The organism is Anaplasmataceae bacterium AB001_6, from assembly GCA_020002265.1.
GTDB lineage: Bacteria > Pseudomonadota > Alphaproteobacteria > Rickettsiales > Anaplasmataceae > AB001-6.
This window is the reverse complement of sequence record CP048228.1, coordinates 807,403-1,013,119: the sequence shown is the minus strand read 5'-3', so window position 1 is coordinate 1,013,119 and position 205,717 is coordinate 807,403. Positions and strand designations below refer to the sequence as shown.

Here is a 205,717-nt window from a genome sequence, read left to right as displayed (position 1 = left end):
GATATGGGGACATAAAAAACCAATTATCTAATACTACCATGAGTATGAGAAGTCTAACATATCTAAATGGATACTATCAATATGTCAAAAAGTAAAAAAATTTATTATTTGTAACTTCACTTTTTTTATCTTACTAGTCATACAAAACTATTGATATTTATCAAATTCTCAATATTTAACATTTCTTTATAATCATATATTAGTCTTTTTTAGAAGAGGTTTATTTTTTTGAATTTCGAATATGGCTAATACGGGAAGTGTACACACTGATCCAGTTTTTAAAGGTCTTACAAGGCCTGCAATGCTTTTTGGTGTTGGATTTACTTTTGCAGGGATGAACGTTGTAATAAGTGTGGCTAGCTATATTATGACAAAAGAACTACTTTTTCTATTTGTCTTGTTGCCTGTGGTTCATTCTGTTGGCTATGTTATTTCTTTTTCTGAACCACTGTTCTTGGAGTTATTTATTATTCGTAGTAGTAAGTGTTCTAGATGTCGTAATAAGGCTTATCATGGAGCCAATTCTTATGATATATCGTGAATTCTAAAGTCGTTTTATGAAGAATGTTTTCAAGACACTAGGAATAGACCTAATGCTGAAAAGACAAGTCATGAGAAAAGAATGCCATACAGGAGAATTTATTCCTTACACTTGTCATTACGATAGCGAGACTATTTTTACCAAAGCTGGATGGTTGTTGAAAACTATTAAATTGAACGGATTTGCATTTGAAACAGCTGATGATGAAGATGTTGATATACAAAAGAGTTTGAGAAATCAATTATTTAAAAGCATTGCTTCAGGTAATTTTGCGTTGTACTTTCATACTTTTCGTATGACACAAACCAAGGATGCTCATGATTTCTTTTCTGGGAGAATGACTAGTATTTTTGGAGAATATGTCAATCAGACTTGGCGTAAAAAATATGAAAAAGGCACATCATTTAAAAACGAACTTTATATAACTGTAGTCCGTAAATTTGATACTAAAGGTGTTGCTATTCTTAATCACCTGTTAAATAAAATAAAACGTAGCAGCTCTAAAGATGCAATGAAATCTGAAATGAAAGCTGCCAGCGAAGAGCTAAATGAAACAGTCAATAAGATGGTCAGTGGATTGCGCGTATACGATCCAAAAATCCTAGGTACAATTTACACTCCAAAAGGTTGTTTTTCAGAGATATTAGGTTTTTTTCGTAAAATAGTAAATTGCTTGCAGGATAATTATGACCCTATAGTACCTGTTGGTAATATAGCAGAATATATACCTTCTGTGCGACTTTATTTTGGTTATAAACAAATAGAAATAGTTAAGCAGGATGCAATAAATTATGCTGGAATTATTTCCTTAAAAGAATATGGACAATATACATCTGCTGGGATGTTAGATAATTTCCTACATATTCCATATGAACTTATTATTACCCAAACATTCCAATTTACCAATAGACAGGTTGCTATTAACAAAATGCAGATCCAGCAGAATCGGATGATACAATCTCAAGATAAAGCGATATCGCAAATAGCAGAAATTAATAGAGCGTTAGATGATGCAATGAGTGGAAGGATAGGATTTGGAGAGCATCATTTAACTATTTTATGTATGGCAAAAACACCTAAGGGACTAGAAAGCGCTGCTTCTTTAATTGATTCTGAATTATCTAATACAGGAGTTTATTCTGTAAGAGAAAAAGTTAATATGGAGCCAGCATTTTGGGCTCAATTACCATGTAATTTTGATTATATCGTCCGTAAGGCAATTATCAGTACTTTGAATTTGGCTAGTTTTGCATCAAATCATAATTATCCATCGGGAACACCTGTTGGTAATTTTTGGGGAAAAGCAGTCACTGTTTTTGATACTGTCTCTGGAACACCTTTTTTCTTTAATTTTCACGTTCGAGATGTTGGTCATACAATGATTATTGGACCTACAGGAGCAGGAAAAACTGTGTTGATGAATTTCTTATGTGCACAAGCTGTGAAATTTAAACCACGGATATTTTTCTTTGATAAAGATCGAGGAGCAGAGATATTTATTAGAGCAATAGGTGGGATTTATACAATAATTGAACCACGTACCGAATCTAATTTTAACCCTTTGCAGATTGAAAATACAGCCGATAACTGTACTTTTTTGACTGAGTGGTTAAAGCAATTAGTAAGTGTGAACGGAGAGAAGATATCAGCTGAAGATACATTAGCAATAGCAGCAGCAGTTGATGGTAATTTTAAACTTAGAAAAGAAGATAGAAGATTGAGTAACTTGGTGCCATTTCTAGGAATGGAAGGCCCAGATACACTGGCAGGTAGAATAGCTATGTGGCATACTAACGGTTCTCACGCAAAGATATTTGATAATCCAACTGATGAATTAGATTTAACTCGATCATCTTTTTTTGGATTTGAAATGGGACAATTATTGAAGGATAAAGCTTCTTTGGGGCCTGTATTAACTTATTTATTTCATAGAATCAATATCTCTCTTGATGGTTCTCCGACAATGATAGTGCTTGATGAAGCATGGGCTCTAATTGATAATCCAGTTTTTGGACCAACGATAAAGGATTGGTTAAAGGTATTAAGAAAGCTCAATACTTTTGTGATATTTGCAACACAAAGTGTAGAAGATGCAAGTAAAAGTGCTATAAGTGATACTCTGGTGCAACAAACTGCAACGCAGATATTTTTACCTAATTTGAAAGCCACCGAAACATATAAGTCTGTTTTTATGCTTAGTCAGAGGGAATATACATTAATTAAAAGTACTGACCCTGCAACTAGATTCTTTCTTATAAAGCAAACAATAAGTGCTGTAATAGCTCGGATCAATCTAAAAAATATGGATGATATCATCTCAGTACTTTCTGGAAGAGCAGAGACGGTTTTACTACTTGACCGTATCATTGAGGAAGTTGGCAGTAGCGATCCAAAAGATTGGTTAGATATCTTTTATGATAGGGTGAAGAATTTATGATGGTTTTTTCTTCCAGTAAAAAGCTTTATCAGAGAAGATGTGTAATTTTATTATTTTTTGTGCTTATTCCCTATTTTTTGTATTGTACGGATACAGTTACAAGAGTTACTGGCGCGATAGAAGGATTTTTTATCGCAAAGGCCTTTGCAGCAGGAACAGAAAAAGATATTCCCCCTCATATGAATGGTCGTCGTAATATATTAGCAACATTCCCAATATGTCAGTGGGATACTATCTTTTTAATGATTGCTGGTGCAACTGGAACAATGGTTGCCATTATAATTATTGCTTCTACTGGGATAGGTATCCCTGTTGCGATAGGCTTAGCTGCTAGTTTGGCCGGTCTTTTTATAGGTGCTGAAAATTTACTCACATGCGTTGGGAGCATGGTTTATCATCCTGTATATCACGATAAAGAAGGCAACATGTTAACTTGTAGTAGTAGCGATATGCGTTTGGTTTCTGCAGGAGGAGGTTTAGATGATGGATCCATAGAAGATGGGACAATACAACATGATGATTTTCCCTATTTAGACGATGTTTATACCTGTGATGGAGGTGCGGAAGATATAAAAAAAATTGTTAATGAATATAGCTGGCCAGAAAATGCTGCGCCATATTCGGATTATATAAGATTTTGCACCTTATATTTTTCACCTATGCCATTTATTGCCGCATGGAGTGCATGTGGAAAATCAAATTTACCGGCATGCTATACGCAAAGACATCACGAATTTAATGTTAATGTATTTAATCAAAGTAGCGATGATATCAGTGTTTTTGGCATGAAACAACTATTCTTCTTTGGTGATGATAACAAAAATTCTAGTATGAAAGCAAAATGTTATACTCTAAAAGAAGGACAAAGCGTTAAGGGTTTTTATGCTAGACATGTTGGATCAAAAATATGTGCTTATCATAAACGTACCCTAGGAGGAGCTGATATATTAGGATGTCACCCCCGTAATCCGGCGCCGCCTGCGCCACTTTGTGCAACATCTGTTCCAATAGTAGCAAACGGTGAGATAGTTGGATATGATGATAGCTCTTGTCATCCATGTTATCTAAGTAGATATTGTGTGGGGAATATTCCGACTTTTGCAAAAGCTCCATACACGATAATGTCTGTTATTATCCCTTGTATTCAAGAGACTTTTGCAATGGTAGTTGAAGGCTGTGGAGCAAAAGATGGTATTTTACTTACCTTTACCAAATATATGCGCAATGTTATAGGGGTAATTGTAACTTTATCTCTAATTCTTTTGGGATATAAAACTCTCATGAATGCAGTGAAAACATCTGATTTTGTTGTTTATGTAGTCAAGGTAGTTTTTGTATACTTTTTGATTCTTTCTGATGTAATGTCCGGCTATTATGATGCATTGGTTAAATTTTCTAACGAAATAGCAGGAGTTGTTTTTAGCGCTACATCTTATCAACCAGAAGATGGAAATGATTTGGGAATTCCCGTTCCTGGAGGAGATGCAATATGTGGCTTAGGAATGAATAATCCAGATAATGCATCTAGTTACAAAATATTGGAACCTCATTCTGTACAACAAACCCTTACTCCTAAAGAACAAGCTGCTTATAGCCAGTTTAGTGCTTATGGCATTAGTACGATGGAAGATCTAGAAAACAATTATGAAGCTTTAGGTTTAACAGAAGAAGAAGCAAAAGCAATGGCAGCTAAGATGTCAGCAAGAGATTACTCATATGTAATGTTGTGGGATCAACTAGATTGTAGAGTAGGTTTTTATTTAGGAGCTGCTGTTAATAATTATGCTGACGAAGATGCCAGTGATAATGGTGGTTTAATTGGTTATATATTCAGTGTAATTGTAATAATTGTTAGTAATGTATTTATGCTGCCTTATGGGTGGCTGTTTGCTCTTTTATTGATCATCTTTGTAACATTCATTTTAATGATGGTGTTGCTGTTTGTAGAGACGTATCTGATTTCTTTTGTTAGTTTAACCTTGGCAATCACATTTGCTCCAATATTCATTCCCATGATGCTTTTCTCTGTGACAAAACAATTTTTTGATAATTGGATAAAGATTATTATAGCATTTTCTTTGTATCCTATCATTCTTTTTGCTTATTTAGCATTAGTTATGATAGTGCTAGATGCCTTTTTCTTTGGAGAACTAGAGTTTAAAGAATATAAGAAAAATACTGATATGGGTAGAACGGTATATAACTACTATCTATCAAAAATAAGCGCAGATGGTAGTACAAAGGGAATAAGTCAATGTATAGAGATCTTAGATGGTATGACAGGAGAGAAAGAGGAAGATTCTAATAACGTGCAATACATTGATACAATTTTGCCAGTAGCATGTATCGTAAATACAGGGAATTTCAATTTCTGGGGCCTGTTTTTTGGCATTATGATTAGTGGATGGACAACTGTTGCTACATTTGGTTTTGGTACTGTGATGCTCACATTGGCTAGATTTATCTTTGTTTTGTTTTTATTTAATGTCTTTTTATCTGTAGTTGGACATATTGCTGCAGAATTAGCAGGAACACCACGTGTTGATGTTTCAAGCCATGCTAGTCTTGGTAAAAAATTGAAAGATAAAGTCGCGAATGGTTTACAGAAAGTAACAGGTGGTGCAGCAAAAAAAGCTATGAGTGCAGGAAAATCCTTAGCTAAAGCAGGGAAGGCTAAGATAAGTGGAAAAGGAAAATAGATGATTAAATTGAGGGTATAACAGGATTTTTAACTATAGAACTAAACTGCAAATTAGTTTATGAAATATGAGAAATTAATGATTAAGGATATTAATTATGAAGGATATTGCTAGATGATGCGAGCCTTTTCAAAGCGGAATTTAAAAATATTTATATTAGTCTTGTTTTTGTGCATGACATCAGATTTTTTATTAAAATTATCTGATTATAAAAATGTGATATCTAGATATCTGCACATTACACAGGATCTGCATGCCAAAGGAGCTTGTGGAGTTTTTGAGAGTATGTCTAGTGGTAAATTTTTACCTTCTCAGTGTCATTTGGATACTCTGCGTTTTGATTTTATATTAGCAGGTTTGGGGATTATACAGTATCAGTTGCTTATATTTGTACCACAGATATTTATTCCTTTGCTTGGATATGCTTTGGTGTTAGCGGGATTATCTATTATATCAATAAATTATATGATTCTTACAGCAGCATTTTATGCTGATATATTATTATGTATGGCTTCTGTTGTTAAAGCACCGGTTCTGCGTAATAGCGATGGAGAAGCCATTATGTGTAAGAATCCTGTTTATGATACGATAGATGTCACCGATGAAAATGGCGCTGTAGTGTCTCAAAAAACAGTGATACGTTGTCCAAGTGGAGAATATGAACTTGCAAATGGTCGAGAAACTTGGCCAGATTATGCTGTAATAGGCAGTGATTACATGGAAGTTTGTACTAGAAATATGCATTTTTATCCCTTGATGAATAGCGCATGGTCTGCTTATTGGATACCTTTTCAATATGCTGATAAATCATTTGCTGTTGATTTAGCAGGTGGTTTTGGAGCACATAGTAGCAAGTATTATATAAAAGATATTCTTTCTATTACCACTGGATTAGATCCTCAATATTTGAGTGATATCCCTAAAGCTAAGGAATATTTTCATGATAAATATAAATTAGAAATACAAGAAGTGATATACGGGAAAGCCATTGAACACAATAGTACAGGCAACTATGTTGCTGGGCTCATTTTGAATAATAAGATGTTTTTTCAAGGAGAAGGAATGCATTGTCATGTGAGCAAAAATATAAGATACACCGATAGAGACAAAAATGTTATTAATGTATCTCAGCCTGTTACGAATGCTAGATTTACATTTTCTCATAATAAAGATCGTAAAGAAATGTGTGCATTTGCTCAAGCCGGTTCTGTGACAGGGCTTTTTGGAGCTTCAAGTCTTGTGGGTTGTCAAATTGAAGGAAAAGAGCCACCATATCCTGAATGTAAGAATTCTGTTGAGATAAAAAATGATTTAGGCGTTGTCATTGCTTATGATAATTCTCGGTGTTATTCCTGTATATTATCTGATAGCTGTTTGACTTTTGTTAACCCCAACGAAGATCCCAAAATGGTACTTCATTCTAATTGGAATTTCCTAGCTCCTGTAGTTGGATGTTTCCAAGGTACCTTACATAATATGGTTTCTCCCAAGGGTAGTAATTGTGCTACTGGCGGAGAAGATGATGCTACTGGACAAATATTATTCTTTTATATACAAGACAAGTTTAAAGACATATCGTTTATTGTGACATCTATTGCTATAGCTATTTTTGGCTATAGAGTGCTTTTGTTCATGGTGCAAGACAAGAAAGAAATCATGGTTTTTGCTTTTAAGCTCATTTTTATAACGTATATGACAATGGGCGATGGAGTGATATTAATTTATGACTATCTACTTGATATTTCGACATATTTAGTCGATTCTGTTGTATCTGCAGGTAATACCAAAATATGTAATTTTGATGGAGAAATATCATATCCTTATTTCTTAAGTCCATGGGATAAACTTGATTGTAGATTGGGTGCTTTTTTGGGCGGTATGGAATTGATTGAAGCAGTTGGTGGTCCAGTTATCTTTAGTGCTTTAACAGGCTTGGGATATATGTTCATGGTCATTACAGGATTACTGTTTGCTGGGTCTTTAGCTTCTGCATTTTTAATATTTTTCTATACCTTTTTTATGGTTGCCTATAGTTTATGGGCAACTAAAGTCTATATGGTTGCAATTGTTTGCTTGTCTTTACTGGCTTTAATTGCTCCTATTCCCTTGTTAATGGGTTTCTTTTCTCCAACAAAAGATGTTTTTAATAACTGGTATAAGATGATGATAGGATATACTATTTATCCGACATTAATTATGGCCTTTGTCATGATAGGCTTTGGTATCTTTGATAATATATTTTTGCGAAATATCCCTACCTATGAGAGAGTGGAATCAAAGGGTGCAGTTGATCCTGGTATAATGCCTAGTGGACAATATAATGTTTATAGTTATCAAATGAATATTAGAGATTGTGATTCAGCCGATGAGACAGTACCAATTTGCACACTTATCAAGCGTAAGTGTGGAGTTAATATTACTTGGTTAGGTGGTTTTACTACTTGCGAATTATTTGCAAATTTCCCCGCTTTGCTGTTTGCAATGCTGCAGATGTGCATAATGATATTCCTTTTCTATCATTTCACTGTTGTAGTTGGAACCTTGACTGGAGAATTAGTAGGTAGCTTTAGATCAGACCTTACAAGTGTCTCAGGGTCACCACATGACACTATAAAAACTGGATTAGCACAAGGTATGAAAGGAAGAGCTGCTATTGCTACTGCAACAAAAAGAGCACGTGAAACAGTACAAGCAAGATATCAAGCTGCACAAAGACCTAGTGGAACTGAAGCCAAAGATAGACAGACTCCAAGGAATAATAGACCATGATAAAAGAACAGTAATTTGGAGGGGCATTTCAATTGGAATATCAAATTATAATAATTCCAATTCACTAAAGATATCACGATTGAATTTATTAGCAATAATTTTGACATCATTCTTTGTTATCATATCTGGCGATTTACATGGTTAATCTTGTAATTTTATAGGTCTTGCGGAAGAATTATGTGCTTATGAAATCTCGTTTTATCTTGAGATATATTTTACCTATATTTACCCTTTTTCTACTTTCTGCATGTGGGCCGTGTATAGATGCAGATTACATGAGTAATACCTTTTATTATGACACAATTCAAGTGGAAGATTTTGCAGGAGGGCAAAATCCTGATGGAATAACGGGAACAATAGTTATTCCCAGTGATAATCCTGGAAGTGTTGAAGTGCGTTTTGTTTCCAATGAAATACAATTGTGTGACCCATATGTGTATGAATATGATCAGTTAATCAAAGGTGTGACTTTGGAAGCTGGTAGAAGTGGAACGCTTTCTCTGGCTCCTTATAGAGAGGAGTTATTTAATGAAAGTGTTTGTGAAACAAATATGGGTTTAATTGGCAAATATTACTTTAATTCTAAAGAGCAATGTAAAAGTAAGGCTGGAACTACATTTACCATAGATTATGGCCCCAATGGTAATTCTTCTGGAACTAACTTGGACGATATATTTAATAATAATGTGCAATTAATAGCAGAGAATGAATTATCAAAGGGCGAAGCCTATGTTTTTTCTATTATGGATGCAGAACATCAAACTACACAATCCAATGCAATGACAGCTTTTTCAAATGAATTTGGATCTGCAGATTATATGGATGAATATAAAAAAATGATAGAGAATGTATGTAATGCCGCTCGTAATGGAGGCGTTAATCAAACTTGTGAAAGTTTAGGGTTTGTTTCTAGTGGAAGCGATAGTACTGGAGATCGTCTGAAAAAAGATTATGCCTGCGCTTTGTATTTACCAATGAAACAATTATCTTTCCGGTACATTAACAGCAGCTTCTGTAGCGCAATATGCGGTCTTACCGTATCAGATCCTAGTAGTATTTCTGGAGGAGATCTAAGTTCTGTGAAGATGTCTATGACTACGGATGATTGTCTGGTTAATTTGTACAGTAATCAAGTAAATTACTCAGGCATGGTAACTGTTGAATCTATTATTCCTAATGCTTCTTTAGGAGACTTTCCGCGTAAGACATTCCCCGTAGTGGGTGTAAGTGGTATTAGTAATCTTACAGGATTAATGATCGGTCCTGTAACTGTGGGTTCTGGAGGCTCATATAAATTGCAAAATGCTTCTCCTTATAAAGTGCGTCTAACAATGGATTGTCAAAGCCCAGATTCAGGGTTGTTCTATAGACTAAAAAGCCCTAGCGGCTCTGTGAGTACATGGCATAAAGTGGATTTTGAAGGAACAAATGCAGCTTTCGTTGATATGGGTAAAAGTCATGGAAAAACTGGTACTTTGGAATATAAAGTAGGCCTTTCTGGAAATGATAACGTTAGCGGTAATTATATGGTGCGAGCTAAATTGCCCCGTACTTTTCCTACTATCATTTCTAATTTTCTGATCAAGATACGAAACTCCGTTGTTAAGATAATTTATGGAGAGGTTAATTTCAATGATAATAGCGATATTATGTGGATAGGCTCTGAAGGGCCAGTTGGGTGGATTTATCAAAACTTAATACGTAATTTCTCTCAAACTGTCATTGTTCTTATGACATTATCATTAACAATAACAGGCTTATTTTTCCTTATGGGTTCTATTAAACACACTCAATCTGAATTCATTATCTTAATGTTCAAAATGATAGCTGTAATGATAATGTTCAGTGAGAATAGTTGGAATATACTCTATAACAATTTCTTTGCTTTTTTCGTCGTGGGAATGGACAATTTAGTGAAAACATTTACTTATGATGCTATTAATCAGGTTGAATCAGTTAACGTATTTAGTCTGTTTGATTCTTTGTTGGGTAGATTCTTTGTTGGGGAAACTTGGCTGCAAATTATTGCGATTTTTGCGACAGGACCACTTGGATGGTTTGCATGTCTTATAATAATTGCAATGATTAGGGATTTATTTGTCTGCTGTATAAGATCTACGTTTATTTATTTAACATCGATGGTATTGGTTGCAATGTTGATATCTATAGCACCGCTGTTTTTTTCATTTCTTTTATTTAAATATACGAAAAAAATGTTCGATCAATGGATTAAAATCATGATGAGTACTATCATGCAACCTGCTATTGTTTTTCTTTCTGTATCTGTTTTAAGTCAAGTAGTTATTGCCATTATAGCGCAGGTTTTTTCATTTTCTATTTGTACACAAACTGTACTATGTTTGCAAATCCCAAATGTAGATTTCTTACCAAAAATACCGTTATGGAATCAATATACAGCTGCATCTTATGATGCAGGTTTTGCTGGGCCAGAGCTTGTGCCAGATACAGAATATGGTGGAAGCTTTTTTGGATTACCATTTGGCTTTACGTCTTTGATGGCAGCAGTTTTTGCATCAATGATGATAGTCAAAATACTTGATTATGCTCCCATTATTGTTGAAACGTTATTTGGAACTATGATGTTAGGTCTTGGGGGTGTTGCGAGTCAATTAACACAAAGTACTGCATCAATGGTAGGTATGGATGATCAATCTAGAGATAATCGTGCTGATAAACAACATCGTAAGAAACTTGATGCAGACCAGATGGATATAGCAAAACATGATAGTAAAATTCGAGATACTAAAGAATCTGGAGGTAGAGAGAGTAACACTAATCGTAATTAGTTTGATGGTTATCATGTTTTTTGCTTGGACATGGTGATGATAAGGGGAGGTAATATTTTTAAATATTACTTTTACAGAGGCAAAAGTGTTTATATTGGGGAAAGAGGTTTATACAAGTCTTTATAAGATATCACTTGTATTTCTTTTTATTAGTATGGTTTCTGCTTGCAGTAATGTATGTTATGATCCAGGAGAGACTAGTAATAGTGGGGTAAAAGCCATTGATGTGCTAGGCGTCAGACAATCTGATGCAGAAAAATGGATCGAGAGTGATATTGTCTTAAATGATGGACAAGAATTACCAATTGATGTTTTTGGTATTGTTAATATATGTCCTCCTGCTGATCAAACAGATTGTTCAAGCGCATCTGATTTTTGTACTCAAGCTTATTTTTATCCTTCTCTTTGTAATGAGCATAATCCAGACAGCGGTTCTGATCTGAGAAATACTCCCGTTATTTTGAGTAGCAGAGGTTTTATGGCCTGTAGTGATCAACCTACTGTTGAAGATGATCAGACTACTTCAATTGGGAGAAGCAAAGCTATGTTTGTTTTCGATAAGAAAGTTCATGCTGGTGATTCTATTGTTGTTGAACTTGTGCCCGTTAGAAATTTTGATGTTACTCAAAATGATATGGGGACGGGAGTTTCGTGTAGCTGTTTGATAAAGGGAAATTGTACCGATGATCCAACAGCAGTATTTTATAATTCTTTACACGTAAGACGTAACGGTACTAAAGCTCTGTATAAATCAGAAGAAGTTCTAGATTCTAATGGTAATGTCGTAGAATATAGATGTACCGATGATATCTTAGGAGAAAATGATCTTCATAGAATATGTGCTTACGGTGGAAATTTCTGTTTTCTATCTGATAATTCAGAGAAGAAATCCCTATATAGTGCTCCTGTAGTATCACAGGAAAAGAAAAATGCCTTATATGCTTCACGATTTAATTATCCTCTTGAAGGAGGATTAAATGGACACATTCCGAATTTTCTGGGTTCTAATACACAGGATTTTACACAAAATTCTGGATTATTGATTGATTATAGCATGGCAGATCTTCGTGATGTTGGCTTTGCTAATTCTATGATAGGATATGATGATTTCTCCTGTGTTGATGTTCGCGATAGTAGCGCATATATTCCACAATTTTCTTTTTACGAAGCTAACTTAAAGTGCGATTTAGTTTATCCTGTTGCTCCTTCTTATAATATATCATTGCCTTCTGGGTCTGCAGCAGTAGTTCTTCCAGGACCTATTCTTGGAAGATCTGAAGCTGAATCAATTAAAATATCAGATAATGTTTCCAAAGGCTATTCTAATTCTTGGATCCCGCTTGTTGAATTAGATTATCATACTTCTGATATTTCAGGTGAAGTATTTTATAGACCAGGAACGGTGTTTGCTCCCATTGTGTCAGATACTGATTCTTATATAGGTGATGGCTATCCCTACAAAATACCTGATGATGACAATGATGGAAAAGAAGTTTGGATTAGTTTGCATGCTACACAGACAGGGTATGCTCCAGTACGTGGAGGGATGCTACTGAAGGTAAAAAGATATTGTATATATCAGGATGGTGAAAAATTATATGCACATCTTGCCAATGATATGCCAGATCATGAGCCAGGAGATAAATCAGAAGATATAAGCATGAAGGTTGAAATAGAAGATATTGGAGATGGAATAAGTGAGACAAAACCAATAATGCTTAAAAATGAAACGGGAGAACAAGCTAGAGTATATTTTGGCATACGTAATGCTACTGTAGGAAATGTAAATGATGCTCATGCAGATAATAATTTCTATTCTTTGCAATATCAACGTAGAGAATATAAACCTATTATATCTACACCAATTAATGCTTTGGTGGATTTTGTGAATGATCAGTTATTTGGAGATTCATTTGCAGAAATAAATGGTAATAATCCTGGCATTATAGGCCCTATGTATAGAGTCTTTGCTGAATCTCTGGGGATTTTATTTTTTTACTGCCTGATAATATATCTAATAATCTATGGCATGATGTTGATGATAGGGTTGCTGCGTAATTTACAGAGTACATTCATAATAAATGTTGCCAAGCTTTCATTAATAGCATTTTTAGTCAATAGTGATAGCTGGAACGTATTGGCTGGAATGATATATCGTTTCTTTGTTTTGGGTGTAGAAGATATATTAAATAGCACAGTTAATTCCATTGTTTATGTGCAAACAGATTTTGTATTTCTTGACGCTACAATAGGTGCTTTATTTGATTTCACTACAATATTGCGAGTTGCTGCTCTTCTAATAAGCGGCCCAGTAGGCTTTATTATATGCGTTATAATTTTACATGGCTTATTTGAATATATGAAAGCTATGTTTTCTTTTGTCATGCAATACATAATGATAATCTTTGCGTATGGTTGGCTTATATTTTTAGCTCCTTTATTTGTGATGTGCTTAATGTTTGAAGTCACAAAAGATATGTTCATGAATTGGTTGAAAATGCTAGTTAATTTTTCTTTGCAACTGTTGTTTATGTTTGTGATGATAGGAATGCTAAATGCTATTATGCTATATAGCATTTATAAGTTATTGATGTTTGGTATATGTGGCAATGAATGTGTTTTATACATCAAATTCGGAGAATTAGGTGGGCAAGATATAGGGTTTTGTTTGTTTAGTTTCTTTTTACCACAAGGCTATGATGCTTCTATAGCTGCATCACAATATATGACTTCTATTAGCGATCCTATGACCAATTTTTTTGGATTACCTTTTGGAATTGTGCATGTGATGCTATTTTATCTTTCTTCTTTTGTTATCGGGAAATTTTTATCTATCGCAGAGTTAATGGCGCAAACTATCAGCGGTTCTATGGCAAGTGTAGAGAGTGCTGTTTCTAATGCAACAGAAGCAATCAAATGGACTGTTGGCTCAGATAGGGAAACTCAACAAGCAATGGCTAAAGCAGCGGCCAGTGAACAAAGACAAACTAGAGATGCATCCTTTGATGCAGCCGATGATGATGCTCAATTAAATACTAATGCAGCACCAAGAGCAGGAGGAGCAGGACCAGGGCCAGCAGTAGCAGGACCAGCGTTCACAACAGGGGGACCAGCAGTAGCAGGGGGAGTAGGAGCAGGAAATGACGAAGAACCAGATATTCCGCCAGCAGATTATGATGAAGAACCAGATATTCCACCAGCAGATTATGATGAAGAACCAGATATTCCACTAGCAGATTATGATGAAGAACCAGATATTCCACCAGCAGATTATGACGAAAAACCATTAGATGACCAAATGGATAGACAAGGAATTTCTGATTTAGTTCCTGATTATGATGATACAGAGTCTGTTATAGAAGATTTTGATGAAGGAGACAATATAGAGGCTAGAGAAGATTATTATGATTCAGATCTTAGTGAAAAAAGTGATGAACAGCAATCTGCAGAAACAGAAGATGTTCAGCAAGCAATAGATATGGTTCATGGACAAACTCACGATGTTGAGGAAGAAGAATTATCAGAGCTAGAAAGAGCCTTCAAAGATAGAGGAAGAAGACATGGTGTTAGCCATTTAAAAGAACACGTTGATGATGCGTCATTAGAAGGATCCCAAACAACTAGTGATGAAGAGGATGATTAAAAGTAACATTATGTGTATATCGATATATATAGCATATATACATCCATAGATTCTATTTATCATATTCTATTATGATTTATCCATTTTAATTTAACATATTTGTATAAAATTTATGATATTTTCACTTTCGTGGATTCTATTCATTTTAAAGGGAGATGAGATCTTCTTTGTGAATATTAGTAGAGTTTAACAGTTGATTTTTTGCTTTACTGATTTGGCAATTTTTTATGCATGTTTTGGGAAATGCTAACATTTTGTATTTATTATTTTTCTTGCTAATTATCGCAAGTTTATCTGGCTGCAGTAGTAAATGTTATGATGCTGGACAAACTTCTAGTAGTGGTACCGTTTCTCTTGAAATTCCTGCTGTTACAGATGGAGATTCTAGTACAAACGGCTGGATCAAAAGTGACATAGAGATGAAAGGAGATAAAGAATATCCTGTCACTGTTATGGGGTTTGTAAATGTATGCCCTCCTATCGATTCCTCAGACTGTTCTATAGGTTCTGATTTTTGTAGAAAAGGAGCATTTTACCCAATGCGTTGTGATAACAGTATAAGCAACAATGGAGCAAATGTTAAGTTAGATGATAAGGGGAATATGGTCTGTAGCGGCTCACAGGTGTTATCAGATTCATCTTTTGTATTTGATATACCAGCTTACTCTGGAGATTCCATTGTTATTGAATTAATGCCACTTGTTGATACAGCAGTATCGCAACAATATTCTACATCAGAAGTGAGTTGTTCTTGTCTCTCTGATGGAAGCTGTAATATTGCTACCCAAGATTTTATTTTTTATACACCTGATTATATTAATAAATCAGGTCACAAAATACTTTATAAAGCTATTGCTGAAGGCGTTGATGCCAATGGTAATCCTAAATTGCCAAAATGTTCAGATACTCCTTTAACAAAAGAAGATATAATGCAAATATGTGGTTACGGAGACTATTTTTGTATTTTAGAGAAAGGCAAAAAACAGCCATATTATGTATCCAGTTTGGTTGCTGGAGGGCGTCAAAAATTATGGTATAGTTCGCATTTTGGCGCTACCTCTAGTGATCCAATTGGGGCAGTGCATATGCCTAATTTTCTGGCAGCAGGAGATAGTTCTGATGTAAATGGTGGATTATTAATCAATTATAGAGCTGGTGATTTGCGTGGTGCAGGGTATGCAGATTCTGGTGCATCAAATGGCTTTACTTGTGCAGATCTTGCTGGAGGGAAAAAATACAACAAACAGTTTTCTTTCTATGAAGCTAATAAAATATGCTCTAACAAAATTATTATACCTAATACCAAATTTAGTATATCTGGCAGCAGTGGTGATGTAATTGCGTTACCTGGTACAATTTATTTAGATGCTTCAGATAGTAGTGGTTATGAAAAAGTAAGTAAGTTGATTGCAAAGGGATATTCAAATTTTTGGATACCAAGTATTGCATTAAATTATCATAATAGCCAGCCTACAAGTTTAAATGCAGCAGGTACTCAATTTGCTCCTATAAGTTCAGATACAGGGGATTATATAGGATATGGCTATCCTTATAAAATTCCAGGTAGTGGTGGCAAAAAATGGATTAGTGTTACAGCAAATAGTTCATCTTCTTTTAAAGCTAAAAGAGGAGGTATACAAATACGTATTAAAAGATATTGTTTGCACGAAAATGGGCAAAATTTGTATGCAAACATTAATTATGAGTATCCTGATCATAAACCAGGAGAAGATCCTACAGATATAGAAATGATAGTAAAAACTAGTGTTGATGCTAGTGGTATCATGCAAACAGAACCTGTGGTGATTCCTTCAGGGACCACAGGAACAGTCTATTTTGGTATTAAAGATGCCAAAATAGGTAGTGCAGCAGAAGTTGCATCTGCAAAAGCAGATAATAATGTTTATGTAATTATGTATGATCAAAGAAAATGGCCTACTACTATCTCTAAGCCGATAAATGCTCTAATTGATTTTGTTAAAAAACAATTATTTGGCACCTCATTTTCTTCTACAGATGATCCAGGAATAATAGCGCCTATGTATGAGGTCTTTGCCCAAAAATTATATCCTCTTTTTGCTTATGGTTTGACCTTATATGTCTCTATATATGGCATCATGTGGATGTCTGGTATGACACGTAATATACAGCAAGATCTTGTGATAACTGTAATTAAAGTAGCATTTGTTGCAGCTTGTTTGGGAACAGATAGTTGGAATTTTCTTGCTTATAATTTGTATACCTTTTTTGTTGAAGGCGTTACAGAAATCCTTGATAGTACAGTAGATTCAATTGTGTATGTTAAAACAGATTTCTCTTTCTTGGATAAAACAATTGGAACTCTATTTGATTGGACAGTCATCCTTAGGTTATTTTCCTTGATATTAGCTGGTCCGGTAGGGTTTATTGTTTTTATTATAATCGTACATGGACTGGTTGCTTATTCTGGAGCTATGTTCAGATTTGTCTTGCGCTATGTGATGATAATTTTTGCATATGGCTGGCTTATATTTTTGGCGCCTTTATTTATCCTGTGTTTATTATTTCCGTTAACCAAGGAGATGTTTAACAATTGGCTCAAATTATTGGTCAATTTTGCTTTGCAGCCGCTTTTCATGTTTACCTTAGTTGGAATGTTAAATGAAGTTATGCTTTATAGCATAAACAAAATGCTGATGTTTGGTATTTGTGGTAATGAGTGCGTTCTATACATTAAATTAGGAGAATTAGGTGGGCAAAATGTTGGATTCTGTTTATTTAGTTTCTTTCTACCTCAAGGTTATGATGCCGCTATCCCTGCAGCACAATATTTAACATCCGCTACAGATCCCATGACAAATTTCTTTGGTTTACCTTTTGGATTAACAATAATATTTTTGTTTTATCTTGCGACATATTGTGTAGGTGCCTTTATGAATATTGCAGAGATGATGGCACAAACCATTTCTAGTTCTATGGGTTCAGTAACTTTGGCCGTTAATAGTGCAGAAGAAGGTTTGAAATGGCTTATAGGTGAAGACAGGGCAACACAAGGAAGAATTCACACAGCTTTAAGAGGCAATAAAGATAGAAAGAGAGATGAGCGTAGTATTGAAACTGATGATCTAGAAGATGATGCTGCACTAAATAGAACAAATAGAGCGCCAAGGCAGCCAATTAGATCACCTGAAAGTGTAAGTTCAGAATCAGATGATATGGAACCACGTGTAATGGAAGGTAATGTACAAGGCGACAGAGAAGAAGTGCCATTACAAGAAACACCACCACAGCCTCAATCTGAAATGCCAGAAAAAGAAGAGCCTATAGCACAAAAAGAAGAAGCAATTCCAGAACCACAGGAAGAGCCTATGGCACAAAAAGAAGAAGCAATTCCAGAATCACAGGAAGAGCCTATAGCACAAAAAGAAGAAGCAATTCCAGAATCACAGGAAGAGCCTATAGCACAAAAAGAAGAAGCAATTCCAGAACCACAGGAAGAAGAATTATCCGAGCTTGAAAAGAAATTTAGAGAATGGGGCGATGAGTATCACGATGTTGGTCATCTAAAAGAACATGCTGATGATGCTTCATTAGAAGGATCGCAAACTACAGATAGCTTAGCTACAGAACAAGTTAGAGAAAGTGATTACGAAGATCCAGTAATGAAAGCAATTGCCGAAAGAAAGGCAGCAGAACCACAAGAAGAAGAATTATCCGAGCTTGAAAAGAAATTTAGAGAATGGGGCGATGAGTATCACGATGTTGGTCATCTAAAAGAACATGCTGATGATGCTTCATTAGAAGGATCGCAAACTACAGATAGCTTAGCTACAGAACAAGTTAGAGAAAGTGATTACGAAGATCCAGTAATGAAAGCAATTGCCGAAAGAAAGGCAGCAGAGCCACAAGAAGAAGAATTATCCGAGCTTGAAAAGAAATTTAGAGAAATGCGTAATAAGCATAATGATGAGGAGTCTCCAGAAAAATATACAAATGGCGTTTCATCAGAAGCAGAGCATAGAACAAAAGAAGAGGATGATGATGAAAGGTGATTTTTATTTGAAGCAATTTTTATCTTTTAGACATAGAGATGCTAAATCTTATTTTCGCTTGATTTCTATATTTGCGATGGTTATTTCTTCTCTATTTTTTGAAGGTTGCAACTTTGCTGGTGTTGAATGTGTTCCTGCTTTCCCAGCGGCAGATGATAAATTACCAGGAGATAAAGAGCCTTCATATATTAGAGTCTATCTTGGAGATGGACCAAAATATTCAGCACAAGATACGCAACAAGGATGTGCTGCTTTATGCGATGGAGAAGCATATTCAAGTAGTAGCGAATGTTCTTATAGTTTTGAAGCATGTAAGAAATATAACTTACCTACAGATATAGAATTATGGCGTAATTTTGTTAATGATATTAATCAAAAATATAATTATTCAACAAGACGTTGGACCCGTTTGCCAGTTATTACACAGGGTGGTGAAATTATCTTCAAGATTTCCGGTGGATGGTATCCAGATGATCGTTACGACTTTTTAAGTAAAGCCTATGAATTGCAGTTAGATCCTGAAACAAAGGAAAAGGTATTAGATATAAAAATTGGTAAAGATAAGATTAGTGTCAATAAAGATTGCTCCTATTCACAAGAAGGTTCCGATTTTGATCATTTTCATATATTGAATAATGCTAATTTAGAACAAGATTCATCTAATTTATGTCAATTAGTTAAGGGAATGGGGCTCTATTTCCTGTTTTATGATCTTGAAAGTGACTATACAAATCCCGAGCCCAATACATACTTGGATGGTTTATATATTACACGATATATGACAACGCACGTAGGTTCTAGAGCTACAGAACCAAAAGAAGATGATGCATCTGCAAGTAGAATTGTTAATCCAGTGGAAAGTGAAGACGCATATATTCTGTCAATTAAAGAAGCATATGCAAGAAATGAACTTGGTGAAGTTGAAACATATGAAATTCCTAGGGGATATAGAATCTATGCTAAGGTCTTATCAGATGAATATTTTAGCCCTTCAGGAGGTTATCGTATTCAATTTTTAAGTGGAGTTGGAGATGTTGTGGTATCTCAAGTACCACCACTAGAACAGGCACGCAGAGTGATTATTCAAATTATACAAGCAGCTTCTGAGCGGATATATAAATCTCTTATTGATTCTTCTTCATATCAAACTTTGGTGAATGGAATGTTGACTTTATTCCTTTCAATTACTGGCTTAATGCTATTGATGGGGTTAATTGATAATCCAATGCAGCAGATGATGACCAAAATATTAACCATTATATTCGTTGCTTTTGTTGCTAGTAATGCTTCATGGGATTTTTTCAGCGGAACATTATTTAGATTATTTGATACCTTAATATCTCAAATAATAGGGGTAATTGGGAGTGCATATATGCCAAATGATTATGACCCAACAGCACCTTTTGGTTTTATTGATAAGGTTTTATCAGATTATATATTTAATGGAATTATATGGGGATTAAAGATGCCAGCGATTATCTGGTCAGATATGTTTCTGGGAATATTAGCATTGTTTGTTATAATGTGTGTCATTGCGATCTATTGCCTAGCTCTGTTTAGAGGTTTGATATCCTATTTGGTCTCCATTGTTGGGATCAATCTGATGATTGGGATTATTCCATTATGCTTCTTAGGGGTTTTGTTTAAGCAGGTAGGTAGCTTATTTCAGAATTGGTTTCTCATAACAATTCGGTTTGTATTACAGACAATATTCACATTTTTAGCCATAGCTATATTCTCTTTTGGGATTTTATCTTACTATGAGAAAATTTTTGGCTTTGAAGCTTGTTGGAATAATATATTTACTATATCTATAATTGGTGTTCCACTATTGAGTATACCTTCTTATACACCAGGGTATGACTTTAAACCTATAGATTTTTGGGATGCCTTTGGAGATATCGATCAACGCATTAAATTTGATGATGATGGTCATCTGGTATGGGGAAAAGTGCCTCCTCGTTATGTTGAAGAAAGATGGTATTTTAGAGAATTCCCAGCATATAATCCCAATATGGTTGATGATACGAAGCCTCCAAAGACAAAAGGAACAATGTCTGATGATGAAATTGTTAAGAGATATGGTTCTGATCTATTAATTATCCTAGATAACGTGCTAAGGGGTAAGCTAATTAATTTCTATGATATCTTAGGCTTGGCCATCTTTGCGCTGATTGTTTATACATTGTTACCTCATTTAGAAAGAGTAGCTAACATGATTGCTGGTGGTAGCCCTTTTTCATTTATGGGAGCAATGTTTGGTCAAGGCACTATTTTAGGTAATTTATTAGCAGGTGTTGAGGGGTTATATCAAACAGGGCTAAAAAAGGCACTTGTGGATTACCCTTTTAAAGGGACTAAAATTGTCGGGAGAGCATTAATAAAAGCAGGTGCAGACAGACTAGAAAGAAATGTAGATCCACTGTTAGCGCAATATGCTCCAGGTGTAAGGCAGAATTTAGTTGCCGGTAAAGAAATTGCCAAAAGTGCTGCTCCAATAGCAAAAAAGGCTGCAAAATTTGCATTTAAAGTTGGCACAGAAACTATGTTAACTACTGGGTTATCTACTCATCTTGAAGACGAATATAATCAACGTTGGGCTTTTAGATATGTTGATAATGCCAGAGCACAAATTAATTATCATATGTTTACTGCTGCTCCAGACTATGTGAAGGTCAAATTTAAATATAAGTTCTTTCAACCTATGCATAGCGAAGATCCAAATGTTATTTATAAGACTTACCAAAAGATGCAAGATAAATTTTCTTTTGTTAGTGGCCCTGATGATAGAAGTCCTCTCACAATTGAAACAGCAAGAAAAACTAAATATGCCGAAGAATCCATTGGAATACGTACTCACTTTCTTGGGAAGAAACAATTCATTCAAAGTAAGAGAGAGAGATTTGATATTACTCCAAGTGAAGATGATGCAAGTTTAAATTATGAACCTCATGATCCAGATGATGAAGAAGAGCGAAGAAGAAGAAATAGTTTGATTAATTCAGATGTTGATATTTCTGCACTTGAAGATGACGGAAGATTAAGTGCAGATGGTTCATTTATAGATGTTGATGTTTCTGCACTTGAAGATGACAGAAGATTAAGTACAGATGGTTCATTTATAGATGTTGATGTTTCTGCACTTGAAGATGACAGAAGATTAAGTACAGATATTCCTATAAATTTAGATAGTAGAGGAGAAAATGAACATCTTGGTGTTGAAGATGCTAGAGAATATGAATTCAGGTATAACGAAGAAGGAACAGGTGCAAGTAATACTACTGAAAATATAAAAAATACAGATGATTCCTCTTATGTTAAGCCTGATTCAGATGCATATGATGCAAGTAATACTACTGAAAATATAAGAAATACAGATGATTCCTCTTATGTTAAGCCTGATTCGGGTGCATATGATGCAAGTAATACTACTGAAAATATAAGAAATACAGATGATTCCTCTTATGTTAAGCCTGATTCAGATGCATATGATGCAGATGGGGATTCTTATGCAGATAGGTTGGAAAAAGAATCTTATTCTGAGATTCTAGCGAATCATTCTTCAGAAGCACTGCATAATACTGACGATGGATTTGATCAAGATAATACAAATGCATTCCAAGATGAAATAAGAGAAGAGCCTACAGATGCATTCCAAGATGAAATAAGAGAAGAGCCTACAAATGCATTCCAAGATGAAATAAGAGAAGAGCCTACAAATGCATTCCAAGATGAAATAAGAGAAGAATCTACAAATGCATTCCAAGATGAAATAAGAGAAGAATCTACAAATGCATTCCAAGATGAAATAAGAGAAGAATCTACAAATGCATTCCAAGATGAAGTAAGAGAAGAATCTACAGATGCATTTTCAGCAACATATGATTCAGACAATTTCAATAGTGATAGCTATTCAGAATCAGAAGAAAGTAAAGAAATAGATATATCTCTCGAAAGAGAAGAGAAAACAGAAGTATCAAATCGTTTTGAAAATGAATCTAATAATTTCAAATTTAATGATGATGATCGTGTAAGGGTAGAAGAAGTAGATGATAGAATCGATAATAGAGATATTAGACCAGAAGAAAATCCTGCTTCTGATGATCTGGGTGCTTCTGTAGGTGAATTTGATGATCCTAATATTAGAAATAATGCTGATAAGGATCTAATTGATAGAAAATCTTTGAACTCTGATAATACAGATCGTTATGATCCTGATAAAAATAAAGATAATACATAATATTTTAAGCTATACATTTTCAATTTTAAGTAGCATTAGTTTAATACTATTCAATTTATAATTGTTGTTTATCTTCTCATTTCAATTTATATGAGAATAAGTGTAATACTGCTTTTGCTACCTATTACCTTAGTAATTAGTGCTTGTTCGCAGGATTTTGACTGTATAGATGGCGACGATTTTGGCAACCTTCCAAGATTTGAAATTGATTCTTATGCTGGACAGGGTTCAGATTTATTTGTGGCTGATGATGGAGCAAGAGGAGATGCAGAAGGTTCGTATCATACTATGCGGTGGATTGATACAGGATATAGAACTGATAATACAGGGCGATTGATAATTGAAACTAAAGGTAAATGGCTTCCATACGGCGCAAAATACGGAGAATACCCAAATCCTGAAGATGTTAGAAATTGTACTACTTCGGATATGGTTAGTGCTCCATATTGTGGCTCAGGTAGTGATTGTAGTAGTATCGATAATTTGTGTTGGATGACAAAAGGATACGGTGCTTATCTATTATTTAAAAGACTTGATGACCCAGAACCAAATAAAGATATAAACACAATGCGTAACCCTGTATCACCAACAGTACATCTATATTCCTCAGATGATGAACAATATAAAATAGAAGAGGTATATGATGCTAATTGTCAAACAATTCCTCTATCGTCTGGATGGTATATATATGCAAAAGTTAACGATAATTATTATTATGATAATTCAGGGAAATATGAAATCTCAGTGAGAGCAGGCGTTGGAGAATCTTATCCAGATCTTAATATTGGTTTATTCGAGAAGACTAGAAAAATCATTGAAGGATATGCTTATTATTCAGCAGAAGTTATATTTAAAGCTGTCACTGTTAACCCAACTATGAAATTCTTGGTACAAAGCATGATAGTGCTGTACTTATCAATAAGCGGAATAATGATATTAATGGGTCTGCTTGATAATCCCAAAGATTGGTTTTTTAAAACGGTGTTTAAGTTCTTACTTATCTTAGTCATATATTCCACCAATGGCTGGGAGATAATGTATAATTTCTTTTTTAGTATTTTTACTAAAGGGCTGCCATATCTAATAATGATAATTAATACCTCTGCGGGATTGGATTTTGATCCTGAAAATCCTTTTAAATTTATGGATGACATGATCTCTGATTATCTATTCAATAAATACGTATGGTCTTACAAAATACCAGCCATGATTATCGGTGATATTAAGGGGTTATTGCTTGCTCCTATGGTAATAGTGATATCTATTCTGGCTACAATAGTTCTTGTATATGCTTTTGTAGTCTATTGTACTACCGTTATAGGTTTAGCTCTTATTATGGGGATAATCCCTATCTTATTTTTGGGAATATTATTTTCTGCGTTAAAAGTGACATTTGACAATAGCATAAAATTATTAGTTGGATTATGTTTCCAAGCTATTATGATGTTTGTGATTGTAGCACTGATATTTAATATTATCTTATATTATTTCACAAGAATAATGGGTTTTACAGTGTGCTATCGAAAGTATTTTTCTTTTTCTATGTGCATTACCAATGATAGTTGTATTGAACTTCTTAGTTTAAAAGGTTATGTCCCGAGTGCTAATTTTGATCCTTATAAATTAACACCTTTTCTAATTAATTCAGATTTTTCAACACCTAGATATCATTTCTCTAGGGAGGGAAAACATATCTATGTTCCTCCATTGTATAAAGAAAAGGATTATAGAATGGTAGACCTTCCATATTTAGACCCAGATCAAAGTTCTGATACTGAAATAGATTTTTATACTTATCCTCCTTTAGTTGGTGGTGAAACAGATTATGAAACTCTAGGTGATGATGCTTTTATAATTGCAGAGATGTTCAGGGGTAATCTTGTGGATCTCATTGATTGCTTAATGATTATAGTTGTCATAACTGTTATATGGTCGATGAAAAATATTATTATGCGTGTTGGAACATCAATAGCAGGTTTGACTCCTTTTGGTATGCAAATTGCAGATTATCTTGATAAAATAAAATTTGGACAGGTAGCTAATTTTGCATTTTCTGCGCCATTTATGGTGCCAAAGGGTGTGGCATCAAAAGTGCGTTCCGCAGGTTCTTTTGTTGCAGGTAAATTAGAACTAAAAGATCGTATCAACAGAGCTAGAGGTAAAATAGATGACTTTGCTGGAGACAAATTGGGAAGAGAAAGAGTAGACAAAATAAAATCTGTTGCTTCAAAGACTGCATCAATAACTGGTACTATTGGCAAAGGAATTGGTAAAGTAGGCTCTGAAACTATGCTTACAGTAGGCTTGGCAACAGATCTACAAGAACGATATAATCGAAAATGGGCGTTTAGATATGTAGATCATGCAAGAGCTAGTGTTAATTACCATCTTTTTGATGCCTCAGGGCAATATGCAAAGGGGTTTGCAAAAAATCTAGCTGTTGGTGCCTTTGAAGATGTATTTAAAAAGGCAGATGGAACAAGCAATGTTAAAAATCGCCTTAAAGATTTCTTAACAGCACAAAATATTAGGAGAGTTGATGAGACTATCAAAATTAGAGAACATTTCTTAGGTCATGAACAATTCATCCATGCAAAGAGAGAAGGAATATCATTTGATGATGCAGATGATAATGCTCAATTGAACACTAATGCACCAGGACCAGTTGGAGTGCAAAATCTTGCGTTTGGAGGACCTGCAGTCCCTCCAGGCTTAGGTGCTGCAAATGATTATGAACCAGATATTGGACTTATGGATGGATTAGGAGACATTTCATACTTAGAGGAAGATTTAGCGCTAGATGATGAAGGTGGATTTTTCCCATCAGATGATGAACCAGAAGTGGAAAAAGATAATTACGAAAAAATACAGGAAACTATAGGTAAAATGGAAAAAATTGAACAAAATCAAGCTGAATTTGAAGATCTGATGAGGCAAATAGAAGAGCGGAATAAGAGTGATAAATAACCTGTATTCGCTTCATATAAATAGAAAATTCATAAAATTTCTATTTCCTGTAATAATTTTAACATATGGACGATAGATTAAAAAACGTATACAATATAGCAGTATGGAGCATGCTTACTCAGTTGCAAAAATGTGATGGTCAGTATGCCGTTTTATGATTTAGTTGATTTTGTTAGGTAAGATGGCTTTAAATAGTAGGAAAAAGAAGAAACCTTGTCAGAGAATGCATGGTTTTAGATCTAGAATGTCTACTGCTGCGGGAAGAAAAATAATCAATCGTAGACGCGCAAAAGGTAGAAAAAAGCTGTGCTTATAAAGGGTTTTGCCTCTATTCCTGCAAGAACACTATCTGTGATAAAAAAAAAATCTAGAGCATACCATTCTGATTTTTTTGTTTGTCTCGCGTTAAATTCTTCAGGTAATAAGCCTTCTTTCGCTTGCATTGCGTCTAAAAGAGTTGGAAGGGCTACCATGCGTAATTATACTAAGCGTTTGTTGAGGTCTATGGCAGTTCGTAATGTAGGGTTATTCTTAAATAATTGTTCCTACGTGTTTGTAGCGAAATCAGCTATGTTGGATTGCGAGTTCTCTGTATTAGAGGAATCTCTTATTAAGACTTTAAATCTGATTAGAAAACGAAATTCTTGTAGTGCAAATAACATAAATGTAATTGCACGGAGATCCAAAAATATAAAAACTGCTAGAAAGAAAATTATTGTCTGTTGAACCAGTGTATAGAGATTATTTATACATCGCTAAAAAATGATTTTAAGCTAATTCTTTGTCAGTCTTTTTTTATTCAACTATATCGGAAACAATTTTAACAAAACAGCCAAAAGAACCAAATAAACAAGTGTCATAGGGAGGAAAAATTTCCATCCAAGGTGCATTAATTGGTCATAGCGATAACGCGGTAATGCGGCTCTGACAAATATAAACATGAAAAGAACAAGACAGATCTTTGCAATAAACCATATAAAACCAGGAATGATATTTAGTATACCTATGTTTATAATCGGATACCAACCACCTAGAAATAAGATAGAGAATATTCCACTTGTTAATATCATATTTGCATATTCTCCCAGAAAAAATAGTGCAAAAGGAATCGAAGAATATTCAACATTGTAACCTGCAACTAACTCAGTTTCCGCTTCTGGTAAATCAAAGGGATGTCTATTAGTTTCTGCTAATATCGATATAAAGAAGACAATAGCTAAAGGCAAAAGAACAACATCAACCCATAAAGGAGCATTATGTTTGGCAACAACTATATCAGCTAAATTATATGACCCGGATATCATAACGATCATCACAATAATCATACCAATTGACAATTCATAAGATATCATCTGAGATGCAGAACGTAAGCCTCCAAGCAGCGCGTATATCGAATTACTAGCCCAGCTAGCCATTATTATTGCATAAACTTCTATCGCTCCAATAGACATTATATAGAGCATACCAAGATTTATGTTAGATATAACAGCCGGAATAATTTCACCATTACATATTTTGGCTTCAAAAGGTATAACAGCCCAGCCAATAAACGCCATGATAAAAGTTATTGCAGGCGCTATCAAAAACATTACCTTATCACTTTTTATAGGTATTATTATTTCTTTTAAGCACAATTTCGCAGCATCTGCAATGGGCTGTAAAAGACCCATATAACCAACCATAGTAGGCCCTTTCCTGATTTGTGATGCCGCAATTATCTTCCTTTCAGCATATGTTAAATATGCAACAGCAAGTATCAAAGGTATTACTAAAGCTATTATCTCTATTATCTTAATTAGCATTTTTTAAACTCTGTTCTAAACATTTAGCCATAATTTTCGAAGATCTAGCAATTACATTGGTCCTATAGAAACTTTTATCATCAAGCATTATTTTTGTTTTTGAAAGAACAGAAGGTTTTACTGAACTCGCAAATTTGTGATCCCAATCATTCTTGATCAGTTGATTTATCTTTTTAAATTGTTCACCGTAGGATGATAATTTCTTTTGAAGCGATGCTAAATTATCCATTTTCAAATTTACTTTTAGCGCTTTGCCAATCAAATGGATAATTTGCCAATCATCTTTTGTGTCATTAGGACCAAATGATGATTTACAAGTATTTTGTACTCTTCCTTCTATATTTACAAATGTTGCATTTTTCTCTGTATATGCCTTACTAGGTAATATCACATCAGCAGCATTTGCGCCTTTATCACCATGATGACCCACATAAATCACAAATTTATTCTTTAAGAACGATTGATCTATTTCATCAGAACCCAATAATAAAACCAGCTCTATATTCTTGCTATCTCTTACAGGATTATTCTCCGAATGAAAACCTAAATCTAACGCTCCAACAGAAGAAGCATTTTTATGTAACATGTTATAACCATTCCACTCATCGGTTACCATATTATACAGCGATGCTATTTTTATCATCTTCTCTTGTATTACTTCACTTTCTTCGTACAAAAATAAATCTTGACCAAAGATTAGCATCGGGTTTTTTGCTTTAATTAATACCTTACTAAAAGAACTTTTCTTGGAGATTAAATCAGATATATCAGATAGACTATCTCCCAAGTGATCATACTTATAATTAAGATCAATTTCAGGCCCTATATAACCTATTTTAGCATTGTTATCTGTAAAACATTTTCTGATCCTGATATTCATAATAGGAGCTTCCAATCTTGGATTGCAGCCTATAATCAATATTACATCTGCTTTCTCCATATCAACCAGAGGCGTATTACATAGATAATATGATCTGTCGAGAACTTTATATTGTTCTCCTTTTTCTCTGAAATCAATATTTTTTATTTCTAATTCATCCGCCAAAATTTTCGCTGCACAAAGTGTTTCGCAGTCTGTCATGTTACCAGCAATGAAAGCTATTTTATCTTTCGGAGTTTGTTGTATCTCCTTTGCGACTCTTTTAATTGCTTCATCCCAATCAGTTGAAATAAGTGATTTGTTAGACCTTACATAGGGGGAGCCTAATCTCTGTAAATATAATCCATCATAGCTAAACCTAGATTTATCAGATAACCACATCTCGTTAACAGCATCATTTCTAACTGGTAATACACGCATTACCTTTTGTTCTTTGACATCTAACCTCACAGAACTACCAACGCCATCCATAACATCAATAGAGTAGAATTTCTTCAATTCCCAGGGTCTAGCAGTGAAAGCATAAGGCCTTGAAGTTAATGCACCCACAGGACATACATCAATTATATTACCAGATAATTCGGATTTTATAGGTTCTGAAAATAATGATTCAATTTCAGCCTTTTCTCCTCTGTGTATAAGTTTTAATTCATTTGTTCCAGCAATATCAGACATGAAACGAACACATCTTGTACAATGAATACAGCGATTCATCATATCTTTTATCAATACACCAAAATTTTTACCAGAAACAGCGCGTTTCTCTTCTGTAAATTCGCTACATTTTCTTCCATAAGACAGAGCTTGATCTTGGAGGTCGCATTCACCACCTTGATCACAAATAGGGCAATCCAAGGGATGATTTATCAACAACATCTCCATAACGTCTTCTCTGGCTTTCTTCACCATAGGAGAGCTGGTTTTAATAACCATGCCATCAGTAGCAGTAGTGGCGCATGAAGCAACCGGCTTAGGTGGTCCTTTTTCAACCTCCACCAGACACATTCTGCAATTTCCTGCAATTTTTAGTTTATCGTGATAACAAAAATGAGGCACTTCTATCCCGGCGATTTTACAAGCTTGTAAAATCGTATATCCGTCATCAACTTCTATGATTTGATCATCAACAGTAATCTTCATAAACTACTACTAAAACCTTAAAATACGAGTTTAAAAGTTATATTCAACTGTTTTAAACTCTTAGCTTGTTTTGTTTTATACAAATTTCTTTCTGTCAGACCAGCGCAAGATTGTTCCATCATCCAATATAATTGGCGTCTTTTTCTTCACATCTTGTGCAACAGAAAATCTCTTGTTCTTGCTGATATATACTGCACTTGTTATTTCTATTCCTCTAAACGTTTCTTTTTGTTTTACGCTTCTTGAGGATATCTTAGCTGCTTTAGTACGTGACATAATATCTCTTCCCGGGAAAAAATAAAAACTAAGATGAATTATACCATCTACAACAATATACACAACATCATCAATTGCATTTGTTCTGCAACAGAAACGCTACTATAAAGCAATTTTATAGTATATATTAGTTAACAAATTATGTTTATACAATCATGTTGCAATATCATATTATTTCTTTTTTTTCTGGAGAAGTATTTATATTACTATTTTCTGAGAATTCTTTCATACAATGATACGTTCCCAAATGCCGAAAACTCTTATCATAATTCAGATAACCCATACACTTATTTCTTTTTGGATTACTACCTGAAAGTAAATTATCAAATACTTTTTTTAGCGGAAAAATCTTTTCTACTGCAAATTCATCTAATAACGTTTTTTTGATTATAAGAATTCCCAAATAGGTATATTCTCCTTTTTCATCCCTTTTTATTATATCATCTTCTGATAGCGAAAATTTCTGTTCTTGATTGTCTTCCTTCCCAATTAGCATAAGCATACCAGGTCGATGAGTGTAGTGAAAATCAATCATATCATTCAATAACTTATCAGATTGCCATAAAAGATCACAATTGATTACTAAAAAATATTCTTCATCTATATCCTTTATTGCATTAACAAGACCACCACCATTATCCAGACATTCTGTCTCTATAGTAAGAGATATGCCTAATTCTCCTATTTTTTGCTTATATTTTGTTAAATAAGAATGTAAATCTTCCCATCTATAATATGCAGTCAATATTGTTTTTTTTATTACACTATTGGATATCCTTTCCAATATTACATCTAATATCTTGGTTTTTTTTTTATCTACTTCCAATAGAGCTTTTACTCTATCTTCTGTGAGATGATTCATTCTTTTGCCTCTGCCTGCACAAAGAACTACACATGTACTGACTCTATTAATCATTGTTTATATCACAATTAGTATCTATATACATTACATCATCATTCTCCATTAATATACTGTAAAATAATGATATTTTCTCTCGTAATTCTTTATCAGTTATCCTTTGGATGTCTTTAGCTTGCCAAGAAATACGCATATTAGAATATTCTCCACACGATTTATACATCTCTTCAGCTGTTTTTTGTAATTCAGATATTTCACAATAAATCTTGATACAATCAGCAAAATCTTCAATATCAAGAGCATTAGTTTCCAATGCAGCCTCTAGAATTTTCTCTTTATCTATTTGCTCTATATCATATTCAACTAAACCTCTTTTATTAAATAAAAAAGCAACCGAGCCATTTTCTCCTAAATTGCCACCATGCTTGTTGAATATACTTCTTATTTCTCCAGCAGTTCTATTACGATTATCAGTGGATATATGTAAAACAAATGCTATCCCCTTAGGACCATAACCTTCATATACAATATCTTCATATGCACTTTTATCTTTATCAGCAGAATTTATTATGATATCTATCTTCTCTCTAGATATCGAAGCTTTTTGTGCATTATGTATAGCATTTCTTAAGCCACTCTCAGAACCTTCTTTTAAAGCTTTTAAAATAAGCTTCCTAAAAACTAGATATACTTTGTTTTTCTTCTTAGATTGAGATTCTATTCTTCGTTTCCTATTAGAATACTGCGAATGTCCCGCCATAAAAATTTACTAAATTTTACTTCCAATTCTATAATATGATTAAGTTATAACTACTTCACTTATAACATTCTCCGTAATATATTATAACGATCAATTATAATGTGTTTCATACTTCCTAAGAAATGTAAAATAACCAATGCTAAAACTATCCAGACCACAGTAGTATGGATTTTGTGCGCTTTTTGCGCTACCGCCTTATCTTTTGCTACAATTAATGGAGCAGTTTTTTCCATGTTCCATAAAAGCCTTATATCTTTCCCAGAAGCACTAGACATCACATAACCAGAAAGAGCAGCAACTGTTACAAATATATACATCCCATACTGCACAGCTAATGACATGTATTTATAACTTTTTTTTAGCTTCTTAGGCCATGCAGGAATATCACTTATCATCCTCACTAATATACGAATGACCATCAGAAGTAATATACAAAAACCAACAGCCTTATGATATTTAAATAAAATCGCTTTATTAACATTAATTGCTGTGCAATGCGTTATCATGCCGCTTATTAGAACACCGATAACCATTAAACCTACAATCCAATGCAAGAGCCTCATTAATAGATTATACTTATTATTTCTACAAGATATAATTGACATAAAGATATTACAACACAGATACAGAACATAGAATGATAAACGAAACTACATTCTCTATAAAGTGCTAATTTCCTATAATTGCAATTATTACCACTATAAATCTATTCAATGAAATATAGTATAGAAGAGATTTAAAAATTTTACCTATTTTATGCTAGAAGAGGGTTTGTAATAGCAACCCCTTTCGTCTTAGGAATAACTACCATCTCTCTTTCATCAATTAAAGAATGCTTTAAAACTTCAGATATACCAGAAACAGGAATTATATTTATCTTTCTTAAATCTCTCTGCGTTTCCTTAGGTAAGTTATCAATATCTTTCATATTTTTAAGAGGTATTATAACATTCTCTACATTTTCACGTATCGCAGCAAGGATCTTTTCTTTTAATCCCCCAATTGGCATTACTTCACCTCTTAGGTTTATTTCACCTGTCATCGCAATATTATTTGAGACTTTCTTCCCAGATAAAACAGAAATTATTGCAGTTACTATGGCAATACCAGCAGATGGACCATCTTTAGGTACTGCACCCTCTGGAACATGCACATGAACATCAAAATTTTTATAGAAATCAGAGTTAATTGTAAAGTTGTCAGCATTAGCAAATACATATTTATATCCAGCTTCCATGGACTCCTTCATTACATCTCCTAAATGACCAGTGAAAGTTAATTTACCTTCACCAGCAGTTTTAATAGCTTCAATAGGTAAAATACATCCGCCACGATTTGTATATGCAAGACCTATAGATACACCAACAGTAGCGCTTGCAGGCTTGTTAGAGTTATCATATTTAACAAACCCGACAAATTTATGCATGTTAGCTTCAGTCACTATCACCTTCTTTTTTTTACTCTCTGTGATTGCTACCAATGCTTTACGACAGATCTTTTCCAGTTGTCTCTTTAAATCTCTTACACCACTTTCAGTAGTGTAATTGTTAATTAATTTCCCGATTACAGAATCAGAAATACTCAATTCACTGTTCAATAATCCATGCAACTTCATCACTCTCTTTAGTAGTTGTTTTTTGACAATCTGTAATTTTTCTTCTGAAGTATAACCATCAATACTTATTATTTCCATTCTATCTAATAAAGGATACGGAATTTCACTAATATCATTAGCAGTTAGAACAAACATAACTTTCGAGATATCAAATGGAACCTCAAGATAATTATCAGTAAAATTATGATTTTGTACCGAATCTAATATATCTATCAAAGCAAATGAAGGATCAGATCTATAACTTCCAGATATTTTATCTACTTCGTCCAACAAAATTAAAGGGTTAGAAGAATTAGTACGTTTTATCATCTGTATGATTCTACCAGGCATTGCACCAATATATGTCCTGCGGTGGCCCCTTAGCTCAGACTCATCTTTCAATCCACCAAGCGACATAGAGGCAAATTTCCTACCAAGAGATTCCGCTATCGATTCTGCTAAAGATGTTTTTCCAACACCAGGTGGACCAACTAAACATAATACAGAGCCTAAGCTGTTGTTTTTTAACCTTTTATGAACCGCAATAAACTCAAGTATACGTTCTTTTACAGTATACATACCATGGTGATTTTCATTCAGTATTTTAGCAGCTTCTTTTAATTCAATTTTGTTTTTTGTAAACTTGTTCCAAGGCAACGAAATAACAAAATCAATATAACTTCTAATTACTGAAGATTCAGCAGATACAGCGCTAATTATTTTTAATTTATTTATCTCCGATAAAAGCTTCGTCTCAGAGTGTTTATCTAATTTTAATTTCTTAATTGAATCAGATAAAGAACGTACATCACATACATCAGTACCTTCCAATTCACTGATCTCCTTAGAGATAACCTTCATTTGCTCATTTAGATAATAATTCTTTTGAGCCTGTTCTATTTGACTGTGTATTTTCCCTTTTAAATCGTGCTCTAATTTTAGTATGGAAATAACAGAAAAAAGAAGGTTATACAAAACCTTCACCTTTTCATCTATTGAACACACTTCCAATACAGATTGCTTCTCAGATATTGTGAAATCTAATTTAGAAGTTATAGCATTACATACTTCATCTACATCTTTACATAAATCTATCTGCTGCAATAACTCTTTTTTTTGATTTTTTGACTTAGGCAATAAAGAAAAATATTCTCTTATTTTATCCTTTAATAAAGAAATAGTATTATCATTCTTTTCCTGATTGTCTCCAAGATCTATAGTGACTTCTTCTATTTGTGACTTTAAACAAGAATCACTCTTTACAAATTTCGTTATTTTGACAATTTTTTCACATTGAACTAGAATTTTTAACGAACCTTCAGGAGGCGAATTGATAAGATGAGCAATACTCGCCGTTACTCCATATTTGTACAAATCATCATCATTAGGATCATCAATATCAGCATTCTTTTGAGTAACTAGAACTACTTTCATATCTGCTTTTGAAGCTAATTCTATAGCTTCTACAGACCGCTTTCTTCCTACCAAAAGAGGAACACTATCACCAGGAAAAAATATTACTTCTCTCAATGGAATAGTGTAGTACAAATTACTATTTTCTGCCGATTCTAAGGACATTAAAACAAAACCAATTGTAAACCTAATTGTTCATTTATTCTAACATATTGTTCAACTATTGTCTAATAGACAACAATCCAGTAAATCAGGTGTAAATTAAATATTTTTCCTGTAGTAGCGCTAAAAAGGTTTTAAAATAGCTAATAGCGCAATAATAGAGAAGATCACGAATATCACTTCACTTATTATTCTATAAAAATTCCTTGAAGCAACATGCGTTCTTTTTATGTAAAATACGAAATATCCATGTAGTGTTACCAAAAATAAGACGCACAAAAACTTAACGTGAAACCAAATCTCAGTATAATATCCGGTGGAAAATAATAATAGCAATCCTAATACAAACGTCGATACTATAGCCGGATTAAGAATAATACGCACAGTTCTTAGCTCAATCTCAGAAAACATCTTATTTAATTCAGAATTCTTAAGATTTTCAACGTGATACATACATATTCTTGATATAAATATCATGCCAGAAATCCACGCAAAAACAGAAATAACATGCAACGCTTCAAATACTTTATGATGCTCACACAAAAATGCCATCAAAGAAGAATACATAATACCTTCAGAAAAACCTAAAAATTTTGATTGATGGTCTGCTTTTGCTGTACTAATAGCATTTGATCTAAGAATTTGTAAAAAGCTTCAGCTACAGCTAATGCACCTTCTTTTACTTTCTTTAATTGCTCAGATGACATCTTACGTATTAACTGTATTAATTCTTCAGTATGCCAAATATCAGATACTGCATGTACCTCAAAAAATTCAACTTCTTTTATTTTATAATGCTTTTTAGAACTTTCTAATTTTGCTTTTGAAATATCAGCAAATTGCCTCTCATATGCAAAAAGAGCTCCAATATTTTCTTCATAGCTTTTTTGACTATCAAATGATTTATGCAAATTACTTCCTTCAGTAGACATCTTAGCATTTTCTATTTTTTCTCTTGTGATGCCAATCCCGTTTGCAAACCTTACCCAAAGCTCCGGATGAGTTATTTCATCATCTAAATTTCTCTGTAGAACATCACGTTCTTCATCGCTCTTAGACATTAATAAGGCTTTCTTTATATAATTAGGAAAGTTCTTTATGTGCTCATAATATTGGCACGTATAATCTTTTATAACATTAATATCAAGCTTCCCATCATTCCACAATTGATAGAATTCATGCTTTAACATATCAAAATTTTCTAATTCTTTTTCGATATTCTGTAACACTGTAAGAGTTACCTTTAACAACAAACTTAAAATGAATTTTTAATTATTTTCCATATTAAGTCAATAATATCAAATCAATTATTTTTTATATATTTTTTATTATATTTATATTCACATTTTCATGATCTATTTCGTTATTACCAATAACGGGTACTTTAATTTTGAACTGCCTTAATATGTGTTGTACGTAAGCTCTTATTTTATCAGATACTATAACTATGACCGGCTTTTTTTCTTCAGATGTATTACTTATTACATCATTTATTTTTTTTGTTATCTCTTGTATGAAGTTAGGTGACAAAGGAATATTCTTTGTTATTGCTCCATCTATTTCTTTTTCATAATTTATTGAAAGTGAAATAGCATTTAAATTACCATCAGTATTGCTATATTTACTGGTAATTTGTAGAGACATTTTTCTCCTTACATGTTCCACGATATTCTCAACGTTACTATCTTTATCTACTATTTCAGATATTCCTTCTATTATGGTTCCAATATCCTTGATCGATAAATCTTCTGATAACAAATTATACAATATTTCTTTTAGTAAATTTATACTAATCTTACTGGGAACAAATTCGTCTATTAATCTCTTCGTTTCACCTGTATAGAGCGATAATATATTTTTGATTGTATTATGATTCACTAAATACTTAAAATTGTTTTTAATTACTTCTGTTAGATGTGTGATTAACACAATCTGTGATTCAACATATGTATAATTCATTATATCGCAATCTGATGCTAAATTCTTGTCACACCATTTAACATTTAGCCCAAATGTTGGGTCCACAGCACTTTGACCTTCTAACATTATTTTCTCTCCAGAAGGGTTCATAACCATTATCTTATTTGGATATATAGTATTTTTTGCACATACAGAGTCTTTTATATGTATTTCATAATCTGTATCGCTCAAATTGATATTATCTATTATCCTTACATAAGGCAAAACAAAACCTAACTCATCTGCTATTTGTAGTCTCATATTTTTTACATTTTCTTTCAACTCTTCAAGCAGCATTACTATTCCCATTCCAATTTCTATTTTAATTTCATCTACTATGAGAGCATTATTTATTCTATCGGTGTCTGTTGTTTGTCTTTGCTCTTCTTCAACAAGATTTTCTTTTTTTGCTATAGCTTCTGCATCTGCCTTAGTTAATTTGACAGTATAAATGACTAACCCTATAATCCCTGCAGTTATTGCAAATGTATAAAAAGGCATACCAGGAATTGTGCCAATCCCTAAAGCTATTAATGCTGCAATTATTAGAATCTTAGGATTTTGTGTTATCTGACTGATTATATCATAATCAGTAGACTGATTGCTGCCAGATTTTGTAACCAAAAGACCCGCAGCAATTGATATAGTAAGCGAAGGCATTTGCCCTATTAATCCATCACCAATTGTGAGTAGAGTATATGTATTTATTGCACTATACACAGACATATTTTGTTGTAATATTCCTATTAATATTCCTCCAATAAAATTTATGAATATTATAAGTAGTCCAGCGATAGCATCACCTCTGACAAACTTACTTGCACCATCCATTGCCCCAAAGAATACACTTTCTGCCTCTATATCTTTTCTTCTTTCTTTTGCGGTTTGTTCATCTATTAGCCCAGCAGCTAAATCAGCGTCTATCGACATCTGTTTACCGGGCATTGCATCTAAACTGAATCTTGCAGATACTTCTGCAATTCTTTCCGAACCTTTCGTAATAACAATAAAATTTATTATCGTTATTATGGCAAAAACTATGATCCCAATAGCTAACGAACCTTGCATAACAAAGTTACCAAAGGATTCTATAATATGACCAGCTACAGAAGTGCCTAAGTGCCCTTTTGATAATATCAATCTTGTGGATGCAATATTTAGTGACAGACGCAACATTGTTGTAATTAGCAATATAGAGGGAAAAGCATTGAAATCCAATGATCTTTTTATAAATAAAACATTGATTAATATCAATATACTTGCAGTTAGTGAAATGCTAAATAAAAAATCTAGCATCTGTGCCGGCACGGGGCACAATATAACTGCCATTATGGAAAGTATAAAACCAGTGAATGCTATACTACTGTTTTGAGCAATCCTGCTCACTATAAGATTTAATATGTTTGGCATATTCAAGCGGATAAGCTACACGAATATAATAAAGAGCATAATGGTAAATATACAGTTACACTGTCTGTGATTTATTAAATGAATTTCCCATATTATTATTACACGTCTATATTGTGATGGTTTTCATGATATCTGTAACCAATCTATTGATATCGTCTATTCTTCTATATTCCATATCTTTAGGGTAAGTTATTTTGGAAAAAAGATTAGATGCAATAATGTATGCATTATCTACTATAACTTTTTTTTGCTTTAATACGTTCTTTAACGTGCTGATTTTTTCCGCTAATTCCATGTGATCTTTTTGATAATCTAGTGAAGTAATCTTTAGATCATTAATGTTAATTCCTACTGAATCAAATATCTTTTGCATTTCATTCTTTAGCGTCTTAGCTATATTAGGTGCATGTTCTCTTGTTAATATGTTTCTATCGGTGCTTTGTTTTCCTATATATTGAACAATGTTTTTTAAAAAAGCATTGGTATAGTTCATTATGAAATCATCTTTTTCTTTGTATTTAAACGCTATTTTCGCAAAATCTTTTATTTGCCAGAATATTAATACACTCACTACTAAAGATCTATTATTATGATCAGTGGTTTCAGTTTTTGGACTATTGAAAATCTGAATTTTATTTTCTATTCTAATAACTTCACTTACAGGTAAAGTCCAAAAAAAACCATCTTTCTTTATTGTTCCAATATAATGTCCAAACAAAACTAACACTAAACATTCATCTGCGTGACATTTATGTAATCCAGCTAGCGTCAATAGCAAAAATATTACATATATAACAAAAATTAGCACATCATCTGGTTTATTAAGAGTATAGATGAAAAACAATACATTTATAGATATTATAATAAACGCACTTATACATATTGTTCTTTTATCTTCTATTTCCGGCATAATAATGATAGCGAGGTTATCATGACTTACTATACCATTTTCTAGTTAATTTTTTTATAATATTGATAATTAATTTAATCAATAGATGTTAATATTATTAGAATTTTTTTCAAGTATTTGAATATAATATTCTCTTTCAATTTTTACGATTGCATTCTTTTTAAGTGATATTAAAATAAAACGTCATGTTTTTATCTTAATTTGTTTGTTAATCACTGTTATTAAGAATTTATAGCAATTATTGAAATAATTTTTTAGCATAGAAGGATTGCGTGATTTAAAATCTATTCAAAAGGCTTTTCTTTTGTTTATTGTTAAATTATTTTATCCAATCTGTTCTTTTGCAGCAGAAATTTTGTAAATATTTATTTTAATTTATTAAGAACTCATGCAGAATTGTTCGTAAATCAAATGTTCCAATTTTTTTGTTGCTGCTAGTTGAGATTATTTCAGGATATAAATGCTCAAAATTAGAACACTCATTTGTTATTTCTGCTATCCGAGATTCCAATTCATTATCGTTTATTTTGTCTATTTTTGTTAAAATCATTAAAAATTTTACTGCATTTGAATCTAAATAATTCATAGCCTGCAGATCAATTTCTTTTAATTTATGTCTAGCATCCACTAATACACATGCTATCTTAATTCTATCTCGTTGATTACCAATATATCTATCAATTAACATTGACCATCTTTTTCTTTCCTCTTTACTTCTTTTTGCATATCCATAACCAGGTAAATCAGTCAGTAAAAATTTATTATCTTGTGTTATAAAATAATTTATAGCTCTTGTCTTTCCTGGGGATTTAGAAACCAATGATACTTTTTTACTATCTACAATGCTATTAATGAGAGAAGATTTTCCAACGTTTGATCTACCAATAAAACAGACTTGATTTTGCCCATAACGGAAATCACCCTTCAATTGCTCTGCAGAGGAAATGCTATACAAAAATCTTAGATTTTTAAAGACGTTTACAGACATATAAGGAAAAAAATAAGAGAATGCCGGCAATAGGAATCGAACCCATAACCTACTGATTACAAATCAGTTGCTCTACCAATTGAGCTATGCCGGCAGACAAATTTAACTGCATAATCCTATCATTAATATCAGAGTTTTTCAATACTTATGGGTACTGATATATTCAATCAATCTAGAACAAAATACACGATAATCATCTGGTAATCTAGGGGTAATATCATTATTAATTTTTTTTAATAAGTTACTCTTATATTGGTCAGTATAGTCTTTTCCATATACAGAAACGATACTGGGTTCTGTATGATCAATTATATCATCGTTAATTTGAAATATGATGCCTATATAATATCCAAATTGCTCAAGATGTTGAAAAACATTGATATCATCAATTTCCAATATCGAATGCAATATTGTCATACTTAAGCTGAATAAAGAACCAGTTTTGTACTTGTAAATATCTAATATTTTTTCTTTATTTTTTCCATGTTTTTGCAGCTCTATGTCTAATACTTGTCCTAAATATATTTCTCGTATTTTGCTTATTAAATAAGCTATGCTTTTTGGTTTTATAGCTACATCACACATTTTTTTGATAGAAAGGAGCAATAAATCTGTACTTAATAATATTGCTGTTGATTCATCAAATTTGATATGACAACTTGCTTTACCTCGTCTTATATCATCATCATCAATCGATGGAAGGTCATCTTGTATAATCGTTGCAGTATGTATTACTTCAATGATAGCAGCTATTCTTGTTGCTAATTTAATGTCAATGGAACATATCATTCCTATTGTTTGTACTATGGAACCTCGTATGCATTTCCCATGTGTAGATAAAACATACTGCGCAGATTTTGCTATTTTGTTTTCTGGAATAGATAAATTATCATAAAAATCAGTGATTTCTTGCCTTAAAATATCTTTATGCTGAAACAGCAATAATAGACTATTATTATCTTTTATTTTCATTTTTTGTCTTATCTTTTATTTTTATCTGAAGAAGTTTTTTAGCAGAATTATGATACTCAAAATAATGACACACTATGAATATCAAGGCCAATAAAAAATAGCAAAAATAAATTCCAACTAACATAATGATAAATAATCAATTTTCTATAATATAAAGATCGCCAGCGTTGATCAGCAATTCTGTATTATCTAATTTTTTCAAAATTAATTCTCCATTATCACTTATTGCACTTGCCGTGCCAACAAATTTGTTCTGTTTTGTGCTAATTACTACTTTAGTACCTAACATAGCCATGTGTGATCGATATTCTGTGAGTATAGTGTTTTTTTCGCCATTATCCAATAACACAATATAATCATACATAGTGGAAACAATTTTCTTTGCAAGAGATAGACGATCTATTGTGACATCATGTTCTTTTGTGCAAGTTGCAGTATTCAATTCTGGCTTAGATTCTATGTTGACACCTATCCCAATTATCATGATTTCTTTATAAGATTCAATGATCATTCCACTAACTTTTTTTTGATCTATCATAATATCGTTAGGCCATTTTATTGTGCACTTGCTGTTACATATACTGCTTCTAACAGATAGAGCAATTATAACTGCCAACATATTCACTTCAGATACAGAGACATTCTGTAAACAAAATGACATGTACAAATTTCCTGTTGCAGATATCCATGAGCGGTTATTCCTGCCATAACCTGCATTCTGTTCTTTAGTGACTACTATCTCTTTGACAATATCATAATCTGAGCGATCGATATGCCTCTTAATCTCAAGAATTGTGCTATCTAGACACTCATATTCTTTTACACTTAGATTTCTTTCTGTAAGAAACATAATATTTATTTATGATACTATCTGCAGCGCAGATTATAGAATTTTTTCTATAGTTTGTACAATATCTATTTTTGCAATTGGTACTATTGTGTAGAAAAGAATAGAAAATATAATTATTGTCAAAACCAAATTACAAGTGAAGCTTCTCATGAATACCATCTTAGATGATGTTCTACTGTCCATATAAAAATAAATATTCTTTATTATATTAAAGTAGTACAACATTGATATCACACTGAAAGTCATAATAGCTATTATCATAACAATTCCAAATGAGAGTATTCCATTTGTATTGGTAATTAAAGCAATATCTTTCATCAACATTAGCTTTGATAAAAATACAGGCATAGGAGGAATGCCCGAAATGGATAATATCAATAATACCAATGATATAGCGATTATAGGATTATTTTTACAAAGACAAGATAATTCTGATGTTTCGTGCCCTTTGATAATTTGCATCATGATAGAAAATATTCCAATCATGCAGATTGAATAACATATAGCATAGGTTATATTAGCATTAGAAAAACTACTATATAATAGAGATAAAGATATGCAAATAAGAATATATCCAATCTGACTAGTAGTTCCATAAGCTACTATTCTTCTTATATCATCTTGTTTGATGGCTGAAAAAGTACCGAAAAACATCGATAAACAACCTAAAATACATAAAATATACGCCATTATTTTTGATTCCATATGCAAAATGGTTAACCTTGATAAGAAATAAATTATCATTATCTTAGGAATTGTTGACACAAAAGATACAGCAAATGGATGAGCTCCTTGATAGAGATCTGCCATCCAATTATGATATGGGAATGTCCCTATTTTGAATATCAATCCTATAAAAAATAAAGCTAATGCAAAATTCAAAAAGAGAGATTCTTTGTTTGCATTTATCTCCCTTATTAGATCTGTTAAGTATAGAGAATCTGAGTATATGTATAACAATGATATCCCATATAGCATCATGCAAGAAGATATTGAGCCTAAAACAAAATACTTTAAAGTTGCTTCAGGTAATAATTTATTTCCTTTATTTCTTATCGATACCATTATATAAGAAGAGAAAGAAACTAACTCTAGAGAAATCAAAATGTATAAAAGATGATCAAAAGATATCATTAAACATGATCCAATAAGAGCTGATATCATGAAGTATAATACTATGCTATCTATCTGATATTTTTTACTATATTGGATAACAATAAGTATTGTTAATTTTGCTAGAACTATCTTCATTAATAGAGGATTTTCAACTATCTTGAATAAAAAAACAGGATTGAGATTATCAATTAAGTCTGATAATTCATTTTGAGAAAACATTATAATAACAAGAGAAAATATGAATATTATTAAGCTTGAAATAGATAATAAGTGTCTTCTTTTAAAGAATAAAATCAAACATGATAAACAAAATAACATCAATTCTGGGAAAAGGTAGATTTTGGTTATCTTTTCATTTATTGCAAAAGAATTAAGTAAGAGATTCTCAATAACTTTATACATTTTTGTTACACCTTAAACAATCAAACTTGTTATTCGCTCTGATGAAATACTAATCTTCGTCAAGAAATCATTCGGAAATATTCCTAGCATCAGTATCAATACTAATAGTGCAATTAAACATAATTTTTCATTTCTCGGAATTTCATGAGATACATTAATTCTGTTTTCTGGAATTTTTCCCCATATAATCGCCTTGCATAGTTTTAACATGTAGCAGGCTGATAAGATCATTCCTGTGGCACACAATAAACCATTGATAGGAGAAGCATAGAATACACCCAAAATACACAAAAATTCTCCTATAAAGCCTGAAGTTCCTGGTAATCCAACAGAAGCCATGGAAAGAATTATGAAGGCAAATGCAAAAAAAGGAGCAGAAGTAGCTAATCCCGAAAATGCAGAAATTTTCCTAGTATGTTGCTTTGTGTACAATATACCAATACATAAAAATAATGCAGAAGAAATTATTCCGTGACTAAACATCTGAAATACAGCACCTTCCAAACCTGTTTTGTTCATGGAAAATATTCCAGCAGTGGCAACGCCCATATGCGCTACAGAAGAATATGCAATCATTTTTTTCATATCAGTTTGAGAATAGGCAACAAACGAAGTATAAATTATCGCTATAATACTTAATGTAGTGACCAAATCTGCAAATTGCGCACTTATTTCTGGTAATATAGGCAGAAGGATTCTTAACATGCCATATAATCCCATTTTTATTAATACACCAGCCAATATCATAGAACCGCTTGCCGGTGCTTGAACATGCGCTTCTGGCAACCAAGTATGAAAAGGAAACATAGGAATTTTTATTGCAAATGCTATAAACAATGACCACCATATAAACATCTTATAGCACGAAGGTATAGTTCGAACCGTTTCAGAAAGTGTTTGAAAATCTACTTTATTGCCAGCCAAAACTATTATTATTATTATTGAAGATATAAATAATATAGAACCAAATAGAGTGTAGAAAAGAAATTTGAACGCTGCTCGAATTTTAGTTTCACTGCCCCAAATGCCAATTATTAAGAACATCGGTACTAACGATAATTCAAATAATATGTAAAATATCAGCAAATTATTTGTACTGAAGAAAAATAATAAAATTAAATCTGTTAACAGCAATAAGACAAAAAAGCCTGCATTCATCTGCCAATTGTATATTACACACAAGAGAATTATAAAAACTGTTAATTCAGTCATTATTATAGATATTGGATCTATATGTGTCAGATAATGTAGCACGTAATCATATTTTATCATGCTATCTGCAGACAATAATAAATCTTCTCCTGACTGACCTAAATATCGCATACTAAAAAGCTGCAATAAAAGCGCTATTAGAGAAAGCCAATTAGCTTTCCTTTGGAAAACAGAAATCAACAACAAACTGACAATTATTGAGATGAATGGCATAGTTATCACTACCATTTACATATACACAAATTAGAACAAATGCCTAAGCTAAGCGATAGTATAACAACAGTTAAGATTGTTAATCAAGATGACAAAAGCCAAATCTTGAGCTTAACAGGGCATTAAAACAGTAGCAATAGGTTAGAATGTATTATTTATTTTTTTATTAATTCAAAAAATAACAGAAGGAAGCTAGTATTTGAGCTGGGATGGAAGGGATCGAACCTTCGAATCATGGTACCAAAAACCATTGCCTTACCACTTGGCTACATCCCACCAAAGGTGCGCAAATTGTATCATTAGTGGCGTATTTGTGCAATAACAATAATTTTCTCTTTTTATTTATTAATATCTTTTGGAAAAAATCTTACTTTATAGTTCTTGATATTTGTGGTATCTATTTCAATGATTTTGATGTGTGAATTTGTTATAAAAGCGGTAGAATGTTAAGTTCTGAATTGTGTGATTTTAGGATTGAAATTGTCCCTAAAGATTCTGCAGATATTAAATTTCAATTTTTGACAGTAAATATGGGATATATTTCTGATAAAATTGTTAATACTATCGAAGTCTTTATAATTAAAGGAAATATAGAACTTTCTGTGATTCGTAATTTCTTTAATGATATTGTATCTTCAAATCAAATATGGAGAGGTTTCGCTAAAGATGTTGATGGTAAAATTTACGAATTTAATTCAAAGAAAATAACGCCGCTTGAAGATTTAAAATGGAATTATCAAGTTAATAATAATCTAGAAGAAGATAATGATTCTTTATTTGTAATAGAAGCTTTTGAAAGAGAGATATCTCTTGATTCACCTAGCACTATTATTGATCGCTGCATGTATAAATTGTTAGAGATTGATGCTAAGAGCAATTATGCTTTTATTATCTTAATGAATAAAAAAGATTATGATAAGTCTGATCTTAAAGAAGATTTGAATAATCTGATTTTTCATAAGTGTCATATACGAGATAAAGATATTTCATTCTATGAAGATTATATAATTGATCATCACGATATAAAAAACTTTGAACCAGAAGTTAACCGATTTGATTTTATAAACAGATCTATTAGTGAATTATCAGGTCTAAGTACAGATAATTGTTGGTCACTGAATAATTTACAGCTTTCTGTAATGAAAAATTATTATGCTGTGATTGGTCGAAATCCCACAGATGTTGAGGTAGAGTTTTTTGCACAAAGTTGGTCAGAACATTGTAAGCATACAATATTTAATAGTCCGATAGATGATATAAGTGATGGCCTGTACAAAACTTATATAAGAGCAGCTACTGATCAAATTATAAAAAATAGAGGAGATGAATTCTGTTTTTCCGTTTTTTCTGATAACGCAGGAGCTATTTCTTTGAATGATGATTATGCTATTGCAATAAAAGTTGAAACACATAATAGTCCATGTGCTATTGACCCTATAGGTGGAGCTGAAACAGGTTTATTAGGCGTTAATCGCGATGTAATAGGTTTTGGTCTTGGTGCTAAACCTATAGCAAATATATTTTGCTTTTGTTTTGCAGAATTATCAAATAACAAAATTTTATACGTTGATGCAGATTTAACGAAAAAAAGACTCAGTACTGATCATATATATGAAGGAGTAATTAAAGGTATTGAGCTTGCAGGTAATAAATCGGGGATTCCTACTGTATATGGAAGTATGCATTTTGGAGAGCATTTTAATGCTAAACCTCTTGTATTTGCTGGTACTATAGGTTTGATCCCCAAATATATTAATGAGCGTCTTTCAAGTGAAAAAGTCGTTAATGACGGTGATTTAATTGTTATAGTTGGAAATAGAACCGGTAGAGATGGTATACACGGCGCAACTTCTTCATCTATATCTGATAAAGATGATATTGTCAGTAGCACAGTACAAAGAGGAGATCCATTTACTCAGAAGAAAGTTTCTGATGCAATTATAAAAGATGCGAGAGATCGCGATTTATACAACGCTATCACAGATAATGGAGCAGGTGGCTTATCTTCTTCTGTTGGAGAAATGGGATTTGCAGGTTTTGTTGTAAACTTGGATAAAGTGTTACTAAAATACAATGATTTACATCCGTGGGAAATATGGATTTCTGAATCTCAAGAGCGTATGACTCTAGCAGTTTCTCCTGAGAAAGTTGATGAATTATCTAAGCTTATGGCAATGCATCAGGTTGAAATGTGTGTAATAGGAGAATTTAATTATTCTGGGAGAGGTATGATTAAATATCACGGAGATATTGTAGCAGATGTTGATCTAGATATGCTTTGTAACAAGATGCCTTATTACGATTTAAAAACCAAACCTTATGTTTTTACTAAAGATCCTTTAGATAATCTTGTATCAAAGAAAAATTTAACTGATAAAATAAAGGATAATAATCTATGTAGCAGAGAATTTCTATTTCGTAGATATGATCATACTGTGCAAGCTAATATTTTGCTTTATCCGATACATGGAAATAATGCAATTGATTCACAAACTTCTATAATAAAACCTTTATATGATTCTCTTGAAGGAGTAGCAGTGACACATACTATGTCTGTCATAGAAGACAATTGTGATCCATTTACTGTTACAACCTTAACAATTGAAGAATCTATCAGAAAAGCTATTGTGGTAGGTTCTAATCCTCAAAAAATTGCATTACTTGATAATTTTTGTTGGTCTAATCCTTATTCTACGACTAGATTATTTCAATTGAAGGAATCTGTTAGAGCATGTTATGAAATTTCAATAGGAATGAACACTCCTTTTGTATCAGGAAAAGATAGCATGCATAATGATTTTGTTGGATACAATGAAAATGCTAACATCGTGAAAGTAGCAAATACTCCAACAATATTGATTACTGCCATTGGAGTTATAGAAGATTGTAATCAAGCTGTTTCTTTTGACGCAAAACTTGCAGGAGATTTGATTTATCAAATTGGGTTTAAAAGTGATATTAAAATTGATTTTCTAAGAATAAGTGATATATATAACAAATATTATAAGGCAGTAAAAGAAGGGATTATCGCTTCTGCAATTGCGGTAGAAAAAAGTGGCTTAGATTACGCAATAGCTAAGAAATTGATTGCGAATAACAAAGGTGCTGAGATAACTATAGGTAATGAAATATGGTCGCAATATTTTGAAGCACATATAGTGATTACTGTTAACCCAATCTTTGAACAAAGATTATTAGAAATATTCGGCCCCTTTGATATCATTAAGATTGGTGATGTCAACGATTCTGGTATTATTAATGGCATTAAAGGTGAGCAACATCTGGTATCCAATCTTATTGCAGAGTATAAAAATAATCCCAATATTCGGTAAAAATTTATCTTTTGTCTTATCCAAGATTATTTGAACAAGGTCAAACTACTTTTTGATGTGTATCAACTATTTTTAGCTGACCATTTGGTAGCTTTTGGATTACACTCATCGTTTCAGATTCTATATTAACAAATATGTAATATGACGAATTTTCCATCTCCATATACATTAACGCATCTTTTGTAGAGCAAAATTTTATTGGTAAATCAGATTCATCATCAAGATCATATTCAAAATTTTCATCATCTATATTTTCAATTTCAAATACCTTGTTGATGGTATATTCTTTAATTTTAAAAATTTTTTTATGATGATTGGCATGCAATTTATTATGTACTTTTTCATGTCTACGTTTTAATTGCTTTCTCATTGAAGATAAAGCCTGCTTTATTACCATCATCGGAATGGTGCCTTTTTTTACTGATTTAATAGTTGTATCGTGTTTGGAATAACTCTCATGTAATATTATTTCACATGTGAAATGTATATGCTCTTTGTTTACATTTATCCTTATCGCAGAAGGGTTATCCATGAATTTTTGCATTTCTAAAACTTGACTGTTGATATATTCTTTTATTTTAGAATTTAAACGAAGTGAGCTGTCATTTATGTATATTTGCATTTCATTCTACCTATAAACAATACAATTTCACTATTATCCTGCTATATGCTACAATTGAACGAGATAGTTGTAAACCTTTCCTGATTTATAGCTGTAATACAGTGAATTTTTACTGTATTACAGTAAGGTTTAGTGTTTATTAATTTTGACTTTTTATATTAAAATAAGAAAGATTTTTTTGGTGATTGATTTTTATACTGCAATTGACAATGGCTAGTTTAATTAGTTTGGATTGTAATTTTCTGGATTATGTCTCGAAAGTAGAAAAATTTCCTCTTTTGACTTTAGAAGAGGAAAAAGCTTTGGTGCACAAATTATGTTTTGAGAAAGATATCTCTGCCGCACATCAATTGGTATGTTCTCACCTAAGGCTGGTTGTTAAAATTGCCAGAGGTTTTGTAAATTATGGTACCCCTATCATGGATTTGATAGCAGAAGGGAATATAGGGCTTATGAAAGCTGTGCGTAATTTTGATCCAAAATTTGGGAATCGACTTTCTACTTACGCAATGTGGTGGATAAAATCTTCAATACAAGAATATATATTACGTAACTGGTCTATTGTAAGAAGAGGAACGGTTAAGGCTCATCGTAAATTGTTTTTTAATTTTCGTAAACTTTATAATAAAATAACACTTCTGAGCTCTGGCAAAAAAAGTGGTGATGAAATAAATCAAGAAATAGCTCAATCTTTAAGTGTTAAAGATTTGGATGTTAATGAGATGTCTTTAGTTTTGAATAAGGGAGATATGTCTCTTAATTATACTGGAGGAGATGGAGATTATGAATTACAGGATAGAATTCCTGGTGATGCGGGGCATGATTTATCAGTGATGCATTCACAAGATAATATGTTGCGTAAAAGAAAATTAGAAGAAGCTATTGCTATTTTAGACGAGCGTCATCGATATGTATTAATGAATCGCAGATTATTAAGTAAACCTGTAACTTTGGAAGAACTTAGTAAAAAATTGTCTGTTTCTAGAGAGAGAGTGCGTCAAATAGAACAGCAGGCTATGAAAAAAGTTATAAATTATTGTCAAAAAGATATTTTGGTGTAAAAATTTTATTTAAATAGATATAAGAGGTTCTGTTTTGTCTTCGTTTGAACTGTATAGGAGTAAATCAGTAGTTGAAGATGATATGCGAACTAATGTTTTGTTACCACGTATAGTTGTTTTCGGAGTAGGGGGCGCTGGCGGAAATGCTTTAAATAATATGATCAATTCTGGTCTTACTGGAGTTGAGTTTATTAGTGCAAACACAGATGCTCAGGCTCTTGCATTTTCTAAGACAAAGAATCGTATTCAGCTTGGTGCAAAATTAACAAAAGGCTTGGGAGCTGGTTCAGTTCCAGAGATAGGAAGAGAATCTGCAGAAGAATCATTAACAGAGATAGCAGAATTTATAGATGGTAGTGATATGATATTTATCACTGCAGGGATGGGAGGTGGCACAGGAACAGGTGCGGCTCCTGTTATTGCTAGATTAGCAAAAGAACATAAAATTCTTACCGTTTCTGTAGTTACCAAACCTTTTAACTTTGAAGGTATACATAGAATGCGTGTTGCTGAAGAAGGTTTAAGAGAATTGCAGAAAAATGTTGATACTTTTATTGTTATTCCCAACCAAAATTTATTTAGAATAGCTGATGATAAAACAACTTTTACACAAGCTTTTCAAATGGCAGATGATATATTACATTGTGGTGTTAGAGGAATTACAGATCTAATTACAAAACCTGGATTGATTAATCTTGATTTTGCTGATATCAGGTCTGTTGTGAATTGCATGGGTAGATCTATGATGGGAACAGGACAAGCTTCAGGAGAAAATAGAGCAATAAAAGCTGCTGAGCAGGCTATATCCAATCCGTTATTGGATAATGTCCCTATACACGAAGCTAGGGGTATTTTAATAAATATTACTGGTGGATCAGATTTAACACTATTTGAGTTAGATATTGCTGCTAACTGTATACGTGAAAAAACTGATGATAAAGTTAACATAATTTTTGGATCAACTTTCCAAGAAGAGTTGAACGGTAGCATTAGAGTTTCTGTTTTTGCTACTGGTATTGGTAGTGGCGATAGTAAAAGACTTTCTGATATCACAGCTTATAATGTTCGTGATAATAATGCAGAAGACAGAGAACATTATGAGGGAGATGCTGTGACAACATATCCTGGTTTTGATGAAAATTTGAATGTTCCTACTTATCTAAGGCGTAATAAGGGTTTTGATTGATGTCTAAATGGCTGATCAAAGCTGATCCAAAAGATTATTCTTGGAGTGACTTTGTAAAAGATAAATATACTCTTTGGGATGGCGTGAAGAATAATCAAGCTATTAAAAATATGAAGAGAATGCAGTTGGGAGAAGTTGCCTTTTTTTATCATTCTCATGAAAAATATATAATGGGTATTGCAAAAGTCTCCAAAACACACTTTATCGATAATGATGAAACTGTCGTGGAATTTAAATGCATCAACTCTTTAAACAAACCTGTATCTCTTGCTCTGATTAAAGCTACAGATGTTTTATCTGATATGCAGATTTTAAGACAAAGCAGATTATCTGTATCTGAAGTTACCAAAGGACAGTGGGATAAAATAATATCACTATCCGAATAATAACAGAGTTTCACTTCTTCGACTTTTTGTATCTTTCAGTGATATTGATAAAATATGGCACGATGAATATCGAAGAATAAGTACCGATAGTTACACCAAAAAATATTACTGTACTGAAATTTCTTAGCTCTCCTCGAGATAATAAGATCATTGCAGCTGCAGCAATCAAGGTTGTAACAGATGTTATAATTGTTCTACTCAATGTCATACTGATGCTGTTATTTAATAATTCAGCTGATATAACAGTATTATTCCCCTTATTTATACGCAATTGTCTTCTTATTCTATCGAATATTACTACTGTATCGTTAATTGAATACCCTATAATAGTTAATATTGCCGCTATTGATGATATGGTAAATTCTATCTGAGATATTAGAAAAAAACACAGCAAGACAACTATATCGTGAATTATTCCTATCACTGCGCTGAAAGCAAATATCGGATTAAATCTAAGATAGATATATATCGCAACACCCATAAAGGAACATATTATTGCTAATATTCCGCTTCTTATCATTTCATGACTAACGTTTGCACCTATAAAATCAACTCTTTGATACGTTAGGTCATATTTTTGAGTTAATTCTTCTTGTAATTTTGATGCAGCACCTTTGCCCTCTGATGTAGCTTTGATTTTTATGACAACCGTATTTTTTGAAGATGAATAAACAACTGCTCCCTCATAATTCATATCCGATATCAAATTTCTAATTGTCTCTACATCATATTTTTCATTATCATAAGTAGCTTCTATCATGAAGCCGCCGGCAAAATCTATTCCTATATTTGGCCCTTTCCAGAAGAAAATCGCAGCAGATATTATGATGACGAGAATGCTGGCCAATGTACAATACTTAGAGTAATGTATAAAATTTATTTTTCTGTTCCAATACATTTTTAATATATACTATAATACGCATAAAAATAACGGCGTTCTGTTATTTATTATATACTTTTTATGTTTTACTATAACAACACTGTAGTAAGCATATTTTACATTTTCAACACCAAGCTCATGGATTATAAGGTTAATATCTTTAAAGATAAAGGTTTTCAATCCTTTACAGGCGAGTTATTTGTGCACAACATTTTATATCCCTTGAATACATCTAGCATTTTTGATGATTCTATGATTAAAAATGTTTTATCAAAATTTTTTGATTCCAAGTTATATTGTTTTGTTAAACAAGAGCATAAAAATAGAGTCTTCACTGTTAATAAGACTTCTTTCTCATCTGATTATAAAAAAAATTCTATTGTTGCTGATGCAATAGTTACAAATGTAGAAGATCTTGTGATCGGTGTTAATACAGCAGATTGTATTGCAGTCTTTTTAGCTGATAAAGAGAATAATGTTATTGGCTTGGCACATGCCGGATGTAAAGGGGCTGCGTTAGATGTCGTTAAAAACACCGTTGATTCTATGGTGAAAATAGGAGCTAATACTAGAAATATATGTGCAATGTTATCACCTTCTATTAGATGTTTTTCTTATGAAGTGCATTCAGATTTTTACAATCACATGTTATCTGTTGATTCAAATACTCAAATTTACTTTAAATACAGAGATAATAATATGTATTTTGATTTGACAGGATATGTCAGAAAAAAATTAGAGATGATTGGTATAAAAAGTATCTTTGATAATAATATTGATACCTATGATGATAATTTATTTGCTAGTTATAGGAGATTTACTGCAAAATTAGATAAAGTGAGAATGTCTAACCTTAATCTCTTTATGTTAAAAAAAAAACTCTAAATTGGGCTGATTCTCTAGGATATTTGGGCATAAGAAAAATTCAAAATAATCGATTTTTTCACATGGAAAATTCATCTAAAATAGAGGTGAAAAATTTACATAGAAATGATTTATTCGATAATAATAAGAAAATGTATGCTGATGCATTGAAGGATATTGAAATCAGTAGCACTAATATTTCTAATAGTATGCCGCAAGATATTATGAAAAAAATAAAAAAGAGAGCTATTTGTATAGATGATGTGTTAGATTTGCATGGATATACGTTAGAAAATGCACAAAAGACATTTATTTTCTTTATTAGAAAGAATTTTTCTGCACAGAAGAGATTATTGATTATAATAACTGGTAAAGGTGGTGTTATTAGATCAGAAATCAAAAGCTGGATAAATAGTTCTACTGTTTGTAATTGTATCTTGTATTGGAATGTTGCTTGTCCAAGAGATGGCGGAGATGGTGCATTATACATATATTTGAGAAAGAACTCATGATTGAAAGATATATAGAAGTTATTATTCATTTGGAATATGTATTAATGACTATATGCTTTCTGATATGTTTTTGTTGTGATACTATATCTGCAAATCGTTAAGCATGATATTTTGTTCGTTATATTTGGAGGTAATGAAATATGCTTAAGCCCAATCTACTTGTGATCTCTGGTGTTGGTCTTAATTGTGAAGATGAAACAGCTTTTGCATTTGCAGAAGTTGGTTTTCTTGTTGATAAGATACATATCGCTTCTTTAATTGCTAAACCTGACGTTATTGATAAATATCAAATGCTAATTTTTCCAGGGGGGTTTTCGTATGGTGATCAATTAGGTTCTGGGACAGTTTTTAGTATGGATATAAGATATAATCTTTTAGATAAGATAAAGACTTTTCTCAATGAGAAGAAATTAGTGTTAGGTATTTGTAATGGCTGTCAGATTATGACAAAGCTATTTTTTAATGATGTTGTTTCTATTGCTCAAAATAAACATGAAACATATGTTTGTGCTTGGCAATCTGTAGATGTTGTAGCAAATAGTAAAGCATCTAATATATGGTATAAGGATATTGATAAAGGAGAATTACCGGTAGCTCATGGAGAGGGTAGGTTTCTCTTTGATGATAAATCATTCAAAGATATGGCTGATCAAGGAATGATTGCAATGAAATATAGAAATAACTTTAATGGATCGCAAGATAGAGTTGCTGCTATCACGGATGTCAGTGGTTGCATGCTATTAACCATGCCTCATCCTGAAAGAGGATATAGTGATTTCTCTAACAAGAATTTTTTTATTGATAAATATTTTTCTTCTTGCAATCAATCTGTATCACCTAATCTGAACATGGGTGAGAATCTTATAAAAAATGCTTTCAACTATTTTTTGTAATTGTGTTTTTTTTTGTAATTTATTTTTATAAAAAATTAATTTTTTATAATTTATAATTTTAATTGTACTTTCTTAAGCGCTTTTTGGTCTTTTTTAAAGATAATTGCTGTTTTTATAATAAGAGTATTGGCTTTTACTTGCCAGAGTTGGTATAATGATCTGGTGCTATTTTAGCATTTACTTTGAAAGATTAGTGGAGTAACAGGGACACAATGCCTTCCATATCCTTTCCTCCCTATATTATCATCTTTGGGTTTTCTGTTACTCCACTAATCTTTCAATAAGAACTTCGCGAAGAGGTTCTATTTTTTGAGATTGGATCTTTTTTTAGCGACTACTTTCAATGGAGTCGCAATTATCGTAACTATTTTCTTTAGAAAGTTTTTTACTCTTTGAATTCAAAAAATAAACAGCACCAAATAACAACGAATAAGCAAAAGGGGATGTGATAATTAATCATAAAAATTATAACGATGGAGGGAGTCGAACCCCCGACACATGGATTATGATCCCATTGCTCTAACCAACTGAGCTACATCGCTTCAAAGAAAATTTGATAGCAGATATCAAATCTACTCAGATTTTAGCATTTTCTACATTTTAAGTAAATAATTTCAAGGATATTTGGTATTTTATGGCACATTAAACTCTGTATTTGTCATTTATTATAAATTTTAATAGTTTATTAATAATATATATTTCTTTTTGATTAAATTTTCAACTATTAATTGTTTAATTATTTTTTTGATTTAATGTTTTCTCAGACTGTTCCTAGCTTTTTCAGTTATTTGTTTTTTATGCTATTTTTAGCATAAAGCACCATTCATATTATAAAAAACTTTCTTATTGAAAATACAGTCTCTACGATTTATACCGATATTTATAAATAATAATACGATGATTTAACAATAATTTTCTGTATGACTACATATTTGCTGCTATAAAAAACAAATTTATGACTTTTCCACAGGACGCAAGGATATTTTTTAATTCTATTTTTACCTTTTAAATTAATTTTCGTAAAAAATCACTAAATGTCTTGATGCTGTGATTTGTTGATATATATAAAATTAATAACTTATACTAAAATTTTATTAACGAATTTTTTCATCACCAATAACAGTAAATAATAATATGTATGCATTGATAACTGGAGGAACAAGTAATTTAGGGCAATCTATTGCAATTAGCTTGGCAAAAAAAGGATATAATATAATACTGCATTATTATCGCTCAGGCGATAAAGCAAGCGCTTTGAAGACATTTATTACTCAAAAATATAATGTGCAATGCTATGTGATTTGTCGAGATTTATTGGATGATCAATGTGATATTATTGATAATCTATCTGCATTTGCAAATGATGGAATTATTCCTAGTGTGCTGATTAACAATGCTTCAATTTTTTATCCCCAATCATTTGAAGATATCAAAATGAAAGATTTTGATGCTTTCTTCATGATTCATGTAAAGATACCAATTCTACTTTCTAAATTCTTATTAAAAAAGAACACTAAATATAAGGTAAAAATAATTAATATGTGCGACAGAATGGTTTTGCGTAAAGATATCAAAAAGTATTTTACTTATACTTTGAGCAAAAAAACTCTCTTCAATTTTGGAGAGATGATAGAAAGCCTTTCAGATAGAATAACAATCAGTGCTATTTTACCTAATAAAGTAAAGTTGGATGAAGATAGATTTGAAGAATATCTACCTTTAGCAAACATAATAGATACTATTCTAAATAGAAATTGTGCTCAAAGAATCTTTCACTTAGATTGAAATTTATTTAATGGATATTTTCTTGTAATGATTATCATTTTACAAATTTTGTTTGTATATTTTACGCCTTTGTTGTTGTTACTGTTTCTTGTAACACGTTTCACTGAGTGTAGTTAGCTATTTCTTTTTTAGGTTAGTTGACTATTTATTATGAAGTGATAATCTTAGTCTAGAATTTTTTATCTATGTTTTAGTGATGATTGCGTCTTATGATATAATGCGTCACGATTATGATGTCGTTGTTGTTGGTGCTGGTGGTGCTGGGTTAAGAGCATCTCTTGGGATGGTTGAGCGTAATATGAAAACAGCTTGCATATCCAAAGTTTTTCCTACAAGAAGTCATACGGTGGCAGCTCAAGGTGGGATAAGTGCTGCATTGGGAAATATGGATGAAGATGACTGGCGCTGGCATATGTATGATACAGTTAAGGGTTCTGATTGGTTAGGTGATCAGGATGCCATAGAATATATGTGTAAAATGGCACCTCAATCCATATTAGAGTTAGAGCACTATGGTGTTCCATTTTCTCGTACATCAGAAGGAAAGATATATCAAAGAGCTTTTGGTGGAATGACTACTAAATTCGGAGAAGGAAAACAAGCTCAGAGAACTTGTGCCGCAGCAGATAAAACGGGTCACGCTATATTGCATACGTTATACCAACAGTGTGTGAAACTTGGAACAGAATTCTATGTTGAATATTTTGTCCTTGATCTCATAATTGAAGATTCAAAATGCAAAGGTGTTATTGCGTGGTGTCTACAAGATGGGAGTTTGCACATTTTTAATGCCAAGATAGTTGTTCTGGCAACAGGTGGTTATGGTAAGGCATATTTTTCTGCTACTAGTGCACATACTTGCACAGGTGATGGTGGAGGTATGGTGTTGCGTAAAGGCATTCCATTGCAAGATGCAGAATTTGTACAATTTCATCCAACGGGGATATATGGTAGCGGATGTTTAATTACAGAAGGTGCAAGGGGTGAAGGAGGATTTTTGCTTAATGCAAAAGGTGAACGTTTTATGGAACGTTATGCTCCTCATGCAAAAGATCTTGCATCTAGAGATGTTGTTAGCCGTTCTATTGCTACTGAAATTAAAGAAGGACGCGGCGTAGGCGAGAAAAAAGATCACGTATATTTGCAACTATCTCATATACCAAAAGATATATTACACTCACGTTTACCTGGAATAACTGAAACAGCTAAAATTTTTGCTGGAGTTGATGTTACCAAAGAACCAATCCCTGTTATACCAACTGTGCATTATAACATGGGTGGCATCCCAACTGATATGCATGGACAAGTTCTTAATTTTTCTAATTCAAAAAAGAAGGGAGCTGATAAGCTCTGTGATGAATTTGCCGTTGAAGGTTTGATGGCTATTGGAGAAGCTGCATGTATCTCTGTGCATGGCGCAAATAGGCTAGGATCTAACTCATTATTAGATTTAATAGTCTTTGGTCGTGCTGCTGCAATAAAAGCTTCTGAGATTGTGAATAATATTGATCAACCCGTTATTTCTCAAAGTGAGATAGATGAAGTTATTTCTTATTTTGATGAACTAAGATTTAGAAGGTCTGGAGGAATTTTTGCTCCTAGAGTCAGAAAAGATATGCAATCTGTAATGCAAGAATGTACCGCTGTATTCAGAGATGATGCAAGTATGGCAAAAGCTAAAAATGTCATGTTTGATTTGTTGAAGAATTTTGATTCCGGAGTTTCAATCAAAGATAAGGAATTGATTTGGAATACCGATTTAATGGAGACACTAGAGTTAAGAAATTTGCTAATTCAAGCTTTTGCTACAGTTAATTCTGCTCATAATAGAACTGAAAGTCGAGGCGCTCATTCTAGAGAAGATTATAAAGAAAGAGATGATAAAAACTGGATGAAGCATACTCTATGTTGGATTGACCCTAAAGATTATTCAGTAAAAATTGATTACAGACGCGTTCATACAGAGACTTTGACAGATGAAGTTGAATATATAAAGCCTAAAAAGAGAGTATATTAATACTATTTTTTAAAACTTATTTCAGGACCTTGTCGTTCAGATAAAGCCTGTATGTTGTTTGGATTTATATCTTGTATATTGCTACTTGGGAGGTCTTGAGATAAACCAGATATCTTAAGTATATTGTTTATTACAAAATTCTTTTCTGATATCTTATGAGATTTATCAAGTTCTTTTGAGCTGTTTATCAATCGCATAATGTAGATTAATCGTCTTCTTTCGGTGCTAATCAAGTGGCGAAAAATCTTTACAACTTCAGAGTTTTGTGTTTGATGCAGAATTTTCTCTGTTTCTTTTATTCTATTTATTAATTGCAGCATTGTTATTATAGCTGCTACTTTTTTGTATATATTAAATCTTAATTCCGTGATTCTTTTGGAGATATCAATATATTCTTCAATATCAATATGCTTTACTTTCATATTTTCTTCATTATCGGATACTTGTTCGCTTTTGGAATCTTCTATCATTGTAGATACTGGCATAATGTTCTTTTATCAATTGTATTGAAAATGTGTTAGATTAAGATTAATGGAATATGTGAGACAATATTATTAATATATATATCAAATATTATAATATTAGTATATATAAAAAAATCAAATAATGCTACTTTAATAATAAAAGTGCTGAATTTTTTTGTTTTACAATTAAGTTCAGAAAAATTTTATGTGATATAATTCCTTTTTATGTGATTGTTATTTAGTATGATAGGAGTGGATATAGTTTCAACTTTACGAATACGAAGAATGATAGAGATCTATGGAGATAAATTTTTAAAAAAAGTTTTTTCTCAATATGAAATAGAACAATCTAAAGTTTTTTGTCATCTAGATTCTCTGGCTGCTTTTTTTGCTAAAAGATTCGCGGCAAAAGAAGCTTATATAAAAGCTGTTGGTGCACGCAAAGGTATGGCTTTATCTAGTATTGAAGTGAGAAATAATTCATTTGGAAAGCCCAAACTTTATATTACTGGATTGCAAGATGATACTGCAGAGGTATCAATGAGTGATGAGATAGAATATGCTATTGCTTTTGTTATAATAAAATAATGGATTATGTCTCTTTAATCAAAGCTCGATTGAGCATCTCAGAGGTAATTTCTACACGCATTAGATTGAATAATACAGCTAATGTAATGTGGGCTTTATGTCCTTTTCATAATGAAAAAACCCCTTCTTTTAAAGTTGATGATAAACAAGAATCATATTATTGCTTTGGTTGTGGAAAACATGGTGATATGTTTTCTTTTATACAGGAATTTGATAACTGCAGTTTTATTGTAGCACTTGAATTTTTAGCTAATATGGCAAATGTAGATATAAACTATGATAAAAATTCCAATAAGAATAAATATTCTGAATTAAATATTATTTCAGCAATTTTAAAAGAAACTAATAAGTTCTTTACTGATGAATTATTTCGATCAAATAAGGCTTTAAGTTATATTAGACAACGCATAGAAAATCTAGGCTTTGATTTTAAAATGGTATGCAAATTGTATGAGATAGGATTTGCTCCAGATAACAATGTTATTCTCAACAAATTGAAAGAAACGCATGCGATTGGCATGATAAAGAAAGCAGGCTTATTAAGTCGTAATGGATTTGCTCTTTTTAAAAATAGAATAATTTTTCCAATTAAAGATAATAAAGCTAACATTGTGGCATTTGGCGGAAGATTATTGCCATCAGGTAGTAATAACTCCACATCAAGAGATTCAAAATATTTAAATTCTCCAGAAACGGAAATTTTTCATAAGAGTAAGGTGTTTTATGGATTTGATCAGTTGCTGAATATGCATAAGACATTTACATATATTACCGAAAAAAATCTTTATAATTTTGTGGTTATTGTTGAAGGATATATAGATACTATAACTTTGCAAATGGCAGGTGTTAAAGCACTTGGTATTCTGGGAACTTCGTTTACACCTTCTCATATAAATATTCTCAAGAGATTTAAAAAAATTATATTATGTTTCGATGGAGATAATGCGGGATTAAATGCCTTTAAACGTTCTATTCAGACTATATATAATAATGATGTAGATTTTACATCTCGTGTGCGAATAATATTTCTTCCAGATGGAAAAGATCCATATGATATGTATATAGAGAATAAAAATCTGTTTTCTAAATTATTGAAAAATCCTCTTGATATAAGTGATGCAATATGGGAATTTTATGTTAAACAACGAGATATAAAAGCAAGAACCTCCCCCTTTTCTCCTGAAGAACAGATTGAATTTTTATCGCTTATAGAAAAGGAATTTCTTTCTTTCATAAACAAGAAAGATAATGCCAACGCCTATTTTGCATTGAAAAGTTTTTTTGGGCGTAGAATATTTGCCGCAGTTAAAATGCTTGGAAAATCGAAGAATAAACAGATTGATCTTAATGACTATAATTTTGACTCTTCAAAGAATAAAGAGAAAGATAATCTTTATAAAAACATGCTCTTGCAATTATCTGTTATGTATCCAGAAATTCTCCTTGAATCTAATAGGGATGAAAAAATCTCTGAAATTCAATTTCATGATAAAAGAAATATTATTATGCTTGAATTTTTAATTAGCTTCATCAATGATGTGCAATCTCAAAATGATTGTCAGAATTTCATTCTTTATATCAGACAGAACATACAAAACACTCAGATTAGCTCAACTAACACTGAAACAATAAAGAAATTTTTTGCTCCTCTAATAAAAGAAAATTGTACCGAAGATACAATTATTGAGATTATAAGCGACACCACTACAGAATCTTTTTTAAGATATAATAACCTTACTAAAGAGAAAGCAGCAAAAGACTTTGATAAGCATTATAAATCAGAGATGCTACATAAAAAACACGAAGATCTTAAGCAAGGCAATCCCGATGCTGAAAAAATTTCAGAATTCTTCGATCAAATCAAAAATCATCCATAATTTTTGCAATAAGCATCACACTTATTTTGCTTCTGAATCCAAACCAGAGATAAAATTTCTATCTACTATAATCTCAATATTTTTATCTTCTGAGATGCTTAGATAAACTCTTTTATCTACTATTCTATTGATAGTTCCTATAATTCCACCTGATGTGATAACTTTATCATTTTTCTTTAAATTCTCTAGCATATTATTATGCTTTTTAATTTTTTTAGATTGTGGGCGAATAACCAAAAAATAGAAAACAACAAATATTACAGCCAATGGCAGCATACTCATTAGTGCCGATGGTCCTTCACTTTCTGAGGCAGCTGAGCTTTCTTCAATTAAATCAACATCATCACACATTGAAAAAACCTGTTTATTTAATACAATTCGCTCGGATTATAACATATTGTTAGAATATTTTTTACATTATAAGCGATAAAATAGTTTATTTAATTACATCTGTACTTTTGATTATAATTAATACATAATTACCGGTAGTGTGTATCAATTTATCTTTACTATTTTCTTTTTTAGTGTTGTTGACTATGTCTATTCTTAATGTTTCACAATTTTGGAAAAGAGGTGCTGATTTTCTTGGTGTTGAACATTCTATAATGGCTGGAGCTATGAGTTGGATTTCGGATCATACTTTGGTGAAAGCTATTGCAGATGCAGGAGGTTTTGGAATCTTGGCTTGTAGTTCTATGAGTCCTGATATGTTACATAAGGAAATAATAGTTACTAATGAACTTCTCAACGGGAAGCCTTATGGGGTTAATCTCATAATGGTGCATCCTCAGTTAGATGAATTAATCGATGTATGTATATCTAATGGTGTTAAATATATAATATTCGCCGGAGGAATGCCTTCTGCTAAACATATAGAGAAAGCAAAAAAATCTGAAGTAAAAACAATGGCTTTTGCTCCAACATTGAGCTTGTCAAAGCGTCTGATTAGAATTGGTATTGATGCATTAGTTATAGAAGGCAGTGAAGCTGGTGGCCATATTGGCCCTGTTAGCACATTGGTATTAGCTCAAGAAATATTACCTTATGTAAAAGAAGTGCCAGTTTTTGTTGCTGGCGGCATAGGTTCTGGAAGTAGTATTGTTAATTTCTTACGTATGGGTGCAAGTGGATGTCAAATTGGAACATTATTTGCCTGTGCAAAGGAATCTATTGCTCATGAGAATTTTAAGAAAGTTATGTTGAAAGCTAATGCACGTGATGCACAAGTTTCGGTGCAATTTAGTCCTGAAATACCGGTAATACCAGTGCGTTCTATTAATAATCTTGCAACAAGGGAGTTTATTGAAGTTCAGAAAGAGAGCCTAAAATTGATGAAAGAAGGCAAGCTATCTAAGCAGGAAGCTATTCTGCGAGTTGAAAAATTCTGGGCTGGTGCTTTAAGAAGAGCAGTAATAGAAGGTGATATAGAAAGGGGTTCATTGATGTCTGGGCAAAGTGTTGGCCTTATTAAAGAAGAACTACCTGTTAAACAGATAATAGATAATTTAATTTCAGAGGCTAATGCTTATATTAATCCTGAAAAGCATGAGTGTGTATAGAATTTAGCATTTGTATATTTTATGTGCATCTAATATCTTCTTAATTTAACACAAAAATAGATCTTTGATATGTACAGTATTGTTAGGTTTGAAAGTGTATGTTACACTGCTTATGACTTGGGTGGTTCAACTGCTTACTTAGTCAGGGCAGAAATGTAGCAGCTAGAGCTTTGTTGAGCCAGGTCAGGTCACTCTTTTTCGTGTGGTTGTTTTTTTTGGATGCCATATGTCTTATGTTGCTCTTTATAATAAATATAGACCTTCTTCCTTAGATCAAATAGTCGGCCAAGATTTTACTATTAAGGTATTGTTGAATTCTATTAAATCTGATAATCTGGCTTCCACTATTATACTTTCGGGTTCTTATGGTGTAGGAAAAACTTCTATAGCACGTATTATTGCTAAATCTATAAATTGTGAGACTGGTGTTACTACAGAGCCTTGTAATCAGTGTCGTTCTTGTGTATCTGTTATATCTGGGGATCTCACAGGAGATATTTTAGAACTTGATGCTGCTAGTAATAACGGAGTGGAAGATATACGAAGTATAGTAGAAAATGCAAGCTATTTACCAATTTATTCAAGATATAAAGTTTATATAATAGATGAAGCACATATGCTTTCTAAAGGAGCATTTAATGCACTATTGAAGATTTTCGAAGAATGTTATGCTCATGTAAAATTCATAATGGCTACAACAGAAATTGAAAAAATTCCATTAACGATTATTTCTCGTGCTCAGAGATTCTTCTTGCAAAGAGTTCCAGAAATTGATCAAATAAAATACATGAAAAAGATTATCGCGGATGAAAATATATCTTTTGATGATGAAGCATTAAAATTCTTAGCGACAATTTCTAAGGGTTCTATGAGGGATGCTATATCTCTTGTTGAACAGTCAAATATATACACAGAAGGGCAGAATAAACTTGATAAAATAAAAGAAATGCTCGGTTACAAAAATAGTACTGTTTATGCTAATTTAGGAGATAAAATTCTTAATGGTGAATATAAATCTGCTGTTGATAATTTTAAAAAGATATATAATTCAGGTGAATCTGTGGTTCGTATCTTTCAAAATATTTTGGATTTTTTGTATTCAAAAATCAGTGATAAACATAACATAGATGATAAAAATAGTACGGATTTTGCAGAAAGAGAAAAATGTATCCGTGTTTGGAATTCCATCTCATCTCATATGAAGGTTATTTCTAGTGCACATAATCATTATCAGGCTGGAGAAATCCTTGTATTGCAGCTTGCTATGATATCTACCTTACCTTCTCCTAGTGAAATAATAGAATATGGATTTGAAACATTGACAGATAAAAATAGTAATATCAGCAGCAATGCGGTTACAGATTATAAAAATAAGATATCTAAAATACTTTCTTCGAGTGATAATACTTTAATTTCGCGAATGCAATGTGTAAACTATAATAATGGAGCATGTGTACTTCGTACAGAATGTGATGCTCAAGAATCAGAGTTATTACCTCTTTTAGAAGATTTATTTGCGGTAAATGATATGCATTTTGATAGAATAGATATTCTAAGAGCATCTGATGAAGATAAAACAGGTGATTGTTATAAAGAATTGATAAAAGAGTATTTTCCAAATACTAATTTTAGAGAAGTGCGTAAATTATAGTTTTTTGAAAGTTATATGAATGATGATTTTAGTAATCTACTAAATAAGATGCTTTCTATGGATGGCATGAAAGATCTTATGAAACAGTATGAAAATAAAGAAGTAACAGGAGAGGCTGGTGCTGGTGCCGTGAAGATCTCTATAGATTTTGCTGGTAATTTGAAAAACGTCTATATTAGCGAAGAATACGTTGCAGATAATAAGACTAGAGAATTATTGTGTCAAATGATAATGATTGCTTTTAATAATGCTAGAGCAAAATTAATGTCTAGTTTTGGAAGTGATAACATAGGAGCTTAGTTGTAAGGTTTTGGTATGTTTGGGAGCTTCTTAAATAAGAAAAAAGGTATTATCATGGGCATTGCCAATAATTGGTCTATTGCCTATGGAGTTGCAAAATTTTTTCGTGATTGTGGTGTTCATGATGTTATATTGACTTATCCCAATAATGATGGTCTGGAGCGCCGTGTACGGGCAATTGCAGAAGAGTTTGGTTTTAAGCACGTAGTTTGCTGTGATGTTGCAAGTGATGAGAGTATAAAACAGCTTTTTGATTATGCAGATAAAGAATTCGGTAGCCTTGACTTTATCGTTCATTCAGTTGCTTTTGCCAATAAGAATAGTTTGAGTGGAGATTATTATGATACATCTCGTACGGATTTCTTAGAAGCGATGAATATATCATGCTTTTCTTTAACTTCATTGGTGAAGCATGCTATTCATTTAATGAAAGATCGTAATGCGAGCATATTAACAATGTCGTATTATGGCGCCAATAAGGTTATTCCATTTTATAATGTAATGGGAGTATGCAAAGCTGCCTTGGAATCTAGTGTTAGATATCTAGCTAATGATGTTGGTAAGCATAATATAAGAGTTAATGCTATATCTGCTGGGCCAATAAAAACTTTAGCTGCTAACGGAATCAATGAATTCAGAAACATATTTCAGTGGTGTTCTACTAATGCACCTTTACGAAGAGCTACCACACTGGATGATATAGCAAGAACAGCAGCGTACTTAATCAGTGAACTTGCCTCAGGTGTGACCGGAGAAGTGCTATTTGTTGATTCTGGTTATAATACAATAGGTATGCAAAACAGTACTGTTAAGCAAGATTGAAAAATCTAGATAGCGTGTGTGTGTTTTGGCATACAAAATATATTTGATTTTGTCTTTTTATGATATACGATCTTGTGTATTGTTTTATATTTTATGTTTTTTGAGATAAATGTTGAGAGAATAGTTAAATTCTGCTCCGTATATTATGCATAAATTCAGTAAATAGAAGAATATCATAGTCGTTATTATTCCTGCTATTCCGCCGTATATTGCACTAAATTGTGCTGAATAGGTTATATATAATTTTAATCCTTTTGTACATATTGTCCATAATATTAACACTAACAGAGAACCAGGTATGTGATAAGACCATGTTTGTTTGTCGTTTGGAATGAAGTAATAGATAGCATTGATTGTTAAAAACAATAAAGTTATAAGCACTGGAATATGGACGTTTTTTGCTAAAAATGTATAGAATACTGAATCAATATCATGATTTTTAGTAAGTTCTTTTATCCAAGGAAAGATGTTTATTGCGACTAGTAAGCATGAAATGATAATAACTAAGGCTATAAATTGTCCTACAGATAATATTCTTCGCATTATATAATGTGGAATATTTTTTACCCTATAAGCTCGATTCAATATTAATCTTAAGCCTTCAATAGCTGATGAAGATGTCCATAGAGAACTTATAATTATCAAACTAATTATCTTGTTATTATCTTTAACATGTGCTGCTTCCTCCAAAAATGGCCTAATATCAGATAGTAAATTTTCTAATACATTATCATATATGTAATCTGTATATTGTGATAATTCGATTGTTTCGTTTAATATTGTAGCAAATTTACTGATCCCAATAGTTAATATTATGATGAAAGGGGATAATGTTATTATCGTTAAAAATGACAAATATCCTGCAAATTCTAAACCATCATGATCAATGAGGGAAATAACTGATTGCTGTAAAGTTCTTTGTATACCAACTTTTTTCATTCCAAAATAATAATATATTTTATAATAAAATCAACGTTGTGATGGCTAAAAGTATGAAGAATGATAATATATCTGTCACTGAGCTAACAAATATTGATGAAGATAGTGCAGGATCTAATCCAATTCTATTTAAGATTATTGGAACTGCAGAACCCATGAAAGTTGCAATAGTGACTACCAAAGTCATTGATGTACAAAAGGATAACATAACACCTATGTCCTGAAATCTAAACATGACTATTATCCCTGATGCTATTGCTATAATTGATCCGTTTATCAATCCTGTTATGATTTCTTTTATTACGAGTCTTTTTGAATTTAAATGCGAAATAGTACCGTTGATTACCGCTCTTAAAGCTATTGTGGATGCCTGTATGCCTGCGTTTCCAGCCATTGCTGCTATTATAGGCATTAGAATTACTATCTCAACGGATTTTTGTAACGTTTCGTTAAATAAACCTACTATAAAAGATGCAACATTTATTGTACAAAAGGTTATAAAAAGCCATGGAATGCGCCTAGAGAAAGTTTCCCATAAATTTGCGTCCAAATCACTTTCTGATACTTTACCTAATAATAACAAGTCTTCTTCAGCTTCTTCAACGATAACAGATATGATCTCATCATAGTGAATTATTCCAATCATTTTGCCAACACTGTTTACTACAGGTGCTGATATTAGAGAGTATTTTCTAAATATTGTGGCTACATCTTCTTGATTTAGACCATAATCAATGGTGTGAAAATTTGTATCCATCAGATTTTCTATGATTTCTTTTTCATTTGCACATAACAATTTGCTTATGCTTAACCTTCCGATAGGAACGGACTTATTTGATAACACAAAAATATCATAGTGTTCTCGTGCATTGATATTTAAGGTTTCTTTTATCATCTTAATAGTTTGTGATACCGTTTGTTCTTTTTTTGCTATTAAGAAATCTTTGTTAATTAATCTTCCCGCACTTTCCTCTGGATAAGATAAAATCTCTTGTAAAGCTTTTGCCTTTTCGCTATCTAAGAATAATATTATTTCTTCTTGTAACGTATAATCAAAATCAGAGATAATATCTCGTATTTCATCTGGATCTAATGGATTTATTATTTTAGCAAAAGACTGTGTAGTATCAAATGATTCAAAAATGTCATTTTTTATGTCTTCTGGTAATGTTACTATAATTGCAACATGCTTGTATAGATTGTGTAAAAAGAAACGCTTTCTTTCTTCAAAAGAGGCAGTAATGATAAAATCAACTAATTGTACTTCATCAATACTATTATCCGCTATGAAATTTTCCAGATCTACATATTTTTCTGCGTCCAGATAAGAAGATATTTTTTTCTTGTAATCTACATCTATGAAAGTCATTGAAACACCTAGAAAATATCAAAGAACGAAATTCTTACTTTAAGTTAAACAGATAAATTTTTTGAAAACGGTTAGAAATGAAAAAAAACACAGGAAGCTACTTCCACTAACCAAGAAGATTATCTCATATAACTGTTATATGTTCAATATTTAGCTTCATAAGAGTTTTTATGCTACTAAATATTCATTTTAATTAATTCATTCCAAGCATTGACAGTAACGTCTCTCAGTGTGAGTAATAATTTCAGCTCTGCTTCTGCTTTACTAATTGTAGTTACAACATCGTATAGAGCTGCTTTATCAGTGATTGCTTCTTTAGTTTTAGTTTCCGATGTTTTCAGTACATTTTTGAATGCGCCAGTTACATTACTTATTGCGCCAACATTCGATTTATTATTAGTGATTAAATCATGATTAATGAATTTTATTTTCTGAATCGGTTTTATATTATTTGTTCCATTGAGATTATTTATATTGATTTTCATGACAATTATTTATCCAATACCTGTAGTGTTTTATTCAGCATATTCAGTGTTTGGCTTAATATAGACATGTTTAAATCATATGCTATCCTTGTTTCCAAAGAATCTGCGTTTTCTACTATACTACTGACGTTTGCATAGGCAACATATCCGTTAATTGCTGCCGGATGATTTGGTTCGTATTTTATTGTGAAATTTGATCTATCCTTGGCTGTTCTTGTTTTTATTATTAAAGCATCTTTTTTTCGATCATATTTAGGTTCAAAAAATATCAATTTTCTTCTATAAGGATCTGCATCAGGAGTGGTGGCAGTGGAATTAGCATTTGCTATATTCTCACTTATTACTTGTAGCCTTTCGTGCTGTGCTTTTATTCCAGATTCAATAGTACTTATTGTAGATTCAAACTCTTTCATGGTTTTTTACATAGAATATCTAAGAAAATATCTATAATTTTCGTATAACACTAAATCTTTTTAATAAAAAAATACTAAATACGTATTACTAAAAACTTTTATTTCTGATATCCTTATTAAAGAGGTTAACGGATAGTTGCTGTTGATCATTTGGTCAATAGAGGAAAGTCCGAGCTCCAGCGAAGGACAACGGCGGATAACGTCCGCCAAGGGTAACCTTAGGGTAAGGGCCACAGAAAATATACTACCTATTATATTTAGTTATATTAGGCAAAGGTGAAAAGGTGCGGTAAGAGCGCACCGGTTGCTTGGTAACAAGGAGCGCATGGTAACCCCCGTTGGGAGCAAGTTCAAAATACAAGAGTGCTGATTCTTCGCATCTATATTCTTGGGGTGGAACGCATGAGGTGTGTGGTGACATGCATCCCAGATAAATAACTATCGATTACAGAACTCGGCTTATAGTTAACCTCTGTTCTTAGATTTCCACTATTACTATCTTCTCAAAAGAAATAGATTTTTGTATTGCGCATACTACTATTTTGTGTCATATAATTGTGTTATTTTCTTTTGCCGTTTTCTTATGATTAAAAAAGTAGCTGTTATCTTAGCAGGTTGTGGATATCTAGATGGTACAGAAATTACGGAAGCTGTTTTATCGCTAACTTCTTTAGAGATGGATGATATCTCTTATGATATCTTTTCTCCAGATGATACAGAAGATACAATGAATCATACTGATAATTCTGCACAAAACGAGAAGCGTAATATCCTTGTTGAATCTGCTAGAATATCCAGAGGGAAAGTAATGGCAATTTCTGAGCTAAATACAGAAAAATATGAAGCATTATTCATTCCTGGTGGATATGGAATAATGAAACATTTCACTAACTATTTTGATGACCCCAAAGAAATCAAATTTTCCCATGAAATTGATAAGATTTTAAAAAATTTCTACAATGCTAAAAAAGTCATTTGTGCTGTATGTATTTCACCTTTATTGGTTACACTAGCGCTAAAAGAAGTATGTTCAGATAAAATTGAAGTTACTATAGGAGAAGATAACGATAAATTAATTAAAAATGCTGGAGCAATAAATATAAGTTTAAGTTCTGATAAATATCATTATGATTCTAAAAATAGAATATTGTCTAGCCCAGCTTATATGCAATCTGAAAATAGAGCAGAAATATTTGTCGGGATTAGAGGAATGGTAAATAAACTAAGGAGCTTTTATTAACATCGAGATATATTTGCATGACTGAAAAGAAATTATTAAATCTTGGACCACAACACCCAGCAACACATGGAGTATTAAGGTTAGTATTAGAGATAGATGGAGAAGTTGTAAAGCGTGCTGATCCTAATATTGGATTTTTACATCGCGGAACAGAAAAGCTTATTGAATATAAAACTTATACACAAGCACTACCATATTTTGATAGGTTGGATTATGTATCGCCAATGTGCCAAGAGCATGCCTTTGCACTATGTATAGAAGCACTTTTAGGTTGTAAAGTGCCTTTAAGAGGTCAGTATATAAGAGTGCTGTTTGCTGAAATGTCTAGGCTTCTTAATCATATTCTTAATGTTACTACCCACGCGATGGATGTGGGTGCCATGACTCCTTTGTTCTGGCTTTTTGAAGAAAGAGATAAAATGTTGTGCTTTTCGGAAAGAGTTTCAGGCGCTAGATTTCATGCCAATTATTTTCGTCCCGGTGGCGTTGCTGATGATGTCGAGCAGGATTTATTAAGCGATATGTCTGATTTTCTAGAAAAATTACCAGAAAAAATATCAGATATGGAAAATGTCTTTAATGATAACAGGATCTTTAAGCAGCGTATGGTTGATATTGCCCCTATAACAAAAGAAAAAGCACTAGAATATGGATTTACAGGACCTATGATAAGAGCAACTGGTTTGCCATGGGATCTAAGAAAAGCACAACCTTATGATGTATATGATCAAATGGAATTTGATATACCTGTTGGAAGAACTGGTGACTGTTATGATAGATATCTAGTGCGTGTTGCAGAAATGTATGAATCTGTGAAAATAATGAAACAATGTATCGAAAAAATGCCTGGGGGCGATTATATGAATCGTGATTGCAATGTTGCTCCTCCAAAAAGGCATGATATGAAAAATTCTATGGAAGCTATGATTCAACATTTTAAATTCTTCACCGAAGGATATCACGTGCCTAGCGGAGAACTATATAAATGTGTTGAAGCTCCTAAAGGAGAATTTGGTGTATATATTGTATCTGATGGTACTAATAGACCATATAGATGCAAGATTAGAGCGCCTGGTTTTTATCATTTACAAGCATTAGATTATCTTTCAAAAGGGCATGTATTAGCAGATATCCCTGCAATTGTTGGATCTATGGACATAGTTTTTGGGGAAATAGATAGATAATATGTTGTTTGTTACTAAGAATTTAATTATATTATCTCTAATACTTGTGTATATATTCTGGGTTAGTTGATTCTGTTACTTGGAATAATAATATTTTTTGTTCTTTTGCTTTAAGAAAAAGTGTCTGATATAGATTTTCGTGAAAATTGTGGTGTTTTAGGTATCTTGGGGCATAAAAAAGCTGTTTTAAATATTACAGTTGGCTTAGTACATTTACAGCATCGGGGAAGTGATTCTTTTGGGATTGTTTCGTATGATAATGGAGTTAGTTATACAGAATATTATAAGGGTTGTGTTGCAGATTCCATGCACAAAATATCTATATCTGGTGATACAGCCATTGGACATGTAAGATATTCTACTTCAGGTATTGCAAAACAATCAGTTGATCAACCTGTTTGTTGTGATTTAGGCGGTGATATCGGCAAGATTTTTATATCTTACAATGGTAATATGTCTAACTATGATGCATTACGTGAAGATCTTATTGAACAAGGTTGTGATGTTAAAACAGATATGGATAGTGAATTATTTACTCATTTGCTATCAAAAAGTGATAAAGATGATTTGATAGATAAAATACGTGACATGCTGCTGCCAATCGAAGGCGCTTATTCTCTTGTAATTATGACAAGAGATAAAATGATAGCAGTATGCGACCCTCACGGGATACGTCCTCTGGTTATGGGAAAAATAGATGATAGTTATATTTTTTCTTCTGAATCATGCGTATTTTCTGTTCTTAATGCTGATTTTATTAGAGATGTTGATAATGGTGAATTAGTTGTTATTGATAAGAGTGCAAACAATAGTATCAATTCAATGCGTTTGTTTGAAGATATTGAACCAAGTAAAGCAAAGAGAATGTGTTTATTCGAATACGTTTATTTTTCTCGTTTTGATTCTCATATACATAATAACCCTATATATACTGTAAGAAAATCTATCGGGCGTAAAATGGCTGAAATTTTCAAAATTAATGCCGATATCGTTGTACCTGTGCCAGATTCAGGGAATGTTATTGCGTTAGGTTATTCAGAATTTTCTAAAATTCCTTATGAGAATGGCTTAGCAAAGAATAGTTATATGGCTAGAACGTTTATTGCTCCTAACCAATTTGAAAGGGAGAGTCGCGCTAAAATGAAATATTCCCCTAATATCAATGTTTTAAAAAATAAAAATATAATTTTAATCGATGATAGCATAGTACGAGGGACTACACTAAAGCATATATTGCAATTGATCCGTGGTGCTGGAGTGCGCAGTGTACACGTTTGTGTTGCGAGTCCAAAAGTTATACATCCTTGTTTCTATGGGATCAGCATGCCTAGCTATGAAGAATTATTTGCTGTTCATCATACGGTGGAAGAAATGCAGCATATCTTAAATGCAGATAGTATAAATTATCTGGATTTAAAAGATTTAAGAGCAATTATTGATATAACAGCTACCAAAGATGCTAAAGGTGGTTATTGTGATGCTTGTTTTTCTGGCAGATATTTATATTGAATACCTTTTCTATTATTATTTCTAACACTAAACATTATCGTAATAGTTATCGTTACTTGTGTGCAATATCCAAAAAGAGAGAGTAATTCAAGCCTATTGGTACATGTTATTATGAAAATTGACATGGTATAAAAAAGAATGATTAAGTTTTCTATTTTTTGATTTTTTACAGTTACATACAGTGATATCAGTAGAGGCATTATTGTGTTTGAAATAAAGTAACTAGGGTTATCTTTTTGGTATATGTAGCATAGCACTATGACAATTATTTGTAGCGATAAGTAAAATCTAGCCTGCTTGTCAATTTTGATTATTGAGTCTAATAACTTTATTTTAATAATTATTAAAAGTATGAAAAATACAATGGGGAATATAGATAATAATTTTATTTTATCAGCAATATTATTTGCTTTATCAGCATTTATTGAAAAGTGTAAATTGTAGTAAGTTATTGATATTGTTAATGCACAGTAATAGAAGAACATTATTTTTGCTGCAATATGAGATGATTTGAATTTTGTCATTCTCATTAATTGTGAGAGTATAATATTTACCAATAGAGTGTTTGTAGAAATTATGAACATCTTATATAGAAGATGAAAATAATATTCTTCTAGTGAATATGATATTACAAGTCCAAAATATGATGAAAAAATTGATGATATAGCTGTTATTATTATTATTAAGGAACTCATTTCTAAATATATTTTTTTTTCTTCTTGCAATAACTTTAGTAAAAGATATATAGCTTCAATGAAAATGATTGTTAATATTGAACTATATGATACGAAAAATAGCAGAGAATTTGGAATCCTAGTGAAGGATAAGTGGATTGTGTTATTGTTAATGCTACTTAACATCAAGATGGCATATAGCGCTATCTTGACTATATTTATTTTAGTTGTTTGAAAGTACACAAATTTCTTCTGAAGAAGAATATTATTATAGACCAAGCATAACGCAATCTGCATTATCAGTATTGGCATCATATTTGAACAGCAAGATATTATATCATACTCTGTTTTTTCTAATTTTTGAATTAAAGACTGCAATATTATTGAAAGATTAGCAATGATGAAAATAATCATCGTAAGGCAGTTTACTTTTACTCTTTTTTCATGCATAGCTCAGTTTATATAATTTATTTACTTAAGTAACTACAACTATTTGATTAATATACCCTCTTTTTATCAGATATGTCTCTTAGTATTATTGCTCACCGTACTCTCTTTGGATAATATCCTATAGAAAATTGTTAAAATTATATATGTACCATTTGGTTACTAATTTGAGTTATTTTAATCTAGATGATACAATATAACCAGGTTTTTGTATTTGATTTTTTGATTAAGATGTCTAATAGTAAGGAAGGATTGCTTTTCTTACCTATTGGCGGTACTTGTGAAATAGGAATGAATCTAACGATGTATCGTCAAAATGGAAAATGGCTTATAGTAGATTGTGGAGCTGGTTTTGCAGGTGAGGAATTCCCAGGGATTGATATAACAGTTATGAATAATGCGTTCATAGAAAAAAATAAAGATGATGTGGTAGGCATCATTATTACTCATATACACGAAGATCATTGTGGAGGTCTATCTAATCTACTTTCGTCTGTGGATATAGATGTTTATTCAACGAAATTTGTTATTGAATTTTTGAGAACCAAAATGGAACCAGAGATTTATAACAGGACAAATTTTATAGAACTAAAATCAAATGGCAGATTTAATATTGGCCCGTTTGATTGTGAACTTGTTTCTATGGTCCATTCAACACCAGAAATGCACGCCGTTGTATTACATACTGATCAAGGATTAGTATATCATACTGGAGATTGGAAGTTAGATTCTAAGCCAGTAATAGGTGAATCACTTGACGAAGATAGGCTCAAATCTTTCTCGGAAAAAGGAGTGTTAGCACTTATTTGTGATTCAACAAACGTTTTCTCTCCTGGATCTTCCGGCTGTGAATATGAAATAGTAGAACCAATGCATAAGATATTCAGTGAAGCAAAGGCTGCAGTCGCTGTTACTTTATTTGCATCTAATGTGGCTAGAATACAAACAATATGGAGTGCTACTAAAGCTTCAGGTCGTAAATTACTTGTTTTAGGGAGATCTTTGCATTCTGTTATTGAATCTGCTCGTGCTAGTGGATATTTGGACGATATAGAATATTTCGATAAATATTCTATTGAAGAAGCTACAAAGGTTCGTGATAATCTTGTTATTTTATGTACTGGGTGCCAAGGAGATAAAATGGGTGCAACTAGGCGCCTTGCTGATAATGAATATCGTGATTTCCACTTAAGTTCTGGTGATACATTTGTCTTTTCTTCCAAGATTATTCCTGGAAATGAGAAAAAAATATATGAAATGATCAATGGCCTTTCGTCTAGGGGAATAGATGTTATTACCGAGAAAGATGCAAAAGTACACGTTTCTGGTCATCCGTATCGTGAAGAGTTGAAATATTTGTATTCTTTTTTAAAACCTAAGATAGCGATACCTGTGCACGGAGAATATATACATTTAAAAGAGCATGTTAAATTAGCTCAAATTGAATGTGGCATTGAAGAAGCAATATTAGTTTCTAATGGAGATGTGATTTCTCTTAGTAATGAAAATGGAGCTAAAAAAGTTGATGAAATAAATTCAGAAGTTTTAGGTATTGATGGTGATTATTTATATCCTGTTAATAGTAGAGTGCTTAAAATGCGTAGAAGTATGCAAAAAGCAGGATTGATTACAGTTTTTGTTATGCTTAAAGTAACTGGACAACTTGTTAAGCGTCCTGCTGTTAGTTGCTTTGGGTGCTTTGGAGATAAAGAAACAAATAACGAAATAGTAAGCGCTGTTGAATCACGTATTAAAGCAGCTGCTGTGAAGCGTCTTGATGGTCTTTCTGTAACTAGAATTGTTCGCCAAGCCATCAAAAAATTCTGTAATCCTAAGAATCATGAAAAGATACCTTTTATACATGTTCATACAGAATTCCTTAATAATAATTCTTTGAATAATAGTAATAAAAAGAAGAATAAAAGAAATGTTGGAAATGTTGATGGCAATAGTTTTAATAATGATTTCAACGGTAATACTATAAACGATAATAGTATTAATAACTGTCAAGTTGACGTGAGATAAAAAAATGAAGGATTATTTGCTAGATCTTACATTTTTTATTTACAATCTATAGCTTTTTTTAGGTATTCTTTGAGACTCTGACTATCAGAGAATACCTTGTTGCTTTTGGTCTTATTTAAGAGCCAACTTATTTGTCGTTTAGCGTATCTTCTGGTATTTATCGCTATCTGCGCAATCATTTGATCATAGGTATTCTCTCCATCTATATAATCAAGTATTTCTTTCAGTCCATGTATTTTTTGTGCTGTATTTGATATCTTATCCCTGATATTTACAGTGTTATGCTTTATTTCTTCAATAACACCATCTTTTATCATACTGTTGAGTCTCTTTTCTATCTTATGATATACTTGACTTCTATCATCTGGGATTATTGAAAGCACTTCTATTTCTGGTAGGTTAAATCTATTTCTTCCATGTTTTTTAAACCAATATTGTTTATTGTGTCCAGTGTACAGTAACATGGCAGATTCTTGAATTAATCTATAGGTGTTATTGTAATGTATGTGATCCAATTGATTGGGGAATCTTTGTGCTATGATGTTATACCATTCTTTATTACCTGAAGTGCTGATTTTTTTTTTAACATCATCCAATTGCTCTTTTGAGGGATATTGTATAGTAGAAATACCATTAATGAGACAATCTCCATATATGGTAGAACCGCCAATGAATATGTTGAATTTATCACTATCGCAGAAATTCTCATTTTTTGAAAATAATTTAAGAATGTCTTGAAACCACATATTAACTGAATAATTAACAGTTAATGGAATGTGACCATACAAAAAAACATTTTTAATATTTTGTATATCCGGTTGATCTGTGAGCAGAGAAACACCTTCATACACTTGTTTAGAGTCAGAGTTAACTACATTGACATTATCAAGATTATAACAGAATTCAATAGCACTTGATTTTCCACTAGCAGTAGGACCAAGAACCAAAAAATTTTTGCTAATCAAATTGCAACCTATGAAGATCTAATCCACAAACTCTTCTTCTTTTAGATCACTATCAATAGAGATATTATCTGTTGTTTCAGAGGGGATAAACACATCTTTTTTTGCATCCACATTGTTTTCACGAGACCTTTTGTTACGAGGATTAGCTACTATCTTTCGGAAGTTTTTTAATTCTGAATCCCAAATAAATTTCTTTGCTACTAATCTTATTTCAAAAAATGTTATATCACCTTCTGAACCAATTAGCATATCTTTCTTTTCTCCAACTACTAATGAATAATATAACTCACTCAATTTTTTCTTGTAAACTTCACAATATACATCTTTCGGATCTTTGCTGTCATCCTCTGTATCATTATTAAATTCATTAAAATGCATAATAAAACACTTCAGTAAAAATATACTAAAAAATCACTATAACTATTCTAATAAGAAAGAAGGTTTATTATCAAGATAATTGAGCGAAGTATTAGACAAATTTTCTTTGTTATAGCCATTTATTGCATAAACAATTAACTCTTCCTTTACATCTTGTGCCAAACGTCTAAAAGACTTAGAGTATACTCCTATGCTATCTTTAATACCATCTGGTAAATCACTATATGCATCGGGATTCTCAATGTTCTTAAGTACAAGAGCCACCCTCTCTTCATCTGTATACAAATTTTCTTTTATTTCTGCTACTCTTAATGATGCTATTTCTTTCAATTCACTATCATAAAAAGAGTAGTTATAGTATATGTCCATCATTTCTTCACACTCCCTAGCGTCAAGTGTACTGTAATATAGACTACATTCACTATATTCAATTGCGCATAATATGTCAATCTGCTGTAGTAATAAAGCGTGTATTATTAAGTAATAAATACATATTTTTATTTTTTTCATTATTTATAACCGCAACTATCTATTGTAGATTTGTTGATAAAAATGCTTTGGTGGATAATCAATTAATGCTACATTCAATTTCGTTAATATTCTGTAACAATATTTTTCATAATAGTATGGAGTGTCATAATAATGCATGGAAATAGTATAAATTCCGATATATATAATTTTATCGATCCTAATCAGATTGATAAGTGCTATACGTATAATCAGAATTTGCAATATCAAAAAATTTTATCTGCTAATACTGCCTTAAAGTTCTTAACTGATGAATTACCAGAATATTTGATTATCGGCTTTTATATCATAGCTGATGGCGGTTTATATACTAACAATAATGATGAGTGGAAAGATTATGAAGGCTTCATTGCTATACCATCTCAAGATGGTAAGAGAATAGCAAAAATAGTAAAACCACATACTAAAGCAGCATACTTTTGTTCTCAATTAAACTGTTACATCGGCTTAATTAATAATATTTGGTCCAAACTTCAACAAGTATAATCAAAGAAAATTTTCTTTTTAGATTCTATGAATATCGAAATAATTTTGTATTTCTTGCATAATATTTTGATATTCATATCCTGCCTCTATCGATATTCTACGTTTGCCATTTGAAACATGAGATAGATCAATGGATATTATTTGATTATCGTATTTAGATAATATTCTATCTGCAATTTCACTCCATTCAATAATTGAGATACCTGTATGAATTGCATCAGTAATTCCTAATTCGAATAATTCCGTATCATCTGTAATTCTGTAAAGATCAAAATGCCATAACAATCCCTTAGATGTGTCATATGTTTTAACTATATTAAATGTCGGACTTATAATTATCATTTTATCATCATTACAGAGATAACGTATTATTTCCCTTGAAAGAGCAGTTTTCCCTACACCTAGGCTTCCTGACAGTCTTATTATACATCCTATCTGCAGTATCGATCCAATTTTAGAGCCTAAGTACTTAATTTGATCTAAATCATAAGTAAATTCATGTTTCATTATGGAATTATTTTATCTATGATTAGCATGCGATATTTATTCAAGTAATTCAAACTAGATATTTTGAGATAAGATGATGAATCTATTGGGATAACATGTAATGCTAAAGGCATCAATTTTTTAAATGAATCATATTGTGTTTCTAAATGGCGTTCAATATTATTGCTTGCACTGACTTTCTTGATGATTTCAAAATAGTTGTTTGGTAAAATTTCTTTTTTATGTTGTAAAGTTTTTTCACCAAATATAGTATCAAAATTACTGTTTTTTTCCGTAATATCTCCGTTAACATCTATTATTGCAATACCTTGGCTTATGCTGTGAATCAATATATCTTGTACAAATTCTTTTAAAGAAGATGCTTCTTCTGATTGTTCATGTAAATCTGTGATTTCATGACCATACATTAGAAAGCTAACTTTATCTGTTACAGTATCTTTATAAGGTTTTACTTCTATTTTGAAAATCTTATCTTCTTCTCCTATTATCACATGACAAATTGTGTTTTGTGCATGTCCTTCCTGCATACACAATCTAGATAGAAAACGTTCATATTGTTGAACTTCTAAGTTTGCCTTAATAATGTTGTTGGAATACATTTCGTTATAATACTTTTTATATAGTCTGCTATCCCTTTTGCAGATTATATATGGCAGCATATTTAATATTTCTTCTTTTTCAGATAATATTTTACTCATTTCCAGTATCTCTTGGGATAATGTATCTATTTTTTTTGTGTACTCTGAGATATCATGAAAAGTGAGTAACATATATTCTGCGTTATCTTGTTTAATTTTAAATATCTTAACTTTCTGCGTTACATTATATTCTGGAGATTTAATTAGTATCACTTTATTTTCAACACTTTCAGGGCTTTGTATCAGTTGCTCTAAATCATCTTTACTTTGAAAATTATCAAGGTATTTGTGTAGACTATAATATTTTTGATCATTAAAAAACAAATCAAATACACAAAGACCTCTTGTTAGATCTTCAATATAGAAATTTCCTTCCTGTAGCTCACTTTGTAATATAGGGTATATTTTTATGTAATCTACGCTTCTATTTTTTAACTGATAATTCAATGCAAAGAAAAAACCTATTAGCATAACTATCAGGATTAAGATTTCTAATGTAATATAGATTTCCATTGCGTTAAACAAAATTACTAAAAAATCTGTCTCTCAACAGGAATAAGATACTATTTTCTTGCTCTGTAATGATTGAAAATTGTATCATAAACATAGCTAGAATAAATATTTAGGATTATTTGCGGTGAACACAAATTCACCTTGTGTCAAATAACAACGTTATTCTATCATTTGAATCATGGTTTTCAAATATATTTGTTTATAACTTTATTTATATACGTTTATAAAAAGGTATTTTCTTATGCACGATTTAAGCTTTATACGCAGCAATAGAGACTATTGTCTTGAGAATTTTAAAAATAGAGGGTTATCAGTTGATCTGGATAAAATAATATCACTGGATCACGATAGACGATCTTATATCAATGAGATGCAGAGCCTACAAAAAAAGAAAAATGAAATAGTGAAAAAAATCTCTCTTTTCAATAAAGATAAAATATTATCTGCCTCAGAAGGCTTGATTAAGGAATCTCAAGATATTGAATACAATATTAACAATGCAAAAAATTCAATTAGCAATATTGAGGCAGAGTTGAACTCTATCCTTTCTTATTTGCCAAATTTCCTCTCTAGCGAAGTGCCATATGGAACATCTGAACAGGATAACAAAGAGATCAAAAAATATGGTGATATACCGGATTTTGATTTTAAGTGTAAGTCGCACGATCAGTTAGGTATCAATCTTGGAATGATGGATTTTATTAATGCTGCAAAATTGTCAGGAAGTAGATTTGTTATCCTAAAAGATGATCTGGCAATGCTTGAACGTGCTATTTCTGATTTTATGTTAGATGAAAATATATCTAATGGATATATAGAAATTTCGCCCCCTCTAATGGTGAAAAATCATACAATGTATGGTGTTGGACAGTTGCCAAAATTTGAAAATGATTCATTTTCTACACAAATGGAGCTGCGCTTGATCCCGACTGCAGAAGTTCCATTAACGAGTATTGTCGCAGATTCTATCATCTCAAAAAATGATTTACCATTGCGTTTTGTTGCAAGAACTCCATGTTTCAGATCAGAGGCAGGCAGCGCAGGTAAAGATACTAAAGGAATGTTAAGACAGCACCAATTTTTAAAGGTTGAATTGGTTGCTATTACAACCGCTGATCAATCTTATGCTGAATTTGATCATCTTACTTTCTCTGCTGAAAAAATATTACGAAAACTGGAAATTCCTTACAGAAAAATTTTATTATGTTCAGCCGATACAGGGTTTAGTTCTTCCATTACATATGATTTAGAGGTATGGTTGCCTTCTGTTAATAAATATCGTGAAGTGTCAAGTTGTTCAAATTGCTTAGATTTTCAAGGTCGACGCATGAACTCAAGATATAAAGATAATAATAAAAAGTACTTTGTACACACTATGAACGGTTCTGCACTTGCAGTTGGGAGAACAATGATAGCAATATTAGAAAATTATCAGCAAAAAGATGGATCAATCAAGGTTCCTAAAGCACTAATACCTTATATGAAAGGACAAGATATAATACAAAAAAAATAAGACAAAATAAAAACAGATCAATAATTTTTCACTAATCTGCTTTTATTTTTATTTACATATAAATTATTCTTTATATATATGTCATTATACCTATTTTAGCCGTATGCAGTATACAAGAATTCTCATATCTCTTTAAATCATCAGAATCAATAATAGTGCGTTCAGAAGATGAGAGATCTTTCGTCATTCGATATCCTATCTCTATTTGAGAGTTATTTTTCAAAGGAATAAATATACCAACTCCTAATGTTCCAATACCAGTATTATAACTACCCTTTTGCAAATTAATTGCACTATCGTGTGCGGCATGTTTTATTCCAATTCCTGCGTTTAAATAAGGGAGAGCTTTTTCTCTTTTCCTCATTTTCCTCTTTGTTTTGTTGATAGTAGTTGGTAATAGATATACAGATCCAATAGCCTGAAATTCAGTTCTGTTAAGGCTTTGATTGGTAGATTCTGTATGTCCATGTAATTTTGCAAGATTAAAGGATAATTCCGCAATTAATGGTACAGAGTTGCTTTTGACAAAATCATAGCCAATGGATATTTCTCCCCCAGTATACAAATAATCTGTATTGCCTGATGTTTCATCATATTCTACTGCAGGATTAGGCACAGGATATGCTGCGTTCTTATCAGATTTTTTATTATTACCAGTCCTTTTTAACTTTTCTGTTTCAATAAAATTTACCAAAAAATTGTTGACTTTTTCACGTTTTTTTCTTTCAATTTCTTCTTGACTTTGATCATCATGCTCATTTTGAACACTTTCAAGCTGTGAATTATCATTTTTTGCAAACAAGAAGTTATACAAGGAATTATAAGTATTATTAAGTATTTTGGGAATATAACTATGATTGCTGCCGGATTCCTCTGGTGAAATAGGTCGTGCTGCCATAATATCTGATATTGAATGTGTCAATGTAGCACACAGCAAAATACTTGATACAAAAAATGCCTGCTTAATTCCTATTTTTTTTATCTTTATTGATCTCATTAATTTCCCCCCCCTATGATTTACTCTATTTCTTAGAAGTTTTTACTTCTTCTTTATACTTAACAATCTCTTTCCCGATTAAAAATGAGCCTTTTACATATGGCTTAGCGCTTGCATCCTTTGTAAGGAAAATTGAAAAAGTGAATAAAAAAATAAATAAGATGTAAAAAATTGTCGAATTTGTTAGAAAAATAATTCTATTCATAACACTCCCTTAAATGTGTTTAAAATACACTCTATATTATCACTAGATTAAATAACTTCAAATAAATTTACACTATGTATGAAAAATTAAACCTATTCTAAGAGAATGAGAAAGATAGGGAATTGATAATGACCCATTTACCGTACTCCCTGCGTGAAGGATCTTTGCATTTTCGTATTTAACCTTATGAAGGCTTCTAATAGCATGATACCCAACTTCTATTTGCATATTTGAAGTAGTGCTAAAAATTAGCCCAAGACCATACGTCATAACGTTTGAATTACCTTTCATATTTCCAGAAGTAAAATCTCCAGCTCCTAATCCAAAAGAAAGATATGGATAAGCCAAAAACCATGATAACAGGGGAGTAAAATACACAGAAGTAATGTATCCATCTAATTTAGTCGAAGACATAGAAGGAGAGAATACTGAATCAGTTGAATTCTTTATTAGATCCAATGATTCAAAAATCTTCATTATTTCTATCTTTAAGGGAAGAAGACCCATATCTAATCCCACGGCAAAATTTATCGATTGAGAATTGGAATATGTTATAGGATATTCTGTATTAATATTTTCTGGTTCACTGGATATGAATTTTGCGTTAGTATCTATTACTTTGCCATATCCTATGCCTCCTCTACCATAAAAACTAAGAGAATAAGTTTGCTCTATGCAAAAAACATGCGCAAAAAATATTACTAATATAAATAGGGATAATAAATATATCTTGTTGAAATATCTTAATTTTATTTTATCTATCATTTGAATTTTACTCTAAAAGATAATAAATCAAACGCATAATTGATATCATGTATCGCATTATTTAATCAAGAGCAGTTTAAATTTCAGCGAGTGAATATTGTGATATTTACTAAAAAGATATTTGAATTCCAATTTTAAATGTAGTATTCACCATGAAATTTGATGGTTTGAAATAACCACTATAGTTGCTATTTACATCTACTTTGCTCTTTGTATCTTTTGATTTACTTTTATCTACGTTTTCTGTTTTGCAATCTTGTTCTATTTTAAGAACATTTTGAGTATTTTCACCTTCTTGGGATGGAAAAACCTTATCTAATTTCTTTTCAAAAACAAATTCTAAACCTTCTGTTTCCTTTTTCTCCTTATAATTTTTCATTATTGTAGAGAACCCTTTATACCCATCTGTTGATTTTATATGATCAAATATACTGAGACTTTCTTCGTCTTCAGGTTTTAAACCTGATAAATTTGCTGGAATTAAATTTGCAAGATTATTCTCGAGATCTTCAGGAGGCGACTCTAAATTTTTAAAATTATTAGTATTACCAATATACCCAGATTTTAATATATCTTCATTTTGCAGAACAGCTATAGCATCTTTTAACGAAGGATAATCATCAGGATCAGGAAAATAAGGATTATCAACAGGATTACCATCAGGGTTAATATTGATGTCAGTTCCATCAAGTCTTACCATCTTCTCAGAATTCACAAGCTTAGCAAATTCTTCTAACGGAGATTTTACAATTTTCTTTCCTTCAATATTTGCGGCTAATTCATTTAATATTTTTTGTCTTTCATAGGGATTTTGCGTTATCTTATTAATTGATTTATCGAGTATCTCTACAAATTGCTCTTTAGAAAGCGTCTTTGCAATATCATTTTTCTTTACTGCAAAAGATACTCTATCTTCTGGTTTGTAAAATGTTTCATGAAGATTTTGCTCAAATTTCTTTCTTGCAAAATTTTCTGTTTTAATATTACCTACAGCTATACCCATTTCATCATCTGTTTTTCCGTATTTTGTCTTTCTTAGATCATCTTTTAAATCTTTGACGAAACGACTGTAATTAGAAGATAAGGGCTCTAATAAATGAACAGATTTTCCATCTATTTTATAATCTAATATAGGCGCAGACATCTTTATACTTGTTTGTAGCTTAGTTATATCTAATTCTGCAACTACATTTTTCTGATTTAATGAAGTATGAATATATGGTTTATAGCCTGCAAATCTCAGGCCAGGCAAGAGACTTGAATTAGCATATTTATGATCATCTTTTTTAATCTCATTAATAAAGTTTTGGTCAGATAAATATATATACTCATCATCGTATTCAGGAAATTTATCATCTTTTTTTACTGTATTCATTGTATAAATTGGCATTAATTCTAGCATACCTATCTCATAATCATTATCTATTGCTCCACTTATACCTCTTTCATCATCCATTAAATTATACATTGCGTTATCTAGTGCTATCAGATTATTAATCGTGATGTTATCAACTTTTGTATTATTTATATCAAAACTTTCATCTCCAGGATCAATAAATTTAATTTTGTAAAGTCCATTATCTTCTTCAGAAAATATATTAAGTTGTGGAATATAGCTTGAGCCTTTTGTATTTGGCAATGTTTTTGCAGAGGTATCAATATTGAAGAATGGAGTAGGTAATATATCATTGGAAGTTTCTTGTTTGGCATTGAATTTGATTACACTACCTGTTACAGATGTGCTTGCATAAATAGAAATATTTTTTGTTATGAAGTAATCTATTTTTGCATTAACCAAAACAGATGGTGCAATGGATTGCCCCCATGATGATTTTACAGCTGATGCTCCCATAGATAAAGCAGATGAAAGACGTGTCTTATGATTCAATGGCTTATGAAATGCTAAGCCTAAATAACCAGCTGTTTCTGAATACCCATCGTAGAAGACATCTTTATTATTATTTGGCATGTGTAAAGCAGAGTAGTTTTTGGTAGGTGATACATATCTATGTAATACTGTCGTTTCAAAAGATACTCTAGGCTTTATATATAATCCTGCAGTTAATGAAGGAGAGAAAGAAATCTTATTTTCTATAGTATCATTATATTTATTATCTTGAGCAAAAATATCATTGTATGTTATCCCGTTGATATTAAGAATCGGGTTGCCAATTTCGGTATTGAAAAAATCTATTCCAAGGCCTAAATTACTATAACCGCGGTAATTACCATAAGCTCCAAAAGACCTTTGAGCTTTAATATCATTAAATGTTCCAAAACTGTAGAATAATACAAATATACCAAAATAAAATGTTCTTTTAGTATGCACAATCTTTCTTTCCCAAGTGCTATTATCATGATATTTGTAACAAAAGAATATAAAAAAATATTAAATTATTTTTGAATTATATTTATTTTTTACTAAAATAATCTTTTTGATAATTTTAGGATACGATTTAAATTAGCCTTAACACTTTGTTGTACCTAATTGTTGTTTGAGGTAGGATATTATCATATTGTATTCTGGAAATTGTGGTACAGTGAAATTCCTATTAAATGATCTGAAGAAATTTATTGATGTAAGCGGAAATATTACAGATATTGTAGATGTTTTACCTAAATTAGGAATGGAGGTAGAAAATTTTGCTGATAATTCAGGGATTATTGTTGCGAAAATTATAAACATAAAACCACATGAAAATAGTGATAGATTAAATATCTGTACAGTGGATTATGGCTCAGAGGAGAATCTAGAAATAATATGTGGCGCTGATAATGTCAGAGTTGGGTTATATACAGTCTTGGCCCTTGTTGGATCTTTTATTCCTCTAAATAATATGAAAATTGAACCAATAAAAATTAGAGGCGTTAAAAGTCATGGAATGTTATGTTCAAAACGAGAATTAGGTTTAGGAGATGAACATGCAGGAATCATAGAGTTAGATGAAAGCGCATTTAAAATAGGAGAAGCATTTTTAGATTCATTTATAGATGTAGATATTACTCCAAATAGAGGAGATTGGTTGGCGGTAATAGGTATCGCTAGGGAATTGGCTACTGCAGGGTTGGGAAGGTTGAAAAATTTTTCTATACCTGAAATTAAGTTTGCATTAGATTGTCCAATTAAGATAAAAAAATGTGAAAATGATATCATTTTTTCAGGAATTTATATTAAAGGCATAGATAATAAAATTACTACACCAAAACATATTGTTGAAACATTAAAAACTTCAGGAATTACAAGCGTTTCAATAGTGGTTGATATAATGAATTATGTTGCTGTTTTGTTTAATAGACCATTACACGCTTATGATGCAGATACAATTAAGAATAACGATTTATATATTACTTGTGCTAATGAAAAACGAAAATTCTTAGCACTGGATAATATAGAGTATGAAATTAATATCGGTGATATTATTGTTAGTGATGAAGAAAAGATTCATGGGTTAGCAGGAATCATAGGCGCAGATTGTAGTAAATGTACTGAAAATACGACCAATATATTTATTGAATCTGCTGTTTTTGATCATGTTAAAATTGCTCTTACTAGCCGTGCTTTATCAATAAATACGGATTCTAAATATCGCTTTGAGCGTATGTTGGATAAGAATTTTGTTGTTGATGGATTGAAAATAGCAGCAAAGATGGTTCAAGAAATATGTGGAGGCGAAGCATCTAGCATTGAATATGTTGGTAGTAGATATAGTCCGAAAATTATAGAGATAGATTCTTGGGAATATTTTAGTAAAATCTCAGGCGTTCATTTCGAGAAATCATATATTGTGAATATCTTGAAATCTTTAGGGTTTGTTACATATGAAGATAGAATCACTGTGCCTTCTTGGAGAAATAACGTGGAAACTAAAGATGATATATTGTCTGATATATTGAGATTTTATGGCTACGATAATCTTCCTTATGAATCTTTGAATATCTCTCTAAATGCTAAAATACCAAAACGCAGTAGAAGAGAATTGGTGAATGATATACTAGTTAATAGAGAAATGAATGAAGTTATTACTTGGTCATTCATGAGTTCTGATAATCCGTACATTGCTCATGAAGACTCAATGTATATTGTAAATCCTGTTACAACTGAGCTTAATTATATGAGGCCCAGCATAATATTTAATCTTGTGGATGTTTATAAGAAGAATTATGCACTAGGAACAAAAAGTGTATCAATTTTTGAATATGGCCCAGTTTTTTCTACTCAAGAAGAGAGGAATGTTCTCACAGGCTTGCGAGTGGGTGATAAATATTTGCGAAATATTCATGGATTTAAAGGTATTTACGATGTTTTTGATGTTAAGGCAGATGTGGAAAATATTCTAAATGCACTGAAGATTAATAGATTTGATATAAAAGCTGGATTTAATCCAAGTTATTATAGCCCAAATAAATCAGGAGGAGTATTTTTAGGGAAAATGCCTATAGCTTATTTTGGAGAATTGGATGTTAAATATCCTGATATCAAAGGGGCTAAAATAAATATTTTTGAAATATTTATTGATAAAATACCTGTTGTAAAGCAACAAAAAGCTTCTTCTTTTAAAGTTTCATCCTATCCTGAAGTTCATAGAGATTTTGGTTTTATATTTACGGAAATTGTTATTGCAGATAATCTTATAAAAGAAATTGCTAAAATAGATAAAAAATTGATAAAAAATGTCAGAATATTCGATAAATTTATTGTAGATGACAAGTTATCTCTAGCTTTTGAAGTTGTTATACAGTCTCAAATTAAAACTATGGAAGGACATGAAATAGATGAAATAAGCAACAATATAATCTCTGTTGTTCAAAATAAATTTAACGGTGTGTTGCGTAGAGATTTTGTCCCATCTGTTTAATTTTAATGAGCAGTATATTTTCTCTGAAATTTATTTTGCATAGCCTGTGCAGCTATATTCAGTGTAGCCAATAGAAAGATTGTTATTAATATTAGCAACGATGTTAGATCTTTGTAATCTTGTTCAGGACGAAATGCCCAAGTATATATTTGTAAAGGGATTACTGTTGCTGGTTCGTTAAAATTAATTGGAATTTCTGTAACAAAGGCTGCCATTCCTATCAAAAGAAGAGGAGCTGCTTCACCCAATACTCTTGCTATTCCTAATAATATACCTGTAATTATGCCAGGAAGGGATATGGGTAGAGTGTGATGTAATACAGCCTGTAAAGGAGAAGCGCCCAGAGCAATGGCACCTTGCTTAATGTTTTTTGGAACCACTTCAGCTGCTTGTTTTGTTGCTACTATTATTATCGGTAATATTATAAAAGTTAAGGTTAATCCGCCAGCTATAGGAGAAGATCTGGTTATACCTAGAGTCTTTAAATATACTGTAAAGCCCATTATCCCAAATATGACACTAGGCGTTGCAGATAAATTATTAATGCTAACTTCTAATATATTACGGAGAGGGCTGTGCTTCATTAATTCTTCCGTATATAATCCTGTAGATATTCCAATAGGGACTGATACTATTAAGCATATTATTATTGTCAGTATAGAGCCAATAACCGAACTTAAAATACCAGCATTTTGTGGATTTATAGAATCTCCTTTAAATAGAGCATTAAAATTGATGGAAAATTTAATTCTCTTTAATAATTTCAATCTTTCTGCAATTTTATGTAGTTCATTTTTACTATCTACGTTATTGCCAATACAAATTTGTCGCAGATTTGTTGATGTTGGTAGCCACTCTTTTCCTTTTTTAAACTCATATATTGAATCACTATTGAAGATCATATTAAAATCTTCATTTTTAAATTTTGGAACATCTTCTCTTATACTATTACACAGATGTTGTATAATTTGCTCTCTATTGAATTCTTTAAATTCGTCAGAATTTTCAACATATATTTTATAAGATGAAAGAGCTTTCATTGATCCAAAAAATGATGCAAAGAGTATCATTGTTATGAATAACACTGATAAAGAAAAAATAAGTAGGCTAAAATATTTAACTGTTTTGTCTATTCTTCTTCTTTTGATAATACTTAATGTTACATACCTAGAACCCACTAACCTAGCGAACTTTTCTCTTATATTGTATTGTTCTTGCATTTTATTTATTTAGTTTATTAAAATGTATATAACACAAGCTAATGATAACTTCATTATTTTATATCAACAATAAATAATTAATCTTTTATTATTAGCCTAGTAAATTTAACTCCTCTAACATGGTTAACAATAGGTCATAAAAATGGTTATTTTGGATAAAGATATATAAAATTGATCAAAATAATTATTTTTTGATATAATGGCCTAATATTTGCTAGTATTGTTGGTTTTTTTAATGTCTATTTTTGCTATATTTGCTCAATCAGATTTGGTGATTAAATCTCTTCTGATATTCTTATTTCTCACTTCAGTTATGTCTTGGGCTTTGGCTGTGTATAAGTTTTTTTTAATACGTAAACACATGCATCGTAAAGTGTATTTTGAGAACCTTTTTTTTTCTGGGAAAATTGATGAGCAATTCCTATTGGATTTAAAAAAAGATGGTAGTAGCAATGCTGTGATTAATATATTTTTTACTGGTTTTCAAATACTTCGACGCTCCAAAATTAAAAATAATAATAAGGATGAAATCAATGAATTGAAAGCAATAATAAGAAATAGAATGGAGTATAAGATGCAAAAAGAATTGCAAAATGTAGAAAAAAATTTGGATTGGCTAGCAACCATAGGCTCTGTTGCACCTTTTATTGGTTTATTTGGTACAGTATGGGGAATAATGCACAGTTTTAGCAGTCTTGCAGGAGTTAAAACTGTTACTTTATCTGTTATAGCGCCTAGTATCTCTGAAGCTTTATTAGCTACAGCTGTTGGATTATTTGTAGCTATTCCTGCTGTAATATTCTACAACAGAATAATCATTATGCTAGATGATCTAAGAAATCAATTAGCTGATTTTATTTCTAATTTTTGTAATTTACTTATCAATAAGGAATTTTGTGGTAATTTATAATTTTTATGTCACTTTCAAAGAAAAGAGTTTTTAATGATATTAACATCACACCTTTTGTTGATGTTATGCTTGTATTGTTGATCATATTTATGGCTGTTACACCTATGATACATAGTAGCATAGATGTTACGCTGCCAGAAGCAGATATAATTGTTTCTGATGATATACAAAAGAATGTTAATGCAGTTTTTATAACTATCAAAAAAGATGGTACGATTTTTCTTGATGAAAAAGCTGTTGCTTGTAAAGAGGTTGAATTTGAATTGTTGAAGAAATACTCAAAAGATATAAATTTGCTTCTGAAAGCAGATAAAGAAGTTATTTATTCTGATATCATAAATTTAATGTCTACTTTACAAAATTCTGGTTTTCATAAGATATCTTTAGCTATTGATCCAAATGAAATCCAGAATAAGAAATAAGTTTTATAAAAATCCTAAGGCAATTCTCAGAGAAAAATTTTTTGCCTCCAATCTTAGATTTTATCAAATTTTTAATTTCGTTCGAGATTCCGCGTATTATTTTATCATGCATATATATGCTTTTTTGCTATATATGTTATTTTTGCTAAAAGCCATAGAAGAATATATTTTGATTATTATTAAAACAATAATCAAAGTAGCTAATCCAAAAATATTTAATGCTGTAAAAAGCACCCTACGTTATATCAATTCTAAAATAATAAAGAACTCTCTAATTCTTTTTAAAAGAATTCTCATGAGAGCAATTTTTATTCTTATGAAATGTCTTAATTGCAATAAGATTCCTAATACAGTAAAAAAATTCTTCAAAATTATATTGCCTTTAAAATTATTTAGATTGTGTAAATTAAACCTTTCCAAATATCATAATTCATTTTTTATTTCATTTTTGTTGCATACTTTTATCTTGCTTATATTTTTCATTGGAGGATATCAATTTTACTATCATCATCAAGATAAAAAAATAAACTTTGTTGTTATCGATGATATTAAGATAGCAAAAATAGCAAATTATCAAACAGAAAAAGTTAGTGAAGATGATAATAATTATTCTGATAGTAGATCTAACATTTTAGAGCAACATAATATTTCTCAAAATACTATGAAAGAAAATTCCATAGTAGTAGAAGAAATGGAAAATAAAAAAAAATATAAGCCAAGTAGAAGTCCAAATATTGATCTAAAAAAAGCTCAACGCAATGTTAATAGGAATATTAATATACCTTCTAGAAAACCCATGAATAGCAATAATGAAAAAAAAATAAGCAGTATATTACTTTCTATTGAAGATAGAAAAAAATATACCTTGGATAAAGGGCAGGAGCAAAAAGGGCTATTAGGGCGCTCAGAAAATAAAGATGTTAAAGATGATAATGCACCTATTACTGCTTCAATCATTGATTCTATTAAGGGGCAATTTTCTGCATGTTGGACATTGCCTGCTGGGGTCACAAATGGCAAAAATATGACAGTAGTATTATTTCTAGAATTAGATAAAAAAGGGAATGTATTAAAGGTTAATCATAAACATAATTTTAGATATAATAGAGATTCATTATATAGAGCATTTGTTGATAGTGCAATTAGAGCAGTATACAGGTGTAGTCCGATTATAGGGCTGGAAAAAGTTCCTTATTCAGAGTGGGCAAATATAGAAATGATTTTTGATCCAGAATTAATGTTTTAGTTATTTTATAGCTCTCAGATATTTTTATATTAATTAACAATTTTTAGATTGAGGCTGGATTTGTATTGTTTAATTTTTGACTAATTTTATTGATTTTTTTTTTGATTTATATTAGAATTCCTTAAGGTTTTTTGCTTTTTTAATGCAAATTTTATAGAAGGTTTTTTGTGTCTATCAGTCCATTGGAACAATTTAAAGTTAAGCCTATATTTGAGTTACCGTCGGTTTTTGGTCTTGATCTGACTTTTACGAATTCTTCTCTTTTCATGTCTTTAGCGGTTCTGTTTGCTTCAATGTTGATTTTTAAGTCAGTGAAGAATATATCAATAGTCCCATGTTTTTTTCAGGCAATGGCAGAAATGGTATATGTGTTTGTTCGTGATATTGTAATTGATAATACCGATCATAGTGCGATTAAGCATATGCCATTCGTGCTCACAATGTTTTTATTTATTCTATTTTGCAATTTAATTGGTATGTTACCCTTGCCAATGGTGTTTACAGCAACAAGTCAAATTGTTGTGACTTTGGCATTGTCTTTGATGGTTTTTTGTTATGTACTTGTTGTAACATTTGCTAAATATCGTGTATCATTTTTCTCAATTTTTTTGCCAGCAGGCACTCCAAGATGGCTTTCACCACTCATGTTTTTACTTGAGTTTAGTACTTATCTATTTCGCCCTGCGAGCTTGGCAATTAGATTGGCTGCTAACATGGTGGCGGGGCATACTATAATAGAGGTTATTGCTTCTTTTATGCATATGGCGTCTATTATTTTTGCGCCTTTTTCTTTTGTATTTATAGTGCTTTTGATAATATTTGAGATATTTATTTCTATGCTGCAAGCTTATATATTTGTTGTTTTAACTTGTATATATTTAGGAGATGCGTATTCTTCTCATTAGAGTATTATTTTTATAAATTGTTATATATTGTTTTAGAGGTTTTTTTATATGGATCTGAAGTATATTGCTGTTGGATTGCTTGTTTTTGGTATGTTGGGTGCGGCGTTAGGAGTATCTAATATTTTTGCTAAGATGTTGGATGGGATAGCTCGTAATCCAGAATCAGAGGATAAATTGAAAAGATATGTTTATGCTGGGGCTGCGCTAGTGGAAGCAATGGGCTTATTTTCTTTTGTTTTGGCATTATTATTAATATTTTCATAATTTAATGATATGCCTCAACTTGATGTATCAAATTATCCGTCACAAATATTTTGGTTGATTGCATCCTTTACTTTGCTTTTTGTGGTTATTAAATTTCTTTATATATCTCGTATTGAGCATGTTTTTAAACACAGGAAGTTTAGGATGGCAGATAATATTAAGCAGTCTGATGAAAATTTATCTCAGGTGGCGGAGATTGATTGTTATTGTGATAAGATTCTAGAAAAGGCTAGAAATAGTGGGAGAGATATGATAGAAGATGCTTTACTGAAAGTTGAAAATTACCGTACTGTTAAGCATGATGATTATGACCAACTTAAGGATAAATATAGAAAGGAGTGTTTTCTCTTATTAGATAGCATGAGGAAAAATGAGGAAATTTTGATTCGTTATATAATTTCTCTACGTGATATTATTTTACAAGAAGTTTTATGTCGTCATTCAGGAGATTTAGGAGCACTTTCGTTATCAGAAGGAATAAAAGATTCTATCAGACTTAAGTTATCTTGTTTTTTTGATGAAGTTGGTACAGACGATGTTCTCTGATTTTCAAATTTTGGCTTTAGCTTTTTTTGTTGCTTTTGTTATTTGTTATAAACCTGTTAGTCGATTGTTAAAGACTGCTGTTAATGATTATATAAAAGATTTAAGTTTTAAGATACGCAAATCGTTTGATCTACTTGATGATTCTGAAGCTATCTTGATCGAAAAGATCAAAAAAAAGGAGAAAATTGATCTCGAAGCCGAAAAAATACTTGATCTTTCTAAGGAAGAATCTGAAAAAATATTTGCTAAATTTAAACGTGATATAGATGACAATTTTTTAATTTTATCTAACGATTTAAAGGTTAATAAAGACAAATATAATAAGGAGTTATTTCTACAGGTACATTTTAGGTGTCTTGACATTGCTAGGGAAATTGTCAATACATCTATTGATGATTCAGTTTGTTCAAAATCGAATAAAATAGATAATTTTGAACTGTTAGAAAAATTTGTTTCCAAAAAGTTAAGTTGATTTTAATTAATAATTAATTTATTGTTTGTTTGTTCTTTATTTTGTGTTTCTATGGTTAGAAAAGATCTTAAGAAAATTTTAGAAAAAGAGTATGGGTCTCGTCCAGACGGAAAATCTAGATCTTTTAAATTTTTGTTTTTTATTGCTCTTTTATGGTCTTTGATGCAGGTGTATGTTGCTTCACCTGCTGCCTTATATTTAACTTCTATTTTTCACATACAAGCATTTGTTTTAAATGATCAAAAAGTAAGAATTTTACATCTTTTGTTTGGAGTGATAATGGTTCTTATGTCTTTTGCAGGAAGTAAGGGTTCTAGCACCTCCAGTCGGATTCCATGGTTTGATTGGTTGCTTATTTCTTTTATTGCATTATCACTTTCTTATTTATTTATCTTTTATAATTCTATCAATCAGAATATTGGATTAACTACTTTTTTACAGGTATGTATAGCATACATAGGTTTGGCTATTCTTTTGGAATCAGCTAGGCGAGCAGTCGGTTTAGCGATAGTTATACTTGCGTTATTATGTTTAAGCTACGCATTGTTAGCGCCTTTCTTTCCAGATTTTTTAGCTTCAGGAAGTATCAGTCTAAAATCTATCATAACGCATCAGTGGTTTACTGCAGAAGGAGTTTTTGGAACGGCTTTAGGAGTTTCTGCAGATTTTATTTTTCTGTATGTTTTATTTGGCAATTTACTTGAAAAAACCGGAGCTGGTGATTTTTTTATTAAGCTATCGTTTTCTTTGTTAGGTTCTTTTAGAGGAGGACCTGCACAGGCTTCAGTTGTTGCATCTGGATTAATGGGAATGATATCAGGTTCTTCAATAGCTAACACTATAACTGTAGGTTCATTGACTATCCCAATAATGAAAAAATTGGGCTTTCAGCCTGAAAAAGCCGCTGCTATTGAAGTTTCTGCAGGAGTTAATGGACAAGTTATGCCACCTGTTATGGGGGCAGCAGCTTTTTTAATGGCAGAATATCTTTCAATGCCTTATGATCAAATTATTAAATATGCTTTCTTACCTGCTGTATTGATATATATAGCGTTGTTGTACATGGTGAGAATTGAAGCGATTAAACTTAATTTGCGATACAATGATACAGTTTCTTTGAATCCATTGAGGATGATTTTCAGGTTTTTTATCTGTTTTATTACGATCTTCATTGTTGTAGGAACTATATACTTTTTAATCGAAGGTTTTAATAATTTCCTTGGTATCAAAAAGTTTTTTGGTCATGATTCTATTTATGTTGTTACTTTTCTTTTTGTTGCTGCATATCTTACGATAGTTTTTTTCAATCGTTCTATGTACGATTTGGATGAGACAATCGAACAAGAAGAGAATGATATTTTATCTAATAAAGATACTTGGTATAGAATCTTAAGAAGAGGGCTTCATTTTTTACTTCCTATATTTCTTTTAGTATGGCTGTTAATAGTTGAAAGATTGTCACCTGCTAGCTCAGCTTATTGGACCGTTTTATCTCTCTTTTTTATCTTATTTTTTCATGACGGAATAGTATGTTTCATGAGAAGAGATTTTTCAAGCATTAAACGATATTTGCGCCTTAGTTTTGGAGATACTATAGATTCTTTGGTATCCACTGCACGTAATATGTCTGTTGTAGCTGTTGCTACTGCTACTGCTGGAATTATAGTAGGGAGTGTATCTCTTACTGGAATAGGGTTGAAATTTGGTACTCTAATAGATATATTTTCGTTTGGAAACGTAATTTTTGCACTTTTAATTACAGGTTTTGTATGCATAATCTTGGGAATGGGAATGCCAACGACAGCTTGTTATATCATAGTAGCTACTATAATGGTGCCCGTCTTGAAACAATTAACATATATGAATGGTATGTTTGTTATTCCGGTATCATTACACTTATTTGTTTTTTATTTTGGAATATTGGCGGATGTTACACCTCCAGTGGGTTTAGCGTCTTATACTTCTGCTGCAATAGCGCGTGCGAACCCATTAAAAACTGGGATTCAAGCTTTTTATTATAATATAAGAACTATTGTTATCCCCTTTTTATTTATATTTAACCATAAATTGGTTTATTATGGATTATCGTCTCTTATAGACGGCTTATTTGTCACGATATTTGCTGTCGTTGGAATTTTAGCAATTTCTATTGCTATGCAGTCCTACTTAATTACTAAGAACAGTGTAGTCGACAACATATTATTTGCTGCAGTCGGTCTTCTTATGATGTGTCCAAATATTGTTACACATAGCAATTATATATTGGATTATCGTAATGTAGAAATTGAGAATCATATAATAGATCAACACGTAGATCAAAATTTTGATCTGTTGAAGCTAGATATCAAAGGTAAATTTCACTCCTCTGATCGTGTTGTAAAAATATATGATTACGCAGGTGAAAAATTTTATTCTGTAAAACATGCATTGGTTAGTCTTGGGGTAAAACAATATCATTTGACTGATGATAATAGTATGATAATAGTGGATAGTGTTTCTAAAGGAACGCCTGCTTATTTTGTAGGGATAAAAAGAGGAGACATGATAAAAAATTTGAGTACAGCTTGTTATAGATTTACATATTATCAAATTTGTTCAGCTGCGGCTTTTGTTTTTATATTACTATTTTTAAAGAAAAAATATTTATTCAGATGATTTCAGTTATAGATGGTATTTTTCTAATATTATTATTGTTAATGACAGCTATCGGTGTTTGGCGTGGCTCTGTGAAAGAGATGATGTTATTATTTGTTGTTCTTTTTGCTGTTTTGGTTACCATGAAATTTCACGGCTTAGTTATACAGCTGTTTGATCTAGATGACACTATGTTGGTAAAAATTGTTGTTATTGCTGTATTATATATCGCAAGCACTATATTTTTTATGTTTCTTAATTCTGTCTTACTTAATCTCATTAAGCCAATTAGACTGGGCTTATTTGATCGTACGGTAGGTGGTGCTATTGGCTTTTGCAAAGGAGCAATGATTATGTTTTGCTTTATAGCAGTTGTTAAAATATTTTATGTATCTTTTTATCCTTACAAAGAAAATAACAAAAATCTAAAAGATCCCAACCACAGAGTCCCATTATGGGTTGCGCATTCTTTTTCATATAATTATTTTTTTCTATCATTTGAAGAGGTGGTATCTGATTCTCTAGGAGAGGATAACATAGATAAGATTAAATCTTTTGGTAGTAAATTAGTTAATAGTTTGGATCATAAAGAGAAGAAAGCATCTTCCTCTAATATTCAGAAAAAGAATCAGATAAGTAAAGTAAAATAAATTCTGTTATTTTCGCTATTAAACCTCTCATATTTATCTTTCTATAGATTTCAGACCTTCTATTCTGTTTATTAAAAATACATTTTTATCGTCAATTTTTATCGATGTTTTTTGGATAAAATTGTTATATTCTACTACACTTTCAAATACGTATCCTGGAATTATAATTTCCACATTTTTTGCTTCTGGATATTTTATTAAAATATCTGATATATCTTTATTTTTAGCAATAATTTTTATGTTATTTTTATCGCAGATTTGTAAAAATTCTTTTAGAAATTCCTCTGATATTTTTGTTATTTCGTCTGATATGAAAAATCCTTTTAGATAAGGATGTTTTAACAAGATTTTATGTATATTCTCAATATTCTGCTGTTTAGGTATTTTAGAATCGATACGTAATGGGCCACCCGCATAATCATTTTCATTTGCACTTTGGATTGGAAGATTTATAAAAATGTTATTGTTGTATTCAAGCAATCTATGAGCAGATATATAATATGGAGAAACAATGAACATATCTGTATTTTTTATTATATCATTTAGCAGGTTTAAATTTGTATCCTCAATGTTGGAAGAAAAAAAGATGAATACTTTTTCTTTATTAGTAGTATTTTTAGCTGCTTCTGTTTGAGTAATATTCATGTTTTGATTAATATCACTTTCTATTAGCTTATCTATTGTTTGGTCAATTTCTATTATTTGTTCTTCTTCTATATTTTCTTTAAGAACTTCTTTTCCCAATGCAATCTCTATTAATGATATCTTTTTACGATTTTCTTTTATTATCTGACTGTTATAATCTACAAGAATGAATTCTGTGGTAACTATAAAAGAGAGAGCAATGAAAAGCACTATGTTAATAATAAGCAATATTTTCATATTTATTACTCTTGATTTTATGATGGTTAAAAAGTTTTATTTTATTAGAATAAGACAATTATTCAATAATATTATTAATAGTTAATTTCATTTATTTTGTCTTAATATTAGATTCATAGCATAATTAGCCTGATTATCATTCATATAAATACCATCATGTAAAACGTTACATTTGCTTTCTATATCTTTTGATAATACATCTTCAATCGGTAAAAAGATATCAGGCCTTATGCCTATCTTATTATACGCTTTACCATTTGGAGTATACAGATAATCTGTAGTCATGCTTACTGCAGCATCTATAGTATCAAGAGATATAACTGTTTGCAATGAACCCTTTCCATAAGTTTGTTCTCCAATTAAAAGTGCTCTTTCATTATCTTGTAATGCCGCAGAAAATATTTCAGCAGCTGATGCAGTATTACGATCTATTAATACTGTTATTGGAATATCCGAATTTAAAATAGTATTTCTTTTTTTCCCTGTATATACTTTCACATCTTCAGAATCTTTTTTATCTGCTACAACAGCAATAGTTACATCATCTAAAAAAAGATCAGCAGATTGTATCGCTTCTGTGAAAACTCCTCCAGAATTATGCCTTAAATCTATTATTAGACCTTTATAATTATTTTTCTTTAATCTAGTTTTTAATTCTTGTTTTATTTTTTGTGCAACACCTTCCATAAAATGTGATATCTTGATATACAGAAAATCACATTCTTCTTGTAAAGCTAGTGGATATATTTCAAAAACCTTGGATTTTAGATCAAAAGTTAATAATACCCCGTCACGGATAATGGTGAGCGTTAAACTTTTCTTTTCAGGATGTTCTATGATTTGGGTAGCACTTTTTGCACTTATATGTGTACTTATCCTATCACCATTTACATATCTAATTATATCTCCTTTTTTGATGCCTGATTTTTCTGCTGGACTATTTATAAAAACATTATCTATCATCAATAATCCTCTTTTTCTGGCAATATTTATCCCAAAACCATCAAATGTACCAGAAATTTGGTCGTTGAATTTTTTCATATCTTTCTCAGATATAAAATAAGAATATTCATCAAGAGACTGCATTATGCCTTTAATTGCATTTTGATATAATTCTGTATCATCATCGATATTTTTCACATAATAATTTTTGACTATCCACATGACTTCATCTATTGGGTCAGAGTGTTTTACTGTTTTTGTATATGCGTTGTTTATTCCTAAATTGCTAATTAAGAAATAAGCACAGAAAATACAAATCAGAATTCTGATTCTAGTATGCAAAAATTTTAGCATCATATATTATGAAAAGAGAATATTGTTACTTAATTTACATAAAAAAACATTTATTAGATCTACAGTATATGACTATTATAATGACGATATCAAATTTAAGGTAAGATAGCTATAATATTCTATAAAGTCAAATTTTTAACCAAGAATTGTACATCAGATGGTAAATTTGAATGCACAGTTATCTTTTGTTGTAATACGGGATGCATGAATCCTATTTTATAGGAATGCAATGCTTGTCTTTTTATTAGATGATGGTATTTATCACTATTATTATATGTTCTGTCTCCAATTATTGGAGTTGAATTATATTGCATATGCAACCTTATTTGGTGTGTTTTCCCAGTTTCCAATTCTACATCTAATACAGCACAATCGTTTATTTGACCTATTAAACAGTAATGTGTTATTGCTAATTTCCCTCTATTATAAGATATGCTCATCTTCCCTTTTTCTCTTTTTGATAGAGCAATTTTAGTTTTTATTGTATCTTCTATGTTTTTAGGAATGCCCTGAGTAATTGCTATATATTTTCTTTTAATTTTTTTTTCTGCAAACATTATAGAAAGTTTGCTATGTATAGTACTATTTTTTGCTATTAATAATGTTCCTGTTGTATCTTTGTCTAATCTGTGTACTATGCCAGATCTACAGCAATTTTCTTGCATGAAGCTTTCGATATTTATTTTAGATTTTATTAAATCAGATAGAGTGTTTTGATTAGTCCCTGTGCCAGCATGTACAACAAGATTGGCCGGTTTATCTATAATAATAAGATATTCATCTTCATAGAGTATTTTAATAGGAAAATTATCTGATAGTTTTGAGAAAAATTTTTGTTCCCTATATTCTAGAGAATATATATCACCTATTTTTACTTTGTGATTGGGTTTGAATTCATTATAGCCAGAATTATCTGAGACCTTTCCATCTAATATTGCACTCTTTACTTGAGTACGTGATACTTTATCTATCTTATCAGATAAAAATTGATCAAGCCTTGTATTATTATCTTGCTCACAAGTTACTTCAATCTTTATTATTTCATTCATGTCTCATTGAACTGCTTGTATATGTTTTCGTATAATATTTTATCGAAAAATTCTTTGCAGTAATTATCTCCCAATATCTTCGATACCGATGTCACACCTTTATCGCTGATACCACAAGGGACAATCTGTTTAAATTTATTTAAATCAGTGGAAAGATTTATTGCAAAACCATGATATGTAATCCATTTTTTCATTCTAACACCTATTGCCGCTATCTTTTCTTCTGATTTTCCATTATTTATCCATACACCTATAATGTCTTCTTTGATATATGCATCAATATTAAAAGCATTAAGAGTTCTAATAATTATGATTTCCAGATCTTTTACATAATTTTTGACATTACACCTGTTACGTTTTTTTAGATCTAATAAAAGATAACCTATTCTTTGTCCAGGACCATGATACGTATGCTTCCCACCCCTGTTAGTATGACATATTGGGATGTTGCAATTTTTAATATCGCTATCTACAGCGCTTATACCTGCAGTATATACATCAGTGTGCTCTAGAAACCATACCAATTCTTTTTCCGCTTTATAATATATGTTTTGAACCTTATTTTCCATAACATTTAGGGATACGTTATACGGAATTCTCTCTTTGGTAATGATAAAGTCCCAATTCATGCAGTACGTGTTAAAATGGAATATAGTATAATGCTATGATTATATGCTATAATTAGTGGCGTTTCTAATTTTATTTCTTCGTTAATGAGTAAAATTCTAAAGATCTGTATATTATCTGTTGTTATAGTTTCATTTTGCTTAATGCTCCTTTTAAGCAATAAGGATAGGCAATTTATACGTATTGGGACAGCCTCTCTGTCAGGAGTATATTATAGCGTGGGGAGTAATATCTGTTCTTTTATCAATGAAAGTAGGGAGAAAGAACACAATAATTTATTTTGTGATGTACAATCAACTCCTGGTTCCCTGTATAATTTGAATGCTTTAAAGCAAAGATATGTGGATGTTGCACTTGTGCAAAATGACTGGGCTATAGATCGTGCTATTTCCGAAAATGATGCTCAAAAAATTGAAGATTTGAGATCAATTGCTACTTTACAAGAAGAATCTTTTGTTATATTAGTACGCGATGATTCTGATATACATTCTTTTAAAGATCTAAAAGGTCATGTTATAAATCATGGAATACCTGGTACAGGAGTTAGAAAAATTTTAGATTATTCTTTTGATTACTTAAAATGGGATATTAAAAAAGATTTCCCTGTGGTAACGGAACTACGTTCTGTTGAACAAGCACAATCTCTTTGTGATGGAAAAATAGATATGATGGTTGATTTTATCGGAAATCCAAGTGGTATGGTGCAAGAAGCTGTGGCAACTTGTAATGCACGGCTAATCAATCTAGATGATGATTTGATAAATCATTTAACTCATACATATCCATTTTATAAGAAATTTTATTTATCGCCGGGGATGTATAATAATACTGAAGATGTTAAAACTATTAGTATAAAAGCTACTCTGTACACTGTGCAGGATTTTTCAGAAGAGAGTGTATATATCTTGCTTAAATCAATGTATCAAAATATTGAACGTCTGAGATTATTACATCCACTCTTTGCTGATATTTCATTGCAATCTATGTATCCAGATAGTGTGATTGCTACCATCCCTTTACATCCAGGTGCCAAAAAATTCTATGATGAATTTTTATTTAATCAATAAAAATTATTGTGATGTCCATTTGTGCTCTTGCTATAGAAACTAGTTGTGATGAAACAGCCGTTGCAATAATTAATAGTGATAAAAAGATTTTATCAAATAAATTAGTCTCTCAAGATCATAAAAAATTTGGGGGCGTATATCCAGAGCATGCAGCTAGACAGCATATTATTTTAATCCAACCACTTATTCATGCCGCTATGGAAGAAGCAGGGATTTCATGGGATGAAATTGATATTGTTGCTGTTACTGTTGGCCCAGGATTAGTAGGGGGGCTTATAATAGGATTAATGGTAGCAAAATCTATTGCAATGACCATAAATAAACCTTTAATAGCCGTCAATCATCTTGAAGCTCACATATTAATACCCAAGATGCTGTACGATTTACAATTCCCATTTTTGACACTTTTGGTATCTGGTGGACACACTCAATTGATTTATTCAAAAGGAGTAGGAAATCATCAAAAGATAGGCGAAACATTAGATGATGCTGTCGGGGAATGCTTTGATAAAATAGCTAAAATGTTAGGGATGCCTTATCCAGGAGGACCTATAGTTGAAAAATATGCCACTAAAGGAAATGAAAATAAGTTCCATATGCCTAAACCTTTGATCGATAAAAGTAAATACAATTTCTCTTTCTCTGGGTTAAAAACACATGTTAAGTTGTTAATTGAAAAAATAGATCATTTAACAGAAGATGTAAAACAGGATATTTGTGCTTCTTTTCAAAAATGCATATACGAGATATTACTAAATAGAATAGAAAATACAATATGTTCTATTTTAGAGGATTCTTTCCCAATTAATAATTTGATTATTACCGGTGGAGTCGCTGCAAATCGTTATATAAGAAATAAAATACAGAGTGTTATTAAAGCAAAATATTCTCTTAATGTGTATTTTCCACCCATCGATCTATGCACTGATAATGCAGTTATGGTAGCTTGGGCCGGAATAGAAAAATACTTAATAAATCCAAATTGCTCAAACATTAGTGTATCTCCTGAGCCACGAATGAAATTATGATAATGATATCAAAATTTTATTAAGACACTTCCCCAATTAAAACCAGCACCAACTGCTGAAAGAACAACTATATCTCCAGATGTAATATTATCAAAAACAGTATCTAGAGATAGGGGAATAGAAGCAGCAGAAGTGTTTGCATGTTTATCAACATTAATGACAAATTTACTGATATCAATAGACATAGATTTTGCTAAAGATTCTATAATTCTAATGTTTGCTTGATGTGGTATAAAATATTTTATTTGATCTATAGAGATATCATTTTTCTTCAAAATACTAGTTATCGATTGCTCCATGCGTTTTATTGCATTAACATATATCGCTCCACCATCCATCTTGATATGGATAGGCTTATTATCATCAAAAATACCACCTGTTGTGTATAATTTATCTGTTAAATTGCTATCTGTTCCCATCATAAAATCAATCATTCCTAATGACGATGAACAGCTTTCAAGAATTACAGCACCTGCTCCATCTCCAAAAAGTATGCAACTTGAACGATCAGAATAATCAACTATCTTTGACATCGTATCAGCCCCAATAATTAGAGCTCTATTTATATTATTTGTTTTCATTATACAATTAGCAATGTATAAAGCATATACAAAACCAGAACATGCTACTTGTATATCAAAACTTATGGTACTATTTTGACAACCCAGAGCTTTATGTACAATTTGACTACAACCAGGAAAAGCCATACTGCTTGTTGAAGTTGCAACTATTATACACTCTAGACTTTGTGCAGAAATATTCGCTTTTTTTACTACATCTTGAGCAACTCTAACACACATTTCATCAGTTGTCTCACTTGATACAACATGCCTTTTATGAATTCCAGTTCTTTGCTTTATCCATTCATCAGAAGTATCTAATCTTAAATCTTTGGCAAAATAATCATTCTTCAATGTTCTTGTTGGTAAAAAACTAGAAACAGCTAGAGGAATGGAATTTTTCATTGTATATTTTCTATATTATTTACGATGTTATCTTTTAGATTATTTGCTTCTGCTCTAAAAGCAAATTCTATCGCATTTGCAAAATCTAGAGCTGTCGAATTTCCATGGCTTTTCACCACTGTACCATTAATTCCAGCGAACAATGCTCCATTCCACTTGTGTGGTCTATATTTTCTGATCATTTTGTTAAGAAATAAATAACGTAGCATAATCAAAGGGATAAAACCCATTTTTAGAAAAGATTTTGAAATAGATTGTTTAATATTTTTCATTAAAAAATGATACGTACTTTCCATAGTCTTGATTAAAACATTCCCTGTAAAGCCATCTCCTACTATAACATCTATTTTTCCATCAAATATAGTTGTAGGTTCAATATAGCCGCTAAAATTGATACCGCTCCTATCACCCGACTGCAATATTTGATATGCTTCTTTAATAGAATCTGTTCCCTTAGATGCTTCTGTTCCAATATTAATAAGGGCTAGTGATGGTTGTTCGATTTTTAGCACTGATTTTGCAAACGCAGTGCCCATATAAGCAAATTGAATTAGTGCATCAGAATTGCATTCCAGATTAGCCCCCATATCTAAAACAACAGCCATTCCTTTCATCGTAGGCATTACTCCTACTATGGCCGGTCTAGATATACCATCTATTGTGCCCATTACATATTTGGAAATCAAAAACAAAGCGCCTGTGTTACCAGCAGAAATTATACAATTGTTCAAACCATCTTTTACTGATTGAACAGACATAAACATACTAGAATCTTTTTTATTTTTTAGTGCAATATGTGGTCTATCATTGTTGTCTACAACCGTGACAGACCCACAAATCTCAGAAATATTGGCAATCTTAGGATAGTCATATAATAATTTCTTTATTTCCGTTTCTAGTCCGTAAATGGTGAACCTTATGTCAAAATTATTTTTATCTTTTTTATCTAAATTTTTTAAAAATAATCCAATACCACGTACTACCTCTTTACAACCACGATCCCCCCCCATAGCATCTATGGCAATACTGATTTTTCTCATACTAATAACAGATAAAAAAACTCTCTAATAAAATACGCATAAGATCCAAAATTTACATGAACAGCAAAACTGATAGATGAAATATCAAGCTTACTAGCAAGTAATCATTATATCTAAACGATTACATCCTTCTTAGGGGCAATATTATTAACTATCTTCTTGTCTTTATAGAATCCATTAGATGTAGCATGATGAGGTCTAAAATATTCTCCAGATTTAGCACAAAAAGACAATCTTCCAACCTCTAAATGCTGATGAGATCTATGCTTACCTCGCTTTTCTACACTTCTTTTTCTTTTAGGAACTGCCATAATTTTTTAAAAAATCTTATAAATTTAACTAACTTAATACAAAACTATTCTAAACTAAAAGAAAAATTTTGTAAACATAACCGAAAGCATCAGAATACCTTTATTTACACACCAATCTTCACCTGCCGGCGTGTATTTAGGCGTCAATCTTCCTTGTTTCCCCATATGGACGATAACGATGTCAAATCTTCTGATATTTTGCCTAATGTAAGTGATGCTGCGCGGGAAAACGAATCCTTAGGCTTAAACACATTCCGAATATCTTTATAGACGAAAGGCAGTTTTGATAATGCCAATCCTAATACAGTTCCTAGTGGAGAATACATTATTATAGCTTTAATGCTGCTTTTCGTAATAATGTCTGTAGCGGGACCAATCAGATTTTTTCCCATATTTAACGTAGCATCCAAAGTACATTTTCCTAATTCATAAGATTTTGTATAAAACCAAGAGAAATAGGACGGTTCTTCAACATTTTTGAGATTTTCCTCTGTTTTTTCAAGTTGAGGATTTTCCAGCAAACCGCTTTCTTTACAAATATCCTCAAAATATTTGTCATCTCCTTTTTTTTCAAATTGAGCATTTTCTTCAGCAGATTTCGAAGGGTCTTTGTTATTTGCTTCTGTTTTTTCAAATTGAGCATTTTCTTCAACAGATTTCGAAGGGTCTTTGTTATTTGCCTCTGTTTTTTCAAATTGAGCATTTTCTTCAACAGATTTCAAAGGATCTTTGTTATTTGCCTCTGTTTTTTCAGATTGAGCATCTTCTTCAACAGATTTCAAAGGATCTTTGTTATTTGCCTCTGTTTTTTCAGATTGAGCATCTTCTTCAACAGATTTCAAAGAGTCTTTGTTACTTACTCCTTTTTCTAAAGAATCTTTTACATTGCTCAATGCGAACAACATATGATCTTTATGGTCATTATCAGATACATTTTTCATGAAATCAAGCACACTATTTGCACACTGATCACAATTAACAACAAAATCGTCCAAAAATAAACTTTCTGTATTAGCTTTTACTTCTGTCATAACCAGAACTCCCCTAAACAATAAATCCAACGAAAGATTGTACTATTTTTTTAATATTTCGTCAATTAATAACATGCTATAAATTTAAGAAAAAAGTGCTTTTTATCTTGAAAATAAGAATATTTTTTGCTTTTATAATCATCAGGTTTGCAAAATTTTGTTACTTTGAAATATGATATTTATTTCTGAAAAAAATTATAAGTAAATCTTATTTTGTAATAAATTGCTTAAAAAATTAGAATAATTTTGTGAAGATGCATTTAAAAGTGATTTATCTATATCTGTAATATGAGATGCAAAATAGTAAAATTATATATAATATCATTAGATAAGAGCAAAATATTTTCTGGTAGTTTTGTAACTATTTTGTCTTGTCTTTGATATCAAAATTTGCAGAAAAATTACTATTAATATCGTGGATGAATACATTTTGACGAATGATTTTCAAAACTGCAATTAGAATATCTTTTTGAATTTTGAGTGCTTAGGAGTATCTTATATGAAGTTAATTCATCAATATTTCTATCAAAAATGCGTTGAGTAAATAATTATTTCACATTATTAATAGCTGCTAACGCTATTTTTAAATAAATTAAATCTATTATGAGTAAAAAGTTATGAAATCCAAAATACTGTATCTAATAGGACTCCCGGGATCAGGAAAATTTACATTAGCAAAGATGATTTCTGAAAAATATAAACTAATCTTAATAGATAGCCATAAAATAAATGATCTAATTTTAAATATACTAGATAACACAAATAATCTCTCTGATCACATTTGGGAGGCTATCTATAATATTCGTAAATTATTGATTGATGCAATTAAAATTGTACCTAATGAAAGAGGGTATATATTTACAAATGTTTTATGTAAAGATAGTCCCGAAGATTTAAAATGGTATCAAGATGTTGTAGATCTATCAAAAGATATAGGCTTTTTATTACAACCAATAGTATTATATTCAGATACACAGACAATATTAAAACGCATATCCAATGATGACAGAATTGGTACAAATAAGATAACAGATCCTAATATATTCATGAAATTATTTAAGGATAAGGAAATTTTTATTCCCGCAATTTCTAAGAAAATAAATGTGAGCAATTTGAGTAAAGAGGAGTCTTTACAAAAGATAGATAACATAATTATGTAAAAAATATCACTATGTTAGATTAACTTCTATAGAAATGTTTGTTGCTGGAAACGCTATCAATATTTCAATGGATTAGTCATCTTTGCCAAGTATTGATGGTTTTTTCTTAAAAATAAATTCAGTAATATATGACGTTATCTTCAATATTCCTCCAATAGTCAATAAGCTGAAAAAAGCAGCTCCAAGCCATTTTAAGCTTTTTACAAATTTTGTTTCAATTTTCTGTACTAATGTAGTTTCAAGATAGTTTTTTTGTATAAAATCATTTAGTTGTTTTTGCTGTTCTGATGATTCAGTTAATTTTTCATATTTTTCCTCTAATTTCTTCAATTTAGTTAAGATCTCTATTAGAAAATGTGTATTTCTTTCTAAATCAGATTCTAAGTTTTTTATTTTCGCATCAATATATATAAGATGCGATAGTTTATCATTTTCTTGTAGATTTTTAAAAAAATCTGGTAAATGATCATCAATTCCTCCTTTGCCGGCTGTTACTTCACAACTTATTTTAGCATCATCTAAGTGTGATGATGATATACCAGTAACCACATCTAAATTATGTAAATTATGTGTCATAAATAACAATTATAAAAAAATAGGAAAATTATCTTGTAATGAAGCTAGATAAGATAAAAAAATATACACAGCAGGAAGATAAAATGAAAATGTATATAATGTAAGCAAAAACTTAAAATATATATATAATATCCTAAATATCCTAAATTTTACAGCTATAAATATTCATCCAAGCCATTCATAGATTCGAATAAATTACATATAAACATATTCCTAAATTGGATTTTTCTAGTGACATAACAGATTTTCTCATTGATACTGCTTGATATGATCTCTGACAGTGTAGAGTTTAATAGGGTGACAGCAAAATCTCTAGGTTTAAAATTTTCAGACATTTTTATTTTATGCAAAGAATCAACAGTATTATCATCTATTTCAATTTGTTTTTTTATATTACTCAACTTCTTTTTTATTTTAGATATTTTACTTTTATTTGTTATACACATCTTTTTTAATAAATCAAATTTTGCGTGTAGATCATCGGAAGACTGATGTATATCTTTTGCAGAATCGCTGTTAATATCTTCATCTTTAGGATCATTATTTTCTGGAGGCATTTCTTCTAATAAATTACATTTTTCTTGCGTATTAATAGAATATAATACATCTTCTATAGAATTATTATTAGGCACGATGCTGATAGCTTCCGCTTCATTTTTTGTTTCAAACATTATTATATCATCGTCGTAAAACATCTTCTTTTATTGTATTTTTCAAAAAATCCTGGTCTACCTCGCCTTCTTTTTTCCATTCCTCTTGCTTTTTTCTAATCCTCATATTTCTGAGTTTTTCATGCTTCTTAATAGCATTAGGTGTAGATTTAAAGAACTTTTCGGTTTTTGGTATGATCTTTTTAGAAAATATCTTATCTACTATATAATCAATAGCAGTTGTTATTATAAATGTTAATCTCGTTTGAAAAGCATCTTTATGTTGAAATGCTTTATGCAAAGAATTAATAACATCATCATCTAGCACACTTTGTTCTTTTAGCTCATGTAGCATCTTTTTCATTTCAGATTTTTTATTTTTATTTATTATACACATTTCTTCTAATAAATCACATCTTGCGTGTAGATCATCAGAAGGCTGATCTATATCTTCTGCAGAATCGCTGTTAATATCTTCATCTTTAGGATCATTATTTTCTGGAAGAATCTCTTCTAATAAATCATATTTTGCATGTAGATCATCAGAAGGCTGATCTATATCTTCTGCAGAATCGCTGTTAATATCTTCATCTTTAGGATCATTATTTTCTAGAAGAATCTCTTTTAATAAATCACATTTTTCTTGCATATTAATAGAAGGTAATACATCTTCTATAGAATTATTACTAATTACTGCATTTTTAGCTTCTGCTTCATCATTTATTTCAGATATCATGATTATAAATCAAAATGGATAAGAGAGATTCTATAAAAGGCGCATTCGAACGGCGAACGCTTTTATTACATCAAATATATACATTATTCCCGAATATGCTGAACATATTAAGAGTCTTAATGTATATGTAAGAAGAACTTGAGCTGTAATTTGTTGTATTTTCTCAGTAAAACTTTTTTCACTAAGGTTGCGCGATATTTCATGCAAAATATCTATAATATCGTTTGTTGATTTTATTTGTTTTTTTGTACTGCGTAATTCTTGGTACATTTCATCTATTAGTTTGTTATTTTCTCTAATTGTTGTCTCTAATAAATCACATTTTGCATGTAGATCATCAGAAGGCTGATCTATATCTTCTGCAGAATCGCTGTTAATATCCTTATCTTTAGGATCATTATTTTCTGGAAGAATCTCTTTTAATAAATCACATTTTGCATTTAGATCATCGAAAAGCTGATCTATATCTTCTGCAGAATCGCTGTTAATATCCTCATCTTTAGAATCATTATTTTCTGGAAGAATCTCTTCTAATAAATCACATTTTGCATGTAGATCATCAGAAGGCTGATGTATATCTTCTGCAGAATCGCTGTTAATATCCTCATCTTTAGAATCATTATTTTCTGAAAGAATCTCTTCTAATAAATCATATTTTGCATTTAGATCATCGAAAAGCTGATCTATATCTTCTGCAGAATCGCTGTTAATATCTTCATCTTTAGAATCATTATTTTCTGGAAGAATCTCTTCTAATAAATCACATTTTGCATGTAGATCATCAGAAGGCTGATGTATATCTTCTGCAGAAGTGTTAGCAAAATTAATAGTTTCAATGCTATTTGTTATATCGTTGTAATTATCCATAGTAAGAATTTTCATCTATAGAGCTAGTTTTGTTACGCTTATCCCAGGAATCATATTTTTTATATACAACGTGCACTATATTCCTCACTATGGTATCTAATAATATCATTGTCCAACTTTGAGGTTTATATTTCTTCATCACATAATTGATGTCATCTTTTGTACATTTCATCTCTGATTTAATGTTTTTGATGTCATCTTTCATACAGTTTTTCTTTGATATAATTTCTTTGGTGTCATCTATCATATAGTTCTTCTCTGACATAGTTTTTATTAATTTTCTTTTTAACAAATCTATCCTAATTTGAATGTTAATATCCTCATCTTTAGGATCATTATTTTTTAAAAGAATCTCTTCTAATAAATCATATCGTGCATGTAGATCATCGAAAAGCTGGTCTATATCTTCTGCAGAAGTGTTAACAGAATTAATAGTTTCAATGCTATTTGTTATATCGTTATAATTAGGCATAAAGCTATATATAATTTTCTACGAAAAGTCATAACAAAATTCCCAAAGAAGAGACAATAATATTCTTTTTATTTCAACATTGAAATTTTTCATAAAATTTATCATCTCCACTAGTTTAGGTTTAGTTTTCCTGTTTTATACCCTTAGCAATGCAAATAAATAACCCTTGTACTACCAAAGATGCTGTGATATTCAGTGCTGTTGTTTTTAGCCAACTTCGAGGTTTATATTCCTTCATCATATAATTGACGTCATCTTTCATACAATTCATCTCTGATGTAACATTTTTGATGTCATCTTTCATACAATCTATCTCTGATGTAATGTTTTTGATGTCATTTTTCACATAATATATCTCTGATGTAACATCTTTGATATCAGCCATCATATGATTTATCTCTGATGTAATTAGCGTTTTTTTATCTTTTAGCAAATCTATCATCTTTGATGTAATGCCTATTGTTTTATCTTTTAGCAAATCCATCTTTGTGTGAATTTTAAGCATTAAATTGTTATTTTCGTTAATCTTTTGCTGTAATGATGTATAAGCTATTTGCATATCGCTGTTACTATCGTCAATTTTAGGCTTATTATCTTTCAGAGGCATTTCTTTTAATAAATCATATTCTGGTTGTGATTCATCAGAAAGTGGATGCATATCTTCTGCAAAATAATTATCTACATTATTATCTATATTATTATTATCTATATTATTATTATCTATATTATTATTTTCAAACATCAGTACAAAATATTATATTGAATGCAATAGTATACTACATATAATATGTTTTTTAAAATATTTTATGCAAAAAAAATATAAATTATCAAAATATTTAATATATTTTGGTAATTAGAATGTTAATATAATAATATGTGAATTAATGTTATATGCTATTTTCCTATACAAAAAGTGCTAAATATTTCATCTAAAATCTGATCATTTTCAATTGATTGACCAGTTATATTTTCTATATTTTTGCTACAAGATCTTAATTGTTCAGCAATTATTTCAGGAGGCATTTTTGCATCTATCGTGGAAATTTTTTCTAGCATAGATGTAATATTGTTTCTATGTCTATTTCTTATTATTACTGCAGGAAAAATATCCATTTTCTTTATTTTATTGTAGATTTCATCCATTATGATATCTATGGTTATTGTATCATTTTTGCTATATAGGATGTCTTTTGGATATTGTTTTTGTACTTCTTCCACATTATTTATTTGATCCTTTTTGCTAATTACTCTAATAATTTTTTTTTCATCAACTCCAATCTGATCTAACATCGTACTATTTTCTGTTATATATTCCATTGTAGATATTAGAATTATAAAGTCAGCAATTTGGGCACTTTCAATTGCTTTTCTTATGCCGATATTTTCTATTTCATTATTGGCATTTCTTATGCCTGCTGTGTCATATATTGTGATAGGGTAGCCTTTCAAATTAATATCTAATGATATTATATCTCTAGTTGTACCCTTTATATTTGAAACTATAGCCACCTCTCTTTTTGCTATTTTATTTAATAAAGAAGATTTTCCAACATTTGGTTTCCCTATGATCGATATCTTAAAGCCTTCTTTTATTTTTTCTCCTATTTGATTATCATCCAAAGTTTCAATTAACTCTTCTTTTAAGAAGTTGATTTTTTTCATCATTGTTTGCAACATGTTATTTGGCACATCTTCTTCTGCTTCTGCAAAATCTATTATGCTTTCATTAAAAGAGAATATTTCTAATATTTTTTTATACCATGTATTATATTTTTCACCCGATTGACCAGAAGTATGTTGTATTGCTTGTTTTAGTTGTGCTTCAGTTTCTGCTTCTATTAGATCTGATAAACCTTCTGCTTCAATAAGATTCATCTTATTATTTTCAAATGCTCTTTTAGAAAATTCTCCTGGTTCTGCAATTCTAAAAATTTGGCTTAATATTTGCGTTACTTTGTTAATTATTGCTATACTTCCATGTGCTTGAATTTCCACCATGTTTTCACCTGTAAAGCTATTTGGTGCTATAAATTTTATAACGATGCAATTATCTATTTCTGCATCATCTTCGTCGAATATTTTACATAAATTTGCACTTCTTGGTTTTAACTCTTTGGTTATTTTAAGTTGTTTGATTGTTTTAAAAGCGTCTTCTCCGGATATTCTAAATATTGCTATTCCTGATTTACCAAATATTGTTGAAAGGGCGAATATTGTATTCATAATTATATTAGTATAATGTTAAAACTTTTGCGTTAATATTCTGTTTATATAAATTAGAACTTCTTATATTTTTTATTTTAATTGTTTTTTGTTCTAATTTAAGTTTTATGTTTATGGTAAATCAATAAATTTATTGAGTATTAATACTCTTATAATGATATTTTTTTGATTTTTATCATAACTTAAGTAAAGTTTTATGTTTTAGCGCCTTGTTTTATTTCGCAATTGTTCTAGATATTCCGTAACATGAATGACACAAAATTATTTGATTCTAGAAAGAAAATTATTAATTATCTGAATTTAATAAGATTTTTTAATCCTGTGGGAACATTATTAGTTTTTTTTCCCTGTTTATTTCAGCTATTTAATTTATACTGTGAAATAGAGAATTTTCTCCTTTGGTTTGGATTTTTTCTTATTGGATCTTTTGTGGCTAGATCTGCAGGCTGCATTATCAATGATATAGCGGATAGAAATATTGATATTAATGTGGAGAGAACAAAAGAACGGGTTTTAGTGATTAAAGAAGTTTCGATAAAAGAAGCGCTATTTTTGATGATCTTGCTTTCAGCAATGGGTTTGGGGATGCTTTTTTTTATTGGATTAAAAGCCCTGTTAATGGGATTATTAATAGGTATAGGGATTATATGTTATCCTTTTGTGAAGAGATTTTTTGATTATCCGCAGATTTTTTTAGGATTCATATTTAATTCTGGAGCTTTATTTGTTACTCTCGCTATTTTGGGTGAAATCACTTTCCAATCTGTTCTTTTATATATAGGATGTATTCTATGGACTATTTTTTACGATACTATCTATGCTCATCAAGATAAAATATATGATAAAGAGTTAGGGCTAAAATCCATGGCTTTGACTACTTTGGGAAGCAATCTAGATTCTTTGATAAAAATATTTAATTTAGCAATTCTTTTCTGGATGATTTCTTTGCTTAAATTTTCTGATAGCGTGATATTATTGGTGCCAATTGCTGCCATATTATCATTTTTACATAAAAGATATGTCTTTGCATATCTAAATATAGAAAATCCTAAAAGTTGTTCTCATTATTTCACTTTGACTGCATATTGCATAGGGCCTATTATTAGTCTATTATTTTTATTTTCTTCTTTATAATCTGAGAGTGATTTTTGATGGAAAATGATACTATGTTCTTTAGGAGATGTTTAGCTAAATTTCCTGTTGGTGTTGCTGTTATAGCTGGATTAAATGAAGGAAATCCTTGGGGTATTACAGTAGGTTCTTTTAATGCAGTTTCGTTAGAGCCGAAATTAGTATTGTTTAGTATTGAAAATACCGCACATCGTCTTCAATATATTACAATGGGGAGCTCTTTTACTATCAGTGTACTTAATTATAAACAAGTAGATGTCGCCAAGATTTTTGCTGGACATGATGCATCAAAGTGGCCGGACAAATTAATATCAATTGGTAAAACAGATTGTATTGTTAAAAAATCTTCTGCTTATTTTGATTGTACTACATACCGTATGTATGAAGGAGGTGATCATACAATTGTAGTAGGTAATGTTAAAATTTGTGATTATTTCCCTGATCGCAAGTCTTTAGTTTTTTATGAAGGTAAGTATAATAGCCTCTAATTTGTAGCCTTATATGTATAAAGTTGGTATAGTAGGGAGCTTCGGTAAGACTGCTTCCAATATAGTTAAGATGTTATTTTTTTCTAATAGTGAAAATTTTAAACTCATAGCTGGTTGTGGTGTTAATTATGATTCTAGAGATATAGGTTGCGCCTGTGATATTAATACCGATATTGTTGAATCTCGTAGCGTACTTGAATTGTGCCAAGCGGTGGATCTGATAATCGATTTTTCTTCTCCTGATGGATTAAAAAGCATACTTGATTCTCTTGTTGTTCTTGAAAATAAAATATTGATATCTGGAACAACAGGTCATGATTTATTTGAACATATGTATACTATATCACAAAAAAATAAAATATTTTGGGCAGCAAATATGAGTATTTCAGTTGCATTGTTAAGACGAGTTTCAAAAGATATTGCGCAAAAATTAGATACTGAAGAATATGATATTGATATTATCGAAAAACATAACAGATTAAAAAAAGATATTCCTTCTGGTACGGCAATTAGTGTTGCGGAAGATATATTGCAAAGTGATGAGAGAAATAGTAGTGGTATCAAATTTTATGAACCTACAAATCATGAATTTGCTAGAGCAAATGGTGATATATATATATCTTCTAATAGATCTGGTGGTATTATTGCAGATATTGAAGTGCTTTTTACTAATAATTTTGAGCAATTGAGTTTAGCGCATCGCTGTTTAGATCGTAAATTATTTGCCTTTAACACATTGAAAATAGCAAAATGGATTGTAGATATGCCGTTTGGTTATTTTGAGATGGATGATTTTGTTAACAATCTTGTATAGAATATCTACGTTTATATTTCTATGCTATACTTAGTAAGATTTTGGGAATTTTTTTTATGTCTGAAAAAAAAACTAAGAAGAAAGAGGTTATTGCATCTGTTGAGAATTTAAGCCTAACTTATGGAGTAAAGAATGTGTTGATGGATATAAATATGGATATATATCCTAAGACAGTTACAGCTTTTATAGGTTCTTCTGGATGTGGTAAAAGTAGCCTATTGCGTTGTTTCAATCGTATGAATGATTTTATAGAAAATTGTAAAGTCACGGGCGGTTTAAAAATAGACGGCTATGATATATACAGCAAGGATGTAGATGTCGTTTTGTTGAGAGCAAAAATCGGGATGGTTTTTCAAAAACCAAATCCTTTTATGAAATCCATATATGAAAATGTTGCATATGCTCCAAAATTGCATGGGATTCATAATAAAAATGGAAAAATTGATACAATAATACGTAAAAGCCTTGAAAATGTCGGTTTATGGTATGAAGTTTCTGATAGATTGCAAGACAGTGCAATGACACTTTCTGGTGGTCAACAACAAAGGTTATGCATAGCACGTGCTATAGCTGTGAAACCTAGGATATTGCTTATGGATGAACCTTGTTCGGCTTTGGATCCTTTAGCTACTACTTCAGTGGAGAATCTTATTATAGAATTAAAAAAATACTTCACCATAGTAATAGTGACTCACTCTATGAGGCAAGCAAAAAAACTTGCGGATAATGTTGCTTATCTACATAAAGGAAGATTAATAGAGTATTCTTCTACAGAAGAATTCTTCTGTAACACAAAACATGAAGAAACGAAGCGTTATCTTTCTGGAGAAATTATGTAAGTATTTTGTTAATCTAAGTATGCAAAAATGAAGCAATAATATACTGTTTTCAACATGAGAAGTTTTTTATATTCTGTTGTTTTGTTTAATCAGTTAGGTAAGTTTATCCCTAAATTGATATATATAGCAATTTATCTATATTTTTCTTGTTTTTGTTTGCATTCTTTGCAGACGAAATTTGATTATAACTCCATTATATATTCAATACAGAATCCCTTTTATACCTTCAAATATGGCTATAAATATGTTAAATGGTGGTTTGTAAATAGTACTAATATATCGGTTTATTATACATTTGAAATGTTCTTCGCTTTGGCTTTTCCCTATTTATTTGTTGCGATACATCAGAGGACCTATTACAAATATATAATTCTTTCTATAAGTCAGTATACGATAATTTTTATAAAAGATTTTATTTTGCAGTTATTAATGTCTCGTACTCTTGATGATGTAAAAGAGGTATTTATAAAACTATCTTTTGCTAAGGCAAATGAAACGGTAGGGAAGATATTCACTAAGAAGGTTCATGTTGCGCCGCGTGCTGATTTAACACATACAAATAAGAAGTCTGCTAAGGGATTTTTCTTTAGTAAAAAGAAAAATAATAAGATAAATCATGATGAATTGTCTGCAATAAGGCAAGAATTAGAGCAGCAAAGACAAGCAATAATACATGATAGGGAAATGATTGAAGAAACCCATATGATCCTTGAAAAAGCAAAAATGGATGCTCAGAAAAAAATATTGGAGAAAAAAAAACGATTACAGAGAAAAGAAATCAAGAAGTATGATGAGATTAATGGCCAAGAATTGGATGTTAATCAAGACAATACAGTTTCTGATGCTAATCTTAAGGAAGAAGAATAGTTATTATTTTGTATTTTATTCCTTAAAGCTTGAAAATCATTGTAACCTAAATTTTTTTCAAAATTCAACATATCATTTTTAGCCTTTTTGATAACTTCTTCTGAAGGTTCCACCCACTGTTCGTGATTGTGACATTTATTCTGTACTTTACAAGCTTGATCTAAAAATCTAGCAAAAAAGAGTGCTTCGTATATTGTTTTTCCACAAGTTACAGAGCCGTGATTTCTCAACAGCATATTATTTTTATCTCCTAGATCTTCTGCAATCTTTGAGCCTTGTACCTTTTCTTTGGTAGCTAGTGCTCCATAATCGTGGTATGCGATGTTATTATAAAAAGGCATTGCAAATTGTGAAAGGAAGCGTAAACCATTTCTTTGAGCTGAAACCGCCACTGCATCTATTGTGTGTAAATGTATAACTGAGTTGATATCAGGACGTTTATTATATATAGATCTATGAATAACAACCCCTGTCAAATTATAGTGAAAAGATCCTTTGGGAGGCAATTCATTTTCATTTAAGCTAATTTCTAACATATCATTGCTCTGAACTTCAGAGAATAATTTATCAAATCTCGCGATAAAAAAGCTTTTTCTATCTGCTGAACGGACTGTAAGATGGGTATATGTTAGGTCATCCATCTGCAGATGAGCAATTATCCTATATGCCCAAGCTAATTCTTCTTTAAGCTTTGCATCTTCAATAGAGTGATTATCCATATAACAAAAGCCAATGATATATTATTGATTGCAGATGATATATTATTATAGTGAATTTGTCAAAATGGCCAAGAGTACTTTAAAAAGGACTTAATATATCAAGAATTTGGCTTCCTATTTTTGGTCTTTGAATATCAGATATCACGCCTCTTCCTCCGTACATTACACGCAACTCAGCTATTTGGCTGGCATCAATTGTATTATCCATAGCTATATCATCTGGTCTAACAACTCCATTTATGCTTATTCTTCTTAACTCTGTGTTTACAAGCATTTCTTGTGAGCCTTCAACTATAAGATTACCATTATTCAGTACTTTAGTAACTGTTACACCTACTTCTGTGCTTATTGTTTCTTTTCTATCTATAGTAGCATTTCCGTAGGTTGATTTTGTAGATGATATACCCAAGGCATTTGGAGTATTAAATGCTTCTTGTAATGGATTTGCTGTACCTAGTATATTTGGCATTGGTAATTGATCATTTGATGTTCTATCCTGTTCTGTTTCATTTTCTAGTTTGGCTCTATCGTTAGTTCTTATTTTCACCTTTATTATATCGCCAATTTTACCTGGTCTAGTGCTTTGAAACATTACTGATGAATTTTCTTTCCACAATGAATTATAACGATATCTTTTTCCATTATGAATCTCATTTTCTCCTTCTGTATCGACAATTACGTTGATATCAGATAATTGTGGTCCTCCATTTTTTACATCATTCATTAACTCTTTCTGATAAGGAAAACATCCGCTCAACGCAAGTGTAAGTGATATTATAGATATTGTACTTAACTTTATATATTTAATCGGGTACTTCAACATCTAGGAAACGTATTATAAATAATCGCTTTGCAAAAGCTATAAATTTAATACTGAATACATAATTAATTATTTACCTGATAGTTTTTATTTGTGATATTACGTACATTACAACAGATAATTTGTTTTATTTAAGTTAAATATCAATTTATTTTAGCATTTTATCAATTTTATACTTATTTTTTAGCTATTAGTCATTAATGTTAGTGGCTATCAATCTTTTTGCTTTTAGATGTATCTGAATCTGAATCCAAGAATTTTGCTATTACCACATCTCCTGAAACATTAACAGTTGTACTTATCATATCTCGGAATCTATCAATGCTTGCAAATAAGGAGAATATATCTATATTCAGGCTGAACATTCCTAATATGGCAGATAGCGATATTAATCCAACATTGGGGACACCTGCAGTTCCCACAGATATTAACACAGCAGATATACATAAAACAGCGTATTCATTGAGGCCCATTGTTAAACCAGAGGCATGCATCAATAAAACAGTAGTACTTGTGATAAATAATACCAATCCATCCATATTCATGGTTGCCCCCAGAGGCAATATTATATTTGCCGTGTCTTTTGATATTTTTAATTTTTCGGTACTTATTTTGATGCTAAAGGGTAGAGTTGCATTACTGCTAGTTGTTGTAAATGCCATGATCTGGATTGGAAATAAACCTTTTAAAAATTTTATATAAGGTATTCGTTTATAGATTATCAAAGTACTATAAACAATGACAAATTGCGCAATGGATGCAGCTACCATTATCATTATGATTCTAGCTAATGACACAAGCAATGTTTTATCCTGAGTTCCTACTATCCATGTGATTAGTGAAAATATCCCAATCGGTGATAACTTAATTATGAAAGTTACTATATTCATTACTACATTATTACACTCATATATTAGCTTGCTCAAGATTTCCATCTTTTTAATCTTTCTAATGCTAAAGCCAATAATTATGCTAAAGAATATTATTTGTATCAGATTTCCATTTGCAAATGATTTAACGGGATTTAGTGGGATTATGTTCAGTAAAATTGAGGATAAATCTGTGTTCAATATGGAATCATTATTGGATACAGAAAGACCGCTAGGTTCTATCTTTATTGGAATTATATTCTTTGTTAACACTCCAAAAGATATTCCTATTATCGCTGCACAAAACGATGTGATAGTATATAGAACTATCCCTTTAGCTGATATTTTGAGTATGTTACCACCACTTTTGTTGGTTACAATTGCATTGGTTATTGAGAAAAAAACTGTTGGAACTATTATCATTTTCAATGCTCTAATGAAAAGCATTGCAGGCAATTCAAAATATTTTGCATACTCGCCAATTAAACTTCCAAGCAATAACCCTGCTATTAATGCCAGTAGAACATTGCGTGTGACATTATCATTTGCAGACTTTTTTTCCATATCGAAAACATATAAACTGTTATATCTGGTTATTGTACAGTAATTAGTTTAAGCAAATATTACTTTATTAATTCCTTATTTGGATATGCAAGACAATAAGTATGATTATGTGGTTTTTATAGGACGTATACAACCTTTGCATTTAGGGCATCTATACGTATTGCAAAAGGCTTTGCATGTTGCCCACAGAGTGATTGTTTTATTAGGTTCGTCTAATTTACCTCCATCTTGTCATAACCCTTGGAGCTTTGTGGAGCGTAAGAATATGCTACTCAATTCTTTAAAGGAAGAATTAGTTTATAGAATACATATTTTACCTATTAATGATTATACATATGATGATCAAATTTGGATTCAAAATGTTAAAAATAGCATTCATTCTGTGATACGCACAAATGATAATGTTGCTTTGATTGGCATGAACAAAGATGAAACATCATATTATCTAAAATTATTCCCAGAATTCAAATTTGTTGCCATAGACTATTTTTTTAAAGGCATAAATGCAACTGATATAAGAGATAAATATTTATGCAAAGGGGATATTGATGATTCTCTTCTGCCCAAATATGTCACTGACTTTCTTAGTGAATTTAAATGCAATGATACATATAAATTACTAATGAATGAAAGAAATTTACTGCTCGAACATCACAATTTTACTTCTAAATATAATTTAGAGGCATTTTTCTGTATTTTTCATGAAGATAAATTTATTGTGATAAAGAGTAAATTTCAGAGTGATTTACACACTTTACCATGTTCTTATATTACCGATTTACAGGATTTTTATGAATGTATAAATAAAGAATTTTCATATTTAAAACAACAAGATCTGCAAATTTTACATGATAATGCTAAATATCTAGATTACATCTTTTTGTCACGCTATAGAAAAAAATATAGCAATATTGATGCCGTACTATTTTATGCGGAAATTGATGAAACTTTATTTGCCTCTATTCTAGATAAGAATATACGTTATTCTTGCATATCTACAGAAAAATTAACAGTTTGTGATTTTTATGGAGATATATTCTTTATTTTACGCAAAGCATCGAGACTTATATTTCATTTTTTACAAATAGATGATGATTAAAAAATATATTTTATTCCCACTGAAATCTTACCTTTTTTGGTAGTTCCTGATTCAAGTTTGGTACTATATATTCCTCTGCTTTGGTCAGCAAAAAAAGTCTTTTGCTGTATTATAGGATATGTTACTCCAATAGAGAATTCGATATTTTGCGATATATCAACGTGTAAAGACAGTATTGTTTGTATCATGAATTCATTTTCTCTTAACTGATAACTTGAAACTTTATTATTTTGGGGATCCAAAAATTTTTGGGCTTGTGAAGCTTGCAGTGCAAATTCTACATATGGTGTTATATGTTTGCTATATTTTTTTGCCTTTAGCGGTAATATATAAGCTGTTTTTAGAAAATATGTATGTGCTTTATTTGTGTTGTCTGGAAATTTTAAAAGATGAAAAATATTATTTTGCTTTTTTTCTAGCTTATAAATAGATGTATTTTCTATGCCTGTTTGCAATAATATTGTTTCCATAGGGGAAAAATTAATAGAAAATCCAAAACCTTGTTTGTGTATGTCGTGAGCTATTTTATGATAGAGATAATTAACGCTTACAGATAATATTTTATCCTCTCCTGTTTTGAGTGGGATTGTGCTATTAATTATGAATTCTTTATTTAATAATCTATCTTTCTGATTATTATTAGATAATCTTTTGTTGTTCTTATCAAATTTATTGTCTTGAGTGATTAAATTTGAATTTTCTATTCCAATAGATAGGGAATGAAGTGTGTTTCTTATTAGTTTTTCATCTGTTTGATCGTTTGTTGTTTTATCATACGCTTTAGCCTCTTTCATGTATGAATATGAATAAATTATAAAAAATATATAAGAAATACAAATCCATGTTTTATACAAATTTATAGCTTTATTCATTAATTTTTTATCCCTATATATGAAAAAATTAAAGATAATATTAACTTATCCATATGTAAGAAATCAAGCGGCGCTAAATGCCATATTTAGGATGTAATTTAATGTAAAAAATGCTATATTTGCATTCCATATTAAGTAACACTTATCCTACTTTTTTATGGGAAATCCTGTAAGGTTTTTTTTACTTATATGTTTTATAAATTCATTTACTTCGTATATCTTTGTTGTATTTTATAAATGTTTGAGTTATTAACAGATACTTTTTTATCAAGAGTGCAATTTGCATTCACCGTATCTTTTCATATTATCTTTCCTGCATTGAGTATAGGTTCAGCAACTTTTTTAGCTATTGTTGAGGGTTTATGGTATTTTTCTGGGAAAAAATTATATGAAGATATATATAAATTCTGGTTAAAGATATTTGCAATTTCTTTTGGATTAGGTGTTGTTTCAGGAATTGTTTTATCCTTTGAGATTGGTGCTAATTGGTCACATTTTTCTCAATATGTTGGAAATGTCTTAGGACCTTTATTAGGATACGAAGTATTGACAGCTTTCTTTTTAGAAGCATCTTTTCTTGGAATTATGATATATGGAATGGGGAAAGTTAGTCCCAAAATGCATTTTGTCTCCACAGTGATTGTTGCAGTAGGCACAACAGTATCTGCTTTTTGGATATTATCTGCAAATAGCTGGATGCAAACTCCTACAGGGTTTTATATTGGGTCTGATGGCTTACTATATCCTAAGAAATGGTTAGATATAATATTTAACCCATCTTTTGTTGTTAGAATGGTTCATATGCTTATTGCTAGCTATATAACGACTTCATTTGTACTGTCAGGAGTAGCATGTTATTTCTTATTGAAGCGCAAATTTTTAGAACATGCTAAATTTATTCTTCAATTTAGTATGTCTGTTTTAGTTATTTTGGTTCCTTTGCAGCTTTTGGCGGGAGATCAACATGGTTTAAACAGTTTTGAACATCAACCATTAAAAATTGCAGCTATTGAATCTGTTTGGGAAACAAAAGGGGATGTACCCTTCACTATTTTTGGCATTCCTTCACAAAAAAAAGAGGAAACAAATTATGCGATAAAAATACCTTACTTAGGTAGTTTACTATTAACTCACTCATTACATGGCGAGATTCCAGGGTTGAAGGAAGTAGACCCTAAAGATAGACCACACGTTGCTACTGTGTTTTTTGCCTTTAGAATCATGATCTTATGTTGGTGTATCATGTTGGCTTCAGTGCTTTCATATATTTACCTTAAATTTAAGAAAAGACAATTTACATCTCGTGTGTTTCAATATTTTAATGTTGTGATTGCTCCCATAGGTTTTATAGCTCTTTTGGCTGGGTGGTTTGTTACGGAAGTAGGGCGTCAACCTTATGTTGTATATGACCTACTTAGAACATCAGATGCAGCTTCCAATTTACATATAGCGCAAGTATCCCTGAGTTTAGCTTTGTTTGTGTTTGTATATCTTACTTTATTTGGCTTTGGTGCTTATTATATGGTCACTGTTATAAAGAAAGGACCTGTGATATCCAAAAAGGATAATGGAGATGTTGACTCTGCTTTTGTAAGAAAGCCACTTTAACGTTTTATTTTTTTAAATTATAGTACCTGCATAGAGGATTATATAATGATCAATTTTGAGAATTACATTAATTTGCCCTTCATATGGGGTGGGTTAATTGCTATTGCTGTTATGGTATATGTTATACTGGATGGCTTTGATCTAGGTATTGGAATAATTTTTCCTTTTGTATCTGATAAAAAAGATAGAGATATGTTAATTGGAACTATTGCTCCTTTTTGGGATGGCAATGAAACATGGTTAGTGCTCTCCGGAGGAGGGTTATTAGCAGCTTTTCCCAAAGCATATGGGATATTCATGCCAGCACTTTATATTCCTATTATCATTATGTTAATGGGCTTAATCCTTCGAGGAGCATCATTTGAGTTTCGATTTAAAGCAAAAAATTATGTTCAATCTTTAGTGTGGGATATGGTCTTTCACTTTGGTTCTTTAGTAGCAGCTTTTATGCAAGGGATAATAATTGGTGCTGTTATACAAGGCATCAAGGTATCTAATATGAAATATGCTGGAACTCCTTTAGACTGGGCTACAGGCTTTAATATGTTGACAGGGATAGCTGTGGTCTTTGGTTATTCTATGTTGGGTTCAACATGGCTTATGATGCATTGTAAAGAAAAAGTATTATTTAATTGGGCAAAAAAAGTAGCGATTTATACTTCTTTTTTTGTAGGTCTAAGTATGTTAATGGTAAGCATTGCAATGCCTATTTCCAATCAACATGTACGTGATTTATGGTTTAGTTTACCAGAATTCCTTTTCTTGTTGCCGATACCTTTTATAGCTTTTATATCTTTTATAGTGTTATGGATTTCTCTCTATAAGGCGGATAAATTTATACCATTCTTTTGTACTGTAATCATCTTTGTATTATCTTTCTCTGGAATATGCATAACAATGTATCCGTGGTTAGTGCCGTATTCTGTGAATTTACATGATGCAGCAGCAACAGGGACTTCGCAATCTATTTTACTGATTGGAGCAATTATTATGCTACCAGTTATTCTTTCATATACTGGATACTGTTACTATTTAATGTGGAATAAAGATGATCGTAAAAAAGCTTCGTAACGTTAGTGTTAGTATAAGAAATTATCTGGATTCAAGAAAAAATTTAAAAAATTGGATCTGGTTGATTGTGCTATGGATTGTGAGTTTTACAGCGATGTCTATTTTCACTTATTCTGTTAAATATCTTATAGGCATCTTTTTTTAGTGTATAGGTGCTTTAGGAAGCTATTTTTTGAGGGACAATTTTAGTTACTCATAGCATCATTTATTAATAAATTAGTATTATTCTAACTAATTAAGGGTATTATAATATATATATTAAGTTGAATAATACATCTATGAGTGTTGTTATAGTTGCTGCCAAGAGAACTCCAATGGGAAAGTTTGAAGGTGTATATTCTTCTGTTAGTGCAGTAAAGTTAGGATCAAGTGTTATATCAAGCTTAGCTAAAAATCTTAATAGAAATAAAGATCTAATAGATGCTGTAATTGTGGGGCAAAGTTTAACAACAGGTTGTGGACAAAATCCTGCTCGACAATCTGTTATTAATGCCGATTTAAGTTCCAAGATACCTGCGTATTGTGTAAATAGTGTTTGTGGATCTGGGATACAAAGTGTGATTCTAGGATATCAACATATTCTTGCTAACAAGGGTGATATCGTTATTGCTTCATGCCAAGAAAATATGACATGTGCTGCTCATTATATAAAAGTGCGTGATAAAAATTTTAGCTATGGAGACATCAAGTTAAAAGATACAGTGGTACATGATGGATTATTAGATGTGTATTCAAAATCTAGTACTGGAGAATTAGCAGAAAAATTATCTCATATTTATCGTATTGATAGGTCTTTTCAGGATAACTATACTTTAGAATCTCGAGATAGATTTAGAAGATATTTGCAAAGTTTGCATTATTTTGAGTATGTTGAATCTGTTGATCTTAAAGATAATGTTATTTTTAAAGATGAAACAAAAAAATCAGACTATTCACTTGCCAGGTTATCTAATATGAAGCCTATATTTCACACATCTGGGACAATTACAGCAGGAAATAGTGCTCATTTTGCTGATGGGGCTGCTGGCTTCTTGATGATGCATACTGATAAAGCCAATGAATTAAATTTACAGCCATTAGTGCGGATAAAATCTGTTTCTTGTGTTGCTAATGATTCTAATGTTATAAATTTGGCTGGAGTAAGAGCAGCTAAAAAATCTTTATCTATTGCAGAATGGAAAATAGAAGACGTGGATGTTCTAGATGTTACTGAACCTTTTGCAGTACAAGTTATTGCTGTTATGCAAGATTTAAAGGTTGATATGAAGAAAGTAAACTTATATGGAGGAGCATTGTCTATGGGTTATGCTTTGGGTGTATCTGGTGCTGTGAGCCTTATTAATGTAATTCAAGCGATAAATAACAAGAGTCTCAACAAGGGAATGGCAGTCGTTTGTGCTGCTGGTGGCCTAGGGCTATCGATATGTGTAGAGAAATAAAATTAGTATGCATATATAGGTTCTAATTTCTGTAGTTTCAGATTATGCTGTATACAGTGTTCTCCAAATTCTAATAAATTTGTTATATTTATTGGTATTTTGATTGATACTTCTTCTATATTACCGCAATTTACTTGAGATGGATCTTCCAATATCAGATTCTTTTTCTCTATTCTTTGTATTTTGTTGATTGCTACTAAATTTTTATCTATTTGTTGGTTATATACAAATCTTTCTCTATCTGCAATGCATACGTTATAACTTCTTTTATCTGTTTCTTTTATTGCAAAGAATCCTACCATTTTCATCAGATCAACTGGTAGTATTATTATATGTGGCATGACTATACGAAAACCTTGTACTGCTGCTATACATGCTCTTATACCAGTAAAGCTTCCAGGGCCTACTGTGACCATAATTTTATCTACATCATGAAAACTATAGTTATTATTATTCATAAGATTTTTTAAACAGAAATGAAGCATTTCGGCAGTATTTTGTGTATTTACATTATGAGTAAATAACTTCCCATTTTTATCTTTTATTCCTAAGGATAAATCATTGTTATAGTTGTTAATTGCAACTGTTAGCATATATGTTTTTAGCTGTTTATATCATTGTATTTATTATAGCACTCATTTTTTATTATTTATATCTGTGCACTAATTGCATTTTCTTACAACGTGCTATACCTTATTGGAAATACAATATATTCTGTAGTTTTATAAATAAAGAGGTTAATATGTCATTTTCATTAATGGATCTGCCCTTCAAACATGATGCCTTAGAGCCTTTCATGAGTGCTCAGACGCTTTCTTTTCATCACGGTAAGCATCATGCTGGGTATATTCAAAAACTTAACACCTTGATTAAAGATACTAAATACGAAAATATGTCTCTTGAAGATATTATTAAAGATGTTCCTGCTGGAACAAATATATTCAATAATGCTGCGCAAGTATGGAATCACAATTTTTTCTGGCAGTCAATAAAACCAAATGGTGGCGGACAACCAACAGAAGATTTGTTGAAATTGATCGAAAATCAATTTACCAGTGTTGATAAATTCATTGAAGAATTTAAGAATACAGCAATGTCGCAATTTGGTAGTGGTTGGGCATGGTTAGAATATGATCTTAAATCACAAAATTTGAATATCAATAAAACAGGTAATGCTGAAACTCCTTTAACAGAAAAGAATAAAGTGCCTCTATTAACTGTTGATGTTTGGGAACATGCATATTATTTGGATTATCAAAATCTTCGTCCGAAATATTTAGATACAATCTTTTCTAATTTAATTAATTGGGATTTTGCAAAAATTAACTTCAGTGAAGCTTTAAAGTAAATATTGATGATTATATTTTGCAACTGTTTTAGAGCAAAAAGAAAGTTCAGTTGTTAAAATTGATCATTTAGAAAGAGTTATTAGCTATTAATTTGCTTAGCCTGTTTTTATGATTGCACTGCAAGGTATACGGCACACTTTACGGATTATATATCTTAGAGATGAAGTTGGGATTAATATAAAAATACGATTCTTTATATTTAAAATGCAATGCTTTTATGGATGTTATGGCAAATAAATGAAAAAGTTGCGGGAGTAGGATTTGAACCTACGACCTCCAGGTTATGAGCCTGGCAAGCTAACCGGACTGCTCCATCCCGCGATAAATCATCACACTACTATTAGCACACGGGGAGATTCTATCTTATGTAGCTCATATAGTCAATGAAAGTTTTAGGAATTATGTATAATTCGCAGATATAACTATCTTAATATCAAATTATACTAATATTGGCTTAAATATAAAAATAATATAATTGCAATAGCACATGAAAAAACAGTACATATCATAAATCTCATAACAATTTTTGACTCATTCATTCCCAATTCCTCAAAATGATGATGTATGGGAGTCATTTTAAATACTCGTCTTCCTTCACCATACTTCTTCTTTGTGTACTTGAAATATAATACTTGTATTATTACTGATAATGTTTCTGATACCATAATGATGGCTATTATTGGTAATATTAGTTCTATTTGTAATAATAAAGAGATTATCCCTAATAAACCTCCAAGCGATAAGCTGCCAACATCCCCTGTGAATATAGTGGCCTTATTTGTATTGAACCATAGTAAACCTAAAGAAGATCCAGCAATTATCAAACATATTTTTGTTATATTATCATAATCTTTAATAGAAAGGAGATTATTAACATTTTTTGTAGATAAAAAAGCAATTGTTAGGAATATTATAATGATTTGAGTCAATAATAGACCGTCTAAGCCATCTGTAAGGTTTGTAGCATTTGATGAGCCAACAGTAACAAATAGGAAAAATATTAGATATCCCCAGTATGTTATATTAAAAGAGTAATTTGCAGATATTTTGATAGAGTGCAAAGAAAAAAGATTAACATCCGCTTTTTGACTCACTAAATATATTGTTAAGAATGCTATGAATAACTGAGATAGAAATTTCACTTTTGCAGGCATGATACTGTTTCTATTTTTTTTTTGTTTAAGCTTACTTAGATCATCAATTAAGCCTAATGCTCCATAACCCAAAAATATTACAAGAATTGCCAATATATGATAATTAAAGTAATCATCTAGCATTATTGCAGAAGTTATTACTGTGGATATCAGTATCGCTAAACCTCCAAGAGTTGCTGTACCTTCCTTTTTTTTATGTCTTTGAGGACAATCTTCGTATATTGGTTGTCCTTTTGATTGAATGCAAAATGATATTTTCTTTATTACTGGAATCAGTAATGCAGATGTTATAAAAGCAATTAAAAAAGATAGAGTATATTTTATTGTCATTTTTTTTCTTTCTGTAAAAGATCGTTTACTATTTTTTTAAAACATTTACCGCGTTCTTCAAAATTTTTCCACATGTCAAATGAAGCAAACCCAGGGGAGAATAATATATCAATTGCTGCATTTTTATCCACCTCTTTCATATAATTTTTTGCATACCTAAATGCTGAATCTATAGCTTCTTCTAAATTTTCACAAATTCTTACGGTTGAATTACATCCAAGAGCCTTTGAATTACCTTCATAAGATTTATTCTTTTTTGATAATTCATCGCTTATTTTGTGACGCACTTCTCCAAACGCATATATCATCATTATATTATTAGAGATCATAAAATCAAAATGTGAAAATTTTCCTTTACTTCTGCCTCCACATATCCAAAGAATCTTATTTTGGGATTTGATAATAGCATAGTTAGCGGCATGGAGATTAGTTGCTTTGCTATCGTTAATGAAGTTGATGTTTTTATACGATGTAAAAAATTCATTTCTGTGTTCTATCCCTGAGAATTTTTCTACCAAAGACTGAAAATCCTTTTTATTGATAGATAGATTTTTTATTATTAGGTATGCATATTTTATAATATCTGCATGAATATTGTCATTTTCAATATTCATATTATCAGAACACTTTATAATGTTACTTGTTTTCTCTAAGATTGAACTTTGCACAGAAATATTATCTTTTGACACATTATCTATTCTGTATCTTTTTAATTTTTCTAAATCGCATGCAACAATCTGATATGCAAATTCTTTAGATGCATTATATCTTTTAGAACATTGTTCATAAACTATAGCATCTTTAATATCTTTTCCTTTTGTTAAAGCACACTCTAGAATATGATTTCCACAGATAGCAATTGTATTTGGATTATTGAATATGTTGAATTTAGCTCTGATATAATTTTCTTGGCTTCCATGTCTGTCTATGTGGTCATCTGCTATATTTGTTATCACGCCAAATTTTAAATTTTTTAAATATGATGTTATCTCAAGTTGAAAAGATGACATTTCTATAATAAGCCAATCGCTTGCTATTGCTTCTTTGTTAAAAATTGAGACCCCGATGTTTCCGCAAAGAGAAACATTATAACCAACTTCTTTAAGAACATAATATATTAATGTACAAAGAGTAGTTTTCCCGTTAGTGCCTGTTATTCCTATTAAATTTTTTTCTGGATATAGCTCAGAGAAAAATTGGATATCAGACTTTATCGAGATATTATGTTTTTTTAACTTTAATGCAATTTCATTTTTATTTGTATTAATACCAGGAGACAAAATAGCACAGTCTATAAATTCAAAATGTTCACACTCTAACGGATTGAACAATTCAATATTTGCATTGTTTTTTGCTAACAGTATCGCTTTTTCTTTTTTAGAATCATCCCATATCAATATTTTTCTTTTTTTTGATATATGCTCTGCTAATTTAAGACCGGTAATACCAAGACCATAAACAAATATATAATGACTGTTTTTGTCTAATACCATTTTTACTACAAATTGATTGCTTTATTGCATGTACATCCCGCCATTTACATGAAATACTTGGCCGGTAATATAATTCGATGCTTCTGATAGAATAAAATTAACCATATTAGCTATTTCTTCAGCTGAGCCTTGTCTTTTCATTGGGATGTTAGAAAGAATAAAATCTTTTCTTTCATCAGTAAGAGATCTTGTCATATCAGTATCTATAAAACCTGGAGATACACAATTTACAGTAACATTTTTACCAACATATTCTAGTGCTAAAGATTTGGACATGGAGATCATCCCGCCTTTTGCCGCACAATAATTTGCTTGCCCAGGGTTTCCTGTCGCAGCTACGATAGAAGAAATATTGACTATCCTTCCCCAAGAATTTTTCATCATATGTCTAAAAGCATGCTTGTTCAGTAAAAATACACTCTTCAAATTAATATTGCAGACTTTATCCCAATCTTCTTCTGACATACGTAAAGATAATTTATCTTGTGTAACTCCTGCATTACAGACTATTCCATCCAATCCACCTAGTACACTTACAGCATCTTTAATAAATTTCTCTATATTCTGAGATTGTGAAACATCGCACTCCAGTAAATGACAATTCTCTTTATTCTCGATTTCTTTTAGTCCATTTTGGAGATTCTCAATACTAGAAGAGCTCATTACAATTTTTGCACCAATACTGCTAAGTTGTTTAGCAATTTCTAAGCCTATTCCTCTAGAAGATCCTGTTACGATGAATTTTTTATCTTTAATATTTGTTATACTTTGATGTAGATTTGCCATTTTTTTTATTTTTAATGCTAGAATTGTCCAGTATACATTTTGCATGTGTTTGGTGCAACAATGTATTATCGATTATAATTGCATGTTTATTAGAGAATTTTATGACTAAATTTAGTTCCTTATTATAATTGATGATATATTAAAAGTGGTCAGTACTATTATTAGTACGTCTCGTGTTGTTTTTTATTATGCGTTTATCCAAATTTCTTAATATTAAGACATTTCTTATAATTGTTTTACTTATAATTTCTATATTTATCTACTATCTTTTCAGTAGTAAGAAATACGTAGAATATATAAAGAGTTATTCAGAATATAAGCTTCAACCCGTTTTAGGAGAAAATGAATTGCAGTTTGGAGATGTTAAATTAACCAAGGATAATCTGTTCTTTACAATAAACATAAAAGATATCAGGTTTATAGGGAATAACAGTTTATATATATCTTTTTTGGAAATAAAAGTGCGAAAGGGGCTTTTTGGGTTATTTTATAAATTCTCTGATGTAGGGATGGGGAAGATAGAATTTAGTGCAACTGATAATTCCATATCACATGATACAGAAAAAAAGAATAATCTTGGAAATGATAATGAAGTTAAACAGGAAGGTTTTAAACAAGAATATGATGGTTATGAAAATGCTTTAGACTATTATGTTTCTAAAGGATCTAAAATAGCATTTAATACATTGGATAAGATATTTTTCAATTTGAATATAGATTCAATCAAATTCAATGATACTTTTCTAGGTTCTATTTCTATTCATCATTATTATCAGAAAAATAAAAAGGATAGATATCTAGAAGGGACAATACGTAACTCTTTAACCAATTTTATAAAATTACATTATGATAAAGATGATTATCCAAAAATAGTTGTTACTCTGAACAATTTTTCACTGAACGATGATTTATTATCGAAAATGCTGCTTAAATATAAACCAGAATGGTCTGATATTATAAGGCAAAATATTGATTTAAATATTATTACTACTGTTACAGAAAGATTTAATAAGGTAGATGTCCAGTTAAATTTAAACTCAGTGACAGGAAATATAGGAAAGCCACTTTGTAATGCTGTAGATAGTCTGTCTTGTAATATTGATTATGGCTCTGCTGTCGTTAAGATAGATAGGGGGACAATTTCTGTCAATGATTTATCATTGAAGAATAAGGAAAGTGTTACCTCTTTAGATTTAGTATATGGAGAATACGAAAAGACCCTAGATTTTTATCTGGAAAATATTAGGCTTGGAGCTGTTCTTTCATATTGGCCAAATTATCAAAAACAAGCTGCTCAAATTAAGGAAGAAATATTTGGGTTTATCGATCATGTGGAATCTAAGATTATAAAAGGTTCAGTGGATTTTATAACTGGAAATGTTGATTTGAATGTTCCTTTTCATAGCGGGCAGACAAAAGAGGTAAAAGATATTATTCCCGTAATAGAGAATCTTACAGGTAATTTTAGTATATCCGGTCAAACTTTGAAATTGCATGCTTATGAAGATATTCCTAATCCCGTTTATAGCGTTGATTTTATCATTCCTGATTTATATACTGACGGTCCTTTTCAGTATGAAGTTAATATAAATTCTGAAGGAGATTTTGCCGAACATTATCAGGCTTTGATGAAATATTTGCCTTTCTATTTTTCTGATGATTATGCTGCTTATTTACCAGTAATAAAAAATATGAAGAACCTCACTGGAATCGTTAATTCTGTGACTGCACTTAAATTTTATGCAGATGAAAATGAAAAATATCAATTTGAATATTCTATAAATATTGATAGTAATAATTTAAACGGTTACTTATACGATAATTTCCCGATTTCCAAATCATCATTTGAATTCAAATTGGATAATAATGATTTATTCTTCGTGTTGAATTTGAAAAATGATGATACTGATTTAGCTATATTGTATCGTGACAATTATATCGAAAAGAAAAGTAACATTTATTTTGATGGATATTTTGATACGGAATTCATTATCCAAATTATTGATAACGATATGCTAGGTGATTATAAAGATCTTATTAATGCACATGATGGAATTTATAGTGTAAATCTGAAGGGAGAAGGGCGTGACTTGATGAATATGAAGTATAAAGGTGTTTTAGATCTAAAGAATGTTGATATAAATTATCCAGAGATTTCTTATAGTAAAATTTATGGAAAGCCTGCAAAGGTAAAAATGGATTTTGGTCTACAGGAAGGAGTTTTAAAATCTAGTGTTTTTCATTACACTGCTCATGCAGCTGATATTGAAGTAAATGTTAATGTTGATAAAGATGATTATCTTATCCATTCCAATAGGGTTAAATTTGCTGATAATGATCTACATTTTACTTTTAGTTCAGTGAAAAATATCAAAGATTTAAAGATTTTTGCTAATATCATAGATATCGCTGGCTTATCTAAATTCTTCAAGAGAATAGACAAATCACCAGATTTTCAAGAAAGACATAATGTTAATAATTACAGGATAGATGCTGAAATAAAAAAAGCTATCATGTTTAACGGCAATCATATGAGTAATTTAAAATTTAAATTTGATCTTCCCAAACGTAATGTTTTGTTATCGGGTGCTGTTTATCCAAATGAAAAAGCAGATTTTTGGTATCAAAAATATGATGAAGAGAGAGCGCTATCTTATATTAGTGCAAAATATAATGGTAGAGATATAGTTATTTCTAGTACCAATGCTGGAATATTATTGAGTGCGTTGGATATTTCAGAATATATGTTTGGTGGTAATATGGAGCTTTTTTTAAAAATTAGTGATAATCGTAGTATAAAAGGAGATTGTAATATTGATAATTTTTATCTTGGTGATTCACCTACTTTAGCTCGTATTTTCGCTTTAACTTCCTTTAATATATCAAATATATCTGGAATATTAAGAGGGAAAGGTGTTTCTTTTAATAGTTTTTATGGCCGATTTTCGTTTGCCGATGGTCTCTTGACGATCGAAGAATCTTGGGCAAAGGGAGCCGCTTTAGCAATTTTCAATTTTGGTATAATAAATTCCATAACAGGTGATTATAAAATGTACGGAAGCCTTGTTCCATATTATCAATTGAGTGTAACAGTTAGTTTAGTACCATTAATTGGGAATATATTCACCGATGATCAAACTAGAGGTCTTATTACTCTAGAATATGTCTTAGAGGCCTCAAAAGATGAAGATTCGATGGTACAGGTTGATACTAACACTTCTACCGCACCTAGTTTCTTACGTAAGTTTATCGATATTTTTGGTGATGGCAGCTTATCTAATGCGTATCAACAGTAGCCTTTGATTTAGAAAATGCTTTTGAGTTAAATTAGATTATTCTGTAATTCGTATAAATCTCTATATAAAAATAATGATCCACAAATTATGATGGTCATCTTTTCTGTTTTAGAAGATTTCGTAGCAAGGTCTTGTATTGCTTCTCTTATATTTTGATATGCAGTACTTGGAACTATATTTAATTCTTTTCTTGCTCTTTGTATTATCTCTTGTGCTTTTATAGATTTTGGTTCCGATAGAACAGAAACTGCACACAATTTTGATATTTGAGCCTTTAATATTTTTAAAAATTGAATAAAATCTTTCCCTAGTGTAAAGCCTACAATTAAAATAGCTTTTCTTTCTTTAAGCCAATTTTTTATTGCGTAAGCCCCATCTGGATTATGAGCTCCATCAAAAAATATTTCAATATTCTTATTTTCAAAATATTTGAGAATTCTATTATTTTCTATCTTTTCTAGCCTACCTGGCCAATATGCTTTTTCTATTCCGCATGTTATTGCATTATCTGTTATTTTGTTAAAATTCATTTTTTTTAAGAGATATAAAGCCGTAATAGCATTGCTTGCATTATCTATTTGGTGATCGCCAAGAATATTAGGGCGTGGTAAATTTATTGTTTTATCTGCTAAAGTATAATTAAAACTTTGATTATCTATTATCTGTATTTTTTGATCTTCTCCTGAACAATAAACAGGAGAGTGCTTTTTATAAGCTATATTTTTTATTACATCTAGTGCTTTTTTATATTCTTGTTTAGCTATGATAATAGGAACCTTTTCTTTGATTATTCCTGCTTTTTCAGAAGCTATACTTTCTATTGTAGATCCCAAAAATTCACAATGATCAAAAGATACTTTAGTTATAATAGATATTATAGGATTAACTACATTTGTTGAATCCAAACGGCCTCCTAAGCCTGTTTCAAGAATTGTGAAATCAGTTGGATTCTCAGAAAATGCTAGCATTGCTGCTGCTGCTATCCCTTCATAAAATGTTACTTCACAATTTGTTACTCTGCATCTTTCAAGCACGTTAAAGAGTTTTTTGTCACTTATTGGTGTACCAGAAAGTATAATTTCCTCATTAAAAGATATTAATGCAGGTGTGTTAAAGCAATTCACGCTATAATCAGATTGTTCCAACATTTCTCTTATAAATGCTGTTGTCGAACCTTTTCCATTTGTTCCAGCAACATGAATGATATTTTTTATTTTTAAATGAGGATTATCAAGTTTCTTAAGAATTATTTCTGTTCTGGATAATCCAGGGGATATATATCGTTTGTCTAACACATTTGGCCAATGTGGCATTTTAATTGGCATAGAATTTTTAAATTAACTCTGGTAATACTTCTTCTAGACCAAGTTGTTCAATCTTTTGTTGTACAACGTCCTTAACAGATGACACAAAACTAACTTTATCTTCAATTATCAAATCAAAAATTTTTATAGAATCCCCATCTTTATCAAATGTCATCATATATCTTATGGGAATTAACTGTGTTAACGCAAATTTATTTATCGTATCTGCAAATATTGAATTTTTTCCATATTTCTGTATATATGTTATTTCTTTTATTCCCTTGAAATTTGAAAGGCCATTAATATATATCTCAAGCATTTTATCACTGAATTCATCTTTACATTCTTTTTTTTGTGTATCAGAAAGCTCATCATAGTATTTTCCCAAAACCATTTTAATAATACGATTCATATCTATGCTTTCTCTAAGTAATATCCTTAATTTTTCTTCTTGGACTTCAAGGGCTTCGTTAGAATTACCTATATCTACTATTTTATCTGTAAAATTTAAGAGAAATTTTTCAACTTTTTGGTCTATATTTTGTGCTTCTATGGTAGTAATATTTCTTATAAATAGGATTAAGAATAAGAATAGTAGTACTGCAAAGAATTGTTTATTTGCGAATCGAAAGAACATCAATGATATCTTATTACAATAAAATGAGTATTCAATGGATATGTTAAACCCTTAATCATTGATAATCAATTATTATGCTGTGCATTTACTCGATACTGTGATACAATACATCAATGATATAAATTTCTTACCCTGGGATTCTTCCCCTTGATTTCTTCTATTGCTTTTAGTTGTAGATTATTTGAGAATTTAGCTTTTATTGTTTTTTCATTATTAAATTGTGGTTATTTCTAGTATGCAAAGGAAAAGTGAGCCTTATTCAGGCAAAGATAGTGAGAATTTGTGTGATAGCACTGGTGAAAAAAACAGATCAAAAGGCGGTTATTCTGATAATAAATATTCAAAAGAAGGAGATCGTCCACGTCGTCCTTTTTCAAAATCCGGTTCTGGTAGACCACCATTTAAATCAAACGATAGATTTGCAACAAGAAAAAGATTTGGTGATAAAGACAGATCAGAGGGCGGCTATTCTGATGATAAATATTCAAAAGAAGGAGATCGTCCACGTCGTCCTTTTTCAAAATCCGGTTCTGGTAGACCACCATTTAAATCAAACGATAGATTTGCAACAAGAAAAAGATTTGGTGATAAAGACAGATCAGAGGGCGGCTATTCTGATGATAAATATTCAAAAGAAGGAGATCGTCCACGTCGTCCTTTTTCAAAATTTGGTTCTGATAGACCACCATTTAAATCAAACGATAGATTTGCAACAAGAAAAAGATTTGGTGATAAAGACAGATCAGAGGGCGGCTATTCTGATGATAAATATTCAAAAGAAGGAGATCGTCCACGTCGTCCTTTTTCAAAATTTGGTTCTGATAGACCACCATTTAAATCAAACGATAGATTTGCAACAAGAAAAAGATTTGGTGACAAAGACAGATCAGAGGGCGGCTATTCTGATGATAAATATTCAAAAGAAGGAGATCGTCCACGTCGTCCTTTTTCAAAATTTGGTTCTGATAGACCACCATTTAAATCAAACGATAGATTCGCAACGAAAAGATACAATTCCCGTACATCTAGGAGTAAAGATGGATTTTTTGCTGAAGATGTTAGATCTAGATTGGACGCTGAAAAGAAGTCTTTGATTATTAAGGATGATCGTAAAGAGAATTGTGATGAGAAAAGAAAATATAGCAAAGATTTATTCCAAGATCGTTTGAAAATTTCTTCTTTGGATAACAAGAAAAAGCGTACAGATTCTTCTACTAAATGGATTAGTAGGCATATTAATGATCCATATGTGAAATCTTCTAAAAAAGAAGATTATAGATCACGTGCGGCTTATAAATTACTTGAAATATCAGAAAAGATAAACATGTTTGATAACGCTACAAATGTTGTTGATTTGGGTTCTGCTCCAGGAAGTTGGGCTCAAGTTATCACACGTTATTCTAAAAAAATTCAAAATGTGGTAGCAATAGATAAAATCAATATGGATCCGATAGAAGGTGTGCAGTTTATTCAATTTGATTTGGAGAATAATTTAAAAGATCTGCATCCTCAATTACCCGTTGAAAAATTTGATATTATTTTATCTGATATGGGTCCTAATTCTTGTGGTAATACTTCTGTTGATCATATTAGATCTATTAATCTATGCTATGCAGCTTTGAATTTTTCTTGTGAATTTTTGAAAGAAAATGGCACTCTAATTTTTAAGATGTTGCAGGGTAGTTTAAGTAGAGAATTTGTATTAGGGCTTAGAGATATTTGTGAGAAAGTTGTCCATATTAAGCCCGAAGCTAGTCGAGGGGATTCACGAGAAATATATATTTGTCTGGAATCCTTCAATTCTACGGAAGCTATAAAGTATGCCGAATCTCTTAATATAAAGAATAATGAAGAAAATAATGAGAAGAACATAGATGATGTAATATCTGCTTTATCAAATTGATATTAATTGGAATTTAGTTAACTATATTTCTCTTTTCTATCTATAATGGGTAGAAAACTTTTTATTGCAATTTCTTTTGATAATTTATTTACGACATTATGTGTATAAAGACCGGTTGTACTTGTCTTTTTTTCTATGAAATACATTTTTTGTTTTTTTTCTTTCGTATTTTTTATCAGCGGTGTAAATGCACAAGTTAAGGGTTTTAATATACCTTATGAAATGCAGCAAGATGTATCTGATGACATACTGTTGGATTCGGATGAGTATTTCATAAAAGACATAGTAAATTATGAAGGAGTAAGAGATAATGTGCTGGTTGGATTTGGTCTTGTAGTAGGGTTAAATTCTACAGGAGATAATCTACGTAATTCTTTCTTTACACAACAGAGCTTGGAAAGTTTTCTCGGTAAAATGGGGATAAATGCTAGAGGAGCTAATTTAAGAACTAGAAATGTTGCAGCTGTTACGGTTACTGCTGTTTTGCCAGCATTTGCTACTCAAGGAAGTCCAATTGACGCTCAAGTTAGTACAATAGGTGATGCAAATAGTCTAGAAGGTGGTGTCTTATTAGCTACTCCTTTACTTGGGATAGATGGGAGAGTTTATTCTGTTGCACAAGGGCAATTATCTTTGCGTAACGTTAATTCTGTGCCTGGTTCTCGCAATAAAAATATTGGAACCAAAACTGTAGCATTTATTCCAAATGGCGCAATTGTAGAAAATGAAGTGGGATTTTCATACGATGATATGGAAGATGTAAGGCTTTCTTTACGTAATCCAGAATTTGATACTGCTGTTAATGTGGAAAATATAATCAATGAATCTTTTGACTATGATATTGCTCATGCTCAAGATAAAGCAACAATTGTTGTAAATCTCCCAGATGAGTACAAAGGGAATATTGTAGCTTTTTTGAACAAAATAGGTAATCTAAAGGTTGAAGTAGGTGGTAATGCCAAGATTGTAATAGATTCTCAAACAGGCACTTTTGTAATTGGCAACAGGGTGCGTTTGACAGAAGTTGCAATATCACATGCAAATACTAACGTTACTATAGGGAAAGATATCAAAATTTTTAATGCTAATGAATCTTTATATAGTTTAATTGAAGGATTAAATAAATTAGCATTACCAATCAATGATATAATCAGCATATTAAATACACTTAGTTTGTCAGGAGCCTTACAGGGTGAAATAATTGTCAAATAATGTCTTTAATATCTATTACGTTCTTGTAAATTTGTATCGGAGAATCAATTATTTTAACATCCATATCTTTGACTATTTCTCTAATAAATATCAAAACCTCCTCCATGAATTCTAACTTTTCATAATAACCTATGTCAGATATATAACAATTTAGTACCAATTCAGTTGTACAGTTAGATATGTTTATTACATTAAGATAATGAGGCAAATCTTTTTTAACTTTTTGATGTGAAAAAATTTTGGTTTTGATTTGATTGATAGTTGATTTTATATCTTTATCTTTATCAAAATATAAGCTGAATTTTTTACTTATTTTATTACCCAGCATTCTGGATTGGTTGTTAATTACGCTCGTGGTAAAAACGGAATTAGGGACATAAATAGGTATTTTATCAGTATTGATTATCTGAGTCATACGTAATCCTATATTGGAAACTTTTCCTATTATATTCATATCATTGATGGATATCTTATCTCCTATTTTAAATGGTTGATCATACACTATCACCAAGAATCCAAAGAGATTTGCTATTAAATCCTTGGCTGCGAAACCAATTGCTATACCTCCTATTCCTCCGAAAGTTAGAATACTTGCGATATTTATATTAAGTGCGTGTACTATCATTAATAGCGATACGACATAAATTGCAGTGCAGAGTATTTTATTTATTAATATTAGATCTACAGAATATCTGTTTTTTATTTTGTCTTTTAAGTTGTTAGCTGCAATTGTTATTAGTGCGGTAGTATATGCTGCAAATAGTGTTATGAAAGCAATTTCCCGTATTGTCATCAGCAGTGTATCATCATCATGCTGATACAACATCTCTATTGATTTTAAAGGAATCCATATTGCTAAAGTTGCTAAGATAGGTAATTTTAGCTTATTTACTGCTTCATATGATATTGGATGGGTTTTTTTGCTTTTATGTTTTACAATCCTGTTGAGTACTATAAATGCAATAAACATGGTCAAAGGAGTGATAATACAAAACGAGATAATCAATCCTTGAAAGGTATTAAAAATATTATTAATCACTGAAGATCTAAATTTACTATCGCAAAATGGCCGATTATAACATTAATTTGGTCATTATTTAACACCTAACTTAAAATACACATACTTATTTTATAAGACTATTTTTCAGTGTAACTAACCTTATAGGGAAGATACTAATATCCTAGAATATAATTTGCATAGCATTTATTTACATTTACAAGCAGCATTGTATTACCTTGTGAATCCTGCTGCGTCTGCTTTTATCTTTGTAGTTAATGCGTCACATTCCTTTTGGATTGATCCTATCCTTTCAGCTACATTTGTTCTAGTGTATTGTGTGTCGATTGCTGCTGCTGTAGTGTTTTCCATAGCAGGCATGGGGGATTGTAAACGACATCGTTTACCGCAGCGTACAACATCAAGACTTGCATTATGTAGCATTCTTTCTGCACCGTCCATATTATCTAATTCAATTGGAGGAATTTCAGCATCTCTGCTGCTGTATTCACTATTCTGGAGACATATAGAAGAAGGCTGCTGCTGTATCGCTTCATTGTCATTATATTTTATGAATGTTTGTTGCTGACTCTCCTCTTCATTACGTTTTGTTGCTGTTGCTTCAAAATTAGCAAAAACATTGTTATCATCTTTAGCTTTTTCTTGCGTATTAGACGAAAAAATAGAAAATATTAAATCTACAATATTTGTAACTCCTTGAAGCATTATGGAGAATACTGCAACATACAACATGCGATAAATATTCAGAAACGATGCGTTCTCAGAAGGCATAAGAGAAGTTAGAACAGAACCGACTGTTAAATAAATACTCGCTGATGCAGCAGCAGTGTTTGCACTTTCTTTTAACGTTTCTTCAATTATATTTGGCACACTTTGACGCTTCTCTGGGGCGATATATCGTTGATCTATTAATCTAACAACAGCAGAAGGAGTAGTATTCAGAGTGTGATACAAAACATAATGTGTTAATAATGCATCAGGATAAGGTATTCGTACTTGTCGCATTATTTCTTGTGACACTTTGAGGAAAAGCGCCTTATATGCCATGGTAGCGAAAAAATGTTGCCATGAGTGATATGGAAATATTTTAGAGTAAGATGTTTTAAGTTTTTCTTTTTTCCCTGCAGAAGAATGGTCTTTTAAATGATTTTCGTTTTCTGTCATATTCGCCTCTATAAATATATTTATTAATTTATAAAAGGAAATTATATATTATAACAATCATTAGTCACGCATTATCAAAAAATTTTTGTCCTAAAATAAACAATTAATTAGTAAATTGATATCAGAATTTTCCATTTTGCTTGCGAAGACAATTCTCCCTGATGGTTTGAGGTTATTAATTTCAATATTACCAGCCAAAGTTTGTTCTAGAATTTCTTGTTCCCAATTTTTAATTGATTGCAACAGTTTCTGATCAGCATTATTTATCTGTATAGTTATTTTTTGGGTAATTTCCAGATTTGCTTCCTTTCTAGCTTGTTGTATAAATCTTATAAAATCTCTTGCTTTTCCTTCTAACTCCAATTGTGGAGTAATTTCAGTATCAAGATAGAGAACAATATTTGTTTTATCTATACTAATTGCGTTCTCGTGGTTTACCTTGATTTTCTTTTCAAACGTGTCAGCAGACAATAGAGTATTCGCTATTTTTAGATGATCATCTACTATTTCATAATTTCCAGCTTTTAATTCTTTTTGTAGCACTTTCACTTTTTCTGGAAATTTTTTACCCAAAACAGGAAAATTTAACTTGATTACTCTAGTAGCAATAGATGAATAATCTTCCGCGAAATCTACAGATTTTACATTCAATTCTTGCTCGATGATATCCTTATATTTTGTTATATCTTCATGATCTTCGTAGAAAATACTCATCCTTTGTAGAGGATGCCTTATTCTTATTTTATGTTTATTCCTTAAAGATAAACCAAATTGACATATGTCTTTTACTAAGTCAATTTTTGCAATTGTTGAACATTGTTCTTCTGTTAAATCAATATTTTCAACTGATCTTTCTAAATGAACAGAATCTCTATTACCAAGGCCTAACCATATTTTTTCTGATACCACAGGTAAAAGAGGCGCTATAGTCTTACAAAGTACTGTTATTACAGTATATAGAGTATTATATGCATCTTTTTTATCTTGATCATGTTCTTTTTTCCAGAATCTAGAGCGATTCCTTCTAATATACCAATTATTTAAAACATCTAAAAAGATGTCTATTGCGTGACATGCATCTACCGTATGATAATCATTCAAATTCTGATTTACTTTTTTGATAAATATCTTTGCTTTGCAGAGGATATAGTTATCCATCTCATTCATCGAATTATCTATTACTTGTACATTTGTTATTTCATCAGAATTTGCATACATCGAAAAGAAATGATACGCATTCCATAAAGGTTTAATAATCAACCTAGAGACATCTTGAATCATTTTGCCATCTTTATCTATTAATAAATTTCCGCTATTTGAAACAGGCGAAGATAACATTAAAAATCTAAGTGGGTCAGAACCATACTTATTAAACATTTCTATTGGGTCTGGATAATTATTTAATCTCTTAGATAATTTTTGACCTTGCGCATCCAGTACTACTCCATGACAGATACAATTCTTGAAAGGTATTTTATTAAATAAGGCCACTGATAACACTAAAAGAGTGTAAAACCATCCTCTTGTTTGCGATATGTATTCAGTAATGAAATCCGCTGGGAAATTTTTTTCAAACCATTCTTTATTCTCAAAAGGATAATGATTCTGTGCATAGGGCATAGATCCAGATTCAAACCAGCAATCGAAAACTTCTGGAATTCTTACCATTTTACTTTCCCCTGACGGATCATCAGGGTTGGGTCTTGTCAATTTATCTATGACATGCTTGTGTAAATCATCAACTTTTATATTAAAGTCTTTTTCCAGTTCAGCAATTGAGCCATATACATCAATTCTTGGATATTTATCATTGTCAGATTTCCATATGGGAATGGGTGTTCCCCAAAATCTGTTACGTGATATTGCCCAGTCTCTAGCATTTTCCAACCATTTCCCAAACATTCCATCTTTAATATGACCTGGTATCCAATTGATCTCTTGGTTTAATTGCACCATCTGATCTTTTATATTCTCTACTTTTAGATACCATGATGAGATAGTCCTGTATATTAGGGGAGTATCAGTACGCCAACAATGAGGATAATTATGAACATAACTTTCTATCTTAATTAAATTACCTCTCTGTTTTAAATATGCAATGATATCTTCTTCACATTCAAATACTTGTCTTCCCTTAAAATCTGAGACTTCTTTTGTGAAAATTCCTCCTTCGTCTATAGGACACACTGCATTTACGTTTTTTTTCTTACATAATTCAAAATCATCTTCACCAAATCCAGGAGCAATATGCACTATTCCTGTACCATCACTTTCAGTGACAAAGTCTGCTTCTGTTACTCTGAACGAATTAGTATTATCTTTGAAGTATGTAAAAAGAGGTTCATACTCTAAATTGATCAATTCTTGATAATCTATTTCAACTATTTTGGTATCATCTTTTATATAATTCGCAGAAGAAATAAAAGCTTTATTATCTTCTATTTTAGCTGCATATTTAATATCTTTACCGATTGCTAACATTAAATTGGAAGGTAAAGTCCAGGGCGTGGTTGTCCATGCTAATAAATAACATTCACTACAAACATTAATTAGTGATTTTGGAATATTTTTTAATTTTAAAGCTACGGTTATTGCTTTACTTGTTTTCGCTCTATAGCAATTGTCCATCTTTGTTTCAAAATTCGCTAGAGGAGTTTGACATTTCCAGCTATACGGAACCACTTTCTTAGATTCATATATAAGACCTTTTTTATATAATTCTTTGAATGCCCAAATTACAGATTCCATGAAATTTAAATCCATAGTTTTATAGCTGTTATCAAAATCAACCCATCGAGCCTGCCGAATAACATATTCTTTCCAATTGTTGGTATATTGCATGACAGATGATCTACAATGTTCATTGAATTTTTCAATCCCAAAATTTTCAATTGCTTTTCTGCCGCTTATATTAAGTTCTTTTTCTGCTCCCATTTCTGCTGGCAAACCATGACAATCCCACCCAAATCTTCGATTGACTTTTTTCCCTTGCATTGTCTGGAATCTTGCTATTGCATCTTTTATAAATCCAGTTAACAAGTGACCATAATGTGGTAAGCCATTTGCAAAAGGAGGACCATCATAGAATATAAATTCCGATTCATTGTTTCTTTCTACCGATTTTCTAAAGGTATCATTATTTTGCCAATAATTTAATATCTCTTTGTCTACCGCTGATAAATCAACATTAGGGTTAGTATCTTGAAACTTTTTCATTGCTTTTAAATCCTATTAGAAATTCTTTGATTAATGATAATTGCTCTATAATGGCTATTTATAAACAGTAGCGTTTTATAATGCGAAAATTAAGCACATTGCCTATATCTCAGAATTATATTATTTTTTGCCAATTTTTCAATTATCTCTTTTTGTGCTAAAATTAATCAGTTTTTCATGTTGAATCGGTATTTATTATGATTGATATTGAGAAAATTTTCTTTGATAAAAAAGCAATATTAAAAGGACATTTCGTGCTCTCATCTGGAATGCATAGCGAATATTATTTTCAATGTGCAAAAATTTTGGAAGATACCAAAATTGCTCAACAAGTGATCTCAATATTGGTGGAGAAAATACAGCAATATAGTTTGGAAAAATTTGGTAAAAAAATAAATGAAATTGCAGATGCTGTCGCCTCTCCTGCTATTGGAGGTGTGGTGGTTGGTTATGAATTAGCAAGGGCCCTTGGTTTGAATTTTATATTTTGTGAAAGAGTAGACGGGAGCTTTGTTTTTAGACGCGGATTTTCTACTGCGGATTATTCTAAGATTATTATCATGGAAGATGTAATTACTACCACTAAATCCGCGCTGGAAACAATGAAGTTATTCGATAATACCTCTGCTGAGGTAGTATTAGCTTCCTGTTTGGTAGACCGCAGTAATGGCAAAGCAGCTGAATTACTTCCTTGTGATTTATTATCTCTAATGGAATTTTATCGTCCCATATACGATGCCTCAAAATTACCAGAGCATCTTGAAAAAGAAAAAGCAATTTTGTTGGGGAGCAATAAAAAAAATATTACCGATGGGGTACAAAGGAAATGAATATTACGTTATTTTTTTTGTTAATGTATGGTGATTGATTATCTCTAGATAAAGAAAAAAATTGCGATCTATTGCTTGTGTTACATTTTATATATGCAAAAATATCTTCTTATATGAATTAATACAGATTTTCATTTAATATTTTAGATATTGGAATTCTTTATATTTCTGTCTCCTTTAAGACTATAATTTGATCAATCGTATTCTTTGATGTTTTTGATGTGTGTAAGGCCCTTTTCAGTTAATATTCTGCCTCTTTTAGTCTTGTTAATAAATCCTATTTTTATCAGATAAGGTTCTATGGCTTCTTCTATATTGCTCTTTTGCTCCGACAGTGCAGAAGATATTGTATTTATCCCAACAGCTGCTTTAGGATAGTTTTCATATATAAATTTTAAGTAATCTCTATCCGATTTATCTAAACCTCTTTCATCTATATGTAGTTTATCAAGCGATTCTATAGTGAAATGTATATCTATTGTATTTGTGCACTTTACCAAGAAAAAATCATATAATCTTTTTAATAATCTAATAGCTATTCTTGGAGTTCCTCGCGATCTTTTTGCAATTTCATATAATGCTTGTTCAGATATTGGCATTTTTAATGTATTGGCAATATTTGATAACAATTCTTTTTGTTCTTCTATTGTATAAAATTCCAATTTTACTGGGATGCCAAATCTATCTCTTAAAGGCTTTGATATTAATCCTATACGAGTTGTTGCACCCACTATGGTGAATTTTGGTAGATCTATACTAACAGTACGAGCAGATGGTCCTGAGCCTATTATCAAATCCAACTTAAAATCTTCCATTGCTGCATACAATACCTCTTCTACCTTCGTGCTAAGCCTATGAATTTCATCTATAAATAAAACGTCATTTTTATGAAGGTTAGTCATTATTGCGGCCAAATCACCTGGTTTGGTAAGTAGAGGTCCAGAGGTGCTAACTATGTTAACATTTAACTCTTTTGCAACAACATTAGCTAAGGTTGTCTTACCCAAGCCTGGTGGGCCGTGTAATAAAATATGATCCAATGAATCATCCTTTTTTTTTGCAGCTTCTATAAAAACAGATAAATTATCTTTCAAGCTAGTTTGACCGACAAAATCAGCCAAACATTGCGGTCTGAAAGATATACCTACCTTATCACTTTGCTTACATTCTAGATCTTTTGTTAAATCTGACATTTATATTCAAATACTTGAATAAGGAATAATATGTCAAAATCTTGATTATGTAAAATCACAATCAATTAAGTGTTACTTCTCGTTGTTCAGAATATGCTAAAGCCCAAGCATCAGCCTCATCTACCTTGTGTTGTGGTTGATATGGATAAACGCTAGCAGCAGCAGAACCTTGAGAAGGCGCTGTTTCTTGCCCACTGGCAGCAGTTATCCGGTTTATTTCTGATGAAGATTTCTTATCATGGATAAAATCTCTTATTGGTTGTAAATTAAGATCAACACATTGATGAGCAATATATGCGGGCTGAGATTTATATGGTGCTGGTAGTTCTTTCTGCATACTCAAAGCTAAAAATAATACTAGTTCTTCTTTAGATAAAAATCCTACTAGTTCTTCTTTGTTTATATCCAATGTTTCCAATATTCTCTTTTCTATTTCATGCTGTTCGTTCAAATCTTCGTTTATGGCATCATCTATTTCTTGTTTCATTTGAGGTGATTTTAAGACTTTATGCCACAAATTATTCTTTGCATTAACTATATTGTAATCAAAATCTTTCTCTTTATTTTGTAATGTCTCATTACCTATCGTGGTATCTGATGGATTATTAAAAGAAGCAACTGCTGCATTTTTGGCATTTGAAAAATTTTCTTTTAGCAATTGCATATTTTTATGACAGTCTAGAAGACGTATATCAGATAACACGCAGATTATTTTTGTTATTATTCTTGTTAAAGAAGATAATATAATAGATGACTGAATAGTTGAATTGGTAAAGCAAGTATAGTTAATAAATCCAGAATCTAGTTTATTTGGAGTATTATATGTTAATAATTTTACTTTAGCATCTTTATCTATCTTTAATATGTTTAGCATCACTTTTGCAGCTAATCCACCACTCATACCATGCCCAACTAAAGTAATATTTGGAGGCGTTGTCATGTCTGGTTTTATGTATTTATAATACTCTCTGAGATTAAAATAAATTTCAGTATAAGCTTGGATAATCTCCTGAATACTGTGGACTTCTGTTGAACATACTCCTTCTTTACTAAGAACACATAAATTGTATTTCCCTGCGTTGATATTTTTAATTACTCTTTTATATTCAGATATTCCGCGACCCAAGTCTGGTATCATAATCACCGATGGGTTATCAGCATTAAAACCATTCTTGATGAAAGCATGCAACCTGTTGTCTGCAAAGATTGAAGGTTTTGGATGTTTTATCGTCTTATTATTATCATCGATAACGTATGAAGAGACAGTTATAGGCAGCGAGCGACCATATTGTGTAGTAGCTTCATAGTTAGGTATAGGATTAAGCCCTCTGAATATTCTTTGTGCAACATTCCAGCCCAGCAGATGGGTATCTAAAAATATAAACCCTGCCAGGGGCAAAATTAAGGGCATAAGAGGCAAACATACTACAAAAGCAGTAATAAGCCGCACCGTATTCGTCGTTAGAAGTCCTTGTTCGCTTGTTGTGACATCTAACCTTCTTATTTTATGACGATCGTCATTTCTTGATGATCGTTGATTCGTACTAGTTGATATAGACTGTTTCAATTTTTGATCATCTCTAATTCTGTTTTCTCTTGGTGTTTTTTTCATCGATACCTCTGTTAATATCCTCTATACTAGATGAATATTACATTTATTTCTAATATAGAGCAGTTAAGTAGTTAAATTTATTAATTTTTTAGCAATTTTATCTATTTTTTGTACTATTAATTTGGTTTCTTTGCTAAATTGGATATATAACCAAATAATTGAATAATCAGGGTGAATGTGAACATAGTGACGAAGCAGATGATAACATCTTCCGTGATGACACTTCTGACAGTATTTCAGTAGGTGAAGATGGCATTGCTGCTTCTGATTCTTGATTACTACTATTACCTTGTATAGCAATATTATCTTGAGGAAGCACTATTTCTTGCTTATTGTCAGCATTTGTCTGGTTTATTGCTGGTGATGATTCTCTATCATGGATAAAATCTCTTATTGGTTGTAAATTAAGATCAACATATTGATGAATAATATGCTTTCTATGAATTGTAAATTTATTCTTTTTTTCCCTAAGTTCTTCTATTGCTTCTTCAGTGTTTTGTAAGGCATTTTTGTTGATTTGAAGATCTCTAGTTAGACATCCTGTTTGGAGCTTATCAAGGTTCTTGCTTAAGCTTTCTTCTATCTTTTGTTTCTTAGTCAATATTTGTAACATTTTTTGTGATTTTTCAAAAATTTTACTATCTATTTGATTTTGTCTTTCTTTCAACTCTTCTTTTATATCATCAGCTAATTTTTGGTTGCTTGAGGCTGACATAAAATCATTCCTAAAATTATTACTTGCATTAACTACATTGTAATCAAAGTCTTTCTCTTTATTTTGTAATGTCTCATTACCTATCGTGGTATCTGATGGATTATTAAAAGAAGCAACTGCTGCATTTTTGGCATTTGAAAAATTTTCTTTTAGCAATTGCATATTTTTATGACAGTCTAGGAGACGTATGTCAGAGATCAGGCAAGATATTTTTGTTATTATTCTTACTAAAGCAGATAATATAACAGAGGACTGAATAGTTGGATACTTAAACAAAGTATAATTATTAAGCCCAGATTCTAGGTTCTTTGGAGTATTATATGTTAATAATTTTACTTTAGCATCTTTATCTACCTTTAATATGTTTAGCATCACTTTTGCAGCTAATCCACCACTCATACCATGCCCAACTAAAGTAATATTTGGAGGCGCTATTGTGTCTGTTGGTGCTTTATTTTTACAATGCTCTACGAGATTAAAATAAACTTCAGTATAAACTTGGATAATATCTTGAATAGATCTGTTGATTGTTGGTGCAAATTTTCCTTCACTAATAAAACATAAATTGTATTTACCTTGTTTTGCATCGTTCATTACTTTTTGATATTCAAACATTCCGCAACCTAAGTCTGGTATCATAATCACCATTGGTTTACCAGTATTAAGGCACTCCTCCGGCGAGACTAAAGTCATCAATTTTCCTTGATCATCTTGAGTTGTAATGGATGGTGAATATATATTTGTTATCCTATTATTCTCATCTACAATGTGTCGCTTGATAGTTACAGGTAAAGTCTCAAAACCTTCACAAAGATGTGAATGAACCTTACGTGTGTTGCGTACGTGTTCTAGCATATTTCGGGGCAGCTGATGATTGATCAAAAGCATAAACCCTGCAATGGGTAAAATCAATGGCATAAGAGGCACACATATAGCAAAGGAAATAATTAAGCGTACCGCATTCGCTAAGCGATCTTTTGTTGGTATGACATCTAAATCGCTTATTTTATGACTATAGGTAATTTTTGATGGTTGTTGATTCGTACTAGTTGGTATAGATTTTTTTGATTCTTGATTACTATCATTATGTATAGAAACTTTTTTGATAATATTCATAGCTTTTTTAATAATAATCTTATTTTCTTTGATATCATCCTTAACTTCTTTGATATCATCCTTAACTTTTTTGATATCATCCTTATTTTCTTTGATATCATCCTTAACTTCTTTGATAGCATCCTTAACTTTTTTGATAGTATTCCAAGCTACTTGGATATTAGCTCTGTATGGTGATTGTGGCAGGCTATTAAAACCACCTATTGTTAGCGGCGATTGAGGCTCCGTATCTAAAGTATCATAATATTCGTCATCGTGTTCTGTTGATGTCTTTTGTATCTCCGATAACTTATTATTTGTAGTTTCGGTTTCATATTCTCTTTGTGTCCTTTCCATTGGTACCCATTTTAATACTTTCTACACTAGATATATATCACATTTTACATTTTACTTCTAGTATATAATACTTAAATTTATTAATTTTTTAATATATTTAAAATTTTGCATGCAATAAATTTCTAAGAGATTCTTTGACAATTTCATCTACTTTAGTTTCTTCATTTAGGTTATTCGTTGTTTTTTGTACTATTAATTCGGCTTCTTTGCTAAATTAGGTATATATATAATCAAATAATTGAATAATAATAATGATGATTACAGTAGCATCTCTGTTACTTGATCAATATTGTGTAAATTATGAGAGGAAGTTGCTAAGAGGATAGAGTTAGGCGTTTTGTTTAAGAAAGAGTTGAAATCTTGTGCTGATGCTGCTGCTGCTGAATCGCTCAATTCCGTTTTTGGTAACGTATGGCTTTTCCTTTGTGTATCACTATAAAGAAATTCTTGTATTGGTTGGAGATCAACATTAACATGCATATGAGAATTATATTCTGTGGAAAATATTTTTGACGCTTGCAGCTTTCGAGTACTTTCTAATATTAGCTGAAGATTGTAGGTGGTTATTCTTTCCTCATTTATCATACCTAACAAGTTTGTTCGATTTGTTTGAAATGTGACAATATGGTTTCGATCTTGCTCTGCATCTTGGATGTCTTCGGCCACGTCAAACATCCAATCATCATCAACACCATCATGATCTTCAAATTTGCATATCAGATATCTTCTATAACTTTCTCTTCGTGTTATTTCTTGCGATAGAATGTTGCAATCAACTCTTATAGAGGTTTTTCGTTTTTCTATAGCATCTTCTATGAGATAGAATAGCTTTATTTTATTCTCTATACCAAGGCGGTAATATAAATTTTTTTTCTATTAGGTATATTGTCATTTATTAACATGTCGTTTACGAAATTACCATGCACGGGGAGATTAAAAGAAGCTACTCTTGCATTTTCAGCGTCTGAAAAATTTTCTTTTAGCAATTTCATATTTTTATGATTATCAACAAGTTGCAGGTCAGATGACCAACATAATATTTTTTTCGCTATTGTTGATAGATGAGGTAATATAATAGGCAAATCAAGAATAGTAGGCAAACCAAGAAAACAGGAATAATTAATAAGAGCAAGATCTAGTCTATTGGGAGTATTATATGTTAATAATTTTACTTTAGCATTCTTATCTATCTCTAATATATTTAGCATTACCCTTGAGGCTAACCCACCACCTACAGAATGACCAAGTAAAATAATATCTTGTTTTTCTTGTATATTACTTGAATTATCAGAATAATAATATTCTCTGAGATTAAAGTAAGCGTCAGTATAGGCTTGAATAAGCTCTCGAATAGTTGTTTGGGGTGTTATTTTACTAAGAAGGCATACATTATGCTTCTCATTGTAGATTACTTTTTCCATCGCAAAAGGTAAAGCAAGACCTGGTATCATAATCACTGTTGGTAGATTAGGAGAAAAACAAGATGATACCTCAATATCAGGCTGTGATACTACACTAATATTATATCTTCCATAATTACATTTGTTATATGCAGTCAATTCCATTTCTATTTCTAAGTATGGTCCGCCGCTTCTTTTCCTAAATATATTAGGATAAGCTTCTATTACTCTGTTCCGTGCCATTTGAGCTGATTCATATTCACCTACTGTGCTTAATTCTTCATATCGTACTATGTCATATAGATTGCCAAATACATTATAACGACTATGATAGAAAAAGGGATTTCTTTGGTCCCCCATATAAAGGCTATCATATGGTATCATAGTGTCTGATTCATGGCAGAATGAATCTATAGTTTTGTTTAGTTTATTTCGCAATCTTTCTACCTTCCCTAAGCCTAGACGATTATCTAAGGCAATAAACCCTTTTATTAGTAAAAATAAAGGCACGAATGGCAAAAATATTGTACAAAGAGCAACAAAGCGCACTATACTTGCTAAACTACTTCTCCTTACATTGATATCTAAATCTTTTATTTTATGATTATCTTCAATTTTTGAGGATTGATCCATCAAACTACTTCATGACCAATGATCATATTATGTGCATTAGATAGCATAATTTGAATTATTTATCTAGTGAATATACACATAATTTAATTATGATAATTACATCGATATTGGAGGTGTTGACAGCGACATAATATTTTGATGTTCATTATATGCTATCTGAGACATGAAAGACGACGGTGGTAAGAATAATGATGGTGATAGTGATGGTGGTGAAAACGTCATTATCTGAGGCGATGATAACATCGATATTGGAGGTGTTGACAGCGACATAGTATCTTGATGTTCAAGATATGACGCGGCTTCCGATTCTTGATTACTACTATTATGTATAGAAGCTTCTTTGATAGCAGTCTTATCTTTTTGGATAAAAATCTCAGCTTCTTTGATAACAATCTCAGCTTCTTTGATAACAATCTTAGCTTTTTGGATAGCATCCTTAGCTTCTTTGATAGTAATCTTATCTTCTTTGATAGCAATCTTAGTTTCTTGGATAAAAATCTCAGCTTCTTTGATAACAATCTCAGCTTCTTTGATAACAATCTTAGCTTTTTTGATAGTAGTCATAGCTTCTTGGATAGTAAGCGTATTTTCTTTGATAGCATTTTTAGCTTCTTGGATATCAAACTTAGCTTCTTGGATAGCAATCTTAGCTTTTCGGATATTATTTCTGCGTTGATTTTCTGATATGATAAATTTGCGAAATATTTGTGCGCTTGGATCGTAAAATGATGTTATACTGCAAATAACATCTGGATTGTGATTCATTTCAACGTCTCGTTCTATATTTGTTTTTTCGTTTATTGTTTTAGGTATATGTAATCCTTGCAATTTTGCTTTTCTGCGTTCTGCTAATGTCTTTTTCATACCCTATTTCTATTATTAATATATTAATATATTAATAATATTTAGCACATTTTACATTTTATTTCTAGTACATAACACTTAGATTTATTAATTTTCTAAGATATTTAAGATTTTGCATGCAATAAATTCCTAAGGGATTCTTTGACAATTTCATCTACTTTAGTTTCTTTGTTTAGGTTATTCATTGTTTTTTGTACTATTAATTCGGCTTCTTTGCTTTTGTATCCTAAATTTAATAATGCAGAAATTGCTTCGTCTTTTATACTGGATAAAGTTTCATCTTTAGCTATACTGACCGATTGTATATGCCCTTGCATTTGTAAGCAGAAATCCTTAAGTTCAGTTATGAGTCTTTTTGCAATTTTATTTCCTATACCTGGGATCTTTAGTACGTTTTCATCAGAATTCTTAATTGCTGTAATTATTTCCTCTGATGTTAAATTTCCTAGCAAATTTAGTGCTATTTTATAGCTTATGCCGCTGACTGTTGCCAATTTTTCTAATAATACTTGTTCGGATTTTTCAATTAATCCATAAAGTTTTTGACCACCTTCATAAAAATGATGGGTAATATAAAATTGGTGACGCTCTCCGATTTTTACTTTTTGCATAATATTTTTCGGGAGATATATTACGTAACTTATGTCATGTACTGTAAGTAAAACATATTCTTTATATATCTCTGTAATTATTCCTGATATTTTACCAATCATTTTGTCACTCTGTATTTTGATTTTAATGACAATAATCTTATGCAGTGTTATACTGAGAAACTAAAGTCTTTGTCAATCAATATTTTACAAAATTGTGATGAATTTTAATATTAAAAGTTTTTTATACGTATCTTTTGTTGTTTTTTCTTTTATATGGAGGCTTGACTGTTTTGCAAAATCTAATGATATTGAAACTTCAGCAGAGTATGCAGTTATTATTGACGATTTAACAGGGCAAATTTTGTTCGAGAAGAATTCTCGAGAGTCTATCATGCCTGCATCTATGAGTAAGTTAATGACACTATATTTGGTCTTTTCTGCTATAGATGCTGGTCAAATTTCCTTAGATGATAAATTTACTGTAAGTGAAGAAGCGTGGAAATTAGGTGGCTCTACAATGTTTCTTGAAATAGGAGAAAAGATAAAAATTATCGATTTAATTAGAGGAGCTATAATTGTTTCTGGAAATGATGCAACTGTCACTCTTGCAGAAGGCTTGAGTGGATCACAAGAATTATTCGTAAAAAAAATGAATGAAATAGCGCCATCTTTGGGACTTATGGATTCTCATTTTACTAATGTTAGCGGTTGGCCTGACGCGTGTCATCAGATGTCTATTATGGATATAGCTAAGCTATCAAAGAAAATTTTTGATGATTTTCCACAATATAGATATTTATTTTTGGAAAAAGGTTTGAAGCATAATTCTATCTATCAACCCAATACTAATACCTTGCTTAAATCAGATTTAATAATCGATGGTTTAAAAACAGGCAGTAGTAGTGTTACTGGTTTTGGGATAACTGTAACAGCAGTTAGTAAAAAAGGTAGAAGAGTATTTGTTGTTTTGCATGGCTTAAAAAATAAGTCAGAAAGGGATTTAGAGGCGAAAAAATTATTAAATTATGCACTTAATATGTTTGATAATAAAACTGTTGTGCAAAATGGAAGTGTAGTTTTTAAGGTAGATATAACAGGAGCAAAAGAAGACTTTATAGATGTTATAAGTACAAAAGATATTAATATTGTTCATTCTATATATGATGTTAATAAACCTAAGATAAATATTCATTATACGAATAATATCCCAGCGCCAATACGTAGAGGTGATAATTTGGGTTTTATAGAAATTGAATATTCTAAAGATAATATAGAAAAAACGTATTTTTTTGCTCAACAAGATATAAAGCAAGTAAATTGGTTTTATCGCAAGATAAAAGGAATATTTATGAATAATTAATTTATTCATAGCAAATTTGTGTTTTTTTGGAGTATAACATGCATTCTAATCTATTTTTTAATGGAAAATTTCATCATTCTGATGAAGCAATTGTAACGGCTAATGATAGGGGATATGTTTTTGGAGATGCTCTTTATGAAGTTATAGCAGTAGTGGAAAGAGTTCCTATTTGCTTTGAAGAGCACCTAGAAAGGCTTTGTTTTTCAATGACTAAAGTGGGAATAAAATATGATTCTTCGGAATTTAAGCGTAGTGTCAAATCTGTAGTAGTTAAATTAATAGAAGATAATTCTATATGTAACGGCAGAATTTATGTGCAAATAAGTAGGGGGGAAGCGGATCGTGATCATTGTTTTGAAGAAACAATGAAATATGTTTTATTAGTTTTTACACAAGATTTGTCTCTTCCGGCAAGAGATTCAAAAATGATACATTGTGTAACACATGAAGATATTAGGTGGATGAGAAGAGATATTAAAACAACATCAATGTTAGCTAATATTATGTTAAGACAGTTTGCTAAAGATCAAGGAGCAGATGAAGTCATTTTATATCAAAAAGAGAATAATGTTGTTACTGAATGCGCTAGTAGAAATATTTTTGTTGTTTGTGATGATAATGTTTTATTTACTCATCCAGCTGATAATTATATACTGGCAGGTGTGACTCGTGCTGCGGTTATAAAGATTGCAGAGAGGCTTCAAATAGAAGTGAGGGAAAAACTTTTCGATCTGGATAGCCTTGTTAAAGCCAAAGAGGTTTTTACAACGACAACTTGTCATTTTGTTACAGGAATTGGAAGAGTTGATGATTTTATTATACGAGATGGAAAAAAAGGTCATATTACTAAGCTTTTGGAAGAAGCTTATTGGCAGGAGGTTTTAAAACATGTTAAAGAAAGTAACAAAAATGCCATTTGCCCCTAAAGCAATATTATTTGATTGGGACAATACAATAGTTGATGTTGATCACCTAATATCTTATGCTATGCAAGAAACATATAAGCATTTTGGAAAAGATACTACAGATATTGAACTCTATAGGGGGCCTAGAGAGGTATTTTTCAATCGTGTATTTGGAGAAGATAAAGATTCGGCATCTAAATTTTTTCGAAGTAAACTTTACGGTTTGGATCCCCAAAGGACCGATTTGTTTGATAATGTAGTAGAAGTTTTACAGTTAATAAAAGATAGTGGAATATGTTGTGCTCTGATAAGTAATAAAAGCGGAGACATATTAAGGAAAGAAGTGTCTTTTTTCCAGTTGGATAAGTTTTTTAAAACTGTTGTAGGTTCAGGTGATGCTGAAGCAGATAAACCTTCACCAGCTCCCATAATTTTTGCGATGAAGGATTTAGATATAGAGTTAGATAGTCATGTTTATTATATTGGAGATAGCATAACAGACTATATTTGTGCTATTGAAGCTGGAATTACTCCTATATTATATGGTGATAGTAATGCCGAAAATATCCCGCATGATGTAATATATGTCAGTGATCATTTTGATTTATATGATGTGATACGAAATAGTATATGATTTATAGCTAGGAATATTGAATATGAAGATTAGTAGTGATGAAACATTTGTGATTACAGATGATTTAAAAATTGCATTGAATAATGTTTTGGAGCTTTATCCAAGTGATAAGAAACAAGCTGCTCTTCTGCCGATATTACATATTCTTCAAAGCCATTTGCAGGGTTGGTTGTCAAAATCTGCGTTGATTGCTACAGCAGAATTTTTGGATATTCCTGCTATGGAAGTCTTTTCTGTTGCGTCTTTTTATGAATTATATAATACAGATAAAGTCGGAAAATATGTTATTTATGTTTGTCGCACTACTCCTTGTTGGCTAAAAGATAGTTGTTCTGTTAAATCTGCTATTGAGAGAAAGCTAGATATAAAAGTAGGTCAAACTACAGAAGACGGCTTATTTTCTCTGTTTGAAATAGAATGCTTGGGTGCATGTGTTAATGCTCCTGTTGTTAAAATCAATAATGATTTTCACGAAGACTTAACAGAAGCAACAATAGATAGTATTATAGAGAATATCATTGAAAAAGAATCTGTTAATAAATGATCTTTAGGACATATTAATTTTGTGAAGTTATGACTGATTTAGCCGCATTGGAAAGAGAGATAGGTTATGTATTTAAAGATAAGAGTATATTAAAAGAATCTCTTTTACACCCTAGTTTAAAAAAACATCACAGTGAATTAAGCTATGAGCGTTTGGAATTTTTGGGAGATTCTGTGCTTTCTTTAGTCATTTCTGATATCTTGTATAAAACGTATCCAACTTCCAATGAAGGTGGATTATCAAAAAGACATACTAACCTTGTTTGTAGTAAAACTCTGGTAAATATTGCTAATAAATTGGGCCTTGGAGCGTATATAGTAATGGACTTGGGAGAAGAGCATGATGGTGGAAAAACAAAGAATAGTAATCTTGAAAATGGACTTGAAGCTTTAATTGGCGCAATATATATTGATGGTGGTTATGAATCAGCATATGCGTTTGTTAAGATTTTTTGGTATGATCTTGCTAAAGATATGGTGGATATTCCGATTAATTCAAGGAGTCTGTTGCAAGAATGGTCTCAAAAAAAAGGTATTGCATTGCCTGAGTATAAAATAATTAAGAAGGAAGGCTTAGATCATGACCCTGTATTTACCGTTTCCCTGAAGTTAGCTGATTATCCTGAGTTTTTAGGTACTGCGAAAAGCAAGAAAGCGGCAGAATATAAAGCTGCTGATAAAATGATTCAAGTTCTTAAAATTTCGAAGTAATTTTTTTATATTTCATCAGGATTATTAATGCAAAATAAGGGTAAAGTCATTACTTTTGGTTGTAGATTGAATAGCTATGAAAGTAATGTTATAGAGAATATCGTAAATAAATCAAATATAGCTGATGATACTGTTGTAATTAATAGTTGTGCTGTAACACAAGATGCTGAAAGATCTTTACAAAGAGCTTTGAGGCGCTTAGCCTTAGATGGAAAAAAAGTCATATTGACTGGCTGTGCTTCACAAATTAATAAAGACCTGTATAGTAATTATTCTAATGTTATAAAAATTATTGATAATAAATCAAAGACTGATCCTCATGAATATATCAGTGAAGATATCACAGAAAAAAATCTATTAAATATTACTGATAAATCTAACTATCTAGATGGTAATATGAATGGAAGATCACGTGCATTTTTAAAAGTACAAGATGGATGTGATCATAATTGTAGCTTTTGTATTACTACTATTGCTAGAGGTAGAAGCCGCTCTGTACCATTAGATGATATTATTTCGCAAGTTAAGTTATTTGTTTTGAATGGATATTCTGAGATTGTTTTAACAGGTGTTGATTTATCCAGCTATGGTATGGATTTTTCTGCAAAATTTAGCTTGGGAGAGCTTGTAAAGAAAATATTTTTTCACGTTCCAGAGCTAGAGCAACTTAGGCTATCTTCTTTGGATGTTGCAGAGATAGATGATGTTCTAATGGAAGAGATGTGCACTAATAATAGATTGGCACCCTATTTACACCTTAGTATACAATCGGGAGATGACTATATTTTAAGCAAAATGAAAAGAAGGCATCGTAGAAATGATGTTATAAAATTTTGTCACGATTTACGAAAATACAGAACGGATTGTGTCTTTGGAGGAGATTTTATAGCTGGTTTTCCTACAGAAACAATTGAAATGCATCAAAATACTATAGAATTAATTAAAGAAGCAAATATTACTTATATACATGCCTTTCCTTATTCAGAGCGTAAAGGAACATTGGCTTCGATTATGCTGCAAATTGATGTTAAAACAAGAAAGGATAGGTGTAAAGAATTAATAGCGTTAGGTAAAGAGCAAAAAAATCTCTTTTATAAGATGCAACAATTTAGTTCTTTAAAAGTTGTCGTAGAAGGTAAGGGGAAAGGCAGAGCCAGTAATTTTGCATCTGTAAAATTTGATAATAAATATCCTGCAAACAAAGATTTGATAGATGTATATATATATGATTATAATGATGATTTCTTAATAGGTCATGTTATATAAATTATTATAATGCATAATAAGATTGCTGATTTAATTAGTCTAATTCCAGAGAAGATAGGAGTATATGAAATGATATCATGTGATGATATTGTTCTTTATGTTGGAAAGGCTAAGAATCTTAAAAAGAGGGTGAGTCAATATTTAAATCCTAGAGAATTTAGATTATCTAGGATGATGCTGCAGGTGATGGATATTAAATATATTTTGACAGATTCTGTCTCAGAAGCATTAATATTAGAAAATAGATTAATTAAAAGCCTCAAGCCAAAATATAATATTCAACTTAAAGATGATAAGAGTTACCCTTATATAAGGATAGCAATGTCTCATGATTATCCTAGAATATTAAAGTATAGGGGGGTCAATTTAAAGGATTGTTATGGTCCTTTTTCTTCTGTATCTGATGCACAAAAAATCATAACTGTTTTACGTAAATCATTTCGCATTAGATCTTGCTCTGATAATTTTTTTTCTAGCAGACAAAAACCATGTATGGAGTATCAGATAAATAGATGCACTGCTCCATGTGTCTCTAAGATAGATAAGAAAGAGTATCGCAAAGATATCAATAAGGCAATTAGTGTTTTGAAAGGGAATGTATCTGTTGTAGAAAAAGAATTATTGCAGCAAATGCATCATTACAGTGAAGCACAAAGCTACGAATTAGCTATGAAATGTCGTGATTCGCTACGTGCTTTGCATAATATTCATACCAGCTTAAATAGTGATATTGTGCCCTCCATTGATGGAGATTCTATTGGGTTTGCTGCTGGAAAATATGTTGCAATATTCAATGTTTTATCACATAGAAAAGGAGAATCGATAGGAAATTACCATGTTATTATAACCAATGTTAATGGCATGGATGTTACAGATCTATTAGACAGTTTTTTATTACAGCATTATATATCTAGAATGTTGCCTAATAACTTACAACTTCCTTTTGCACTTAAAGAAGAGAGTGTGGAGGCCATTGCACGAATTTTCAATAAGAAGTTAAATTATTCTGTGTTAAGTGAGAATAATAGTCATTTGATGAAATTTTTATCTCATAATGCTACGCATATTTTGGAGAAGCATGAAAAAATACAGAATAATTTTAATAAATTACTGGATTTAGTTTCAGATCTTTTTATTGATAGCAAAAGGATAATAGATAGGATAGAAGTCTATGATAATAGCCATTTTGCAGGTGATGCCGCATTAGGTGTGCGAATTGTTGTTGATAGAGATGGTTTTAATACCAAATTATATAGGGTTTATAAATTTGAGGAATCAGAAAAATTACAAGATGATTATTATATGATGAGGAATGTTTTAACACGCAGGGTAAAAAGGGAATCTATAGATAAGGGAGTTTTTATTTTAATTGATGGTGGATTGGGACACCTTTCAGTTGCAAAAGATGTACTAAGTGATAGTTGTTATTATGCTTGTATAGCTAAGGGAATAAATAGAAATGCTGGAGAAGAAATTTTGCACTTTATAGATGGAAGATCTCTGAAATTAGAAAAGAGCGATGAATTATTATATTTTTTGCAATCCATAAGGGATGAGAGTCATCGTTTTGCAATATCAAATAACAGGAAAAATCTTATTAAAAGTACTAAAAAATCTGTTTTGGATAAAATATCTGGTGTTGGTCCTAAGAAAAAGAGGATTCTTCTTTCGTATTTTGGCTCTGTTGAGGAAATTATGAATGCTAAGCAAGAGCAGATAGCTACAGTGCCATCAATAGGTTCTGTCCTTGCGCAAAAGATATATAATTTTTTACACGCTGGAGGAGATAAGTGATTATTTGAAATACAATCAATTATAATTAGATATTTAATTTTATATTTATGATAAATACGCTTATAATATCTATGTGATGTTGTTCTAGATATTTTATCTGGATGATATTTACTATGCGCTTATTTTGCGGTTGTGGTGGAATTGGTAGACACGTAACGTTGAGGTCGTTATGACCGATATAAAGGTCTTGGAAGTTCAAGTCTTCTCAACCGCATTTTGTGTTATTTAGCTTATCATAAGGGTCAATATGAGTTATAGAGTTTTAAAAGCTATATCTGATATAAAGGTCGGTTTACCTGTTATTTTATATTCACAAGATTCAAATAGTGAAGGCCTGTTAACTTTTCCGATTCAGTCTATAGATATTAATCTTTTCAGAATTTTAAAACATGTTAATAGTAGTAAATTACTCATTCCTGGGAATAGAGTCGATACTATACTTGGTACAAATTTTTTTAGTGATATTTCGGTTAAATTAGATGGTATTGATTATGAATTTTTTCAATCTTTAGTTTCTCTTTACCCTAAAAAAGATATCATATCCATTATTGATTTTTTTGAAGAGATAAAAGATTTGGAGTATTTTGCGATAAACTTGATGCGTCACGCAGAACAAATTCCAATGTCTGTGGTATGTGATTATAATGATTTCTTAAAAAATAGTGATTTTTTCTATGATGTATCGATAAAAAGCCTTTCTTCAATGTCGATGGAGATATTTTATGAATATATTATTTCAAAGCCAGAGATCAATTTAATTTCAAAAAGTTCTATGGTGTTTCAAGGTATTAAGGAATCTGAATTATTAATTTATCAGGAAGGGTTGAAGCAGCATATTGTAATATTATTTAATCGTTCTTTATTTAATGATCCAGTTATTAGAGTACATTCTTCTTGCTACACGGGAGATCTACTTGAAAGTCTTACATGTGATTGTCATAGCCAGCTTCATAAATCTCTTCAATATCTAAAAAATACTAAAGATGGAGGTATTCTTCTATACCTTGATCAAGAGGGCAGAGGGATTGGTTTATCGAATAAAATTAAATGCTACTCTTTACAGAATCAGCATAATGTTAACACTATTGATGCCAATAAAATTCTTGGTTTTGCAGATGATTTAAGAGATTTCCGTGTGGTTACTTCTATTTTGGAAGATTTAGGTTTGTCTTCTGTAAAGGTTATAACAAATAATCCTGAAAAAATTAGAATGATTGAAAAGGGTGGAATAAAAGTTGTTGATAGAGTAGCAGCAGATTTCATAATTAACGATCACAATATAGACTATCTTAAGATAAAGAAAGATTATATGGGGCATGTATTAGATCTTTGATACCTTAGTTTATATAAAATTTATAGTTTTACTATATTAATATATTAATCTATTTTCTGGACAGATAAATGATGTTTTATAAGTTCAGAGCGTTATTTTAGGTTATGTATTAAAATGTTAGGTGGTTTATTACGAAGAACAAAAGGTAAACTAAAAAATTCTGATGAAAGTAGTGGTATCGATCAAGAAGTACGCTCTAAGAGCACTTCCTATGATTGGTATGACGATAAGATACACAAAGTAGTTTTACAACGTAACTTTATGGTTCTTTTTGTGTGTATCTCACTGATTATCATGATAGTGATTGTAATTTCTATCATGACCATTGCTAGTTTTAAGAGTATAGAGCCCTTTGTTATAGAAATCTCTAGTAAATCTGGGATGGCAACTTTAGTTGAACCTGCTACTGTTAAGCAATACTCAGCAGATAGAAAAGTTATAGAATATTTTCTATTCCAGTATTTAAAAGCAAGAGAACTATTTGATTCTAATACTTACAAATATAACTATTATAGAGTTGTTAGGTTATTTTCCTCGGGGGATGTTTATAGTCAATTTCGGAAATATGTTTCAACATCAAATCCCGATAGTCCTGTAAATTTATACTCTAAGGCAAATGGTATGGTTTTAAAGATACGTTCTATACAATATCTTGACCTCAATAATATACAGGTTAGGTTTGCTCTATTAGTTGATTCTGAACGTGAAACACAAGAAGTTAATAGAGTTGCTAACGTTAAATATGTTTTTAAAGATGAGATGTTGAGCGAAGAAGATAGATATATAAACCCTCTAGGTTTTACGATTACTTCTTATAAAGTAGATAGTGAGAATATAGTGTGATTGATTTTTTTAATTTGCATGTACTATGAGTAGATATATTAGTTTTTTTATATTTTTATTATTTGGCATTTGTCATATAAATCTACTTTATGCTGTAATACATCATTACAATTCTCCAATAGCCGTTGATAGTCGTGTGAAGATCTACGTTTATTCACCAAACGAAGTATTTATTATAAGTGGAAATCATGAATATAAAACTTTCTTAGAATTTTCTCAAGATGAGTATGTTACTTATGCTAGCACAGGGGATGGTGTTAGCTGGAGTGTTAATCAAGATGATAATTATCCTAATGTCATAATATTACAACCATCAGAAAAAAGTGCTCGCACCAATATGGTGGTTTTTACAAATAAGAGAAAATATCTTTTTGATCTAATTGCTAAAGAGGAATTTGATGTTGATATTGCTTACTCTGTTAAATTTTATTATGTTGAAGAAGAGATAGAAGATCATTTCGATTATCCAGGTAAAATGATTGACAGTAACATTGATAAAATTACAGAAGAAGATCTTGAAAGATTTGAATTAAAAGATGAAGACGATGTTAATAGTCCTTATAAAAAATATGTCGAAAAGGCTATTTCAGAAGAGCATTCTAAGCATGCTGAAGCTAATGCGGTGGAAGTTGAAAAAACATCACAAAAGCACAATTATCACAATTTGAATTTTTCTTATGATATAGCAGGAGATAAGGAGATTATGCCTTATGAGGTTTTTGATAATGGGAAGGTTACTTTTATTAAATTCCCTATGAGTGATGCGTATTTACCTAATATCTTTGCTTTAAACAAAGATAGTTCTGAAAGTGCTTTAAAGATGGTCTTATTTAAAGATTATGTAGTAATTAATGGTGTGCATCAGAAATTGACAATGCGATTCAAGGAATTGAAAGTAAATGTTTACAATAAGGGCTTTAGATATGAAGAATGATGAAAGCGTTAATGATGCACAACAAAATGATGGTAATACTGCAGATGTAGGAAAACATGTCGGTGGCGATAGAGGAAAGGGAGCAATAGGTTTTATTGTTGTAGTGCTAGGAGCTCTTGTTGTTATGTATATGTTTAACAGTGGCGGAGAAGATGATGCAAAAAAATCCAAAAAAGAAGAAATTTTAAGTGTTAAAGAGTTAGAAGAAGCTACAACAGAAACAAAAGTAGATACTCAAACAGATAACGTTAATGTTAATACCAATTTGCAGGATATTGAAGAGACTTTAAGTGGAATTAATGTTGATGTTCCAAATATAACTGCACCTCCAGAGATAACAGAGATTAGTGTGGATAACGTCCCAAATATACCAAGTGCTAGCATTCCTCAAATTTCTACTATTCCTCCTTTAACGCCTTCAGTAAATAACACTGGAACACAGGAGCCAAATCCTGCTGCTCCTACTGTCCCTACTGTGATTGCGCCAGAAACGTCTCAAGATTCTTCTGCTAATATTGCTCCTCCCACTACAATTAAAGATATTAGAGCAAGTGGTCCAACTAAAGTTGATAAAACTAGAAGAGCTAACCCTATGATTGCCATGGGTGGGGGTAGTGGAAGTAGTAAAAATGATGAAAAAGATAAAAAAGATAAAAAGAATATGGACTTAACCAACGATGACATTACACCGTCACGAAGTTCTGATCAAATTGATCCTACTCATTTAGGTGATATGAGATTTGTTATTGCTCAAGGAACAATAATGGATGCAGTTTTGGAAACAGCTATAAATACCGATCTGGAAGGTTTGCTTAGAGCAGTAATATCGAGAGATGTGTATGCAGAAGTTGGTCATAGAGTTCTTATACCTAAAGGTGCAAGATTGATTGGTGAATATGATACAACTATTTCTTATACTCAATCAAGAATTGATGTAAGGTGGACAAGAGTTATTTTGCCAAATGGTCTAGATTTTGAACTTGAAGATGCCGATGCTGTTGATGCTCTAGGACGCGCTGGTGTTAAAGGTGATGTGAAGCATAAATTAGGAAGACAAATTGGAAATGCTCTTTTGGTGAGTTCAATTCAGTTATTCAGTGGATTGATATTGGATAAACTGATAGGAGACAGCAATGTTACCATAGAAACAGATGGTGGATCAACAACAACAACAGGAAGTGTTATGGCTCAGTTGGCTGCTGAAGCTGTCACTGATTTGACTGATCAATTGACTACTATCATTGAAAGATTTGCAGATGATCAACCCACCATTTTGGTGCAACAGGGAACAAAGATTAAGGTTTTTGTTAATAATGATATGATATTCCCAAGTAAATTATATAAATAAAATTTATTAAAAATAGCATGAATAGTTATACTGCACTTAATACATATTTGGAATTATTTGATACTATTTTTGCTGAAGAAGGTATGAATGAAGTTTCTATTAATGCTCCAGGAGAAGTGTGGGTCGAAAAAAAAGGAGATATCTCAGTGCGTAAAATACCAGCATTAACTTTGGAGCATCTCAAATCTTTATCAAGATTGATTGCACAATCTACAGATCAGGTGATTAGTGAAGAGAAACCTTTGCTTTCCGCAACTTTGCCTAATGGATATCGTATCCAGGTGGTGATGCCTCCAGCTTGTGAGCGTGGTGGAGTTATTATGTCTATCCGTAAGCCTTCACCTTTAAAACTTACATTAGATGATTATGAAAAGATGGGAGCATTTTCTCAGGTTAAAGTGGAAGATGAAGTTGATAAAATAATGTTACAGTTGGTTGAATTATTAAAGCAAAAACAAATTAAAGAATTTCTACAGCAAGCTGTGATAAACAAAAAAAATATAATAATAAGTGGTGGTACGTCAACTGGTAAGACAACTTTTACTAATGCAATGCTAAGATCAATAGATTCTTCTGAGAGATTAATTACAGTTGAAGATGCCAGAGAAGTGGAAATTGATAATCCAAATAGAGTGCATTTATTAGCTTCAAAAGGTGGTCAAGGAAGGGCAAATGTTACCACACAAGATTTAATAGAAGCGTGTTTAAGATTACGACCAGATAGAATTATAGTTGGAGAATTACGAGGAGCAGAAGCCTTCTCTTTTTTACGAGCTATTAATACTGGTCACCCTGGATCGATTGCAACTTTGCATGCTGATAACCCTAAGATGGCGTTAGAACAACTGAAATTAATGGTTTTGCAGGCAGGACTTGGTATATCACAAGAGCAGGTTATGGATTACATAATTAATGTTGTGGATATTATAGTTCAATTAAAAAGAGCCGACAAAGGAGTTAGGTACGTTTCGGAAGTTTTATGTACCTATAATATGAGAAAGAGTAGTGTATAGTGTTTGATTTGATGTTATGCGTAATTTCAGAAATATAGTAATAATATTTTTGATTATCTTATTCTTATTGGGGATATGTACGTATGTCTCATCGATAGTTTTCATTGCAACAGTCTGGGGAGTAGATTACCTTTCTCCAAGTATTATTCAGCCTAATTTTTCTAATTTCCCTTATAGTCTATGGCCCACCATATTTGACTATATGCTACAATATATTAATAATCCAGAAGCTTTTAGAGGCGAAGGAAGGCCAGAATATAAATTACTCTTTGCATTTTTTACTCCGTTATTGTTGGTATTCATTATTTTCTGGAGAATGCGAGATACGCTTCTTGATTGGAGACCATATAGACAGAAAGAGAGTGTGCATGGTGATGCAGATTGGGCCAGTGAAAGAGTTATTCGAAAGGCTGGCCTTAGAAGTAGAAAGGGGATGTTGTTAGGTAGAGATAAAAAAGGATATCTTATTGCTGATGGTTATCAACACGCCTTATTATTTGCTCCTACTGGGTCTGGAAAAGGGGTTGGTTTTGTTATCCCTAATCTTTTGTATTGGGAAGATTCAGTTATAGTACATGATATTAAACTTGAAAATTTTGAATTAACAAGTGGTTGGCGTAAACAGAAACTAAAACAAGATGTATTTTGTTGGAGTCCGGCTGATCCTGATGGTAAAAGTCACTGTTATAATCCTCTGGATTGGGTTAGTAAAAAAACTGGTCAAATGGTTGATGATGTTCAAAAAATAGCCAGTTTGCTAATGCCAGAACAGGACTTTTGGGTTAATGAAGCCCGTAGTTTATTTCTAGGTGTTGTTCTTTATTTACTTGCAGTACCTGATAAAGCAAAAACTTTTGGGGAAGTTGTAAGAACAATGCGAAGTGATGATGTTGCATATAATTTGGCCGTTGCTTTGGATACATTAGGGGGTGTGATGCATCCTGTTGGATATATGAACATTGCCGCATTTTTACAAAAAGCAGAAAAGGAAAGATCAGGGGTAGTTTCAACTATGAACTCTTCTTTAGAGTTATGGGCTAATCCGCTTATTGATACCACAACCGCAAGTAGTGATTTTGATTTCAAGCAATTCAAGATAAAGCCTACAACTGTTTATGTAGGATTAACTCCTGATAACTTAACAAGGCTGCAACCTCTAATGCAAGTTTTTTATCAACAAGCTACGGAATTTATGTGTAAACATATGCCTACTCCAGAAGAAAAATATGGAGTATTATTTATGATGGATGAATTCCCAACTCTTGGAAAAATGGAGCAATTCAAGACAGGGATAGCATATTTTCGTGGATATAAAGTTAGGTTATTCTTAATTGTCCAAGATACAGAGCAATTAAAAGGTATTTATGAAGAAGCAGGAATGAATTCATTCCTTTCTAATTCTACTTATCGTGTTACTTTTGCTGCAAATAATATGGAGACAGCAAATTTAATATCACAATTAATAGGTAATAAAACAGTTGAACAAGAATCTTTAAATAAGCCAAAATTTTTCGACTTAAACCCTGGTGCAAGATCATTACACGTATCAGAAACACAGCGTGCACTTCTTTTACCTCAAGAGGTGATAATGCTTCCAAGAGATGAGCAAATATTGTTAATTGAATCAACAGCGCCTATTAAATCAAAGAAAATATTGTACTATAAGGATAGAACTTTTACGCGTAGATTATTAAAACCAATCTTTATTCCTATACAAGAGCCTTTTGACCCTAAAGCTTTTGCTAATAAATCTAAAGATGCAATGGAAGAGAGCAATAAGAGTTCTGCAAATGAAGGTAGTGAAGGTCAAGTGAAGCAGATTACACAAGGAGAAGAGGAAGAATCAGTTGAAGACATCATCGAAGAATATGGTTCCGAAGAAGATTCAGAAGAGGAAGTATCAGATTCTGGCATTTCTTCCGATAATTCTGATGACAATGTGTACGAATACACTGAAGAATCATATGGCTCAGAATATAATTTTGGTTCAAATAAGCGGAATCAAGAAACTAATCTAGAAGAAAATATCAACGAAGATGATGAATATTTTGATCATATAGTAGAAGAAGATTCAGAAAATAACGATCAAAATCAAAAATGATATAAAGTAAATTTTATCAATACTAATTTTTAATTTATTTCGTGGATTTTATCACATTGCGATATTTATAAATTTTATAGTGATGTATGATAATGCAATTTATATTGATAAGATTAAGAGTTCTATTGCACAAGTAAAGGATGTAAAAATATGTGGTTATGTGCAATCTGTCTATAACTGTATAGTAGAATGTAGTGGTATATCTAGGCTTGTATCAATTGGCGCCAACTGTACGATATATGATGAACATGATAAAGAATTATGTTTTGCAGAGGTTATAAAATTCGATACAGAACGTACCTACCTGATAGTTGCTGAAGATTGTGCAGAAATTAAAATAGGGAATAAAGTAGAGATTATTACCTCAACTAGCTTAGTTTATCCTGATGAATCATGGCAAGGTAGAATTATTAATGCGATGGGTAAACCTATAGATAACTTAGGCCATTTATGTAAAGGAACAGAAGCATACCCTCTTTACGGAGACTCAATGGCTTCAACAGAAAGAGTGTTTTGTCTTGATAAAATTGACGTTGGAGTTAAAGCAATAAATTTATTTACTCCAGTTTGTAAAGGGCAAAAAATTGGAATATTTTCTGGATCAGGAATAGGAAAATCCACTTTGATTTCTATGCTTAGTAATTTCACTACTACAGATGTTAAAATTATTGGTCTGATTGGAGAAAGAGGAATAGAAGTAGATAAATTTATTAAAAATTGCTTTGCTGATGGCCAGCAAGATGTTATTTGTGTTGTCGCAACTAGTGATGAAACAGCTTTTATGCGTCGTAGAGTTGCATACATGACGGCCGTTATAGCTGAATTTTTTAGGCGCAAAGGAAAAAATGTTATATGTTTATTAGATAGTATAACGCGCTTTGCTATGGCAAGAAGAGAGATAGGTTTGGCACTAGGTGAATTGCCGACTTCGCGTGGATATACAGCAAGTGTCTTTAGTGAAATTCCCAAAATTATTGAAAGTGTTGGCGTTAGTAGCAAAGATAAGGGTAGTATTACAGGTTTTATCAGTGTTCTGGTTGAAGGTGATGATGAAAATGAAATTATTTCTGATACTTTACGAGGTGTATTGGATGGGCATATCTTACTAGATAGGGAAATTGCTGCCAAAAATGTATTTCCTGCAATTAATATCTTAAGAAGTATTTCTCGTTATTTTCCTGATTGTAATAATGATGATGAAAACGCATTAATAAAAAAAGCACAGAATGTTTTTGTTGATTATACAGAAGTTGCAGATGTCTTAAAATTAGGACTTTATAAGAAAGGATCTAATAAAGAATTGGATAAATCAATAGAGTTACATTCTGTGATTGAGAGATTTTTATGTCAAAGCCCTAATCAAAAAGTCTCTGTTAAAGAAGCATTTGATGGCTTGCGTTCAATATTAGAAAAATAATATTGTTATTTTTTATTATTGAAAATGTAGATAAATCATGATAGCATACATCATTATGAATTTTAAATTCCATCGGTTTTTATCATGAAGGTATATTCTTCTCTCAAACACGCTAAAAAACGCAGTTCTAATGTTTGTGTTGCAAAAAGGGGTAAGAAGATAGTGGTTTATGATAAATCAAACCCTAGAATTAAATCCAGACAAGGCAAAAAATAGCTGCCTTCGGATTTTTCTCCTATTTTTTTGATCTATCTTTTTGTGATCTAAAATTATTCCCATTACACGAATTTCTTAACTTTTTCGATTTTTTGTTTTAAGAGTTCTCTGCATTTTTGTAGTTAGTGCAAGATTTTCTGTTTTCTATTTTTTGATTCAGTTTTTATGTCTTTTATAGATTCTATCCTTGAGGTTTTTTATACCGGACTATTTTATGGTTTTGTTTGCGCTTTTTTTGCGTGTTTTATGTCTCCATTGCAGTTTTTGAAAGTTATCAGGCAATCTGATGAGATAAAATATAGAGATATTGTGCGTAAATATTATTCACAAGGCGGAATAGCTATATTTTTTAGAGGGATGTTGCCGTACGCAACTATGAATTTTTGGAGCTCAATGGCTTTTGGTATTGCAGAATATTTTAGTTTGAAACTTGGTTTTTTTGATATGAACCTTATAGCTAGTTTGTTATTACGTTCTTTTATGGGTGGTGTCATTGAAACTTCAATGTCCATTTGGTCAGAATCTAAAGAGATAACTAGAAATAAGGGAATTAATTCTCGTATTATGAGAGACTCTGTTGCTATATTTATTCCAGTGTTATTACGTAATGCAATATTTTGGAATAGCTCTATATTAGTTTTTGAATTAGTGCGTAGATTTGAATTAAATATTATAGATGGTATTTTATTCTCTCTTTTCATAGCGCCTGTTTTTGCTGTTCTTGCATTACCATTTGATGTAATTGCAAGTAAAATTTGTGGCTTTTCTGGATCTTGGGTCAGTGGGTTAAGTTTTATTAAACACAATTTTTCAATATCAAAAGCTTCTTTATTGGGGCTTTCAGTGAGGATTGTACAAATTATTCTTTTTACAATGATTACTTTTCTTACTATGATTTTATACGATAAAATTATGTTATAATCCGTTATCATTTTCTTTTTATATTAAAAATTTCATGAATTCTAAAAATAGTGATATGATTGATGTCATTAAAGATCTATTATTTTCTGGTAAAGCAGAGCATATCGAAGTTTTTTTTAATAAGGTAATGCAGTGTGATTTTATAGTTGCTTCTGCGAATTCAGAAAGACAGGCTAAAGGTTTATTACAAAAAATAGTAGGATATCTAAAAAATAATACTGATTATACATATAGGTTAGAAGGAGAGAATAAGTGTAATTGGGTTATAATAGATATATTAGATCTAGAATTAATGATTCACATTTTTCGTACAGAAGTCAGAGAATACTATAAAGTTGATTCTTTTTGGAATCCAGATTTACATAAAACATCGTGATATGGGATAAATCCCCTGGTAATGTCTGTGAATATAGCTTAGCCCAGCAGATCTTCTTTATAGCATATTAGATTTAAGAGCTGTATAGTATCTTTATTGTTAATGATTAATTTTTATTTTTGCGTTAGCTATATCTATTTTGGCTGTTGGCTGTATGCCTTTATTGAATCAGAAAGATGCGAAGAAAAACATAAGGCTTTATAAATCAGTTGAAGTTGCAGATAAGAAAGAATTTTCTACGTCCAGCACTCATCAAGAACAAGTAAATTCTGAGCAATTCATTGATTATTCTAAGAAAATTGTTTCAGAGGAAGAAGAATTATCCAGCGAAATTACTGTCAATAAACAAAAAGAACTAGAATCTATAGATTCTAGTTCTATAATCGATGAAAATTCTGAAGATGATAGCAATACATATGACGACGAAGATACCCAAGATGAACAAGAAGTAGAATCTCTTGTTGCGAATCCGAAAGAGGTATCTGCTGAAGAAAACGCAGAAGAGTTGAAAACGGATCTTCAAAAATTTTTGACAGATTTTAATAATTGTGTCGATGATGTTAATGCGCAGGTACAACGATTTTTTGCTGATGTAGATAATAAAATAATTGATTTATCTTTGAATTTGGCAGAAAAGATATCAAGACACTCTATGAATGAAAATTACTATGAAATACTAAAGAATATTCTTTCTAAAAATAGTAATATTTTATGCTCAATAGAAGTGAAAATATTTATATTTGTAAATGATAAATATTATGATGCTCTTTTTGCTAATATGTTACGTGATGGATATGATCCAAAATATATTTTAAAAACTAGTTCTGATTTAGAAGTTGGTGATGTTCGAATAGAATGGCAAAATGGCTGTATAGAAAGCATGTTTGTAAATATAGTTAACGATGTTTTAAAGGTGCTGGATGAAACTAAGGAACGGTAAGAATTTTTTAGGTTAATCATGGTTTCTAAGACTAAGAAAGATATATTGGTTGATGATCTTGTTGATTCTAATTCTAGAGTCATGGAAAAAGTAAAAGTACTTATGACAGCTGTCATAGGAAGTAAGAGAATTTCTTTAGGGGATTTAGTAGCTATCCGTGGTGGAGATGTTATTTCTATGGGTAATATAACTGATTTTGTTGATATATATGCCAATGAATTGCTGATTGCAAAAGGAAAACTTATAGAAGAAGAAGAAAAGATATCTATAGAGATAGTTGAAATCATAGAAAATTATTAGTACTTATTTTAACAAAAGTTATACTATTTTTCGTAATTATGTTTGCAGCGCACAAATAATAGTTTATTATCACTTAGTGGATTAGTTACTCACATTGGAATGCTACTTTTCTGATGTTATTTATTTTTCTAACAATTCGCTCTCTATTATATGTGAAATTTTAATTTACGTGTTGAAATAATCTATATGTTTGTCCCTCGATTGAACATAATTTGTCTCTATATTGCTTTCTTATTTTTCTTTAATGCATTAAGTACAGTGGAGATTTTTGCTAGAACCTATGTTCGTGTGGTAGGTTCAACTACAATATTTCCTATAATAGCACGTGCTGCTGAAGAATTTGCAAGAGAATATAGAACTAGAACTCCTCTTATTGAAAGTACTGGAACGGGTAGTGGTTTTAAATTATTTTGCTTAGGTCAAGGGGAACAATTTCCTGATATTGTAGCGGCATCACGTAGCATATTAACTACTGAAAAAATGTTGTGTGAAGTTAACAATGTTGGGGATATTATAGAGTTAAAAATTGGAAATGACGCCATAATTCTGTCCTCTTTGAGAGAAAATACAGTTCCTTATGATTTTAACATTAAGGATCTTTTTTATGCTTTATCAGCTAATGTTCCTGTTAGTGATTTTAATGTACAACAAAATGCTTTTCAGAAATGGTCTGATATTAACGCTATGTTGCCAAATAAAAAGATCAAAATATATGGGCCAGTCAAAAATACCGGTACTTATGATAGCATTAATAAATTTCTGATTTATGATAATTGTATTAATAATCGTAATTTTTTACTAAAATACAAAAATTTTGAAGAGAGAAAAAAAGTTTGTAGTATGGGCAGAGCAGATGGTGTTTTTGTTGAAGTATCCAATTATGATGAATCTGTATTACTTCAGAAGATGAAGCAAGATAGTGATATTATTAGTATAGTAAGTTATGTTTTTTATTCTAATAATGCAGATAAATTAGTAGCTCACAGAATTAACGGCGTTACTGTTAATGACAATACAATACGAAATGGTAGATATCCTCTAAGCAGACCATTATATCTCTATATAAAGAAAGCACATCTAGATTCTGTAAAAGATTTGAGACAATTTATTAGCTCAATGTTTAGTAAAGATGCTATAGGAGAAAATGGTTACATGATAGCGTCAGGCTTAGTGCCTGTCCAAGGAGAAGAAAAGAATAAAATTGATAATATATTGCAAAATAATCAATTATGAGGATCAATATATTTTTATCAATATTCTGTATTATTATGGCAGATATATCTACGGATATTATCAGTCCAGCATTTCCTGCTATGAGGAATTATTTTGCTACCACTGATGGTAAGATATTTCATAGTCTTTCGATAAATTTGTTAGGTTTTGCTATTTCGGCCCCTATATATGGTTATATTGCTGATATATACGGTAGAAAAAAAGCAGTTGTACTAGGTATGTCTATTTTTACTGTTGCCACCGTCTTGTGTTCATCAGCAGCTAGTATAAATTCATTTATATTTTATCGCTTTTTACAGGGTATTGGACAGGGTGCAGCAGAAATTATAGGATTTGCTATTATTCGAGATTATTACAAAGGTGTAGAGTCTGCAAAGATGTTTTCATTGATTAATATGTGTATTGCACTTTCTCCTGCCTTAGCTCCTTTTGTAGGTGGTTGGATAGCATCTATTTATAACTGGCAATTTATCTTTTATATATTATTCTGGATAGCGTTGATTGTAGTGTTTTTATTTATTCTGTTTTTTACTGAAACACTTAAAAAAGCAGGTTCCTCTCAATCTGAAAATTATCAATTTTATTTTCTGGATTCTATGAGGTCTTATCGCCAAATTATGCAGAACAAAAGTTTTGTTTTTTATATGATGATCTTGATATTGCATTTTTCATGGCTGTGGAATGCAATTGCTAGCATCCCATTTATCTTTATTGATAATTATGGTGTAAGTTCAATGTATATGGGTTTTTTAGCCTTGATGTATGCTTGTTTTTACATGCTAGGAGGGTTTATGAATCAGCAATTATTGAATTTTTTTAATAGAAGAGACATACTTTCCTTTGCATTATATATACCAACATTTAATTGTATCTATGTCATTATAATGCTTCGTTTTTTTTCTCCTCCTCCTTGGGCAATAGAATTGATAATGTTTCTTGAACCAATTTCTTTGGCTATAATAATTAGTAATCTTATGTCTATTGCTTTGGATTGTGTTGAAGATAATGTCACAGCAAGAGCTACAGCTATTATAGTCTTCATGAAACTTTCAGCGGGATCTATCGTGATTTTTTTAGTACCTTTTATTTTAAAAGTTACTTTACCGAATATGTTGATTGTTACTTTTTTTTCATCATCTGTTGCATTGATGATATTCTTATTCAAAAAGAAAAAATATCATTTGAGTTAAAATATTTTTTGAAGGAGACATATGAGATTTCAGCACATAATGGCATTAGCTTTCTTAATTAGCTTCATAGACTATGATTTTTTTGTCATTTTGTTACCAAAATTGAACGAATATTTCTCTACCACAGATGTTACTGGTGTATTAAATTTCAACACAATAGGGATCCTTATTGCGTTGCTTTTATCTAGTTTTATTGAAAATGTGCGTACATTGCGAAAAATTATCACATTATCTATATGCTGCTACGCGATTTCTTTAACAATGTTTGTTATGTATAATGATTATCCTGTATTTTTGACGATACGTTTTTCACAAGGTGTTATACAAGGCGCTTCTTATATGTTTGGCTATAGGATGCTTAAAAGCATGTCACCTAAATTGGTAAGAGAAGTAACCTATATTAATATTTTTAGCTGCACTTTAACAACTATCTCTCCATTTTTTGCGCTTTCAATGGTTAATTATTCAAATTTAAAGGTGCTACTATTTATTATTTTGCTTATCTGTGCTTTTTTACTTATTAGTTTGCGAATCATTGGTGTTAGATCTGACGATATTATAAATCGTGATAAGACAACATTACATTTTTTAAAAAGTTATAATTTCATCTTTTCGGATAAAAGAGTATTTGTTTATCTGTTTTTCATGCTTGTGAACCACCTATGGATGTATAACAGTAATATAAATATTCCTAAATTATTCTATAACATCATGGATATCACTTATATGCAGTATGTTTGTTGTATAGCAATATATACCTTGTTCTATTTGTTAGGAGCTTTTTTGAGCGTTAAGATAGCCAAAAATTTTAGTGATCATAGATATTTGAGTAATCGTGATTTTATGATTAAGTGTGCAGTATCTGTGATAATTTTAGGTCATCTTTTCATGCTGTTTTATGATCATAAGTATATTTTGACCAACCCAATAAGATTTGAAATGTTTTTAATTCCAGAGGCTATCGTTTTACCTATTATCATAAATTTTGCTTTTTCTGGTGTTCTTGAAAGGCTTCCTGTTAATGCAGTGAGTAAAACATTATTGTTTTATTATGTTATAAAACATCTAAGTAATTTAGTAGTAATTCAGATATCAAATCTTCTAAATGCACAAGATATTGTAACTTATATGAATATTGTTACTATTGTGTTCTCTGCTATATCTGTTATGCCGATGATCTTTATTAGAGATGCTAAAACCTCTAAAGTTTGTATCGCCAATCATTCTCCTAAAGGATATATTTAATAATATTTTTTATAAGATAGCTGAAAATTGTAGATAACACCATAATTAATATTATGGTTGGGGAAGTTGCTAAGTTTATCGCAAAAGATACCAAAAGCCCAATTATTGAGGTTATGATACAAAAAATTGAAGCATTTATTATCATTGTCACGGGATTTTTGGACATCATTTTAGATGCTATTGAAGGTATTGTTAAGAATGCTGTTATTAATATTGCACCAATTGATTTAATTGCAAGTATAATAAATGTTGTTAATAGTGATAAATATATAACTTCAGAAAATGTGACATTAATTCCTTCTGTTTGTGCAATGTCTTTATTTATTGTTATTAATAGCCAATCCTTGTGTTTTATTACAAAAAGAAGAGCTATTATTGCTGCTAATATGCTCATTGCTATTATTTGTGTTGGCTTGACCAATAAAATATCTCCAAATAATATGTCATGTAATATGTTACTATTTTGTCCTGTGATAAGAATTAGTATTAATCCGCCAGCGATACATGTGCTACTTGTGATACTTAAAATTAGATCATTTGCAAAATATTTCTCTAATTTTATTATTAAAGTTGTTATAAAAATTGATGTTAACAATAAAATAAGATAATTGTTAATTCCAAATCTATAGGATATAGCAAAAAATAATATAGAAGAATGCGCTATTGTATCTGCTAAAAAAGATAATCTACGCCATACTAAAAAAGGCCCAAGAATTCCCGATCCTACAGATATCGAAAAAATTAATGCTATATAAGGCAATAATATAGTAAACATTATATTAAGTAGTCTTTTTACGTTTTTTTGTTAAATTTTTCATTTTTTTTATCTAAGATACACATTACGTTGCTTATCAAAATCAGCGTTGTGCCACATATTATGCTAATTTTTAGTGTTTCATGAAAGAAATAACAACCAATCACAGTACCCAAAACAAAAGAAAACATATACACGGGTATTACAGATATTAGTGAATTTGCATAATATATACAGCCTAAAGCAGTATATAGGTATATTATCATAATTAACCCTAATATGTAGAAGTTTTTTATCCCTTCAAATATATTATCAAATTTTTGTATATCTTCATTATTGTTTCCTAGCATTATATATAGATACACAAAAAATGATATTGAGATATAACATAACATTATATAAAGGAATTGATTCTCACAGGTTTCATTCGTATTTTTTATTTTTCTAGTGATAATATCAAAAACGATCCATAAAGCTATTGCTATAAATACCCACATAGATTCAGCTTGAAATGCGTTGGAGAACGGCTGTACTATTATTATAGTCCCTATAAAACCTAATAATAAGGCGATTAGTTGTTTGATATTTGCTTCTTCATTAAGAAATATTATTCCTGCTATTGCAGCAAATATCGGATATGTAAGAGTAATTGAGACTATTTGAGTGAACGGAATGACACTAAATACGTAACATAGAATAATTTGTGAAATTACATAGCATGCTGCACGTATTAAATGCCAATGCAATATTTTGGTTTTGGTGCCTCTTTTTGTTATATATAATATAATGTAAAGCGGTATTATATATAATACCGTGGATATATTGATAATATTTTGTAGATACTCTCTTGAAAAATATTCTGAAAGGTATCGATAATTATAATTTAATATACATCCTGTACAGATGTGTATTAACATTATTATTGCTCCTGTATTTAATCCAAATCTCATGTTATCCTATAGACCGGTTGCAAACATATCTCTCTTTAAATCTTATTATACTATGATTATTAATTTTTTAACTGTTAAATAAAAATTTTTTATTTTTAGTATAATTATTATTTTGTTAAGATTATGAAAAAGAATTTTATATCGTTTTTTCTGATATCTATACTATTCATTAGCTTTTTTTTAGGAATATGGCAAGTACAGAGATTCATATACAAGAAAAAATTAGCTAATAATTTAAATAAACAGGTGCAAATGTTTTCTGAGGTTAGTTTTTTATCTCAGCATGATAATCTATCTCCATATATGATTATAGGACAAGTAGTTGGATTCAGGAAATATTTCTTTGCTGGGTATAATAAGTATAAAGTTCTGGTGCCTATCAGTATATTTGGTACAGATAAAATAATATATGTTGACCTAGGTTGTACCGATATCTATAAAAGAGATAATATCCGTTTTGATACTCCTATAGCCGGTGTTGGGCGCATTATGTTTCATAAACAAAAGAGTTTTGTAAACAATAACATAAAAGACAATATATGGTTTTGGTATGACTATGATGCTCTTTCGCTAGATCTTAATAAAAAAGTTGAACCATATACATTTCATTTTATGGATTATCAAACAGAATGCATTGATGCAAACACAGACATATCAGTCAATAATATCCATGGATTCTACATCTTTTTTTGGTATGCTATATTTTTTCTTGATCTTTTATTTATATACAGAATTTTTGTACGTAAAGTTTAACATATTTTGTATATAATTCTTGTTAAAAGAAATATTAGTAGTATATTAGAGTATTCTATCTGATTACAATTTTTTTGATTTTCTTATATTTTTTTGTATATGCGTTTTTTAAAGACTTTTGCGGATTCGTTGATACACATTTTTCGTGTTATGCATAAAGAAGGTTATATTTTTGCTGCTATTAGCGCTGTTATCTTTCTTGTTTTTTCTATTGTTGGATCTTTTGTTCCTTTCTTCTTTCTCGGGCTCATAGTAACGTTTGCTATTATGCATTTTTTTCGTGATACAAACAGAATGGTTCCCATGAATTCTAATATAGCAGTTAGCACTGCAGATGGGGTTATTGGTTCTATTGCTGAAGAAGAGTATTTATGTGCACATAGCGATAAAAAGAAAAAAGCTATCTGTATTAGAATTTTATTGTCAATTACTGATGGTCATATTAATAGAAGCCCAATAGATGGGGTTGTAAAGGCTTTAAAATATACTCCCGGTAGTTTTGAATCCATTTTGTCTAATAATATCGAGCAAGCGAAAAATAATGAAAAGCAAGAGATATTAATTGAAGATGGTGATAAAAGAGAATTTTTAGTAGTTCAGCAAGTTGGTATGCTTGCTAGGAGAATAGTATGTAACCTTATAGTTGGCCAAAGTGTTGCAAGAGGAGAAAGAATCGGTTTGATGAAATTTGGTAGTATGATGGCTATTTATTTACCTGAAGATTTTCAGCCCAATGTAGTTATAGGACAGACCGTAGTGGCTGGAGAAACGATTATTGCAGTGAATGCTAAGAGTAAGATTGAATTGAGTTATAAGGAAATCTAATTCAGAGGATGTTATAATTAATTTTCTTGAAATGTTTTGTTGAGAGTTGTTTTGTGCAGAATAATAGAAATAACCGTCTAATTCCTGTTTATAAGTTATTTCCTAATATAGTGACTATAGTCAGTATATTGTTGGGTTTAACTGCAATAAAAGCAATGCTTTCAGAACGTTGGGAATTTGCATCCATTTTGATATTTTTAGCCACTATTTTTGATGCTCTAGATGGTAGAATTGCTAGAATACTAAGTGTTGAAACTTCTTTTGGAGCGCATCTTGATTCTTTAGCAGATTTCTGTAATTTTGGTATAGTGCCTGCTTTACTAATGTATCTCTGGAAATTAAACGAGATCAAGATATTTGGATGGACTGTAACGATGTTGTATGTAGTCAGTATTGTTATAAGACTTGCCAGATTTAATGTTTCTATTAGTGCTAATGATACAAAAATTAAAGAGATGAATAAAAATTTTTTTTTTGGTATCCCGTCTCCTGCAGCGGCTATTTTATTCATAATGCCTTTGCTTATGTCGAATGATCCGTGCTGGCTATTTATTTCATCTTGGTTTTATTCGAAATTAGGGCTTATTTTTTATGCGATTTTAATTGCATGTTTATCAATTAGTAAATTTGCTACTTTTTCTACAAAAAATATGCAAATTCCAGAGAATATGATTGCTATTGTGCAATGTTTTATTGGCGCTTATTGTATTTTGATATTTGTGAGGCCTTGGATGTTTATTCCAGTAAGTGCTATTTTATTTCTGTTTTCAATTCCAATATCTCACTATATATTTTTATCTCGCAACAGTAGAAAAGATAGCGATTTATAAAGATTTTTAATTGAATTATGGTATGCTTAATTGTGTATAATTGTAGATGTTTTTAACACATTATTCATTTTTATATGCAATCAATTAAATCCTTGATTTAGTTTGTTTTATTCATTGGTTACTTATTATGATGAGGTGTATTTTTATCTATGAATACTAAAAATAAAAATAAGAGCGGTACTCTTATTTATCCTAGTGCAGTTGCTATATGGTTAGTTGACAACACTTCTCTAACTTTTAACCAAATAGCTCAAGCTTGTGGTTTACACATATTGGAAATTCAAGCTATGGCAGATGGAGATATTGCATCTGGGATTGTTGGTTTCAATCCTGTTACAACTTCTGAAATAACTAGAGAAGAAATAGAAAGATGTGAGAAAGATCCTAACAGAATTCCTCAAGTTACTTTTATTTCTTATAAATCTTTTGCTAAGAGTAATAAAAAGAAAGCGAAATCTTCCTATTTACCTCTTGCCAGAAGAAGAGCAAAACCAGATGCAATAATGTGGCTGCTTAATAAACACCCGCAGTTAAGTGTTAATTGTATAGTTAAATTGATTGGTACAACTGCAAAAATAGTTAATTCCATCAAGAATGCTTCTTACTGGAATATTGAAAACATAAAACCTAGAGATCCGGTAATGTTAAAATTATGCTCTCAGGAAGAATTAGATGAACTTATCTTAAAAGTTAAAATTTCTGGTGAGAGTGATGAGGGCTATTTTTCTGATATAGACACTGAAAGTGGTGATTTAAATGCAGATATTGATGATTTACAACTGAGTAAAGAAGAAGTCAAATAGTAGAAATATTTTCTTTGATAACTATAGTTATCATCGTTTGTTGTGTTTTAAGGTTTTGATTATGCTTAACAGATATATATCTCTAAATTTTGTGATGTTCTTGTTGGTCTTAGCTATTTGTTGTAGATTCTTTTTTGTCTTATTTGATGCTGGGAATTTTTTTAATTTCCATTTTTATTTACGCGATTTCTTTAAAGTTGAAGCATTTGGGAGTGTTGAAGGTAGCAAAGAAAAGAAGTCTGATGAGCCTGTTGATTTATTAGATCGCGATTCTTTCTACATGTATGATACTGCAGGCTTAGGTAGAATCGAAGTTGAAGTGTTTAATGAGTTACAAAAAAATAAAAATGATAATGAAAAAGTTATAGAATATATAAATAATCAAAAAGAGTTAATAAAACAGACAACCACCTACGTTGAGCAAAAAATTAGTGAATTACAAATTGTTCGAGATGATATACAAGGTCTTATAAAATCTTATTACAATGCTAAAGATGATAAAGTTAAAAGTCTTGTTAAAATATATGAGAATATGAAACCTGCTGAAGCAGCAGCTATACTTTCTGAATTAGATGATGATTTACTATTAAAAGTTGTACGTCACATGAAAGAAACAAAATCATCTCCTATTTTGGCGCAAATGAAGCCCGCTAGAGTGCGTGATATAACTGTAGGTTTAGTACAAGAAGATTACTTAAGAGAAATAGATTTGCGACATTTTTGTAGCTTAATTCAGCAATAGTGGTTGGGTGATTTTTTATAATATCAATGAAAATATTTTTTCTAGGATCGGATATAATTAATAGCAACATATTTAGATTTATTCGTAATTTAGGTCTAGATAGTTATGTTGTTAATTTTTCATTGGCTGAAAAGACACAAGATTTTAGCAACGATGAAAAGGTCATCTATACCGATTATGAATTTTTTGTAGATAATTGCGATGATGCTGTAATCATAATGCATTCTAAGATCTTTGATTTTATCGATCATAAGATGTTTGATGATATGAAAAATTCTCTGTTATTACTTATTGAAGATGTTGGTATTCATATAAATGATCTGTCTGATAAATTCATAAATTGTGAATTTGATGTATTGAATATTGATTTTATCAATGAAGTTAATAATCAAGATGCTTCCATTGTATTATGTCGTATGCTGAACATCAACAGCAAGGATAGAATAGCGCATTTCTTAGATTTAATGAAATCTGATATAGAAATTTTTATTGCTGAAGATAGTTCATCTTTTCTATTATATGAAATTGTATTCAGAGTAATTCCGATAATTTTTATGAATATTATTCATCAGATAGCCAATTTTTATTCCAGGACTATCTGCGTAAGTTATGAGAAAATTTTTATGCAGTTGATTAAAGAATTTGCTGATATTTTGCGATACGGTGGAAATAATATGAAATCAGAGATTTATTCTCATATTTTTTTTAAGAAGTGCATTGGCAATATATTTTCTGAAATTGAGGATTTTGGTTTAAGCTTACAAGATTCTCCAAAAATAATGGATTATTTTTATCATTACCTAGAAACAGTTCATAATAATAAACATGATTATATAGATATATTGAATCGCAATGTGTTTTATCCCAGTTTGTTGAATCAAATAGGTTTCAATAGCCAAAGCATCAAAAATGTTTTGCGTAACATATACTTCACTATTATAAACGATGATTATGTTTCATAAAATATTCTGCTTGTTTACACTGAGCAAAAAATACGTTAATCTATAAACAGTTTTTTTAGTAGTGTTATATAATTTTCTGGGGTTTTTTATGCCAAAATTAAAGAGTCATTCTGGGGCAAAAAAGAGATTTAAAATAACAAAAAATGGAAAAGGCAATAAATTTATTGGTACTCAATCTGGTAAGCAGCATAATATGCGTAAGCGTAGTGGTAGAGCATTAAGAGATCAAAGGGGTACAGCTTTGGTTGGGGCTTATGGTTCAAAAATTTTGAAAAAACTTTTGCCTAAATAATGTTATTTGTGATTTAATGTGTAAAGAGGTTTTCAAAGATGTCTAGGGTAAAAAGAGGAGTTCAAGCTAAAAGGAGACACAAAGCTGTTTTGCGTTGTGCTAAAGGTTTTAGAGGTAGAGCAAAAAATTGCTATACTATTGCTGCTCGTAGATTGGATAAAGCAAGACAATATGCTTATAGAGACAGAAGAAATAGAAAAAGATTTTTTCGTTCTTTGTGGATACAACGTATTAATGCTGCAGTCAGAATAAGTGGATTAACTTATTCAGTTTTTATGAATGCTCTTAAAAAAATGGGTATTGATTTAGATCGTAAAGTTATGGCTGATGTCGCAGTGCGTGATTCTTCAGGATTTACTGCTATCGTTAAGAAAGTTCAGGCTTTTCTAAAAAAAGAACAAGAAAATCAAAATAAAGCCTGATGATATAATTGTAATTTTTACTTATATAAATCCTTGTTGTGATTGATCTTTCAGATATTAAAAATAAAGATCTATTGATTGTTGTTGATCAATTTGAGAGAGATTTATCTTGTGCTGAATCAGATTCTGCTTTGCATAAGGTGCAATCTAAATATACAGTTGGGAAAAATAGCGTTTTGGCTACTTTCTTTACGAAGATAGTGGATGTTCCTTTAGAGGAACGTAAAATGATGGGACGGGAGATTAATCAGGTAAAAATTTTTATTCAGAATGCTATTTCTTCTAAAAAAGCTTCTTTGAGTGCTTTTGCAAGAAATGATTCTGTGCTCAGTGATTCTGTGGATGTCACTTTACCCAGTATGTTTAGCAATATCACAAGCAGACATGTGTTGAGTAGGGTTATAGATGATTTAATAGGCCTTCTTGCTAATATGGGGTTCAAAGAGGCTGTTGGCACAGATATAGACTCTGAATTTTATATATTTGATGCTTTGAATACGCCTGTACATCATCCAGCACGTCAAATGCAGGATAGTTTCTATATGAAAGACAAAAGGCTGTTAAGGACACATACATCTTCTGTACAAATCCATGCTATGGAATCTCAAAAGAAGAAGTTACCACTTTCTATCTTCTCTGTTGGGAGAGTCTATCGTAATGATTGGGATATGACTCATACTCCTATGTTTCATCAGTTAGAACTGCTTTTTGTGGATAAAAACATAACGGTTGCCAATCTGCGTTCAACAATAATTGATTTCTTATCTGCATTTTTCGAAGATAATAAAATTCAATTTAGGTTTCGTCCTAGTTTTTTCCCTTTTACTGAACCTTCCATGGAAGTTGATGTACTTCATAACAATGAATGGCTTGAGATTATGGGTTGCGGTATGGTTAATAAAAAAGTCTTTCAGGCCGTTGGAATTGATGATAGCATCTATAATGGATTTGCTTTTGGAGTGGGTATTGAACGCTTAGCGATGTTAAAATATGCTATTCGAGATATAAGAGACTTTTATTCTTCAAACCTTGGTTGGCTTTCGCAATTGCAAAAAATTCTATAACCCTCTGCCGCTGTCGTGCTCTTCTTCCTTAGAGCTAGATTTTTTCTGCCTATATGCGTCTGCATGACTAAATGACTCTGATGGCCCATGATCATAACTAGGAGGCGTAAAATCTGGTCCTTGAGATGTTGATGCATAAGCTTCTTGTTCATCGCGTACTTGGCTATCTCCTTCCCCTCCTGTAGAGCTGGTATCCGGATCTGTTAATGGGCTCATATCTTGCGCAAGTTCACCCATTATCTGATGTAACATCTCAGTATCTCCTATCATATTACGATAAAGACCAATTCCTTTAAAAAATTCTCTTATCATAAACCCTACTCCAAATACTATTTCTCCTTGACCTCCAAGCATTAAATTATTACTTAATGCTCCATCTAATGGTACAAAAAATCCACTAATCTGATCAGATCCGCATTTTGTGAAGACACTTGCATCATTTATTTTTGATTTCGCAGATAAAACGTGCAATAAGACTGCAAAACATGTATCATCTTCTTCTGCCGAACCTTCGCTATGAGATAACATCGACTGTAATTGTGCTACATTATGACCTGTTTCTGGTGGCATATGAACAAAAAAATATATATTATAAGACTATTTTAACTTAAATATTTTTATTTTTTACTTAATTTATCAACAATATAGAAAATATTTATTGTACTTATAATTTGTCGATTTATGAATATCATTAATGTGATAGATGAAATTTATGTTTTCTCAATATTTACCTATGTTAAGGTTCAATACAAAGCTTAACAATCTTCACGCTTGAAAGAGAAGATAGGTTTATTACTTTTTATATGATATTGATACGCTATTATGATGTTGATGATTTTAACATATTAAATATTAGGATATTGCTTCTAAAATGGCGGTATTTTATACATAATATAGCTTTTTTATCAAGTGGATTGATTATAAAATTATTTGATAAACTTGTTTTGCTAAAGCTTGATATCTAAATTATATTTATGCGAATTATCAGTAATATTGGTGCAGATATTTTATAGGATCATCAATTTTTTTAGGTTGTATATCTGCTGATATTCTACCATCTTTTAACAAAATTATTCTATCTGATATCTTTGTTAAAAAATCTAAATCGTGAGATGCAAGTATCATTCCTATTTTCATATCTTTAACGGATTTTAATAAATCAATTACATCCATTATTGTTACAATATCTAGGCCTGAAGTTGGTTCATCACACAAAAGTAAAGAGGGCTGCATTATTAAACTGCGAGCAAGAGCCACTCTTTGTTTTTGACCTCCAGATAGTTGATTGGGGTAGCATTCTATTTTTTCTTCAATTCCAAGTTTTTTCAATAATAAAAGAGCTTTATCTTTTACATCAGGTATTTTCTTTAAACTTGGTGCGTATATGAGATTTTTCATGACGCTCATATGTGGGAATAGTTGAAAATCTTGAAACATGAAAGCTGTTTTTTTTTGACAATTAATACTACCATTATCTAATGTATCCAGGCCTTGGATACATCGTAGAAGAGTAGATTTTCCACTGCCAGAAGGACCTGCTAAACCTACTATCTTATTTTCTTCGATATTTAAATTTATTCCGGTTAATAAGTGATGATCACCGTAAGATTTTATCGCATCTTTAATTTTTAACATTTTGCACCTTCTTTTCTATCTTTTTTCCTATATATTCAATGAACAAAACAATAATATAGTAATAGACACCAGCTATGCACAATGGAGCGAAATAGGTAAATTGCGCTGCAGCAATTGTTTGTGCTGCACGCATTATATCCATACCGCCAATGGTTGAAATTAGAGCAGTTTCTTTTAACAAAGATACTATTTCATTTATCATCGCTGGAAAGATATTTCTAGCTACTTGAGGTAAGATTATATCTCTCCAAATGTAATAATTTGGAATTTGGAGAGTTTGTGCCGCTTCAAATTGTCCTTTAGGGATGCTTTCAATACCAGCACGTATTATTTCTGCAATATATGCTGAGCTATTTATTCCAAAAGTTATTATACCAGTTGTCACTATATTAAAACTGAAACCTAACAATAAGGGTGTTGTGAAATATACTAGAGATAACTGTAATATCAAGGGAGTGCCTCTTATTATAGATATTATCTGAATTGTTAAGAATTTTGCTATCCCGACATATCTTGCAATAGACATTGTAAGGCCAAGAATGAAGCCTATTATTATGCCTCCAAATAATATCTGTGCAGTTATAAATATTCCTTTTCCTATAAAGGTAATGTTATATATTAAGTCTTCCATTGTTGAATTTATTCCAAGTATTTTTGTTTTATTTTATCCAATTCCCCTGTTTCCATTAATCTTATTAATGCTTCATCTATTTGTGGCCTTAAAGAAGAGCCTTTTTTAAAAGCAATTGCATATCCGTTATCAGCTTCTGCAATGATTCTGTAGTCTAGTTTATTGATACGCTCTACAAATGTATGTGCTTGTATATGATCTATTAAAACGCCATCAACTTTACCATATTTCAGTGCTTCTATCATCTGAGGAGTTGTATCCATCGTTATGATATCTGTTTTATTTGTATTATTTTTGAGCCAAATTTCCATTACTGTGCCAAGTTGACAAGCAATCTTTTTATTCGTTAGATTATATTCAGAAGATGATTCATTAAATTCTTTTTCTTTGTCAAAAACTATTGCTAGCTTGTCTTTATAATACGGTGTTGAGAAATCAAGAATCATTTTTCTATCTTCGGTAACCGTTATTGCGGCAATTGCAGCATCTACCATCCCATTTTGCAGAGCAGCTAATATATTACTAAAAGAGGGGATATCTTTAAATATTGCCTTCTTTCCTAGATGCTCAGCTATTTTTTTTGCTAATTCAATATCAAAGCCCATTAATTTATCATTTTCTCTATATTCAAAAGGTGGATAATCTGATGAAGTTGCAAACACTATTTTATCGTCTTCTTGATACATGGATTTTTCATCCTTTATTGTAAACAACGAAATTAACCCGATTAATATTAAAATTGATGAAAATAAATAGGTTTTGATTTTGCTATTCATATTTGAGATTGATCTTTTTACTGTAAAGCTCTTAGTATTATGACTAACAGAATTTATTTGTCAAATATATTATGAATACATTGTCATTTATATATGAATACATAGTTGTTTGTGTATTGTCTTATGAATAAAAATAAAGATATAAATAATCATATTTTCGATCTTATACGAAAATGTAATATAAAAGAACAGAGTGAATTACAGGATTACCTTGAAAAAAGAGGCTATCAAATTCCTCAAGCTACTTTATCAAGAAAGCTTAAGAAATTAAATATTGTAAAAATTTCTGGAAGGTATAGTGTTATATCTAATATTCAAAATAATTTACCTTTAATCTTGAGTGTCAATATATCTGATTTTGGTTTAATGACATTACACACTTATCCAGGAAATGGCAATGCTATCGCTGCTTTTTTAGATAAAAAATATGTTTCTGTTTCTTTTGAAAAAGAAACAAATTATCCTATTTTAGCCACTATTGCAGGAGATGATACAATTCTATTGGTGATTAAAAATAAAAAATCTATTAAGGATGTTTTACGATTATTAAGTGAAGATTTTCCTTATATTAAAATACCAAAATTTGACTAAATAATATAATTCATACAAAATATTGAAGTAAATAATCTTATAAAATCTTGGTTTATGTTATATCTAAAATTTAAAAAAAATGAATATAAATTCAATTTCTATTATGAGTAACGTATAAGATATAAAAGAATTTTCAATTCTTATTATTTTAGATTTTATGTAATTTAATTCATAAAAATTGAATCTTATCATTAAATTTTTGACGATTTTTATTAAAACACAGAAGTAGAATCTAAATACTGAAAATATACATTGTCGGAGATTAATGTCTTTCAATGTAATTTTTTTAATCTAAATGAAAAATGTGTCATTCAATTCTACATAATTTTGCTACATCAGAATAGGCAAAATATTATGAAATATTGGAGTATACACTACAATCAAATTTATAAAATTATCAAAGTGAATTATCTAATTAATAGAATCAAAAAATTAAAAAATGTTGTAGAAAAATCTACTGAGTAAAGATGGAGATTTATCAAATAAACAGATTATTTTCAAAAGCGAATCTCAAAATGACTAAATTGAAAGATTTTTCGAGAAATAAAAATTGGCGGACGGAGTAGGATTCGAACCCACGGTACGCGTAAACGCACACCAGTTTTCAAGACTGGCGCCTTAAACCACTCGGCCATCCGTCCCCAAAAAAGACGCTGCTTTTATGAAATTTGACATCAAAGACTCTAACACGAAATATTTTACAAGACAACAATAATTAGCTTATTTATATCAATTGTTAATTAATTATTTTTTATAAATAATGTAATTTGTTGACTATTCATTTTTATCAATATATGGTAATAAACTTAGTTCTTTTATATTTAGCATATAAACAATTTTTTAAAATCTTTATTCTTATAATTTTATCCTTGAGGATGTTTATAAAGATATTTTTTTAATTTTAATAATTTTTTGGAGCCAGAGGTTTTAGTGTTCTTAAATTTTCGATATCGATACATTTTAAGTTGTTTTTTTCTAGTGTGCTGTTTTTTTTCTAAGATGCACTCTAGTGCTATTGCTGAAAATGGAGTGAGATTGCAAGAGATAGAGATAAAAAAAGGTCAAAATATATTAGGTATTTTGAAAAATCACGGTATAAGTGAAAAGCAATCTTATGAAGCAATAAAATCCTTGACATCGAATGTCGATTTTAAAAAGATAAAATCTGGACAAAAAATAATACTTATGTCAAAAGAGACAGATGGAATTGTTTCCATGAAGGAAATATCGTTTGTTTCAATAGGAGAGAATGATGAAACTATTAAATTAATTAATATTCCTAATACGAATAAATATGAAGCATTTTATATTAATAAAGTAAATAGCAATAAAAATCTTATTAAAATTAATTTAAATGTAAAAAATAATATCTTTACCACTTTAAAAGAAAAAGGTTTTAATGATGCAGTGATCAATAATGTATCAAAATCTGTGGATCGATATATTAATGCTAATAGAGATATAAAGAGTAATTCAGATATTGAGATGCTTTTGGAGGGAAAGATCGATAAAAACGGCAACGTATATGATTATGGAAAAATTATGTATGTTGGATTGAAAGAGAGGAAAAACCTAAAAATTTCAGATGATAATGATGATTATTATCTACAGATGTATAATCATGATTTTCAAGATGGAAAAAGTATGTTAGTTAGTATAAATAAAACAAACAAATCTTCAACAACCCCTTCGTCTGTGAGGAAGAAATTTATTTCTCCTCTTACAAATTCTGTGAGAATTTCTTCTAAATTTGGAAATAGGGTAGATCCAGTTGCTGGAAAAGTAGAACGTTTGCATGCCGGAATTGATTTGGCAGTAAATAGTGGTACCAAAGTTCATGCAACTGCAGAAGGAGTGGTAGATTATGTTGGATGGTATGGTGGTTATGGCAAATATGTTAGGATAAAGCATCCTGGAGATTATTTTACTTGTTATGCTCACCTTAACTCTTTTGTGCGTAATTTAAAAATTGGACAAAAAGTTAAACAGGGACAAATAATAGCAACTTCTGGTAATACAGGACGAACCTGTGGACCTCATTTACACTATGAAATACGACATAAAAATAGACCTTTAAATCCTCAAAATTTCACAGATTTCTCTTCTCAGACAAAAAAATCTGGTACTGCTCAATCCTTTGATCCAATGGCCGATATGGGTATAACAGAACTTCGTAATTTCAAGCAGAATATAGGGATGATTAGGGAAGCAAGCGCAAAAGCATTAGATATTACAGGTGATATTTTATAATTTTTGCTCATAGGATTTAGTGCATATTAAATATTATTTAGCTATAATCATTTCTGATTGCAATTTTAATCATATTTGTGATAATATTTAACTGCATCAGTCTATCTGATTTTTAGATAGTTTAGGCATAATTCATTTTTTTGAACAATGAGGTCGTTCATGCGATATAATATAGATAATCGTACTAAAGATAGTACTTTTGATAATACATATAACGAAGGTTTGAGAAAATATCTTGTCTCTCTTTATAAGCATATGGCCATGGCTTTAAGTTTAACGGGCTTAATTGCTTTTCTAGTTTCGTCATCTCCTGCAATTCTTTCGATTCTTTATGGAACGCCTTTGCACTGGGTTATAATGTTTGCTCCTATTGTTTATGTATATTTTTTTAGCTCTAGGATTCATTTTATGACAGTTTCAAATGCTAGATTGGCTTTTGGAATTTTTGCTGCATTAATGGGATTATCATTATCCTGGGTATTTATTGCTTATACCAGTACAAGTATTGCACGGGTATTTTTTATTACTTCTTCAATGTTTGGTGCGATGGCTTTGTATGGAAACACAACTAACAAAGATTTAACAGCAATAGGCTCTTTCATGTTAATGGGCTTGATAGGCTTGATTGTTGCTTCTTTAGTGAATATTTTTGCGCAAAGTAGTGCTTTACAATTTGCAATATCTGTAATTGGAGTTGTTGTTTTTTCTGCTTTGACCGCATATGATGCGCAAAAAATAAAATCTATGTATTTCCAATATGGCGGTGGTGATTCAGTTACTTTGGATAGAGTTGTAATATTAGGAGCTCTTCGTCTATATTTTGATTTCATAAATTTATTTATCAGTATGTTGCATCTTTTTGGGGAACGTAGATAGATAAAAATTGATTAATAATAATAAACACATGGTAATCAAAAAGATAAAGTTCTTTTTTGAAAATATTGTGTGATGAAACGTACCTTTTGTATATTATAATATAAATAGAGAGGGGAAGAAGAGTTGTATTCATTGTTTTTGCTCTATTATTGAAGTTTTTGAGAAACTTTACAGAAGATAACAAAGACAATAGGATTTCATTTGGTAAACGTTAAATGATGTTACTATCTTGATTATATTTAGATCTTTATTGTAGCATTAGGAAAAAGGGTATGAAAATTTTCACATAAAATGGTGAAATAATATAATAATATTATTATCAAGATTTTTTATTTTTATCTCGCAATCAAGAGTTATAAACAGAGCAAGGTTGAATAAAAATGGTTTTAGTGGGGTGTGATAAAATAAGAAAAGCTTTTGTATAATCCCTTAGTAGCGTTATGTTGATATGAGTTATTTTTTTAAGAAGAGATTTTTTCCCTTTCTTGCTTTTATTGTATTTTTTTCACTTTTGTGTGGTATTTTATTCATTGTTTGGCTCAGAGAAATTGAATCTTTTCAAAATCTTCTAGATACTGCACTTGACGATTATTCTGTTTCTTATTCTGACCGTGATATTTCCAAAAATTTATTACAGAATAAAGTTACTCTTAAAAATGTTAATTGTGTTATTTTTCCATTTTATAATACTTCTATCATGTTAGATGAAGTTGTTTTAGAGAAAAAAGCTTTTTCTGATTTTATTAAAGTATCATTTGGTAAAAAAGCGTCTATTTCTTTAAATTATCCTGAAGAAAACGATGAAATATATACGAATTATCCAGATTCACTCATAGAAATTGTTTCGATAGTTAAAGATTTTAGTGTTACTTGTGATACTAAACTGCAAAATCAAGATCATGATTCTAACCTTGTGCTAAAAAATTATAAAATGCAAGATTTTAGAATAGAAAATTATGCTTTTGAGTGCAATGTTTCTCATTATGTTTTTGATCTTTTACTAAATATGATATTGAAATCTAATCTTGATGAAGATAATGCCGAACAATTGCAACATTTTAACGCGATTATTGAAAATTCACAAATACATATTGATTTTGAAAATAATATGAAGATGCAATCAATAAAAAAAGGAAATTTTGCGAAAATTTTAGTTCAATCACCTCACAATATTTTTAAGATAATTGATAAAGATTCAAATAAAAGTTTGACTATGGCGATGGATATGAATTTGGATATCAATTCGTTGGCTGGTACTATCAATTATTTTGATATACAAATTAAATTGAATGGTGTTAAATCTTTTAAAGTAGCTGATACAATAAATGAACAATACAAAGATAAGCGTTTGGCTCTTATTAAACTTTTAAATGAATATGAAATAGATGGAGAGGAAGATTCTTATGTTTTACATTTTTACGAAAAGGAAAATTTATATTACTTAAATGATAAACTTTTTGACTCTTCCGAAAGAAAAAAATTCCAAAATTTCTTCTCTTTAAAATAAATTAAGTATTTTATTTTACTATTATCACGCTATTATCCATACTATCTTCTTCTTGTAGACATACTTTTTTTAGTGCTTTACTATAACAAATGTGTTCTAGAGATAATATTTTTTTCTTTTTTATTTCATACGATTCGCTACTGGTAGTTCCTGTTATTGCTTGTGTAATTATTTGACCTGCATCAACATTAGCAGTAACATAATGTACTGTGCATCCTATTACCTTTACTCCATAATTGTGAGCCTGTTTTTGGGCATTTAATCCTTTGAAAGAAGGCAAAATAGAAGGATGGATATTTATTATTTTATCTTTCCATTTCTCAACAAAATCAGCTGATAAAATTTTCATGAATCCAGCCAAGCAAATAATTTCTATACTGTTAGAATCTAAGACAGATTGCACCTTTTTTTCGAAAACTTCCATACTCAAAGACTCTAATATTAAGGTATCTACAGAAAAATCTTTAGCATAATTGATACCGAAAGCATCACTCTTATTCGACACTACCAGCACAATTTTTGCAGGAAATTGATTACTTCTGCATGATTTTAAAAGAGATAAAAGATTAGACCCAGTGCCAGATATAAAAACAGCAACTTTTTTTTTCACGATTCAAATGAATTCAGTACATATTTATTTAGTAACTTAATTCCAAAAGCATAATAGGATTTTTTCGGAGTGATTTCATCATGGTAATCAGTTACTCCAGCAATATCTAAATGTGCCCACTTGATATCTTCTTTAATAAAAAATTCTAAGAATTTTGCAGCTATGATGCTTCCTCCAGCTACTCGTTTAGTTTCGATATTTTTAATATCTGCACAATCGGAAGTCAGTAGTCCATCGTGCTCTTTACCCATTGGCAATTGCCAAATTCGCTCATTAGTTTCTTTGCTGGCGTTGAGCAGATTGTCAGCTGTTTTTGCATCATTGGAAAATAATCCAGCATGCACATTACCTAAAGCGACACATATTGCACCAGTTAAAGTGGCAATATCTACTATTGTATTTATTTTATAAGACTGAGCAAACCATAATGCATCAGCTAAAATTAGCCTACCTTCAGCATCAGTGTTAAGGACTTCTATAGTCTTTCCTGACATAGACTGTACTATATCACCTGGTCGTTGTGCATTTCCTCCTACAGCATTCTCTGCCAATGCTAAGACTGCCATCACATTTGCTTTGGCATCACGATGTGCTAAGGTATACATTAAACCTGTCAAAACCGCAGCACCCGACATATCTGCTTTCATTTCCCACATACGATTAGATGGCTTTATTGAGATACCGCCGGAGTCAAAGGTTATTCCTTTGCCAACAAATGCAACGTCAAAAACTTCTTCAGAAGTTTTTCCATGCCAACGTATTACAAGTAATCTTGATGGTTTTGAACTTCCCTGTCCAACAGCCAATAATGCATTCATTCCCATTTTTTGCATGATTTTTTCATCAAGAATTTCTATCTTTAATTTACCGTTTATATTTTTGAAGAGATCTTTACAAATATTCACAAAAGTTTCAGGATACAATTCATTCCCAGGCATCATAATGAGGTCTTGTGCTACATAGTAAGCCTCAATAATAGGAACAAAATCTCTTGCAAAAGTTTTTTCTACATTTACGGGATCATCTACAATAAAATTTATACTACGTATTTTAAAAATTTCTTCATCAGTACTATATTTATCAAAAACATAGCTTTTCAACATCATCCCTTGAATTAAATTACAAGTGCTGGAGACTGAAACAAATGGGATCAAAACTGATGCATCATCAAGTTTTTTATTAGATATTGCACGAGCCAATATAGCACCTATTTTTTCTTCTTCTACAGCATCAAGCTTTTTTTGCGATCCAATCCCAACGAACATTATTTCCATTAAATTGCCGTCTTTGCCATCTAAAACCATAAGCATAGTGTCAGATTTTTTACCTTTAAATACAGAACTATTCTGTAATTTATTTAAAATCATACCACCATTCATTATATCGAGATTTTCCAATTTAGCTGATACTTCACAACCTTCATAGACTGGAACTACAAGCACCCCTTGTCTATTTTGAATGCTGCTGAGAGAGTTATCAAAGCTGATTTTAGGTATTTCTACAGACATATCAAAGGGGATTTTAAAAATTCAAACAAGATTTCGTGATTATAAATCGTAGATTTTATAAAGTCAATTTATTCGTATTTTTGTACATTTTATGAAAAAATAATTGATATTATATACATTTTTCAGCCTAATATATTAGGCTAATTTCTATCCTGTCTATATCAATAAGTTGATATATTTTGATAAATATTTAGTAAATTTTAATGCTATAATAGATGCATATTCAGTCTTTAATAAGACTATATATCAGATTTTGTACAATTATACGATTTATCATTCTAATTAGAATTATCATAAATATCTGTAAGGGATTATAAACAATTTATTCAATTTTTATAAAGTAATGAAGTGTATGCAGAAGTAATAGTATTATTCACTATGAAAGATAATTTTTTAACTATACAAATTAATAATCATAAAAAAGGTATCGATATGTATCATATAAAAATTTTTGCATAAATTATTGCTGATGATTCCCTAATATCTGTCAAGATAATCAAATTTTTTTCTTAAAAACAATGTGCATATCAGTGTTTATGATGTTCACAAAAATGTTGATAGCACTTTGAATATTGTCAAAAAGAAGTAAATATTTAAGTTTATAAGAAGAGCGATTAAATACCACTCTTCTTTCTTTTGCGTCTAGTCTTAGATTCTATTTAGAACAGAATGCTTGTTCATTTGTAACAGAATTTACTGTAATATCAGTTATCACAGACAAAAATCTTTCGTTTCGATTAATACTGTCAACAGATTGCCTATTTTCTCTCATTATACGAACTTTAGGAATTGCACCCTGATTTTTGTAATCTTCTTTAGTTAATTTTTCATTTTTCGTTACATCAACATCTACGGACTTTTGTTCTTTTTTATTATTATAAGCAAGTTCTTCGTCTTTTTTTATTGTGTTTAGCGAATTATCTAATTCCTTTACTGTGCACATTTTCGCTAAGCCTTCACTTTTATGTATGGTGTGATTATTAAAAATTTGATGACAATGCACTAATTCTGGAACAGAACATTGCTTTAGCAATGTATCAACAAAAACTTTTCGCTCTTGTGTTTCTTCTTTTACTTCATCGACTAATTTTAGCTGATGAATGTTGGAATATCCTGATTTTTGCTGAGCTTGCTGAACGCTTTCTTCCACCTCTTTAGCTAGTAAATTTTCACTGATTAATCTTTCTGAAATTAAGTTTTTGTGTTGCGCTTCTTCCATCATTTCTTGTTCTTTATGTGTTTCTGCAAAATGAGCTGTTCTCTTTATTTTAGCTTCTGCAGCTCTTCTTGTATAAGTAGTGGTGAAAGCAATATTATTATTATTTTGAATATGAGCACGTAAGGCAGAAATTCTTGCTTTAACAAAATCTGGATAGTTGTTTTTTAATAGATCTTCATATGCTAAATTACTCCCTAATTGATCAGTAGATGTTTGATCTACTTTCTTTTTACCCAGTGAAAATAGTTGCATTAATGTATCTTTTATTGTGGAAAATATCTGTTGAATGAACATCCAAGGTGCAGAAAATTTCTGTTTAAATAATGTCCAAGGTTCTATAGGTCTAAGTGCTTCACGCAAGTGCTTTTGAACAGGATTAAATTGTTTTACACATTGTGCTATGCCATGCACATACTCTCCTTTATATTCTTCAACATTAATCTCTTTCCCATTTTCGAAGTCTTTCAATATTTTTTTTAGTGCTATATTTTCTTCTTTATAGAACTCTAATCTTTTTTCAAAGAGATCATTTAGACCTGGATAGATAAACTGGCTATTGAATTGAAGTCTCGTAGTATAGTTATCACAAGATTTACGAGATGCTAACAATACTAGCTCTATCACTAGAGCTACCCAATCTGTCGCTATTCTATATAATTCTCTCCATCCTGTTGGCCTGATATTAAAAAATGAGGTTTTTATGTCTGTTATAGCATATTTCACACAATAATTTTCATGTAAGGTAATGTATCTTCGTAGTGATTTTATAAAACTATTTCGATAATTTTCATAAATTTTCTGCACATTGAAGTCAATATCAGATTGTGATAGGTTTGACTTATTGCTTATGTCATTGCCGTTTAATGAGAGTTTTTTTCGTGGCTTCTCTTCTTGTATTAATATCTCGTTTTCACAAATCTTGACGAGATCATCATTATCCTTCTGGTCCAACATAGCAAAGTCTTCATAGGTATTAAGATGGTTATCAATTTCTTTCTCTATGTCTTTATGTGCTTTATACTCTTGTTGAGCTTTTTTAATTTTTTCATCTTTCTTTTTTTGAAAAGATTCTTTTTCTTCTTTAAAATGCCTCATTATTTTGTGTTTTAAAAGGTCATTAGCTTCTTTAATAGAAGAAGGATTATTAGAATCTAATTCTTCTATTACAGTTGCCATTCTTTTAATAGATACTGATGTAAGAGTTAAAAAAGCATTATGTTCCTGACAAAATATATCATCTGTTACCCTTTCCAAATCTTCAATTATTGACATTACCTGAGAGAGTATGTCTTGATTGTAAATATTCTCCTGCTCTACATTACCTAAAGGTACGTAAGCAAAACATGAATGCATATTCAATTCATATATTATTTTATGCTTTCCAAAATTATTGCAATGAACATTTAAGACTAAATCATCTATTATTGGAAGTATTATTTGTAATTTATTTAATAATGATTGTGCTGTTTCTAATGTTTTTTTCTTCTCTGGACTGATATTTGGGTTTTTATCTGGGTGATATCGTAAGGATAATTTCTTAATTTCTCTCAACTGTTTATTGAAATATTCTTTATATTTTTGTTTGCTTATTTCACCTTTGGAAAATCTATTCAGTTCAATTCCTAAATTTTTCAACAGATCAGGATACTCTAATTTTTCTAGCACTTGTGATAAATTCATATTGTTGTTGAATTCGGATGAATCATTCGTTAGATCATGGTGCTGTCTATCAGATACCCTTAGGGATAAAATTTGATTTTTAACATGATCCTCAGTATTTAAATTTTGTCTTCTAGAGAACATTTTAACCTCCCATAAATATTTTTTTGTCTTTTAAATAATGTGATATATTTTTTTATAAATCCTCTTATATGAAAAGTAATGATAGATCAGAAAAAATCTATATTTCTTTGTCTTTTTTTTAATCTGGATTTATTAAATTTGTTGTATATAAAAGTTAAAAATATTCTCTGAATATAACATTAATAGCGCTAGTAAACAGAAGATTATTTAACATTTTTTTCTATATAAACTTTCATCTTATATGTAAATAATACAACTATTATCTTAATTAGTTAACCAATAAATTATTTTTATTTATTTTATAGAAGTAAAATGTTAATTATTTTATGTAAAATCAAAAAAAATATAATTTATGAGATAAAACGTTATTATATTTCTGATATTTATCTCTTTGAAACGATTCATTATTAAAGTGCTGTTGACATTATTTAATAATAAATCAGATGAGACATCATCATGTTATAAAATAATCACCACTATTAGTAGTCATAATATGATGTACATTACAATTGTTGTAAAAGCTTTTTTAAAAAATTTATCTTTATGCTGAAATTTCATTCTGAAACATACTATCAATAAACAAAACTCTTACTAGAATTATTATTTTTAACGGTTGTTTGATAAAAAATTTTCATTACGTTCCTTAAAAGATTAAAAATATAATTTAAATTTTTAAATTGATTTGTTTATAAACATTTAATATCAATTATTTGATACATTATAAATTTGCATTTCTGGATTATTTTGGAAACAATTCTGATTACTACTTTTAAAGATATAAGCTGTATTATCTGTTTGCTTAGCCTTTAAAATATGTAATTTACTTTTAAATACAAAATCTATGACGAAAAAAAATATGAAGCATCTAAAATCTTTCTTTAAAGATTATGTCTATAGATATAAATGGTATTTTATATCTTCGATAATGTTGATTATTATGTCTGGTATTGTAATGGTTAGCATAGGTCACTTTCTAGAGATAATGGTTGATTATGTTACGGAAAATGATTTCTATACTGTCTTCAAAAAATATGCAGCCTTAATAATGTTTTTTATTGCATGTTTTTCTACGATAGTTTTTTTTCGAATCTATTTGCTTAGTATAGGGGCAGGTAAGCTTTTTAATGATCTCAGAAGATCACTTTATCAAAAATTAGTTGAAAGTCCTGCTGATTTCATCAGTAAAAATAAGTCATCAGAAATGTCTAATATATTTGCTGGAGATGTAACAGTGCTTTATAACATCATAGTTTATGATACGCCTTCTTTTTTGAGACAAATATTTGTTGCATTTGGTTCAATTTCAATGATGCTATACAGCAATTTTTTACTTACCGTTACAACTTTTTTTGTTATTCCTATTTTGCTTTTTATTGTTTTATTTATAGCTAAAACAATGCGTAATAAATCTCAAAAATATTTTGCTACTTGTGCAGAAATGAATGACTATTTTAATGAAACAATGTACTGCATAAAAATAATTAAATCTTTTAATAGAGTGGAGAATGCGCACGATAAATTATTGCAATTAATTGAGAACTCTTTTGCACAATTTAGAATATATACCTTTTACCGTTCAATACTAGTTTTTATAATTATATTAACATTGCTTTCTCTTATCCTATTCGTTTTATGGAAAGGAATTACATTAGTTTCTTCAGATGTTATTACTCCTGGAAGGTTGCTATCTTTTATATCTTACGCTGTTCTTACTGCAACTTCATTAGGTGATATCGGCAGTAGATATTCTAGAATACAACAGTTTAGTGTAATATTAGAAAAAATATATAATATCTTTTTTTATACTCCACAGAATAGAGAATATCATCTTAAAGAGCATAAATTAAAATATGATTTGACCAAAGATTTTCAAAACCTAACAGTAAAAAATCTTTGCTTTAGTTACCATGGGAATCTTAAAGATAAATCAAAAGATGAAACTATATTATCTGATGTAAGCTTTGAAATTAATAAAGGTGAATCATTGGCAATAGTTGGACACAGTGGTGCTGGAAAAAGTACAATATTTGATGTCTTATTGCGGTTTTTAAGAGAAGATTCTGGAGAAATAGTAATAAACAATAAGATAAATTTTACTGATTTAGATGTGTATAATATACGTTCTTTGTTTACTTGGGTTCCTCAAGAAATGTATTTATTTTCTACAGATATTCTATCCAACATATTATTTTTTCAAGATTCTCTTTCTAAAGAAGAATTAATAAATAAGTTAAAGGAATATAATATAGATCGTTATTTTTTTGATAAAACAGGATATATCAATAAATCTGTTGGTGAAAAGGGTACTAATTTGTCTCAGGGGCAAAAACAATTGATATCTATTGCTCGAGCTATTTTAAATCAAGGGGCGCCAATAATTCTATTAGACGAATTTACATCATCGCTAGATGTAGATACCGAGACTAGTATACAGAGCATATTACATGATAATAAATTAACAAAGATTATTATCGCACATAGATTATCCACAACAGCAAAAGTAGATAAAATACTAGTGTTGAAGAATGGTAGAGTTGTTGAATATGGCCTTAGAAAGGATTTATTGTCAAATAAAAAGTCAGAATATTATAGAATGATGAAGCAATTAGATCATGGCATGAATTAGTGTTAAATCATAAAACACATTGGATTGTCTATTTGCAAATTTTATACTGTTGATATATTATTCTTTTGTTTAATAGCCAGATTTTCCTGCTTTTTTATTCATTCTATATAATGCGCATTGAGTCTCTGGTTTATATGATTTAGTGGTTTATTTGGAAAAAAATATGAATATACATGAATATCAAGCCAAAAAAATTATGGCTGATTATAATATAGCAGTTCCTGAAAATCTATTAGTGGCTCTCTCTAAAAAGGATGTAGAGGGTGCTGAAAGTATTTTAAATAAGTCTGGTAGCAATTTATTTGTTGTGAAAGCTCAAATTCATGCCGGCGGGAGAGGTAAAGCTGGCGGAGTAAAAGTTGTCAAAGAAGTTTCTGAAGCTGTTTCTGCTGCACGTGAGATGATGGAGAAGAATTTGGTTACTCATCAAACAGGCTCAAAGGGCCAATTAGTTAGAAGAATATACATAGAAAAAGGCGCACAAATAAAGAAAGAATATTATTTAAGCGCTGTTATTAATCGTAATACTTACTCTGTTTCTTTTATTGCTTCTGCTGAAGGTGGAATGGATATTGAAGAAGTTGCAGCAAAAAATCCAGAAAAAATCATTAAGGTTAATATCGATGCAACAACAGGGTTTTATCCTTGTTACGCCCGTAAACTTGGTTTTGGAATAGGGCTAAATAAAGAACAAGTAAATAAATTTGTTCCAGTTGTAGAAAAGATATATAAAATCATGCAAGAAAAAGATTGTACTCAAGTTGAGATTAATCCTTTGATTTTGGATGATGATGATAATTTCGTTGCTTTAGATGGTAAGATAAATTTTGATGATAATGCTTTATATCGTCACACTGATATTGTCGAATTAAGAGATTTAGATGAAGAAGAAGCACAAGAAATTGAAGCTTCTAAATTTGGCTTGAATTATATCAAAATGGAAGGTGAAATAGGCTGTATGGTTAATGGTGCAGGCCTTGCTATGGCTACTATGGATATTATTAAATATCATGGTTTGGAAGCAGCAAATTTCTTGGATGTTGGTGGCGGGGCTTCTCAAGAAGCTGTCGAAAATGCGTTCAGAATTATTATTTCAGATAAAAATGTTAAAGGTATATTGGTCAATATATTTGGTGGTATTATGAAGTGTGACATAATTGCTCAAGGTATAGTGGCAGCAGCTAAAAATCTTGCGCTTGATATTCCAGTCGTAGTTCGTTTGGTTGGAACAAATTATGATAAGGGACTACAGATATTAAATGACTCTGGATTGAAAATATCTGTAGCTGGAGATTTAGATGAAGCTTCAAGAGCCATAGTTAGATTAGTAAAAGAGGTTAAATAATATGTCTGTACTGGTAAATAAAGAAACAAGAGTTATATGCCAAGGTTTTACAGGAAAAAATGGGACTTTTCACTCGCAACAAGCAATGGAATATGGCACTAAAATGGTAGGAGGAGTGACTCCTGGAAAAGGCGGTAGTGAACATCTAGGATTGCCAGTCTTTAATACTGTTAATGAAGCAAAAATATCTACTAATGCTAATGCAACTGTTATATATGTTCCTGCGCCTTTTGCAGCAGATGCAATTATTGAAGCTATTGAATCTGAAATAGAGTTAATAGTCTGTATTACTGAAGGAATCCCTGTCTATGATATGATTAAAGTGAAAAAGTGCCTTCTAGGCTCTAAATCTATTTTAATTGGACCAAATTGCCCAGGTGTTATTACACCTGGTGAATGTAAAATAGGAATAATGCCTGGTTATATACATACCAAAGGTAAGGTAGGAATAGTATCTAGATCAGGTACCTTAACTTATGAAGCAGTTAACCAAACTACAGAAGTAGGGCTTGGCCAATCTACTTGCATAGGAATAGGGGGAGACCCAGTACATGGTCTTGATTTTATCGATTGTGTTGAAATGTTCTTACATGATAATGATACAGAAGGGATCGTTGTAATAGGAGAAATAGGAGGAGAAGCAGAAGAAAAAATGGCTGAATATGTACGTTCTCATCGTATTAAAAAGCCTATGGTTGGCTTTATAGCTGGGATGACAGCGCCTCCAGGTAAAAGAATGGGACATGCTGGAGCTATAGTTTCTGGGGGAGTTGGTTCCGCAGATAGTAAGGTTAAAAGTATGCGTGCTGCAGGAATACATATTGCTGAAACTCCTGCTAAAATAGGTCAGAAGATATTTGAGATAATTTCATAGCTTTTTTATTTAAATAAAGGTAGATTTTCTATAAATAAGAATTCTACCTTTATTTTTAATAAGAGATTTTACGCAATCGTTTTTTCGTATTCTTGTTCTAAAAATTCTTCTATTATATCAAAGAATTGCTGCTCTATTTCTGTAACAGCTGTGCCTTTTAGTGTCTTATAGTATTTTGATTTTATATAAACCGCCACAGTCGGTTTCTCTTTGTAACCAGGCATCGAAATACCAATATCAGCGTGTTTACTTTCACCAGGACCGTTTACTATACAACCCATTACAGCGATCTTTAATTTGTTTATCCCAATATATTTTTTTGACCATTCTCCAAGATTTTTATTGACATATTTTTGCACTGATTCTGTTAAAATTTGAAAATCTGTACTATTTGTTCTTCCACATCCAGGGCATGAAGTGATTTTAGGTACAAAAAATCTCTTCTCCATGGATTGTAGAACTTCTTTACACACTTTTACCTCTTCTGTTCTATCGTAGTATGAAGATGGCGTGAGTGATGCTCTGATAGTTTCTCCTATTCCTTGTGATAATACTTGTGACAGAGCAACACTAGTTCGTACTATTGCTGTTGTTCCCATCCCAGATTCAGTGAGACCAAGATGTTGTACATAATTAAATTTTTCTCCAATTATTTTTGTTACCTTTATGAGGTCATTTACATCACTTAATTTACAAGATACTACTATTTTATTTTTATTTAATCCTATATTCTCTGCGGCTTGAGCGTTTTTAATTACACAATAAACCAGAACTTTAAGTAATATATCTTTTGTTACCTTTCCTTTACAATTTTTTATTTCAGATATTGTATCTAACAAATCAGCATCTATGCTTCCCCAATTTACACCAATTCTTATTGGCATATCATTTTGTGCAGCAAAAGACACTATATCTTCAAAATTTTTATCTCTTTTGTTAGAAAAACCTACATTACCAGGATTAATCCTTAGTTTATCCAATAATTTGATTTCATCAGGATACTTCTTTACCAAACCATGTAGCTCAAATTGACCACAACCTATGATTGGTAAATCTGCTAAATCGTTTTTAGCCAATATATCTTTTAAATAAGGTAAAGATTTTGCAACATTTTCAGAATTCAGAGCTATTCTGACCATCTCTGAACCTGCATTTGCTAATTTTATACATTCTTTGGCTTCATCTTCCGCGATTTTTTTTGGATCATTATTATCAGTCCTCAAACCAGAAGTCATACTTTGCACAGCAACTGGATTATTACCACCAATTGTAATTTTGCCAATTTTTACCTCTGGTTTTACGATGTTTTGACGCTGTATAATATACTTTTCAGTATTTAAGTTAAAAACATCTTCA

At 30.9% G+C, this 205,717-nt stretch carries 176 protein-coding genes, 6 tRNA genes and 2 other RNA genes (1 of these 184 cut by a window edge); 100 read left to right on the top strand and 84 right to left on the bottom strand.

What is annotated here, in order from left to right; genetic code table 11:
• Positions 1 to 241 precede the first annotated feature (241 nt).
• The 11 genes from GUI12_04695 (at position 242) to rnpA (ending at position 26,860) form a co-directional block, all read left to right on the top strand.
• Positions 242 to 541: a type IV secretion system protein VirB3 gene (locus GUI12_04695; GenBank protein ID UAT43423.1), complete on the top strand. Its 300-nt coding sequence runs from the start codon at positions 242 to 244 to the stop codon at positions 539 to 541.
• Between the two features lie 52 nt (positions 542 to 593).
• A complete protein-coding gene (locus tag GUI12_04690) occupies positions 594 to 2,978 on the top strand; it encodes a VirB4 family type IV secretion/conjugal transfer ATPase (protein ID UAT43452.1) in 2,385 nt (794 codons plus the stop codon).
• Positions 2,975 to 5,677, top strand: a complete 2,703-nt coding sequence (locus GUI12_04685; GenBank protein UAT43422.1) for a hypothetical protein — start codon at positions 2,975 to 2,977, stop codon at positions 5,675 to 5,677. The genes GUI12_04690 and GUI12_04685 overlap by 4 nt, the downstream gene beginning before the upstream one ends.
• A 174-nt stretch (positions 5,678 to 5,851) precedes the next feature.
• Complete coding sequence (locus GUI12_04680; protein ID UAT43421.1) at positions 5,852 to 8,446, top strand: type IV secretion system protein; 2,595 nt, start codon at positions 5,852 to 5,854, stop codon at positions 8,444 to 8,446.
• 185 nt (positions 8,447 to 8,631) lie between these two features.
• The gene (locus tag GUI12_04675; GenBank protein UAT43420.1) at positions 8,632 to 11,253 is read left to right on the top strand and encodes a type IV secretion system protein; all 2,622 of its coding nucleotides are present in this window, start codon (positions 8,632 to 8,634) and stop codon (positions 11,251 to 11,253) included.
• A 154-nt stretch (positions 11,254 to 11,407) separates the two neighbouring features.
• Positions 11,408 to 14,896, top strand: a complete 3,489-nt coding sequence (locus GUI12_04670; protein UAT43419.1) for a hypothetical protein — start codon at positions 11,408 to 11,410, stop codon at positions 14,894 to 14,896.
• Between the two features lie 227 nt (positions 14,897 to 15,123).
• On the top strand, positions 15,124 to 18,927 hold the full coding sequence (locus tag GUI12_04665; protein ID UAT43418.1) for a hypothetical protein: 3,804 nt from the start codon (positions 15,124 to 15,126) through the stop codon (positions 18,925 to 18,927).
• Positions 18,803 to 23,167, top strand: coding sequence for a hypothetical protein (locus GUI12_04660; protein ID UAT43417.1), 4,365 nt, complete (start codon positions 18,803 to 18,805; stop codon positions 23,165 to 23,167). Before GUI12_04665 ends, GUI12_04660 begins: the two co-directional genes overlap by 125 nt.
• A 90-nt stretch (positions 23,168 to 23,257) precedes the next feature.
• Complete coding sequence (locus GUI12_04655) at positions 23,258 to 26,134, top strand: type IV secretion system protein (GenBank protein UAT43416.1); 2,877 nt, start codon at positions 23,258 to 23,260, stop codon at positions 26,132 to 26,134.
• A 181-nt stretch (positions 26,135 to 26,315) separates the two neighbouring features.
• Positions 26,316 to 26,450: a 50S ribosomal protein L34 gene (gene rpmH, locus GUI12_04650; protein UAT43415.1), complete on the top strand. Its 135-nt coding sequence runs from the start codon at positions 26,316 to 26,318 to the stop codon at positions 26,448 to 26,450.
• The gene (gene rnpA / locus GUI12_04645; protein UAT43414.1) at positions 26,441 to 26,860 is read left to right on the top strand and encodes a ribonuclease P protein component; all 420 of its coding nucleotides are present in this window, start codon (positions 26,441 to 26,443) and stop codon (positions 26,858 to 26,860) included. Before rpmH ends, rnpA begins: the two co-directional genes overlap by 10 nt.
• A 77-nt stretch (positions 26,861 to 26,937) precedes the next feature.
• Here rnpA and nuoH read toward each other — a convergent pair whose 3' ends face one another.
• From nuoH to GUI12_04555, 18 genes are all read right to left on the bottom strand, one after another.
• The gene (gene nuoH / locus GUI12_04640) at positions 26,938 to 27,936 is read right to left on the bottom strand and encodes an NADH-quinone oxidoreductase subunit NuoH (GenBank protein ID UAT43413.1); all 999 of its coding nucleotides are present in this window, start codon (positions 27,934 to 27,936) and stop codon (positions 26,938 to 26,940) included.
• On the bottom strand, positions 27,926 to 29,956 hold the full coding sequence (locus GUI12_04635) for an NADH-quinone oxidoreductase subunit G (GenBank protein UAT43412.1): 2,031 nt from the start codon (positions 29,954 to 29,956) through the stop codon (positions 27,926 to 27,928). Before GUI12_04635 ends, nuoH begins: the two co-directional genes overlap by 11 nt.
• 75 nt (positions 29,957 to 30,031) lie before the next feature.
• Positions 30,032 to 30,295: a hypothetical protein gene (locus GUI12_04630; GenBank protein UAT43411.1), complete on the bottom strand. Its 264-nt coding sequence runs from the start codon at positions 30,293 to 30,295 to the stop codon at positions 30,032 to 30,034.
• A gap of 103 nt (positions 30,296 to 30,398) precedes the next feature.
• Entirely contained in the window at positions 30,399 to 31,148 is a 750-nt protein-coding gene (locus GUI12_04625; protein UAT43410.1) for an NTP transferase domain-containing protein, read from the bottom strand.
• Entirely contained in the window at positions 31,141 to 31,851 is a 711-nt protein-coding gene (locus GUI12_04620; GenBank protein UAT43409.1) for a hypothetical protein, read from the bottom strand. Before GUI12_04620 ends, GUI12_04625 begins: the two co-directional genes overlap by 8 nt.
• A 59-nt stretch (positions 31,852 to 31,910) precedes the next feature.
• Complete coding sequence (locus tag GUI12_04615; GenBank protein UAT43408.1) at positions 31,911 to 32,456, bottom strand: cytochrome b; 546 nt, start codon at positions 32,454 to 32,456, stop codon at positions 31,911 to 31,913.
• A 149-nt stretch (positions 32,457 to 32,605) separates the two neighbouring features.
• Positions 32,606 to 35,023 carry an endopeptidase La gene (lon, locus tag GUI12_04610; GenBank protein ID UAT43407.1) on the bottom strand — a complete coding sequence of 806 codons (2,418 nt, stop codon included), beginning with the start codon at positions 35,021 to 35,023 and terminating at the stop codon, positions 32,606 to 32,608.
• 120 nt (positions 35,024 to 35,143) lie between these two features.
• The gene (locus GUI12_04605; protein UAT43406.1) at positions 35,144 to 35,587 is read right to left on the bottom strand and encodes a TIGR00701 family protein; all 444 of its coding nucleotides are present in this window, start codon (positions 35,585 to 35,587) and stop codon (positions 35,144 to 35,146) included.
• Positions 35,588 to 35,604: 17 nt separating this feature from the next.
• Positions 35,605 to 36,249 carry a hypothetical protein gene (locus GUI12_04600; protein UAT43405.1) on the bottom strand — a complete coding sequence of 215 codons (645 nt, stop codon included), beginning with the start codon at positions 36,247 to 36,249 and terminating at the stop codon, positions 35,605 to 35,607.
• A gap of 85 nt (positions 36,250 to 36,334) precedes the next feature.
• Positions 36,335 to 38,389, bottom strand: coding sequence for a flagellar type III secretion system protein FlhA (gene flhA / locus GUI12_04595; GenBank protein UAT43404.1), 2,055 nt, complete (start codon positions 38,387 to 38,389; stop codon positions 36,335 to 36,337).
• Positions 38,390 to 38,495: 106 nt separating this feature from the next.
• On the bottom strand, positions 38,496 to 39,299 hold the full coding sequence (locus tag GUI12_04590; protein ID UAT43403.1) for a hypothetical protein: 804 nt from the start codon (positions 39,297 to 39,299) through the stop codon (positions 38,496 to 38,498).
• 370 nt (positions 39,300 to 39,669) lie between these two features.
• On the bottom strand, positions 39,670 to 40,287 hold the full coding sequence (locus GUI12_04585; protein UAT43402.1) for a YihA family ribosome biogenesis GTP-binding protein: 618 nt from the start codon (positions 40,285 to 40,287) through the stop codon (positions 39,670 to 39,672).
• Positions 40,288 to 40,308: 21 nt separating this feature from the next.
• Positions 40,309 to 40,381: transfer RNA gene (locus GUI12_04580), tRNA-Thr, on the bottom strand.
• Between the two features lie 44 nt (positions 40,382 to 40,425).
• Positions 40,426 to 41,259, bottom strand: a complete 834-nt coding sequence (locus tag GUI12_04575; protein ID UAT43401.1) for a polyprenyl synthetase family protein — start codon at positions 41,257 to 41,259, stop codon at positions 40,426 to 40,428.
• 136 nt (positions 41,260 to 41,395) lie between these two features.
• Positions 41,396 to 42,109: a biotin--[acetyl-CoA-carboxylase] ligase gene (locus GUI12_04570; GenBank protein ID UAT43400.1), complete on the bottom strand. Its 714-nt coding sequence runs from the start codon at positions 42,107 to 42,109 to the stop codon at positions 41,396 to 41,398.
• Positions 42,110 to 42,142: 33 nt separating this feature from the next.
• A complete protein-coding gene (locus GUI12_04565) occupies positions 42,143 to 43,444 on the bottom strand; it encodes a hypothetical protein (protein UAT43399.1) in 1,302 nt (433 codons plus the stop codon).
• A gap of 195 nt (positions 43,445 to 43,639) precedes the next feature.
• Positions 43,640 to 45,067, bottom strand: coding sequence for an NADH-quinone oxidoreductase subunit M (locus GUI12_04560; protein UAT43398.1), 1,428 nt, complete (start codon positions 45,065 to 45,067; stop codon positions 43,640 to 43,642).
• Positions 45,068 to 45,256: 189 nt separating this feature from the next.
• A tRNA-Gln gene (locus tag GUI12_04555) sits at positions 45,257 to 45,328 on the bottom strand.
• A 167-nt stretch (positions 45,329 to 45,495) separates the two neighbouring features.
• On the opposite strand from GUI12_04555, the gene GUI12_04550 reads away from it, so the two are divergent.
• Entirely contained in the window at positions 45,496 to 48,384 is a 2,889-nt protein-coding gene (locus GUI12_04550) for a phosphoribosylformylglycinamidine synthase (protein ID UAT43397.1), read from the top strand.
• A gap of 40 nt (positions 48,385 to 48,424) precedes the next feature.
• Here GUI12_04550 and GUI12_04545 read toward each other — a convergent pair whose 3' ends face one another.
• Positions 48,425 to 49,006, bottom strand: a complete 582-nt coding sequence (locus GUI12_04545) for an HPF/RaiA family ribosome-associated protein (GenBank protein UAT43396.1) — start codon at positions 49,004 to 49,006, stop codon at positions 48,425 to 48,427.
• A gap of 209 nt (positions 49,007 to 49,215) precedes the next feature.
• Between GUI12_04545 and GUI12_04540 the strand changes: the two genes are divergently transcribed.
• From GUI12_04540 to GUI12_04530, 3 genes are all read left to right on the top strand, one after another.
• Positions 49,216 to 50,067 carry a sigma-70 family RNA polymerase sigma factor gene (locus GUI12_04540; GenBank protein UAT43395.1) on the top strand — a complete coding sequence of 284 codons (852 nt, stop codon included), beginning with the start codon at positions 49,216 to 49,218 and terminating at the stop codon, positions 50,065 to 50,067.
• An 82-nt stretch (positions 50,068 to 50,149) separates the two neighbouring features.
• Complete coding sequence (gene ftsZ, locus GUI12_04535) at positions 50,150 to 51,253, top strand: cell division protein FtsZ (GenBank protein UAT43451.1); 1,104 nt, start codon at positions 50,150 to 50,152, stop codon at positions 51,251 to 51,253.
• Positions 51,253 to 51,639: an EVE domain-containing protein gene (locus tag GUI12_04530; protein ID UAT43394.1), complete on the top strand. Its 387-nt coding sequence runs from the start codon at positions 51,253 to 51,255 to the stop codon at positions 51,637 to 51,639. Before ftsZ ends, GUI12_04530 begins: the two co-directional genes overlap by 1 nt.
• A 10-nt stretch (positions 51,640 to 51,649) precedes the next feature.
• Here GUI12_04530 and secF read toward each other — a convergent pair whose 3' ends face one another.
• Positions 51,650 to 52,486 carry a protein translocase subunit SecF gene (secF, locus tag GUI12_04525; GenBank protein ID UAT43393.1) on the bottom strand — a complete coding sequence of 279 codons (837 nt, stop codon included), beginning with the start codon at positions 52,484 to 52,486 and terminating at the stop codon, positions 51,650 to 51,652.
• 234 nt (positions 52,487 to 52,720) lie between these two features.
• Here secF and pgeF point away from each other — a divergent pair, with 234 nt between their 5' ends.
• From pgeF to GUI12_04510, 3 genes are all read left to right on the top strand, one after another.
• Positions 52,721 to 53,404, top strand: a complete 684-nt coding sequence (gene pgeF / locus GUI12_04520) for a peptidoglycan editing factor PgeF (GenBank protein UAT43392.1) — start codon at positions 52,721 to 52,723, stop codon at positions 53,402 to 53,404.
• A gap of 62 nt (positions 53,405 to 53,466) precedes the next feature.
• Positions 53,467 to 53,895 carry a Smr/MutS family protein gene (locus GUI12_04515; GenBank protein ID UAT43391.1) on the top strand — a complete coding sequence of 143 codons (429 nt, stop codon included), beginning with the start codon at positions 53,467 to 53,469 and terminating at the stop codon, positions 53,893 to 53,895.
• Positions 53,896 to 54,035: 140 nt separating this feature from the next.
• Positions 54,036 to 54,788 (top strand): phosphoribosylformylglycinamidine synthase subunit PurQ, encoded by a 753-nt coding sequence (locus GUI12_04510; GenBank protein UAT43390.1) that lies wholly within the window; start codon positions 54,036 to 54,038, stop codon positions 54,786 to 54,788.
• 468 nt (positions 54,789 to 55,256) lie between these two features.
• Here GUI12_04510 and GUI12_04505 read toward each other — a convergent pair.
• Positions 55,257 to 55,330: transfer RNA gene (locus tag GUI12_04505), tRNA-Met, on the bottom strand.
• A 592-nt stretch (positions 55,331 to 55,922) separates the two neighbouring features.
• On the opposite strand from GUI12_04505, the gene GUI12_04500 reads away from it, so the two are divergent.
• On the top strand, positions 55,923 to 56,573 hold the full coding sequence (locus GUI12_04500; protein ID UAT43389.1) for an SDR family NAD(P)-dependent oxidoreductase: 651 nt from the start codon (positions 55,923 to 55,925) through the stop codon (positions 56,571 to 56,573).
• 196 nt (positions 56,574 to 56,769) lie between these two features.
• Entirely contained in the window at positions 56,770 to 58,590 is a 1,821-nt protein-coding gene (locus GUI12_04495) for a succinate dehydrogenase flavoprotein subunit (GenBank protein UAT43388.1), read from the top strand.
• Between the two features lie 2 nt (positions 58,591 to 58,592).
• On the opposite strand, the gene GUI12_04490 is transcribed toward GUI12_04495, so the two are convergent.
• Positions 58,593 to 59,075 (bottom strand): hypothetical protein, encoded by a 483-nt coding sequence (locus GUI12_04490; protein UAT43387.1) that lies wholly within the window; start codon positions 59,073 to 59,075, stop codon positions 58,593 to 58,595.
• Positions 59,076 to 59,297: 222 nt separating this feature from the next.
• Between GUI12_04490 and acpS the strand changes: the two genes are divergently transcribed.
• Together acpS and dnaG are read left to right on the top strand one after the other, a co-directional pair.
• Entirely contained in the window at positions 59,298 to 59,642 is a 345-nt protein-coding gene (acpS, locus tag GUI12_04485) for a holo-[acyl-carrier-protein] synthase (GenBank protein UAT43386.1), read from the top strand.
• Positions 59,642 to 61,519: a DNA primase gene (gene dnaG, locus GUI12_04480; protein UAT43385.1), complete on the top strand. Its 1,878-nt coding sequence runs from the start codon at positions 59,642 to 59,644 to the stop codon at positions 61,517 to 61,519. Before acpS ends, dnaG begins: the two co-directional genes overlap by 1 nt.
• A gap of 21 nt (positions 61,520 to 61,540) precedes the next feature.
• Here the strand turns inward: dnaG and yajC are convergent, their stop codons facing one another.
• Positions 61,541 to 61,801: a preprotein translocase subunit YajC gene (gene yajC / locus GUI12_04475; GenBank protein ID UAT43450.1), complete on the bottom strand. Its 261-nt coding sequence runs from the start codon at positions 61,799 to 61,801 to the stop codon at positions 61,541 to 61,543.
• A gap of 254 nt (positions 61,802 to 62,055) precedes the next feature.
• Here yajC and GUI12_04470 point away from each other — a divergent pair, with 254 nt between their 5' ends.
• The 5 genes from GUI12_04470 to GUI12_04450 all read left to right on the top strand — a co-directional run bounded on the left by GUI12_04470 (position 62,056) and on the right by GUI12_04450 (position 65,851).
• Entirely contained in the window at positions 62,056 to 63,078 is a 1,023-nt protein-coding gene (locus tag GUI12_04470) for a 2-nitropropane dioxygenase (protein UAT43384.1), read from the top strand.
• Between the two features lie 111 nt (positions 63,079 to 63,189).
• An RNA gene (gene ffs, locus GUI12_04465) (signal recognition particle sRNA small type) lies at positions 63,190 to 63,274 on the top strand.
• A 30-nt stretch (positions 63,275 to 63,304) separates the two neighbouring features.
• A complete protein-coding gene (dnaX, locus tag GUI12_04460; protein UAT43383.1) occupies positions 63,305 to 64,729 on the top strand; it encodes a DNA polymerase III subunit gamma/tau in 1,425 nt (474 codons plus the stop codon).
• Between the two features lie 15 nt (positions 64,730 to 64,744).
• Entirely contained in the window at positions 64,745 to 65,029 is a 285-nt protein-coding gene (locus tag GUI12_04455; GenBank protein UAT43382.1) for a YbaB/EbfC family nucleoid-associated protein, read from the top strand.
• A gap of 15 nt (positions 65,030 to 65,044) precedes the next feature.
• Entirely contained in the window at positions 65,045 to 65,851 is an 807-nt protein-coding gene (locus GUI12_04450) for an enoyl-ACP reductase (GenBank protein UAT43381.1), read from the top strand.
• A gap of 84 nt (positions 65,852 to 65,935) precedes the next feature.
• Here GUI12_04450 and GUI12_04445 read toward each other — a convergent pair whose 3' ends face one another.
• The 4 genes from GUI12_04445 to GUI12_04430 all read right to left on the bottom strand — a co-directional run bounded on the left by GUI12_04445 (position 65,936) and on the right by GUI12_04430 (position 69,057).
• Complete coding sequence (locus tag GUI12_04445; GenBank protein ID UAT43380.1) at positions 65,936 to 66,790, bottom strand: YihY/virulence factor BrkB family protein; 855 nt, start codon at positions 66,788 to 66,790, stop codon at positions 65,936 to 65,938.
• Positions 66,791 to 66,809: 19 nt separating this feature from the next.
• Positions 66,810 to 68,159, bottom strand: coding sequence for a magnesium transporter (locus GUI12_04440; GenBank protein UAT43379.1), 1,350 nt, complete (start codon positions 68,157 to 68,159; stop codon positions 66,810 to 66,812).
• 176 nt (positions 68,160 to 68,335) lie between these two features.
• The gene (locus tag GUI12_04435) at positions 68,336 to 68,644 is read right to left on the bottom strand and encodes a hypothetical protein (protein ID UAT43378.1); all 309 of its coding nucleotides are present in this window, start codon (positions 68,642 to 68,644) and stop codon (positions 68,336 to 68,338) included.
• Between the two features lie 5 nt (positions 68,645 to 68,649).
• Positions 68,650 to 69,057 (bottom strand): flagellar basal body rod protein FlgC, encoded by a 408-nt coding sequence (locus GUI12_04430; GenBank protein UAT43377.1) that lies wholly within the window; start codon positions 69,055 to 69,057, stop codon positions 68,650 to 68,652.
• Between the two features lie 120 nt (positions 69,058 to 69,177).
• Here GUI12_04430 and rnpB point away from each other — a divergent pair.
• From rnpB to purF, 4 genes are all read left to right on the top strand, one after another.
• An RNA gene (gene rnpB / locus GUI12_04425) (RNase P RNA component class A) lies at positions 69,178 to 69,535 on the top strand.
• A 105-nt stretch (positions 69,536 to 69,640) separates the two neighbouring features.
• Positions 69,641 to 70,297: an isoprenoid biosynthesis glyoxalase ElbB gene (elbB, locus tag GUI12_04420; GenBank protein UAT43376.1), complete on the top strand. Its 657-nt coding sequence runs from the start codon at positions 69,641 to 69,643 to the stop codon at positions 70,295 to 70,297.
• Positions 70,298 to 70,314: 17 nt separating this feature from the next.
• Positions 70,315 to 71,481, top strand: a complete 1,167-nt coding sequence (locus GUI12_04415; protein UAT43375.1) for an NADH-quinone oxidoreductase subunit D — start codon at positions 70,315 to 70,317, stop codon at positions 71,479 to 71,481.
• A gap of 120 nt (positions 71,482 to 71,601) precedes the next feature.
• Complete coding sequence (gene purF, locus GUI12_04410) at positions 71,602 to 72,990, top strand: amidophosphoribosyltransferase (GenBank protein UAT43374.1); 1,389 nt, start codon at positions 71,602 to 71,604, stop codon at positions 72,988 to 72,990.
• On the opposite strand, the gene GUI12_04405 is transcribed toward purF, so the two are convergent.
• On the bottom strand, positions 72,951 to 74,114 hold the full coding sequence (locus GUI12_04405) for a hypothetical protein (protein UAT43373.1): 1,164 nt from the start codon (positions 74,112 to 74,114) through the stop codon (positions 72,951 to 72,953). The genes purF and GUI12_04405 overlap by 40 nt on opposite strands.
• Before the next feature lie 228 nt (positions 74,115 to 74,342).
• Here GUI12_04405 and GUI12_04400 point away from each other — a divergent pair, with 228 nt between their 5' ends.
• Positions 74,343 to 76,136: a ribonuclease J gene (locus GUI12_04400; protein ID UAT43372.1), complete on the top strand. Its 1,794-nt coding sequence runs from the start codon at positions 74,343 to 74,345 to the stop codon at positions 76,134 to 76,136.
• A 35-nt stretch (positions 76,137 to 76,171) separates the two neighbouring features.
• On the opposite strand, the gene GUI12_04395 is transcribed toward GUI12_04400, so the two are convergent.
• Genes GUI12_04395 through GUI12_04385 form a run of 3 tightly spaced genes read right to left on the bottom strand, consistent with a single transcriptional unit; the run spans position 76,172 to position 77,989 of the window.
• Positions 76,172 to 77,101: a hypothetical protein gene (locus GUI12_04395; protein UAT43371.1), complete on the bottom strand. Its 930-nt coding sequence runs from the start codon at positions 77,099 to 77,101 to the stop codon at positions 76,172 to 76,174.
• An 18-nt stretch (positions 77,102 to 77,119) separates the two neighbouring features.
• A complete protein-coding gene (locus GUI12_04390) occupies positions 77,120 to 77,479 on the bottom strand; it encodes a hypothetical protein (GenBank protein UAT43370.1) in 360 nt (119 codons plus the stop codon).
• A 42-nt stretch (positions 77,480 to 77,521) separates the two neighbouring features.
• Positions 77,522 to 77,989 (bottom strand): hypothetical protein, encoded by a 468-nt coding sequence (locus GUI12_04385; protein UAT43369.1) that lies wholly within the window; start codon positions 77,987 to 77,989, stop codon positions 77,522 to 77,524.
• A gap of 132 nt (positions 77,990 to 78,121) precedes the next feature.
• On the opposite strand from GUI12_04385, the gene GUI12_04380 reads away from it, so the two are divergent.
• A complete protein-coding gene (locus tag GUI12_04380) occupies positions 78,122 to 78,493 on the top strand; it encodes a hypothetical protein (GenBank protein UAT43368.1) in 372 nt (123 codons plus the stop codon).
• 18 nt (positions 78,494 to 78,511) lie between these two features.
• On the opposite strand, the gene tsaE is transcribed toward GUI12_04380, so the two are convergent.
• The gene (gene tsaE, locus GUI12_04375) at positions 78,512 to 79,000 is read right to left on the bottom strand and encodes a tRNA (adenosine(37)-N6)-threonylcarbamoyltransferase complex ATPase subunit type 1 TsaE (GenBank protein UAT43367.1); all 489 of its coding nucleotides are present in this window, start codon (positions 78,998 to 79,000) and stop codon (positions 78,512 to 78,514) included.
• Entirely contained in the window at positions 79,000 to 80,151 is a 1,152-nt protein-coding gene (locus GUI12_04370) for a hypothetical protein (protein ID UAT43366.1), read from the bottom strand. The genes tsaE and GUI12_04370 overlap by 1 nt, the downstream gene beginning before the upstream one ends.
• 241 nt (positions 80,152 to 80,392) lie before the next feature.
• Between GUI12_04370 and serS the strand changes: the two genes are divergently transcribed.
• Positions 80,393 to 81,664, top strand: a complete 1,272-nt coding sequence (gene serS / locus GUI12_04365) for a serine--tRNA ligase (GenBank protein ID UAT43365.1) — start codon at positions 80,393 to 80,395, stop codon at positions 81,662 to 81,664.
• Between the two features lie 70 nt (positions 81,665 to 81,734).
• On the opposite strand, the gene GUI12_04360 is transcribed toward serS, so the two are convergent.
• The 3 genes from GUI12_04360 to GUI12_04350 all read right to left on the bottom strand — a co-directional run bounded on the left by GUI12_04360 (position 81,735) and on the right by GUI12_04350 (position 85,960).
• The gene (locus GUI12_04360; GenBank protein ID UAT43364.1) at positions 81,735 to 82,661 is read right to left on the bottom strand and encodes a hypothetical protein; all 927 of its coding nucleotides are present in this window, start codon (positions 82,659 to 82,661) and stop codon (positions 81,735 to 81,737) included.
• A gap of 277 nt (positions 82,662 to 82,938) precedes the next feature.
• The gene (locus GUI12_04355; protein ID UAT43363.1) at positions 82,939 to 83,631 is read right to left on the bottom strand and encodes a hypothetical protein; all 693 of its coding nucleotides are present in this window, start codon (positions 83,629 to 83,631) and stop codon (positions 82,939 to 82,941) included.
• Between the two features lie 109 nt (positions 83,632 to 83,740).
• Positions 83,741 to 85,960, bottom strand: a complete 2,220-nt coding sequence (locus GUI12_04350; protein ID UAT43362.1) for a hypothetical protein — start codon at positions 85,958 to 85,960, stop codon at positions 83,741 to 83,743.
• A gap of 211 nt (positions 85,961 to 86,171) precedes the next feature.
• On the opposite strand from GUI12_04350, the gene GUI12_04345 reads away from it, so the two are divergent.
• The gene (locus GUI12_04345; protein UAT43361.1) at positions 86,172 to 88,487 is read left to right on the top strand and encodes a phenylalanine--tRNA ligase subunit beta; all 2,316 of its coding nucleotides are present in this window, start codon (positions 86,172 to 86,174) and stop codon (positions 88,485 to 88,487) included.
• Positions 88,488 to 88,489: 2 nt separating this feature from the next.
• Here GUI12_04345 and GUI12_04340 read toward each other — a convergent pair whose 3' ends face one another.
• On the bottom strand, positions 88,490 to 89,707 hold the full coding sequence (locus GUI12_04340) for a phosphate ABC transporter permease PstA (GenBank protein ID UAT43360.1): 1,218 nt from the start codon (positions 89,705 to 89,707) through the stop codon (positions 88,490 to 88,492).
• Between the two features lie 235 nt (positions 89,708 to 89,942).
• Here GUI12_04340 and GUI12_04335 point away from each other — a divergent pair, with 235 nt between their 5' ends.
• The 9 genes from GUI12_04335 (at position 89,943) to GUI12_04295 (ending at position 97,756) form a co-directional block, all read left to right on the top strand.
• Positions 89,943 to 90,617, top strand: coding sequence for a protein TolQ (locus tag GUI12_04335; protein ID UAT43359.1), 675 nt, complete (start codon positions 89,943 to 89,945; stop codon positions 90,615 to 90,617).
• A 5-nt stretch (positions 90,618 to 90,622) separates the two neighbouring features.
• Complete coding sequence (locus GUI12_04330; protein ID UAT43358.1) at positions 90,623 to 91,039, top strand: biopolymer transporter ExbD; 417 nt, start codon at positions 90,623 to 90,625, stop codon at positions 91,037 to 91,039.
• A 316-nt stretch (positions 91,040 to 91,355) separates the two neighbouring features.
• The gene (locus GUI12_04325; GenBank protein UAT43357.1) at positions 91,356 to 92,285 is read left to right on the top strand and encodes a hypothetical protein; all 930 of its coding nucleotides are present in this window, start codon (positions 91,356 to 91,358) and stop codon (positions 92,283 to 92,285) included.
• Between the two features lie 173 nt (positions 92,286 to 92,458).
• On the top strand, positions 92,459 to 93,190 hold the full coding sequence (locus GUI12_04320) for a F0F1 ATP synthase subunit A (protein UAT43449.1): 732 nt from the start codon (positions 92,459 to 92,461) through the stop codon (positions 93,188 to 93,190).
• 48 nt (positions 93,191 to 93,238) lie between these two features.
• On the top strand, positions 93,239 to 93,454 hold the full coding sequence (locus GUI12_04315) for a F0F1 ATP synthase subunit C (GenBank protein ID UAT43356.1): 216 nt from the start codon (positions 93,239 to 93,241) through the stop codon (positions 93,452 to 93,454).
• 81 nt (positions 93,455 to 93,535) lie between these two features.
• Positions 93,536 to 94,000 (top strand): hypothetical protein, encoded by a 465-nt coding sequence (locus GUI12_04310; protein ID UAT43355.1) that lies wholly within the window; start codon positions 93,536 to 93,538, stop codon positions 93,998 to 94,000.
• A complete protein-coding gene (locus GUI12_04305) occupies positions 93,990 to 94,472 on the top strand; it encodes a hypothetical protein (GenBank protein UAT43354.1) in 483 nt (160 codons plus the stop codon). Before GUI12_04310 ends, GUI12_04305 begins: the two co-directional genes overlap by 11 nt.
• A gap of 51 nt (positions 94,473 to 94,523) precedes the next feature.
• Positions 94,524 to 97,127: a TRAP transporter permease gene (locus tag GUI12_04300; protein UAT43353.1), complete on the top strand. Its 2,604-nt coding sequence runs from the start codon at positions 94,524 to 94,526 to the stop codon at positions 97,125 to 97,127.
• The gene (locus tag GUI12_04295; protein UAT43352.1) at positions 97,124 to 97,756 is read left to right on the top strand and encodes a CvpA family protein; all 633 of its coding nucleotides are present in this window, start codon (positions 97,124 to 97,126) and stop codon (positions 97,754 to 97,756) included. Before GUI12_04300 ends, GUI12_04295 begins: the two co-directional genes overlap by 4 nt.
• 33 nt (positions 97,757 to 97,789) lie before the next feature.
• On the opposite strand, the gene GUI12_04290 is transcribed toward GUI12_04295, so the two are convergent.
• The 4 genes from GUI12_04290 to lipB all read right to left on the bottom strand — a co-directional run bounded on the left by GUI12_04290 (position 97,790) and on the right by lipB (position 101,612).
• Complete coding sequence (locus tag GUI12_04290) at positions 97,790 to 98,638, bottom strand: hypothetical protein (GenBank protein ID UAT43351.1); 849 nt, start codon at positions 98,636 to 98,638, stop codon at positions 97,790 to 97,792.
• A gap of 87 nt (positions 98,639 to 98,725) precedes the next feature.
• Complete coding sequence (locus tag GUI12_04285; GenBank protein UAT43350.1) at positions 98,726 to 99,937, bottom strand: PDZ domain-containing protein; 1,212 nt, start codon at positions 99,935 to 99,937, stop codon at positions 98,726 to 98,728.
• A 116-nt stretch (positions 99,938 to 100,053) separates the two neighbouring features.
• Entirely contained in the window at positions 100,054 to 100,983 is a 930-nt protein-coding gene (locus GUI12_04280) for an RluA family pseudouridine synthase (GenBank protein ID UAT43349.1), read from the bottom strand.
• Positions 100,980 to 101,612, bottom strand: coding sequence for a lipoyl(octanoyl) transferase LipB (gene lipB, locus GUI12_04275; GenBank protein UAT43348.1), 633 nt, complete (start codon positions 101,610 to 101,612; stop codon positions 100,980 to 100,982). The genes GUI12_04280 and lipB overlap by 4 nt, the downstream gene beginning before the upstream one ends.
• Before the next feature lie 84 nt (positions 101,613 to 101,696).
• Between lipB and GUI12_04270 the strand changes: the two genes are divergently transcribed.
• Complete coding sequence (locus tag GUI12_04270; protein UAT43347.1) at positions 101,697 to 102,677, top strand: TAXI family TRAP transporter solute-binding subunit; 981 nt, start codon at positions 101,697 to 101,699, stop codon at positions 102,675 to 102,677.
• An 11-nt stretch (positions 102,678 to 102,688) separates the two neighbouring features.
• Positions 102,689 to 103,705 (top strand): tRNA (adenosine(37)-N6)-threonylcarbamoyltransferase complex transferase subunit TsaD, encoded by a 1,017-nt coding sequence (tsaD, locus tag GUI12_04265; protein ID UAT43346.1) that lies wholly within the window; start codon positions 102,689 to 102,691, stop codon positions 103,703 to 103,705.
• Between the two features lie 8 nt (positions 103,706 to 103,713).
• Here tsaD and GUI12_04260 read toward each other — a convergent pair whose 3' ends face one another.
• The 4 genes from GUI12_04260 to GUI12_04245 form a co-directional block, all read right to left on the bottom strand.
• Positions 103,714 to 104,670, bottom strand: coding sequence for a ketoacyl-ACP synthase III (locus GUI12_04260; GenBank protein UAT43345.1), 957 nt, complete (start codon positions 104,668 to 104,670; stop codon positions 103,714 to 103,716).
• On the bottom strand, positions 104,667 to 105,710 hold the full coding sequence (gene plsX, locus GUI12_04255) for a phosphate acyltransferase PlsX (protein ID UAT43344.1): 1,044 nt from the start codon (positions 105,708 to 105,710) through the stop codon (positions 104,667 to 104,669). Before plsX ends, GUI12_04260 begins: the two co-directional genes overlap by 4 nt.
• Positions 105,711 to 105,823: 113 nt before the next feature.
• Entirely contained in the window at positions 105,824 to 106,021 is a 198-nt protein-coding gene (gene rpmF / locus GUI12_04250) for a 50S ribosomal protein L32 (GenBank protein UAT43343.1), read from the bottom strand.
• 143 nt (positions 106,022 to 106,164) lie between these two features.
• On the bottom strand, positions 106,165 to 107,052 hold the full coding sequence (locus tag GUI12_04245) for a hypothetical protein (GenBank protein UAT43342.1): 888 nt from the start codon (positions 107,050 to 107,052) through the stop codon (positions 106,165 to 106,167).
• A 617-nt stretch (positions 107,053 to 107,669) separates the two neighbouring features.
• Between GUI12_04245 and GUI12_04240 the strand changes: the two genes are divergently transcribed.
• Positions 107,670 to 108,212 (top strand): hypothetical protein, encoded by a 543-nt coding sequence (locus GUI12_04240; GenBank protein UAT43341.1) that lies wholly within the window; start codon positions 107,670 to 107,672, stop codon positions 108,210 to 108,212.
• 72 nt (positions 108,213 to 108,284) lie between these two features.
• On the opposite strand, the gene GUI12_04235 is transcribed toward GUI12_04240, so the two are convergent.
• From GUI12_04235 to mnmE, 7 genes are all read right to left on the bottom strand, one after another.
• Positions 108,285 to 108,788: a hypothetical protein gene (locus tag GUI12_04235; GenBank protein UAT43340.1), complete on the bottom strand. Its 504-nt coding sequence runs from the start codon at positions 108,786 to 108,788 to the stop codon at positions 108,285 to 108,287.
• A 155-nt stretch (positions 108,789 to 108,943) separates the two neighbouring features.
• Entirely contained in the window at positions 108,944 to 109,483 is a 540-nt protein-coding gene (locus tag GUI12_04230; protein ID UAT43339.1) for a hypothetical protein, read from the bottom strand.
• Entirely contained in the window at positions 109,467 to 110,174 is a 708-nt protein-coding gene (locus tag GUI12_04225; GenBank protein ID UAT43338.1) for a hypothetical protein, read from the bottom strand. Before GUI12_04225 ends, GUI12_04230 begins: the two co-directional genes overlap by 17 nt.
• Positions 110,175 to 110,204: 30 nt before the next feature.
• Positions 110,205 to 111,056, bottom strand: a complete 852-nt coding sequence (locus GUI12_04220) for a hypothetical protein (GenBank protein ID UAT43337.1) — start codon at positions 111,054 to 111,056, stop codon at positions 110,205 to 110,207.
• Positions 111,034 to 111,513 carry a hypothetical protein gene (locus tag GUI12_04215; protein ID UAT43336.1) on the bottom strand — a complete coding sequence of 160 codons (480 nt, stop codon included), beginning with the start codon at positions 111,511 to 111,513 and terminating at the stop codon, positions 111,034 to 111,036. The genes GUI12_04220 and GUI12_04215 overlap by 23 nt, the downstream gene beginning before the upstream one ends.
• Before the next feature lie 121 nt (positions 111,514 to 111,634).
• The gene (locus tag GUI12_04210; protein ID UAT43335.1) at positions 111,635 to 112,255 is read right to left on the bottom strand and encodes a hypothetical protein; all 621 of its coding nucleotides are present in this window, start codon (positions 112,253 to 112,255) and stop codon (positions 111,635 to 111,637) included.
• Positions 112,256 to 112,407: 152 nt separating this feature from the next.
• Positions 112,408 to 113,736: a tRNA uridine-5-carboxymethylaminomethyl(34) synthesis GTPase MnmE gene (mnmE, locus tag GUI12_04205; protein ID UAT43334.1), complete on the bottom strand. Its 1,329-nt coding sequence runs from the start codon at positions 113,734 to 113,736 to the stop codon at positions 112,408 to 112,410.
• 246 nt (positions 113,737 to 113,982) lie between these two features.
• On the opposite strand from mnmE, the gene GUI12_04200 reads away from it, so the two are divergent.
• The 5 genes from GUI12_04200 to GUI12_04180 all read left to right on the top strand — a co-directional run bounded on the left by GUI12_04200 (position 113,983) and on the right by GUI12_04180 (position 117,875).
• Complete coding sequence (locus tag GUI12_04200) at positions 113,983 to 114,870, top strand: 4-hydroxybenzoate octaprenyltransferase (GenBank protein UAT43333.1); 888 nt, start codon at positions 113,983 to 113,985, stop codon at positions 114,868 to 114,870.
• Between the two features lie 17 nt (positions 114,871 to 114,887).
• Positions 114,888 to 115,355 (top strand): flavin reductase, encoded by a 468-nt coding sequence (locus tag GUI12_04195; GenBank protein UAT43332.1) that lies wholly within the window; start codon positions 114,888 to 114,890, stop codon positions 115,353 to 115,355.
• A gap of 13 nt (positions 115,356 to 115,368) precedes the next feature.
• Positions 115,369 to 116,169 (top strand): 4-hydroxy-tetrahydrodipicolinate reductase, encoded by an 801-nt coding sequence (gene dapB, locus GUI12_04190; GenBank protein UAT43331.1) that lies wholly within the window; start codon positions 115,369 to 115,371, stop codon positions 116,167 to 116,169.
• A 56-nt stretch (positions 116,170 to 116,225) separates the two neighbouring features.
• Positions 116,226 to 117,008, top strand: a complete 783-nt coding sequence (pstB, locus tag GUI12_04185; protein ID UAT43330.1) for a phosphate ABC transporter ATP-binding protein — start codon at positions 116,226 to 116,228, stop codon at positions 117,006 to 117,008.
• 429 nt (positions 117,009 to 117,437) lie between these two features.
• A complete protein-coding gene (locus tag GUI12_04180; protein UAT43329.1) occupies positions 117,438 to 117,875 on the top strand; it encodes a hypothetical protein in 438 nt (145 codons plus the stop codon).
• Here the strand turns inward: GUI12_04180 and GUI12_04175 are convergent.
• From GUI12_04175 to GUI12_04165, 3 genes are all read right to left on the bottom strand, one after another.
• Positions 117,830 to 118,594: a hypothetical protein gene (locus GUI12_04175; protein UAT43328.1), complete on the bottom strand. Its 765-nt coding sequence runs from the start codon at positions 118,592 to 118,594 to the stop codon at positions 117,830 to 117,832. The genes GUI12_04180 and GUI12_04175 overlap by 46 nt on opposite strands.
• Positions 118,595 to 118,673: 79 nt before the next feature.
• The gene (locus tag GUI12_04170; GenBank protein ID UAT43327.1) at positions 118,674 to 119,318 is read right to left on the bottom strand and encodes a flagellar basal body L-ring protein; all 645 of its coding nucleotides are present in this window, start codon (positions 119,316 to 119,318) and stop codon (positions 118,674 to 118,676) included.
• Between the two features lie 299 nt (positions 119,319 to 119,617).
• Positions 119,618 to 120,847: a dicarboxylate/amino acid:cation symporter gene (locus GUI12_04165; protein UAT43326.1), complete on the bottom strand. Its 1,230-nt coding sequence runs from the start codon at positions 120,845 to 120,847 to the stop codon at positions 119,618 to 119,620.
• Between the two features lie 85 nt (positions 120,848 to 120,932).
• Between GUI12_04165 and GUI12_04160 the strand changes: the two genes are divergently transcribed.
• Complete coding sequence (locus GUI12_04160) at positions 120,933 to 121,946, top strand: adenylyltransferase/cytidyltransferase family protein (GenBank protein UAT43325.1); 1,014 nt, start codon at positions 120,933 to 120,935, stop codon at positions 121,944 to 121,946.
• Here the strand turns inward: GUI12_04160 and GUI12_04155 are convergent.
• On the bottom strand, positions 121,943 to 122,740 hold the full coding sequence (locus tag GUI12_04155) for a hypothetical protein (GenBank protein UAT43324.1): 798 nt from the start codon (positions 122,738 to 122,740) through the stop codon (positions 121,943 to 121,945). The two genes, GUI12_04160 and GUI12_04155, sit on opposite strands and share 4 nt — an antisense overlap.
• Positions 122,741 to 123,055: 315 nt before the next feature.
• Between GUI12_04155 and GUI12_04150 the strand changes: the two genes are divergently transcribed.
• The 3 genes from GUI12_04150 to GUI12_04140 all read left to right on the top strand — a co-directional run bounded on the left by GUI12_04150 (position 123,056) and on the right by GUI12_04140 (position 126,936).
• The gene (locus GUI12_04150; protein ID UAT43323.1) at positions 123,056 to 124,426 is read left to right on the top strand and encodes a cytochrome ubiquinol oxidase subunit I; all 1,371 of its coding nucleotides are present in this window, start codon (positions 123,056 to 123,058) and stop codon (positions 124,424 to 124,426) included.
• 45 nt (positions 124,427 to 124,471) lie between these two features.
• The gene (gene cydB / locus GUI12_04145) at positions 124,472 to 125,497 is read left to right on the top strand and encodes a cytochrome d ubiquinol oxidase subunit II (protein UAT43322.1); all 1,026 of its coding nucleotides are present in this window, start codon (positions 124,472 to 124,474) and stop codon (positions 125,495 to 125,497) included.
• Between the two features lie 278 nt (positions 125,498 to 125,775).
• Entirely contained in the window at positions 125,776 to 126,936 is a 1,161-nt protein-coding gene (locus tag GUI12_04140; protein UAT43321.1) for a thiolase family protein, read from the top strand.
• 2 nt (positions 126,937 to 126,938) lie between these two features.
• Here GUI12_04140 and GUI12_04135 read toward each other — a convergent pair whose 3' ends face one another.
• On the bottom strand, positions 126,939 to 127,529 hold the full coding sequence (locus GUI12_04135) for a hypothetical protein (GenBank protein ID UAT43320.1): 591 nt from the start codon (positions 127,527 to 127,529) through the stop codon (positions 126,939 to 126,941).
• A 149-nt stretch (positions 127,530 to 127,678) separates the two neighbouring features.
• Here GUI12_04135 and GUI12_04130 point away from each other — a divergent pair, with 149 nt between their 5' ends.
• Entirely contained in the window at positions 127,679 to 128,284 is a 606-nt protein-coding gene (locus GUI12_04130) for a superoxide dismutase (protein UAT43319.1), read from the top strand.
• A 247-nt stretch (positions 128,285 to 128,531) separates the two neighbouring features.
• On the opposite strand, the gene GUI12_04125 is transcribed toward GUI12_04130, so the two are convergent.
• The 4 genes from GUI12_04125 to fabG form a co-directional block, all read right to left on the bottom strand.
• Positions 128,532 to 128,606: transfer RNA gene (locus tag GUI12_04125), tRNA-Met, on the bottom strand.
• A gap of 122 nt (positions 128,607 to 128,728) precedes the next feature.
• On the bottom strand, positions 128,729 to 129,769 hold the full coding sequence (gene mraY / locus GUI12_04120; protein UAT43318.1) for a phospho-N-acetylmuramoyl-pentapeptide-transferase: 1,041 nt from the start codon (positions 129,767 to 129,769) through the stop codon (positions 128,729 to 128,731).
• Positions 129,766 to 131,262 carry a UDP-N-acetylmuramoyl-L-alanine--D-glutamate ligase gene (gene murD / locus GUI12_04115; GenBank protein ID UAT43317.1) on the bottom strand — a complete coding sequence of 499 codons (1,497 nt, stop codon included), beginning with the start codon at positions 131,260 to 131,262 and terminating at the stop codon, positions 129,766 to 129,768. Before murD ends, mraY begins: the two co-directional genes overlap by 4 nt.
• A 21-nt stretch (positions 131,263 to 131,283) precedes the next feature.
• Complete coding sequence (fabG, locus tag GUI12_04110; protein UAT43448.1) at positions 131,284 to 132,027, bottom strand: 3-oxoacyl-[acyl-carrier-protein] reductase; 744 nt, start codon at positions 132,025 to 132,027, stop codon at positions 131,284 to 131,286.
• 209 nt (positions 132,028 to 132,236) lie between these two features.
• Between fabG and GUI12_04105 the strand changes: the two genes are divergently transcribed.
• Positions 132,237 to 135,344, top strand: coding sequence for an AsmA-like C-terminal region-containing protein (locus tag GUI12_04105; protein ID UAT43316.1), 3,108 nt, complete (start codon positions 132,237 to 132,239; stop codon positions 135,342 to 135,344).
• Positions 135,345 to 135,370: 26 nt separating this feature from the next.
• Here GUI12_04105 and GUI12_04100 read toward each other — a convergent pair whose 3' ends face one another.
• Together GUI12_04100 and GUI12_04095 are read right to left on the bottom strand one after the other, a co-directional pair.
• Positions 135,371 to 136,657 (bottom strand): bifunctional folylpolyglutamate synthase/dihydrofolate synthase, encoded by a 1,287-nt coding sequence (locus GUI12_04100; protein ID UAT43315.1) that lies wholly within the window; start codon positions 136,655 to 136,657, stop codon positions 135,371 to 135,373.
• Between the two features lie 19 nt (positions 136,658 to 136,676).
• Complete coding sequence (locus GUI12_04095) at positions 136,677 to 137,285, bottom strand: ABC transporter substrate-binding protein (GenBank protein UAT43314.1); 609 nt, start codon at positions 137,283 to 137,285, stop codon at positions 136,677 to 136,679.
• Between the two features lie 235 nt (positions 137,286 to 137,520).
• Between GUI12_04095 and GUI12_04090 the strand changes: the two genes are divergently transcribed.
• Positions 137,521 to 139,188 (top strand): RlmE family RNA methyltransferase, encoded by a 1,668-nt coding sequence (locus GUI12_04090; GenBank protein UAT43313.1) that lies wholly within the window; start codon positions 137,521 to 137,523, stop codon positions 139,186 to 139,188.
• A gap of 135 nt (positions 139,189 to 139,323) precedes the next feature.
• Positions 139,324 to 140,400 (top strand): flagellar basal body P-ring protein FlgI, encoded by a 1,077-nt coding sequence (locus GUI12_04085; protein ID UAT43312.1) that lies wholly within the window; start codon positions 139,324 to 139,326, stop codon positions 140,398 to 140,400.
• Here the strand turns inward: GUI12_04085 and GUI12_04080 are convergent.
• From GUI12_04080 to GUI12_04070, 3 genes are all read right to left on the bottom strand, one after another.
• The gene (locus tag GUI12_04080; protein ID UAT43311.1) at positions 140,393 to 141,439 is read right to left on the bottom strand and encodes a mechanosensitive ion channel; all 1,047 of its coding nucleotides are present in this window, start codon (positions 141,437 to 141,439) and stop codon (positions 140,393 to 140,395) included. The genes GUI12_04085 and GUI12_04080 overlap by 8 nt on opposite strands.
• Positions 141,440 to 141,631: 192 nt before the next feature.
• Positions 141,632 to 142,582, bottom strand: coding sequence for a hypothetical protein (locus GUI12_04075; protein UAT43310.1), 951 nt, complete (start codon positions 142,580 to 142,582; stop codon positions 141,632 to 141,634).
• A gap of 90 nt (positions 142,583 to 142,672) precedes the next feature.
• Entirely contained in the window at positions 142,673 to 145,798 is a 3,126-nt protein-coding gene (locus GUI12_04070; protein UAT43309.1) for an isoleucine--tRNA ligase, read from the bottom strand.
• A 197-nt stretch (positions 145,799 to 145,995) separates the two neighbouring features.
• Between GUI12_04070 and GUI12_04065 the strand changes: the two genes are divergently transcribed.
• Complete coding sequence (locus GUI12_04065; protein UAT43308.1) at positions 145,996 to 146,628, top strand: orotate phosphoribosyltransferase; 633 nt, start codon at positions 145,996 to 145,998, stop codon at positions 146,626 to 146,628.
• Between the two features lie 194 nt (positions 146,629 to 146,822).
• Here the strand turns inward: GUI12_04065 and ruvB are convergent, their stop codons facing one another.
• The 7 genes from ruvB to ruvA all read right to left on the bottom strand — a co-directional run bounded on the left by ruvB (position 146,823) and on the right by ruvA (position 155,210).
• Positions 146,823 to 147,821 carry a Holliday junction branch migration DNA helicase RuvB gene (gene ruvB, locus GUI12_04060; GenBank protein UAT43307.1) on the bottom strand — a complete coding sequence of 333 codons (999 nt, stop codon included), beginning with the start codon at positions 147,819 to 147,821 and terminating at the stop codon, positions 146,823 to 146,825.
• A gap of 61 nt (positions 147,822 to 147,882) precedes the next feature.
• Entirely contained in the window at positions 147,883 to 149,433 is a 1,551-nt protein-coding gene (locus GUI12_04055; protein ID UAT43306.1) for a hypothetical protein, read from the bottom strand.
• Positions 149,434 to 149,599: 166 nt separating this feature from the next.
• Positions 149,600 to 151,600 carry a hypothetical protein gene (locus GUI12_04050; GenBank protein UAT43305.1) on the bottom strand — a complete coding sequence of 667 codons (2,001 nt, stop codon included), beginning with the start codon at positions 151,598 to 151,600 and terminating at the stop codon, positions 149,600 to 149,602.
• Positions 151,601 to 151,858: 258 nt separating this feature from the next.
• Entirely contained in the window at positions 151,859 to 152,275 is a 417-nt protein-coding gene (locus GUI12_04045) for a hypothetical protein (protein ID UAT43304.1), read from the bottom strand.
• A 167-nt stretch (positions 152,276 to 152,442) separates the two neighbouring features.
• Entirely contained in the window at positions 152,443 to 153,633 is a 1,191-nt protein-coding gene (locus GUI12_04040) for a hypothetical protein (protein ID UAT43303.1), read from the bottom strand.
• 96 nt (positions 153,634 to 153,729) lie between these two features.
• Positions 153,730 to 154,497 (bottom strand): hypothetical protein, encoded by a 768-nt coding sequence (locus GUI12_04035; protein ID UAT43302.1) that lies wholly within the window; start codon positions 154,495 to 154,497, stop codon positions 153,730 to 153,732.
• Positions 154,498 to 154,601: 104 nt separating this feature from the next.
• Positions 154,602 to 155,210: a Holliday junction branch migration protein RuvA gene (gene ruvA / locus GUI12_04030; GenBank protein ID UAT43301.1), complete on the bottom strand. Its 609-nt coding sequence runs from the start codon at positions 155,208 to 155,210 to the stop codon at positions 154,602 to 154,604.
• 97 nt (positions 155,211 to 155,307) lie between these two features.
• Between ruvA and GUI12_04025 the strand changes: the two genes are divergently transcribed.
• From GUI12_04025 to GUI12_03915, 23 genes are all read left to right on the top strand, one after another.
• A complete protein-coding gene (locus GUI12_04025) occupies positions 155,308 to 156,450 on the top strand; it encodes a D-alanyl-D-alanine carboxypeptidase (protein ID UAT43300.1) in 1,143 nt (380 codons plus the stop codon).
• 38 nt (positions 156,451 to 156,488) lie between these two features.
• Entirely contained in the window at positions 156,489 to 157,376 is an 888-nt protein-coding gene (locus GUI12_04020) for a hypothetical protein (protein ID UAT43299.1), read from the top strand.
• Entirely contained in the window at positions 157,339 to 157,989 is a 651-nt protein-coding gene (locus GUI12_04015; GenBank protein UAT43298.1) for an HAD family hydrolase, read from the top strand. The genes GUI12_04020 and GUI12_04015 overlap by 38 nt, the downstream gene beginning before the upstream one ends.
• A gap of 22 nt (positions 157,990 to 158,011) precedes the next feature.
• Positions 158,012 to 158,533, top strand: a complete 522-nt coding sequence (locus GUI12_04010) for an NAD(P)H-dependent oxidoreductase subunit E (GenBank protein UAT43297.1) — start codon at positions 158,012 to 158,014, stop codon at positions 158,531 to 158,533.
• A gap of 29 nt (positions 158,534 to 158,562) precedes the next feature.
• Positions 158,563 to 159,243 (top strand): ribonuclease III, encoded by a 681-nt coding sequence (gene rnc, locus GUI12_04005; GenBank protein ID UAT43296.1) that lies wholly within the window; start codon positions 158,563 to 158,565, stop codon positions 159,241 to 159,243.
• Between the two features lie 27 nt (positions 159,244 to 159,270).
• The gene (gene mtaB / locus GUI12_04000; GenBank protein ID UAT43295.1) at positions 159,271 to 160,509 is read left to right on the top strand and encodes a tRNA (N(6)-L-threonylcarbamoyladenosine(37)-C(2))-methylthiotransferase MtaB; all 1,239 of its coding nucleotides are present in this window, start codon (positions 159,271 to 159,273) and stop codon (positions 160,507 to 160,509) included.
• Positions 160,510 to 160,518: 9 nt separating this feature from the next.
• Complete coding sequence (gene uvrC / locus GUI12_03995) at positions 160,519 to 162,303, top strand: excinuclease ABC subunit UvrC (GenBank protein ID UAT43294.1); 1,785 nt, start codon at positions 160,519 to 160,521, stop codon at positions 162,301 to 162,303.
• A 126-nt stretch (positions 162,304 to 162,429) separates the two neighbouring features.
• Positions 162,430 to 162,517: transfer RNA gene (locus GUI12_03990), tRNA-Leu, on the top strand.
• 33 nt (positions 162,518 to 162,550) lie between these two features.
• Positions 162,551 to 163,636 carry a GTP cyclohydrolase II RibA gene (ribA, locus tag GUI12_03985; protein UAT43293.1) on the top strand — a complete coding sequence of 362 codons (1,086 nt, stop codon included), beginning with the start codon at positions 162,551 to 162,553 and terminating at the stop codon, positions 163,634 to 163,636.
• Positions 163,637 to 163,750: 114 nt separating this feature from the next.
• On the top strand, positions 163,751 to 164,479 hold the full coding sequence (locus tag GUI12_03980; GenBank protein UAT43292.1) for a type IV secretion system protein: 729 nt from the start codon (positions 163,751 to 163,753) through the stop codon (positions 164,477 to 164,479).
• Positions 164,480 to 164,504: 25 nt separating this feature from the next.
• Positions 164,505 to 165,413 carry a TrbG/VirB9 family P-type conjugative transfer protein gene (locus GUI12_03975; protein UAT43291.1) on the top strand — a complete coding sequence of 303 codons (909 nt, stop codon included), beginning with the start codon at positions 164,505 to 164,507 and terminating at the stop codon, positions 165,411 to 165,413.
• Positions 165,403 to 166,761, top strand: coding sequence for a hypothetical protein (locus GUI12_03970; GenBank protein UAT43290.1), 1,359 nt, complete (start codon positions 165,403 to 165,405; stop codon positions 166,759 to 166,761). The genes GUI12_03975 and GUI12_03970 overlap by 11 nt, the downstream gene beginning before the upstream one ends.
• Before the next feature lie 17 nt (positions 166,762 to 166,778).
• Positions 166,779 to 167,774 carry a P-type DNA transfer ATPase VirB11 gene (gene virB11 / locus GUI12_03965; GenBank protein UAT43289.1) on the top strand — a complete coding sequence of 332 codons (996 nt, stop codon included), beginning with the start codon at positions 166,779 to 166,781 and terminating at the stop codon, positions 167,772 to 167,774.
• Positions 167,775 to 167,790: 16 nt separating this feature from the next.
• Positions 167,791 to 169,875 (top strand): type IV secretory system conjugative DNA transfer family protein, encoded by a 2,085-nt coding sequence (locus tag GUI12_03960; protein UAT43288.1) that lies wholly within the window; start codon positions 167,791 to 167,793, stop codon positions 169,873 to 169,875.
• Between the two features lie 82 nt (positions 169,876 to 169,957).
• Positions 169,958 to 171,292 carry a FliI/YscN family ATPase gene (locus GUI12_03955; GenBank protein UAT43287.1) on the top strand — a complete coding sequence of 445 codons (1,335 nt, stop codon included), beginning with the start codon at positions 169,958 to 169,960 and terminating at the stop codon, positions 171,290 to 171,292.
• Positions 171,293 to 171,376: 84 nt separating this feature from the next.
• A complete protein-coding gene (locus tag GUI12_03950) occupies positions 171,377 to 171,508 on the top strand; it encodes a 50S ribosomal protein L36 (GenBank protein UAT43286.1) in 132 nt (43 codons plus the stop codon).
• Between the two features lie 165 nt (positions 171,509 to 171,673).
• The gene (locus tag GUI12_03945) at positions 171,674 to 172,429 is read left to right on the top strand and encodes a hypothetical protein (protein UAT43285.1); all 756 of its coding nucleotides are present in this window, start codon (positions 171,674 to 171,676) and stop codon (positions 172,427 to 172,429) included.
• Between the two features lie 34 nt (positions 172,430 to 172,463).
• Complete coding sequence (rsfS, locus tag GUI12_03940) at positions 172,464 to 172,805, top strand: ribosome silencing factor (GenBank protein UAT43284.1); 342 nt, start codon at positions 172,464 to 172,466, stop codon at positions 172,803 to 172,805.
• Positions 172,806 to 172,959: 154 nt separating this feature from the next.
• The gene (locus tag GUI12_03935) at positions 172,960 to 173,745 is read left to right on the top strand and encodes a hypothetical protein (GenBank protein ID UAT43283.1); all 786 of its coding nucleotides are present in this window, start codon (positions 172,960 to 172,962) and stop codon (positions 173,743 to 173,745) included.
• An 18-nt stretch (positions 173,746 to 173,763) separates the two neighbouring features.
• Positions 173,764 to 174,045: a FliM/FliN family flagellar motor switch protein gene (locus GUI12_03930; protein UAT43282.1), complete on the top strand. Its 282-nt coding sequence runs from the start codon at positions 173,764 to 173,766 to the stop codon at positions 174,043 to 174,045.
• A 186-nt stretch (positions 174,046 to 174,231) separates the two neighbouring features.
• Positions 174,232 to 175,278, top strand: a complete 1,047-nt coding sequence (locus tag GUI12_03925) for a phosphate ABC transporter substrate-binding protein (GenBank protein UAT43281.1) — start codon at positions 174,232 to 174,234, stop codon at positions 175,276 to 175,278.
• The gene (locus tag GUI12_03920) at positions 175,275 to 176,468 is read left to right on the top strand and encodes a multidrug effflux MFS transporter (protein UAT43280.1); all 1,194 of its coding nucleotides are present in this window, start codon (positions 175,275 to 175,277) and stop codon (positions 176,466 to 176,468) included. Before GUI12_03925 ends, GUI12_03920 begins: the two co-directional genes overlap by 4 nt.
• Positions 176,469 to 176,489: 21 nt before the next feature.
• A complete protein-coding gene (locus tag GUI12_03915) occupies positions 176,490 to 177,713 on the top strand; it encodes an MFS transporter (GenBank protein ID UAT43279.1) in 1,224 nt (407 codons plus the stop codon).
• Here the strand turns inward: GUI12_03915 and GUI12_03910 are convergent.
• Positions 177,697 to 178,488 (bottom strand): metal ABC transporter permease, encoded by a 792-nt coding sequence (locus GUI12_03910; GenBank protein UAT43278.1) that lies wholly within the window; start codon positions 178,486 to 178,488, stop codon positions 177,697 to 177,699. The two genes, GUI12_03915 and GUI12_03910, sit on opposite strands and share 17 nt — an antisense overlap.
• 17 nt (positions 178,489 to 178,505) lie before the next feature.
• Entirely contained in the window at positions 178,506 to 179,417 is a 912-nt protein-coding gene (locus GUI12_03905; GenBank protein ID UAT43277.1) for a DMT family transporter, read from the bottom strand.
• A gap of 123 nt (positions 179,418 to 179,540) precedes the next feature.
• On the opposite strand from GUI12_03905, the gene GUI12_03900 reads away from it, so the two are divergent.
• From GUI12_03900 to pheS, 9 genes are all read left to right on the top strand, one after another.
• Positions 179,541 to 180,170 carry a hypothetical protein gene (locus tag GUI12_03900; protein ID UAT43276.1) on the top strand — a complete coding sequence of 210 codons (630 nt, stop codon included), beginning with the start codon at positions 179,541 to 179,543 and terminating at the stop codon, positions 180,168 to 180,170.
• A 99-nt stretch (positions 180,171 to 180,269) separates the two neighbouring features.
• Positions 180,270 to 180,995 carry a phosphatidylserine decarboxylase gene (locus GUI12_03895; protein ID UAT43275.1) on the top strand — a complete coding sequence of 242 codons (726 nt, stop codon included), beginning with the start codon at positions 180,270 to 180,272 and terminating at the stop codon, positions 180,993 to 180,995.
• 53 nt (positions 180,996 to 181,048) lie between these two features.
• On the top strand, positions 181,049 to 181,825 hold the full coding sequence (locus GUI12_03890; GenBank protein UAT43274.1) for a CDP-diacylglycerol--serine O-phosphatidyltransferase: 777 nt from the start codon (positions 181,049 to 181,051) through the stop codon (positions 181,823 to 181,825).
• Between the two features lie 149 nt (positions 181,826 to 181,974).
• Positions 181,975 to 182,628 (top strand): DUF1013 domain-containing protein, encoded by a 654-nt coding sequence (locus tag GUI12_03885; GenBank protein UAT43273.1) that lies wholly within the window; start codon positions 181,975 to 181,977, stop codon positions 182,626 to 182,628.
• A 61-nt stretch (positions 182,629 to 182,689) separates the two neighbouring features.
• A complete protein-coding gene (locus GUI12_03880) occupies positions 182,690 to 183,370 on the top strand; it encodes a hypothetical protein (protein ID UAT43272.1) in 681 nt (226 codons plus the stop codon).
• A 26-nt stretch (positions 183,371 to 183,396) separates the two neighbouring features.
• The gene (locus GUI12_03875; protein UAT43271.1) at positions 183,397 to 184,332 is read left to right on the top strand and encodes a hypothetical protein; all 936 of its coding nucleotides are present in this window, start codon (positions 183,397 to 183,399) and stop codon (positions 184,330 to 184,332) included.
• Positions 184,333 to 184,420: 88 nt separating this feature from the next.
• Positions 184,421 to 184,624, top strand: coding sequence for a 50S ribosomal protein L35 (gene rpmI, locus GUI12_03870; protein UAT43270.1), 204 nt, complete (start codon positions 184,421 to 184,423; stop codon positions 184,622 to 184,624).
• Positions 184,625 to 184,662: 38 nt separating this feature from the next.
• Positions 184,663 to 185,046: a 50S ribosomal protein L20 gene (gene rplT, locus GUI12_03865; GenBank protein UAT43269.1), complete on the top strand. Its 384-nt coding sequence runs from the start codon at positions 184,663 to 184,665 to the stop codon at positions 185,044 to 185,046.
• A gap of 38 nt (positions 185,047 to 185,084) precedes the next feature.
• Positions 185,085 to 186,110 (top strand): phenylalanine--tRNA ligase subunit alpha, encoded by a 1,026-nt coding sequence (gene pheS / locus GUI12_03860; protein ID UAT43268.1) that lies wholly within the window; start codon positions 185,085 to 185,087, stop codon positions 186,108 to 186,110.
• Here pheS and GUI12_03855 read toward each other — a convergent pair.
• The 4 genes from GUI12_03855 to GUI12_03840 form a co-directional block, all read right to left on the bottom strand.
• Complete coding sequence (locus tag GUI12_03855) at positions 186,105 to 186,680, bottom strand: hypothetical protein (GenBank protein ID UAT43267.1); 576 nt, start codon at positions 186,678 to 186,680, stop codon at positions 186,105 to 186,107. The two genes, pheS and GUI12_03855, sit on opposite strands and share 6 nt — an antisense overlap.
• A 414-nt stretch (positions 186,681 to 187,094) precedes the next feature.
• On the bottom strand, positions 187,095 to 187,745 hold the full coding sequence (locus tag GUI12_03850; GenBank protein UAT43266.1) for an amino acid ABC transporter ATP-binding protein: 651 nt from the start codon (positions 187,743 to 187,745) through the stop codon (positions 187,095 to 187,097).
• Entirely contained in the window at positions 187,732 to 188,376 is a 645-nt protein-coding gene (locus GUI12_03845; GenBank protein ID UAT43265.1) for an amino acid ABC transporter permease, read from the bottom strand. Before GUI12_03845 ends, GUI12_03850 begins: the two co-directional genes overlap by 14 nt.
• 8 nt (positions 188,377 to 188,384) lie before the next feature.
• The gene (locus GUI12_03840) at positions 188,385 to 189,089 is read right to left on the bottom strand and encodes an amino acid ABC transporter substrate-binding protein (GenBank protein ID UAT43264.1); all 705 of its coding nucleotides are present in this window, start codon (positions 189,087 to 189,089) and stop codon (positions 188,385 to 188,387) included.
• Positions 189,090 to 189,275: 186 nt separating this feature from the next.
• On the opposite strand from GUI12_03840, the gene GUI12_03835 reads away from it, so the two are divergent.
• The gene (locus tag GUI12_03835) at positions 189,276 to 189,743 is read left to right on the top strand and encodes an ArgR family transcriptional regulator (GenBank protein UAT43263.1); all 468 of its coding nucleotides are present in this window, start codon (positions 189,276 to 189,278) and stop codon (positions 189,741 to 189,743) included.
• A gap of 551 nt (positions 189,744 to 190,294) precedes the next feature.
• On the opposite strand, the gene GUI12_03830 is transcribed toward GUI12_03835, so the two are convergent.
• Positions 190,295 to 190,384 (bottom strand) — tRNA-Ser (locus GUI12_03830).
• 358 nt (positions 190,385 to 190,742) lie between these two features.
• Between GUI12_03830 and GUI12_03825 the strand changes: the two genes are divergently transcribed.
• From GUI12_03825 to GUI12_03815, 3 genes are all read left to right on the top strand, one after another.
• Complete coding sequence (locus GUI12_03825; GenBank protein UAT43262.1) at positions 190,743 to 191,993, top strand: peptidoglycan DD-metalloendopeptidase family protein; 1,251 nt, start codon at positions 190,743 to 190,745, stop codon at positions 191,991 to 191,993.
• Between the two features lie 159 nt (positions 191,994 to 192,152).
• Positions 192,153 to 192,869 (top strand): Bax inhibitor-1/YccA family protein, encoded by a 717-nt coding sequence (locus GUI12_03820; GenBank protein UAT43447.1) that lies wholly within the window; start codon positions 192,153 to 192,155, stop codon positions 192,867 to 192,869.
• 448 nt (positions 192,870 to 193,317) lie between these two features.
• Positions 193,318 to 194,376, top strand: coding sequence for a hypothetical protein (locus GUI12_03815; protein ID UAT43261.1), 1,059 nt, complete (start codon positions 193,318 to 193,320; stop codon positions 194,374 to 194,376).
• A gap of 10 nt (positions 194,377 to 194,386) precedes the next feature.
• Here GUI12_03815 and purN read toward each other — a convergent pair whose 3' ends face one another.
• From purN to GUI12_03800, 3 genes are all read right to left on the bottom strand, one after another.
• Complete coding sequence (purN, locus tag GUI12_03810) at positions 194,387 to 194,986, bottom strand: phosphoribosylglycinamide formyltransferase (protein UAT43260.1); 600 nt, start codon at positions 194,984 to 194,986, stop codon at positions 194,387 to 194,389.
• Positions 194,983 to 196,494 (bottom strand): leucyl aminopeptidase, encoded by a 1,512-nt coding sequence (locus tag GUI12_03805; protein ID UAT43259.1) that lies wholly within the window; start codon positions 196,492 to 196,494, stop codon positions 194,983 to 194,985. Before GUI12_03805 ends, purN begins: the two co-directional genes overlap by 4 nt.
• 655 nt (positions 196,495 to 197,149) lie before the next feature.
• Positions 197,150 to 199,516 (bottom strand): hypothetical protein, encoded by a 2,367-nt coding sequence (locus tag GUI12_03800; GenBank protein UAT43258.1) that lies wholly within the window; start codon positions 199,514 to 199,516, stop codon positions 197,150 to 197,152.
• 841 nt (positions 199,517 to 200,357) lie between these two features.
• Between GUI12_03800 and GUI12_03795 the strand changes: the two genes are divergently transcribed.
• From GUI12_03795 to sucD, 3 genes are all read left to right on the top strand, one after another.
• Positions 200,358 to 202,142 (top strand): ABC transporter ATP-binding protein, encoded by a 1,785-nt coding sequence (locus GUI12_03795; GenBank protein UAT43257.1) that lies wholly within the window; start codon positions 200,358 to 200,360, stop codon positions 202,140 to 202,142.
• 163 nt (positions 202,143 to 202,305) lie between these two features.
• Positions 202,306 to 203,487, top strand: coding sequence for an ADP-forming succinate--CoA ligase subunit beta (gene sucC, locus GUI12_03790; GenBank protein ID UAT43256.1), 1,182 nt, complete (start codon positions 202,306 to 202,308; stop codon positions 203,485 to 203,487).
• Between the two features lies 1 nt (position 203,488).
• Positions 203,489 to 204,361, top strand: a complete 873-nt coding sequence (sucD, locus tag GUI12_03785) for a succinate--CoA ligase subunit alpha (GenBank protein ID UAT43255.1) — start codon at positions 203,489 to 203,491, stop codon at positions 204,359 to 204,361.
• Between the two features lie 68 nt (positions 204,362 to 204,429).
• Here the strand turns inward: sucD and GUI12_03780 are convergent, their stop codons facing one another.
• Positions 204,430 to 205,717, bottom strand: the 3' portion of a protein-coding gene (locus GUI12_03780) for a flavodoxin-dependent (E)-4-hydroxy-3-methylbut-2-enyl-diphosphate synthase (GenBank protein ID UAT43254.1). The gene runs 38 nt beyond the window's last position; only the last 1,288 of its 1,326 coding nucleotides appear in the window; the start codon falls outside the window, past its right edge; its stop codon occupies positions 204,430 to 204,432.

What these genes read in the sequence shown, in the direction of transcription:
- GUI12_04695 (UAT43423.1), top strand. Translation starts at nt 242, where the DNA reads ATGGCTAATACGGGAAGTGTACACACTGATCCAGTTTTTAAAGGTCTT.
- GUI12_04690 (UAT43452.1), top strand. Translation starts at nt 594, where the DNA reads ATGCTGAAAAGACAAGTCATGAGAAAAGAATGCCATACAGGAGAATTT.
- GUI12_04685 (UAT43422.1), top strand. Translation starts at nt 2,975, where the DNA reads ATGATGGTTTTTTCTTCCAGTAAAAAGCTTTATCAGAGAAGATGTGTA.
- GUI12_04680 (UAT43421.1), top strand. Translation starts at nt 5,852, where the DNA reads ATGACATCAGATTTTTTATTAAAATTATCTGATTATAAAAATGTGATA.
- GUI12_04675 (UAT43420.1), top strand. Translation starts at nt 8,632, where the DNA reads ATGAAATCTCGTTTTATCTTGAGATATATTTTACCTATATTTACCCTT.
- GUI12_04670 (UAT43419.1), top strand. Translation starts at nt 11,408, where the DNA reads ATGGTTTCTGCTTGCAGTAATGTATGTTATGATCCAGGAGAGACTAGT.
- GUI12_04665 (UAT43418.1), top strand. Translation starts at nt 15,124, where the DNA reads ATGCATGTTTTGGGAAATGCTAACATTTTGTATTTATTATTTTTCTTG.
- GUI12_04655 (UAT43416.1), top strand. Translation starts at nt 23,258, where the DNA reads ATGAGAATAAGTGTAATACTGCTTTTGCTACCTATTACCTTAGTAATT.
- rpmH (UAT43415.1), top strand. Translation starts at nt 26,316, where the DNA reads ATGGCTTTAAATAGTAGGAAAAAGAAGAAACCTTGTCAGAGAATGCAT.
- nuoH (UAT43413.1), bottom strand. Translation starts at nt 27,936, where the DNA reads ATGCTAATTAAGATAATAGAGATAATAGCTTTAGTAATACCTTTGATA.
- GUI12_04635 (UAT43412.1), bottom strand. Translation starts at nt 29,956, where the DNA reads ATGAAGATTACTGTTGATGATCAAATCATAGAAGTTGATGACGGATAT.
- GUI12_04625 (UAT43410.1), bottom strand. Translation starts at nt 31,148, where the DNA reads ATGATTAATAGAGTCAGTACATGTGTAGTTCTTTGTGCAGGCAGAGGC.
- GUI12_04620 (UAT43409.1), bottom strand. Translation starts at nt 31,851, where the DNA reads ATGGCGGGACATTCGCAGTATTCTAATAGGAAACGAAGAATAGAATCT.
- GUI12_04615 (UAT43408.1), bottom strand. Translation starts at nt 32,456, where the DNA reads ATGTCAATTATATCTTGTAGAAATAATAAGTATAATCTATTAATGAGG.
- lon (UAT43407.1), bottom strand. Translation starts at nt 35,023, where the DNA reads ATGTCCTTAGAATCGGCAGAAAATAGTAATTTGTACTACACTATTCCA.
- GUI12_04605 (UAT43406.1), bottom strand. Translation starts at nt 35,587, where the DNA reads ATGTATTCTTCTTTGATGGCATTTTTGTGTGAGCATCATAAAGTATTT.
- flhA (UAT43404.1), bottom strand. Translation starts at nt 38,389, where the DNA reads ATGCCAAACATATTAAATCTTATAGTGAGCAGGATTGCTCAAAACAGT.
- GUI12_04590 (UAT43403.1), bottom strand. Translation starts at nt 39,299, where the DNA reads ATGCCGGAAATAGAAGATAAAAGAACAATATGTATAAGTGCGTTTATT.
- GUI12_04585 (UAT43402.1), bottom strand. Translation starts at nt 40,287, where the DNA reads ATGTCTGTAAACGTCTTTAAAAATCTAAGATTTTTGTATAGCATTTCC.
- GUI12_04575 (UAT43401.1), bottom strand. Translation starts at nt 41,259, where the DNA reads ATGAAAATAAAAGATAATAATAGTCTATTATTGCTGTTTCAGCATAAA.
- GUI12_04570 (UAT43400.1), bottom strand. Translation starts at nt 42,109, where the DNA reads ATGTTTCTTACAGAAAGAAATCTAAGTGTAAAAGAATATGAGTGTCTA.
- GUI12_04565 (UAT43399.1), bottom strand. Translation starts at nt 43,444, where the DNA reads ATGTTTTCTCAAAATGAATTATCAGACTTAATTGATAATCTCAATCCT.
- GUI12_04560 (UAT43398.1), bottom strand. Translation starts at nt 45,067, where the DNA reads ATGGTAGTGATAACTATGCCATTCATCTCAATAATTGTCAGTTTGTTG.
- GUI12_04550 (UAT43397.1), top strand. Translation starts at nt 45,496, where the DNA reads ATGTTAAGTTCTGAATTGTGTGATTTTAGGATTGAAATTGTCCCTAAA.
- GUI12_04545 (UAT43396.1), bottom strand. Translation starts at nt 49,006, where the DNA reads ATGCAAATATACATAAATGACAGCTCACTTCGTTTAAATTCTAAAATA.
- GUI12_04540 (UAT43395.1), top strand. Translation starts at nt 49,216, where the DNA reads ATGGCTAGTTTAATTAGTTTGGATTGTAATTTTCTGGATTATGTCTCG.
- ftsZ (UAT43451.1), top strand. Translation starts at nt 50,150, where the DNA reads ATGCGAACTAATGTTTTGTTACCACGTATAGTTGTTTTCGGAGTAGGG.
- GUI12_04530 (UAT43394.1), top strand. Translation starts at nt 51,253, where the DNA reads ATGTCTAAATGGCTGATCAAAGCTGATCCAAAAGATTATTCTTGGAGT.
- GUI12_04515 (UAT43391.1), top strand. Translation starts at nt 53,467, where the DNA reads ATGGAAAATTCATCTAAAATAGAGGTGAAAAATTTACATAGAAATGAT.
- GUI12_04510 (UAT43390.1), top strand. Translation starts at nt 54,036, where the DNA reads ATGCTTAAGCCCAATCTACTTGTGATCTCTGGTGTTGGTCTTAATTGT.
- GUI12_04500 (UAT43389.1), top strand. Translation starts at nt 55,923, where the DNA reads ATGTATGCATTGATAACTGGAGGAACAAGTAATTTAGGGCAATCTATT.
- GUI12_04495 (UAT43388.1), top strand. Translation starts at nt 56,770, where the DNA reads ATGATTGCGTCTTATGATATAATGCGTCACGATTATGATGTCGTTGTT.
- GUI12_04490 (UAT43387.1), bottom strand. Translation starts at nt 59,075, where the DNA reads ATGCCAGTATCTACAATGATAGAAGATTCCAAAAGCGAACAAGTATCC.
- acpS (UAT43386.1), top strand. Translation starts at nt 59,298, where the DNA reads ATGATAGGAGTGGATATAGTTTCAACTTTACGAATACGAAGAATGATA.
- dnaG (UAT43385.1), top strand. Translation starts at nt 59,642, where the DNA reads ATGGATTATGTCTCTTTAATCAAAGCTCGATTGAGCATCTCAGAGGTA.
- yajC (UAT43450.1), bottom strand. Translation starts at nt 61,801, where the DNA reads ATGAGTATGCTGCCATTGGCTGTAATATTTGTTGTTTTCTATTTTTTG.
- GUI12_04470 (UAT43384.1), top strand. Translation starts at nt 62,056, where the DNA reads ATGTCTATTCTTAATGTTTCACAATTTTGGAAAAGAGGTGCTGATTTT.
- dnaX (UAT43383.1), top strand. Translation starts at nt 63,305, where the DNA reads ATGTCTTATGTTGCTCTTTATAATAAATATAGACCTTCTTCCTTAGAT.
- GUI12_04455 (UAT43382.1), top strand. Translation starts at nt 64,745, where the DNA reads ATGAATGATGATTTTAGTAATCTACTAAATAAGATGCTTTCTATGGAT.
- GUI12_04450 (UAT43381.1), top strand. Translation starts at nt 65,045, where the DNA reads ATGTTTGGGAGCTTCTTAAATAAGAAAAAAGGTATTATCATGGGCATT.
- GUI12_04445 (UAT43380.1), bottom strand. Translation starts at nt 66,790, where the DNA reads ATGAAAAAAGTTGGTATACAAAGAACTTTACAGCAATCAGTTATTTCC.
- GUI12_04440 (UAT43379.1), bottom strand. Translation starts at nt 68,159, where the DNA reads ATGACTTTCATAGATGTAGATTACAAGAAAAAAATATCTTCTTATCTG.
- GUI12_04435 (UAT43378.1), bottom strand. Translation starts at nt 68,644, where the DNA reads ATGAAAATCAATATAAATAATCTCAATGGAACAAATAATATAAAACCG.
- GUI12_04430 (UAT43377.1), bottom strand. Translation starts at nt 69,057, where the DNA reads ATGAAAGAGTTTGAATCTACAATAAGTACTATTGAATCTGGAATAAAA.
- elbB (UAT43376.1), top strand. Translation starts at nt 69,641, where the DNA reads ATGATTAAAAAAGTAGCTGTTATCTTAGCAGGTTGTGGATATCTAGAT.
- GUI12_04415 (UAT43375.1), top strand. Translation starts at nt 70,315, where the DNA reads ATGACTGAAAAGAAATTATTAAATCTTGGACCACAACACCCAGCAACA.
- GUI12_04405 (UAT43373.1), bottom strand. Translation starts at nt 74,114, where the DNA reads ATGCATGAAAAAAGAGTAAAAGTAAACTGCCTTACGATGATTATTTTC.
- GUI12_04400 (UAT43372.1), top strand. Translation starts at nt 74,343, where the DNA reads ATGTCTAATAGTAAGGAAGGATTGCTTTTCTTACCTATTGGCGGTACT.
- GUI12_04390 (UAT43370.1), bottom strand. Translation starts at nt 77,479, where the DNA reads ATGCATTTTAATGAATTTAATAATGATACAGAGGATGACAGCAAAGAT.
- GUI12_04385 (UAT43369.1), bottom strand. Translation starts at nt 77,989, where the DNA reads ATGAAAAAAATAAAAATATGTATTTATTACTTAATAATACACGCTTTA.
- GUI12_04380 (UAT43368.1), top strand. Translation starts at nt 78,122, where the DNA reads ATGCATGGAAATAGTATAAATTCCGATATATATAATTTTATCGATCCT.
- tsaE (UAT43367.1), bottom strand. Translation starts at nt 79,000, where the DNA reads ATGAAACATGAATTTACTTATGATTTAGATCAAATTAAGTACTTAGGC.
- GUI12_04370 (UAT43366.1), bottom strand. Translation starts at nt 80,151, where the DNA reads ATGGAAATCTATATTACATTAGAAATCTTAATCCTGATAGTTATGCTA.
- serS (UAT43365.1), top strand. Translation starts at nt 80,393, where the DNA reads ATGCACGATTTAAGCTTTATACGCAGCAATAGAGACTATTGTCTTGAG.
- GUI12_04360 (UAT43364.1), bottom strand. Translation starts at nt 82,661, where the DNA reads ATGAGATCAATAAAGATAAAAAAAATAGGAATTAAGCAGGCATTTTTT.
- GUI12_04355 (UAT43363.1), bottom strand. Translation starts at nt 83,631, where the DNA reads ATGATAGATAAAATAAAATTAAGATATTTCAACAAGATATATTTATTA.
- GUI12_04340 (UAT43360.1), bottom strand. Translation starts at nt 89,707, where the DNA reads ATGCAAGAACAATACAATATAAGAGAAAAGTTCGCTAGGTTAGTGGGT.
- GUI12_04335 (UAT43359.1), top strand. Translation starts at nt 89,943, where the DNA reads ATGTCTATTTTTGCTATATTTGCTCAATCAGATTTGGTGATTAAATCT.
- GUI12_04330 (UAT43358.1), top strand. Translation starts at nt 90,623, where the DNA reads ATGTCACTTTCAAAGAAAAGAGTTTTTAATGATATTAACATCACACCT.
- GUI12_04325 (UAT43357.1), top strand. Translation starts at nt 91,356, where the DNA reads ATGAAATGTCTTAATTGCAATAAGATTCCTAATACAGTAAAAAAATTC.
- GUI12_04315 (UAT43356.1), top strand. Translation starts at nt 93,239, where the DNA reads ATGGATCTGAAGTATATTGCTGTTGGATTGCTTGTTTTTGGTATGTTG.
- GUI12_04305 (UAT43354.1), top strand. Translation starts at nt 93,990, where the DNA reads ATGTTCTCTGATTTTCAAATTTTGGCTTTAGCTTTTTTTGTTGCTTTT.
- GUI12_04300 (UAT43353.1), top strand. Translation starts at nt 94,524, where the DNA reads ATGGTTAGAAAAGATCTTAAGAAAATTTTAGAAAAAGAGTATGGGTCT.
- GUI12_04295 (UAT43352.1), top strand. Translation starts at nt 97,124, where the DNA reads ATGATTTCAGTTATAGATGGTATTTTTCTAATATTATTATTGTTAATG.
- GUI12_04290 (UAT43351.1), bottom strand. Translation starts at nt 98,638, where the DNA reads ATGAAAATATTGCTTATTATTAACATAGTGCTTTTCATTGCTCTCTCT.
- GUI12_04285 (UAT43350.1), bottom strand. Translation starts at nt 99,937, where the DNA reads ATGATGCTAAAATTTTTGCATACTAGAATCAGAATTCTGATTTGTATT.
- GUI12_04280 (UAT43349.1), bottom strand. Translation starts at nt 100,983, where the DNA reads ATGAATGAAATAATAAAGATTGAAGTAACTTGTGAGCAAGATAATAAT.
- lipB (UAT43348.1), bottom strand. Translation starts at nt 101,612, where the DNA reads ATGAATTGGGACTTTATCATTACCAAAGAGAGAATTCCGTATAACGTA.
- GUI12_04270 (UAT43347.1), top strand. Translation starts at nt 101,697, where the DNA reads ATGAGTAAAATTCTAAAGATCTGTATATTATCTGTTGTTATAGTTTCA.
- tsaD (UAT43346.1), top strand. Translation starts at nt 102,689, where the DNA reads ATGTCCATTTGTGCTCTTGCTATAGAAACTAGTTGTGATGAAACAGCC.
- GUI12_04260 (UAT43345.1), bottom strand. Translation starts at nt 104,670, where the DNA reads ATGAAAAATTCCATTCCTCTAGCTGTTTCTAGTTTTTTACCAACAAGA.
- plsX (UAT43344.1), bottom strand. Translation starts at nt 105,710, where the DNA reads ATGAGAAAAATCAGTATTGCCATAGATGCTATGGGGGGGGATCGTGGT.
- rpmF (UAT43343.1), bottom strand. Translation starts at nt 106,021, where the DNA reads ATGGCAGTTCCTAAAAGAAAAAGAAGTGTAGAAAAGCGAGGTAAGCAT.
- GUI12_04245 (UAT43342.1), bottom strand. Translation starts at nt 107,052, where the DNA reads ATGACAGAAGTAAAAGCTAATACAGAAAGTTTATTTTTGGACGATTTT.
- GUI12_04240 (UAT43341.1), top strand. Translation starts at nt 107,670, where the DNA reads ATGAAATCCAAAATACTGTATCTAATAGGACTCCCGGGATCAGGAAAA.
- GUI12_04235 (UAT43340.1), bottom strand. Translation starts at nt 108,788, where the DNA reads ATGACACATAATTTACATAATTTAGATGTGGTTACTGGTATATCATCA.
- GUI12_04230 (UAT43339.1), bottom strand. Translation starts at nt 109,483, where the DNA reads ATGTTTTACGACGATGATATAATAATGTTTGAAACAAAAAATGAAGCG.
- GUI12_04225 (UAT43338.1), bottom strand. Translation starts at nt 110,174, where the DNA reads ATGATATCTGAAATAAATGATGAAGCAGAAGCTAAAAATGCAGTAATT.
- GUI12_04220 (UAT43337.1), bottom strand. Translation starts at nt 111,056, where the DNA reads ATGAAAATTCTTACTATGGATAATTACAACGATATAACAAATAGCATT.
- GUI12_04215 (UAT43336.1), bottom strand. Translation starts at nt 111,513, where the DNA reads ATGCCTAATTATAACGATATAACAAATAGCATTGAAACTATTAATTCT.
- GUI12_04210 (UAT43335.1), bottom strand. Translation starts at nt 112,255, where the DNA reads ATGTTTGAAAATAATAATATAGATAATAATAATATAGATAATAATAAT.
- mnmE (UAT43334.1), bottom strand. Translation starts at nt 113,736, where the DNA reads ATGAATACAATATTCGCCCTTTCAACAATATTTGGTAAATCAGGAATA.
- GUI12_04200 (UAT43333.1), top strand. Translation starts at nt 113,983, where the DNA reads ATGAATGACACAAAATTATTTGATTCTAGAAAGAAAATTATTAATTAT.
- GUI12_04195 (UAT43332.1), top strand. Translation starts at nt 114,888, where the DNA reads ATGGAAAATGATACTATGTTCTTTAGGAGATGTTTAGCTAAATTTCCT.
- dapB (UAT43331.1), top strand. Translation starts at nt 115,369, where the DNA reads ATGTATAAAGTTGGTATAGTAGGGAGCTTCGGTAAGACTGCTTCCAAT.
- pstB (UAT43330.1), top strand. Translation starts at nt 116,226, where the DNA reads ATGTCTGAAAAAAAAACTAAGAAGAAAGAGGTTATTGCATCTGTTGAG.
- GUI12_04180 (UAT43329.1), top strand. Translation starts at nt 117,438, where the DNA reads ATGTCTCGTACTCTTGATGATGTAAAAGAGGTATTTATAAAACTATCT.
- GUI12_04175 (UAT43328.1), bottom strand. Translation starts at nt 118,594, where the DNA reads ATGGATAATCACTCTATTGAAGATGCAAAGCTTAAAGAAGAATTAGCT.
- GUI12_04170 (UAT43327.1), bottom strand. Translation starts at nt 119,318, where the DNA reads ATGAATGATGTAAAAAATGGAGGACCACAATTATCTGATATCAACGTA.
- GUI12_04165 (UAT43326.1), bottom strand. Translation starts at nt 120,847, where the DNA reads ATGGAAAAAAAGTCTGCAAATGATAATGTCACACGCAATGTTCTACTG.
- GUI12_04160 (UAT43325.1), top strand. Translation starts at nt 120,933, where the DNA reads ATGCAAGACAATAAGTATGATTATGTGGTTTTTATAGGACGTATACAA.
- GUI12_04155 (UAT43324.1), bottom strand. Translation starts at nt 122,740, where the DNA reads ATGAAAGAGGCTAAAGCGTATGATAAAACAACAAACGATCAAACAGAT.
- GUI12_04150 (UAT43323.1), top strand. Translation starts at nt 123,056, where the DNA reads ATGTTTGAGTTATTAACAGATACTTTTTTATCAAGAGTGCAATTTGCA.
- cydB (UAT43322.1), top strand. Translation starts at nt 124,472, where the DNA reads ATGATCAATTTTGAGAATTACATTAATTTGCCCTTCATATGGGGTGGG.
- GUI12_04140 (UAT43321.1), top strand. Translation starts at nt 125,776, where the DNA reads ATGAGTGTTGTTATAGTTGCTGCCAAGAGAACTCCAATGGGAAAGTTT.
- GUI12_04135 (UAT43320.1), bottom strand. Translation starts at nt 127,529, where the DNA reads ATGCTAACAGTTGCAATTAACAACTATAACAATGATTTATCCTTAGGA.
- GUI12_04130 (UAT43319.1), top strand. Translation starts at nt 127,679, where the DNA reads ATGTCATTTTCATTAATGGATCTGCCCTTCAAACATGATGCCTTAGAG.
- mraY (UAT43318.1), bottom strand. Translation starts at nt 129,769, where the DNA reads ATGACAATAAAATATACTCTATCTTTTTTAATTGCTTTTATAACATCT.
- murD (UAT43317.1), bottom strand. Translation starts at nt 131,262, where the DNA reads ATGGTATTAGACAAAAACAGTCATTATATATTTGTTTATGGTCTTGGT.
- GUI12_04105 (UAT43316.1), top strand. Translation starts at nt 132,237, where the DNA reads ATGCGTTTATCCAAATTTCTTAATATTAAGACATTTCTTATAATTGTT.
- GUI12_04100 (UAT43315.1), bottom strand. Translation starts at nt 136,657, where the DNA reads ATGCCACATTGGCCAAATGTGTTAGACAAACGATATATATCCCCTGGA.
- GUI12_04095 (UAT43314.1), bottom strand. Translation starts at nt 137,285, where the DNA reads ATGTTCTTTCGATTCGCAAATAAACAATTCTTTGCAGTACTACTATTC.
- GUI12_04090 (UAT43313.1), top strand. Translation starts at nt 137,521, where the DNA reads ATGCAAAGGAAAAGTGAGCCTTATTCAGGCAAAGATAGTGAGAATTTG.
- GUI12_04085 (UAT43312.1), top strand. Translation starts at nt 139,324, where the DNA reads ATGAAATACATTTTTTGTTTTTTTTCTTTCGTATTTTTTATCAGCGGT.
- GUI12_04075 (UAT43310.1), bottom strand. Translation starts at nt 142,582, where the DNA reads ATGACAGAAAACGAAAATCATTTAAAAGACCATTCTTCTGCAGGGAAA.
- GUI12_04070 (UAT43309.1), bottom strand. Translation starts at nt 145,798, where the DNA reads ATGAAAAAGTTTCAAGATACTAACCCTAATGTTGATTTATCAGCGGTA.
- GUI12_04065 (UAT43308.1), top strand. Translation starts at nt 145,996, where the DNA reads ATGATTGATATTGAGAAAATTTTCTTTGATAAAAAAGCAATATTAAAA.
- ruvB (UAT43307.1), bottom strand. Translation starts at nt 147,821, where the DNA reads ATGTCAGATTTAACAAAAGATCTAGAATGTAAGCAAAGTGATAAGGTA.
- GUI12_04055 (UAT43306.1), bottom strand. Translation starts at nt 149,433, where the DNA reads ATGAAAAAAACACCAAGAGAAAACAGAATTAGAGATGATCAAAAATTG.
- GUI12_04050 (UAT43305.1), bottom strand. Translation starts at nt 151,600, where the DNA reads ATGGAAAGGACACAAAGAGAATATGAAACCGAAACTACAAATAATAAG.
- GUI12_04045 (UAT43304.1), bottom strand. Translation starts at nt 152,275, where the DNA reads ATGTTTGACGTGGCCGAAGACATCCAAGATGCAGAGCAAGATCGAAAC.
- GUI12_04040 (UAT43303.1), bottom strand. Translation starts at nt 153,633, where the DNA reads ATGGATCAATCCTCAAAAATTGAAGATAATCATAAAATAAAAGATTTA.
- GUI12_04035 (UAT43302.1), bottom strand. Translation starts at nt 154,497, where the DNA reads ATGAAAAAGACATTAGCAGAACGCAGAAAAGCAAAATTGCAAGGATTA.
- ruvA (UAT43301.1), bottom strand. Translation starts at nt 155,210, where the DNA reads ATGATTGGTAAAATATCAGGAATAATTACAGAGATATATAAAGAATAT.
- GUI12_04025 (UAT43300.1), top strand. Translation starts at nt 155,308, where the DNA reads ATGAATTTTAATATTAAAAGTTTTTTATACGTATCTTTTGTTGTTTTT.
- GUI12_04020 (UAT43299.1), top strand. Translation starts at nt 156,489, where the DNA reads ATGCATTCTAATCTATTTTTTAATGGAAAATTTCATCATTCTGATGAA.
- GUI12_04015 (UAT43298.1), top strand. Translation starts at nt 157,339, where the DNA reads ATGTTAAAGAAAGTAACAAAAATGCCATTTGCCCCTAAAGCAATATTA.
- GUI12_04010 (UAT43297.1), top strand. Translation starts at nt 158,012, where the DNA reads ATGAAGATTAGTAGTGATGAAACATTTGTGATTACAGATGATTTAAAA.
- rnc (UAT43296.1), top strand. Translation starts at nt 158,563, where the DNA reads ATGACTGATTTAGCCGCATTGGAAAGAGAGATAGGTTATGTATTTAAA.
- mtaB (UAT43295.1), top strand. Translation starts at nt 159,271, where the DNA reads ATGCAAAATAAGGGTAAAGTCATTACTTTTGGTTGTAGATTGAATAGC.
- uvrC (UAT43294.1), top strand. Translation starts at nt 160,519, where the DNA reads ATGCATAATAAGATTGCTGATTTAATTAGTCTAATTCCAGAGAAGATA.
- ribA (UAT43293.1), top strand. Translation starts at nt 162,551, where the DNA reads ATGAGTTATAGAGTTTTAAAAGCTATATCTGATATAAAGGTCGGTTTA.
- GUI12_03980 (UAT43292.1), top strand. Translation starts at nt 163,751, where the DNA reads ATGTTAGGTGGTTTATTACGAAGAACAAAAGGTAAACTAAAAAATTCT.
- GUI12_03975 (UAT43291.1), top strand. Translation starts at nt 164,505, where the DNA reads ATGAGTAGATATATTAGTTTTTTTATATTTTTATTATTTGGCATTTGT.
- GUI12_03970 (UAT43290.1), top strand. Translation starts at nt 165,403, where the DNA reads ATGAAGAATGATGAAAGCGTTAATGATGCACAACAAAATGATGGTAAT.
- virB11 (UAT43289.1), top strand. Translation starts at nt 166,779, where the DNA reads ATGAATAGTTATACTGCACTTAATACATATTTGGAATTATTTGATACT.
- GUI12_03960 (UAT43288.1), top strand. Translation starts at nt 167,791, where the DNA reads ATGCGTAATTTCAGAAATATAGTAATAATATTTTTGATTATCTTATTC.
- GUI12_03955 (UAT43287.1), top strand. Translation starts at nt 169,958, where the DNA reads ATGTATGATAATGCAATTTATATTGATAAGATTAAGAGTTCTATTGCA.
- GUI12_03950 (UAT43286.1), top strand. Translation starts at nt 171,377, where the DNA reads ATGAAGGTATATTCTTCTCTCAAACACGCTAAAAAACGCAGTTCTAAT.
- GUI12_03945 (UAT43285.1), top strand. Translation starts at nt 171,674, where the DNA reads ATGTCTTTTATAGATTCTATCCTTGAGGTTTTTTATACCGGACTATTT.
- rsfS (UAT43284.1), top strand. Translation starts at nt 172,464, where the DNA reads ATGAATTCTAAAAATAGTGATATGATTGATGTCATTAAAGATCTATTA.
- GUI12_03935 (UAT43283.1), top strand. Translation starts at nt 172,960, where the DNA reads ATGCCTTTATTGAATCAGAAAGATGCGAAGAAAAACATAAGGCTTTAT.
- GUI12_03930 (UAT43282.1), top strand. Translation starts at nt 173,764, where the DNA reads ATGGTTTCTAAGACTAAGAAAGATATATTGGTTGATGATCTTGTTGAT.
- GUI12_03925 (UAT43281.1), top strand. Translation starts at nt 174,232, where the DNA reads ATGTTTGTCCCTCGATTGAACATAATTTGTCTCTATATTGCTTTCTTA.
- GUI12_03920 (UAT43280.1), top strand. Translation starts at nt 175,275, where the DNA reads ATGAGGATCAATATATTTTTATCAATATTCTGTATTATTATGGCAGAT.
- GUI12_03915 (UAT43279.1), top strand. Translation starts at nt 176,490, where the DNA reads ATGAGATTTCAGCACATAATGGCATTAGCTTTCTTAATTAGCTTCATA.
- GUI12_03910 (UAT43278.1), bottom strand. Translation starts at nt 178,488, where the DNA reads ATGTTTACTATATTATTGCCTTATATAGCATTAATTTTTTCGATATCT.
- GUI12_03905 (UAT43277.1), bottom strand. Translation starts at nt 179,417, where the DNA reads ATGAGATTTGGATTAAATACAGGAGCAATAATAATGTTAATACACATC.
- GUI12_03900 (UAT43276.1), top strand. Translation starts at nt 179,541, where the DNA reads ATGAAAAAGAATTTTATATCGTTTTTTCTGATATCTATACTATTCATT.
- GUI12_03895 (UAT43275.1), top strand. Translation starts at nt 180,270, where the DNA reads ATGCGTTTTTTAAAGACTTTTGCGGATTCGTTGATACACATTTTTCGT.
- GUI12_03885 (UAT43273.1), top strand. Translation starts at nt 181,975, where the DNA reads ATGAATACTAAAAATAAAAATAAGAGCGGTACTCTTATTTATCCTAGT.
- GUI12_03880 (UAT43272.1), top strand. Translation starts at nt 182,690, where the DNA reads ATGCTTAACAGATATATATCTCTAAATTTTGTGATGTTCTTGTTGGTC.
- GUI12_03875 (UAT43271.1), top strand. Translation starts at nt 183,397, where the DNA reads ATGAAAATATTTTTTCTAGGATCGGATATAATTAATAGCAACATATTT.
- rpmI (UAT43270.1), top strand. Translation starts at nt 184,421, where the DNA reads ATGCCAAAATTAAAGAGTCATTCTGGGGCAAAAAAGAGATTTAAAATA.
- rplT (UAT43269.1), top strand. Translation starts at nt 184,663, where the DNA reads ATGTCTAGGGTAAAAAGAGGAGTTCAAGCTAAAAGGAGACACAAAGCT.
- GUI12_03855 (UAT43267.1), bottom strand. Translation starts at nt 186,680, where the DNA reads ATGCCACCAGAAACAGGTCATAATGTAGCACAATTACAGTCGATGTTA.
- GUI12_03850 (UAT43266.1), bottom strand. Translation starts at nt 187,745, where the DNA reads ATGTTAAAAATTAAAGATGCGATAAAATCTTACGGTGATCATCACTTA.
- GUI12_03845 (UAT43265.1), bottom strand. Translation starts at nt 188,376, where the DNA reads ATGGAAGACTTAATATATAACATTACCTTTATAGGAAAAGGAATATTT.
- GUI12_03835 (UAT43263.1), top strand. Translation starts at nt 189,276, where the DNA reads ATGAATAAAAATAAAGATATAAATAATCATATTTTCGATCTTATACGA.
- GUI12_03825 (UAT43262.1), top strand. Translation starts at nt 190,743, where the DNA reads ATGCACTCTAGTGCTATTGCTGAAAATGGAGTGAGATTGCAAGAGATA.
- GUI12_03820 (UAT43447.1), top strand. Translation starts at nt 192,153, where the DNA reads ATGCGATATAATATAGATAATCGTACTAAAGATAGTACTTTTGATAAT.
- GUI12_03815 (UAT43261.1), top strand. Translation starts at nt 193,318, where the DNA reads ATGAGTTATTTTTTTAAGAAGAGATTTTTTCCCTTTCTTGCTTTTATT.
- GUI12_03805 (UAT43259.1), bottom strand. Translation starts at nt 196,494, where the DNA reads ATGTCTGTAGAAATACCTAAAATCAGCTTTGATAACTCTCTCAGCAGC.
- GUI12_03800 (UAT43258.1), bottom strand. Translation starts at nt 199,516, where the DNA reads ATGTTCTCTAGAAGACAAAATTTAAATACTGAGGATCATGTTAAAAAT.
- GUI12_03795 (UAT43257.1), top strand. Translation starts at nt 200,358, where the DNA reads ATGACGAAAAAAAATATGAAGCATCTAAAATCTTTCTTTAAAGATTAT.
- sucC (UAT43256.1), top strand. Translation starts at nt 202,306, where the DNA reads ATGAATATACATGAATATCAAGCCAAAAAAATTATGGCTGATTATAAT.
- sucD (UAT43255.1), top strand. Translation starts at nt 203,489, where the DNA reads ATGTCTGTACTGGTAAATAAAGAAACAAGAGTTATATGCCAAGGTTTT.